We start from the raw sequence: 222,246 nt of genomic DNA, 5'->3' as shown, positions 1-222,246 counted from the left end.
GGCCGGTGCGGACACCCGTCGCAGCGTGAGGGCGGCCGGAGGGGACGCGACACGCCGCTCCGTCTCGGGGCGCTCGGCGCGTCCCGTCCCCTCTGAGTACTCGTGGGCAGGCTAGACGCCGCCGCCCCCGCCACCGCCGCCCCCGCCGCCGGAGAAGCCGCCGCCCCCGGTGCCGCCCGAGGACGAGCTGCTGGCGATCGTCGTGCTGGAGGAGATCCCGCTGACCACCTGCGAGAGCACCGCCACGTTGAACGCGGTCTGGCCGGAGTACCAGGTGGGCGCCTCGCCGGTCTGCTCGTAGAACCGTCCCAGCTCGTCCAGCCACTGCTTCTCGTCGCCGAACAGCACGGCCCAGGGGAGCAGCCGCTCGGTGAGCTTCAGCATCTCGCGCGGGTCGCCCACCGCCACGGGCACGCGCTCGGCGCCCTGCGGGGACTGCAGGTAGCGGATGCGGTCGGCCTCGGCGAGATGCACGTACATGCGCAGCCCGTCCACGTACTCGCGCAGCAGGGTGCCCTTGCCGGTCAGCGGCGACCGCGAGATGAGGACGGCGGTGGCGATGAACAGCAGCGCGGAGCCGACGAGGATGATGAAGGGCAGCGCGCCGCCGAACACCCCGACGATGCAGAACACCGCGCCGACCACCCCGAGCAGGGCTGCCGCCAGCGCGGTGAAGAACACCGCGCGGACCGGGCCGCGCGGGCCGGTGGTGCGGTAGCCGTATCCCGTCGCGTCCTTGTGCACCCGCTTCAGAAGGGCGGCGATCCCGCGCGCGACGCGCGAGTTGGACGAGCCGAGCTCCAGCGTCGCGCCCGGCGCCGGCGACTCCCCGAACAGCGCCGTCAGGAACTGCAGCTCATCGGCGGTGGGGCGCGGGTCGCGGAGCGCCTGGCGCCCCGTCGCCTCCGTCGAGACGAACTCGAGCGTGTACCTGTCGCGGCCGAGGAACCCCGTGCTCTGCAGCACGCGCACCCGGCCCGACACGGCGAGGTCGAGCGTCTGCGCGGCGACCGCCTTCTTGCTGCGTCCGGTCACGTCGGCAGCGAGCAGCAGGCCCTCGGCCGGCGGCACGTACTCGGGGATGATCGTGCCGCGACCCGGCGCATCCCGCAGCAGGCGTACCCGCACGACGATCCCGCCGATCAGCGCGAGGATGCCGAGCAGCAGACCGGCCGCCGCGGCCCAGCCCCAGCCGGTGTCGAACAGCCCGTCCGCGCGCGGGGTGAAGGTGCCGGGCGCGAAGCCGATCGCGAACGTGAGGTTCTCACCGGGGCCGAGCCGGTCCGCCGAGAAGCGGAACCCGCCGTCGGTCCGCTCGACGTCCGCCTTGTCGGTGGCGCCCTGCGCGCCCCGATACGCGGATGCCTCGCCCTGCAGGGCGTCGGCGAGCCCGGCGCCGAGGCGGACGGTGGCGGTGACGCGGTCGAAGGGCTGCGCCCACGCCGTCCCGTTGGTGTCCCAGTAGAACTCGTCGAGGCCGGTGTCGGCGAAGTACCGCGTGACGTTCGTCTGCCGGTAGGTGATGACGTAGGTCTGGTCGCCGTGCACGTAGCCGTCCGCCGCGATGGTCAGCGAGAGGATGCCGTCGTCCGACTCGCTCTCGTAGTGACGGGGCGTGCCGTTCTCGTCGGTCACCGACACGACCTTCAGGTCGGTGGGATGACCGTCGTAGTCTTCGACGAGCTTGCGCCGGATGCCGTGGTTCTGGTCGATTTCCGGGAAGCGGGCGACGAGCGTCTCGACGGTGGTCAGCGTCGAGTGCCCCTCCGCATCCCGCCCGAGCCGGTAGTCCCCGTCGAAGCTCGCGAACGTGAAGTCGTCGACGCCCGTTGGTGCGAAGGCGGCCTGAGCGGCCGCCGACACAGCCGGTACCGCCGCCGCGGTCCCGACCGCCGGCGCGCCGACGGCCAGCAGCGCGGCACCCGCGACGATCGCGGCGATCAGCCGTGCGGCTCGGCCACCGCGCCCCAGGTTTCGACCGTGCACGAGCACTTGCCCCGCCGTCCTCCGCCCCACGGGACGGTCCGCTCGGGCCGCCGGCCCTCCCGGCGGCACGGAACCATCCTGACACGGCCCGTGCCGCCACCAGGGAACCCGGCGTTCACCTTCCGGAGGTCAGGCGAAGACGCGCGTCGATCGCCTCGATGGACTCCCCGCGCGTGCGCGGCATGAACAGGATGCCGAGGATGCCGGAGCCGAGGGTCACGACGATCATCAGCACCGACACCCCGGCCAGCCCCGACGCGAGGAGGGTGGGCACGAAGACCAGCGAGATCGCCGACACGATGCGTGCCGCGCCGAAGCTCAGGCCGAGCGCGGTGCTGCGCAGCTCCGTCGGGAACAGCTCCTGCGACCACACCTTGTAGTGCGCCTCCCCCGCCATCGTGGTGCCGATGCCGTAGGTCACGAACGCGGCAACCAGCGTCCCGGCACCGACGGGGAGCACCAGCGGCAGGATCCACGCGGCGACCTGCACGACAGCTCCGACCACGAAGATGGGGCGGCGCGCCGCCCCATCCATCGCGCGCATGATCGCCAGGACGGTGATCAGGATGACGGGCACTCCGATGAGGGACACCAGGAGCGCGGTCGGTCCGGGCAGGCCGCCGACCGTCTCCAGCGCGTACAGCCCGAACGAGCCGTAGAAGTTCGTCCCGACGGTCAGCAGGGCGTAGAACGCCATGATGAAGAGGGTGCTCTTCAGCAGCCCGCCCCGGAACAGCACCCCGACGCCCTCGCGGACAGCGCCGGTCGAGCGTGCATTCCTCCACGCCTCCGGTTCGCCGATCCGCCGGCGCAGCGCCCAGGTGATGAGGGCGAGGACGAGGAGGTGGCCGAAGACGATCCGCGGCATCCACTCGCCGAAGCCGGACGCGGCCAGCACCACGAGGATGACGACCAGCGGACCGAGGCCCCACAGCAGCTGCGTGAAGGTGACGAGGCGCCCCCGGTGCTTGCCCGGCGCGGTCTCGCCGACCACGGTGATGGAGGTCGGCACGTCGGCGCCGATCGCCAGCCCGACGATGACCACCCCGATGAACAGCATCCCCGGCACGACAGCGCAGACGATCCAGAGCAGGCCGAACGCGTAGAGCAGCAGGTCGAACGAGTACACCCGCTTGCGGCCGACCCGGTCGCCGATGCGGCCGCCGACGATCGCGCCGATGCCGATGCAGACGGTGAGGGCGGCCGAGAGCAGCCCGAGCTGCCAGGCGTCCAGCGAGAACTGGCCCTTCCACACGGTGAGGCTCGCGCTGACCGCGACGATCGTCCCGGCGTCGAGGTAGGAGGCCATACCGGCCAGGAACGCCGTCCGCCAGGGTCTGCGCGCCTGCGGGTCCGTGGGGGCCTCGTCGCGGAGGTCGTCCGGCGCGGGAACGGGGGCGGCGGGGAGCGGGGCGGGCGCGGGGGTCTGGTCCGTCATCGGAGGTCTCCTTTCATCGGGTTGGGGGCTCATCGGGCGGGAGGCGGTCATCGGGTGGGAGGGGTCATCGGGTCTGCGCCCACTGCGCGGTCTGCGCGGCGAGCAGCGCGCGGAGGCCGCCGAGGTCGACGTTGTAGTCGACGACGTGCAGCCCGAGCGCGGAGGTCGAGGTGTCGGGGAGCATGCCGGCCGGATCCTCCACCTGGAGCCAGCTGGTGTTCGTGTTCGCGTCCCCGGCGAACGCGCACCGCCCGGTCAGGGCGCCCGGGGCGGCGCGGTAGCCGGTCGGGTCGGAGGGCAGTGTGTATCCGATCAGCAGATGGCTGAGCGCGCCGTTCGGGGCGATCAGGCTGCCGCGTACGAGCGTCCTGGTCGGCAGGATCGGGTCGAGCGGTGTCGCGGCATCCGCCGTGGCGCCGCTGAGCACCGCGCTCGGGTTGACGCACGCGATCCGGTGGCCGGCGTCGAGGTTCGCCGCCAGGCTCCCTGAGACCGGGGCGCGCCCGGACGGCTGGTCGTAGCTCGAGTACGCGATGACGCATCCCGTCGGGACGCCCCTCGGCTGCGGCCCGCACACCGGGAGCCGCTGGAACGTCGAGGCGGGGTCGGACCCTCCTCCCGCCGCCGCGTCGATCGGCACCTGGACCTGGCCGCCGAGGATCACGGCGCTCACGAGCTGCGCCGTGGCCGCCGCGTTCCCGTCCACCGAGTGCTGCAGCAGCTCCTCCACCGCGACGCTGCCCTGCGAGTGGCCGAGGATGATGACGCCGCGGCGCTCGCCGGTGGCCGGATCGATGTTGTCGTGGGTCCAGTAGTCGTCCCAGGCCTGCTGCACGTCCGCGAAGCCCGGTCCGGGATACGGATCGCCGCCGGTTGCGCCGCTGAGGGCGAGCTGCAGGAGTGTGCTCTGCCGGTACAGCGGGGCGAAGACACGGCACAGCCCGGTGAGCGGCCCGATCTGGGCGAGCAGCACGGCCACCTCGTCGTCGCGGGCGGACGGGGCGGCCGAGCCGATCATCAGCGCCGGGTTCGGCAGGATATCGACGGTCGGGTAGACGTAGAAGCAGTCGACGGGTGGCTCACCGCCGGTGGCCGGCTGGACGACGGTGGTCGAGGTCCCGGCGGCGACGGTCGTCGACAGCGGAACCGAGGTGCCGTCGGGGTATCGCCCGGTCGCGTCGCCGCAGGCCGAGGCGGGGTCGCCGGGATGGCAGAGCCACACCGGCTGCGCGAGCGGAGAGGTGAGGGACAGGGCGGCCTGCGGCGCGGCGGGTGCCACGCCGAGGCCGGCCGTCAGTGCGGCGGTCGCCGCGATCACGAGGAGCGGGGAAGGCATCGTCGCCTCCTTTCGTCGGCGCACCGGGTGGTGCGCACAGGGGTCAGAGCCGCGTCGTCGCGGCTCCCGCGGGGTGCTCGCTCTCCCGGCCGTCACGGTCCACGAACGTGAACGGCACGGGTGAGACGATCTCGACCCGGTCGCCGTCCACGGCGACGCGTAACGGGCCGAACGGGGTGGCCGCGGCGCCGGACGCCCGGGTGAGGCGTCCGGGTCGCGGGGCGATCCGCATCCGCGTGCAGCCGGGCTCGAGGGGCCGGATGCCGAGGGTGAAGACGATCAGGTCGCGGGCGGGGGTTGCGCTCCAGCCGTGGCAGTACGATCCGCCCTCCCAGCACTCACGGAAGGCGGTGGGTGCGCCCTCCAGCAGTGCGTCCCAGTCGAGCAGGAGGTCGGGGATCCGGTCGCTCTCGCCGAGCAGGTCGAGCGCCTCGTGCACGATCGCCCGGAAGAACGGCTGCGCGCCGACGGTGAGCCGTTCGGTGTCCCAGTCGGGAGCCTCGCGCACCGAGACCGGAGTGCCGGCCACAGGGCCGAGCGCGTCCGCGCCGTGGTCGGCGAGCGGGCTGCGGGTGAAGACGGTGGCACGGTCCAGGAGCAGCCGGCGCACCGCGTCCCTCCGGTGCTCGGGGACGATGCCCGCGCAGATCGCCGCCGCCGCGGTGTGCTCGCTCACCGATCGCCCGCGCTCGCCGTCGGCGATGGTGTCCCGGTAGGCGCCGCGCTGCTCGTCCCAGAACGCGTCGAAGCCGGCCGCGATGGCGGCGTGCCGCTCCCGGGCCCAGGTCGCGCGCCCCGCGTCGCCGAGCGCGTCGGAGAGCTCGGCGACGTCGAGGAAGGCGCGGGCGAGGAGCGCGTTCAGGGCGGCACTGCGGCCGGCGACCTGCACCGGTGACCAGTCGATGAGCACCCAGCCGGGCACATCGGCGACCAGCCCGTCGGCTGCGGCGAAGCGATCGAACCAGCGCAGCACGTTCTCGGCCACGGGCATCAGCTCGGCCACGGCGGCGCGGTCCCCGGTGTAGAGGTGCAGGCGCTGCAGCTGGCGGATCCAGTGCAGCGACCAGTCCGGGATGGTGGGCACGGCCGGGGTGGCGAAGTCGCCGGCGGCGACCATCGGCAGGATGCCGTCCTGGCGCGGCTGGGCGAGGAGCCGGGGGCTGAAGCGCGGGAGGCTCCAGTCGAGGTTGGCGGCGAAGTCGACCGACTGGTGGATGACGGAGTCGCCCGTCCAGGCGCGCTGCTCCCGGGTCGGGCAGTCCACGTACGCGTCGTGGGAGCTCAGGTCCGCCGTGCGCAGCGCCACGTCGTAGATGCGGTCAAGTCGGGCGTCGTCGGAGCGGAACGGGTCGACGGCCTCGCGGGGGCGGAGCCGTTCGAGCACGGCGACCTCGTCCAGCCGCCAGCCGGTTCCCGCGTCGACGAGGAGCGCCAGCCAGCGTCCGCCGAGCCGCTCGGAGGACCTGTACCGGTCGTCGTGCCCGCGGCAGATGTAGCCGAGCACGGCGGCGGAGTCGAGCGCGGCGGACGTGGGCGCCTCCAGGAACGACGCCGCGACGGTGGTCCCGGCGGGGGCGTCGAACCGCAGCTCGAGCCTGCCGCTGACGATCCGGCCGAAGTCGACGACGAGCAGGCGTCGCCCGGAGGGGATCTCGACCGGTTGGATGAGGTCGCCTGGCTCGCCCTCCGGGACGGACGGTGGCGTTGTGAGCAGGGCGGAGAGGAGGCTCCGGGCGGTGCCGAGCGCGGATCCGTCCCACGCCGTCGGGCCGCCGTCGGCGACCGCGATGGCCGCGGGGACGCAGCGGTCGCCGGTCAGCGCAGGGACCGGGCTGCGCCGCGGCGCGCCCCACGGCTCGCCGCCCGGTGTCGTGCGGCCGGTCGGCCCGACGATGGAGTGCTCGCGCAGCACCGTCGCCGGAGCCCAGCCGCTGTCGTCGTAGCCGAGTTGCGCCCAGTCCGGGTCGAGCAGGCGCGCGTCCAGCAGCTCCTCCGGCTGGGTGACCAGGAATCCGGCCGGTGGGGCGGGCGTCCACGCGTCGGCCGCCTGCACACGCCAGTCCGCGTCCGTGCCGAGGACGCGATCGTCCACCGCCACCTCCACGGCCAGGGAGCCGCCGCCGAGCGTGAAGCTGGTCGGCGACGGCTCCCACCAGGGGGAGGGGTGGCCGCGGTACCGCCCGATCACCGCGACCACGTTCGTGCCGGCGACGAGTGCGCCGTCCAGCCGGTATTCGTCGAAGTCGATCCGCCGCGGCGCGTGCCGGATCGGACCGGAGCCGAGTTCGCGTCCGTTCACGAACAGCCGGTAGTCCGAGTCCGCCGTGATGCGCAGCCGCGCGGTTCGCGGGGCGGCGTCGAGGCGGAGCGTGCGGCGGAACAGCACCCGGGTGTCGAAGCGCGCGGGGTCCGCCGCGCCGTAGGGGTGCTCGCGGCTGGGGCCGGCCAGGGCGGGGCGGTCGGACCAGATCCAGTTCCCGGTCCATGCGTCCGGCCAGGGCGTCGTTGACATGTAGCTATTTTTACCGAGTGGTAAGTCAAATGCAAGCGGGCACAATGGAGGGATGACGGAGAGCACCCAGAAGGCGGACGCATCGCGCCGCGGCCGGCACCGCGGAACCGAACGCGGGGACTCGCGGCGCGAGGAGCTGGTGCACGTCGCCAGCGAGCTCTTCGCGGAGAACGGCTACCGCGACACGAGCATCGCCGACATCGCCGCGCGCGTCGGCGTCACCCAGCAGGCCCTGCTCTACTACTTCGGCAGCAAGCAGGCGCTCCTGGACGCGGTGATCGACGACCGGGACGGGGCCGCGGTCGCGTTCGCCGAGGAGCTCGCCGCGATCGGCGGCGTCGACGCGATCCGCGCGCTGCCGGCCTCCGCGCGCCGCAACGTCGCCGACCCCAATCTCGTCCGCCTCTTCGCCGTCCTCGTCGCCGAGAACCTGCCGCGCGACGCCGTCGCCCACGACCACTTCGTCGCGCGGTACCGGCGGCTGCGCCGCATCGTCGCGGGTCTCATCGCGGACGGTCAGCGCGACGGCGTGTTCGACCCCGGCATCGACCCGGCCCTCAAGGCGGCGGAGGTGGTGGCCGTGATCGACGGGCTCAACACCCAGTGGCTGCTCGACCCCGACGATGTGGACATCGTCGCGGTGACGGAGCAGTTCGCGGAGGGCCTTGTCGCCTCGCTCGGGCCCTCGTCCTGAGCCCGGTCACCCCGCGCCGAGCGCCGTCACCAGCTCTCCCACCACCACGGCCGCCAGGCAGAGGTAGACGATCCCGGCCATGAGGCTGAGCGTCCTGGCGGCAGAGGAGGTCGGCGCGAGACGGCGCTGCAGGGTGCCGGCGAGCAGGCCGACCGCCGTGTCCACCACATAGCCGATCACCATGAAGCACACCCCGAGCACGATGAACTGCGCGGCGCTGGAGGTGGCCGAGCCGAGGAACTGCGGCAGGAACGCAAGGAAGAACAGCGCCATCTTCGGGTTGGTGAGATTGACGACGAGCCCCTGGCGGAACCACGCGCCCTCCCGCGCGCCGGCCCCGAAGGACGCCCCGCGCCGCGCGTCGCGGAACGCCCCGACGGCCAGCCAAGCGAGGTAGGCGACCCCGACCAGCCGCAGGGCGTTCAGCGTCCACGGGTACTGCCGCACGAGCGCGCCGGTGCCGGCGGCGACGGCGACGGAGTAGACGAGGACGCCGAGGGCTACGCCAGCGGACGCGCGCAGGGCAGCTCCGCGACCTCCGCTGATGCCCACCGCGAGCATGTACGCCATGTCGGTGCCGGGCGCGACACAGATCAGCACGCTGGCGAGGAGGAAGAGCGGGAGGACGGCGAGGTCGATCATCGCGGGAGGCCGCCGCCGGCGACGGGATTGCGGTGGCGGTGCCGGTCGACGCGCGCCCGGTTGCCGCATCCGGGGCTGCACCACCGCTGGTTGCGCCGCGAGCGGTGGAAGACCTGGCCGCACCCCGGCGCCTCGCACACGGCGATCGCCGCCAGATCCTCGCGGGCGAGGAGGTCGACGGTCGCCGCGGCGAGCACGCCGAGCAGCGACGCGAAACCGGAGCCGGCGGCCAGGCGGCTCCTGCCGGGCGCGGACGTCAGCAGGCGCGTGACGCCGGCCGTGCGCACGCGGGCGTTGACCAGCTCCACGTCGCCGGGAGGGAGTGGCTGCTGCAGGGCGGCGCAGCGCAGGAGGCGGCTCGTGGCGTCGCGCTGCTCCAGCACCAGCTCCAGGTCGATGGCGTCGCCGTCCAGGGCGGGCAGCCACGCGGGCTCGGCCGCGATCCACTCGCGGAACTCGCCGACCGTGCCGATGAGCTCCTCGCGCCGGCCGTCCAGGCCGATCGTGGTGTTGGCGAAGTCGACGGCCAGGTGGTCGCCCAGCCAGGTCCAGCGCGCGCGTGTCGTCACGTCGACATCATGACCCTGTCATGGGATGTTGCGCAAAAACCATTACACACCCTCGTGTTAGCGTGTGGCCTGTTTGCCGACCCCGGGGAGGAATGCGTGACGGAGACGACGCTGCCGGTGCTCGAGTACCTCCGGCGACAGCTGGCGGGGACCCTGCGACCGGGGGACACCACCCACCTGCGCTACCCGACCGCCATCTCGCGCCTCCTGGGCCTCGAGGTCGTCGACGTGGACGAGCGATTCGCCGTGGTGCGGATCGCAGCCGACATCGAGCTGCACGGCAACCAGCAGGGCACGGTGCACGGCGGCCTGCTGTGCGAACTCGCCGACGCCGCGATCGGGACGGCGCACTCCACCGTCATCGCGCCGGGCGAGTCGTTCACCAGCATCGACCTGAGCGCGCGCTTCGTGCGGCCGGCCTGGTCGGGGCCGCTGACCGCGACCGCCCGCTGCACGCATCCGGGTCGCACCGTGAGCCAGTATCAGTGCGAGATCGTGCGTGAGGATGGCAAGGTCGTCGCGGTCGTCGGCAGCGCGGTCATGACCCTGCGCGGGGAGGCCGCGGCGGGGCGGTGACCGGCCGGCCGGCGGGTGGCGTCTCCCCGTGCGGGAGAGGCGCGGCGCCGATCGCGCCGAGGAGCGCGTCGATCGCCGGCTCGAATGCCGCTCGCGACGGTGTCGAGAACCCGACGACGAGCGCCGGCGGCCGCGTGAGGCTGCGGGTGTAGCGCTGCAGCGCGTGCGTGACGAGGCCGCCGGCCCTGACCACGCCGTCCTGGTCGGCGGTCGGCCCGAGACCGTCGCGCAGAGGGATGACGGCCTGCAGACCGGCCGGGATGCCGGGGAGGGCCAGACCGACGGCCGCGGCGGCGTCCTGCAGATACTCTCGGCGGCGCGCGTACTCGCGGCGCTGCCGACGGATGTGGCGCTCGATGTCGCCGGAGCCGATCAGCTCGGCGAGCGCGAGCTGGTCCAGGAGCGGCACACCGCCGGTGAGGGCGAGCGTCGCGTGCCGCACGGGCGCGACGAGCTCGTGCGGCACGACCAGCCAGCCCAGCCGGAGGCGGGTGTCGAGCGTCTTGCTCGCGCTGCCCACGTAGACGACGCGTTCGGGGTCGGCGCGCTGGAGCGCGGCGACCGGCCGCCGGTCGAAGCGGAACTCGCCGTCGTAGTCGTCCTCCACGATCAGACCACTGGCGCGGCGGGCCCACTGCACGGCGTCGCGCCTGCGCTGCGCGTCGAGGGCGCCGCCGAGCGGGAACTGGTGCGCAGGGGTGAGCACCGCGACGTCCATCGTGAGGTCGAGCGCGTCGGTCCGGGCGCCGCGCGCATCCACCGGCAGGTCGGTCACGCGCCAGCCGAGCGCCCGCCACGCGGTGTCGGAGCCGGGCAGCGCCGGATCCTCGATCGCCACGTGCCCCGCGCCGCGCTTTCGGAGCGACATCGCCAGGACGGCGACGGCGGAGCGGTACCCGGAGGTCACCACGATCGAGTCAGGGGCGGCCTGCACGCCGCGGGCTCTGGCCAGGTAGGCGGCCAGCTCGGAGCGCAGGCGCGCGCTGCCCGCTCCGTCGTCGTCCGGCTCGGCCGGGAGGCCGGCCACGGCTCTGCGCATCGCGGCGGCCCAGCGGGTCGCAGGGAACGACCCGGACTCCGGGCGGCCGGGTCGCAGGTCGAGGCGCGGCGGCGGCGCGGGAACCGTCGGGACGGGGACGACGCCCGCTCCCGCCTCGCGGGCGACGAAGACACCGGAGCGCGGCCGCGCCTCCAGTAGACCCTCCGCGACCAGGTCGTCGACGGCCGAGACGACGGTCCCGCGGGCGACGCCGAGGTCCTCCGCCAGATCGCGTGCGGACGGCAGCCGGGCGCCGACGGCGAGCGACCCCGTCTCCACCGCCCGCCGGATCGCCTCCTCCACGCCACGCCGTTTCGGCAGCGCAGGATCGAGCGTGAGCACCGTGTCCACTGGACCACTGTATTGCGCGCCCACTGGCCCTGTCTTCTGGTCCAGGAGGTTTCTAGCCTGGAGGCGGACACCACAGAAGGAGAGAGATGAAGATCTTCGTTGCGGGCGCCTCCGGTGTGCTCGGTCGTGCGTTCACCCGGCGCGCCCTGGAAGACGGGCACCGGCTCGTGGGGATGACGCGCTCGGCGCGGGGCGCCGAGATCGTCTCGTCGTCGGGCGCGATGCCCGTCGTCGCGGACGCGTACGACGCGGCCGCCGTGGCCGGTGCGATCGCCGAGGCCCGCCCCGACGCCGTCGTGCACCTGCTCACCGACCTCGCCGGCGGCGACCCGGCGAGCAACTCCCGGCTGCGCGAGGCCGGCACACGGAACCTCGTCGATGCCGCGATCGCGGCCGGTGTGCAGCGGATGGTGGCGGAGAGCATCTCGTGGGTGTACCCCTCCGGCACGCGCCCGGCGACCGAGGACGACCCCCTGGACATCGAGGCGCCCGAGCCGCGGCGCACGACCATCCGGGGCGTCGTCGCACTGGAGGAGGCGGTGCGGCGGATGCCGATCGGCGTCGTCCTGCGGTTCGGGCAGCTCTACGGCCCGGGGACGTGGTTCGCCCGCGACGGCCGCACGGCCGACGCCGCCCGCGAGGGGCGACTCCCCGCCACCGAGACGGTGGGGTCGTTCGTCCATGTGGAGGACGCCGCGGCCGTGGCCCTCCGGGCACTCGCCTGGGAGGCCGGGACATGGAACGTCGTCGACGACGAGCCCGCGCCGGGAACCGCGTGGGTGCCCGTCTTCGCCCGCGCGCTCGGAGCGCCGGAAACCGCCGTCACCACGACCGGCGACATCGGGCGGCCCGTCAGCAACGCGCGCATGCGGGAGGCCGGCGTCCGCCTGCTGCAGCCGAGCTGGCGCGATCGGCTCGGGCAGGAGTGAGACCGCCGCTGCGGCCGGGGACGTGGCGCGGCGGGGTCGTCACCCTCGCCGGCGTCCTCCCCGTCAGCCTCCTGCTGAACCTCGTCCTCGCGCCGCTCGCCGACCGGCTGCTTCCGCATCCGGTCACGGTGTGCGTCAACGCCATCCTGCTGGTCGCGGTGCTCAACTGGCTGCTGCTGCCGCTGCTGCACTGGACGACGAGGGGTTGGGCGCTTCCCGCCTGTCCCGGCCGCCCCCGGGGCGAGCCGCCGAGCTGACCGGCAGCGGCGCGGCGAAGAACTCCCGCTCGTGCACGGCGGACCGGCGGAACGCGTCGAGCATCGCCCCGCGCGTCCGTTCGTCAGCCGCCGCCGCGGCCTGCGTGACGATCCTGACCGCCTGCCGTGTCGCCTCGGCGAACGCCGGGTCCGCGTACGCGTCCAGCCACGACCGGTAGGGATGCTGCGGGTGGGACTGCGCCTGCAGCCGCTCCCCGAGGTCCCGGTACAGCCAGAAGCACGGCAGCAGCGCGGCGACCAGCACCCGGTAGTCGCCGCGCGCGGCGGCGGCCAGGTGGTGGTTCACGTACGCGGTCGTGACCGGGCCTGGGGCGGTGCCCGCGAGAGTCTCCCCACCGATCCAGCTCTCGTGCAGCCGGAGCTCCTCGGCGATCGCGTTCTGTGCCGATCCGGCCCAGAACGCCTGCTCCGCCGACGTCGGCGCGAGCCGCGCAGCCTCGGCCAGGGCGCGGGCGAAGTCGCGCAGGTAGAGGGCATCCTGCGCGAGGTACCAGCGGAATGCGTCCCGACTCACCGTGCCGTCGCCGAGCCGCCGCACGAACGGCAGGGCGTCGATCTCGGCGCGGACGTCGGCGATGTCCGCCCACCACAGCGCCTCCAGCCCAGCGGGGTCGGGGACGGTCGTCCCGCCGCGGGCCCAGAGGCCGGCGAAGTGGCTGACCGGCCCGTGGCCCGCGCCCACCCCCAGTTCGGCCCCGTGCTGGATGCTCTCCGCGAGCCAGCGCTTCGACTCCGCGGTGGCGCGCGTCCAGTCCCCGGTCGCTGCGACGCGGGTCGCGAGCGCCGATGACAGCGAGCATCCCGTCCCGTGCGTGTTGTTCGTGTGGATGCGGGCACCGGGGAACGCCGTCACGGTCGGGCCGGAGACGCCTTCTGGCTCCACCAGCGCGTCGATGAGTGCCTCGCCGTCCAGGTGGCCGCCCTTCGCCAGGACACGCACGCTGTGCTCGGCGGCGACGCGTCGGGCCTGGGCGAGGACCTCGTCCCATGTCGTCGCCGCCGGCTCGCCCGCGAGGATGGCCAGCTCCGGCACGTTCGGGGTCACCACGTCCGCGCGCGAGACCAGGGCTCGCAGCGCCTCCTCGGCGTCCGGCTCAAGCAGCCGGTCGCCGCTCGTCGCGACCATCACCGGGTCCAGCACCACGATCGGCGGCCGGACGCGGTCCAGCCACCGGGCCACGACCCGGATCACCTCGGCGGTGGCGAGCATGCCGATCTTGACGGCGTCGATCTCGACGTCGTCGGAGACCGCGTCCAGCTGCTGCTCCAGGAACGCCACGGGCGGCACGTGCACGGATCGCACGCCCTGCGTGTTCTGCGCGACGAGCGCGGTGACGACGGCCATGCCGTAGCCGCCGTTGGCCGCGATGCTCTTGAGGTCGGCCTGGGTGCCGGCCCCGCCCGTCGGGTCGGTTCCGGCGATGCTGAGCACCCGCGGCACCGCCCGTCCCTGCCGGATCACGAGGCGTCCCAGAGAGTGCGCAGCTCCCGCGCTGCTCGACCCGGGTCGTCTGCGGCGCAGATCGCCGAGACGACCGCGGCCCCGGCGGCGCCGGCGCGGCGCAGCGCGGGGAGGTCGGCGGCCGTCACCCCGCCGATCGCGACCGCGGGCAGCGGGCTCGCGGCCACCAGCCGGGCGAACGCGGCGTGGCCGAGCGCGGGAGGGGCGTCCCGCTTCGTGGAGGTCGTGTGCAGCGCGCCGATGCCGACGTAGTCGACGACCCCGGTCACGGCCGCCGCGGTAAGCTCCGCCGGCGTCGAGGCGCTCAGCCCGAGCACCGCGTCCGGCCCGATCAGCGCGCGCACCGCCCCGGGCGGGAGGTCGGACTGCCCGATGTGCACACCGGTGACGCGGGCGCCCGCGGCCCGTGCGGCGAGGAAGACGTCGACGCGGTCGTTGACGATGACGGCGACGTCGCGGGGGAGCACCGCGGAGATCCGCTGCACCGTGTCGAGGAACCCGCGCGCCGTCGCGTCCTTCTCACGGATCTGCACGGCCGTCACGCCGGAAGCCGCCGAACGGACGACATCCACGACGTCGTGCCCGGCTCGGGCGGCCGCGCCGGAATCGGTCACGAGGTACACGGAGAGATCGGCGTTCACGCGATCACCGCCCGTGCGCGCAGCGTGTCGGCGTCGAGCCCGGCGAGCGCGTCCAGGAACGCCACCGCGAAGCTGCCCGGCCCCGCGCTGCGCTCCGCCGCGCGCTCGGCGGCGACGTTGTAGACCGTGATCGCGGCGATGGTGGCCGCCAGCCGGTCCTCGGCGACCCCGGCGAAGGCGGCCATCACCGCGCCCAGGGCGCACCCGGCACCGGTCACCTTCGTCAGCAGCTCGTGCCCGTTGCCCAGCCGGACGACCCGCTCGCCGTCGGTCACCGCATCGATACGACCGGAGACCGCGACGACGCCTCCGCTCGCCCGTGCGACGCGCTGGCCCGCGGCGACCGCGTCGTCAACGGCGTCCGCGGCATCCACGCCCCGGCCTCCGGCGCCGGAGCCGTCCAGCGCCAGGATCTCGGACGCGTTCCCGCGCACCACGTCCGGTCGCAGCGCGCGCAGGTCGCCGGCGAGGCGGGTGCGCACGGGTAGCACGCCGATCGCGACGGGATCCAGCACCCACGGCGTCCCAGCGGCGCCGGCCGCGCGCGCGGCCTCGAGCATCGCCTCGCGCTGCTCGGCGGCCGGTGTGCCCAGGTTGATCAGCACCCCGGACGCGACGGCGGCGAACGGCCCCGCCTCTCCGGGGATGTCGACCATGGCGGGTGCCGCGCCGAGGGCGAGCAGCACGTTCGCGGTGAAGTTGGTGGTCACCGCGTTGGTCAGGCACTGCACCAGCGGCCCGGCGGCTCTCACCGCCTGCCACGTCTCGATGGTGGTGTCGGTCAGGTTTTCCGGCGTGCGCGTCATGCGCGACATCCCTTCGCTAGTACGAGCTAGATCAGGTTCGACGGGTGTGATCTCAGCCCCGCAGGGCACCCCGTGTCACGTGTGGACTCCACCCTACGCGGTGGACTCCTCGTGGTCGGCCCCCGCGCGCTCCTCGAGCGCGGCGATGACGCCGATCATGTCGAGTCCGCCGAGGCCTGCTGCCTCCGCCTCCTCGTAGAGCTCCCTGCTGGCCCGGATGAGCGGATGCGCCGAGCGGGCGGCGCGGGCGGCGTCCTCGGCCAGCCGGGCGTTCTTCAGCACATCCGCGATCGCGGCCTGCGCGGACAGGTCCCCGTCGATGAGCTTGTCGGCCTTGCCGCGGGACACGACGGAGGACATCGGGCCCGCGCTCAGCACCTCGCGGAGCACCTCGGTGTCTGCGCCGCTGCGCCCGGCGAAGTGGAAGGTCTCGGCCAGCCCCGTCACCATCGTGATGAGGAACGTGTTCACGGCCAGCTTCATCGCCAGGGCGCTCGGCACGGGTCCGCAGCGGAACGACTGCGCGCACATCGTCGCGACCACCGGCTCCGCGTGCGCCACCGCATCCGAGTCGCCCGCCAGCATGGCGACCAGCGTGGCGTCGGTCGCGGGTCCGCGTGAGCCGGACACCGGCGCCTCGACGTACCGGCCTCCCGCCGCCGCGATCTCCGCCGCGAGCGCGGTAGAGAACGCCGTCGTGAAGGTGCCCATCTGCACCACCGTCCGGTCGGCGACCAGCGCGGTGAAGGCCGGCGTACCCCGCGCGAGCACCGCATCCACGGCCGGTTCGTCGCGCAGCATCAGGATCACCGTCTCGGCGGCCTCGAACACACCGGCGACGTCGTCGGCGGCCCGGGCGCCGGCCGACACCAGCTCGTCCACCGGCGCTGCGGAGCGCGCCCACACCACGACGTCGAACTCGGCTCGCACCAGGTTCGTCGCCATCGGGACCCCCATGATCCCGAGGCCGATGAAGCCGACCGTCCGAGCGCTCATCGGCCGCCCTCCGGCTCTGTGGCCGGCAGCCCGAGCGCGCTCAGGGCGGCGCGCGCGTGCGCCGCGGCGGCGGGCGCATCCGGAGCGGGCCGCAGGCCGAGCAGGCGCTGGCGGTGCGGCTCGCCGAGGAGCAGCGCGAACAGCGCCTCCGCACGGTCGGCCTCGCCGTCAGGCAGCCGCGAACGCAGGGCCGCGATGTAGCTGAGCGGGCCGTCGTCGTAGAAGCGGACGGCGAGGTCGGGGAATCGATGGGACTCGCCGATCGCGAGCCGGTGCAGGCCGATGGCGTCGTCGGAGTGCAGGGTGAGCACGATCGCCCGCGCGAGTTCCTCCAGGCCGGCTGTCGGAGACAGGCGCAGCGCACGCCCGCGGAGGCGTTCGACGGCGGCCAGGAAGACCTCGGTGCGGTCGCCGATCCGGCTGTAGATCGTGCGCTTCGCCACGTGCGCCGCGGCGGCGATCCGGTCGAGCGTGACCGGCTCGAAGCCGTCCCGGACGAAGAGCCGGACGGCCGCATCCAGGATGTCGTCGCGCCGCCCTTCCCGCTCGGCCGCCGGGGGTCGTCCGCGCCTGCGCTCGGGGGCGTCGGCGGTGGGCGCCTCGTGCATCGGCTTTCCTCCTCGTCTCGTCGTCTCGACATCAAGCCTATAATGAAACGGTTTTCGTTTCATTCTTTTGCGCGGGCGACCCCCGCGCGACGAGGAGAATCCCGATGCCAACACCACGCAAGGCGCGCCAGGCGGCCGAACCCGCCGCTCCCTCCCCCTCCGAGGACGACCTGCGCGCGTTCTACCGGCAGATGCTGCTGATCCGGCGGTTCGAAGAGCGCGCGGCCCGCGCGTACACCGAGGCGAAGATCGGCGGCTACTGCCACCTGAACCTCGGCGAGGAGGCGACCGTCGTCGGCCTGATGAGCGCCCTCGAACCGTCGGACTACCTGTACGCCAACTACCGCGAGCACGGCTATGCGCTCGCCAGGGGGATCTCGCCGGAGCGTGCGATGGCCGAGCTGTACGGCCGGACCGACGGCGTCTCCCGCGGCTGGGGAGGCTCGATGCACATGTTCGACCCCGGTGTCCGCTTCATGGGCGGGTACGGCATCGTCGGCGGCCAAGTGCCGCTGGCGACCGGCACCGCTCTCGCGATCGACTACCGGGGCGGCACCGAGGCGGTGATGTGCCTGATGGGCGACGGGACGACCAACATCGGCGCCTTCCACGAGTCGCTCAACATCGCCGCGCTGTGGCACCTGCCGATCGTGTACGTGGTCAACAACAACGGCCTCGGCATGGGGACCACCGTCGAGCAGTCCTCCGCCGAGCCCGAGCTGCACCGCAGGGCGGCGTCGTACCGGATGCCGTCCGCGCGCGTCGACGGAAGCGACCCTGTCGCCGTGCGCGAGGCCGCGCGGGTCGCCCTCGCGGCAGCGCGGGCGGGGACGCCGTACCTCCTGGAGACGCTGACCGGGCGGATGAAGGGCCATTCCGTCGTCGACCCTGCCCGGTACCGCACCCCGGAGGAGAGCGAAGCAGCCAGGGCAGCGGACCCCGTCGCCGCGTTCGCGGACCGCCTGCGCGAGCTCGGCGCGCTCACCGACGAGCAGGTCGGCGGCATCGAGAGCGAGGTCGCCGCCGAGGTCGCCGCCGCCGCGGCGTTCGCCGACGCCAGCCCGCAACCGGAGGTCTCCACCCTGTTCGACTACACCTACGCCACCGCGGTGCCCAATGACTCGCGGCGGCTGCCGGGGGAGGCGCTGTTTCCGGCCGCGCCCCGGCCCGCCGACCGCTCCGCCGACCGTGCGGAGGTCGCCGCGTGAGCATCGTCAGCTACCGCCAGGCCCTCCACGACGCGCTCCGCAGCGAGATGCTACGGGACGAGGATGTCCTGCTGATCGGCGAGGAGATCGGGGTGTTCGAGGGCTCCTACAAGATCACGGCCGGCCTGCTCGCCGAATTCGGGCCGAAGCGCGTGCGGGACACCCCGATCGCGGAGGAGGGTTTCACGGGGGCGGCGATCGGCGCAGCGATGGTGGGCCTGCGTCCCGTCGTCGAGATCATGACCATCAACTTCTCGCTGCTCGCGCTCGACCAGATCGTCAACCACGCAGCGAAGATCTACGGCATGTTCGGCGGCCAGGCGCGGGTGCCGCTCGTCATCCGGACGCCGGGAGGAGGCGGCCAGCAGCTCGGCGCCACCCACTCCCAGAACATCGAGCTCTACTACGCGTTCGTGCCGGGGATGAAGGTCGTCGCCCCGGCCACGCCGGCGGACGCGAAGGCGCTCATGCTGGCCGCGATCCGCGACGACGACCCCGTCCTCGTCCTCGAGAACCTCGCCCTCTACAACTCCACGGGCGAGGTGCCCGACGACATCGCCCCCGCGGAGATCGGTCGTGCCGCGGTCACCCGGGAGGGGTCCGACATCACGGTCGTCGCCTATTCGCGGATGGCGGTGGTCGCCCTCCAGGCAGCGGAGGTGCTCGCCGCCGAGGGCGTGGACGTGGAGGTCGTCGACCTGCGCAGCCTGCGCCCTCTGGACAGGGACACCATCGTCGCGTCCGTGAGGAAGACGAACTGCGCCGTCACCCTCGAGGACGACTGGCTCACCTACGGCATCGGCGCCGAGATAGCCGCGACGATCAGCGACGGCGCCTTCGACTGGCTGGACGCCCCCGTGCGCCGCGTGGCGATGGCCGAGGTGCCGATGCCGTACGCGAAGTCGCTGGAGGACGCCGCGCTGCCCTCCGTCGACGACGCGGTCGCCGCCATCCGCGAAACCCTGGACGCCGTCGCCCGGCGCCGCTGACCCCGCTGACCCCGAAGGAACACTATGATCGACATCCTCATGCCGCGCCTGTCCGACACCATGACGGAGGGCGCCATCGCGCTCTGGCGCAAGCAGCCGGGCGACCCGGTCGCGCCGGGGGACGTCCTCGTCGAGATCGAGACAGACAAGGCGCTGATGGAGCAGGAGGCGTACGACGCCGGGGTGCTCGCGGAGATCCTCGTCCCGGAGGGCGAGAACGTCGCCATCGGCACCCCGATCGCGCGCCTGGACGACGGCGTCGAGCATCCGGAGACGGAGGCCGTTCCTCCCGCGCCGGAGCCGCGTGCCGCCGACGATCGGCGCCGGCTGGCGACGCCGGTGGTCCGGCGGATCGCCAAGGAGCGCGGCATCGACCTCGCCACGATCGCAGGATCCGGCCCCGGCGGCCGGATCGTTCGCGCGGACCTCCCCGAGGCGGAGGCCGCCGCAGCGCCCCGTCCGTCTGCCGGGGAGCCGCGGACGCGCGCGGACGCATCGACAACGGCGCCGACCGCGCCGGCGCCGGCGCCCGCACCCGCCCCGTCCGCCACCGACGACGTCACCCGCGTCCCGTTCGACGGCATCCGCCGCGCGATCGCCGCCCGGCTCACCGAGAGCGCCACGACCGTCCCCGCCTTCACCGCGACCGCCTCCGCCGACGTCACCGAGCTGCTCGCCCTGCGCGTCCGCCTGAACGACGCCGCCCGCCCGGGCGTGAAGATCTCCGTCAACGACCTCGTGGTCAAGGCCGTCGCCCTCACCCTCCGCGAGCACCCCGCCCTCAACGCCTCGTACGCGCCCGACGGCGGCGGCCAGACCCTGCTGCACGGCCGAGTGGATGTCGGCGTCGCCGTGGACGCGCCGAGCGGCCTGGTCGTCCCGGTCGTCCGCGCCGCCGACACGTCGAGCCTCTCGGCCATCGCGGGGCAGACCCGCGCCCTCGCCCAGCGCGCTGCCGACCGCGCCCTCACCGCCGACGAAATGAGCGGAGGCACCTTCACCGTGAGCAACCTGGGGATGTACGGCGTGGAGCAGTTCACCGCCATCATCAACCCGCCCCAGGGTGCGATCCTGGCGGTCGGGAGTGCTCACGAAACCCTGACCCTCACCGACGGCGAGGTCACCGCCCGTCGCCGCCTCCGCTACACCCTCACGTGCGACCACCGCATCATCGACGGCGCCGCCGCCGGTCGCTTCCTTGCCACCTTGACCGAACTGCTGCAGTCCCCGCTGGCGCTGCTCGCGTGACGGCCCGCTACGGCAGCGACGCGAGGAACGAGTCCAGGACGGGCCAGGTCGCTTCGGGGTTCTCGAGCTGGGGAAGGTGGCCCGCCGCGGGGATCTCGGCGAACCGTGCCCCGGGGATCGCCCGGGCGAGCGCCTGTCCGTAGCCCGGGGTGACGATCCTGTCGCTTTCGCCCCACACCGCCAGTGTCGGGACGCTCAGGGCGGTGAGCCGCCCCAGCAGTGCCGGATCGGCCATCCCGGAACCGGCGATGACCGCCATCGTCCTGCCGTTGCCGAGCTGGACGGCGCGCTGCTCGTCGGTGAGGCCCGCGGGGTCGACGTACCCGCGCTCCGGGTCGTGCCAGGCGCGCTCGGCGAGGCCGCGGGCGTCGAGGGCGAAGAAATCGGCGATGGGCTCGCCCTCGATCACCGCGCCGACGCCGTCGATCACGACGACGGCGGCCAGGAGCTCCGAGGACCGGTGGTCGGTCGCCGCCTGCAGAGCCATCTCGAGGGCGATCCAGCCGCCGAGGGAGGAGCCGACGATGACGACGTCGGACTCGCCGCGGTCCACGAGGAGCCGGAGGTAGCCGGCGGCGAGGTCTGCGACCGAGGCGATGGTCTCCGGGAGCGTCGTCCCGTCCCAGCCGGGATGCGTCGGTGCGAGCACGTGCATGGACGGGGTCAGGTGCGCGACGAGAGGCGCCATCGTGCGCGGACCTCCGCCCCCGTGCAGCAGGAGGGCGGTGCGCGAGGAGGAGTCGCCGACATCGGTCAGCGGCAGGTGGGCGGGAAGGCGGGTGGTCATGCGAACTCCCTGTATCAACATGTTTATCTACGAATATTGATACGGTAGCACCATGACCGTGGATCTCGAAGCGCTCGGGCTGGCGATCAAGCGGGCGCAGTACCGCAACCACCGCGCCATGGACGCCCGCCTCCGCCCGGTGGGCGTCAGCCTCGTCCAATGGGATGCGCTCCGCGCTATCGCACGCATGCCGGCAGCGTCGGGCCACGACCTGGCCGCTGCGACCTTCCAGAGCGACCAGGCCTTCGGCACGCTGGCGAACCGACTGGTGGAGCGCGGGCTGATCGTGCGCTCCGCCGGCCGCGGGCGCCGGATCGAGCACGAGCTCACCGACGCCGGGCGCGCCGCGCTGGAGGACGGCCGCGCCGTCGCCTCCGGCACGCTGGACGAGCTCTTCGCGCCGCTCGACGAGGAGCGGCGCCGCGCGTTGGCGGACGCCCTCGACATCCTCCTCGGCGACCACGTCGTTCCGTAGGGCTCCGGGCATTCGACGCGGCTCCCCAGTCGCCCGCCGTCACATCGGCGGCCGCAGCGCTGTCTTGGCTGGCGAACGAATGAGTCGATCGCCACGCAGGCGCGGCACCAACGAGAAGGGCAGACGATGAACGACCTCAACGAGCGCAGCGCAATGGAGTACGCGGATGCGGCGGGTTACCCGGACGGGCTCGGGTTCCTGGACGAAGGGACCGCTCGCCTCGTCGATGAGGTGACGACGGGCGGGGCGCGCGACCTGGACCTTCCGTCCACCGACGCGGATGAGGAGGTCGCCGTACTGCACCGCGTCGACGAGCAGCGCTTCGTCGCCGTGCTGGGCGACCGCGAGATCGCCACCATCGCCTACCACGACGAGGGTGGGCGCTACGTCATCTACCACACCTACGTCGAACCGGCCTTCCGAGGCCGGGGGGTCGCGGCCGACTTCATCGCCGACGTCCTGGACGATATCCGCGAGATCGGAAGGCCGATCACACCGGTCTGTCCGGTCGTCGCCGCCTTCATCGCGTCCGATCCGCGGTACGCGGACCTCGTCCGGTAGGTCGCGAAGCCGTCCTGACGCATCGCGTTTCGGCGCGGAAACGGCGGCCTCGCGTGTCAGGAGCGAGGCCGCCGTCGGCGCGACCGGACGGTCGCGTCAGTTCGCCGCGCGGGGTGCCGGCGGCGGGTTGTCCGGCAGCCAGTCCGCGAACCGCGTCTCGGCGATCGTCGCGTCCGGGCCCGGGAGCAGCATGTCGTCGGTGAGCCGCTGCCCGAAGTAGAGCGCGTCGGGGTCGGCGACGACGGTTCGCGGGTCGCCGCGGAACGCCAGGCCGGTGCGGATCAGGTCGTCGAGCCCGAACTGCTCGGGACCGGCGACCTCGAGGGTCGCGTTCAGCGGCTCGTGCGCGGTCACCCGCGCGACGGCCGTCGCGACATCCTCGGCGGCCATCGGGCGGATCTGCGCGTGCGAAAGGTGCACCTCGTCGCCGACCGTCCCGGAGGCCGCGATGCTCGTCACGAACTCGAAGAACTGGGTCGCGTGGACGAGGGAGTACGGGATCCCGCTGCCGGCGATCAGCTTCTCCTGGGCGACCTTGGCTCGCATGTAGCCGCTGTCGGTCATCCGCTCGGACCCCACGACGGACAGGGCGACGTAGTGGCCGACGCCCGCCTTCTTCGCCGCGGCGATGATGTTCGTGGTCGCGGTGGTGAAGAACGCCATCACATCGTCGTCGGCGAACGACGGCGAGTTCGAGACGTCCAGCACCGTGGACGCGCCGGCGAGCGCGGCGTCCAGGCCCTCGCCGGTGATGGTGTCGACCCCCGAGTTCGGTGACGCGGCGACGGCGTCGTGCCCGTGCTCGATCAGCCTGCTGACGACTTTGGAACCGATCAAGCCGGTGCCCCCGATGACGACGATTCTGGACATGCTGACTTCTCCTTCTCTGGTGTGCGCGGACTGCGCGTACGGAAGCTCTGACCGGCGCGGTCGGCGATTCGTGACAGCGCGGTCACAAATCGCCGCGCAGAACGGTCTCAGTGTGTGACGGAGGAAGACCCCTCCGGTTGGGAGCAGACGGATGTCCGCGACCAGGGAGAAGAGGGAGTAGGCCGATGAGCGGCAGCACGAAGCAGGAGCGCAGGATATCGACGTCGGTTCTGGTGATCGGCGCGGGAGGTTCGGGTCTCCGGGCCGCGATCGAGGTCGCGCAGCGCGGAGGCGATGTGCTCGTCGTCGGCAAGCGGCCGAGGGCCGACGCCCACACCTCCCTCGCCGCGGGCGGGATCAACGCTGCGCTGGCGACCATCGATCCCGAGGACTCCTGGCAGCAGCACGCGGCCGACACGCTCAAGGAGGGCTACCTCCTCGGTGACCCCCGGACCGTCGAGATCGTGACCCGCGAGGCGCGCCGTGGCATCGAGGACCTCGAGCGTTACGGCATGAACTTCGCCCGTGAGGACGATGGCCGGATCTCACAGCGGTTCTTCGGCGCGCACACCTATCGGCGCACGGCCTTCGCCGGCGACTACACCGGGCTCGAGTTGCAGCGCACGCTGCTGCGGGAGGCCGACCGCTCCGGCGTGCGCATCATGGACTCCGTCTACATCACGCGGGTGCTCACCGACGAGAACGCGGTGTTCGGCGCCTATGGTTTCGACCTCCAGACCGGGGAGCGGTACGTCTTCCTCGTGGACGCGGTGATCCTCGCTGCGGGAGGACACAACCGCGTCTGGCGCAGTTCGTCGTCCCGTCGCGATGAGAACACCGGCGACTCCTGGAGGCTCGCGTTCGAGGCAGGCGCGCGGATCCGCGACGCCGAGCTCGTCCAGTTCCACCCGTCCGGGCTGCTCGAGCCGGCCGACGCCGCAGGCACCCTCGTGTCGGAGGCCGCGCGCGGCGAGGGCGGCATCCTCCGCAACGCACTCGGCGAGCGGTTCATGTCGCGTTACGACCCGGAGCGCATGGAGCTGTCGACGCGCGACCGCGTGGCGCTCGCCGCGTACACGGAGATCGCCGAGGGCCGCGGCACTCCGCGCGGAGGCGTCTGGCTCGATGTGTCGCACCTGCCGCGCGAGACGATCATGACGCGGCTCCCGCGGGTCTACCACACCCTCCTCGAGCTGCAGATGGTCGACATCACCCGGGATCCGATCGAGATCGCGCCCACCGCGCACTACTCGATGGGCGGAGTCTGGGTCCGGCCCGAGGACCACGGCACCGATGTGGACGGGCTGTACGCGATCGGGGAGGCCTCCAGCGGACTGCACGGCGCCAACCGGCTCGGCGGCAACTCGCTCATCGAGCTCCTGGTCTACGGGCGTCTCGTCGGCGAGGCCGCGTACCGGCACTCGACGGGGCTGCACCGGGTGGGTCGTTCGCCACGGGCGCTGGCCGAGGCCCGCCAGGAGCTGGACGCCGTGCTGGCCGCCGACGGCGAGGAGAACGTCCGCGTGCTCCAGCGCGCGGTGCGCGACACGATGACCGCGCACGCGGGCGTGGTGCGCGACGAGGACGGACTCCGTGCTGGGCTCGACGCGCTTGCCGAGGTCGCCGATCGCGAGGCCGGTATCGGCGTCCACCCGGACATCGCGGGCTTCGCGGACGTGGCCCACGCGTTCGATCTGCGAGCGAGCCTGCTCGCGGCACGCGCGACGATCGACGGAGCGCTCGCCCGCCGCGAGACGCGCGGCGCGCACAACCGATCGGACTTCCCCGCCCTCGACCCCGCGCTCCGCGTCAACTTCGTCTGGTCGGGCCCCGGACAGGTGGAGGCCGAGTCGATCCCGACCATCCCGCACGAGATCGCGGAGCACATGCACGAGGTGACGTCGGCCGGCAAGCTCGTGGAGTGAGCGGCACCGCATCCCCTCACAGTCGCTGGGCCCCGATGACGGAGAGCAGCTTCAGCTTCTCGCTGCTGGGGCTGCCCGGCTCGGCCGTGAACACCATCAGCGATTGCGACTGATCGGGGTCGAGGAGGGTCTGCCCGTACAGGTCCAGCTCGCCGAGCTCCGGGTGGATGAAACGCTTGGGCGCACAGTAGGGGCCGGTGACGGGATGCTCGTCCCAGATCGAGCGGAACTCCGCGCTCCGGTGGTGGAGGGCTTCGACCAACGCCGCGGCACCGGAGCCCGGCCCTCCTTCGGCGGCGGCTTCCGCGAGCCCCGCGACCAGCGCTCTGCCGTGTCGCGGATGGTCCTCCGGGGGCGCCGTGCGGCGCGCATCGGGGTCCGTGAACCACCGATAGACACGGCTGCGCGCCGGGCCGGAGTGCGACGTCTCGTCACCGAGGAGGGCAACCGCCGGTGGGGTCTGGAGGAGCGTCTCCCCGAGCGTGTTCACGACCTGCGCCGGCGTGTCCTGCAGCCTGTCGAACACCCGCATGAGCCCGGCATTGACGTGATCGGTGCGTGCGACGCGACGGGCCACCGGGCGCCCGGCGAGCTGGAAGAGATGGTCTCGTTCCTCCAGCGTCAGGTGGAGGCCACGCGCCAAGGCCGCGAGCACCTGCTCCGACGGGATCGGGCCACGTCGCTGCTCGATCCGGTTGTAGTAGTCGACGGAGATGCCGCTGAGCGCGGCGACCTCCTCCCTGCGAAGGCCCGGGGTGCGGCGCCGCGAGCCGGAGATCAGGCCGACATCCTCCGGGCGGAGGGCATCGCGGCGCGACCGCAGGAAGTCGGCGAGCTGGTTACGATCCATGATTCGATCCTCGTGTCCGTGTGTTCGTCCGGCCATGCCGGGCTTATCGGGGGACGGCGCATACCCGGGTAGGGAGACCCGGACAGACCTGGCCTGGTTGCCTTCGTGACGCGGAGCGATCGTGGATGCATGGAACACACACACGATCACCTCAGCATTCGCGGCCACTGGATCGGTGGCGCGGAAAACCCGGGTACCGGCGACACCCTCGACGTCATCGACCCCGCGACGGGACGCGTCGTCGCATCCGCTCCCGCTGGGACGGCGTCCGACGTGGACCGGGCGGTCGCCGCCGCGCGCGCCGCGCTCCCCGGCTGGGCGGGCACAGACCCCGCAGCGCGGGCCGACGCGCTGCGACGTCTCGCCGCGGTGCTCACCGAGCGCGGGGAGGAGATCGCTCAGGCCATCACCGCGGAGATCGGTGTGCCGATCTCGTTCTCCCGGGTCGGCCAGGCGGGTTTCCCCGCCCTCGTCACGGCGGCGACCGCCGATCTCGAACCGCAGATCGCGTGGACCGAACAGGTCGGCAATGCGACCATCGTCCGCGAGGCCGTCGGAGTGGTCGGCGCGATCACGCCGTGGAACTTCCCCCTGCAGCAAGTGATGACAAAGGTGGCGCCTGCGCTCCTGGCCGGGAACGCCATCGTCCTCAAACCGTCCGAGCTCGCGCCGTTGTCGATCCGGATCCTGGCCGAGGCCAGCGCCGCAGCCGGCTTTCCCGCTGGCGTCTTCAACGTCGTCTACGGAACCGGCCCGGTCGTCGGCGAGGCGCTCGTCGCGCACACCGACGTCGACATGATCTCGTTCACCGGATCCACCCGGGCCGGAAAGCGGATCTCCGTCGTCGCGGCCGAGACGGTCAAGCGGGTGGCGCTGGAGCTCGGGGGGAAGACGGCGAACGTCGTCCTCGACGACGCCGACATCGACAGCGCGGTCCAGCACACGCTGGGCGCCGTCTTCACCAACTCCGGCCAGGCGTGCGGCGCGTGGACCAGGCTTCTGGTGCCCGCCCACCGCCAGGCCGAGGTCGTGGACATGCTGGTGAGAGCACTCGACCAGTACACCGTCGGCGATCCGACCGACGAGGCGGTGCGGGTCGGACCGCTCGCATCGGAAGCGCAGTGGGAGCGCGTGAACGCCTTCATCGAGCGCGGCGTCGCCGACGGTGCCACCCTGGTGGCGGGCGGCCCTGGCCGGATCCCCGGTCTGGAGCAGGGAGCGTACATCCGCCCGACGATCTTCGCGGACGTCGACCCCGGCTCCGAGATCGCGCAGGAGGAGATCTTCGGCCCCGTCCTGTCGGTCATCCCGTACCGGGACGAGGAGCACGCGGTGTCGATCGCCGACGGCACGTCGTACGGCCTCACCGCCGCCGTGTTCGGCGAAGCCGACCACGCCCTCCGCGTCGCTCGGCAGCTGAAGGTGGGGCAGGTCTACATCAACGGTGCCGACTTCAACCCCGCCGCCCCCTTCGGCGGCTACAAGCAGTCGGGAAACGGCCGTGAACTCGGGCGCGCTGGCGTCGAGGAGTTCACCGAGCTCACGGCGATCCTGAGGTAGCCGGACGCGTCGTGGAGCGCCCACCCTCCATTCCGGGTGGGCGCTCCCCTCGACGTTCCGCATCGGCCCCTCCTGCGCGTCGATCGCTGTCGGCATGATGCGTCCGGCGGCGGGAGGGACCAGCCGTGGTCTGCTTGGCGCTGCCCCTACGGGGGAGAAGGGCCGCCTGAAACCCGGTGTTCCCGCTCTTACCTCACGGCTCGGCCGGACGCATCGCATGCTCAGACCGGCGACGCTCCTCGTTTGTGACGAGATACCCGCGCGCATGTCACAGCCGCACCCGGTCTCCGGTCAGAGCAGGCGAGCGGGACGACCTCGCACCTTCGGAGGAGCAATGACAACGTGGAATACCCGACTGCAGCGCACCGTCCTGGCGGTCGCCGTTCTGGCGACCTTCATCGCCTTCCTGGACGGCAGCGTCGTCAACGTGGCGCTGCCGGCGATCGGGCGCGAACTGGGTGGAGGCCTCGCAGCGCAGCAGTGGATCGTGGACGCCTACCTGCTGACGCTGGGCTCGGTGATCCTTCTCGCGGGATCGCTGTCTGATCTCTTCGGGCGCAAGCGCGTGCTGTTGTGGGGCCTTCTCGGGTTCGGGGTGGCGTCGATCGCGTGCGCCGTCGCGCCCACCGCGGAGATCCTCATCGTCGCCCGCGGTCTTCAGGGGATCGCCGGAGCGCTGCTGGTGCCCAGTTCGCTCGCGCTCATCCTGAGCGCATTCCAGGGCTCCGCCCAGGCTCGCGCGATCGGCGTGTGGACGGCGATCACGAGCCTGGCGAGCATCGCGGGGCCGATCGTCGGCGGCGTCCTCGTCGACACGCTCTCGTGGCGATGGGTCTTCGCGATCAACCTGGTGCCGATCGCCGTGGCCCTTCTCCTGGTTCGCGCGCTGCCTGCAGACTCCGCCAGGACGGCGGACGCCCGCGTGGACTGGGTGGGGGCGCTGCTCGGCGTCGTCGGCCTGGGCCTCCCGGTGTTCGCCCTCATCGAGAGCGGTCGCTTCGGGTGGGGCTCGCCGGTCATCCTCGGGGCGATCGTGCTGGGAGCCGTCGGACTCACCGCGTTCGTGTTCTGGGAGCGTCGGGTCGCCTCCCCGATGCTTCCTCTCTCCATCTTCCGGCAACGCGACTTCTCGGCGGGCAATGTCGCAACGGCGTTCATCTACGGCGGAGTCTCGGTCGGCACCTTCGCGCTCGCGCTCTTCCTGCAGCAGGGCGCCGGATACAGCGCAACGGCGGCCGGCTTCGCGATGGTGCCGTCGAGCATCCTGCTCATCGCGCTCGCGGCCGTCTTCGGTCGGTTGAGCGGCAAGGTCGGCCCCCGGCTCCTGATGACGGTCGGACCGGCGGTCACGGGCGCGGGGTTCCTGCTGATGCTAAGGATCACCGCGGGCGCGGACTACGTGACGGAGGTGCTGCCTGCCGTGTGCGCGTTCGGAATCGGAATGGCCATCACCGTCGCGCCCCTGACCGCAACGGTTCTCGGGGCGGTCGACTCCGGCCGGGCGGGGATCGCTTCGGCCGTGAACAATGCGGTGTCCCGTGTGGCCGGCCTGATCGCGGTGGCCCTCGCGGGGTCGGTCGGCGGAGCGACGATCCAGCTGCCGGCGTTCCACACGCTCGTCTCCGCCGCCGCGGTCGCACTGTTCGCCGGCGCGATCGTCTCGGGAGTGTGGATCCGGAATCCCACGCCGGTTCCGGTGGTCACGGCAGGCGCGGGGTCTGGCCATGCCCCGGTCCCGTCGACGTCGAGCTCCCGTGTCACAACGTCGGAACCGCGGCGGTCATAGCTGACCGAGAGGACGCGATCGCGACCTCTGACCAGAGAGATCGAGGAGTACCGAAATGAGCAGACCGATCCTTGAGAAGGAGGCGCAGGACATCGTCGACGCGACGTCCACGCCGCCGTTCCTCTACGAGCTCGGACCCGAGGGCGCGCGGAAGGTGCTGGACGACCTGCAGTCCGCTCCGATCCACAAGCTGGATGTCGATGAGACGTGGATCACCGTCCCGGCACCCGTCGGCGACGTGCGTGTGCGGCTCATCAAGCCCGTTCACGCCCCGGCCGACCTTCCCGTCATCCTCTACATCCACGGAGGCGGCTGGGTCATCGGGAACGCGGGGACGCACGATCGGCTCGTCCGCGAGCTGGCCGTGGGAGCCCGAGCGGCGCTTGCGTTCGTCGAGTACGACCGCTCCCCGGAGGCGCAGTATCCCGTCGCCATCGAGCAGGCGTACGCGACCGCGCAGTGGCTGACCGCCCACGCCGCCGAGCACGGCCTGGACATCTCGCGGTTCGCGATCGCCGGCGACTCCGTCGGGGGCAACATGACGGCCGCGGTGGCGCTCATGGCGAAGCAGCGCGGAGATGTGACGTTCGTGCACCAGTCGATGTACTACCCCGTCACCGATGCTGCACAGGACACCGAGTCGTACCGCGAGTTCGCCGAGGGTGCGTACCTCACAGCGAAGGCGATGGCGTGGTTCTGGGACGCCTATCTGCCGGACGCCGGCAAGCGCGCCGAGATCACCGCGTCCCCCTTGCGCGCGACCCTGGAAGAGCTGGCCGGGCTGCCGGAGGCGTTCGTGATCGTCGACGAGAACGACGTCCTCCGCGACGAGGGCGAGGCGTACGCCCGCAAGCTCACCCAGGCGGGAGTGCGAACGACCTCCGTCCGCTACAACGGCACCGTCCACGACTTCATGATGCTCAACCCGCTGCGGTCGTCCGCTGCGGTGACCGCGGCCGTCGAGCAGGCCATCCGTGTGCTGCGCAAAGCACTCCGAACCGACTACTGAGAACACAGGAGAGAGAGAAAATGACTGATCAGAAGCCGGCCGTCGTGCTGGTCCACGGCGCGTTCGCGGAGTCCGCGAGCTGGAACGGCGTCATCGAGCAGCTGCACCGGAACGGCGTCGAGAGCATCGCCGTCGCGAACCCGCTGCGCAGCCTGGCCGGGGACGCCGCCTACCTCCGGGACGTGATCGCGTCGGTCGGGCGCCCCGTCGTGCTCGTGGGGCACTCGTACGGCGGTCTCGTGATCTCCGAGGCCTCCTCGGGGAACGATGCGGTGAGCGCGCTCGTCTACGTCAACGCCTTCGTGCCGGAACACGGGCAGACGGCGTTCGACCTGTCGACCGAGTTCCCCGGCAGCACCCTCGGCGACGCTCTCGCACCGCGTGAGCTCTCCGACGGGACCATCGAGCTCGTCATCAAGCCCGAGCTGTTCCGTCAGCAGTTCTGCGCGGATGTGTCGGCGGAGACCGCCGGCCTGATGGCGGCGACCCAGCGGCCGGTCACTCAGACGGCTCTCACCGAGCCCCTTCCGACCGCGACACCGGGCTGGAAGAACATCCCGACGTGGTGCGTGTACAGCGACCAGGACCTGAACATCCCGGTCGCCGAGCACCGCGCCGGCGCCGAGCGCGCCAACGCTCGACTGAGCCGCGAGGTGCCTGGCGGCTCCCACGCTCTCAGCGTGTCCCAGCCGGGCGCCGTCGCCGAGACGATCCTGGCAGCAGTGGCGGCCGTCGCGTCCGTCGAGGCCGTCGGCGTCGAAGCGTGAGCCGTGGGCGTCCCCGGCGCCGGTAACGCCGGGGACGCCCCCAGGCAGCAGAGGACGGAAGAACGATGAGCCGCGCACGAGGCCTCGGCGAGCTGCGAAGCATCCGCACCGCCACTCTCACTGTCGGGTACCACGACGTCGGCGACCCGGCATCGCCTCCCGTGATCCTGCTTCACGGGTTCCCGTACGACCCGCTCAGCTACGTCGACGTGGCCGGCGAACTCGCATCCGCCGGCCGCAGAGTGATCGTCCCCTACCTCCGCGGCCACGGGCCCACCACGTTCCTCGATCCGGCCGCGCCGCGAAGCGGCCAGCAGGCCGCGCTCGGGACGGACGTCCTGGAGCTGATGGATGCGCTCGAACTGCCCGAGGCGGTCCTGGCAGGGTACGACTGGGGCGGCCGCGCGGCCTGCGTGGTCGCCGCGGCATGGCCGGAGCGTGTGCGGGGGCTGGTCTCGGTGAACGGCTACCTGATCCAGGACATCGCGGCCGCCTCGCACCCGCTGACGCCTCGGCTCGAAGCGGGCTTCTGGTACTTCTTCTACTTCCTCACCGAGCGCGGTCGGGCGGGTCTCGCGGCCGACCCGCGGGGCGTCGCCGAGGTCATCTGGCGCAGGAACTCGCCGAACTGGTCCTTCACGGACGATGAACTGGATCGCGTGGCTCGCTCGTTTGAGAATCCCGACTACGTCGACGTCGTGATCCACTCGTATCGTCACCGCATGGGATTCGCCGACGGGGCCGAGCAGTTCGCCGAACTCGAACGGTTCCTCGCAACACAGCCGGTCATCCCGGTTCCGACGATCACCCTCGACGGCACGGCCGACGGCAACTTCCCGGCGACGGACGGAACCGCTGCCGCCGCGCACTTCTCCGGCCCGCGCGAGCACCGCCAGGTGGACGGCGCGGGCCACAACCTCCCGCGTGAGCGCCCGCACGAGTTCGTGCGAGCCGTGTTCGACGTGACCGAGCTTCAGCGTGTGGATTCACAGGATGCACGAAGGGAAAGATGGTGTCACGTCCTGAGCTAGTTGGGCATTCTCAAGCTAGTTGGGCATTGGGCGTTCCGGCAGAGTGAACGGTTCGATCAACTACTACTCGGCCGTTATGTTGGCGGGCGCCTGCAGGCTGAAACCAGGCGCCGTCAGCCGCTGAACGAGCCTGTAAGCGTCCAAAGCTAGTTTCACAACCGGGACCTGCGCTCCTGCCAACGCCGACCCGCTCGGGTCGTCTGCCTTCGCGAGGACGACAGGGAGGAGTTCGCGCGCGAGCTCACCCTTCAGTTGTGGAACTCGTAGACGATCGAAGACGACCTTAAGGTCCAACTTCGCGCTTCGGACATGCTTGATTGCCAACCGCAGCTCTTCGTTCTCGAACTGATCTCCGCGTACCCCAAGTACGCGACCGACGCCCTCGTAGATCTCGTCGTCGGAGAAGTTCGCGAGCTCGTAAGTGTGCTCGCCCCAGGTCCTTACGTCTACGAGGATGTCGAGTTCATCCTGGCTCAGCGAAGCGCCTTGGCGTATTACTTCCTCTTGGATTGCCTTCTGGAGGCTTCGTCTCGCCCGATCGCGCTGCTCCTCCGTCCGCCAGCTCCCTTCGGGGTCCATCGCAATCAACAGTGCAGTTGGCGCGCCGTCCACTATGAAGCGGTCGGCAGCCGCGTCAGTTAGCCGAGGTGCCAACAGCCGGGCGAGCTGGTTCGGCTTGTCGCTCGACGTGCCCTGCAAGTACACGCGAACGCGTCCTGCCCCAAGCATCCCGAGTCGCTCAAGTAGGGCCTCGACGTGGAGGCGTTCGGTGTGTCCCTCTACGACCAGGATGACGCGAGGTTGTGGAGAAAGCGACAGCTGTCCGAGTGCGCGGTCCAAAGTGGGCCTTCGGTCGCTGCGTCGCCCGATCCGGTCAAGTAGGGGTACCCAGACGTTTGACACGGAGCTCTCCGGGGATAGCGCCTCCAGCTGCCCTTCACTTGACAGGTCTTCGTGCGCCCGTAGAAAGATCTCCGCGGCGATTCGCTTCCAGATCGCATCGAGAACGAGGCCCTGGGTCTTGAACCAACCGTTGTGGTCAGAATGGCGAACTAAGGGCCACCACTCGATCATTGGATCGGACGAGTGGGCTGACGAGAGCCAGAACTCAGCCGGCTTACGAAGGCGGGCTGCCGGGTACCCAACAGCCGCTAATCTTGCGATCGCGGGGATGTTGTATCGCGCACGGTCCACCTCTCGCCGATCGATGCCGCTCCGGTAGCTAACCTTGCCGATGATTTGTGGCAGGTACGCGTCCGTCAAAGCGGCGAGGGCAAGTGTTTCGGCGCGTCTGCCGCGCGCGTGGTTGACGGCATCGGCATGGCGCGCGATATTCCAGGGCCTGCTTCGCAGGGCGGAGAGCGCGTACCGGATCTCCAGAAGCTGCCACGGGCTGAAATAGTACCCATCGTCCCAGTCGTTCGACTCATCGTCAGGGCGAAGCAACGGCCACCATTCGGATTGCCCTTCCTGCCAGGGATCTCTTAGGCGGCCGGTTTGTCCATAGTGGGCTAGCCAGGTACTCTCGTGGGCCGAAGTGTCGATTGCGCGTCCAGGTATCTCCTGGTCATCTACCCGAAATAACGGTGCCAGTAGCCCCAGCTTGACTAGCTTCTCCAAGGAAGCGAGTGAGAGATCGTATCCACGTGTCCTGGCTGCAGCGAGAAAGGCGCCGGAATCGAGGAGCGGGGCCTGCGAGAAGACGTGGTCGATCGAGAACAACCCAAGTGATCCAAGTGGCAACACGTAGCTTCCTCCTCTCCAGTTAACTCCTCGAGACATGCGGACGATGGATTCTAGTCCGTGCCTAGGCAATGGACGCGGCCGATATGGGACCGAGCGCTGAAGCCCCACCCCGATTGGGGGTAGGACGAAGCTTGCGCGCTGTGGATACCGCTGCTTGCCTGAATGAATGCACGCGCGTCAGGCCCGTTGGCGTAACTCGTGATCCCAAGTCTTTCGACCGAGGGGCACCTTCCGCCAGGCAGGTACGCCGCAACCATCGGCGAGATAGGCGAGCGTTTCGTACGTGCATCCGAGTTTCGCCTGTCCTTCACTCGTCCGGTCGTGTGGCAGGGTTTCCTGGATTATCTCCAGGCTTGGAGCGATGCTGAGACGCAGCTTGGCGTCGAACTCCTGCGGGGGATTTGGTGCGGAGGCAGCTTCATATCGGCGAAGCTCAACCCGAGCGACTTGGACATATCGCCGCTGTACGACGAAGTCGAGCTGCGTGCAGCCGCGGGGCGTCCGGGCGTCGGCTCGGTGAAGAAGCTCATAGGTCAGAGAGCAGCGGTCTCAGCGCTGTATCGCGTGGAGCCTTTCGCGATTCCTTGGCGTAGCATCGCTTCGACGCTACTTCCTGAGCGACTTTCTCCGGATGAGCAGGTCTTGCTTGCATCCCGCGGTGGACTCGACAGCTGGTGGGGTCGACGGAGGCCGCCAGGTCCGAAGGGGCCCCCAACGCCTCCGGCTTCTGTGGCGGACCGCGGGTACTTGGAGGTGATTCTGTGAAAGACGACCTCCGGCAGATCTTGGACCAGGATCCGGAGCGCAAGTTTCGGTCCCGCCGCCTACTTGAGAGCATTACGGAGCCGACCGATTCGCTCGATGACCTCATATGGGACTCTCGGATGGAGAGCGCCGCGCGCTTGGATCCGAGTCTCGCGTCGTCCTCGTTGTGGCTGGTTCGCCTATCGGGCGAAGCCGTTCGTGACGGCTGGATTTCGGCTGAAATGCAGAACGAAATCGTCGGACCATTGACTCGAGAGGTAGAACTTGCCACCCCTCCTTCTGCACGGGCGGAGTCTCGCCTAGGTTTGGTCGGAGTAAGCGCCGGGAGTGTCGTTCTACACTTTCGGCCTGCATCGGCGAAGCGCCTCCCCCGCGCGGATCAGCTTGGCTATGACCTATCTCCTATAGACGAAGCTGTGCTCAAGGTCCTAGACCTTCATAATCTCTTCGAGCGACGTGCGCCTGCAACGGAGATCGCCCGCCGATACGGCACGGAACAAGGGTTGCTGCGTCAGGCCAAGCAACTCGTGCACGCGCTCGAGAGCTACAAAGTTGAGCTCTCGACTCGATGGTGGTCAGCTGAATCACACCGGCGCTCATCGCGGCTGTCGCAGGTTGGCCAAGAGTACGCGCAGGAGCTTTTCTCAACTTCGCTCCAGTTCGACGCCGACCGCCTGCAAGGTATGATCACCGCACTCGACATATCTGGCATCGTCACGATCACTCCGGCATCGGGACGCCCGAAGTATAAGGTCATCGTAGAGGCGGAAGACTTGAGATCTCCGCGATTCGGACTGGGCGAGCGGGTCGACATCATGGTTCGGCGCGAATCGGCTATGGACCGAGTGGGATCCGGGCCGGTCAGGTCGACATACAGATTCGTAAGACACGCCGACGCTGAAGATCCACCGCTCTTCGACCTCGCATAACGGGCAGGCGTTCTACGGTGGCTCCGCTACGCCTCCGCGTGGGCTATCAGAACTACCGTAGGATCCGCTCCTCCGGCGTGCACTCCGTGCATCCCTTCGACTTGAGCCGGTGCGGGATCGACTGGTGGGTATTGTGGCCCGCCGCCCGGCACTTCCAGTAGTACTTCTCGGTGCCTGGGAAGATCGCGTCTGGTGTCTTCGGGTAGTTCAGGTAGGGGTGCCACTCCTTCACGAGCACCGGGTTCTCGGTGGCGACGTCATTGACGCCGGCGACGAGACGGCGCCGCGAGCACACCGAGCATTGGTAGCCGGCTCGGTGAAGGCGCCTGACTTCTTTCTGCATCTGCGGGACGGTCAGCGGATACTCGTTGACGTGAAGGATGTGCAACTGCAGGAGCCGTCCCTGGAGAAACTGATCAAGTTTGGTTCCGCAGAAGTGAAGCGGATGCAACGGTTCGGTGAGATGTACGGGGCGGAGGTCTTCATCGCCATCTACATCGCCGATTTTCCGATGTGGCTATTGGTGTCTGGAAATGACCTGGTCGAAGGTCCTGGGGGCGGTTACCGGATCAGCGTGCGAGATGCGATCTTCAAGAACAAACTCGCCATGATCGGGGATCAATCCATCGGCGTACGTGCCCCCTTGGAGGCATCTTTCTTGCCTGCACCTGGGACGCCGACCGGAATCAACGAGGAGGGCGAGGCGCCATTCACCATTGGTGCCGTTCACCTCTACAGCGGCGGTACCCTCGTGACGTCGCCGGAAGCTCGCCGCATTGTGTGGTTCTTCATGATGTATGGAGGCTGGGAACAAGACGAGCACGTGATGGCCGTGGACGGAAGGGTCACCGAGTTGCGCTGGACATCGTCCCCGCCTGAGGAAAGCAGGCAGGGATTCGGCATCGTCGGCTCCCTGTCGTCGATGTACTCGCGGCTATTCGAGTCGTCGACGAATGGTCCGCGGGGGTACACCGCCTTGGACCTTAACGTGGAGCCCGGAACACTGATCACCCTGCTGCCCCACGATTTCCGTGATGACGAACTCCCACTGTGGCGTTTCACGCTCGTGCCCACCAATCCCGAAGATGGAGAAAAGTAGGTCCAAGCCGCGCTATTGGGACCACGCCATCACGGAATGAACACGTAAGAGTGACGTGTCGTCGTAGGAGCCTGCATGGTGCGCGCACGTCCTCGAGCGAGCACCGGATGCCAGGGCTTGTGGTGCGGCGACGCACATGTCCTGCCCTGCCCATGCCCAGTTAGACCGCGAAAAGCCCAACTAACACGAGAACTCACAGATGGAGCGAGTGACGGGAATCGAACCCGCGCTATCAGCTTGGGAAGCTGAGGTTCTACCATTGAACTACACTCGCGCGGCCCGCGAATCCCAGTTAAACACTGGGATGTGAGGCTGCGGCCCAGACTACCCGGTCAATGGTTATTGGCCAAACCGGCCGCGGTCGGGAGCGCGCGTTGCGTGCGCGCATCCCGTCGGTGGCGGCGGTCGATCCCGAATAGGTAGACGGCGTCGAGCGCGCCCAGGGTGTTGGTGAGCAGCAGCGTGACGAACCACGGCTTGCTGCCGTTCCTGGCTGCGCGCCACAATGACGCGCCCTTCCAGGCGAGGGTCCAGGCGACGGCCGTCACGAGAAATGCTCGCGCGGCCGGTGGGATGTCGGGCATCCCGGCGCGGGATGAGGCGGTTCGGTTTCTCATGCGGACATTCGACTGCGTCGACGCGCGCACGGCAAGACCGGCGGCCTGAGTCTTGTGCTCGGCCGTGCGTCGCGCTAACGTACAACCAAATGGTTGTACGAGAGTTGACGGACGCAGAGGTCGATCGCATCTTCCAGGCGCTGGCGGATGCGACCCGGCGCGACATCGTCGCGCGCTCGCTGCGGGAGGAGCACTCCGTGACCGAGCTCGCGGAGCGCTACGACATGAGCTTCGCCGCCGTGCAGAAGCACGTGGCCGTGCTCGAGCGGGCCGGGCTCGTCCGGAAGACCGCGCGCGGACGCGAGCGGGTTGTCAGCGGCGATCCCGAGACCATCCGCAGGGCCTCCCGGCTGCTCCACGAGTTCGAGGCGATCTGGCGGCAGCGCGACCGCGCGATCGAGGGCATCCTCTCGGAGGGTCCACCCGGCACCGAAGCCCCACCCACCCACGAAAGGAACGGCCGATGACCTTCATCGAATCCACCAAGGACGCGGACGCGCTGACGCTCAGCATCGTGACCGAGTACGCGGCGCCGCGCGAGCGGGTCTGGCAGCTGTGGTCCGACCCTCGCCAGCTGGAGCGCTGGTGGGGACCTCCCGGGTATCCGGCCACGTTCGAGGTGTTCGAGTTCGAGCCGGGAGGTCGCGCGACGTATTACATGTCGATCCCGGACGGCTCGAAGGCCTGGGGCTGGTGGCGGTTCATCGAGATCGAGCCGACGACCAGGGTCGTCATCGACGATGGCTTCGCCGAGGAGGGCGGCGCCCCGTCGCCCGGCGACCCCGGTCGCATGACCGCGTCGTTCGAGGAGCGCGACGGGCGGACCCGGATGACGATCCTCTCCCAGTTCGCGAGCGTCGAGCAGATGGACGAGCTGCTCGCGATGGGCCAGGAGGAGGGGATGATCCAGGCGCTCACCCAGGTCGACGAGATCCTCGCCGGCTGACTACCGAGCGCCGGCTGACTACCGAGCGCCGGGGAACGCGCGCAGCGCCCGAGCGACAACGCGCAGCAGCTCGGCTCTGCTCGCGCCGCCCGCCGCCTGGACGGCGAGCCCGGCCGAGACGGTGTTGACGTACTTCGCGAGCTCCGCCGGGTCCTCCGACACGTCGAGATCGCCCTCGGCGATCGCGCGCGCGAAGCGCTCGGCGAACCGGGCCTCGCCGAGGGCCCGGCGTTCGGCGAGGTAGTGCACGATGCGGTCGTCCTCGGGGGATGCGCTGAGGCCGCCCTGGATCGAGAGGCAGCCGGGTGGGCGGCCGCGGGTCGTCACCGCCTCGGCGTTGTCGTGCAGATAGCGCTCGGCCACCTCGAAGGCCGTCGGCGCCGCGAGCGCCGCGTCCACATAGGCCATGTCGACGCGGGCGTAGCGGTCGACCGCGAGCTTGAAGGTGTCCTCCTTGTTGCCGAAGGCGTTGTAGAGGCTCGGCCGGTTGATACCCATCGCGTCGGTCAGGTCGCTCAGGCTCGTGCCCTCGTAGCCCTGACGCCAGAACACCTCGATCGCTTTGTCGAGCGCCGCGTCGAGGTCGAACGCGCGGGGCCTGCCGCGGGTCGCGGTCATGTGTCGTCCTTCCGCCGTCGATTGCATACCGATCGGAACACAATACGCCACCCGCGGCGGCTGCTCAGATCTGGCTCGCGCCGCCGTCGATGTACAGCTCCGACCCGGTCACGTACGAGCTGCGGTCGGACGCCAGGTAGAGCACCGCCTCGGCGATCTCCGCAGGCGCACCGAGGCGCTTCATCGGGACGCCGGCAGCGAGCCCGTCGAGAAGCGCCTCCGCCTGCTCCGGCGTCGCCAGCGCGCTCAGCCCCGGTGTCGCGATCGGTCCCGGTGCGATCGCGTTGACGCGGATGCCGCGGCCGACGAGCTCCGCCGCCCAGCTGCGCGCGAAGCTGCGGATGGCCGCCTTGGATGCGGCGTAGACGCTGAACGACGGGCTGCCCTTCACGTCGATGTTCGACCCGGTGAGGATCACCGAGGAGCCGCTGTGGAGGTAGGGCAGCGCCTTCTGGACCGTGAACACCGTGCCCCCGACATTGGACTCGAACGTGTCGGTGAAGTGCGCCCAGCTGATGTCCTCGAGTGCAGCGAACTCCCCGCCGCCGGCGTTCGCGAAGACCACGTCGAGGCCGTCGCCGCGCTCGGCGACCACCGCGAACAGCGCATCCAGCTCGTCCGGCGACGAGACGTCGGCCGCGACCGTCGTCGCCGCGTCGCCCAGCTCCGCCGCGACCGCCTCCAGCTTCTCCCGGTTGCGACCGGTCACGATCACGTGCGCGCCCTCCGCCGCGAACCGGCGGGCGACCGCCAGCCCGATCCCCGAGGTGCCGCCGGTGACCAGCGCCGTCTTGCCCTGAAGCTCTCCCATGACTGCCATCTCCAAATCTGTATCGGTCAGTACAAAATGAAGATAGCCCTCGGACCGAGGAAACGCAAATATGTACCGATTGGTAAATTAGGCGGAGGCGCCTCGCCGGAACAGCGAGGCCACGGCCTCCTCCCGCTCGCCGTCGAGATCCGCGTCCAACCGGCCGTGCGCTGCCAGCTGGCTGATGCCGTGCAGCGTGCTCCACAGCAGCTCCGCGCGCACCGCGCGGTCCCTCGCGTCGACCCCGCCCACGGCGCGCGTGAGCAGCTCGAACCCGCGCCGGAGCACCTCGGGGGTGTCGTCGGAGGCGAATGCGATGCCGCTGCGCGCGGACGCCATCGCTTCGTACGTCGATGGATGCGCGCGGGCGAAGTCGAGGTAGGCGGCGATGAGTGCGGGGAGGGCGCCGGGTCCGTCCCCGCCGACCTCCATGGCTGTCGCAAGCTCCGCGTAGCCCGCCATGACGACCCGTCCGACGATGTCGTCGCGGCCGCCGGGGAAGTGCCGGTACAGGATCGGCTGGCTGACGCCGATCTCCTCGGCGAGCCGGCGGACGGTCACCGCGGGCCAGCCCTCGCGCTCGGCGATCTCCCGGGTGGTCCGGATGATGCGGGCCTCGCGTTCGACGAATCGTTCGGAGTCTTGCGCTGAACGTGGCATGCGGCTACATTAGCACCGCTAACAGTTAGCGTTGCTAACACCATGCGACACGGCCCGTGTCCACTCGATCGGAGAAGAAATGTCCATCGCCATCGGCATCACCGCCATCCTCGCCATCCTCAGCCTCGCCGTCATCTTCGGCACCGACATGAGCGTCGCCGTCGTCCAGCGCGCGGTCTACGCCGAGCTCGACGACCGCACGATGGTCCGCATCGTCGGCCGTGGCCACTACTACGGCGACCGCCGTTTCCCCGTCATCGGCATCGGCGGCACGATCGCCACCGCGGCGACCGTCGCGCTCGCCTTCCTCGGCGTCTCGCCGTGGGCGGGCGTCCTCGCCGCGACCGGTCTCGTGCTGCTGCTCGTCTGGCTGCTGCTCTTCGCGAGGATCGCCAAGCCCATCAACGCTGTCCTCACCGCCGCCGCGGCTTCGGGCGAGACCCCCGCGAACGCGCGCGCCCTGCAGGACCGCTGGGAGTCGATCATTCCGCTGCGGGCGACCCTCCTCGGCCTCGCGATCGCGCTGCTGTGCGCGACGCTGTTCCTGGTGTGAGCCGGGAGGGACGCCCCGTGGCGCCCGCGTCAGCGGAACAGCGCGGCCGAGTGGACGACTTCGCCGGCCAGCACCGTGAGCCTCACGTCCGCGCCGAGCAGCACTTCGGGTCCGTCGCGGAACGGGTCCGCGTCGATCACGACGAAGTCCGCCGCCGCTCCCGTGCGGAGGACGCCCAGCTCGCCCTCCCACCGTGAGGCGTACGCGGCGTCACGCGTCGCCCGGCGCACCGCGTCCGCGACCGCCATCGCGTTGCCGGGGACGTTCGCCGGCAACGCGGGGTCCACCGCGGAGCGGCGGGTCGCCGCGATGTACAGGTTCGCCAGCGGGCCGTGCGGCGCCGTCGGGGCGTCCGTGCCGAGCGCGAGCGTAGCCCCCGCGTCCGCGAGCTCGCCCCACGGATAGCCGCGCTCGATGCGCTCGTCGCCGAGCATGGCGCGCCAGTTCTCCTGGATCGCGGGGTCGGCGTGCACCGGCTGCACCGAGGCGACGACGCCGAGCCGGGCGAGACGGACGGGGGTGGCGGCGTCCACCGTCTCCAGGTGTTCGATGCGATGCCGGCGATCCGAGCGCGGGCCGTTGGCCTCCACCGCGGCCTCGAGCGCGTCGAGGGCGAGCGCGGAGGCGGCATCCCCGATCGCGTGCATCGCGACCTGCAGTCCCGCAGCGTCCGCTGCCGTCACCACCGCCGACAGCGACGGCAGATCCCACATCGCCTCCGGGTGCGATCCGTTCGCGAACGGCGCGCGCATCGAGGCGGTGCAGCTGTCGATCACGCCGTCCACGAACAGCTTGATGCCGGTGATGCGCAGCCACGGTCCCGGATGCTCGCGCGCCAGCTCGATCGCGCGGGCCACGCCGGCGAGATCGCCCGCCGTCGCGCCGGTGCGGTGCACGGCCCAGTGCGCGGCGACGCGCATCGGGAGCCGTCCGTCGTCCGCATCCTGCACAGCGACGAGCGCGCGGAGGTCCGCCTCGCCGAGCGCCATGTCGACTGCGGCGGTGACGCCGGCCTGCCGGTAGGCGTCGAAGGCGGCGCGCAGGGCGCGCTCGCGCTCCGCATCCGGGGTCAGCGCGTCCAGCCGGTCGCGCATGAGCCCGAGCGACGCGTTCTCCAGCAGCCAGCCGGTCGCCGCGCCCTCGGCGTCCCGCTCGATCCTCCCGCCCAGCGGGTCCGGCGTGCCGTCGTCGATGCCGAGCTCGGCGAGCGCCGCGGTGTTCAGCCACGCCGAGTGGGAGTCGTTCGCCTCGAGGTAGACGGGACGGTCAGAGACGACGGCGTCGATCAGGTCGCGATGCGGCGTCCGGCCGCCGAGCGCGGAGAACAGCCAGCTGCGTCCGAGCAGGCGCTCGGCGCCGGGATCGGCCGCCGCGGCGTCCGCCAGTCGCGACTGGATCTCCGCCACGTCCGCGGCGTCTCGCAGATCGACCTGCGTCAGCGATTCGCCGAGGCCGACGAGATGCGTGTGCGCGTCGACGATGCCGGGCAGCACGACCGCTCCGTCCAGCTCGACCACGTCGTCGACGGGGAAGGCGTCGGCGGTCACGGTGTCGCCGACGAAGGCGATGCGTCCGTCCTCGACCACGATCGACTCGGCCCACGGCCGGGTGTCCGAGGTGAAGACGGCTCCGCCGCGGTAATGGACAAGCGTGCTCACAGGGACTCCTTCGACCGGCGCGACGACCGCACCATCACGAGATAGACGACGAACGGGACGATGAGGCCGACCGGCATGGAGAGGTCGACACCGGACAGTGCCGCGGCGACGGGGCCGACGAAGACGAGCGTCGCGCTGCACATCAGCGAGCAGGCGATGCCGGCGAGCACCGCCACCGTGCCGGCGACGTGGAAACCGCCGCTGAACCAGAACCGGCTGGTGCGCGAGGTCTCCGCGAGCGCGGGTCCGTCGTACCGGTTACGGCGCCACAGCATGTCGGCGAGGTAGACGCCCATGACCGGGGCGAGGATCGTGACGGCCAGCTGGAGGGCGCTCGAGACGCTGTCGAGGAAGTTCCAGACGAGCAACGCGAACAGCGTCATCGCGACGCCGACGGTCCCGTCGAGAAGCACGGTGCGCGAGCGGGGGAGCCTGATGCCGACGGCCTGCAGGGCGAGGCCCGAGCTGTACGCCGTCATGGCGTTGTTGGCGATGGTGCCGATGATCACCGAGAGGAGGAAGACCGGCGCGAACCAGGCGGGCAGGAAGCGCTCGAGCCCGGCCTCGGGGGACGTCATGTCGACGGCGCTCGCCGCGAGGCTGCCGACGAAGGTCGCGAGGATGCCGGGGATCACCATCCCGAGCGTCGTCCACAGGGCGACATCGCGCACGCGCGTGGCCGACGGCAGGTAGCGGGAGAAGTCGGCGCTGTTCGTGTAGGAGAGCGGACCGGACGCGACCAGCGCGATGCCCGCCGCCATCATCGCCACGAGCTCGGTGCCCGAGAGCGGTTCGGCCGGTGCGAAGTCCCAGTGCGCCCCGCTCACGACGAAGAACGCCATGACGGCGAAGATCAGTGCGAGCACGAGCGCGAGCGGTTGGTAGAGCCGCATGATCAGGCCGTGGCCGTACACGCTGATGACCATCGTGACGGCGGCGATGATGATGGCGCTCACGGCGATCGTCCACGCGGTCGGCGGCACCCCGAGGCGGCCGAGCAGACCGACGAGCACCGTGGTCGCCGCCGCCCAGTTGATGGCGAGGTAGCAGACGCTGATCAGCCAGCCGGCGATCGCGACGTTGAACCGGTTGCCCGTGATGCCGTACATCGCCCGGGTGATGACCTCGCTCGGGGTGCCGGCGGCGGGACCGGACCCGGCGACGATGCCGGTGACGATCGAGAAGACGTTGCCGATCACGATCGCCGCGAGCGCCTGCCACAGATTGAGGCCGAGCACGATGAGCGTCGCGCCGATCACCACGGCGAGGAAGTTGACGTTGGGCGCGGCCCACACGGCGAAGAGGTCGCGCGGGCGGCCGTGACGCTCGGTGGAGGGGATGTAGTCGATGCCGTGCGTCTCGACGCGCGTCGGGCTGTCGGCGGCCGTCGCCCGCGCCGGCTCCTCCGTCCGTGCCGGTGTCTGAATGGGTGGTCTGTCTGACACGGGATCCTCCAGGTCATTCTGCGGAAGCGCTCGGGTGCGCGGAACGTCGTCGTTCGCGCTGGAACGGCACGCTACGTACCCAAAACGATTTGGGCAAGAAGATCCCGGTGAATAGGATGCGACCATGCCCCGGCAGCGTTCGACCATCCGCGACGTCGCCCGGCGGGCGGGCGTGTCGGTCACGACCGTGTCGCACACCTTCTCCGGGAACGGCGTCGTGAATCCGGCGACCCAGGCGCGCGTGCGCTCCGCCGCCTCGGAGCTCGGCTACCACCCGGATGTCGTGGCGAGCGGTCTGCGACGCAGCCGGCTCGGGGTCGTCGGCCTGGTGCTGCGCCCGGCGGTGGGGGAGCATCCCGAGTACCTGAGTGACGTCGACTACTTCCCGCGATTCGCGGGAGCCGCCGCCCTCACCTGCCTGGAGCACGGCTACGCGCTCATGCTCGTCGCCGACCCGACGGTGCCGGGAGCCCCGGTGACCGCATACGCCTGCGACGGGATCGTCGTCACGGATCCGGTCGCCGACGACCCCCTCGTCGCCCGTCTGCGCTCCAGCGGCACCCCGTACACCCTGGTCGGGGCGGATGTGAACGACCCGGGCGACCCCCAGGTCGTCGACATCGCGACGCCGGCGATCACCGATCGCGTACTCGACCACCTCGCGGCGGCGGGAGCGACCCGCCCGGCACTGGTGACCGGATGCGACGCGATCGAATGGAACCTCGCCACCGAGCAGCGCTACCGCGAGCGGATGCGCGAGCGCGGTGCTGCGGAGCTGGTCGTCCGCGCGCCCGAGCTGGGTGCGGGCGCGGCGGGAGCGCGGGCCGCGGACGAACTGCTGGCGCTCCCGGAGCTGCCGGACGGCGTCTACTGCCAGACCAGCGACCACGCGCGCGGATTGGTGGACCGGCTCCTGGAGCGCGGCGTCCGGGTGCCGGAGGACGTCCGCGTCGTGTGCGGGTCGGACGCCGACCGGCTGCGCACCGGCGAGCCGTCGATCACGTCGGTGGACCTCCACCCGGAGGCCCTCGGCCGGTAGGCGGCGGCGGCCATGCTGCGCCAGCTCGAGCCGTCCCTCACCCTTTCCGTGCCGGCGCCGGAGCACGGGCGCATCATCCCGCGACGGTCCACCGCCCAGCCCGCGCGCTGAGCCGGCGGGGGCTCTGCGACGGCCCGGCAGTGTCGCGCCACGGCCTTGCTACGGTGGCTGCATGGATCCCCTCACCGCCATCGCGTGGCCCCTCCGCACGGAGCGTCTCCGGCTGCGCCGCGCGGTCGCGTCCGACGCCGAGCCCACGTGGACCTGGCGGAGGCTGCCCGAGGTCGCCGAGTGGATCACGCGCGCACCCGGTGACGTCGAGACCTATCGAGCGCAGTTCACGGACGCGGCCCGGCTGGCGAGCCTGCTGATCGTCGAGCTGCACGACCCGGGCCGCCCGGGGGAGGCGGGCCTGCCGATCGGGGACATCATGGTGCGCGTCGAGGACGGCTGGGCACAGGACGAGGTGGCCGAGGCCGCGCGCGGCACGCAGGCCGAGCTCGGCTGGACGTTCCACCCCGCCTCCCAGGGCCGCGGGTACGCGACCGAGGCGGTGCGCGCGGCGATCGGAGCCTGCTTCGAGCCGCTGGGCCTGCGGCGGGTGCACGCCGGCTGCTTCGCCGCGAACGAGCCGTCCTGGCGCCTGATGGAACGCATCGGCATGCGCCGAGAGGAGTTCAGCCGCGCCACCGCGCTGCACCGCTCCGGCGTCTGGATGGACGGGATGAACTACGGCCTGCTGGCCGAGGAGTGGACGCCGTAGGCCGTCACACGCAGACGCGGTTGCGCCCCGCCTTCTTCGCCCGGTACATCGCGGCGTCCGCCGCGTCCAGCAGCTGCTTCGGCGTCCCTCCGCTGCGGACGTCGACCACGCCGCACGAGGCGGTGACGGCGACCGGGCCGAACGCGGTGTCGATCGGCTCCCCGACCACCGCGATCAGCCGGCCGGCGAAGGCCTCGCCGCCGGCGAGCGAGGTGTCGCGCGAGAGCACCACGAACTCGTCGCCGGCGAGCCGGGCGATGACGTCGGAGTCGCGCGATGCGCCCGTGAGCCGCTTCGCGATGGTGCGAAGCACGGTGTCGCCGGCCTCGTGGCCGTGCCCGTCGTTGATCTCCTTGAACCCGTCGAGATCGATGAACAGAACGACCCCCGTCCGCTCCTCGGCGACGGCGCGGTCGAGCTGGTGCTCGAACGCGCGCCGGTTCTGCAGGCCGGTGAGGTGGTCGACGAGCGCGAGCCGCGCCAGCCGGGTCTCGGTGCGTCTGTCGATGACGCGGGTGAGCTCGCGGCCGAGGTCGCGCGCCTCCTCCGCGGTCGATCCCCAGGCGATCGCGGTGCCCTGCACGCTCTGCCGCCACTCCGAGAACGACCGGCGCGGCGACAGCGGGGTGTCCCGGTTATCGGCCGACTGATCCCCGAGCCAGCGGATGACCTGGGTGACCTCGCGGCGGAAGAACGCCAGCGCCCCGCCGGCGACCGGGACGACGAGCACCCCGGCGACGCCGGGCAGCAGCGTCGACAGCGCGGGGTGCGTGCGCGCGAGCTCGTCCGTGCAGAAGTACTCCGTGCCGAGGGCCGCGAGCAGCTCGCCGCGGTCGCCCTCCGGCACATGCCCGATCCCGCGGCTCATCTCGCCGAGGGCGAGGACGGCGCCGTCGGCGCCGACCAGGTCGAGCAGCTCGCCGCCCTGCTCGGCGAGGGCAGGCAGGACATCGTCCGCGGCGAGCACGTCGGAGAGCAGGTTCGCGCGCCGCTCGCGCACGGTCAGGTCGTGGCGCAACCGCGCGATCGACTCGAGCGACTCCAGTTGCAGCGTCACCTGCGTCGTCAGGACCTCCAGCGCCCGGCGGAGCAGGATCGGCATCTGCCGCTCGGTGCGGTGCGCGCACGTGATCATCCCGACCAGCCGGCCGTCGCTGATCAGGGAGAAGGACACGGTGGACGCCTGGCCCATGTTGCGCATGAACTGCAGGTGGTGCGGCGAGACGGCACGCAGCTCCGCCTGGCTCAGGTCGATCGGCGCGGCGCCGGCGTCGCTCGAGACCAGGGCGGTCCCCTCGTCGCTCGTGCTCACGATCGCGCGGGACAGCTTGGTGACGTAGAGCGATCGGGCCTGCTGCGGGATGTCGGAGGCGGGGAAGCGCAGGCCGCGGTACGCATCCATGTCGGGCTCGGCGGCCTCGCCCGCGACCTCGCCGTGGCCGTCGGGGAAGAACCGGTAGACCATCACCCGGTCGAACTGGGTGATCCGCTTGATCTCCTCGGCCGCGGCCTGCCGCAGGTCGTCCGGGTCGTCGATCGCGCCGAGCGTCCGGATCGCGCCGACGACGGACGGGGTGGGCAGGTCGCGCCCCTCCTCGATCGGTTCGAGCTCGAGCACCACCCGGTTCCCAAGGCCGTGCGTCACCGCGTCGAAGCGGCGCGCGCCGAGCTCGACGCGGACCGGGTCGCCGTGCGGCGGGGATGCGACGCTCCATTCGAGGGACGGGCTGCCGAGCTCGGCGACCGACCGGCCGAGCCACTCGGCGGCGTTCTCGCTCGCCACCACGATCTCGAAGCTCGCGGCGTCGACGACGAACAGCGTCCCGTGCGATTGGATGCGGCCCGGCGTCCGGATCGGCTCCTTGACGCACTCCTCCAGCCGTCGTCGCTCGGAGGGGTCGGACAGGACGTTGCTCTCAGTCATCAGGCCCCACCCTACGCGGGCCCCGTGCTCATTCCTCCCGCACGTACGTCGACAGCCCGGGCCCGGGGCGCAGCACGGCGTTCACGATCGCCTGGATGGCGAACTCGCTCGCCTCGGCGAGATCGACCACGGCCGGGTCGAGCAGCCACTGGAGCTGGAGGCCGTCCATGACGGCGAGGATCGCCGCCGAGGCCTTGTCGATCGAGGTCGGGTCGGTGACGCCCTCCTGTTCGCAGAGCTCGCGGAAGGCGGCGTCCACGTCGTCCCGGAGCACGCGGTAGCGGTCGTGGAAGTAGTCCTTCGCGGGGTGCTCCTCGGTGACGGACTCGGCGGAGAGCACCGTGTAGACCTGCACGATGCCGGGGCGGGCGGCGTTGCGGATCATGGTGTGCACCAGGTGCATGAACAGCGCGGGCCCACCGGGGATGTGCTGGTCGGCGAGGTGCGCGACGTCGTCCTGGTCGCGGAAGTCGAGGACCTCGAGCAGGAGCTTCTGCTTGGAGCCGAAGTGGTGGAGCACGCCGGCATGGGTCATCCCGACCTGCTCGGCGATGTCGGAGAGGGTGCCGTTGGTCGACCCCTTGGTCCCGAAGGTCTCGATCGCGGCACGCAGGATCTCCTCGCGTTTCCGCTTGGTCTCCGGGCGCGGATGGGCGCTGCCGCTGGTCGTAGCCATCCCGCATCGTCCTTCGTTTGGTGCTGGTTGCGGCCGAGCTTACCACTGAGTAACCTCTCCTCAGCTTGCTTTCTGACCAGTAAGCAAGTTAGGTTCAGCCCACCACCTGCACCACAGGCACAACGGATGTGCCGTCACGAAGGAGAAGCAATGAGGCTTAGGAAATACGCGATCACGGGCGCGGCGATCGTCGCTCTCGGTGCCCTGGCGCTGACGGGATGCTCGTCCAACGACTCCGGCGGATCGAACGCATCGAGCGGCTCGAAGTCGCTCACCGTCGCGAAGCCGGACGGACCCGCCGTCCTGGCGACGCAGATCAACAACCCGTTCATCGGCACCGGCTCCGGCCAGTCGCTCGGCTATAACCGGATGATCTTCGAGCCGCTCGCGCTCGTCAACCCGGTCGGCAAGAACGAGACGACCCCGTGGCTCGCGTCCAAGGTCCAGTGGAACGCCGACTACACGCAGCTCACCGTCACCCCGCGCGCGGACGTGAAGTGGAGCGACGGCAAGGCGTTCACGGCCGACGACATCGTCTTCACCTTCGACCTCATCAAGAAGACCCCCGCGCTCGACCTCGCCGGGCTGAAGCTCGCCGACGTCAAGAAGGACGGCGACAACGTCGTCCTGAACTTCACGGAGTCCAAGTTCGTCAAGCAGGGCGACGTGCTGCAGACGGCGATCGTGCCCGAGCACCAGTGGAAGGACATCGCGGACCCGACGAAGGACGCGGTCAAGGACGCCATCGGCACCGGCCCCTACACGATCAAGAGCTTCTCCTCGCAGGGCGTCGTGCTCACGGCGCGCAAGGACTACTGGGGCGGCACGGTCCCGGTGCCCGAGCTGAAGTACCTGGAGTACAACGACAACACCGGCCTGCTGCGCGCGCTGCAGAACGGTGAGGCCGACTGGGCGCAGATCTTCATCACGGACTACCAGAAGAACTACGTCGACAAGGACAAGAAGCACAACGTGTTCTGGGGCGCCAACGTCCTGAGCCCCGACATGATCCTGGTCAACACGACCAAGGCGCCGTTCAACGACGTGGCGTTCCGCAAGGCCGTCAACATGGTCATCGACCGCAAGGCGCACGCCGAGAAGGCGCGCGGCAACGCCGGCCCCGAGCTGACCAACGTCACGGGCATCCCGCAGCCGACGGGCGACCAGTACATCGCCCCGGAGTACAAGGACAAGAACTTCTCCATCGACGTCGACGGCGCGAAGAAGGTCCTCACCGACGCGGGCTACACCTGGAAGGACAAGGCGCTGATCGACCCGTCCGGCAAGCCCGTCTCCTTCACCCTGCAGGACCCGCAGGGCTGGAACGACTACGTCACCGGCATCCAGCTGGTCGCCACCCAGGTCAAGAACACCCTGGGCGCCGACGCGAAGGTCGCCACCCCCGACGCGGACACCTGGACCGCCAACATCGCGACCGGCAACTTCGACGCCGCGCTGCACTGGAGCGGTTCGGGCTCGAACCCGTGGCACATCTACGACGACGTGATGAACGGCGCGTACCTCGACCAGGCCGACGGCGGCAAGGTCGCCGACAACTTCGGGCGCTACAACAACCCGGCGGCGAACGCCCTGCTCAAGGAGTACGCGCAGGCGTCCGACGACGCGGCCCGCACGGCGGCGCTCAACAAGATCCAGAAGATCTTCGTCGACGACGTCCCGGCCATCCCGATCGGCACGCACCCGATGCTGGGTCAGTACAACACCCGCTCGTACACCGGTTGGCCGAGCGAGGACGACCAGTACGCGACGGCCGACCCGACGCAGCCGTCCGCCGTTCAGGTGCTGATGAACCTGAAGCCCGCGAAGTAACCACCCCACCCGCGTCCGGGGTGGACCACGGTCTCACGACCCGAGTCCGCCCCGGACGCGTCGCGGACAGCAGGAAAGCGATGTGCCCATGACAGACTCCCTTCTCTCGGTGCGCGACTTCTCGGTCGTGTACGACGTGGACCCGCCCGTCGCGGCGGTCAAGAACGTCACCCTCGACATCCAGCGCGGCGAGATCGTCGGCCTCGCCGGCGAGAGCGGCTGCGGTAAGACCACCCTGGCCTACGGCGTCCAGCGGCTCCTCCGTCCGCCGGCGGTCATCACCAGCGGCAGCGTCGTCTTCCACGACAAGGGCGGCGACGACGTCGACATCAACGCCCTCGACGTCGAGCAGATGCGCCGGTTCCGCTGGGACAAGATCTCGATGGTCTTCCAGGGGGCGATGAACGCCCTGAACCCGGTGGCGACGATCGGCTCCCAGCTCGACGACGTGTTCCTCGTGCACCGGCCGGAACTGAGCCGCGCCGAGCGCCGGGCCGCGGTCGTCGAGCTGCTCGAGATCGTCAAGGTCGGCGGCCAGAGGGCGCGCTCCTTCCCGCACGAGCTCTCCGGCGGGATGCGCCAGCGCGTGATGATCGCGATGGCCCTCGCCCTCCGTCCCCAGCTGATGGTGATGGACGAGCCGACGACCGCGCTCGACGTGCTCGTGCAGCGCGAGATCCTCAAGCAGATCTCGCAGCTGCGCCACGAGTTCGGCTTCTCTGTCGTCTTCATCACCCACGACCTGCCGCTGCTGCTGGAGATCAGCGACCGCATCGCGATCATGCGCGAGGGCGAGATCGTCGAACTGGCGACGGCCGAGCAGATCTGGGAGAACCCGCAGCACGAGTACACCCGCAAGCTGCTCGCGTCGTTCCCGCGCCTGACCGGAGAGAGAGGAGTGGTCGCACGATGACCACGCTCGAGTTCAAGAACGTCACGAAGCTCTACAACGTCCGCGGCGCCGGTCAGCTCAAGGCGCTCGACGACGTCAGCTTCACCCTCACATCGCGGCAGACGATCGGCCTGGTCGGACAGTCGGGCAGCGGCAAGTCGACGATCGCGAAGATCCTCACCCAGCTGGAGACGCCGACGAGCGGAGAGGTGCTGCTCGACGGCGAGCCGATCCCGCGCTCCGGCAAGCGGCTGCGGAAGTACCGCCAGCAGCTGCGGATGGTGTTCCAGGACCCGTTCGCCTCGCTGAACCCGTACCACTCCATCCGTCACCACATCGAGCGCCCGCTGCGGCTCGACGACGTCGTCCCGCGCAAGCAGGTCGACGACGAGGTGCGCCGCCTCCTGCTCCGGGTGCGCCTGGACGCGGACGCGGTGATCGATCGCCGCCCGCACGAGCTCTCCGGCGGCCAGCGTCAACGTGTCGCGATCGCGCGGGCGCTGGCGTCCCGTCCTGCGCTCCTCGTCGCCGACGAGCCGGTGTCCATGCTGGATGTCTCGATCCGTCTCGGCGTGCTCAACCTGCTCGCCGACCTGCAGCGCGAGGAGGGGCTCGGCGTGCTGTACATCACCCACGACCTGGCGACCGCCCGCCACTTCAGCGACGAGATCATGGTGCTGAACCAGGGCAGGGTCGTCGAGCGCGGAACGGCGGACGACGTCATCCTGAACCCGAGCGACCCGTACACGCGCGAACTGCGCGCAGCATCGCCCGACCCCGAGAAGCACTTCCGGGAACTGTCGGCACAGACCTCGGGAGGTGCGCGATGAGCGCGGATTCGCAAGCAACGGTCGACCCGACGCTCGTCGGGACGACGGCCGCCCGTGCGGAGCGCAGCGGGCGTCGCGTGCCCTGGCGCTTCATCGGCGGGCGCGTGGCGTTCTACGTGTTCACCGCGTGGGCCGCCATCACGATCAACTTCTTCCTGCCGCGCATGATGAAGGGCGACGCGGTGGACTCGTACATGGCGCGCAGCCGAGGCGAGCTCACCCCGGACGCCGAGCACGCGCTGCGGGCGCTGTTCGGCCTGGACAAGTCCGTCCCGCTCTGGCAGCAGTACCTCGAGTACTGGGGGAACCTGCTGCACGGCGACCTCGGCTACTCGATCTCCGCGGGCATGGCCCCGGTCGGCCAGGCCATCGGCTCCGCCCTGCCCTGGACGCTCGGCCTGGTCGGCGTCGCCACCATCATCTCGTTCGTCACGGGCACGGCCCTCGGCGCGGTGATCGGCTGGAAGCGTGGCAGCAGGCTGGACGTGTTCGTCCCGGTGACCACGTTCCTCGGCGCCATCCCGTACTTCTGGCTCGGGCTGATCTTCATCGCCGTGTTCTCGACCACGCTCGGCTGGTTCCCCGCCGGGCACGCCTTCGGGCTCGGCGTCGACCCGGGCTGGAACGGGGAGTTCATCGGCGAGGTCGTCTCGCACGCCATCCTCCCGGTGGCGACCATCGTGGTCGTCTCCCTCGGCGGCTGGGTGCTCGGGATGCGGAACATGATGCTCACGGTGCTCGACGAGGACTACATCACCGTCGCGCAGGCCAAGGGCATGCCGAACCGGCGGGTGATGTGGCGCTACGCGGCCCGCAACGCCGTGCTCCCGCAGATCCAGAGCTTCGCGCTCGCGCTCGGCTTCATCGTCGGCGGCACGCTCGTGATGGAGATGATCTTCTCCTATCCCGGCATCGGACTGCTGCTGCTCAACGCGACCAGCGCCAAGGACTACGCGCTGATGCAGGGCATCTTCCTCGTGCTCGTCCTGGCGGTGCTGGTGGCGAACATCCTGGCGGACATCGCCTACGCCATCCTCGACCCGCGCACCCGCCAGACGGAGGCCTGACCATGACCCGCATCTCTCCCGACCCCGCCACCGAGAAGGCGCCGGCCGAGGCGCAGCCCACGGGCATCGGCGTCCCGGAGACCGCGCACGTGCTCGCCGCGCGACCGCTCCCCGCCACGCGGGCGAAGGTCACGTTCGGCTCCCAGCTGCGCGCGTCGCTCGCGATGTTCAGCAACCGGAAGTCAGCGACCGGTCTCATCATCATGGGCGTCTTCGTGCTCGTCGCGATCTTCGCCCCGCTGATCGTTCCGGGCGACCCGAACGCGCAGCACCTCGACGAGACGCTGCAGCCGCCGTCGTTCAAACACCTGCTCGGAACGACGCACATCGGCCAGGACGTGTTCGCCCAGGTGGTCTACGGCACCCGCGGCGTCCTCATCGTGGGCTTCCTGGCGACCATCATGGCCACGGTCGTCGCGATCGCCATCGGCGTCACCGCCGGCTACCTGCGCGGCTGGAAGAGCGAATCCCTGTCCGCGCTGTCGAATGTGTTCCTCGTCATCCCCGCGCTGCCGCTGATGATCATCGTGGCCTCGCAGTTCGAGGACCCGCCGCTGTGGCTCATCGCCGGCGTGCTCGGCCTCACCGGCTGGGCCTGGGGCGCGCGCGTGCTGCGCGCCCAGACGATGTCGCTGCGCAACCGCGACTTCATCCAGGCCGCGCGCGCCAACGGCGAGCCGCTGCACCGCATCATCCTGGTCGAGATGCTGCCGAACCTGATGGCGATCATCGCCTCCAGCTTCGTCGGCACCATGACCGCGGCCGTGCTCGGACTGACGACCCTCGCGTTCGTCGGCGTCATCCCGGTGTCGAACCTGAACTGGGGCACCATCCTGTTCTGGGCGCAGCAGAACAACGCATTCCCCGACTACTGGTGGTGGTACGTGCCCGCGGGACTCTGCATCGCCCTGCTCGGCACGGCCCTGTCCCTGATCAACTTCGGCATCGACGAGTACGTCAACCCGCGGCTGCGCTCCGCAGGCGAGCGCGCCCGCGCCATGAAGAAGAAGGGCCTGAACATCAACGACACCGTCACCCAGGTCCGCACAACGGAAGGCACCACCGAATGACGTCGACCCTGCCCAGCACGCAGGCCGTCCACCCCGAAGGAGCGCTACCGTACCAGGACCCGTCGCTGACCACCGCCGAGCGCGTCGCCGACCTCCTCGACCGCATGACGGTCGAGGAGAAGGTCGGCCAGATGCTGCAGCTGGATGCGCGGGACGATCTGCAGGACCACATCCTGCGCCGTCACGCCGGCTCCATCCTGCACACCTCCCCGGAGCGCATCCTGGAGGCGAACCGACTCACCTCGCAGACCCGGCTGCGCATCCCGCTGCTGGTCGGCGAGGACTGCATCCACGGCCACTCGTTCTGGCCGGGCGCCACCATCTACCCCACCCAGCTCGGGATGGCGGCGTCGTGGGATGCGGAGCTGATCGAGCGCGTCGCGCGCGCCACCGCGGAGGAGGTCGCCGTCACCGGCGTGCACTGGACGTTCTCGCCGGTGCTCTGCATCGCCCGCGACCTGCGCTGGGGCCGGGTGAGCGAGACGTTCGGCGAGGACCCGTACCTCATCGGCGAGCTCGCGAGCGCGATGGTCCGCGGTTACCAGGGCGACGGCCTCGACGACCCGACGGCGATCCTCGCCACGGCCAAGCACTTCGCCGGCTACTCGGAGACGCAGGGCGGCCGCGACGCGAGCGAGGCGGACATCTCCCGGCGGAAGCTGCGCAGCTGGTTCCTGCCGCCGTTCGAGCGCGTCGCCCGCGAGGGCTGCCGCACCTTCATGCTCGGCTACCAGAGCACCGACGGCGTGCCGATCACCGTGAACGACTGGCTGCTCAGCGAGGTGCTCCGCGGCGAGTGGGGCTACACCGGGACGCTCATCACCGACTGGGACAACGTGGGCCGCATGGTCTGGGAGCAGAAGGTGCAACCGGACTACGCGCACGCCGCCGCCGCGGCCGTGAAGGCCGGCAACGACATGGTGATGACCACGCCGCTGTTCTTCGAGGGCGCGCTGGAGGCGGTGGCCAGGGGGCTGCTCGCCGAGGACGCGTTCGACGCGGCCGTCGCGCGCATCCTCACGCTCAAGTTCGACCTCGGGCTCTTCGAGGACCCGCGCCTGCCCTCCGAGCGCATGGACGCCGTGGTCGGCAGCGCCGATCACGCCGCGCTCAACCTGGAGGTCGCCCGCCGCTCCCTCGTGCTGCTGGAGAACGACGGGACGCTGCCGCTCGCGGCCGGCGCGCCGGCCGCTCCGGTCCGCGTCGCGGTCGTCGGGCCGCTCGCCGACGACGCGCAGACCCAGCTCGGCGACTGGGCCGGCGGATCCGGCCAGGCGGGCTGGCTGGACGGCCAGCCGCGCGAGATGATCACGACGGTGCTCGACGGGCTCGAGGCCGTGGACGGCCTCGACGTCCGCCACGCCCGTGGCGCCGACATCCTCACGCTCGCGGAGGATCCGCTCGGCAGCACGTTCCCGGACGGTCAGCCCCGGCCCCCACTCGTTGTGCCGTGCCCGCCCGACGCCGGTCTGATCGCGGAGGCGGTCGCCGCCGCGTCGGAGTCGGATGTGGTCGTCGCCGTCGTCGGCGACCGGATCGAGCTGGTCGGCGAGGGCCGCTCCACGGCGACGCTGGAGCTGATCGGCGGGCAGAACGCACTGCTCGACGCGCTGATCGCCACCGGGAAGCCGGTGGTCGTGATCCTGCTCGCCTCCAAGCCGCTCGTGCTCCCGCCGTCGGTCGCCGACGCGGCCGCGGTGATCTGGGCGGCGAACCCAGGGATGCTCGGCGGCCGGGCGCTGGCCGAGCTGATCACCGGGGCCATCGAGCCCTCCGGCCGGCTGCCCATCTCGTTCGCCCGCCACGCCGGCCAGCAGCCGACGTACTACAACCAGCTGCGCGGGCAGCACGGCGACCGCTATGCGGATCTCACGCAGGAGCCCGCCTGGGCGTTCGGCCAGGGCCTCTCGTACACGACCGTCGAGTACGCCGACCTGGCACTCGCGCGCACAGAGCTCGGCGCCGGTGACCTGATCGAGGCGGAGGTCACGGTGCGCAACACCGGCGACCGCCCGGCGCGGGAGACCGTGCAGCTGTACGTGCGGGACACGGTCACGAGCGTGAGCTGGACGGATCGCGAGCTGAAGGCGTACCGCCAGGTGGACCTCGCGCCCGGCGAGTTCGCGCGGGTGCGGCTGACGCTCCCGGTCGCGGAGTGCACGATCGTGGACGCGGACGGCGTCCGCCTGGTCGAGGCGGGTGACTTCGAGCTGCTGGTCGGCTCGTCTTCGCGCCCCGCCGACCTCCTCGGCGCACCCTTCACCGTGCGCTGACGGCGTCCCCGCCATCGCTTCCGGAGTTCTTCCCGCAACACGCCGCGGCGGAGCGTGAACAACTCCGGAAGCGATGGCGACAGTGACCGCGACGGGGGTGCGAGCGGACTGCGTTAGCGCTCACACGGCCTGATCCCATAGGGTAGCGTCCGTTACCACTGAAGGGGTTTCGATGTCCGAGTCGTCGCCGACGGATCGCGCGCCGACCATCTACGACGTCGCGCGAGCCGCGGGAGTGTCGCACCAGACCGTCTCGCGCGTGCTCAACGACCACCCGAGCCTGCGCGCCGAGACCAGGGACCGCGTGCTCGCGGCGATGGAGCAGCTGGACTACCGGCCGAGCTCCGCGGCGCGCGCGCTCGTGACCAGCCGGACACGCACCGTCGGGATCCTCTCCGCGGAGAGCCTGCTCTGGGGTCCGGCCTCGAGCATCCAGGCGATCGAGGTCGCCGCGCGCGCTGCAGGCTACCTGACCGTCACGGCCAACATCGACGGCCGCGACGAGGCGTCCATCCGCTCCGGCCTCGGGCACCTGCTGGAGCAGGGCGTCGAGGGGATCGTCGTGATCGCTCCGCAGATCCGGGTGTCCCGGGTGCTGGACGCTGCCACCCTGCGCATCCCGCACCTCACTCTGCAGGCGTCGCCCACCTCCTCGCCCACGGCACTCGGCGCCGACCAGATCGAGGGCGCCCGGCGGGCGGTGCGGCACCTGATCGAGCTGGGCCACACGGAGATCATCCACCTCGCCGGACCTCAGGACTGGATCGAGGCCGAGGCGCGGATGACCGGCTACCTGCGCGAGATGTCCGCCGCCGACCTGGAGACCCGGCCGCCGCTGCTCGGCGACTGGACCGCGGAGCGGGGCTACCGCGTCGGCCGGGAGCTGATCGGCGCGCGGTCGTTCACCGCGATCTTCGCCGGCAACGACCACATGGCGCTCGGCCTCATCCGCGCGCTCTACGACGCGGGCGTGCGCGTGCCGGAGGACGTGAGCGTGATCGGCTTCGACGACGTGCCGGAGGCCGCGTACTACCTGCCGCCGCTCACGACGGTCCGCCAGGACTTCGCCGAGGTGGGGCGCCGCACTATCGCGGTGCTGCTCGCGGCCATCGAGGGCCAGGCGCCGCTCGAGGCGCCGTTCCCCGCGCCGGAGCTGATCGTCCGCGGCTCCACGGGCCCCGCGCCGGCCCGCTGACGCGCCGCGCGCCGACCCGGCGCGCGCCGCCCCGCCGACCCGCCGCGCGCCGCCCCGCGTCGCGCGAGGGGCACGTCGTTGTCACTTTCGGCGCCCGAAAGCGACAACAACGTGCCCTTCGGCGGCCGCGGAGGCGGCGCGGGATGCGCGGCGGGCACGTTGACCGGTCACATTTCTGGGAGAAACGGTTGACACGCGACCGAAGGATGGGCGAACATCTTCCCCATGTGAGCGCTCATATGATCGCTCACACGGCGTCCTGCCGACCACTGCATTCAACGGAGAAGGATTCACAGTGCGCAAGCTCACCCGCCTCATCACAGCCGGTCTGGCCACCGGCGCCCTCGCCGTGTCGCTCGCGGCATGCTCGTCCTCGTCCGGCTCGTCGTCCGGCGACGGAGGTGGAGACGGCGGCCTCATCGGCGTCGCGATGCCCACCAAGTCGTCCGAGCGCTGGATCGCCGACGGCAACAACGTCAAGAAGCAGCTGGAGGACGCGGGCTACACCGTCGACCTGCAGTACGCGGAGGACGACATCCCGACCCAGGTGTCGCAGCTCGAGAACATGATCACCAAGGGCGCGAAGGCGCTCATCATCGCCTCCATCGACGGCACGACCCTCACCAACGTGCTGCAGGAGGCCGCCGACAGCGACATCAAGGTGATCGCCTACGACCGCCTCATCCGCGACTCCGAGAACGTGGACTACTACGCGACCTTCGACAACTACAAGGTCGGCGTGCAGCAGGCCAACTCGCTCCTGGCCGGCCTGAAGCTGACCGACCTCGAAGGCAAGAAGGCGGCGAGCGCTCCCAAGGGCCCGTTCAACATCGAGGTTTTCGCCGGCAGCCCCGACGACAACAACGCCACCTTCTTCTACAAGGGCGCGATGGACACGCTGAAGCCGTACCTCGACGACGGCACGCTCGTGGTCAAGAGCAAGCAGACCGACTTCAACACCGTCGCGACGCTCCGCTGGGACGGCGAGGTCGCCCAGAGCCGCATGGAGGACATCCTCACCAAGACATACTCCGACGGCTCGAAGGTCGACGCCGTGCTCTCGCCCTACGACGGCCTCTCCCGCGGAATCATCTCCGCGCTGACCGACGCCGGCTACTCGGTCGGCGACAAGTTCCCGATCATCACCGGTCAGGACGCCGAGCTCGACTCGGTCAAGGCGATCGAGTCCGGCGAGCAGTACGCGACCATCTACAAGGACACCCGCGAGCTGGCCAAGGAGGCCGTCTCGATGGCGAAGGCCGTGCTCGGCGGCGACAAGCCGGAGGTCAACGACACGAAGACCTACGACAACGGCAAGAAGGTCGTCCCGTCCTACCTCCTGGAGCCGGTCATCGTGACGAAGGACCAGATCCAGCCGGTCCTGATCGACGGCGGCTACTACACCGAGAAGCAGATCAAGGGTTGACCGACCGCGGGCGGGGCGTCCGGTCGCCCCGCCCGCCTTTCACCGGAGAAAGGCGCAGCTGAAGTGACCAGCTCCAACATTCTGGAGATGCGCGGCATCACCAAGACGTTCCCCGGCGTGAAAGCGCTGCAGGACGTGACCATCGCCGTCTCGCGCGGCGAGGTTCACGCCATCTGCGGGGAGAACGGCGCGGGGAAGTCGACGCTCATGAAGGTGCTGTCCGGGGTGTATCCCTTCGGCAGCTACGACGGAGACATCGTCTTCGAGGACCGCGTGATGGAGTTCGGCTCCATCCGCGACAGCGAGGCAGAGGGCATCGTCATCATCCACCAGGAGCTGGCGCTCAGCCCCTACCTCTCGATTGCCGAGAACATCTTCCTCGGCAACGAGGTGAAGGGGTTCGCCGGGCTCATCGACTGGAACAAGACCAACGCGGCGGCGGCCGAGCTGCTCGCCCGCGTCGGCCTCAAGGAGAACCCGACGACCAAGATCCTGGACATCGGCGTCGGCAAGCAGCAGCTCGTCGAGATCGCGAAGGCGCTGTCCAAGCGCGTGAAGCTGCTGATCCTGGACGAGCCGACGGCGGCGCTGAACGACGAGGACTCCGCGCACCTGCTCGACCTCATCCTCCAGCTCAAGGAGCAGGGGATCACCTCGATCATCATCAGCCACAAGCTCAACGAGATCCGCAAGGTGGCCGACTCGGTCACGGTGATCCGCGACGGCCGCACCATAGAGACCATCTCGAAGGGCGACGTCACCGAGAACCGGATCATCAAGGACATGGTCGGCCGCGACCTGGAGCACCGCTATCCCGACCACACCCCGGAGATCGGCGACGAGATCCTCCGCGTCGAGAACTGGACGGCCCACCACCCGCAGGACCCGTCCCGCGTCGTCGTCGACGACGTGAGCATCTCCGTCCGCCGGGGCGAGATCGTCGGCATCGCCGGGCTGATGGGCGCCGGGCGGACCGAGTTCGCGATGAGCCTGTTCGGCCGCTCCTACGGCACGCGCATCTCCGGCAAGGTCTTCAAGGCGGGCAGGGAGATCAAGATCCGCTCCGTCTCGGACGCGATCAAGCACGGCATCGCCTACGCGACCGAGGACAGGAAGCACTACGGCCTCAACCTCATCGAGGACATCAAGCGGAACATCTCGCTCGCGTCCCTCGACAAGCTCTCCACCGGCGGCCTCGTCGACGACAACCGCGAGTACGAGATCGCGAACAGCTACCGCACGAGCATGAACATCAAGTCGCCGACCGTGCTGGCGAAGGTGGGCAAGCTCTCGGGAGGCAACCAGCAGAAGGTCGTGCTCTCGAAGTGGATCTACGCCGACCCCGATGTGCTCATCCTCGACGAGCCGACGCGCGGCATCGACGTCGGCGCCAAGTACGAGATCTACAACATCATCAACGAGCTCGCGGCGCAGGGTAAGGGGATCATCGTCATCTCCTCCGAGCTGCCGGAGCTGCTCGGCATCTCCGACCGTGTCTACGCCCTGTCGGAGGGCCGGATCACGGGCGAACTGCCCATCGAAGAAGCGACCCCCGAGGCGGTCCTCACCCTCATGACCCAGGAGAAGCAACGATGACCAAGCTCGACGACGCCGCCGAGACCGCAGGGACCGCCGCAGGAGCAGCGGTCAACCCGCCGGACAACGCGTTCACCCGCCGCATCCAGCACGTCATCACCGATCTGGGCAAGAACGGCATCTTCCTCGCCCTGCTCGTGGTGGTCGTGCTGTTCGAGTTCCTGACCGGCGGGATCCTGCTGCGGCCGCAGAACGTCTCCAACCTGATCGTGCAGAACGGCTACATCCTCATCCTCGCCATCGGCATGGTGATGGTGATCGTGGCCGGCCACATCGACCTGTCGGTCGGCTCGATCGCGGCGTTCGTCGGGGCGATCTCCGGCGTCTTCGCTGTGAACCTCGGCCTGCCGTGGTGGCTGTCGATCATCCTCTCGCTCGCCGTGGGGGCCGCGGTCGGCGCCTGGCAGGGCTTCTGGATCGCCTACGTCGGCATACCCGCGTTCATCGTGACGCTCGCGGGAATGCTGATCTTCCGCGGGCTGGCGCTCGTGGTGCTCGGCAACGCCAACATCGGATCGTTCCCGGCGGAGTACCGCGCGCTCGGCAACGGCTTCCTGACGAACCTGTTCGGGGACATGAACCTCGACCCGCTCTCCCTCGGCGTCGGCGTTCTGGCCATCATCGGCGTGATCGTGCAGCAGGTGCGCGTGCGCCGCGGCCGGCAGAGCTACAACCAGGACGTCGAGCCGCTCGCCTGGTTCGTCACGAAGCTGGTGCTGGTCTCGGCGGGCATCGCGCTGTTCGCGTACGCGCTCTCGACGTTCAAGGGCATCCCGGTGACGCTCATCGTGCTCGCGGTGCTCGTGCTCATCTACGGGATCATCATGAACCGCTCCGTCTTCGGCCGGCACGTCTACGCGATCGGCGGCAACCTGCACGCGGCCGAGCTCTCCGGTATCAAGACCAGGAACGTCACCTTCTGGCTGTTCGTCAACATGGGCTTCCTCGCGGCGCTGGGCGGCCTGGTCTTCACCGCCCGGCTGAACCTCGCCGGGCCGAAGGCGGGCGACGGCTTCGAGCTGGAGGCGATCTCGGCCGCGTTCATCGGCGGTGCGGCGGTGCAGGGCGGCGTCGGCACCATCGGCGGTGCGATCATCGGTGGCCTCATCATCGGCGTGCTCAACAACGGCATGTCGATCATGGGCATCGGCATCGAGTGGCAGCAGGCCGTCAAGGGCTTCGTGCTGTTGCTCGCCGTGGCGTTCGACGTCTACAACAAGCGCCGCTCGGGCGGACGGTGACCGGCGGGGCGGTCTGATCGTGGCCGACTTCGCCCGCTACCTGCCGCTCAGCCAGCGTCCCGACGTTGACGAGTCGGGCGTCAGCAACGACTGGCGCGCGCTCACCGCAGAGCGGATCGAGGGGCTCGTCGCGCGCGCGGCGAGCCCGTCGCCGGCCGACCGCGCGCTCCTGGCGCAGCTGGCGACCCGGCTCTCCGGGACCCGGTTCGGCCGCTTCGCCCGCACGGTCGGGATCAGCGACTACCCGGAGGCGGAGCGCGAGGAGGACGCCGAGGCGGCTCTGGCCACGCTGCGCGAGGTGGCGGCCGCGCGCCGCCGCGGCGCCGGCCCGCACGGGATCGCCGAGCTGGTGGATGTGGTGCGCACCGAGGCGCGCTGCCACTCCCTCGGCCCCGTCCCCGCGCTGGAGCCGATGGTCGCAGGCAGCGTCGCGCTCTTCGCCCTCACCCGCGCCCCGCTCAGCGTCCGTGCCGCGGTGGCCGATCGCACCCTCGTGCCGGTGGACGCGCCCTGGCGCCTCGGCCACGGACCGGAGCTGCGCACCCGCACGGCGGACATCCTGGACTTCCTGCTCGACGCCGGTCCCGTCCCCCCGGCCGTCCCGTCGCCAGCCGATGGCGCCGAGTGACGGGCGGAAACGAAGACGACCGCGGCAGCGGATGGCCCGATAGGCTGAGCGCGTGCTTCTCTCCGATCGTGACATCAAGGCCGAGCTGGGTGCCGGGCGCATCGCGCTCGAGCCGTTCGAGCCCGCCATGGTCCAGCCGTCGAGCGTGGATGTGCGGCTCGACCGGTTCTTCCGACTCTTCGACAACCACAAGTACCCGTTCATCGACCCGTCGGAGGACCAGCCGGAGCTGACCCGGTTCGTGGAGGTGGACGCCGACCAGCCGTTCATCCTGCACCCCGGGGAGTTCGTGCTCGGCTCCACGTACGAGCTGGTCAGCCTGCCCGACGACGTCGCGGCGCGTCTGGAGGGCAAGTCCTCCCTCGGTCGCCTTGGACTGCTGACGCACTCGACCGCCGGCTTCATCGATCCCGGCTTCTCCGGTCACGTCACGCTCGAGCTGAGCAACGTGGCGACCCTGCCGATCAAGCTGTGGCCGGGCATGAAGATCGGCCAGATGTGCTTCTTCCGGCTGTCGTCCGCGGCCGAGAAGCCGTACGGATCGCAGGAGTACAGCTCCCGCTACCAGGGCCAGCGCGGCCCGACGGCCTCGCGGTCGTACCTCAACTTCCACCGCACCGACGTCTCCGTCACCGAGGCGGGACGCCCATCCAGCTGACGACCGCCGGCAGCTGACCCGGCACCGGGAGGGCACCATGAGCGAGACCACCGACGCGGCCTTCGCGCAGGCCCTGATCGCGACGGGACCGACGGCCGCCCGGCCGCAGCGGATGCAGCTGTTCGGGCAGCTCGTCGGCAGCTGGCGTGCCGACTGCCGCTTCCTCGACGAGGAGTCCGGCGCCTGGAGCGAGTTCACGACCGAGTGGATCTTCGCGTACACGCTCGGCGGCCGCGCGGTGCAGGACGTCCTGCTCGCGCCCAGCCCGAGCGATCCGTCCGCCGCCGAGGCGAAGGGGACGACGGTCCGCGTCTACGATCCGGTGCTCGGCGCGTGGCGGGTCAGCTGGTTCGGGGCCGTGGCGGGGGACTTCTGCACGCTCGTCGCGTCGGGCCACCACCGAGACGGGATCCGCCAGGACGGCACCCAGACCGACGGGCGCCCGATCCGCTGGAACTTCTCCCGGATCACCGGCGACGCGTTCGACTGGGACGGCTGGGTGTCCGACGACGAGGGACGCACCTGGTGGCTGGAGCAGCACATCCACGCGACGCGCACGGGCTGATCGCCTCGCATCCCGCGTCAGGACGCGGAACCGGACCGCGAGCCCACGAATGGATTCGCCATCCGGCATACGCGGACGAAGTTATCCACAGTCAATTACACAGGTGGAAAATATGAGCCGCGCTCACAGCTGACCCGAAGCTTCGGCGCTGTCGTCGGCGTAGAGGGCGGGCAGCTGCAGCGTGAGCCAGGGACTGAACGCCCACGGCGTCGCCTCGACGGCCGTCAGCAGCACGCGCGGGTCCACCCACTCCCACTCGGCGACCTCGGAGGCGGAGGGCCGGAGCTCTCCGGCGACCGTGGCCGTGTAGACGGGGCAGATCTCGTACTCGACGATCCCGCCCGCGTCCACCGCGCGGTACCGGAAGTCGGGGAGGACGACGATGAGGTCGTCGATCGTGGTTCCGAGCTCGTCGGCGGCGCGTCGGCGCACGGCGTCCTCGATGGACTCGCCCGGTGCGGGATGCCCGCAGAACGAGTTCGTCCAGACGCCGGGCCAGGTCGCCTTGCCGAGCGCTCGCCGGGTGACGAGGATGCGGCCCTCGCCGTCGAACAGGTGGCAGGAGAACGCGAGGTGCAGCGGCGTCTCGGTCGTGTGGACGGTGGCCTTGTCGGCCGTGCCGATCGGTGCGCCCTCGTCGGAGAGCAGCACGACCTCTTCGCGGCCTCGGGTCATGCGTCCATCCTAGGCCGGGAGGTGGAGCGGGCCGATGGGGCCGATCGGGTTCCCGGGTGGTCCGGTGACGCATCCCGGGTCGGCTCGTCGGCCGGCTCCGGGATGCGCGCCGCCGGGGTCACCGTTCGGAGGTGTCGGGGCTGTCGCCCTCGTCGGCGTGCTCGTCGCCGTGCTCGTCGGAGTGCGCGTCGCTGGGCGTCCAACCGAGGTTGCGGGCCATCGCCTGCAGGGTCGCCAGGGTGGTGGCGAGGTCCTGCTCGTCGACTCCGTCGGCGAGGGAGGACCTGACGCTCCGCACGCGCTCGAATGCGGCGTCGTGTGCGGCCCGGCCCTCGTCGGTGAGCGTGGCGCGGTCGCCGTCGAACCAGACCCAGCCGCGCTCGACGAAGTCCGCGAGCACGCGGTCGACCATGCCGGGTCGGCGGTGGCCGAAGCCGCGTCCGTGTCCGCGACCGAACGGCGGCACGGGTCCGAACGGACCGAACGGCGGGCGATGGAACCGGGCGCCGCGATCGAAACCGCGCACGAAGCCGCGCTCGAACGCGCCCTCAGCCGAGTGGTCGGTGGAGTGGTCGTGGTGGTGGTGGTGGTCGCGCGGGCGGTCGTGTCCGTGCTCGTGGCCGGGCCCGTGCGGGTCTTCGGCGTGAGCGCAGTCGGCGCGGTTGTATCCGGGGTGCGGATGATGCGCCTCGGCATGGCCGCGCATCCACTCGGCTCGCGGGTCGCGGCGCTCGCCGTGTCCGCGCTCGCCGTGTCCGCGCTCGCCGCCGTGGCCGTGGTGGCCGCGCCGCCCTGTGGGCAGTCGCTCGGAGAGCTCCTCGGCCGAGGCGGGTCCGTCCGCGAGCAGGTGCAGCACACGCCAGCCGCCACGGCGCAGGCCGAGCTCGCGGAGCTCGTCGCGCATCCGTGAACGGAGGCGGTGCTCGATCTCGCCGAACCAGTAGCCCGGCGGTGTGGTGTTCGAGTCGTCGATGGTGGTCATCGTGGACTCCTTCCTTTTCCATGTACTGTTACAAGTAGATGTATAGTTACATGTATGAATGACGAGAGTCAAGCGAACGGCGGTTCGCCCGCAGCGGACGTGGTGGCGATGATCGAGCGCTCGCTCGTCGCGGTGCGGCGCGATCAGTCGCGGCGGCGGCCGCCGGCCTGGGGCGGCGGCCCGGGCTGGCCCGGTTCCGGTGGGCCGGGGCACGGCGGCCCGTGGGGCGGTCGTGGGATGGGGCCGCACGCGCACGGGCACGGTGACCACGACGGGCGCGGGCACGACCACTACGGAGCGGACGGCGCGGCGGATCCTACGGAGGATGCCCGCACCGGAGGGGGCGGCCCGTTCGGTGACTCCGCCCGTCCGGGGCCCGGTCGCCGCGGGCGGGACGGGTCGCTGGGGCGGTTCGCGCGCTTCCGCATGCTGGAGGCGCTGGCCTCGGCCGAGGCCGAGGACCGCCACCTGTCGGTCAGCTCGCTCGCCGAGGCGATCGGCGTCGACCAGCCCCGCGCCAGCCGCCTCGTGCAGGAGGGCGTCGAGCGCGGACTCGTCCGCCGCGTCCCCGACCCGTCGGACGCCCGCCGTGCCCTCATCCAGCTGACCGCGGCCGGGCGCTCCCAGCTCGGCGAGGTCCAGTCGCACCGGCGTTCCGCCGTCGAGTCCGCGCTCGCCGACTTCACCCCGGACGAGGCGCGCACCTTCGCCGACCTCTTCGACCGCTTCGTCCGCGCCTGGCCCCGCGCGTAACCGCCGAGTACGCAGAAAGTCGCCCGATAACCGTCGAGTACGCAGAGGATCCGCGTACTCGGGGGTTGCCCGGGCTTACTTGGGGGAGCGGACGGGGAGAAGGAGGAGCAGGCCGGCGAGCAGGACGAGGACGATGCCGAGGATGCCCCAGAACTGCGCGCCGCCTAGCGCGACGAACGTCGCGAACAGCAGCGGCGCCAGGAACGACACCGCGCGTCCCGTCGTCGCGTAGAGCCCGAACACCTCGCCCTCGCGCCCGGCCGGCGTCACGCGCATCAGGAAGGTGCGGCTCGCCGACTGGGCGGGCCCGACGAAGAGGCACAGCACCAGCCCGAAGATCCAGAACGCCGTCGCGCCGACATCGTGCAGGAAGAACACCGCAAGTCCGGCGACGACGAGTCCGACGAGCGAGGTCACGATCACCGGCTTCGCGCCGAACCGGTCGTCGAGGCGCCCCGACACCAGTGTGCTGACGCCGGCCACCACGTTCGCCGCGATCGCGAAGATGATCACCTGCCCGCTCGAGAAGCCGAAGGTGCCCTGCGCGAGGATGCCGCCGAATGTGAACACGCCGACCAGCCCGTCCCGGAACAGTGCGGAGGCGATGAGGAACAGCACCGTGTTCCTGCTCTCCTTCCACAGCCGCCCGATGTCGCGCACGAGAACGCCGTAGGACGCGAAGAAGCCGACGCGCGGCGTGCGCGCGTTCCGCGAGATCTCCGGCACGACCAGCAGCACCGGGAGCGAGAACACCAGCGTCCAGACGGCGGCGATCAGCGCGATGATGCGGATGTTCAGCCCCGCCGCCTGGCTGACGTGCAGCAGGCCGCCGGTGCCGTCCGCGTTGTCCGTCACCAGGCCGAAGTAGACGATGAGCAGGAGCACGATGCCGCCGAGGTAGCCCGCGCCCCAGCCGAAGCCGCTCACCCGTCCGACCGTCGTCGGCGTCGACACCTGCACGAGCATCGCGTTGTAGTTGACCGTCGCGATCTCGTAGAAGATGGTGCCGATCGCGACGAGGATCACGCCGAACAGGAAGTAGCCGGGGGCGCCGGCGACGAAGAACATCAGCGCGGTGGCCACCACCACGGCGCCGGTGTTGATGCCGAGCCAGAGCTTGCGCCGACCGGAGCCGTCCGTGCGCTGGCCGAGCACCGGGGCAAGGATCGCGACGATGATCCCCGCGATCGCGAGACCCCAGCCGAGGCCGCTGGACAGCGGCGCCTCGGCCGCCGTCACCGCGGCGTGGGCCGGACCGTGCGGATCGGTCTCCGCGTCGCGCGCGGCGACGAGGGCCGGCTCGATGAACAGGCTGCCGGTGAGGTACACGGTGAACACGAAGGTCGTGATCACGGCGTTGAACGCCGCGCCGCCCCAGTCCCACAGCGCCCACGAGACCACCCAGCCGCGGGGGATGCGGCGGTCCGTCGTGCTGTCGGCGAAGAGCGGGCTGGCCGCGGTCACGAGGGCGTCGCCGTCGCCGCCCGCCGGTCTTTCGGTGGTCATGGGGACAGCGTAGGGCCGCGCGGGGAACGGGCGGTGAACGTGACGCCGCGGGCGCGGCGGGCGTGGCGGCGCGGGCGCGGCGAGGCGGGCGCGGCGGCCTGCGGGCCCATTGCCGCGCGCGCGGGCGGCGGCGTATCGTGCGGCCGTGCTCGCTCCCGGGGGAGCGACGGGAGGAGGACGCACGATGAAGGTCACGGGAACCTCGACGACCGGGTTCGAGGACGCATGGAAGAACGCCCTCGATCAGGCGCCGCGTGAGGACAACGTCCCGCGCCGCTACGAATTGAAGGCCGCGTGGTACGAGGCCGGAGGCGTCGTCAACCCGAGCTACCACTGCGAGGTCGAGGTCACCGGGCCGTAGCATCGGAGCATGGCGTTCACCGGCTTCGACGAGGACGCGGTCGCGTTCTACCGCGAGCTCACGCTGAGCAACGACCGCGCGTTCTGGCTCGCGAACCGCGACAGGTACGAGGCGCGGGTGGTCGCGCCGATGCACGAGCTCGCCGCGCAGCTCGAAGGCGAGTTCGGCGCCGGGAAGCTGTTCCGGCCGTACCGGGACGTGCGATTCTCCGCCGACAAGTCGCCGTACAAGCTGCACGCGGGGATGACATTCGAGCGCGGCGGGTACGTCCAGGTCTCCGCCGAGGGACTTGCGGCCGGCGCCGGCGTCTACGTCTTCGACCGCGAGCAGCTCGTGCGCTACCGCAGGGCGGTGGATGCTCCGCTGAGCGGCGCTGCGCTCGAGGCCGCTCTGCAGGCGGTCGCCGACGCCGGGCACGGCATCGAGATCTCCGACGCGCTGAAGACGACGCCGCGCGGTTTCGACGCCGGCCATCCCCGCATCGGACTGCTGCGCTACAAGGGGCTGGTCACGTGGGAGGACTGGGGCATCCCCGACTGGTTCGGGACGCCCGAGGCCGCGGACCACGTCGCCGCGTTCCTGCGCGCGAGTGAGCCCGTCACCGCGTGGCTACGGGAGCACGTCCGGGACTAGACCGAGATCGGCAGCGCGTACTGGCTGCCGCCGTCGCCGCGGACCTGGCGGTGGATGTCCTCCATCTTCACGTCCAGCTGTGCGGCGGTGCCCGCGGCGGCGGTGAGGTCGCGGAGGATCTCCTCCGGCACCTCGCCCTCGTACTTGTAGTAGATCTTGTGCTCGAGGCTCGCCCAGAAGTCCATCGCGACCGTGCGCAGCTGCACCTCGACGGGCACCCGGACGGGACCGTCGCTCAGGAACACCGGGACCTCCACGATCACGTGCAGGCTCTTGTAGCCGTTGGGCTTCGGATGCGCGATGTAGTCCTTCACGCGAAGGACGTTGATGTCCTCCTGCGCGGTCAGCAGCTGGAAGACGCGGTACACGTCGGAGACGAACGAGCAGATGATCCGCACGCCTGCGATGTCGGTGATCGCATCCCTGATCGCCTCGAACGACGGCTCGCAGTTCTTGCGGATCACCTTCTGCTCGATGCTCTCCGCCGATTTCAGCCGGCTGGCGATGTGCTCGATCGGGTTGTAGTCGTGCAGCTCCGCGAACTCCTCGCGCAGGATGGACACCTTCGTCGACACCTCGTCGATGCCGAACTTGTACGGCATGATGAACCGCGCGAAGTCGTCCCGGAACGCCTGCACCTCGCTCAACGTCGCTGGATCGATGCGCTGGAGCGCCTCGATCGCCCGGGTCGACAGGAGGGGCGCGGGATCCGGTTCCATGCGTTCAACGCTAGCGAGGGGTGTTGTGCGACCGGTGTGAATCCGGGAGCGCCAAATGGTGCGGGATGTGCTTTCCTGTGCGCATGAGCGGCGGCGGCGCTGCGGCGCCATTCAACTTCCGGCTCGCCATCCTGCTGGCGATGGCGATGTTCGTGCTCGTGGTCGACACGTCCCTGATGAACGTGTCGATCTCGGCCGTGGTGCGCGACCTGCACACCACCGTCAGCGGCGTGCAGAGCGCCATCGCGCTGGAGGCGCTGGTCTCGGCGGCGTTCATCCTCATCGGCGGCAAGACCGGCGACCTCATCGGGCGCAAGCTCGCCTACATCCTCGGCCTGCTCGGCTACGCGGTGGGGGCGATCGCGATGACGCTGGCCCAGAACCTGGTCGCCATCATCATCTTCTGGGCGGTCATCGGCGGGATCGGCGCCTCCCTGCTGCTGCCCGCGATGCAGTCGCTCATCCACGGGAACTTCGAGGGCGCCCACCAGAAGCGGGTGTACGCGCTGGTCGGCGCGTCCGCGGCGATCGCGGCCGCGGTCGGACCGCTGATCGGCGGCGTCGTCACCACGTTCCTGTCGTGGCGGGTCGGCTTCCTCGGCGAGGCCGTCATCATCGCGATCGTGCTGGCCGGCATCGGCCTGGTGAAGGATGTGCCGTACACCGGCTCGCGCTCGATCGACCTGGTCGGCGCACTCTTCTCCGTGATCGGGATGGGCGGCATCGTGACCGGCATCCTGGTCTGGCAAGAGGGCGGCGAGTACGTGCTTCTGCTGATCCTGGTCGGCGTCGCCGGGCTCCTGGCCCTCGTCTTCTGGCTGCGGTCGCGCAAGCGCAGGGAGCGGGCCACGCTGATCGACCCCGACCTGTTCCGTTCGAAGCTGTTCCGCACGGGGGTGAGCGGCCAGCTGCTCCAGCAGGTCGCGCTCGGCGGGACGATGATCGCGCTGCCGATCTACCTGCAGATGGTGCTCGAGTACAACGCGCTGCAGGCGGGTCTGTCGATCGCCCCGCTGTCGCTCAGCATGTTCGTGGTGGCGCTGCTGGCCGGGCGCGCGGTCAAGCGGCGGCCGGCGGACCTGATCCTGTGGGGGTTCCTGCTCGCCGTGCTCGGCATCGCGATCATCCTCCCGCTGGTGCCGATCGCCACGAGCGGCTGGTTCCTGACCATCCCCCTCATCATCGCGGGATGCGGCCTCGGCCTGCTCGTCTCGCAGCTGAACAACTACACCCTCTCCCCGATCAGCGACGAGCGGGTCAGCGAGGCGGCGGGCGTGAACTCGGCGGCCGGGTCGTTCGGCCTGTCGTTCGGCCTGGCGTTCGCCGGCGCGATCATGCTGGCGACGCTCGCCTTCACCTTCACCTCGATGGCGCAGGCGAGCACGGTGCTGCCCGCCGACGACAAGCAGCAGGTCGCGACGGTGCTCGAAGAAGATGCGCAGGTGATGTCGAACACGCAGCTCGAGAAGCAGCTGGCCGGGGAGACGCCCGCGGTGCGCGCCGAGGTCGTCCGCATCAATACGGACGCGCGGCCGATCGCCCTGCAGGTGGCGCTGCTGATCCCGCTGATCGCCGGCCTGCTCGGCGCGGGCAACGCCCTCCGGATGCGCCGCCTGCCCGACCCGGCGTCGGCCCCCGCGGAGGGCGCCGGCCTCGGCTGACCGCTCGGGCACCGTCGCGTCAGCGGAGCCGCGCGCCCGAGTGGACGTGCACGTGCAGGTGCTTCGAGTCCTGGTACTCGCCGAGGTTGGTCTCGACGCACGCAGCGCCCGTCGTCGTCTCGACCTCGCGCGCGATGCGCTGGACCACGGCGAACAGCGCCAGGGCATCGGGCATCGTCCGTATCGGCGGCGCCCAGCGACGTGAACGACGCGATGTGCCTCTTCGGCACAGCGACGATGTGCGTCTCCCAGTAGGGACGCGTGTGGTGGAACGCGAGAATCGTGTCGTCCTCGTGGACGATGTCCAATGGTTCGAGCCCGGGGATGGCGACCTCGCAGTAGAAGTCCGTGCCGTGATACTCGTTGTTGCGCATCTGCCCGACGATAGCGGGAGCCGGTCCTCGACTGTGCCCTCACCCTGCGACTGCGGTGTCCCGTCATGTTTGCGCCCGGGCGCGCGGGGGCAGTCGTTCCCTGACGCCGCAGTCACTCGGTGCTGGTGCATCCAGCCGGTCGCCGCGGGTCAGCTGCCGGCCGCGCTCCGGTCGCGCTCGACGAGGGCCTGCAGCAGTGCGGCGGCGGTGTCGGCACCCGCGACGGTCACCACGAAGCGCCGTCCGTCCGTCCGCTCCGCCTCCAGGGCGGCGCCGCGCCGCAGCACGATGCCGAACCGGCCGTCGAGGCCGCTGCGGATGCCCCAGCCACCGAACTCGCCCATCGGCTCGACGGTCGTCGCCCTGGCCGATGCGATCTGCTGCAGCGGCACGTGGAACCGCGGGAACCCGGCGATCGAGGAGACCGTGAGCCCGGAGGCGTCGACGCGCACCCGGAAGACGAGCGTGCAGGCGGCGAGGGCCAGCAGCAGCAGCGCGATCGCGGTCAGCGCCCACGCCGCGCCCGGCTGGTCGCCGAACAGCCAGGTCGCAACGGCCGCCACGATGATGATCACGGTCGCCGCCCCGATCAGCACGCCGCCGACGGGCTGGATGCTCGTCTCGCCGAGCCACACCGCGCGCTCGGTGCCAGCGAGGGGCAGCGGCCGGGTCGGCTGCGTCTGCACGGTCGGGGCCGCCACCGCCGGTTGCAGGTACCAGCAGGCGACGCCGACCGGGATCGCGCACGCGAACGCGGCGACGAGCGGCGCCCACACGGCAGGGGCGTCGTGCGCATCCTGCAGTCCGGCCTGCTGCAGCAGGGTGCCGGTCCCGAGCACGGCGACGACGGTCGTCACGGCCGGGGCGAAGGCGCCGAGGAACCGGTAGCTCGGGCCGCGGCCGCCGCGCCGCATCCCCGGCAGCGCTGTGAGTGCGATCAGAGCGGGCGCGCCCAGGCCGACCAGCACGGTGATCAACGGCGTGATCCATGCCGGTCCGAACCGGTCAGCAGCACCCGATGGCCCCCAGTGGGTGGCGACGGGGTCGGGAAGCGAGGGGAGCAGGAGGAGCTGGACGACCAGGGCGGCGGCCGTGAGCGCGGCGGGCACGCCGAGGCAGACGAGCACGAAGCGGCGGACGGCGGCGTCACGAGCGGCCATGGGCGATCTCCTTCACGAGGGCGGCGAGCGTCTCGGGGGTGAGCCCGGCGTCGCGAGCTTTGACGGTGAGTTCGAGGATGTCGTGGTGCACGGCGACCAGTGTCAGCGCGCCCTCGGTCAGGATGGCGCCGCGGCCGCGGCGGAGCTCGATGAGCCCCTCGTCGCGCAGCTCCTGGTAGGCGCGAAGAACGGTGTGCGTGTTGATGCCGATTCCGGCGGCCACCTCGCGGGCCGGCGGGAGGCGGTCCCCCGGGGCGATGCGACCGGCGGCGGCGTCCGCGCGGACGCCGGCGGCGATCTGCGCGAAGAGCGGGGTCTCGCTGGCGGGATGGACGCGGATGAGCACGAACTAGTTCTATTACAACTAGAACAATCTCACAAATCTCGGAATAGCGACGCGGCTGCGAAAGTTGAGCCCTGTGTACTCAAGTTTTGAGATTGACGGCTTGACAGCATCCCGCAACGGGTGCAACGCTTGAGCCGTCAGGACTCAACTCTTGACCCCCGACTTTCACAGGCCACAAGCCAGCAACAAAGGAGAGAAAGCACACATGTCCCGTGCAGTAGGAATCGACCTCGGAACCACCAACTCCGTCGTGTCGGTGCTCGAGGGCGGCGAGCCCACGGTCATCGCGAACGCGGAAGGCTTCCGCACGACCCCCTCGGTCGTCGCGTTCACCAAGGACGGCGAGGTGCTCGTCGGCGAGACCGCCAAGCGCCAGGCCGTCACCAACGTCGACCGCACCATCGCCTCCGTCAAGCGCCACATGGGCACCGACTGGAAGACCCAGGAGATCGACGGCAAGAAGTACACCGCGCAGGAGATCTCGGCGCGCATCCTGCAGAAGCTGAAGCGGGACGCCGAGCAGTACCTGGGCGACACCGTCACCGACGCCGTCATCACCGTCCCCGCATACTTCAACGACGCCGAGCGCCAGGCCACCAAGGAGGCCGGCGAGATCGCGGGCCTCAACGTGCTCCGTATCATCAACGAGCCGACCGCGGCCGCGCTCGCGTACGGCCTCGACAAGGGCAAGGAGGACGAGCTCATCCTCGTCTTCGACCTCGGCGGTGGAACCTTCGACGTCTCCCTCCTCGAGGTGGGCAAGGACGACGACTTCTCCACCATCCAGGTGCGCGCCACCGCCGGTGACAACCGCCTCGGCGGCGACGACTGGGACCAGCGCATCGTCGACTGGCTGATCAAGCGCTTCAAGGACTCGACCGGCGTCGACGTCTCCAAGGACAAGATCGCGCTGCAGCGCCTCAAGGAGGCCGCTGAGCAGGCCAAGAAGGAGCTCAGCTCCTCGATGAGCACGAGCATCCAGCTGCCGTACCTGTCCCTCACCGAGAACGGCCCCGCCAACCTCGACGAGACCCTCAGCCGCGCGCAGTTCGAGCAGATGACCAGCGACCTCCTCGACCGGACCAAGAAGCCGTTCCAGGACGTCATCCGCGAGGCCGGCATCAAGGTGTCCGACATCGCGCACGTCGTGCTCGTCGGCGGCTCGACCCGTATGCCCGCCGTCTCCGAGCTCGTGAAGCAGGAGACCGGCAAGGAGCCCAACAAGGGCGTGAACCCGGACGAGGTCGTCGCCGTCGGCGCCGCCCTGCAGGCCGGTGTCCTCAAGGGCGAGCGCAAGGACGTCCTCCTCATCGACGTCACCCCGCTGTCCCTCGGCATCGAGACCAAGGGCGGGATCATGACCAAGCTCATCGAGCGCAACACGGCCATCCCGACCAAGCGCAGCGAGACCTTCACGACGGCCGACGACAACCAGCCGTCCGTCGCGATCCAGGTCTTCCAGGGCGAGCGCGAGTTCACCCGCGACAACAAGCCGCTCGGCACCTTCGAGCTGACCGGCATCGCCCCGGCCCCCCGCGGCATCCCGCAGATCGAGGTCACCTTCGACATCGACGCGAACGGCATCGTGCACGTGTCCGCCAAGGACAAGGGCACCGGCAAGGAGCAGTCGATGACGATCACCGGCGGCTCCAGCCTGCCGAAGGACGACATCGAGCGCATGGTGCGCGAGGCGGAGGAGCACGCGGCGGAGGACAAGAAGCGCCGCGAGTCCGCCGAGACCCGCAACCAGGCCGAGCAGCTCGTCTACTCGATCGAGAAGCTGATCAAGGACAACGAGGACAAGCTCCCCGAGGACGTCAAGAACGAGGTCCAGGGCGACGTCGACGCTCTCAAGGCGGCTCTGGCCGGCGAGGACGACGAGGCCGTCAAGACCGCGTACGACAAGCTGAACGAGAGCCAGCAGAAGCTGGGGCAGGCGATCTACTCGTCCGCTCAGGCCTCCGAGGCTCCCGCAGGCGACGCCGGTGAGGCGGGCGGCGAGTCCGCGTCCTCCGACGACGAGGACGTCATCGACGCCGAGGTCGTCGACGACGAGGAGAAGAAGTAACCATGAGCGACCAGAACCGCGACGGACAGGGCCCGGAAGAGCCCGAACGCGAAGAGCCGATCATCCGCGACAAGCGGAGGATCGACCCGGAGACCGGCAAGGTTCGGGAACCTCAGGACGCCGAGCACGACCTCGAGCACGAGGAGCTGGTGGACGTGGGTCCGGTCGCGGAGGACGAGGCGAGCATCCTGTCGGATGACGACCTCGACATCCTCTCCGGCCAGACCACGTCCGACGCTCTCGCGGCGGAGCGGCTCGCCGACCTCCAGCGGGTCACCGCGGAGTACGCGAACTACCGCAAGCGCACCGAGGCCAACCGGGAGATCGAGCGCGAGCGCGCGGTCGGAGACGCCGTCAAGGGCCTCATCCCGGTGCTCGACGACCTGGAGCGCGCCGAGAAGCACGGCGACCTGACGGAGGGCAGCGGGTTCGCGACCATCGCGGCCAAGCTGCGCACGGCGGTCGAGCGGCTCGGTCTCACTCCCTACGGCGAGAAGGGCGACGCCTTCGACCCGCAGATCCACGAGGCGATCTTCCAGCAGCCCACCCCCGGCGTGACGGAGGACACCGTCGCCGAAGTGGTCGAGACCGGCTACCGGCTGGGCTCCACCACTGTGCGGGTGGCCAAGGTGGTCGTCGCCGTTCCGGCCTGAGCCGGGGCGGAGAGCACGAGGAGCGGCGGGATGCGCATCCCGCCGCTCCTCGCGCGAGGAAACACATGCAGACTTTGACAACGGACAACATCACAGACTGAGAGAGGAGGCGCCGTGGCAAGCCAGGACTGGTTCGACAAGGACTTCTACAAGGTCCTTGGCGTCTCCAAGGACGTCAGCGACGCGGACCTGAAGAAGACCTACCGCAAGCTCGCGCGCAAGTACCACCCGGACTCCAACCCCGGCGACGCGGCCGCGGAGGCGAAGTTCAAGGAGATCAGCGAGGCCTACTCGGTGCTCAGCGACTCCGAGGAGCGCGCGGAGTACGACCAGATCAGGGCCATGGGCTCCGGGGCGCGCTTCACCGCGCCCGGCAGCAGCGGCCAGGGCGGGTTCGACGACGTGTTCGGCGGGATGTTCGGCGGCGGTGCGCCCGGCGGCGCCCGCGGCTACACGTTCCAGCAGGGCGGCAACGGCGGCTTCGACGACGTGCTCGGCGGCCTGTTCGGCAACGGCAGGTTCGGCAGCGCCAGCGGCGGCTACCGCGGCTACGGCGGACCGACCCGCGGACGTGACGTCACCGCGCACACGACGATCGACTTCGTCACCGCGACCAAGGGCGAGACCATCACCCTGCAGGCGTCGGACGGCAAGCCGATCAAGGTGAAGATCCCCGCCGGCGTCGCCGACGGGCAGAAGATCAAGCTGCGCGGCAAGGGCCAGCCGAGCCCGGACGGCGGGGAGGCGGGGGACATCGTCCTCACCGTCTCGGTGCGCAAGCACCCCGTGTTCGAGCGCGACGGGCTGAACCTGCGCGTGACCGTGCCGGTCACCTTCGCGGAGGCGGCCCTCGGCGCCACCATCGAGGTGCCGACGCTCGGCGGCGACCCGGTGAAGCTGCGCGTCGCGCCCGGCACCCCGAGCGGCCGCGTGCTGCGGGTGAAGGGCCGCGGCGTCCAGACCGCAAAGGGCACAGGCGACCTGCTCGCCGTCGTCCAGGTGGCGGTGCCGTCGCACCTCTCCGGGGAGGCGAAGGAGGCGCTGGAGGCGTTCGCCGCCGCGCTCCCTGACGAGAACCCGCGCGAGGACATGCTCGCCAAGGCGCGGAGCTGACGAGGCGCACCATGGACGAGAACAGCCAGGTCTTCGTGATCTCGATCGCGGCCGAGCTGGCGGGGATGCATCCCCAGACCCTCCGTCAGTACGACCGGCTCGGGCTCGTGAGCCCGGGCCGGACGGCGGGCAAGTCGCGCCGGTACTCGATGCGCGACGTCGAGAAGCTGCAGGAGATCGCACGGCTCGGCTCGGAGGGCGTCAGCCTGGAGGGCATCCGGCGCATCCTGGAGCTCGAGGACAACGTGCGCGCGCTGCACGACCGCGTGCGCGAACTCGAGTCCGCGCTCGCCGACGAGCTGCTCAACCGCCCGGGCCGCCGCGTCTTCGCCGCGGGCTCGGAGGGCGAGGTGGTCTCGCTGCGTGCCGGCACACGCGTGCGCCGCAGCAACCAGGTCGTGGTCTGGCGCCCGCTCGAGCGCTGACCGCCGCGCGGCTCCCCTCGGCGTTCGAGGGGTGGATGCGCGGCGTCAGAGGGACGTGGAGGCGCCCTGCCCGACGTAGAGGGTGTTCGCGAACTGGTGCGCCTCGCCCGCCGCGATGTCGCGGTCGATGCCGGCGCGGACGTCCCGCATCAGCTTGTGCAGCTCGGCGTGCCTGTCGGGGTGGCGGCCGTGCCGCGTGCTGTCCCAGAGGTTCGAGACGGGGAGCGCCCCGCCCGTCTCGACGGCGAGCGTCCACTCCTCTGTGGTGGCGACCGCGGCGAAGCCGGACTGCATCGTCACCAGGACGCTGATGTGCAGCGCGTCCGCCGAGATGGTCCCCGCCTCGTTGACGAGGTCCAGCGTCCCGGTCGCGTCGGAGAGGAACTCGACCGTGAAGCCGAGCTCGGCCGCATCCCTGGCGGTGCCCGCGCAGCAGTGCTGGGTCATGTACCCGGCGATCGTGACGGTGTCGATGTCGTTCTCGCGCAGCCACGCCTCCAACCCGGTGCCGGCGAACGACGACACCTCCGACTTGGTCACCAGCAGCGCCGGCTCGCGGTCGGCGACCGACGCGTGCAGCGCGGCGCCCTCCGACCCGCGGGCGAAGACCGGCGCGCCCTCGTCCTCGATGTGCTGGACGAGCACCAGCGGGACGCCGTGGTCGGACGCCGCGTCGCACGCGACCTCGATGTTCGGGATGGACGTGAACAGGTCGGGATGGCAGATCTTCAGGTTCCCGGTGACGTACTCGTTCTGGACGTCGATCACGATGAGCGCGCGCTTCATGCTCGGACTCTAGCGCGAAGGCCAGGCGGCGCGGGGAACGCGGCAGGGCGTCGCCGGAGCCCGGGGCGTCTCCCTCGCTACAGTGACCGTATGCCGAGCCCCAGCCTCGACCACCTGCGCACCTTCGTGACCGTGTTCAGGACCGGTTCCCTGACCCGCGCGGCCCAGCTGCTCGGGGTCTCGCAGGCGACGGTCTCCGGTCACGTACAGGCGCTCGAGACGGCACTCGGGATCCCCCTGTTCGAGCGCGGGCGAACGGGCGTCACGCCGACGGCCAAGGGTGTCGAGCTGGCGCGCGAGGTATCCGATCACGTGGATGCGCTGGAGGACGCCGCCGCGCTGGCCGGCCGCGCCGCGTCCGCGTCCAGAACCATCCACGTCGGGGGTGCCGCGGAGATCCTCTCGGTGATGGTGGTCCCGCACCTCAGTCGGCTGGTGGATGCGGCGAACGCACCGATCCGGCTCGTCTTCGGGCTGGCAGACGACCTGCTGGAGAGCCTGTCGGCCGGCGCGGTGGATGTCGTGGTGAGCGCGGTGCCTCCGCGGCGCCGCGGGATCGCCGCGGTGCCGTTCTACGACGAGGAGTTCGTGCTCGTCGGCGCTCCCCGCTGGCGCGGAGCACAGCTCGAGAGCATCCCGCTGGTCGCATACGCGGAGGACCTGCCGATCGTCCGCCGTTACTGGCGCAGCGTCTTCGACCGGCCCCCCACCGCATTGCACACGGTCGCGATCGTCCCCGACCTGCGCGGCATCCTGGACGCGCTGCTTACCGGCATCGGGATGTCCGTGCTGCCCCGCTACCTGGTGGCCGACGCGCTGGCAGCCGGGACCCTCGTCGGCCTGGACGAGCCGGAGGTCGCACCCCTGAACACGCTGTACCTCGCGACGCGGGGCCGGGAGGCGCAGACCACCCCGGCGATCGGGGCCGTGGCCGCGGAGCTCCGGCGGCTCATCCGCTGAGGGCGCCCATCGGATTTCCGATGACCTCCGGGGGCCGGGAGGGAGCACGATGATCGACGTCGAAAGGAATCACCGATGTCGAACATCCTCATGGTCGTGACCGCGGCCGACTCCCTCGCCCTCGCCGACGGCTCCGCACACGCGACCGGGTTCTGGGCGGAAGAGCTCGTCGTGGCCCACCGCGACCTCACCGCCGCAGGCCACACCATCACCATCGCGACCCCCGGCGGCCGCGTCCCCACGGTCGACCCCGGCTCGCTGACCGTCGAGAACGTCGGCAGCAAGGAGAAGGCCGACGAGCTCCGCGGCTACCTCGGCTCCATCGAGGAGGCGCTCTCGCATCCCGTCGCCCTGGACTCGGTCGACGTCGCCGCCTTCGACGCGGTCGTGCTGCCCGGCGGCCACGGCCCGATGGCCGACCTCGCCTCCGACGCGCAGCTCGGCGCGATCCTGACGGCGGCGGACGCGGCGGGAACCGTGATCGCGCCGTTCTGCCACGGACCGGCGGGGCTGCTCAGCGCCGTGGACGCGTCGGGCGCGTTCGCCTTCGCCGGACGCCGGCTGACGGTGTTCAGCGACGAGGAGGAGCTGACCGGCGGCCTCGGCGAGAACACGCCCTGGCTCGTCGCGAGCACGCTGCGGGAGCGCGGCGCGATCGTCGAGGCCGGCGCGCCGTGGACCTCCCACGTGGTGCGTGACGGCAACCTGATCAGCGGCCAGAACCCGCAGTCCAGCGAGGCCGTGGCGAAGGCCGTCGTCGAGGCGCTCGCGTCGTGAGCATCGCGCCCGCTCGCGGGTAGAGTTGTGCGCGGCCGCCACGCTCACGAGGCGCAGGTGGCGGCCGGCGACGATGCACGATTCGAGTCCCACGAGGATGGCGGAATGAGAGCCCTGTACAAGAGCGAGGCCGCGGAAGGCCTGTCCCTGGTCGATGTCCCGGAGCCCGAGATCGGGCCGGAGGACGTGAAGATCCGGGTGCTGCGCACCGGGATCTGCGGAACCGATCTGCACATCCTGCGCTGGGACGACTGGGCCGCCTCCGCGGTGAAGGCTCCGCTCATCCCCGGCCACGAATTCTTCGGCGAGGTCGTCGAGGTCGGGCCGCTCGTGCACGACGTCGAGGTGGGCGACCGGGTCTCCGGCGAGGGCCACATCGTCTGCGGCACCTGCCGCAACTGCCGCGCCGGCCGACGGCAGATGTGCATCCGCACCCAGGGCGTCGGCGTGCAGCGCGACGGCGCGTTCGCCGAATACCTCGTGCTCCCGGCCACGAACGTCTGGGTGCACCACACCTCCATCGAGCCGGAGGTCGGCGCGATCTTCGACCCGCTCGGCAACGCCGTGCACACCGCGCTCGCGTTCCCCGTCGTCGGCGAGGACGTGCTCGTCACGGGATGCGGACCCATCGGCCTGATGGCGATCGCCGTGGCCAGGCATGTCGGCGCGCGGTTCATCGTCGGCACCGACATCAGCACGCAGCGGCTGGAGCTGGCAAAGGGGATGGGCGCCGACTTCACCGTCGACGTCTCGACGCACGACATCCACGAGGCGCAGCAGGCGCTCGGGATGCGCGAGGGCTTCGACGTCGGTTTCGAGATGAGCGGCGCCCCGGCGGCGCTGCCCTCGATGATCGAGAACATGAACCACGGCGGCCGGATCGCGATGCTGGGCCTGCCGAGCCAGAAGATCGCGATCGACTGGGGCATCGTCGTCACGCACATGCTGACGCTGAAGGGCATCTACGGCCGCGAGATGTTCGAGACCTGGAACGCGATGGGCGCGATGCTGCAGACCTCGAAGCCGCTGCACGATGCGATCGCCTCGATCGTCTCCGACCGCTTCCCCGCGCGCGAGTGGGAGAAGGGTTTCGCCGCGGCCGCGGCGGCGGGCGGCGGCAAGGTCATCCTCGACTGGACGGAGCTCTGATGTACGGGACGTTTCGCGATCACATCGCCGCGCAGCTGACGGAGATCGAGGAGGCGGGGCTCACCAAGCGCGAGCGCAGCATCCACGGTCCGCAGTCCGCGCTGATCACGGCCGACGGCGCCGAGGTGCTCAACTTCTGCGCCAACAACTACCTGGGTCTCGCCGACCATCCCGCGCTCCGGGACGCGGCCAAGACGGCGCTGGACGACTGGGGCTACGGGATGGCCAGCGTGCGCTTCATCTGCGGCACCCAGGAGCAGCACCTCGAGCTGGAGCGCCGCGTCTCCGCCTTCCTCGGCACCGAGGCGACCATCCTGTTCTCGTCCTGCTTCGACGCCAACGGCGGCGTGTTCGAGACGCTGTTCTCCGCCGAGGACGCGATCGTCTCGGACGAGCTCAACCACGCGTCGATCATCGACGGCATCCGGCTCTCCAAGGCGCAGCGCTACCGCTACAAGAACCGCGACATGGCCGACCTGCGCGCGCAGCTGACCGCCGCGAAGGAGGCGGGCGCCCGGTTCACCGTGATCGTCACCGACGGCGTGTTCTCGATGGACGGCTACATCGCGCCGCTGGCCGAGATCTGCGACCTCGCCGACGAGTTCGGCGCGCTGGTGTTCGTGGACGACTCGCACGCGGTCGGCTTCGTGGGCGAGCACGGCCGCGGCACGCCGGAGTTCTGCGGCGTCGCCGACCGGGTGGACATCTACACCGGGACGTTCGGGAAGGCCCTCGGGGGCGCGTCCGGCGGCTACGTCTCGTCCCGGCAGGAGATCGTCGACCTGCTGCGGCAGCGTTCGCGGCCGTATCTGTTCTCGAACACCCTCGCGCCCTCGATCGTGGCGGGCACGCTGGCGGCGCTGGACCTCCTGGAGTCGTCCGACGACCTGCGCGCCCGACTGGGGGGCAATGCCCGGCTGTTCCGCTCGCTGATGGAGGAGGCCGGTTTCGAGCTGCTGCGCGGCGAGCACCCGATCGTTCCGGTCATGTTCGGGGACGCGGCGCTCACCGCGCGCATCGCCGACGAGATGCAGAAGCACGGCGTCTACGTGACGGCGTTCTCGTTCCCTGTGGTCCCGCGAGGGAAGGCGCGCATCCGCGTGCAGCTCTCGGCGGCGCACACGGACGACGAGATCCGGCGCTGCGTCGCGGCGTTCGCGGCGGCGCGGGAGGCCGTCGCCGCCTGAGCGGGGCGCGGCTGGTTGACTACAGGCATGCGCCTGGAACGGATCCGTGACGTCGACCTGCCGGCGCTCGCCGCGTTCCTCGGTGCGGCGGACCTGACGACGAGCGGGCTGGACGCGCCCGCGGTGCGGCTGTGGGTGGAACGCGACGCGACCGGCGCGATCGTCGGGAGCACAGGGTTCGAGCTCAGTGCCGATGGACGGGACGCCCTGATCCGGAGCGTCGCGGTCGCCGAGACGGACCGCGCCCGCGGGCGGGGGACCGGGCTCGCGCGGTTCGCTCTCGCCGAGGCCGGGAGCGCCGGCGCCGACCATGCGTGGCTGTTCAGCCGGCGATCCGGCCCGTTCTGGCAGCGACTGGGATTCGCTCCGGCCGGCCGCGACGAGCTCGCGCGGGTGCTCGCTCAGACCCAGCAGGTGCGCCTGTTCACGGAGACCGGCCAGCTCGAGCGCGAGGTGGCCTGGTCACGGTCGCTGGCCGACCCGGCTCAGCGCTCCCGCGCCGGGAACGCGTCCCGCTCGTAGGCGGACGGGCGGTGGCGGGGGCGCGCGGCGGCCGCGTCGGCGCCGCTCAGCCTGCCCGCGTCCGTCGGCTGCTGGCGCGCGAAGAACAGCATCAACTGCACCGCGAGGAACACGGCGAGCACCGACAGGTCGAGGATCGCGAACGTCCCGGCCACCCCGGCCGTCCGGGTGAGTCCGCACTCCAGCGGTGTCTGGTCGTCGGAGCAGAGCAGCCGGCTGTCGTCCGTGCGGATCGCGCCGGAGGCGATCCACTCGGGGATGAACTGGTTGTACGCGGCCGCGAGCCCCGGCACCAGGGCGCGGGTGTGCTCGGCGCCCGGCACCTCCCAGTACGTCACCTGCCAGCCCGCCTTCTCGGCCGCCGTCGCGTTGGTCTGCACGTCGGGCTTGTACTGGGCGTCCAGCTTTCCGGCGATGAAGACCGCCGTCATGGGAACGGTGTACGGGGTGGATGCCAGCACCTTCGCGGGCCAGGTCTTCTGGTACGCGGCCAGGTTCCCGTGGAAGTAGACCGGGAGGGTGAGGTCCTGCCAGCGGTACGCGCCCGGCTTGTCCGGCCCGCCGACCGAGATGACATGCGACCACGTGGCCGGGTACTTCGCGGCCAGGTAGACGGAGCACTCGCCGCCGTGCGAGTATCCGGCGATGCCCCAGTTCGACCGGTTATCGCTGACGGGCAGGTTCGAGCGGATCCAGTTGGGCACGTCCCGGGAGAGGTAGGTCTCGATCCGGCCGGCGGTCGAGTTGGCGCACGGCGGGTTCTTGTTCAGCCCGCCGAGCTGGTCGACGGCGAGGATGAAGGGAGCGTCGTCGAGCCGCTCCTGGGGGAGCGTGTACAGCGCGTCGAGGGTGGCGAAGACCGTCGGACTGCCCGGGTCGCCCATCATCATCATCACGATCGGCCGGGTGGTGGACGGGTTCCGCAGCCAGCCGGGCGGTACGAAGAGTGTGGCGTCGCGGGCCGAGAACCCGGACGCCGTCGGCGGGATGTGGAAGGACAGCTGCGCGCCGTGCGTCAGGTTCTGCTCGGTGAGCGGGATGGTCTGGCCGGCGATCGAGGTGGTGGCAACGGTCGGGGCGAGGGTGAGGACGCCGATTCCGACTCCGACCAGCGCCGTCGCGCCCGTGAGCATCGCGGCGAGCACCCGGAGACCGCCCGCGGACTGGATCGCGTCGCCGAGCGCGAGCGGCACGGCGACGGCGGCGAGGGCGATCCCGAACCATCCCGGGCCGCTCAGGTCGGGGCGCGGAGTGAGCAGGGCCCAGCCGACGAGGAGCGCGAGGGCGGCCAGCTGGCAGATCAGCACCACCCGCACCGTCGGTCCCGCGCGGAACCTCCAGGCGCGCACGACGAAGCGCACGGCGGGGAAGAGGGCGAGGGCTCCGACGAGGAGACAGAGCCAGGCGAGGATCGGCACCGTCAGAGGCTATGGGCCGTGGCTGCGCGCGCGCTTGAGGAGGCTGAACGATCGGGAAGGGAGAGTGCGGCGCGTCCCGGCCGGGCCTCAGCGAGGGGCGGGCGCCGCCGCGGTGGACTCCCGCAGCACCGCGTGCACCTCCGGGGCGTCGACGCGCTCGACCCGCTCCCCGGCACGCATCCGCGCGTAGGCGTCCGCGAGCTCGGTCGCCAGAGCGTCCGCGTCGAAGGTCACCGTGCTGAGCCGGGGGAGGAACTCGGCCCCGGCGGGCAGGTCGTCGGCCCCGATCACGGAGAGGTCGTCCGGGACGCGCAGGCCGGTGTCCGCCAGGGCGCGGATCGCGGCCATCGCCAGGCGGTCGTCGGTGGCGAGCACGGCGGTCGGCGCGTTCGGGTCGTAGCGCAGGCCGTGCGCCCAGTCCCGGAGCGTGCGTGCGGTGCCGGCGCCGTGGGTGACGGTCAGCGTTGCGCCGGCTTCCCGCGCGGCGTCCTCGGCGCCGGCGAGGCGGTCGCGCGCCGCTGTGGACGGTGCGGAGGGCACGAGCACCGCGATCCGGCGGTGGCCCAGCGCGAGCAGCGCTTCCATCGCCACCCGGCCGAACGGGCGCTGCGGGATGACGAGCGACGGGGCGTAGTCGACCGGCTCGGTGCCGTGCACGATGAGGGCCCGCACTCCGGCGAGCCGCAGCACCTCCATCGCCTCGGCGTCGCAGCGCTCCGCCTCGGCGAGCACCGCCTCCGGCCGGAGCTTGGCCCAGAGCTGTCCGGCCTCGGCCCCTGCCACGGTGGTGTCGGCGTGCCGCAGCGCGTCGACGCCGTCGTCCACCGTGCGTCCCAGCAGCAGGTCGAAGGTGCGCTCGACGGTCGCGCCGTGGTCGGCGGCCGACGCGGCGTGCAGCAGCCCCGCGACGGCCTCACCGCTCGCAAGCGAGCGTGCCGCGGTGTTCGGCGTGTAGCCGAGCAGGCGGGCGGCCTCCAGCACGCGGTGCCGGGTGTCGTCGGAGACCCGCGAGTTCGGCTTGTCGTTGAGGACGAACGAGACGGTCGCCCGCGAGACGCCGGCCGCGAGGGCGACGTCGGCGCTGGTCGGGGCTTTGACGACCTGGGGCGTGAACATGGTGCTTTCAGTCTAGGTCCGCGGCGGCGCCGTGCTAACTCGCGTAACCAAAACCGAGCAATAGCTTGTATTCGTGGAATCGGTCCCGTATGGTTACGCGTGTTAGCACGCAACGCCGCCTGCTTCGAAAGGACTGAACCCGTGACAACGCCGTCAGACGACTTCCCCGAGGGCCCCCGGCCCGTGCAGCCGACCATCCCGTCCAACCTGACGGGTGTGCCCGACAGCGCGGCCCTCGGTTCCACGCTCACCACCGCCGATTCCCCGTTCTCGGCCGCGCCGACCTCCGCCGTCTCCGCGCAGCCGGCCGGGAAGGTCAAGGTCCGCGGGCGCCTCCTGAAGCTGATGCTGTCGATGAGCGTGGCGAACCTCGCCATCTTCGGCATCTGGGGAGCGGTGCCCGGCATCCTGCTCCCGCTGCAGGTGCAGGGCATCGTCGGCGACGACCCGACGGCCAAGGCCGGAGCACTCGCCGTCATCGCGACGATCGGCGCCTTCGCCGCCATGGTCGCCCAGCCCATCGCCGGCACCGTCTCCGACCGCACCCGCAGCCGGTTCGGCCGCCGGGCGCCGTGGATGGTCGGCGGCGTCCTCATCGGCGGGCTCGCCCTGATCGGGATGGGCGTCGGCAGCACGCTCGTCCAGGTCGGCATCGCCTGGGTCATCGTGCAGATCGCCTACAACTTCGCCCAGGGGCCGCTGAGCGCCATCCTCCCCGACCGCGTCCCGAGCGCCGTCCGCGGCACGTTCTCCGCCCTGAGCGGGCTCGGGCTGATGCTCGGAGCGCTCGGCGGCCAGATCGCCGGCGCCGCGTTCGCGACGGCCATCCCCGCCGGCTACCTGGTGTTCGCGGGCGTCGCCCTCGTCGTGCTCGTGCTGTTCGTCGTCCTCAACCCCGACCGCTCCAACAGGGGAGAGCCGAAGCCGCCGTTCGACTTCGTCGCCTTCCTCAAGACGTTCTGGGTCAGCCCGGTCAAGCACCCCGACTTCTTCTGGGGCTTCACCGGCCGCCTCCTGCTGTTCGCCGGCTACTTCATGGTCACCGGCTACCAGCTCTACATCCTGCAGGACTACATCGGCCTGAAGGACAAGGCGGTCGCCCTGGTGCCGCTGCTCGGCATCCTCTCGCTCGCGGGCACGCTCATCTCCACCCTGATCGGCGGACCGCTCTCCGACAAGCTCGGCCGCCGCAAGATCGTGGTGATCGTCGCCGGCATCATCCTGGCGATCTCCCTGGTCTTCCCGCTCGTGATGCCGACCGTCACCGGGATGCTGGTCTTCTCGTTCGTCTCCGGCCTCGGCTTCGGCGCGTACCAGTCGGTGGACACCGCGCTGATGAGCGAGGTCCTGCCGTCCAAGGACGACTTCGCCAAGGACCTCGGGGTGCTGAACATCGCCGCGACCCTGCCGCAGACGCTGGCCCCGGGCCTGGCCGGCCTCATCGTCGTCGCCTTCGGAGGCGCGTACACTCCCCTCTTCCCCATCGGCATCGTCATCGCCATCGTCGGCGCGTTCGCCGTCCTCCCGATCAAGTCCGTCCGCTAGGAGCTCCACACCATGACCGACACCACCACCACCGAGCAGTTCCTGGACGGGCTCCTCGAATCGCTCTCGCTCGAGCAGAAGGTGCGCCTGCTCACGGGCGCCTCGTTCTGGACGCTGCACGACGAGCCGCAGATCGGCCTCGGCACGATCGTCGTCTCCGACGGCCCGGCCGGCATCCGCGGACAGCTCTGGGACGAGCGAGACGCGTCGGCGAACCTGCCCTCCCCGACCGCGCTCGCGGCCTCCTGGGACGTCGACCGCGTGCACCGGCTCGGGCAGCTGATCGCGGCGGAGGCGCGCCGCAAGGGTGTCGGGGTCGCGCTCGGCCCCACGGTGAACATCCAGCGCTCGCCGCGCGGCGGCCGCCACTTCGAGGCGTACAGCGAGGACCCGTGGCTCTCCGGCGTCGTCGGCACGGCCTTCGTGAAGGGCGTGCAGTCGTGCGGTGTCGCGGCGACGCCCAAGCACTACGTCGCGAACGACAGCGAGACCGACCGGATGACGGTCGACGTGCATGTCGACGAGCGCACCCTGCGCGAGGTGTACCTGGCGCCGTTCGAGCGGATGGTCGTGGAGGGCGGCGCGTGGCTGGTGATGTCGTCGTACAACTCGGTCAACGGCGTCACGATGACCGAGAACGACCTGTTGCGCTCGCCGCTGAAGGAGGAGTGGGGCTTCGACGGCGTCGTCGTCTCCGATTGGGGCGGCGTGCGCGACACCGTCGCCGCGGCCACCTCGGCGCAGGACCTCGCGATGCCCGGCCCGCAGGGCGTCTGGGGCGCCGCGCTGGTGGAGGCCGTCCGCAACGGCCAGGTTCCCGAGGCGGACGTCGACGAGAAGGTGCGACGCATCCTGCGCCTCGCCGGTCGTCTCGGCGATCTCGACGGCGTGGAGCCGGCGACCCCGGTCGCCGAGCCGTGGCCGCAGGAGCGCATCGACGCCCTGCTGCGCGAGGCCGCCGCCGACGGGATGGTGCTCGTGCGCAACGAGGGCGGCCTGCTCCCGGTCGCGCCAGGCAGCACGACCGTCGCGGTGCTCGGCCAGCACGCCCGCATCGCCCGCAGCCAGGGCGGCGGGTCCGCGACGGTCTTCCCGCAGCACGTCGTCACGCCGCTCGACGGGATCACCGAGGCGTTCGGCGAGCAGAACGTGCGGTTCGCGCCGGGCGTGCGCTCCTCGGAGTCCGTCCTCCCGCTCGATGGCCGCGTGTCCACCGACCCGGTGACCGGTGAGGGCGGCGTGCACGTGCGCTTCCTCGACGCCGACGGCGGCATCCTGCTCGACGAGCACCGGCTGAGCGGGCGGCTCGCGTGGCTCGGCGACCCCGTGCTCGGCTCGACGGCCGTCGTCGAGGTGACCGGCGACTTCACGGCACCCGCGGACGGCGAGTACGCGGTCGGTTTCGCCGGCCTCGGCCTGTTCCGGTTCGAGGTGGACGGCGAGCTGAAGAGCGACGGCCTGTTCTTCCCCGAGGGCACGGACCCGTTCATGGCGTTCCTCAACCCGCCGAAGCAGTCGTTCCCCGTCACCCTCCGCGCAGGCCAGACGGTGTCGCTGCGCCTGGAGCACCGCCCCCAGGTGCAGCCGGAGCTCGCCGCCGTGATGTTCACCTTCGGTTACGAGGAGCCCTTCGCCGACCCGGACGCGGAGCTGCAGCGCGCGGTGGAGGCCGCCGCCGGCGCCGACGTGGCCGTCGTCGTGGTCGGCACGACGGAGACCCTGGAGTCGGAGGGCTTCGACCGCGTCGGGCTGCGTCTGCCAGACGGACAGGACGCGCTGGTCCGCCGCGTCGCCGCCGCGAACCCGCGGACGGTCGTTGTGGTGAACTCGGGCGGTCCGGTGATCCTGCCGTGGCTCGAGGAGGCGCCCGCCGTGCTCCTGACCTGGTTCCCTGGTCAGGAGATGGGAGGCGCGCTCGCGGACGTGCTGACGGGAGCGGTCGAGCCGGGTGGGCGCATCCCGACCACCTGGGCCGCGGACGAGGAGGACGTGCCGGTCTGGCAGGTCGAGCCCGTCGACGGCGCTCTGCACTACGAGGAGAAGCTGAACGTCGGCTACCGCGAGTGGCTGCGCAGGCAGGCGCTCGGCGGACCGGCCCCGGCCATCCCGTTCGGGCACGGTCTCGGCTACACCTCGTGGTCCCTCGGCGAGGCGGCGGTCGACGGGCTGGTCGTGAGCGTCCCCGTCACCAACACCGGGGAGCGCGCGGGCAAGCAGGTCGTGCAGGTCTACCTGTCGCGGGTGTCGGAGTCGGCGATCGAACGTCCGGTGCTCTGGCTGGCCGGCTACGCGGTGGTGCGCGTCCAGCCGGGGGAGACCGCCGTCGCGACGGTCGAGCTCGAGCCGCGCTCGCTGCAGTACTGGTCGGTCGACGACCACGCCTGGCGCACCGAGCCCGGCACCTACGCGGTGCGGGTCGGCACGTCCGTCGCCACGCTCGGCAACCCCCTGGAGTTCACGGTCTGATCGGCTACGGTGGCGGTCGGAAGGAGCCGCCATGATCGTCGACAACGCCGTGTACGTGCACGGCATCCGGACCAGTCCGGTCTCGCTCGAGGACACGTTCGAGACGGTCCGCGACCGCGGCGGCTTCGCCTGGATCGGCCTCTACCGGCCGACCAGGGAGGAGCTCGGCGCGGTCGCGGCCGAGTTCGACCTGCCCGCGCTCGCCGTCGAGGACGCCCTCGCCGGTCACCAGCGGGCCAAGATCGAGAAGTACGGGTCGACCACGTTCGTCGTGCTGCGTCCCGCGACCTACCTCGACGACGTCGAGGAAGTCGAGTTCGGCGAGGTGCACGTCTTCCTCGGCGAGGACTTCGTGATCACGGTGCGGCACTTCGAGCGTCCCGACCTGGCGGCGGTGCGCCGGCGGCTGGAGCACGACGGCTCGCTGCTCGCGCACGGCCCGCTCGCCGCGCTGTACGGCATCCTCGACGAGATCGTCGACGAGTACGCGCCGGTCGTCGCGGGGCTCGAGAACGACATCGACGAGATCGAGGACCAGCTCTTCAACGGGGACCGCGGCGTCTCGCGCCGCATCTACGAGCTCTCCCGGGAGGTCATGGTCTTCCAGCGCGCGGTCGACCCGCTGCGGGATGTGCTGCAGACGGTGCGCGACGCGATCGCGGCCCGCGACGGGGACGCGGGCCTCCGCGACGGGTTCCGGGACGTGCAGGACCACATCATCCGCGTCAGCGAGCGCGCGGACGGCTTCCGCCAGATCCTGCAGAACGCGCTCATGGTGCACACCACGCTCGTCGGCCAGGCGCAGAACGACGAGGTCAAGAAGATCTCGGGATGGGCCGCGGTGCTGTTCACGCCGACGCTCGTCGGCACGGTGTACGGGATGAACTTCTCGAACATGCCCGAGCTGCACTGGTCGCTCGGCTACCCGTTCGCCCTGCTGCTGATGCTCGGGATGGGCGTCGGCCTCTACCTCGTCTTCAAGCGCAAGGGCTGGATCTAGGGTCGCCCGCCGCGGCTCCCGTCGCCGTTCGCAACTCCGGCGATGAGCGGTCGCGACACGCCGCCAGGCCGGCAGCGACGCGGCGTGTCGCGACCGCTCGTGCCCGTCAGCGGCTGGTGAGCTCCGCGAACCGCACGCGCAGGCCCGCGAGCAGCGCGTTCAGGCCCACGGCGAACGCGCCGTCGGCGGGGGGCGCCGCGCCTGCCGCGGCGATGCGCGCCGCGTAGGCCGACGCGAACGCGGGCACCTCGTCCTCGGCGCCGGACGGGTCGAACATGTCGCCGGGGGCGACCGCGTCCAGCGCCGACCCCAGGATGAACGACTCCACCGCGACGATCGTCGGCAGCACCTCCGGCTCCGGCCAGCCCGCCCGCACCATCGCTGCGACCACCGTGTCGTACATGCGCATCGTCCGCCGGGCGCCGCTGAGCGGCAGGGTGGCGAGCAGGGCGATCGTGGGCGGATGCGTGGCGAACGCGACCCGGTAGGAATACGCCCACTGCCGCACCGCCTCGTCCCACGGCTGGTCGGCGAACGCGCTGACGTCGATGCGGTCGCTGATGAGCTCGCGCACGCCCGCGATCACGTCCTCCTTGCCGTCGACGTGGTTGTAGAGGGCGCTCGGTCGCACCCGCAACGCCTGCGCGAGCCGGGACATCGTGAAGCCGTCCGCGCCGCTCGTATCGAGCAGCCGAAGTGCGGCGTCCGCGATCATCTCGCGGGTGAGAACGGTCGTCTTGGGCCGGCCGGCCCGCCGCGCCGGCCGGTCGATTCCGGCGCTGCTCTTCCGTTCGGGCACGCTCACACCCTAGTATCTGTCGAAATAAAAGAACGTCATTCATTTATGGAGGTGGGATGGGCGACACCGTCTTCGTCAACGGGACCATCATCGGCGGCTACGGCGCGGACGCGCCCGGGCACGCGGCGGCGGCGATCCGGGACGGACGGCTCGTCGCCACCGGTCCCGAGGCGGAGGCGCTGCGGGCGGCCGCGGACGAGGTGGTCGACCTGGGCGGCGGCATCCTGGCCCCGGCGTTCGGCGACGGGCACGCGCATCCCCTGCAGGGCGGGCTCGAGAAGCTGGGACCGCAGGTGCGCTCGTGCGGCAGCGTCGAGGAGGTCGTCGCGTGCGTGCGCGACTGGGCGCAGGCGCATCCCGAGCAGGAGTGGATCTACGGCGGCAGCTACGACGCGACCCTCGCACCGGAGGGGCTGTTCGACGCCCGCTGGCTCGACGCGGCGGTCCCCGACCGTCCGGTCGTCCTGCGTGCCTGGGACTACCACACGGTGTGGGTGAACTCGGAGGCGCTCCGCCGCGCCGGGATCGACGCCGGCACCCCCGAGCCGCCGCTCGGCCGCATCCCGCGTCGCGACGACGGCAGCCCGCTCGGCATCCTCCAGGAGCCCGGCGCCGTCGACCTCCTGCTGCCCGTCGAGCCCGGTCGCAGCCACGAGGAGCGCGTGGAGGCGCTGCGCCTGGCGACCGCCGAGTACGCCGCACTCGGCATCGCCTGGATCCAGGACGCCTGGGTCGAGCCCGCGGAGGTCGAGGCATACCTGGACGCGTCCGCACGCGGCCTGCTCTCCACCCGCGTCAACCTGGCCCTCCGCGCCGACCCGCTGCGCTGGCGCGACCAGCTCGACGGCTTCACCGAGTCCCGTCGCCGCGTACAGGACAATGCCGACCCGCTGCTCACGGCGGGAACGGTCAAGGTGTTCGTCGACGGTGTCGTCGAGAATCACACGGCCGCGATGCTCGCCGACTACACCGACACCCCCGGCGACCGCGGGATGCCGAACTGGGATGCGGACGAGCTGGCCGAGGCCGCCGTCGCGTTCGACCGCCTCGGCTTCCAGCTGCACCTGCACGCCATCGGCGACGCGGCCTGCCGCACGGCGCTCGACGTGTTCGAGGCCGTCGAGCGGCGCAACGGCCCGCGCGACCGGCGCCCGGTCATCGCCCACGTCCAGGTGGTCGACCCCGCCGACCTGCCGCGGTTCGAGCGGCTCGGCGTGATCGCCAACTTCGAGCCGCTCTGGGCGCAGCTCGACCCGATGATGGTCGCCCTCACGCTGCCGCGGCTCGGCCCGGAGCGCGAGGAGCTGCAGTACCCGATCCGCACGCTGCTGCGCGACGCGAAGGTGTCGTTCGGCAGCGACTGGCCGGTCAGCGACAACGACTGGCGCCCGGGCGTCGCCACCGCCGTCACCCGGCAGACCGCCGAGCGGGTGCCCGCGGCCGGATGGACGCCCGCCGAGCGCATCCCGCTCGCCGACGCACTGGAGGCCTACTCCTCCGGCGTCGCCCACCAGGCCTTCGCCGACGCCGACCCGGCCGAACGCGACCTGGTCTGGCTGGACCGCGACCCGCGGTCCGTCGACGCGCACGAACTGCGCGAGATCCGGGTGCTCGGCACCTGGGTCGCCGGGGTGCGCCGCGCCTGAGCGCGCGCCCCGAATCTCTCCCTTCCCTTCCCCGCTCCAACCCCCGACATGTCAGCTCCACTCGACTCAGAGAGGCCTGCACCATGACCACGACCGACCTGCCCGCCCCCTCCTCGCAGCCGCGGCTCAGACGCGCACTCGGACCGACGGCTCTCGTGCTGTTCGGCCTGACCTACCTCGCCCCCGTCACGGTGTTCACGACCTACGGCATCGTGACCAAGTCGACGGACAACCACCTGCCGTCCGCCTACGTCGTCGCTCTGGTCGCCATGCTCTTCACGGCGCTCAGCTACGGCGCGATGGCGCGGCGCTATCCCGTATCCGGCTCCGCGTACACCTACACGCAGCAGGCGTTCGGCGGCCACGTCGGATTCCTCACCGGGTGGACGCTGATGCTCGACTACCTGTTCCTGCCGATGATCAACTTCCTCCTGATCGGCATCTACCTGAACACCCAGTTCCCGGACGTGCCGCAGTGGGTCTTCGCGCTGGCGGCGCTGCTGCTCGTGCTGGTGTTCAACGTGCTCGGAATCACCCTGGTCAACAGGCTCAACATCGCGATCGTCGCGCTGTCCGTGCTGCTGGTCGTGGTGTTCGCCGTGCTCGCGATCAAGGAGCTGGTCACCAACCCGTCCGCCGAGACGCCGAGCCTCATCGAGCCGTTCCTGCCCGGCGAGGGCGGCCTCGGTCCGGTCTTCGCGGGCGCCGCGGTGCTCGCCCTCTCGTTCCTCGGCTTCGACGCGGTCTCCACCCTCGCGGAGGAGGCGAAGAACCCGAAGCGCGACATCCCGCGCGCCATCCTGCTCACCACACTCATCGGCGGCGCGATCTTCATCGTCGTCTCCTGGCTCGGCGCGCTGGTCTTCCCCGACTGGCACGCGTTCGGCGACGTCGACTCCGCCGGAGTCGACCTGATGGCCAAGGTGGGCGGCACCTTCCTCACCTCGTTCTTCGTCGCCGTCTACGTGGTCGGCGCGTTCGGCTCCGGTATGACGACCCAGGTGAGCGTGTCCCGCATCATCTACGCGATGGGACGCGACCGCGTGCTGCCCGGGATCTTCGGCAGACTGCACCCACGGTTCCGGACGCCGTGGGTCGCCGCGATCGCGGTGTCCATCGTGTCGCTGCTCGCGCTCGTCCTCACTCTGGACGTCGCGGCGACGATGATCTCTTTCGGCGCGCTGGCCGCGTTCTCCATGGTCAACCTCTCGGTGATCCGCACCCATCTCTTCCCGAGGGGCGGCAGGGACGCGGCGTCCGCCGGCGAGTGGTTCCGCTACGGCGTGCTGCCGGCGATCGGCTTCCTGCTGACCGTGTGGCTGTGGACGTCGCTGACGGCGACCACGTTCGTCGTCGGCCTCTCCTGGATGCTCCTCGGTGCGGTCTACCTCGCCGTTCTGACCCGTGGCTTCCGTCGCCGCCCGCCGGTGATGGACTTCTCCGAGAAGGACACCGAACCCGAGCCCGCCGGCGCCTGACCGACGAAACGACAATTGCCCCAAATCGTGGCTCCGACCGAGCGAGACCCACGATTTGGGGCAAATCGTGGTGAGGGTCAGCGGCGACGGGACGCGGTGACCGTGAACTTCGCGTTGCGTGCGATCTGCCGTGTCGGCCCGACGGTGCGCTCGAGGGCCGGCCGGTAGCCGAGGTGCGAGTTCCAGACCGTCCACAGCTCGCCTCCGGGGGAGAGGACGCGGGCCGCGTCGGCGAAGAGCCGGTGCGCGATCCCGGTGTGAACGGCGCCGCCGATGTGGAACGGCGGGTTGAGCAGGATGAGGTCGGCCGACGCGTCCGGACGGCCGGCGAGCCCGTCGTCGCGGACCACCCTCACCCGGTCGGCGACGCCGTTCGCCGCGGCGGTCGCACGGGCCGAGGCGACGGCGGCCGCCGACTGGTCCGTTGCGATCACCTGCAGCGCGGGCCGGCCGGTCGCCAGCGCCGATGCCAGCACGCCCGTCCCGCAACCGAGGTCGATCGCCGTGCGCGCTTCCGGGACCGCGTCGTCCAGCACGGAGAGCAGCAGGCGCGTCCCGATGTCGACGGACGCGCCGGCGAAGGCGGCGCCGTGGGCGCAGACCCAGAGTCCCGTCTCCTCGTCGAGCGCGCGCTCGGGCCAGCGGTCGAGGGCGGTCGCCGCCGCGGGGCGTGGCTCGCTCGCCGTGAGGATGCGCGCCTTCTGCCGGGCGAGTGACGCGGTCACCGACCCGAAGACCTCCCCGAGAACCGCGTTCATGGCGGTCGTCATGTGCTTCAGCATGCCGCCGGCGTAGACGACGACAGCTGGATGCGCGTGCTCGGCGATCAGCGCGGCGATCTCCTCGAGCGCGTCCAGGCTGCGCGGCAGCCGGAGCAGCACGGTCCGCGCGCCGGCGATGAGGTCGGCGTCCAGGGCTCGGTGCTCATAGGCCCCGGTCAGGCCGAGCTCGCGGGCGTTGGCGTCCAGCGCCTGTTCGCCGGTGAGCGGATCCTGGTGCACCCGGATGCCGCGGGCGCCGCGGGCGGCGGCGGCCAGCGTCAGCGCTCCGTAGCCGTCGCCGATGACGACGAGCCCCGGCGCGAGGACGGCGTCGCCCGCCGTGTCGGCGAGGTAGCGGTCGGCGGCGTCCGAAGCGAAGAGGTTGGGCGCCTCCACGTCGGGTCGGCGGCGGAGGCGCTCGTACGGGAACACGGCGTCCAGTCAACCAGACCGGCCGGCCCGAGCGGGCGCCTGGCCGGCGGCGTGCGATCGCGCACGAGCGTCGATAACCGAAGGAAATCATCGCATGGGGTATCGGTTTCCTCTGCATTTCTCAGAAACCTCAACCGAATCCGTGGCGAAAAGGCTTGTCGGGAACACCGCCGCTTGCTAACGTCCCCCTGTCGCATCCGCGATGCGTAGGGAGAGCAATGACGCACACGAATTCCCCGGCGGCGACTGAAACGCACGGGAACGCACAGAAGCACGAGCTCCAGGCGGACGGGGTGAGCGCCGCCGGTTCCATCGTGATGGCGGTGGCCGGGTCCGCCCCCGCGTACTCGATCGCCGCGACGACGGCCATCCTCGTCGGGGCCGCCGGCCTCGGCGCCCCCGGTGTGCTGCTCTGGTGCGGCATCCCCATGCTCGGCATCGCGTGGGCGTTCCTCTACCTCGGCCGGATCGACGTCAACGCCGGCGCCGCGTACTCCTGGGTCGCGCGGGCGCTGCATCCCATCCTCGGCTTCCTCTCCGGCTGGGCGCTCGTGATCTCAGCCACGATCTTCATGGTCGCGGGTGCTCTGCCCGCCGGCGCGATGACCGTGTCGCTGTTCGCGCCGGACCAGGCGGACAACACCATCCTCATCACGGCCATCGGAGCGGTCTGGTTCCTGGTGATGGCGGCGTGCGTGCTGTTCGGCGTGCACATCACCGCGCGGGCGCAGTGGATCATGTCGCTGATCGAGGTGGCGATCCTCGTCGTGTTCGCCGTGCTGATGATCGTGCGGGCGGCGACGACGAGCCACGCCGGTCCCAGCTTCTCGGGGGACTGGCTCGGCTTCTCCCACCTCGCCGGCCCCGGAGTGTTCGTCACGGCCGCCCTGACCGCGGCGTTCTACTTCTGGGGCTGGGACGTGTCGGCGAACCTCAACGAGGAGACCAAGAACGGCCACAAGTCCGCGGGCTCCGCCGGCATCATCGGCGTGCTCATCGTCTTCCTGCTGTTCGTGCTGTTCACGATCGGGACGCTGACGATGCTGCCGTCGAAGACCATCGAGAGCAACCAGGCGAACATCCTGGTGCCGCTCGGTCAAGCGGTCTGGCCGGGGCTCGGCGGCAAGATCCTGATCGTCGCCGTCGCCCTCTCCACCATCGCCACGCTGGAGACGACGCTGGTGCAGGTCACGCGGACGCTGTTCGCGATGGGACGCGACAACACCCTCCCGAAGGCGTTCGGCCGCATCCACCCGCGGTGGCGGACGCCGGCGTTTGCCACGCTGGTGGTCGTCGGGGTCTCGGTGGTGCTGTTCCTCGGGTCGACGCTCATCGGCAGCGTCGGCGACGTGATGAGCAACGCCATCAGCTCGATCGGCGTGCAGATCACGTTCTACTACGCGCTGGCGGGCGTCGCGGTGATCGTGGCCTACCGCAAGGTGCTCTTCGCCTCGGTGCGCAACTTCTTCCTGATCTTCCTCTGGCCGCTCGTCGGGGCGATCTTCATGGCCTGCATGTTCGGGTTCTCCATCCCGAACAACGACCCGATCGTCAACATCCTGGGCGTCGGGCTGATCGTGGTGGGACTGATCCCGGTCGCCATCTACTACCGCAGGGCCCGCGGCTACTACACACGGCGCCCGCTCGAGCTCCCCGACGAGCTCGACGAGAAGGCGCCTCCCGGCATCGACGACCGCGACCCGGCGGCGTCTGACCCGCGCAGCTGACCGACGGGCTCCCGGATAGACTCGGAGGCATGAGTTCGCGCGGTGTCCGGGTCGTCCGCGGCTTCGCGGCCGCCGGCACCGCGACCTTCGTCGCCGCGCTCTTCCACATGGCCGGTGGCGGTGACGCTCCCAGCGCGGTCGCCGTCACGCTCAGCCTCGTGTTCTCGACCCTCGCGAGCATCGCGCTCGCGGGCAAGCGGCTGGCGCTCTGGCGCCTGACGGCCTCGGTCGCCATCAGCCAGTTCCTCTTCCACGCGCTGTTCTCGCTCAGCCCGTCCGCCTCGTTCAGCGGCGTGCCGGCCGGCGGGCATCTGCACGCCGGGATGCACCTGACACTCATCCCGGGCGCCGCGACCGGCCCGGAGGCGTCGCTGATCACGGGCGACGCGGCGATGTGGGCATCCCACCTCGGCGCCGCGCTCCTCACCATCGCCGCGCTGCGGCACGGCGAGCGCGCGTTCTGGGCCGCGTGCCACTTCGCGTTCTTCCGGCTGCGCCGGTTCGTCGACCGGGTCACCGCCGTGCTGGCGTCGCCCGCCGGTCTGCGCCGCGCGCCGATCGAGACGGCGCCCGCCACCCTTCCTGCGCTGGACGTCGTGCTCGGCGGGATGCGCCACCGCGGCCCGCCGATGGGGACCGTCCCGGCCCGCTGAGCCGCTCGACGCCGTCATCCGGCGTCCGATGCCGCTCGTCCGCGGCCGGGAGGACGCATCGCCTCCGCGCCCGGGCGCCGTCGCGCCCGCGCCGAGGTGTCAGCCATCCCTCTACCCGGCCGCGCTCGCGGCCGAGAATCGGACATCCCATGAACACGCGTTCCCTCTGGCGCGCCGGCGCCGCCGCCGTCGCGGCCGTCGCCCTCGCGCTCGCTGCCCCGCTGGCCGCCAGCGCCCACGTGCACGTCGACCCCGACAAGGCGGCCGTCGGCGGCTACTCCACCCTGACCTTCACGGTCCCGACCGAGTCGGCCACGGCCGGCACCGTCAAGCTCGTTGTGGACCTGCCCACCGACACCCCGCTCAGTTCCGTCTCCTACCAGCCGCTGGCGGGATGGACGACCCAGGTGATCACCGAGAAGCTGCCGAAGCCGGTGAAGACCGACACCGGCACGATCACCGAGGCGCCCCTCCGGGTCGTCTGGACGGCCGACTCCGGCGTGCAGATCGCGCCCGGCCAGTTCCAGCAGTTCGTGATCTCGGCGGGCGCGATGCCGGACACCGGCAGCATCCTGCTGCCCACGCACCAGTACTACTCGGACGGCACCGTCGTCGACTGGGACCAGAAGACGCCCGCGTCCGGAGCGGAGCCCGAGCACCCGGCGCCGACGGTCTACATCACCGATGCGCCTCCGGTCGGGGAGGATGCGACGGCGCCGAGCGTCGCCGCCGCCCCGGAGGCCCCGGCGACGGCGACCGCGGCGTCTCCGGCCGACACGGCGGTCGCCATCGGTCTCGGCATCGGCGGCCTCGCGCTCGGCGCGATCGCCCTCGTCGTCGCGGTCTTCGCCGCGACGCGCCGCGGCCGCGCGGCGCGGGGTTCGGGCAAGTGACGGCGGCCGCGCGGGCGGCACGCCCGGCGCGGTCACGGAGGAAGGCGGCCGCTGCGGTCGCGGGTGCGTTCGTCGCCGCTGCGCTGACGTTCGCCCCCGCGACCGCGGCGAGCGCCCACGACTACCTCGTGGAGAGCTCCCCGGCCGCAGGCTCCGTCCAGACCGCGCCCCTCGACCGGGTCAGCCTCACCTTCAACGACCGCGTGCTCGATCTGAGCGGCGACGGCTCGTCCGCGCTCATCCAGGTGACCTCGGGCGGCCGGCACTACGAGACGGGATGCGCGAGCATCAAGGACCGGACCGTCTCCGCCCCGGTCGCCCTCGGGCCCGACGGCGCATACACCGTCGAGTGGCAGATCGTGTCGGCGGACGGCCACACCGTCTCCACGTCGATCGGCTTCGACTACCGCGCGCCGGCCGGCGCGTCCCGCGGCGAAGGCACCGCCGAGCGTCCGTCCTGCGGGGCCGCGAAGCAGGAGGCGCGGGACGGATCCGGCCCGGCATCCACCTCGTCTCCCGGGGCGGGGGCCGGCGCCGGTGACGCGGTCGGCCTTGTCGTCGGCATCGCCGTCGGGATCGTGGCGCTCGCCGCGGTCGGCGTCGTGCTGGTGCTCGTGACCGCACGCCGGACCCGCCGGGGCGACTCGCAGCGTCCCTCCCGCGACGAGGACGACGAGTGAGCGCGCCGACGGACGGCGCCCCCGCCGACCGCGCCCGGGTCGACCCGAACGATCCGGGCGCCGCCGGGGACGCGGTGTTCCGGGAGCACGAGCTCCCGCTTCCGCCCGTCAGCATCCCTGCCCTCATCGCCGTGCTGTCGGTCCCGCTCGCCGTCGTCGCCGCGCTGCTCGCCATGGTCTTCTCCGGCGCCTTCCTCACCGGGCGCGCCCTGCAGGACCCGGGCGACATGGTGACCTACGGCCTCCCGATCGCGCGCACCCTGCACGACATCGCGGCCACCGCGACGGTCGGCCTCCTGGCGGTCGCCGCATTCCTCGCTCCCGGCCAGACGAAGCGGCCGGGGATGCTCGGCTGGGCGCAGTCCAGGGCGACCCGTTGGGCGGGTCGGGCAGGCGCGGCGTGGTTCGCCTGCGCGCTGGCCGTGATCGTGCTGACCAGCATCAGCGTCTCCGGCGTCCAGCCGGGGGATGCGCTGTTCTGGCCGACGCTCGGGACGTTCCTGTTCGGCGTGGAGCTCGGGCAGTCGCTTGTCGTCTCGGCCGCCGCCGTGCTGACCGCGGCGGTGCTCGCCGTGCTCGCCCGGCGGATCACGACGGCCGGCATCGCATTCGGCTTCGCCCTCTTCGCCCTGCTGCCGCTCGCGCTGTCCGGGCACGCCGCGGGGTCGTCCGAGCACGCCAATGCGGTGAACAGCCTCGCCGTCCACCTGGTCGGCGTGACGCTCTGGGCGGGCGGCCTGCTCGGGCTCCTCCTGCTGCGCTCCACGATGAAACGCGGCTTCGCCTCGGCGGTCGCGCGGTACTCGACGATGGCGGGCTGGGCCTTCGCCGCCGTCGCGTTCTCCGGCATCGTCAACGCGTCGCTGCGCCTGGCGTCCCCCGCCGATCTGCTGAAGCCGTACGGGATCCTCATCGTGGTGAAGGCGGCCATCCTCGTGCTGCTCGGGATCGGGGGTGCGCTGCAGCGCAGACGCGTCATCCCCCGGCTGCGGCGCGACCCGGCCGACCGGCGGGCGTTCGCCCTCTTCGCGACGGCGGAGATCGTGTTCATGGCGGTCGCGGTCGGCGTCTCCGTCGGGCTGTCGCGCAGCGCTCCGCCCGTGTCCCAGCAGCCGCTCACCGGCGACGAGGCGCGCGAGGGCCTGCTCGGCTTCCCGTACCCGCCTGCGGTGACCGTCGAGCGGATGTTCACCGTCGTCCACCTGGACTGGGTGTGGCTCGCCCTCGCGGCGGTGCTCGCCGGGCTGTACGTGTGGGCGTTCGTCCGGCTGCGCCGTCGCGGCGACCCGTGGCCGGTGCGCCGCCTCGTCGCCTGGCTCGCCGGCTGCGTCGCGCTCGTCTGGCTGACGAGCGGGGGAGCGGCGGTCTACGGCCTCGTCCACTTCAGCACCCACATGGTGCAGCACATGGGGCTGATGATGCTCGCGCCTCCGCTGTTCGTGCTCGGCGGGCCGGTGCTGCTCGCGCTGCGCGTGCTCCCGGCGCGGCAGGACGGGAGCAGGGGGATGCGGGAGTGGCTGCTCCTGCTGACCCACTCCGGCTACCTGCGCTTCCTCTCCCGCCCGGTCGTCGCCGGCGTGATCTTCGCGGGCAGCCTCGTGGCGTTCTACTTCACCCCCGCGTTCGAGTCGGCGATGTTCAGCCACCAGTGGCATGTGCTGATGTGCGTGCACTTCCTGCTGAGCGGGTACTTGTTCTTCTGGGTGTTCATCGGGATCGATCCCGGTCCTCCGCGTCCGGCGTTCCCGATCCTGTTCATCGTGATGCTGGCGACGCTGGCGTTCCACGCCTTCTTCGGGGTGGCGCTGATGGAGAGCGGCAGCGTCCTGGCGGCGGACTGGTACCACGCGCTCGGGCAACGGGACGACGCGGCCCTGCTCGCGGACCAGCACGTCGGCGGCGGTGTCGCCTGGGGTGCGTCCGAGCTGCCGATGGTGCTCGTCGCGCTCCTCGTGGTCGCGCGCTGGGTGTCGTCGGACGAGCGCGCGGCCCGGCGGCTCGACCGCCAGGCGGAGCGCGACGGCGACGCGGAGCTGCGTGCGTACAACGAGCGGCTCGCCCGGCTGAACCGGGAGCGCTGACTGCGGCGCCAGCGCCCGGTGTCAGTGCCCTCGTCAGCGTTCATCGTGCCTGCGCTTCTTCGCGCCCGGGGCATCCAGCAGGGAGAGGGCGAAGAGCAGGGCGAGCAGCCCGAAGATGACGAGGGCCGCGGCCAGGTCGCTCCACGCGAACGGGATCAGCGTGCCGTCGATCGAGAGCACCAGGATCGTCTCGATGATCCCGAACAGGAGGAAGAACAGGCCGAGCAGGAGCCGGGTGACCCGGATGCGCCCGCGCCGGTGCAGTTCCACGCGCCGCAGCTCCACCATGAGGGTCAGCAGGAGCAGCGGCAGGATCTGCGCGAGCGCGGCGGCGGTCGCGCTGTCCATGAGCACGATGCGCACGTCCATCGGGTCGACCATGGGGCCAGGGTACCGCCGACGGCTAGTGTGATGGCGTGGCGGGGAACTCGGGGCGGACCAGGCGGCTGTGGCTGGCGGCCGCCACGGCGGTTCCCGCGGGTGCGGTGATCGCTTCGGTGGTCGGAGCGCTGTTCGCGGTGACCACGCCTGCCGCGATCCTGCCGATGGCGGCCTTCTGCGCGCTGTACGGCGCGGCCGTGGCCGCCGTCGCCGCGCTCGGAGCCGCGGTCGCGGTGCTGCTCCACCGGACGCGACGGCTGCCGTTCGCGGCCGCTTTCGGAAGCCTGATCGCGCTCGCGCTCGCCGCGGTGGTGCTGGGCGTGGTGCAGTCGGCCCTGTGGTTGCCCTTCGTCGCCGTCGTCGCCCTGATCGCCGTCCCCTTGTCCGGACTCGGGACACGGCTCGCGCTGTACGAGCCGTCGGCGACTCCGGAGGTTTCGGCCGACACGCCGCACGCGTGACCGTTGCTCCGGTCTTCCGCCCGGGGCGGCCAGGAATCTCCGGAATTGCGGACGCGCCGGTCGCTGGATGGGTGTCCGGGGCCTCCCGCGCGTCGGGCGTGCCGAGTAGCCTGGCGCTGGAATACCCGTCGCGCAGGCAAAGTTGAGCCTAGTAGACTCAACTCTGTCGGAAGACGTGGAAAGGACTTCAGGAGTATGGCGAACATGCAGGGCGCGCCCTCCACGCAGGAGGAAGCCAAGAGCGCGCTCGAACAGTACGGCGTGAACCTCACGGAGATCGCCAAGAGCGGCAAGCTCGACCCGGTCATCGGGCGGGACGCCGAGATCCGGCGCGTCAGCCAGGTGCTGACCCGCCGCACCAAGAACAACCCGGTGCTCATCGGCGAGCCCGGCGTCGGCAAGACGGCCGTCGTCGAGGGGCTCGCCCAGCGCATCGTCGCGGGGGACGTGGCCGACTCGCTCAAGGGCAAGCAGCTGGTCTCGCTCGACCTCTCGGCGCTCGTCGCCGGTGCGATGTACCGCGGCCAGTTCGAGGAGCGGCTGAAGGCCGTCCTCAAGGAGATCAACGACGCCGAGGGGCAGATCATCACCTTCGTCGACGAGCTGCACATCCTCATGGGCGCGGGCGGCGGCGAGGGGTCCGTCGCGGCATCCAACATGCTGAAGCCGATGCTGGCCCGCGGCGAGTTGCGGCTCATCGGCGCGACGACGCTCAACGAGTACCGCGAGTTCATCGAGAAGGATGCGGCGCTCGAGCGCCGGTTCCAGCAGGTCTACGTCGGCGAGCCGAGCGTGGAGGACACGGTGGCCATCCTGCGCGGGCTCAAGGGGCGCTACGAGGCGCACCACGGAGTGACGATCGAGGACTCCGCGCTGGTCGCGGCCGCTTCGCTCTCGAACCGGTACATCACCGCCCGTCAGCTGCCGGACAAGGCGATCGACCTCATCGACGAGGCCGCGAGCCGGCTGAAGATGGAGATCGACTCCGCCCCGGTGGAGATCGACACCCTGCAGCGGCAGGTCGAGCGGATGAAGCTGGAGGAGTTCGCCCTCAAGAAGGAGAAGGACGACGCCAGCAAGGAGCGTCTGGAGCAACTGCGGCAGCGTCTGCGTGAGCAGGAGGACGAGCTCGAGCAGCTGCAGGAGCGCTGGCGCGCCGAGAAGGCGTCGCTGAACCGCGTCGGCGAGCTGCGCTCGCAGCTGGACGAGGCCAAGACGCAGCGCGACCTCGCGCTGCGCGACGGCCGCTACCAGGAGGCGTCCCGCATCGAGTACGAGACCATCCCGAACATCGAGCGGGAGCTGGCGGAGGCCGAGCGGGCCGAGCAGCACCCCGACCACCCGCGGATGGTGAACGAGCAGGTCACCGCCGACGACATCGCGGCCGTGGTGGCGGCGTGGACGGGCATCCCCGTCGACAGGCTCACCCAGGGCGAGACCGAGAAGCTGCTGCACCTGGAGCACGAGCTCGGCCGCCGCATCATCGGCCAGAAGAAGGCGGTTCAGGCGGTCGCGGACGCGGTCCGCCGCACGCGCGCCGGGATCTCCGACCCCGGGCGCCCGACCGGATCGTTCCTGTTCCTCGGCCCCACCGGTGTCGGCAAGACCGAGCTGGCGAAGGCGCTCGCCGCCTTCCTGTTCGACGACGAGAAGGCGATGGTGCGCATCGACATGAGCGAGTACGGGGAGAAGTTCTCCGTGTCGCGGCTGGTCGGCGCTCCTCCCGGGTACGTCGGTTACGAGCAGGGCGGCCAGCTGACCGAGGCCGTGCGGCGGCGTCCGTACTCGGTGATCCTGCTCGATGAGGTCGAGAAGGCGCACCCCGAGGTCTTCGACGTGCTGCTGCAGGTGCTCGACGACGGCCGGCTCACCGACGGCCAGGGCCGCACGGTGGACTTCCGCAACGCCATCCTCATCCTCACCTCCAACCTCGGCAGCCAGTACCTGGTCGACCCGACGCTCACCGAGACCGAGCGCGAGGAGGCGGTGCTGCAGATGGTGCGGCAGGCGTTCAAACCGGAGTTCGTGAACCGGCTCGACGACATCGTGGTGTTCTCGGCGCTGAGCCAGGACGAGCTCGGCGAGATCGTCGAGCTCAACATCGACCGGCTGATGCGCCGGCTTCAGGAGCGCCGGCTGGAGCTCGCGGTCACCCCGGACGCGCGACGCTGGCTGGCCGAACGCGGCTACGACCCGATCTACGGTGCCCGGCCGCTCCGCCGGCTGATGCAGCGCGAGATCGAGGACCGGCTGGCGACGGCGCTGCTGGCGGGCGAGATCCGCGACGGCGACCTGGTGCGCGTCGACCTCGACCCGAGCGGGGACCGGCTCACGGTGGCACCGGTGCGGGACGAGGAGGAGTAGCGCGCTCCCGCCGCGGGGCTCAGTTCCGCGGCGGGAAGATCCCCTGCAGGGCGATGATGTAGTGCAGCACGAGGTAGGGCTGCATGTTGTTGTGCGGCTGGCCGGAGCCTGCCTGACCGACCGTGCCCGGGTGGAGCGGCACCGCCGGGGTCGTGCCGTAGGCGGCCTCCGGCGTGCGTCCGACCCGCGGCATCGCGAACGAGGCACCGGAGGGCGCGCCCGTCGTTCCGGCCGCCGCGGTCACCCGCACGGTGTGGGAGTGCGCGGGCATCTCGATGCTGAGCAGGGCGACGCTCTCGGCGCCGGCTGACTCGCCGAGCGCGTGCGGGAACCCGGTGCTGTCGGTGCCGGCGCCGAGGACCGTTCGCCCCTGCAGGTTCGGCAGCGCGAAGTTCGAGCGCCCGTCGCCGCCGTAGGTGTTGCCGAGCAGCGCGTACAGCGCGGTGTTCTGCGCGATGGAGAGGAGCTGGCCGTCGCAGAACGCCCAGCCACGCGGAGCGTAGTCGTAGGGTACGAGCCGAATCTCGGCGATGAAGGGGTCACTCATCGGTGTGCCTCAGTTCCGGGACGGGAAGACGCCCTGCAGGGCGATGACGTAGGTGAGCGCCAGGTACGGCGCCATGTTCTCGTGCGGCAGCCCGCCGCCGGTCGGGGCGACCGTCAGGGGCGAGAGCGTTGTCGACGCGGCGGGGGCGTAGGCCGCCTTGCCCGGCTGCGCGAGCACAGCCGCCCCGCTCGGCGTCATGACGGTGGCGGACGCGGCGACCGACATCCCGTGGTTGTGCCGCGGCAGCTCCGCCACGGTGAGCGTGTGCGCCTCCTCGCCGCCGACCTCGCCGAGGGTGTGTCCGTTCCCCGTGTGGACGGGCACCCTGCCGCGCAGATCGGGCAGCTGGAAGGTGGTGACCCCGTCGCCGCCGTAGGTGGTGCCGAGCAGGGCGAACAGCGCCTGGTTCTGGCTGATCGGCAGCAGCTGTCCTGCGCAGAACGCCCAGCCCCGCGGGGCGTACGCGAAGGCGACCACGCGGATCTCCCCCAGGAACGGTGTGCCCATCAGGCGTCCTCTCGGCTGGGGAAGATGCCGTCGATGCAGATGATGAAGTTCATCGCCAGGTAGGGCTGCCGGTTCTCGTGCGGCAGCGTGCCCCCGCTCTGCGCGAGCTGCACCGGTGCGAGCGCCGTCGACGGCGCGGTCGAGCTGTAGGGCGCGTCGGCCCAGCCCGCCGGGAAGGCCCCCGCGGCGCTCGTCGTGGTGGGGGAGTCGGCCGCAGCGACGCTGTGGCTGTGGGAGGGGATCTGCGGGGCGATGACCGTCACGCTCTGCGCCCCGCCATACTGCCCCAGCTGGTAGCTGGACCGACCGCCGCCCTGCCCGGTGCCGACCGGGAAGCGGCCGCGGAGGTCGGGGAGGGCGAACGTCGTGACGCCGTCACCGCCGTAGTACGTGCCGAGCAGGCTGAACAGCGCCGGGTACGCCGCGACGGAGAGGGTCTGGCCCTGGCAGAACATCCAGCCTTGGGGCTCGAAGGTGCCCGCGAACATCCGGATCTCCCCGATGTACGGATCGCTCATGACTCCTCCTCGTCCGGCACGGTGAAGACGGCCTCCAGGCTCAGACCGTCGGCGGTGCGGCCGACGGGCACGAGGAAGACCGGCTCGGCGATACCGGCCCCGGTCAGCTCGTAGGTCTGCTGCTCGGCGGGTGCCTGCGCCGGCGCGTCGAACCGCAGCGTGAAGCTCAGCCAGCCGCTCGTGCGCTGCGCCTCGCTCACCTCGGCCAGCCGGATGCGGTGCCGCTCGCCGTCCGCGGTCGCGGCGTCGAAGTCCGTGCCCGCGACAGCGGCCCAGCGGTCGTACGCGGTCATCCGTCGACCCCCGTCGCCATCAGGACGTAGCCGAACTGCTCGGCGACGACGGCGAAGCCGAGCCGCTCGTAGAGGCGCCGGGCGCCGGCATTCAGCGCCCACACCGACAGCGTGATGTGCTCCCCGTCGTCGATGAGCCCGGAGAGGACGGTGGAGGCGACGCCGCGGCCGCGGTGCTCGGCGAGCACGGCGATGTCGACCAGGTGCATCCGGGAGCCGTCGCGGTCGACGGTCACCGTCCCCACCGGCTCGCCGCCGTCCAGGATGATCGAGGTCTCGGCGCGCGGGTGACGTGCGGTCAGCTCGGCGGTGTGCGCACGCAGCTGCAGCGCGAGGATGGGCGCGAGCTCCGACTCGGGGACGCCTGGGAACTCGTCCCGCCGCACGTCGAGGAAGACCCGTTCGAGGAACGCGGCGTCGGCGTCGGTCGCCGGACGCAGCTCGACCGTGCGCAGCGCCATCACGCCGTCCGGTTCACGATGGCCTGCATCGTGCGCGTCGTGCCCCGCGGGCCGATCGGGTTGAGGAAGAGCGCGACCCCGGGCACACCCGAGCGGGTGAGCCGGTAGATGCCGTCCGCGGCGGTGCTCCCGCGGGCGGAGAACAGCAGGACGAAGCGATTCTCGTCGCCGGGCGCGCCGTCGGGGGCCAGGTCCTGAACGGCGTCGAGGGTGAGCGTCAGGTCGCGGTCGCCGTCGACGGCGCGGAACGTCCGGCCGACGTGCGGCGAGAACAGCGAGCGGACCGGCGCGGCGTCGGCACCGGACTCGGCCCCGTTCGCCGGCAGCACGGCGCGTGCGATCGCGGGGGCGGCGGGCAGCGAGGCGGCGACCGCGACACCGATGCCGCCCAGCGCGGATGTCATCACGACGCGGCGCGACACCTCGGGCACGGGCTGTCCTTCCTGGATGCTCCGCGCCAGGTCGGGGGTCGCGCGGAGCCTGGATGCGAGCTTAGGGCATCCGGCGAGTGCCGCTCTGGCCCACAGAAAGGGGACAACGCGCCGGTGCCGCGCGCCGATAGCATCATGACAGCCATCGCCCGACCGCGCCGGCACCCCCACCCGATTCACGCGCGCCCCCGCGCGCTCCCCGCGAGGAGCAGACCTCCATGCCGTCTTCCGCTCCACGCCGCCTCGGGCTGACCGCCGCGGCGGTCGTCGTCTCCGTCCTCGCCGCCCTGCTCGGCACCGCGGCGCCCGCCCAGGCGGCGGACGCGACGATCACGGTCGGGACCACGGCGGACGGGGATGCGACCGGAGCGTGCACGTCGCCCGGCATCCTCACCCTCTCCTCGCCCGTCACCTTGCGCAGCGCGATCTGCGTCGCGAACAACCGCGGCGGTGCACAGGTCGTCGACGTGCCTTCCGGCTCCTACGCCCTCACGGGCGGGACGCTGCCGGTCGGCACGCAGCCGGGCGCGGACATCACCATCCAGGGAACGAGCTCGTCGACGATCACCGGGGACGGCGAGCACCAGGTGTTCCTGCTCGACCCGGCGATGATCGGCGGCGTCGCCGTGACATTGGACGGCCTCACCGTTTCGGGGGGCGTCGACGATGTCTACGGCGGCGGCGCGGTGCTCGGCGGCTCGCCGGACCCGAGCGCACCCGCAGACGCGCTGGTCATCCGGAACTCGACCTTCAGCGGCAACCGCGCGAACACCTCCGGCGGTTCCACGGCCGCCCCCGGAGGCGCCGTGCAGTTCGCCGGTGGCTCGCTCACGGTGACGAACAGCACCTTCACCGGCAACGACGCGGGCACCAGTTCCGGCGGCGCGATCGCCTACCAGTCCGTGCAGTCGACCGGTCAGGGCCTCCGCATCGACGGCAGCACGTTCACCGGCAACAGCGCGACGGCCACCGGGCTCACCGGTGGCGCCGCCGTCGACGTCGCCGACACCGCCGCCAGCGGCGTCACGTTCACGATCACGGACAGCACCTTCACCGGCAACACCGTCAACGCGGGCACGGGCCGCTTCCGCGGCTCGGCAATCCTGCTGGAGAGCGGGAAGCTCACCCTGACCGGCTCGACCTTCGGCGGGAACCGCAACGCCACGGCGGACGGTTCGGCCATCGCGGTGAGCGGAGGCGCGCTGACCGCCCAGTACAACCGGTTCGCCGGCGACAACGGCGTGGCCCTCGCCCTGCTCGGCGGGCAGGCTGCGGCCACCGAGAACTGGTGGGGATGCGGGGGAGCGCCGGGCGCGAGCGGCTGCGACGCCGTCTCGGGGCCGGCCACCACGTCGCCGTACCTCACCCTGACCGCGACCGCGGCCGCGAATCCGCTCGTCCAGCCCGCCACGAGCACGACCGTGACCGCGAGCCTCCTCGTCGACTCCGCAGGCGCGGCCGTCCCCGCGACGAAGCTCGGCGCCTTCGCAGGGACCGACGTCGCCTGGACCGCGAACGGGATCGCCGGTGCGACCGTCTCGCCGGGCACGTCCGCGCTCGCCGCGGGCACCGCATCCACCACGTTCACCTCGGCGAGCCCGGGGACCGGCACCGTGACCGCGGCGCTCGCCGGCGCCGGCGCCAGCGCCGCAGTCGCGATCGGGGTGTACGCCCCGCCGGCGATCGCCTCGACGCCGCTGACCGGTGTGGTCGGCCGGCCCCAGTCGTCCGTGATCTCGGCGAGCGGCTACCCGACTCCCGCGCTCGCCCTTGACACCGCGGCGCCCGCGGGGCTGAGCCTGACCGACAACCACGACGGCACCGCGACGCTCACCGGCACCCCGACCGGTCCGGCCGGGGACTACGCCCTGGCGGTGGCCGCGACCAACTCCGCGGGCCGCGTGGTCGCCACCATCCCGTATTCGCTCAACCAGACCGCCGCGTTCTCGAGCCCTCCCAGCGCGCAGTTCCGCGTCGGCAGCGCGGGCGCGTTCACGATCACCACGACCGGTCGCCCGACGCCGTCGCCGATCGCGCTGAGCGGTCCGCTGCCCACCGGTCTCACGTTCACCGACGCCGGGAACGGCTCGGCCACGATCGCCGGGACGCCCGCGCCGGGGACGGGCGGGATCACCACGATCACGCTCTCGGCGACCAACGGCGTCGGCGCTCCCGCGACGCAGTCGCTCACCATCAGCGTCCTCGAGGCTCCGCGGGTCACGAGCAGCGCCGAGACCGCCGCCCGCGTCGGCGACGCCGTCTCCTTCACCGTGACCACCGCGCACGCCTACCCCGTACCGGTCCTCACCCGGACCGGGACGCTCCCGGCAGGGCTCGCCTTCACCGACAATGGCGACGGAACGGCGAGCATCGCCGGAACGCCGACGGGGCCGGGCGGGTCGTTCCCGATCACCGTCGGCGCAACCAGCGCCGCCGGGTCGACGGCGGCGCCGCTGACCATCGTCGTCGCCGAGCCGCCGGCGATCACGCTCGCCGCGTCGAACCAGACCGTCGGCGACGGCGCGACGGCGACGTTCACCGCCGCGGCGAGCGGCTTCCCCGCCCCCGGCGTCCAGTGGTTCGTCTCCGAGGACGGAGGCAGCAGCTGGCGCGAGCTCACGGGCGAGACCGCCCCGACCCTGAGCTTCCGCGCCGCGTTGGCGCAGAACGGGAACCGCTACCGCGCGACGTTCACGAGCACGGCGGGCAGCGCATCCACCGAGGCGACCCTGACGGTCACCCTGACGCCGGGCATCACGAGCGCGGCGGGAGCCTCGTTCGCTATCGGTTCCGCCGGCACGTTCACGGTGACGACGACCGGATCGCCGGTCCCCGCCCTGCGGACGGGCACGACGCTCCCCTCCTGGCTGGGCTTCACGGACAATGGCGACGGCACGGCGACGATCGCCGGAACGCCGCCCGCGGGCTCCGGCGGGGCGTACCCGATCGCGATCACCGCGGCCAACGGTGCGCTGCCCGACGCGACGCAGGACTTCGTGCTGACCGTTCCGGAGCAGCCGGCGATCACGAGCGCCGCCGCGACGACGTTCACGGTCGGCGCATCCGGCTCGTTCACGATCACGACCGCGCCCGGGTATCCGGCGCTCCGCACCCTGGCGGTGTCGGGAGCGCTGCCGAGCGGCGTGCGCTTCGTCGACCGCGGCGACGGCAGCGGCGTGCTCACGGGCACGCCGGACGCAGGGACGGGAGGGGTCTATGCCCTCACGGTGACCAGCGCGAGCGCCGGCTCCCCGGCGGCGACGCAGGCGTTCGTGCTCACGGTCGACGAGGCCGCGACCTTCACCAGCGCATCGCGCCTGGAGGTGACGCGCGGCGTCGAGGTGGACTTCGCGATCGCGACGGGCCACGCGTATCCCGCGGTCACGGCGATCGGCGTCGCGGGGACGCTTCCGGCGGGTCTGGTCTTCACGGACAACGGCGACGGTACCGCGACCATCACAGGCACGACGCTGGATGCGGAGGGCTCCGTCCCGCTGACGCTGACGGCCGGCGCCGGGAGCCAGACGCTGACGCTCGAGGTCTCGAACGCCCCTGTCCGGCCGCTGCCCGCCGTCCCGATCGTCGCGGACGGACCGCTCGGCGGCGTGCCGAGCACCGCGGTCCCCGGCCAGTCGCTGACCGTGACCGCCTCCGGCTTCGCCGCCGACTCCCCGGTGACGTTCGGCATCTACTCGACCCCCGTCGTCGTCGCCCAGGTGGATGCGGACGTGAACGGGGTCGCGACGGCGACGATCGTCATCCCGGCCGGCTACACGGGAGCGCACACGCTGCTCGCGATCGGCACGGCGCCGGACGGCTCGGAGCGGGTGCTCCGGTCGGCGGTGCTGCTGCCGGGCGGGACCGGTGGCGGCTCTGGTGGCCCGGGCGGCTCGGGTGGCGGTGCGGGCGAGCCTGCAGCCCCGGCGGGCGCGGGCGGCGGCCTCGCCGGCACCGGGAGCGACGTCGGCGGCATCGCCCTCCTGGCCGTGCTGCTCCTGGCCGCGGGCGTCGCCGTCGTGGTGAGGAGGCGCGTGCGCCGGGCGTAGTCTCGGAGCATGCTTGCCACCATCATCCACGGGGAACGCGACGTCCGTCTCGAGGAGGTCCCCGACCCCGTCCTCTCCACCGGGGGCGACGCCATCGTGCGCGTCGTCGCCGCCTGCGTCTGCGGCTCGGACCTCTGGCCGTACCGGGGCGTCACGCCCACCGAGAAGCCGCGCCGGATCGGCCACGAGTTCGTCGGCGTCGTGGAGCAGGTGGGCGCTGACGTGCGCACCATCGCCCCTGGCGACTTCGTGATCGCGCCGTTCTACGACTGCGACATGACCTGCGTCAACTGCCGCAACGGCGTCAGCACGTCGTGCCTGCACGGCGGCTGGTGGGGCGCCGCCGACCGCATGGGCGGGTTCGCCGACGGCGGCCAGGGCGAGCGGGTGCGCGTTCCGCATGCCGACGGCTCCCTGGTGGCGACGCCGGAGTACCCGCGCGAGGAGCTCATCCCGAGCCTGCTGACGCTCGCGGATGTGATGGGAACCGGCCACCACGCTGCCGTCTCGGCCGGGGTGCGCGAGGGCAGCACGGTCGTCGTCGTGGGCGACGGCGCGGTGGGCCTGTGCGCGGTGCTCGCCTCGGCGCGGCTCGGCGCATCCCGGATCGTCGCGATGTCGCGGCACGAACCGCGGCAGGAGCTCGCGCGCCGGTTCGGCGCGACGGACATCATCGCCGAGCGCGGGGATGCCGGCGTCGCGGCCGTGAAGGAGCTCTTCGACGGGATCGGCGCGGACTGCGTGCTCGAGGCCGTCGGGACGAAGGAGTCGATGGACCAGGCGATCCGGTCGGCCCGGCCCGGCGGCATGGTCGGCTACGTCGGCGTCCCGAACGGCGGTCCGGAGCTGCCGGTGCGCCCGCTCTTCCAGAGCAACATCGGCGTGAACGGCGGCGTCGCCCCGGTTCGCAACTACGTCGAGGAGCTGCTGCAGGACGTCTGGTCGGGCGCGATCGAGCCCGGCAAGGTCTTCGACCTGGAACTGCCGCTCGCCGACATCGCCGAGGCGTACGCCGCGATGGACGAGCGCCGCGCGATCAAGACGCTGGTCCGCCCGTAGCCGCGAAGAACGCCCTCATCCACGCGGGATGAGGGCGTCTTCGTGTCCGACGGGCGCGGGTCGCGTCACTCGTTGACGAGCAGCACCTCGGGGAGCGGGCGGCGGGTGCGCGGGGCGAGCTCGCGCTCGCGCAGCGCCTCCGGGAGGGCGTCGACGTCGCCCAGGGTGCCGAGAGCGGTCACCGAAACCGGCGTGAAGCGGCCCTCGATTCCGAACGCCGCGCGCAGCGCTTCGGGGTCGAAGCCGCCCATCTGGTGGACGTGGAGGCCGTCGTGGTGCGCCTGGACGCTGAGGTGCGCCATGGCCTGGCCCAGGTCGTAGGTCGCCCAGCGGCGCTCGTTGCCCTCGGCGTCGACGACCTCGGCCACGGCGACGATCAGAACGCTCGCGGCGCCGGCCCACGCGGTGTTGAAGCCCATCAGGGAACCGACGATCGTGTCGAACGCCTCGCTGCCGCGGCGCGCGACGATGAACCGCCAGGGCTGCGTGTTCGCGGCGGACGGCGACCAGCGCGCGGCCTCCAGGGCGGCGGTCAGCTTGTCCTCGTCGATGGTGGCGCTGGCGTCGAACGCTCGCGGACTCCAGCGCTCGGCGAGCGCGGGCAGCAGCGGGACGGAGGTCTCGGCGGCACGGGTGGCGGTGTCGGTGAGCGACATGAGTGGAACTCCTCGAGAGTGGATGGAAAAGGCGCCTCGAGGCCCCATTGCCCGGCTATATCCATACAAACACATGCTCGCCGGGGAGCATTCCCGCCGTCGCGGTCCGCTAGTCGCTAGTCGCTCAGGCGCTCGATGAGCTGGCCCTTGGTCAGGCGCGAGACGTTGAGGATGCCGCGGGCGCGCGCCGCGTCGCGGAGGGCCTGGACGGTCATCCGGTCGAGCTCGGGATCGTGCGGCGCCGAGGTCGCGGCCGACCCGGCGAACTCCGCCGCGGTGTCCGCGTCGTCGTCGGTGACCGTCGGGAGCGGCGGCGTCAGGTCGATCGGCGCGTCCGGCTCGGTGGAGTCGGCGGTGTGATCGGCGCCGTCCGGACGGCGCGCGGGCCCGCCCGCCGCCGGCACCTGCTCGGCCAGCCGCTTCCGCAGCTTCTTCGCGCGCTTCCTGGCGTCCTTGTCGACGGCGGCCGCCGCCTCCACCGCCGCCTCGATCGCCTTCTCCGCGCGTGCGTACGCCTTCTCGGCCGCCTTCTCGAGCTTCTTGCGCTTTCCCATCGGACCTCCTCGGACCTCCCACGTCTCCCCACGAACGTTCCCACTCCCCGGCCGCTGCTTCAACGCCCTCGCAGGTCGCGACCAGGCGGCGTCCGAGCCGGGCTCAGGCGGCGAGGCTGGCGACGATGTTCACCGACAGCGCCAGGATCACGGCGCCGAAGAGGTACGAGAGCATCATGTGGCGCAGGATGACCGCGCGGATCGTCGTGCTGGAGATGTCCGTGTCCGACACCTGGAACGTCATCCCCACCGTGAACGAGAGGTAGGCGAAGTCGAGGTAGCGAGGCGGGTCGTCCTGGTTGAAGGAGATGCCGCCCAGCTCCGGCTTCGTGTAGTACAGCACCGCGTAGCGCAGCGTGTAGAGCGTGTGGATGAAGAACCACGACAGCGCGACGGAGGTGCCGGCGACGATCGCCAGCAGATCCTTCTCGGGCGGTTTGGCCTTCGTCGCCTGCCCCAGCAGCAGGGCGACGGCAACCAGGCTCGCCACCGACGCGACGAGCAGCAGGGTGTCGCTCGTCGTCTTGGACGGATCCTCCCGCGAGGCGTGCGCGCGCGTGGCCGGGCCGTCCATCCTCGAGATGGTGGCCCAGACCCAGACGACGTAGACGGCGCACGCGACCGCCCACCCGGCCGAGGCCGCGAAGACCCAGCCGCCGGTGAACCCGACCACGACGGCGGTGAGGATGCCCGCGCCCACCATGCACGCGACGCGGAGCCGCGAGATCCGGCCGCCCTTCGCCGGACTCTCGGACTTCCGGCTGTCCACCTCGGTGATGCGATCGTCGTCCATGGCCCGATGCTCCCACCGGGGGCCGTTCTTGCCATCCCCGGAGGCGTCGCGCATCCTTGCACATGAACCCCTTCGAAGAAAGGCCGCCATGCCCGCCGAGGACCTGCCCGCTCCGATCGCCGCCTTCATCCAGGCCACCAACGCTGCGGACAGCGCGGCGTTCGTCGCCGCCTTCACGCCGGACGCGGAACTGAACGACTGGGGACGCGTCTTCCACGGCGCGGACGGCGTCGCCTCCTGGAACCGGACGGACAACATCGGCGTCCGCTCGCACTTCGAACTGTTGGACTGGCATCGGGACGGCGACGAGGTGGTCGCCGACCTGCGGGTGAGCGGGGACGGCTACAACGGCACGGGCCCGATGCGCTTCACGCTGCGCGACGGCCTGATAGCCCGCCTCGTGATCGCGCCGACGCCGGGGAGCTGACCGACCGGCCCACCGCTTACGGCGCGAGGTCCTTGTACTGCTCCAGCGCGCCGTCCAGCACCGGCACCCGGAGCGTGAGCGTCTCTGTGCCCGTGTCGAACGTCACATTCGCCAGCGATCCCGGCTTGGCGCCGAGGTCCTCGAACTGCACGGTCTGGCCGCCGCCCGAGTCCGAGCTGCCGATCTGCACCACCTGCGACGGCTCCAGCGAGACGGACTCCTTGCCCGCCGAGGTGCTGATGTCTACGTTCTCGGTCTTGTCGCCGTTGTTGACGAGGCTTGCGACCAGGTTGGTCGGGGTGCCGCTCTCCAGCGTCAGCAGCACGGCGTTGCCGACGAACACCTGACCGACGGTGCCGCTGACGCCGTCGCTCGTCTCCTCGATGTCCTTGGTGTCCTGCGGTGCGAACAGGTCGCATCCCGTGAGCAGGGCGAGCACGGCCGCCCCCACCAGCGCAGCCGTCGCACGGCGTCGGATCGTGCCGGAGATCATGTCGTCCCCTCTCGCAGTGGCGCATCCAGCTGCTGGTTCACGGCGCCAGCATAGCCCCGCCCCTCGGAGCGCGACAGCACCGCGATTTCCGTCACCGGAGTGTGAACGCGATGTGACGGCGATGTAAAACTTCGTCATCTTCGCGACCCGTCTCCGAGCGCGGTCCCGGGGTACAAGACCGCGCTCCGATCCGCGTGGACACGCCCGGGGAGCGCTCCCACGAATCGCCGCGCCACCAGGACTTCGAGACCTCTCATGAGGGTTCTCGCATCGTGTCCGCATGTCGGCGGACACGGGTACAGGAAGCAGGTTCCGGGCCCGATGTCCAACCCGTTCCACCCCCTCTTGCGGGGCACGAATCCGGTCGCGTAGAACTGGGTCCACCCGAACCAGACCAGATCCCCAGCGTTGCGGATGCCGCCCCTCCTTCCCCACCACTGAGAGGTCCCGTCCGTGTTCATTTTCCTGTTGCAGCTCCGGCACATGCTCGGCGGGCACCCGGAGTTCTACCTCTTCGCGATCTACTCCGCCCTGATCTGGGTCATCTGGATCGTGAAGGTCCTGATGTCCCGCCGCTACCGCCCGTACACCGACGAGTTCCACGGCACGACGAGCGTCGTCGTCCCCGTGGTCGACGAGCCGCTCGACCTCTTCCGCGACGTGCTCGGCCGCATGGTCGAGCAGAAGCCGGGCGAGATCATCGTCGTGATCAACGGCGCCCCGAACCCCGAGCTCGCCGAGGTGTGCGAGGAGTTCGCCCCGCTCGTGCGCTGGGTGCACACGCCCATTCCCGGCAAGCGCAACGCCGTGATGATCGGGACCAGGATGTCCACCGGCGAGATCACCGTGCTCGTCGACTCGGACACGGTCTGGACGCAGAACACCCTGAGCGAGCTGGTCAAGCCGTTCGCCGACCAGCGCGTCGGCGGGGTCACCACCAAGCAGCGCATCCTGGAGCCGACGCGCAGCTGGATCACCCGCTGGGCGGACTGGCTGGAGAACTCGCGGGCCCTCTACTCGATGCCGGCTCAGAGCGTCGTCGGGCAGATCGGCTGCCTGCCCGGCCGCACCATCGCCTTCCGCCGCTCGATCCTGATGCGGGTCATGGACAAGTTCATGACGGAGCGCTTCCTCGGCGTGTTCCTGGAGGTCTCCGACGACCGGACGCTCACGAACCTCACGCTCAAGGAGGGCTACCGCACGGTGTACCAGCACACGAGCCTGGTCTACACGGACGCCCCGCTGAAGGTGAAGAAGCTGTTCAAGCAGCAGCTGCGCTGGGCGCGCGGAAGCCAGTACAACACGATGCGCATGCTGCCGTGGATGCTGGGGCACGCTCCGGTGCTCGCGTTCTTCTTCGTGATGGACATCATCCTGCCGTTCCTGCTCGCCGGTGTGCTCGGCGGCTGGGTGTGGCGGTCGATCACCGGCCAGGGCTACAACTTCTACGAGGGCTTCCTGCAGTCCTACGGGGTGCAGGGCGGCATCCTCGCGGTGGTCGCGCTGATGGTCGCCTCGTCGGTGATCAGCATGTCCATCCGGCAGATCCGGCACCTCTCCGAGAAGCCGAGCGACTTCTTCCGGCTGCCGGTGTTCATCATCGTCTCCACGTTCTTCCTGATGCCGATCCGGCTTATCGGGTTCTTCCGGATGGCGCACGCCAGCGGCTGGGGAACCCGAGCCGGAGCGTACGCGGGCGGACCGGGGGAGATCAGCTCCGACGACGAGATCGCCGCGCTCGGCAGCGCCGACCAGCCCGATCCCGGCCCGTCGTCCGCGCGGCCGGCGATCGCCGACGAGGTCGGCGGCGTCACCACCGGCACCGCGCTGGCCGCGGCGACCGCGACCGCGACGCTCACCCGAGCGGAGGCGCGCACCGCCGCCAAGACGGCAGCGGCTGCCGCCCCGGCAAAGAAGACCACGAAGACCCGCCGGCGGCTCAACCCGCTGGCCGCCATCCCCTACCTGATCGGAATCGCGATCCTGACCCTGGAGGCTCTGTTCCTTGTCTAGCCCCACTCTCAGCAGCAAAGCCGCGACCTGGTGGTCGCAGTCCAAGTCACGCTCGCAGGCGACCACCGCCGCCTTCCTCGTGCTCGCGACCGTGCTCATCGGCATCTCGGCCTACGTCTGGGTCTCGCCCACCGGCGCCCCGCTCCGAAAGGCCGTCACCCAGGCGGCCGAGGCCGTGTCGCCGTTCGCCGAGCAGAACGCCGAGCTCCGCCGCAACCTCGAGCGGGCGACCCAGACCGTCGCCTCGCAGAAGGGCAAGATGACGGCGATGCAGAAGGAGGCGCTCGCCGCCCAGGCGACCGCGGCGAAGCAGCTCGCCACCGCGCAGCAGAAGGCCTCCGCGGCGCAGAGCGAGCTCGCCTCGGTGAAGGCTCAGCTCGCGTCCGCGAAGGCCGGCGCGGGATCGGGCAGTCACGGCTCCGGCGCCGACGGGGCGTCAGCGTCCGGCCAGGGCGGCTCAGGCGGTTCGGGCGGCAGCGGTTCAGGCGGCAGCGGTTCCGGCGGCGCCGCACCGATCACGGCGCCGTCGCGCGCCTCGCTGGTGCAGCCGTCCAGCCGCTACTACGGGATGTACACCGAGCAGGCGCCCTTCAATTGGGCGACCTTCGACGCCACCAGCGCGAAGGTCGGCGTCTCGCCCAACCTCGTCGGCTACTTCAGCGGCTGGGACGAGAGTTTCCGCGCCAACGCGGTCACCCGCGCCTGGCAGCAGGGCCGCCTGCCGATGATGACCTGGGAGTCCCGTCCGATCGACGCGGGCAACGACTCCAACGTCGCGCCGGAGTACTCGCTGCCGAACATCATCAACGGGAAGTTCGACGCCTACCTGCACCAGTACGCGAAGGATGTGGTCGCCACCGGGCTGCCCCTCGCCATCCGCCTCGACCACGAGATGAACGGTATCTGGTACCCGTGGTCGGAGACCGACGGTCAGGGCAAATCCATCAACGGCAACAACGTCGGCGATTACGTGAAGATGTGGCGCCACGTGCACGACGTGTTCCAGCAGGAGGGCGCGAACAAGCTGGTGATCTGGGTGTGGGCGCCGAACATCGTCAACAACCTGCCCGCCACCCACAAGGCGGACGGCTACCTGGCCGGTCTCTACCCCGGCGACGACTACGTCGACTGGGTCGGCCTCTCCGGCTACATGCGGCCGCCGTACAAGTCCGACAACGACTTCAGCTTCGACTACACGTTCTCCGCGAGTCTGAAGGAGTTGAGGGCGATGACCGCGAAACCGATCATCCTCGCGGAGGTCGGAGCGTCGGAGACCGGAGGCCACAAGGCCACCTGGATCACCTCCTTCTTCGACAGCCTCGCGAAACCCGAGAACTCCGACATCATCGGCTTCTCCTGGTTCAACCTCGCCGTCACCAGTTACGTCGAAGGCGTCCGCGCCACCAACGACTGGCGCATCGATTCCCGCGCCGACACCCTCTCGGCGTTCATCACCGGCCTCACCAGGCCGGAGGACGACTTCACCCTCACCCCGGCCGGCTGACCAGGCCGCACACGAAAGGACCGGACATGACCACCACCAAGAAGGCCCAGAAGGACCAGCCGGCTCCCCGCATCAGCGTGATCGGCACCGGTTACCTGGGCGCTACCCACGCCGCAGCGATGGCAGAGCTCGGCTTCGACGTGATCGGCGTCGACACCGACCCGCGCAAGGTCGAGGAGCTGAAGGAGGGCCGCGCGCCGTTCTTCGAGCCCGGCCTGCCCGAGCTGATCCGTTCGAACGTCGCCGCAGGCCGGCTCACGTTCACCACCGACATCGCCGAGGCGGTCGCCGTCTCCGACGTCCACTTCATCTGCGTCGGGACGCCGCAGCAGTCCGGCTCGTTCGCGGCGAACCTCTCCTATGTGGAGGCGGCGGCGCGCGGGATCGCGGAGAACCTCACCCACGACGCGCTCATCGTCGGCAAGTCGACGGTGCCGGTCGGGACCGGCGCCCGGCTGCGGGCGATCGTCGCGGACGCGGCCCCGGCCGGCGTGCAGGCCGAACTCGTCTGGAACCCGGAGTTCCTGCGCGAGGGCAAGGCCGTCGAGGACACCCTCTCGCCTGACCGCCTCGTCTTCGGCGGCGCGTCCGCCCGTGCCGAGGCGCTGCTGCGCCGCGTGTACGCGAAGCCGATCGCGGACGGTTCGCCGGTGATCGTCGCCGACCTGCCCACCGCGGAGCTGGTGAAGGTGAGCGCCAACGCGTTCCTCGCAACGAAGATCTCGTTCATCAACGCCATCGCCGAGCTGTGCGATGTCGCAGGAGCGGATGTCTCGCTGCTCGCGGACGCTCTCGGGCACGACGCGCGGATCGGCCGGCGCTTCTTGAACGCGGGCCTCGGCTTCGGCGGCGGCTGCCTCCCGAAGGACATCCGCGCGCTGATGCACCGCTCCAACGAGCTGGGCGCGCACAGCGCCGTCGGACTGCTGCAGCAGGTGGACGAGATCAACATGGGCCGTCGCCAGCGGGTCATCGACCTGGCGCTGCAGGCGCTCGGCGGCTCCGTCCTGAACCGCAGGATCGGCGTGCTCGGCGCGGCCTTCAAACCGCACACCGACGACGTGCGCGACTCCCCGGCGCTGAACGTCGCCGCGGCCCTGCACCTGCGCGGCGCACAGGTGGTCGTCTACGACCCGGAGGCCCGAGCGACCGCGCAGCGGCTGTTCCCGACCCTCGGCTACGCGGACTCGCTGCACGAGGCGATCGAGGACGCCGACCTCACGGTCGTGCTCACCGAGTGGGACGAGTTCACGAACGCGGACCCCGCCGAGCTCCGCTCCCTCGTCCGCGGCCGCACCGTGATTGACGCCCGCAACTGCCTCGACGCCGGCGCCTGGACCGCGGCCGGCTGGTCCGTGCGCGGCATGGGCCGCGTGCCGGAGGGTGCCCCGCTGGCCGACGACCTGGCCGAGCTCGCCGCCGTCCGCTGACCACCGCGACCCGCTCGACCACGCCAGAAAGAGGACCATCGATGACCAGTTATGTGACGAAGGCCGTGATCCCCGCTGCGGGGCTCGGCACCCGCTTCCTGCCCGCGACCAAGGCCATGCCGAAGGAGATGCTGCCGGTCGTCGACAAGCCGGCGATCCAGTACGTCGTGGAGGAGGCCGTCTCCAGCGGCCTGCACGACGTGCTGATGGTGACCGGGCGCAACAAGAACGCGCTCGAGAACCACTTCGACCGGAACGCCGAGCTGGAGGACACGCTCGCCAGGAAGGGCGACACCGACCGCCTCCTCAAGGTCAGCTACTCGACCTCCCTTGCCGACCTGCACTACGTGCGGCAGGGCGACCCCAAGGGCCTCGGCCACGCCGTGCTGCGCGCCAAGATGCACGTCGGCCGCGAGCCGTTCGCGGTGCTGCTCGGCGACGACATCATCGACGCGCGCGACCCGCTGCTCAGCAGGATGCTGCACGTCCAGCAGACGCTGAACACCACGGTCGTCGCGCTGATGGAGGTGCCGCCGGAGTCCATCCACCTGTACGGCGCCGCCGCGGTGGTCGAGACCGAGGAGGAGGACGTCGTCCGGATCACCGGGCTCGTCGAGAAGCCGAGCAGGGAGAACGCACCGTCGAACTACGCGGTGATCGGCCGCTACGTGCTGCGCCCGGAGATCTTCGACATCCTGGAGAAGACGCCTCCCGGCAAGGGCGGCGAGATCCAGCTCACCGATGCGCTCGAAGGGCTGGCGTCGGCACCCGCGTGGACCGGCGGCGTGCACGGCGTCGTCTTCCGCGGTCGCCGCTACGACACGGGTGACCGGCTGGACTACCTGAAGGCGATCGTGCAGCTCGCCGTCGCCCGCGACGACCTCGGACCGGACCTGCTGCCGTGGCTGCGCGAATTCGCCGCGAACGCGGGGCCGGCCGACACCGGGTCCATCCCGGCGCTGCCGCCCGTCCCGCTCAGCCCCGCCGCCCGGGAGCTGCTGCAGATCGCGGGAGCATAGCCCGCGCGCGTCACGCCAGGCGGCTCGGTCAGTCCAGGCCGAGCCGCTTGAGCGTGTGCTTCTCGCTGTGGCCCTCGTCCGCCTCCACCTCGTCGATCGCGATCGGGATGTCGGGGCCGACCGCCAGCCACACGAAGCCGTCGCGATGCACCAGCGGCACGAGGTCGGTGGTGCCGTCGCGCAGCAGCGTGCGGATGCGCTTCAGCAGTGCGTAGCCCTCACTCGGCTTGGTCACGTACGTCTTCCGGCGGTAGTGGATGACGTGCGCGATCGTCTTGGCGCTCAGCGCGCTGATCTCGGCGGGTGGGAGCGGATCCATCGCGGTCTCGGTCATGCCACGCACGGTACGCCGCCCGCGATCGCTTGGGCAGCGTCGGTCCGCGCGGCATCCGCTAGGTTCGGCTGATGGACACCGTCGCGCCCGCGCTCCTCGACCGCCTGGCCGACCGCGGCTGGCCCGCGCTCGAGCGGGAGCCGCTCGACGGGTGGACGCTCCGGGCCTCCGGCGGCGTCACGAACCGCGCGAACTCGGTGCTGGCGTCCGGGGAGCCGCGCTCGCTCGCTCCGGCGGTGGAGGCGGCCGAGGACTGGTACGCGGGGCGCGGCCTGCCGTGCGTGTTCCAGGTGAGCCCGGCGAGCCCGGAGGGGCTGACGACGCTGCTGAGGTCCCGCGGGTACCGCGAGCACTCGGAGACCGCGATCCTGGTCGCGTCGGCGCCGGCGCCGGCACGGGACGTCGAGGCGTCCGGGGGAGGCGCGGCCGGTGCGGTCGCCATCGCCGAGAGCCCGAGCGACGGCTGGCTCGACACCTGGTGGAGTGTGGACGGCCGCGGCGGCGAGCCCGAGCGCGCGATCGTGGAGCGCATCCTCGCCGGCGGTCCCGCCCTGTACGCCTGGACCGGCGACGCCGACGCCCCGGACGCCGTCGCCCGGCTCGCCCTCGTGGACGACTGGGGCGGACTGTACGCCGTGGCGACCCGGCCGGAGGCCCGTCGGCGCGGGCACGCCCGCGCCCTGGCCGCGGCGCTGGCGGCCGAGGCCGCGGCGCGCGGCGTGGAGCGGCTGTGGCTGCAGGTGCTGGCGGACAACGGCCCGGCGAGCACGCTCTACGAGACGCTCGGGTTCCGCCCGGCCTCCCGCTACGCGTACTGGCGGCGCGGTTAAACCACGATGCCGGGCGATATGGATACTAGGGATTTCCATATGCCCGGCATGCGTTTCGGGGTTATCGCCGATGGATTATTCGGGTTCCCCCGACGACTCACCAAGACTATCGGACGTGTCGGTCAAATGGAGGACATTCTTGTACCCCACCTACCCCCAGAACGGGGGTCATGGCGACGTCAGGCCGCTAGCTCGCGGACGAGCGCGGCGACGAAGTCGTCGATGTCCTGCTCCGTGGTGTCGAACGAGCACATCCAGCGCACCTCGTTGCGAGCGGCGTCCCAGTCGTAGAACCGGAATTGCTCGCGCAGCCGGTCGGCGACGCCCGCCGGCAGCGTCGCGAAGACGCCGTTCGACTCGGTCGCCTGGCTGAAGCCGACGCCCCGGATGCTGCCGTCGGCCACACCCTTCTCCAGCGCCTCCCGCAACCGGGTCGCCATCGCGTTCGCGTGCGCGGCCGACCGCAGGTACAGGTCGTCGGAGAGCAGGGCGATCAGCTGCGCGGAGATGAACCGCATCTTGGAGCCGAGCTGCATGTTCAGTTTGCGCAGGTAGAGCAGCCCCTCCGAGGCGGCCGGGTTCAGCACCACGACGGCCTCGCCGAACAGCATGCCGTTCTTGGTGCCGCCGAAGCTCAGCACATCCACGCCGGCGTCCGCGGTGAACGCGCGCAGCGGCACGCCGAGCGTCGCCGCCGCGTTCGAGATGCGCGCGCCGTCCATGTGCAGCTTCATGCCGCGTGCGTGCACGTGCTCCGCGATCGCGCGGACCTCGTCCACGGTGTACGCCGTGCCGAGCTCGGTGGTCTGGGTGATGGAGACCACGAGCGGCTGCGCGCGGTGCTCGTCGCCCCAGCCCCACGCCTCCCGGTCGATGAGCTCCGGCGTCAGCTTGCCGTCCGGCGTCTCGATCGGGAGGAGCTTGAGGCCGCCCACCTTCTCGGGCGCGCCCGCTTCGTCCGTGTTGATGTGCGCCGTCTTCGCGCAGATCACCGCGCCCCAGCGCGGGACCATCGACTGCAGGCCGATCACGTTGGCGCCGGTGCCGTTGAACACCGGGAACACCTGCACGCCATCGCCGAAGTGCTCGGCGAAGACCTCGTGCAGTCGCTCGGTGTAGACGTCCTCGCCGTAGGAGATCTGGTGCCCGAGGTTGGCGGCGGCGATCGCGTCGAGGATCTCGGGATGCACGCCCGCGTAGTTGTCGGAGGCGAAACCGCGCAGGGAGAGGTCGTGGAGTTGTAGCGTCACCCGTCCATCCTAGATTCGACGGTGAGCGGCACCCGACGCCCGTTGATCGCCTCCGGGTCCTGGCCCCAGAGCCGGACGACCTCGTCGCCGAGGGCCGCCTCCAGGCCGGCAAGGGTCTTCACGACGAAGATCGTCGCGGCGGACTGCGGGGCGTCCTTGCGGAGGCCCTGTGCGACCGCGCGCGTCCAGGCGTCGGCCGCGGCCTTCGCCGCCGCGTAGTTGGCACCGCCGGCGTACGGCGCGTCCACCGCGGTGGACGAGACGATCGCCAGGCGCCCGGCCGGCGAGGCGACGAGGTCGTCGTAGAAGACGCGCGTGGTGTTCCGGAGCGTGCGGAAGCCGCGCTCCAGGAAGTCCCAGTCCTCGTCGCTCTGCCCGGCGAGACCGCCGCCGCCGCGCCAGCCGCCGACGAGGTGCACGAGGCCGTCGATCCGGCCGAACTTGAGGTGGATGCGCATGGCCAGCTCCGCGACGGCATCGCGGTCCGCGAGATCGCAGACCCGGGTGTCGACGCCGGGCACGGCGGCGGCCAGGGCATCCAGTGCCTCCTCGCGCGTCCCCACCGCCAGCACCGTCGCGCCCGCGGCGACGAGCGCGCGGGAGACGGCCTCGCCCGAAGCGCTCGTGGCGCCGGCGACCAGCACGAGCCGGCCGTCGGCGCCGCGAGCGGCGGAATCGGTCACGCGGCGTCCGTCGTGCCGGTGATCCCGGCCGTGGACTCGATGACGCCCGCCATCTTCTTGTTGAGCGCCTCGTAGAACATCGAGAGCGGGAACTCGTCGTCGAGCACCTGGTCGGTGTAGCCCTTCGGCGCACCGGCGAGGACCTCGTCCGAGAGCCCGCGGGCCCAATTGGATGCGGGGTTCGGCGTCAGCGTCCTGGTCAGCATCTCGTAGGCGGCCAGCCAGTGCGCGACCTTCGGCCGGTCGATCGAACGCCAGTACAGCTCGTTGATCTGGTCGCTGAGCGCCACGACGACGTCGGGCACGGCCTCCCAGTCGATGGTGAGCTGGGTGTCCGTCCAGTGCAGCACGTCGTGCTGGTGCATCCACGCGAACAGCAGCTGGCCGCCGAGTCCGTCGTAGTTGCGCACCCGGCTGCCGGTGATCGCGAACCGGAAGATCCGGTCGAAGATCACCGCGTACTGCACGAGCTTGGCGTGGTCGCGGATCTGCTTCTGCGACGCGGACAGCTCGGACGACGGCAGCGCGGAGAGCTCGCGCTCCTGGCGCACCGACTCCCGGAACGCCGTCAGATCGCAGCGCAGCTCCTCCAGCGAGTAGAGGAAGAACGGCATCCGCTGCTTGATCATGAACGGGTCGAACGGCAGGTCGCCGCGCATGTGGCTGCGATCGTGGATGAGGTCCCACATCACGAAGGTCTCCTCCGTGAGCTGCTGGTCGTCCAGCATGCGGGCCGCGTCCTCCGGCAGCTCCAGCTTGGTGATCTCCGCGGCCGCGCGGACGACGCGGCGGTAGCGCGCGGCCTCGCGGTCCTGGAAGATGGCGCCCCAGGTGAACTGCGGGATCTCGCGCATCGCGACGGTCTCCGGGAACAGCACCGCGGAGTTGGTGTCGTAGCCGGGCGTGAAGTCCACGAAGCGCAGCGGGACGAAGAGCTTGTTGCCGTAGTCGCCCGCCTCCAGCGCGCCGATGAACTCCGGCCAGATGACCTCCACCAGCACCGCCTCGACGAAGCGGTTGGTGCTGCCGTTCTGCGTGTACATCGGGAACACGACCAGGTGGCCGAGCCCGTCGACGCGGTGCTGCTGCGGCTGGAACTCGTTCAGCGAGTCGAGGAAGTCGGGGACGCCGAAACCTTCGTCCGACCAGCGGGCGAAGTCGCGCTGCAGCGCGGCGAGGTAGCTCGCGTCGTGCGGGAAGTGCGGGGCGAGCTCGCCGATCGCGTCGATGATCGCGCCGGTGTGCTCCGCGGCCGCGGGGCGGTCGGACTCCTGCTCGACCGAGCCGTCCTTCACCTGTATCCCCTGAAGCGCGACCGCCGCCTCCTTGAGCCGGAGCCACGCGGGATGCGTCGCCAGCTCGCGAACGGGGCGGGCGTCCTCGACGACCTCGGGCTCCCCGACAATCGCGTCCTTGCTGAACTGCTGGACGAACTGAGACATGACGAACCTCCCGTCGTTGGGTCGGCCGCGCGGGTCGCGGCGGAACGATGGGCGCAGCGCGCGCCCGTTTCGAGCCTATCCGCGGCGAGCGGACGTTTTCTTGCCCATTTCGGCGAAATCCTGCGTGAAAAGCCGAGATCACGACGCGAATCGTCGTGTCGTGGGCGATTGTGCCCCGGTCGCGTCATAGTCTGCGGCCGGGGTGCGTCTCTCTGGTGCGCCAGACACCCGAACCCGCCGCATCAGCTGGAGACCCGAATGCACCGAAGCGCTCGCCCGACCGCCGCACCTCCCGACCCGGGGAGCATGGCCCTCGCACCCGCGTCGATGTCCGCGGCGAGGCACGCATGAGGCCCGCATGATCCTCGTCGTCGAAGCGGCGTTCGCCGCCATCACGCTCGCGCTGATCTGCGCGGTGCTCGTGGCATCGCGCCGGCGCGGGCGCCGCTGATGCCCCGCGCTAGGGTGCTCGCGTGAGCACAGCAGCCGACGTCATGGCGGCCATCGACGCCGTTGCGGACCCCGAGGACGCCGCCTTCCTACAGCGCTTCTTCAAGACCGGGGCCGGGGAGTACGGCGAGGGGGACGTCTTCGCCGGCGTGCGCGTCCCGCAGACCAGGGCGGTCGCCCGCCGGTTCGCCGCCCTCCCGGAGCCCGAGCTCCGGACCCTGCTCGACAGCGAGGTGCACGAGCACCGGCTCGCCGCCCTCCTCATCCTGAACGGACGGTTCGCCGTCGCGAGCAGGGCGCGGACGCGCGACGACGCGGAGCGCGAACGGCTTGCCGCTTTCTACGTGGATGCCGTGCGCCGCGGCCGGGTGAACAACTGGGATCTCGTGGACTCCTCCGCCGAGTACGTGCTCGGCGAGTTCCTCGTCGACCGGCCGCGGGACCTCCTCTACGAGCTCGCCGCCGGCCCAGTGCTGTGGGAGCGCAGGGTCGCGGTCCTCTCCACGTTCGCCTTCATCAAGAGGGGCGACGCGTCCACGACCCTCGCCCTCGCGGAGCGGCTTCTCGGCGATCGCGAGGACCTGATGCACAAGGCCGTCGGCTGGATGCTGCGGGAGGTCGGCAAGCGCGTCGACCGCTCGGTGCTGCTCGGCTTCCTCGACCGGCACGCCGCCGAGATGCCGCGCACGATGCTGAGCTACGCGACCGAGCACCTGGAACCGGAGATCAGGTCGCGTTACCGGGCCGTCCCCCGGCGTGCGGGTGCGCGATGATGGAGACATGGCGAGAACGGTTCGAGGCGCCCGGGTCCTGATCACCGGAGCCGCGTCCGGCATGGGCCGGCTCTACGCGGAGCGCGCGGTGCGCGAGGGCGCCCGCGCCGTCGTGCTGTGGGACAGGGACGAGGCGGCGCTCACCCGCTTGACCGATCGGCTGCGCACGGAGATCCTCGCCGGGCGGACCGCCGCGGCCTGGGGCGCGCCGCCCCGGTCACCGAGTTCGGCGGCGGGACGCGCTGCGACGAGCGTGCATCCCTACGTCATCGACCTCGGTGAGCTGGGCGCGATCGCGCAGACCGCTCAAGCCGTGCGCAAGGAGCTGGACGGGATCGACGTCCTCATCAACAACGCCGGCATCGTGCGCGGCAAGTTCTTCTGGGAGCACGACAACGGCGAGGACACCCGCGCCACCATGCAGGTGAACGCGTTGGCTCCGATGTACACCACGCGGGAATTCCTGCCCGGGATGCTCTCGAGCGTGCGTGAGGCCCGCATCGTCAACATCGCCTCGGCGGCGGGCACCGTGGCGAATCCGAGGATGAGCGTGTACGCCGCGAGCAAGTGGGCGGTGATCGGCTGGAGCGACAGCCTGCGCATCGAACTCGAGCAGGAGGCCTTCGGCCACGTGAAGGTGACGACCGTCGCGCCCAGCTACATCGACACCGGCATGTTCGAGGGGGCGCGTGGGCCGCTGCTGACGCCCGTCCTGACGCCGGAGTACGTGGTCGACAGGGTGTGGCGGGCGATGCTCGCCGGCAAGCCGATGCTGATGCTGCCGTGGTCGGTCGGGCTCGCCAAGACACTCAAGGGCGTCCTCCCGACCCGCGCGTGGGATGCACTCGCGGGCCGGGTGTTCGGCGTCTACGGGTCGATGGACGACTTCACCGGTCGTCCGTAGCCGACCCTTCCGGACCGGCTCCGGGACCCCGGTGTCCGCGTTCGGCGATGACGGAGGGGTCGAGGCCTTCATCGACGGGCGGGGGGTCTCCGGAGTCGTCCGGACCGCCCGTGCCGGGCGGCACGCGGTTGCCCACGGTGTCGTCCTGCCGGGCGGCCGTCTCACGATCGCTTGACGGGCTGTAGGAGCGGTCCTTGGCCGTCTGATCGGCGTCGCGGAGGTGGTCGGAGTCGTCGGTCATGACGGGCTGCCCGGTGCGACGTCGCCGCGCCAGGCACCGGTCTCGGAGCCCTGCGACTCGATGAACTCCTTGAAGTTGGCGAGGTCCTTCTTGACGGCGTGGTCATCCATGCCGATCGCGGCGCCGACCTTCTCGATCGCGTCGGTCGCCGCCCAGTCGAGCTGCACGGTGACGCGGGTCTCGGCGTCGGAGAGCCGGTGGAACGTGACGACGCCCGCGTGCTCGACGTCGCCCGCCACGCTCTTCCACGCGACCCGCTCGTCCGGGTGCTGCTCGGTGATCACCGTGTCGAACTCGCGCTGGACTCCGCCGATCTTGACGCGCCAGTGGTTGGTGGTGGCGTCGACCTGGCGGATCTCCTCGACCTCATCCAGGAAGTGCGGGAACGATTCGAACTGCGTCCACTGGTTGTAGGCGGTCGAGACGGGGACCGCCACGTCGACGGACTCGGTGACTGCTGCCATTGTCGTTCTTCCTCTCGTCGTTTGCGTGTTCCGCGAACGTAGGCCGGAGAGGGCCGCGGCTGCAGGGGTGGACAACCGGGGGACGGCGTGGTTGGGACCTCAGCGCCCGGCTTCGACGTGTCGTTTCAGGGCGGTCATGGTGCGCCGGCTCTCCGCCGCCGCCATGCGCACGAGCACGGGCTGCGCGGCGCGCAGCATCCCGCGCGTCGTGAGGTCGCCGACCCGCGTCACGCGCGTACCGCCGCCGTCGGCCGTCGCGGCGAGGTCGTACCGGATGAGCGCGTCGAGGGTGCCGGATGGCTTCGCCTGGTGGAAGCGGAGCGAGCGGCCAGGCACATCCTCCAGCAGCTCGCCGCGCATCCGGCCGACCGTTGTCGAGTCGACGTAGGCGACGCCGGCCGCGGGCGGCCCGGCCGGCGCGCGCGTGCCGCGGTAGACCGCGGAGTGCCGGAGCCACGCGGGGTAGGCGTCGAGGGCGCGGAGGGCCGCGTAGACCCGCGCGGCCGGCGCCTGGATGTCGATGGAATTCGTGATCTGGACCATGCGCCCGGTCTACGCCCGACGCGTCCTCCGCGCATCGGTGGATCCACCCCTCATCGGGCGGGGAGCCCTCCAGCCCGCCTAGCCCCAGCGGCGTCCGGCCCACTTCTCGAACGCGCCGACGATCGAGTCCGTCAGCTTGCCGAGCACGGCGAGCAGGATGATCGCCAGGAACAGGCGGTCGGTGCGGCCATTGTTCTGCGAGTCGCTGAGCAGGAAGCCGAGGCCCATCGAGGAGGCGATCAGCTCGGCGGCGACCAGGAACAGCCACGCCTGGGCGAGCGCGAGGCGCAGACCGGAGATGACGGACGGCAGCACGGACGGCAGCTGCACCGTGGTGAACAGCCGCACACCGCCGAGACCGAACGCGCGTCCCGCCTCGACGAGGTTCCGGTCGACGTGCTTCAGCGACGCGGCGACCGTCGTGTAGACGGGGAAGAACGAGCCGATCGCGATGAGGATGATCTTGGAGTCCTCGCCGATCTTGAACCACAGGATCAGCAGCGGCACCCACGCGAGCGACGGGACCGCGCGCACGGCGGCGAGCGTCGAGCTGAGCAGGATGTCGGCGAGGCGCGACAGGCCGACGACCGCTCCGAACAGGAGCCCGAGGGCGGCGCCGACGGCGAAGCCGACCAGCACCCGCTGCGTCGAGATCGCGATGTACAGGCCGAGCAGGCCGCGCTGCGCCAGGTCGACGGCCGCATCGACGACCATCGCCGGCGACGGCAGCTGCGACGAGGTGAACGCACCGGAGGTGGAGGCGAGCTGCCACGCGAGCAGCAGCAGGGCCGGCAGCAGGAGGCCGCCGACGATCCGCACCCACCGCCGCGACAGGAACGGCGTGCGCACCACCGCGCCGCCCGCTCCGGTCTCGGAGACGACGGGCTCGGCCGGATCGCGCGGGGTCTCCCGGGCGACCGAGGTCACCGAGCCGGACTTCCCGCCGGGGCCGCCGACGACGATCAGCGGACCGTCGCCCTCCGGTGCGTTCTGGTAGGACATGGTGTCGTCAGTTCCCGATGGCGCTCGGGTCGGCCTTCTTCACGAGGTCCGGGTCGAGGAGGCTGTCGAGGGCCTTGTCGATGTCCGACTGCGACTTCACGTCGCCGGACTGCACGAAGATCGGGCCCACCTTGGTGAGCACCTTCAGCTGCGCATCCCCGGGCAGCGGCGAGACGTCGAGGTTGGTGCGCTCGCTGATGACGGAGCTCGCGACCGCGGGGTCGATGCCGGCGACGTCGGAGAGGATCTTCGCCGTCTCGTCGGGGTGCTTCTGCGCCCACTCCCGGGCGTGCTCGTACGCGTTCACGACGGTCTGGGCGACGTCGGGCTTGGAGGAGAGGAAGGACTCAGTGGCCGCGACCACGTCGTACGTGTTGAAGGCGACGTTGCGGTAGATGAGCTTCGCGCCCGACTTCTCGGCGTTGGCCATGATCGGGTCGAGGCCGCTCCATGCGTCGACCGACCCGTTCTGCAGAGCGGCCCAGCCGTCGGCGTGCTGCAGGTTCTGGATCGTGACGTCGCTCGCCGAGAGCCCGTTCGCCTCGAGCGACTGCAGGAGGAAGAAGTAGGGATCGGTGCCCTTGGTGGCTGCGATCTGCTTGCCCTTCAGCTGCGCGACGGACGTGATCGGGGAGTTCGGGCCGACGACGATCGCGGACCACTCGGGCTGCGAGGCGATGTCGATCACCTTGATGGCGGACCCGTTGGACCGGTTCAGCAGGGCGGCCGAGCCGGCCGTGGAGCCGACGTCGATCGCGCCGGAGCGCAGCGCCTCGTTGGCTTTGTTGGAACCGGCCGACTGCACCCAGTTGACCGTGATGTCCTGCTTCTTCAGCGCCTTCTCGAGCCAGCCCTGCTTCTTGATGACCAGGCTGAGCGGGTTGTAGGTGGCGAAGTCGATGTTGAGCGTGCCGCCCTTGGTGACGCCGGACGAGCTCGTGGAGCCCGCGGCGGATCCCTCGCCGGCGACGCAGCCGGTGAGAAGCAGGCTCGCGGCGGCGGCCGCGGCCGCGAGAGCGGTGACGATGGTGGGTGTGCGGCGCATGATGCCTCTCTGGTGGGGTCGGTGACGCGGGATCGCTCGGCTCGTGCTGTGAAACCGAGCATCGCCGGATGCCGGGACGTATCGGGCCGGCAGCCGAAATCTGTGGATCAGGCTGAACGTGCTGGTGCTGTGGAGGAATGGGCGTTGCCGTGGCGATCGATGCCGAGGCCGTCGAGCAGCTCGGCGCGCAGTTCTGCGAGTTCCGCGGAGCCGCGATCGCGCGGGCGGTCTCCGGGAACGGCGATGACGCGGCGGATGGTCGCGCCCTCTCGTCCCTCCTCGGCGCCGAGCAGGATGATGCGATCGGCGAGCTGGAGGGCCTCGTCGACGTCGTGCGTGACGAGGAGGATCGTGGTGGGGGCGGCGGCGTGCACCTCGAGGAGCAGGTCCTGCATCCGCAGCCGGGTGAGCGCATCCAGTGCGCCGAAGGGCTCGTCGAGCAGCAGCACGCCGGGGTTCCGGGCGAGGGCACGGGCGAGGGACGCGCGCTGCGCCATCCCTCCGGAGACCTCGCGCGGCCGCAGAGCAGCGGATGCGGACAGGCCGACCAGGTCGAGCAGCCGGGCGACGCGCGCCTTCCCCTCCGAGCGCTCGACACCGCGCAGGAGCCCGAGGGCGACGTTGTCGGAGAGCGATCGCCAGGGCAGCAGTCGCGGCTCCTGGAAGCCGACCGCGCAGCGCGGGTCGATGCCGCTGACGGCCGAGCCGTCGATGAGCGCCGCTCCGGAGGTCGGGGAGTCGAGCCCGCCGGCGATGCGCAGCAGCGTCGACTTGCCGCAGCCGCTCGCGCCCAGGATCGCGACGACCTCACCGGCGTCGACGCGGAGCGAGACGTCCCGCAGTACCTGCCGCACCGGCGGGGTCGCACCGCGCCGCCGCGGCGCCGCGAAGGCGCGCCCGACCCCGGAGAACTCGACGGGGTACGCAGACGTGGCGGCGGTCATGGTGCTCCGACGCTACCGAAGGGGATCACACCCGTGCGGACACGATGAAACGTTCCGTAACGAACGCTTGCGCTCGCCTCAGTGCGTCACCAGATCATCGGGCGGTCGTCGTCGTCCTCCTCGGCCGCCGCCTCGGACAGCTCGACGAGCACGGGGACGTGGTCGCTCGGGGCCTCGCCCTTGCGCTCGTTGCGGTGGATGCTCGCATCCACGACCCGGTCCGAGAACGCCGGGGAGCCCAGGATGAAGTCGATGCGCAGGCCCTCGTTGCGCGGGAAGCGCAGCTGCTTGTAGTCCCAGTAGGTGTAGCCGTCGGGCACGATCGGCCGCACCACGTCGGTCAGCCCGGCCTGCTCGAACGCGGCGAACGCGGTGCGCTCCGGCGGCGAGATGTGAGTGGAGACGCCGGGGACGAGGCTCGGGTCGCCGACGTCGGAGTCGAGCGGCGCGACGTTCCAGTCGCCCATCAGAGCGAGCGGCCGCTCGGGGTTCTCGGCCAGCCAGCGGCGCGTGTCCTCGAGCAGCGCGGCCAGCCAGTCCAGCTTGTAGACGTAGTGCGGGTCGTCGAGCGCGCGGCCGTTCGGCACGTACAGGCTCCAGACCCGAACGCCCTCGACCGTCGCGCCGATCGCGCGCGCCTCCTTGGGCAGGTCGGGCCCCCCGTGGCCCTTCAGGAAGCCCGGCATATCGGGGAAGCCGATCTCCACGTCCTCGATGGGCAGGCGGGCGGCGATCGCGACGCCGTTCCACTGGTTCAGGCCGTGCAGCACCACCTCGTAGCCCGCCTTCTCGAACGCCTCGAAGGGGAACTGCTCCGGCTTGCACTTGATCTCCTGCATGGCCAGCACATCCACGTCCTCGCGGACCATCCAGTCCACAACGCGGGCGACTCGGGTGCGGATGGAGTTCACATTCCAGGTGGCGATGCGCATGTCCCGATCGTATAAGGCGCCGCCGACGGCCCCGTCCGGCGGGCGTCGGCCAGCGTCGGCGGGGCCCCGACCCGTACAATCTCAGACGTGACCGACGCACGACAGCAGCTCATCGACTACATCTCGGCCGAGGCCGTGTTCCACGGCGACTTCACGCTGACAAGCGGCAAGAAGGCGACCTACTACGTCGACCTGCGCAAGGTGAGCCTCGACCACCGCGTCGCGCCCCTCATCGGCCAGGTGATGATCGACCTGATCGCGGACGTCCCCGACGTCGTCGCGGTCGGCGGTATGACGATGGGCGCCGACCCCGTCGCGGCGGCGATCCTGCACCAAGGCGCGGCCCGCGGCCTCGCCTACGACGCGTTCGTCGTGCGCAAGGAGCCGAAGGACCATGGCCGCGGCAAGCAGGTCGAGGGCCCGGACCTCGAGGGCAAGCGCGTGATCGTGCTGGAGGACACCTCGACCACCGGCGGCTCGCCGCTGAAGGCCATCGAGGCGCTGAAGAAGGTCGGGGCCGAGATCGCGGGCGTCGCCGTCGTGGTCGACCGCAACACCGGCGCGCGCGAGGTCATCGAGGGCGCCGGCTACCCCTACTTCGCCGCGATCGGGCTCACGGACCTGGGACTGGACTAGTGACCGACGACCGCGACCCCCGCGATCCCGCGCACGGTGACGCTCCCGAGGGCGACGCCGCGGACGGGCGCGCGCCGGACGCGGTCGAGGATGGGACCGGTCCTGCGGCGGCCGACGAGCCGGAGTTCGGGAGCTCGGACTGGCTGCTGCAGCAGCTGACCGGGGGACGCGGCGCGGCGAGCCCCGCCGGTGCCGATGACGGCTTCGAGGAGCTGCTGAAGGCGCCGGAGGAGGAGCCGGCCGCGGAGCCGGCACCCGCCCCGAGCGGCTTCTCGTGGAACCTCGTTTCGAAGACCCAGGACGACGAGCCCGCGGACGACCCGGCCGCCGAGGCGCCGGGGTTCGCGGACGGCGAGTTCGTGGACAGCGGCTCCGACGAGATCGAAGGCCCGGTCGGGACCGTGCTCGAGCCGGTGGACGAGGAGCTGCTCCCGCCGGATGCGGTCGTCCCGCCCCCTGGCGTCGTGCCGCCCGCTGGCGTCGTGCTGCCCGCTGGCGTCGTGCCGCCCGCTGCCGTCGTGCCGCCCGCTGCTGTGCCGGCCATGCCGGAGCCTCCGCTGTTCACACCGCCGGCCATCCCGCTCCCGCCGGCGGACGGGACGCCCGTCCCGCGGCACGCGTCGCTGCCCGGAGAGGCGGGCGCGCCGGCGCCCACCCCGGCCAGGGCGCCGGAGCAGCCTGCCGAGCCGCCCGCATCGGCCGAACCTGCGGCGGCCGACGAGCCGCCCGCGTCCGAGCGCCCGGAGGAGCGGGCGTCGTTCGAGCCGCCCAGCTTCTTCGAGGCGCTGCGGATGCCGCATCCGCCCGAGTGGTCCAGCCAGGACGCCGGGTCGCAGCCGCCCATCCGGCAACAACCGGACGAGCGTCCGGACGCGGCCGCGGAACCGCCGGCCACGACCGGCCCGCTGCAGGGCCACGGACTCGCCGCGCTGCTCGGCGGCCACCAGCCGGAGCCGGCCGAGCCGTCGCCTGCGCACTGGCTGATGGGCGACACCACCGGGATCATCCCGCTGCCCGCCGACGTCGTCCTGCCGCGCACGGAGCCGCCTGCGGCCGAGGTGCCGCCCGCCGCCGAGGTCCCGCCCGCCGCCGAGGTCCCGCCTGCCGCGGAGGTGCCGCCCGCCGCCGAGGTGCCGCCCGCCGCCGAGCCGCGGGCCACCGAGCCGGCGGCCCCAGTGACGCCCGCACCGATCCCCCCGTCGGCCGGCGCGTACATCCCGCCCGCCGCACCGGCCGCCATCCCGCCCGCGGCACCGCTCACTCCGCCGCTCGCCGCGGGAGCCTTCATCCCGCCGCCGTCCGATGCTGAGGAACCGCCGACGGCGCCCCGGACCGACGACGGCGCGCCCACCATGAAGCTGGACGCCGCCGAGATGCGTTCGCTGCTGGAGGAGCGCACCGGAGACCCGCAGGAGGTCGTCGAGACCGCGCCGCCCGCGGAGCCCACCGCCGCGGAGACCGAGATCGCGCTCGGCGCTCCGCCCTCGCCGGCCACCAGCGCGTTCGATGCCGCCAGCGTGGCGGCGGCGGCGGACGGCGCGGCCGCGCCCGCCCCGGCGCCCGAGCCCGAGGCTGCCGCTGACGAGGACGCCGAGCCGGAGGACGGCCTCGCCGCGCTGTTCGGGGACGTGGCGGACGTGCACGAGGCCGACGAGGACGAGCCAGAGCCGGAAGCGCCAGAGACGCCGCCCGTGCCGGAGGCGCCCATCGCCACAGCGGCGATCGACACCATCCTCTTCCCCGAGCTCGCCTTCGAGGGCGACGCCGGCGCCGAGGGTCCGCAGCTGGGCTCCACCCCGCCTGCGACCATGCCGGTCGAGACGTCGGCCGTCGTCGAGCAGGCGGCCCCTGCGCCCGCTCCCGCGCCCGCTCCCGCAGCCCCCGCATTCGCGCCGGCGACCCCGGCCGCTCCCACGGCCGCGGCCCCGGCCCCCGCCGCGACCCCCGCCGCTCCGGCGACCCCCACGCCGCCGGCGCCTCCGCCCACCGGCGCGCCCGCGCCAGCGGGAGGCCGCCCCGGCGATCCGCGCCGCAACCGCATGCTGCTGCTCGCGGCGGGAGCCCTCGCTGTGATCCTCGTCCTGATCGGTCTGTTCGCACTCGGTACGCGCATCCCCTCGATCCTCGCGGGCGGGAACGCCACCCCGAAGCCGTCCGCGTCGGCCGCGTCGGCGAAGCCGACTCCGACGCCGACCCCCACGCCGACGCCGACCCCCACGCCGACGCCGACTCCGACGGTCACGCCGAAGCCGGCCGCCGCCGTCGGTCCGGGCGAGCACCCGTGGAACGCTCTCGGCGGCGGGGAGTGCATCCAGCCGTACGCGTCGCCGTGGGCGGAGACGTTCGCCGTCGTCGACTGCGCGACGGCGCACTCGGCGCAGATGGTCTACACGAACCTGATCTCGGCCGACATCGCCGCGCCCTACCCCGGCGCGGACGCCCTTGCGCAGCAGATCAACGGGCTCTGCACCGCGACCGGCGTCATCGACCTCGGTGCCGCTGCCCAGTACGCGGACCTGCAGGTGCAGGGCACGTTCCCGGCGAACGAGGCGCAGTGGAAGGCCGGGCAGCGCTCGTACTACTGCTTCGCCAGCCGCGCGGGCGGTGAGCCGATGACGACCTCCGTCGCCGGCCCCGGCCCCACCGGCTGACGCGCGTCCAACCTTTCGCCGAAGGGCACCGTGTTGTCGCTTTCGCGCGTTGAAACCGACAACAACGTGCCCCTCGGCAAGGAGCGGCTAGGGCGCGGGCGGAGCGGCTAGAGCTCCGTCTCGATGGGCTCGCGGGCGACGAGCTCGTGCACGCCGGAGAGGATCTCGTCGGGACGGAACGGGTACCGGTCGATCTCCGCCTGATCGCTGATGCCCGTGAGCACCAGGATGGTGTGCAGGCCGGCCTCGATGCCCGCGACGACGTCCGTGTCCATCCGGTCGCCGATCATCGCCGTGTTCTCCGAGTGCGCGCCGATCCGGTTGAGGGCGGAGCGGAACATCATCGGGTTCGGCTTGCCGACCACGTACGGCTCCATGCCGCCCGTCGCTTTGGTGATCATGGCGGTCACCGCGCCGGTGGCGGGCAGCGGACCCTCGGCGCTCGGCCCGGTGGCGTCCGGGTTCGTCGAGATGAACCGGGCGCCGGCGCCGATCAGGCGGATCGCCTTCGTGATGGCGTCGAAGGAGTAGCTGCGGGTCTCACCGACGACCACGTAGTCCGGGTTCGTGTCGGTCATGATGAAGCCGGCCTCGTGCAGCGCCGTCGTCAGGCCTGCCTCGCCGATCACGTAGGCGCTGCCGCCCGGCGCCTGCGACTTCAGGAAGTCGGCGGTCGCGAGCGCGGACGTCCAGATCGACTCCTCGGGGACGTCCAGCCCGGAGGCGCGCAGCCGTGCGGCCAGATCGCGCGGCGTGTAGATCGAGTTGTTGGTCAGCACCAGGAAGGGCGTGCCCTGATCCCGCCACTGCTGGATCAGCTCGGACGCGCCGGGAAGCGCCTGGTTCTCGTGGACGAGCACGCCGTCCATGTCGGTGAGCCAGCATTCGATCTCGTCGCGTCGCGCCACGCGCACCCCTTCCGTGGGAGAGTCCGTTGGATGTGACGCCACCAGCTTATTGCCCAGAGGGTTGGCCGAGCGCCTCCAGTTGCCTGCGGGATCCCACGAAGGCGTTCAGATCGACGTACGCCTCGTCGCCGCTGTAGCCGGGGAGTCGCTCCCTGTCGGAGAACTGCCAGAACGTCCACGACCGGCCGTCGGGGAGGGAAGGCGGCAGCGCGACGGACCGGAACCAGATCGGGTTCTCGGGGTACGCGTCCTTCAGGTAGCGGTCGTACGCGTCGCCGGTCGCGTACAGGATGGCGGGGCGGCCGTAGTGCTCCCGGAGCGCCGCGAGCAGCGGGTCGAGGATGCTGCGCACCTTCTCCCGCGACGGCGGATGCGCGAAGTAGTCGCCGTAGAACTCCACGTCCACGGTCGGCGGCAGCGCGCCGGGCGTCGCCGGGACCGTGCGGAACACGTTCGCCGCCTGCGTCCGCCCTGGACTGTCGAAGCTGAGGAAGTGGTAGGCGCCGACGACGAGGCCGCTGGCGCGAGCGCCCGCCCAGTTGGCGGCGAAGCGCTCGTCGGCGTCGCCGGAGCCCTCCGTCGCCTTGATGATCGCGAAGTCGATGCCCTGCTTCGACAGCACCGGCCAGTCGATCCGCCCCTGATAGCTGGAGACGTCGACGCCGCGCACCGGATACCCGGCCGCGAAGACGCGGTTCGGCCACAGGGTCCCCGACAGGATGAGCGCCGCGACGACCGCGATCACGACGACGACGCCGGCCGCAGCCGACCCGGCGATCGTCCAGCGCGCTGCCCCCGTCCCACCCCTCACGGCACCACCCTGTCAGCGACGGCTGGGAGCCCCCGGTGCGCCGCGGCTACCCTGGATCGGTGACGTCAGACTCCCCGCAGCCCTCTCCCGCGCCGTCCCCGGAGCTGACGACCCATGGAGTCGGACCGTGGCCGGGGGAGTGGCCGCGGGAGCCCCACTACGACCCCGACCTGCTGCGCGACGGCGACACCCGCAACGTCATCGACCGCTACCGGTACTGGCGGATGGAGGCGATCGTCGCCGACCTCGACGAGCACCGGCACCCGTTCCACGTGGCGATCGAGAACTGGCAGCACGACATGAACATCGGGTCCATCGTGCGCAGCGCGAACGCGTTCGCGGCGGACACCGTGCACATCATCGGGCGGCGGCGCTGGAACAAACGCGGCGCCATGGTGACCGACCGCTACCAGCACATCCGGCACCACGACGACGTCGCCGCGTTCGTCGCGTGGGCGCGTGGCGAGGGGCTGCCGATCATCGCGGTGGACAATGTGCCCGGCTCGGTGCTGATCGAGACGTTCGCGCTGCCGCGCGCGTGCGTCCTGCTGTTCGGTCAGGAGGGGCCGGGGCTGTCGGAGGATGCCATCGCCGCGGCGGACGCGGTCGTCGAGATCTCGCAGTTCGGCTCGACGCGCTCGATCAACGCCTCCGCCGCCGCGGCCGTCGCCATGCACGCCTGGATCCTCCAGCACGTCCAGTTCTGACCGCCGCCGGGCCGCCGCCGGGCCGCCGAGCACAGGAAATGTGTCGCGATCTCGGCCGGAATCGAGCATTTTCCCTGTGCTCGGCGGCCGGCGCGGGTCGCGGGGTCAGCGGTTGGTGCGGCGCACGACGAGCTTGAGGCCGGACCAGTCGGTCGAGATGGCGGCGACCTTCACGTCCACGAGGCCGCGGGCGAGGGCGGGGTCGCGGATCAGGTTCTCGTCCAGGTCGGAGACGTGACCGGCCGCCTTGCGGGGCCACGCCGCCCACAGCATCCCGTCGGGGTGGATGCGCGCAGCGAGCGCGTCGAGCTCCGCCAGGTAGTCCGCGGCGCCGCGGTAGAAGGCCAGCACCAGCCCGACGGGTTCGGCGGAGCCGGGCGGGAGCCACTCCACCTGCGGCGCGTCGGTGTCGAGCGGCACCGCCCACCCCGGCTCCGCGTGCAGCAGCTGCGCGCGCATCCCGGGCTTCAGCCCCAGCTTCTTCCAGAGCGGGGTGCCCGAGTAGCCGGCCGCGGTGCTCACGGCCGGCCGTGCCAGCCGGAGTCGGCGGCGATGCGCGCCACCGCCTCCGCGTCCAGGTCGTAGACCGTCTCGCCGTCGTCGGGCGATGGCGCCGTGACGACGTGCACCCGGGCGACGCCGGCCACCGGCAGCTGCACGACGGCGAACCCGGAGCCGCGGACGGCGCGCTCGCGCGGCGCCGGCCAGAGCACGTCCGTGGTGTTGGCGACGGCGGGAGCGACGACGACGGGGATGTCGCGGGGACCCGCCGCCGTGACGAGGGCGTGGTGGTAGTGACCGGCGAGGATGAGCCGCACATCCCCCGCCGAGCAGACGTCGATCAGCGGCTCGGGATCGACCAGCCGCAGCGTCTCGAAGAGTCCGGTCGTCGGGGGCACCGGCGGGTGGTGCAGCACGACGATGCTGCCGTGCTCGCTCGGCGTCGCGAGCTCGTCCCGCAGCCGTTGAAGCGCGCCGGCGTCCACCCGGCCCCAGCCGGCCGCCGCGACGGTGCTGTCGACGGTGAGGATGCGGAACCCGCCGACCGGCGTGACCGTCTCGCGCGCGCCGAGCACGTCCTCGAAGCCGCCTGGCAGGTCGTGGTTGCCCATCGCGTAGACGACCCGGGCGCCCCGCTCTGCCGCCCACGGCTCCAGCCGTCCGGCGAGCAGGCGGTAGGAGGCGGCGCTTCCGTCGTCCGACAGGTCGCCCGAGGCGACGACAACGTCGACCGCCTCGAGCGTGGCGGCGCGGGCGAGCACGCGGTCCAGGGCGGCGAGGGTGTCGACGATGCCGTAGTGCAGCCGGCCATCGCCATACAGGTGCGTGTCGCTGAGGTGCAGGATGTTCAGCCGGTCGGTCACGCCGCGAGCCTAGCGTCAGCCCCCGTCATGCGAGTACGCGGACGATCCGCGTACTCGCATGTTTCGCGCGACCTTCTGCGTACCCGCGGGGCGGGATGCGGGTCAGCCGATCAGGGACGGGCGCAGGTCGCGGAGGGTGCGGAAGTGCGTCATCCGCGTCACCCCGATCGCCGCCACGAGGAGTGCGATCAGCATCCACAGCGCAAGCACGCCCGCGTCCGCCCAGGCCGTTGCCGGGTTGCCGCCGTACATGAGCTGTCGGATGCCGTCGACCGCGTACGACATCGGCAGCACGTGGTGCAGCGACGCCAGCGGTCCCGGCAGCGTCTGCCAGGGGAACGTGCCGCCCGCGGTCACCAGCTGCAGCACCATGAGCACGAGCCCGAGGAACTGCCCGACGCTGCCGAGCCAGACGTTCAGCGCGAGGATGATCGCCGCGAACGTCACCGACGCCAGCGCCATCAGCCCGTACATCCCGAGCGGGTTGTGGATGCCGAAGCCGAGCGCGCCGGAGACGATCGCGAACAGGCCGATCATCTGGACCGCGCCGAGCAGGCCAGGGGTCAGCCAGCCGGCGAGCGTGATCTTCACCGGCGAGTGCAGCGCGGTGATGGCGCGGCGGGACACCGGCTTCACGATCAGGAAGAGCGCGTAGATGCCGATCCAGCCGGCGAGGGCCACGAAGAACGGCGCGAGGCCGGCGCCGTAGGTGCCCGCCGACGTGATGGAGTCGTTCTTCAGGTTCACCGGGTCGGCGATGGTCGACGCCTGCTTCTTCTGCAGCGCGGGGGAGTTGTCGGGGATCTTCGCGACGCCGTCCGTGAGCCCGTCGCGGAGCTGCGCCGTGCCGTCGTGCAGCGTCGTGAGGCCGTCGCGCAGCTTCGTGCTGCCGTCGTGCAGAGTGCCGAGGCCGTCCCGCAGCTGGGCGGAGCCGGTCGCGGCCGTCGCGGCGCCGGAGGCGAGCTGGGAGGCGCCGGACTGCGCCTGCTGCGATCCGTCGGCGACCTGAGCGGCGCCGGAGGCCACCTGATCGGCGCCGGCGGCGAGCTGATTCACCTGGCCGACCGCCGTCTGGATGTCGCCGTTGCCCTTCTGGACGACCGTGTCGATGTCCGTGACGGCGGCCTGGACGCGGTCGATGACCGTCGGGTCGACGTCGCCGCGCGCCTTCAGATCGTCGATCAGCTTCTGGCCCGCGGCGGGGGCGTCCGCCGCCAGCTTCGCCGCCGCGTAACCCGCCTCGTTCGCCTTGCCGGCGAGCTGGTCGTTCCCGGCGGCGACCTTCGCCGCCCCGTCGCTCACCTGCTGCGCGCCCGCGGAGAGCTCGCCGAGCTTGCTCGCCAGCTGCTGGGAGCCGCTGGCGAGCTGGGCGTTACCGTCCGCGAGCTGGGTCGCGCCGGTCTGCGCGCTCGCGATGCCGTCGGCGAGCTGGGACGCGCCGGACTGCGCCGACGCCGCGCCGTCGACGAGCTTGTCGGCGCCGTCCACGGCCTTCACGAGGTTGGACCGGATGTCGGCTAGCCCGACCAGGAACTGCTGCGCGGCCTCCTCGTTCACCTGCTTGACGATGGAGGTGCGGATCTTCTCCGCGGCCTGCGTGCCGATCGTCGAGGCGAGGTAGCTGTTGGTGTCGTTGGTGGTCAGCGTCACGACGGCGCGGTGCGGGCTCTTCCCGGAGGCGGAGGCCAGCGCCGACGAGAAGTCGGACGGGAAGGTGATGCTGAAGTCGTACTTCGAGTCGTCGACGCCGCTCGTGGCGGAGCCGGCGGCGACGCGATGCCACTGGAAGGAGCCGTCCTCGATCAGCTGGTCGGCCACCTGGTCGCCGTAGTTGACGGTCTTGCCGTCGACGTCCGCGCCGGTATCGTCCACCACGATGGCCGCGGGGATGCGGTCGAGGTTCGCGTACGGGTTCTGGTTCGCCCACAGGTACAGGCCGCCGTAGAGCACGGGCACGCACATCAGGGCGATCAGCGCCACGATGGACATGGGGCTGGCGGTCAGGCGGCGGAACTCCGCCGCGATCATCTGGGGGATCTTCATGCCTTCTCCACGATCAGGTCCGGGAGATCGTCGGTGTCGTCCCGGCCCGGGTCCTCGTCGAATGTCTGGGGGTTTGTCTCGTCGAGCCGCTCGACGAGGGATGCTGCGGCGATGGCGGCCGCGGACGCATCGCCCGCGACGACCAGCACGGCGATGCCGCGGCCCGCGAGCTCGCGGGCGAATCGCCACCACTCGACCGGGTCGCCGCCGTGACGGTCGGGGGAGACGATGACGAGTCCCTCCACGCCCTTCCGCATCAGGGCGAGCTCGCTGAACAGCCGGATGCGGACCGTCGGCGGAACCGTGCCGATCGCCCACCGCGAGTACTCGGCGGCGCCGAGCTCGGTGAGCCGGCGGCCGACCGCGATGGGGTTGGAGGCGCGCCCGGCGAACATGAGCTCCTCCGCGACGATGCCCGCCACCGTGACATCGGGCGCGGGCTCGCAGACGTCGGGGGCGTCGATGAGGGCGATCCGCTTGCGCATCGCGGAGTAGTCGGTCTCGCCGTCGATCGTGACGACGCCGGCGTCCGGCCGCATCCGGCCGGAGGCGATCAACCCGAGAACGGTCGGCCGCTGCTCGGTCTCGGCGCGCGCGAGCGCGGCCTGACCGCTCTGGAACGCGGCGGTCGTCGGCGGGAGGGCCGCGTTGCGCGCACCCTTCGCCACGGAATCCAGCACGATCCTCATCGGTTCTGCACCTCTCCGAACGCCAGCTCGGGCGTCGCGTCGATCAGTTCGCCGGCCTCGCGCCAGCCGAGGCCGGCGGCGGAGAGCCCGGCCAGCATCACCAGCCGGTGACCGGTCGCGGGCGAGAGCTGCGCCCGCGTCGCCTCGTCCAGCACCGAGACCGCGGCATTCTCGATCAGGCGGGTGACGGTTTCCCTGTCCAGGTCCGTGCGGATCGTGCCGTCGGCCATCCCGCGCTGGACGGTGGTGCGCAGCCGCTCGCGCGCGGGGTCGAGCGCGGTGCCGACCAGCTCGCGGTGCGGGCCGCGGACGGCGAGCGCCGCGCTGACCCTGATGTGCTCGACCTCGGCCCAGAGGGTCGCGCCGAAGAGCGCGATCTCGACGCGCGCATCGGGATGCGAGACCGGGTCGAGCAGTGCCGCGAGGCGGGCGGCGCCCCGCGTGAACACGTCGATCAGCAAGTCGTCGCGGGACGCGAAGTGGCCGTACACCGCGCGGCGGCTGAGCCCGGCGCGGGCGGCGATCGCTTCGAGGGAGGTGTCGATGTCCTCGTTGAGCGCTGCCGCTGCCGCTGCGAGGATCGCCTCCCTGTTCGCGGTGGCGTCACGCCGGGGAGCGCGGGTGGAAGGGGCTGCGGACATGCCGTCAGTCTACTCTTCTTGCACACTACTGTGCAACTTAGTGGAGTCGTTGGTAGCGGAGTCGAAGGCTTGCATTTTGTCGTGCAAAAGAGTAGGTTCGCCCTAGCATTGCGTAATGGGGATCGACTTCACCGACAGTGCCCACAAGCACGGCATCGAGGAACGCGACGCGCTGCACGCGATCCGCAACGCCGTCTATACGAGCACCCGGGTCAAGGTGACCGACTCGGGACTGCCGGACCGTCCACGTCGGGTGTTCGTCGGACCGGAGCACGCGCAAACCGACAGATTGATCGAGGTGCTGATCGAGATGGTTGCCGGCGGGTTCGTCGTGTTTCACGCCATGCCCCTGGGCTCGTACTATCGGCGGCAGATGGAGGAGGAGAAGGGATGACCCTCTCGAAGAAGGAGCAGCGGCGGTACGAGGCGATGGCTTCGATCGAGGAACGCGCCGACGGCGTCAGCGAGACGGGTGAGAGCGCGCACGGCGCCGATGCGGCAGCGCTGGGCGAGCAGCTCCTGCTTGAGGCGCTCGGCAGCCCCGAGGCAGTCGAGCGACGGGTCGGGCGCCCCCGGGTCGACTCGGAGGGCGAAAAGGGCACAGCATCGCCGATGATCCAGGTGCGGATCTCGGCGGCACGAAAGCGGGATCTCGAGCGGCTGAGGGTGGAGACGCGCAGCAAATCCACGTCGGACGTGATTCGGGCAGCGATCGACGAATACGTCGAGCGCCACCGTTTGAGCGCCTAGGGCTTCCGCGTGCGTGGAAGCTCGGTCATCGGCCCGCCCGGGAAACCCCCGAACGGGTCGCGATAGGATCGAGTGCGACGGTCGTCCGCGTGGCGCCGGCGCGATCCATCCATCGAGAGGACCGAAAACGTGCCCGCGATCGTGATCATCGGCGCCCAGTGGGGCGACGAAGGCAAAGGAAAAGCCACCGACCTCCTCGGCAGCCGCATCGACTACGTCGTCAAGTTCAACGGCGGCAACAACGCCGGCCACACGGTGGTCGTCGGAAACGAGAAGTACGCGCTGCACCTGCTGCCGTCCGGCATCCTGACCGACGGCGTCGTGCCGGTCATCGCGAACGGCGTCGTGGTCGACCTCGAGGTGCTCTTCCAGGAGCTGGACGGTCTGATCGCTCGGGGTGTGGACGTCTCCCGCCTCAAGGTCAGCTCCAACGCGCACGTCATCACGCAGTACCACCGGACCATCGACAAGGTGACCGAGCGCTTCCTCGGCAAGCGCCAGATCGGCACCACCGGACGCGGAATCGGACCGACCTACGCGGACAAGATCAACCGCGTCGGCATCCGCATCCAGGACCTCTTCGACGAGAACATCCTGCGCCAGAAGGTCGAGGGCGCCCTCGACCAGAAGAACCACCTGCTGGTGAAGGTCTACAACCGCCGCGCGATCGGCGTCGACGAGATCGTCGACGACCTGCTGAGCTACGCAGAGCGGCTGCGCCCGATGGTGGTCGACTCCTCGCTGCTGCTGCACGAGGCGCTGCAGGACGGCAAGTACGTGCTGTTCGAGGGCGGCCAGGCGACCATGCTGGATGTGGACCACGGCACGTACCCGTTCGTCACGTCCTCCAGCTCCACCGCGGGCGGCGCGGCCACGGGGTCGGGCATCGGCCCGAACCGTATCGACCGGGTGATCGGCATCGTCAAGGCGTACACGACCCGCGTCGGCGCCGGTCCGTTCCCGACCGAGCTGTTCGACGAGTGGGGCGACTTCCTGCGCGAGCGCGGCTTCGAGTTCGGCACCACCACGGGCCGTCCGCGCCGCACCGGCTGGTACGACGCCCCGGTCGCCCGCTACACGGCACGCATCAACGGCGTGACCGACTTCGTGCTCACGAAGCTGGACACGCTGACCGGCATCGAGCGCATCCCGGTCTGCGTCGCGTACGACGTGGACGGCGTGCGCCACGACGAGGTGCCCGCCTCGCAGAGCGACTTCCATCACGCCACCCCGATCTACGAGGAGTTCCCCGGCTGGACCGAGGACATCAGCGGCGCCCGCACGTTCGAGGACCTCCCGAAGAACGCGCAGGACTACGTGCTCGCCCTCGAGGGGATGTCCGGTGCTCGCATCTCGGCGATCGGCGTCGGCCCCGCGCGCGACGAGATCGTCGTGCGCCACGACCTGATCGACTGAGCGCTTCCCGCTCAGAACCAGGTGCTGAGCCGGGGCGGGGTCGCGGTGCGGAAGAGGCGGTCGAGAGCGTCGGCGTCGCCGGTGATCCGGCCGGCCAGCGCAAGGCCGGGCGCGGTGGCGTGCCCGAGGTACACGCTTCCGAGCGAGGCGATGGGGAGGCTGACGTCGGCCTCCGCATCCGTCGCCTCCACGGTCGCCGCGCCGTCGGCCACCCGCAGCCGGAACCGGCCGGCTGCGAAGCCGAGGTCGTCGATCACGTCGAGCACGAGCTCGCCGTCGCGCTCGTAACGCCGGGCGGTGAGGGCGGCGGGCACATCCAGGATGCGCACCCAGAGGTGGTCCTCGACGCTCGCGAGCTTCGCGCCGCGCACGTCGGAGACGAGCGCGGGCAGCGGCTCGTCGACGCCGCGAGTGTAGGCGCGGACCTCGGCGACGAGGTCCAGCTCCAGCAGGAACCGCCAGAGCGCGAGCAGCGCCGCGTCCGTCGCTGCGGCGAGGTATACCACCTCGACCGAGTGCTTGGTGAAGTCGTCGTTCCCCTTCACGATGTAGCTGACGAAGCCCTCCGGCTCGCCGTCGACCGAGTCGTAGCGGACGAGGCGGTAGCGGTTGGGGTCCTCGCTGCCCTTGAGCGGCCCGATCAGGCGCTCGGCCAGGTACGGGCTCAGCGCGATCTCGCCCGGTCGCCCGGCCATCACGCGATCCAGGACCGCCGTCGCGGTCGCGCGGTACTCGTCCGGCTCGGTGAACGCGAGCCGGCCGGGGGTGTCCGCCCCGGCCCAGCGGACGCGCTTGGTGTCGACGCGCCACTCGCCGGCGAACGTCGCCGGGCCGAAGCCCCAGCGTCCGTAGATCACCGACTCCGACACGGTCAGAATCGCGAGCGGCACACCCAGCCGGTCCGCCGTGCGCAGCTCTGACCCGAGCAGGGCGGTGGCGATCCCGCGGCGGCGGTGCGTCGGTGCGACGGTCACGGAGCTGATCGCCCACGCGCCCACCTGCTCCCCGCCCGGCACCGTCAGCGGCGCGACCCACGAGTTCACCGTGCCCACCGGCGAGGTCGCGGGATCGTCGTAGACCGCCGTCGTCCGCCGGTCGGCGAGGAAGCCGCGCGCCTCCTCCAGCACCTCCGGCGTCGGGCGCTCGCTGTGGAAGCCGCGGAAGTCGGCGGCGATCCACGCGTCGAACGCGGCGCTGTCGGCGGTGTCCACCAGCGCGAGGCGGAGGCCGGATGCGGCCAGGTCGCGGGCGGAGCGGTCGTCGACGGGTGCGGTCAGGAAGGTCTCGCTCATGCCCTCCACCGTATCGACAGGGCGCGCCACCCGCACAGGCCCGCGTTCCCCGCCATCCGCTCCGGAGTTGTGCACGCTCAGACGCGGCGTGTCGCGGGAAGAAATCCGGGACGGATGGTGAGGGAGGCGGGAGCGGCGCGGCCGGGACGCGCTAGCGGTCGGCCTGCTCGACAGAGGCGATGGCCGCGACGGCCGCGCGCTCGCCCTCGGGCGTGACGGCGAGGACCTTCGCATCGCGCAAGCCCGTGTCGTACCCGGGCATGACATCGCGCGGATGACGCAGCGCGCCCAGGATGACCCTCCCGGCGGATGTGCCCCCCAAGGCGGCCGGACAGGCTGGATGCATGACCACAACGCCTCCCGCCCCGCCCGCCCTGTGGGCCTCGGCTCTCCACAAGTCCTACGGCGCCGCGATCGCCCTCGCCGGCGTCGACTTCCGCGTCGCCCCCGGCGAGTCGGTCGCGATCATGGGCGCGTCGGGCTCCGGGAAGACGACGCTCCTGCACTGCCTCGCCGGCATCGTCCGGCCCGAGGCGGGAAGCGTCGGTCTCGCCACCGCGGCCGGGCCTGTCGACGTCACCGCGCTCGGCGAGTCCGAGCGCTCGCGACTGCGCCGGGAGGCGTTCGGGTTCGTCTTCCAGCAGCGCCTGCTGCTGCCCGAGCTGACCGCGGTCGAGAACGTGGCGCTTCCGCTGATGCTCTCCGGCATCCCGCGCACCGCCGCCGAGCAGAACGCCGCCTCCTGGCTGGCTGCCCTCGGGCTCGCCGGTTTCGAGCAGCGGCGCATCGGCCAGCTCTCCGGCGGGCAGGCCCAGCGCGTCGCGATCGCCCGCGCCCAGGTGACCGGCGCGGCCGTCGTCTTCGCCGACGAGCCGACGGGCGCGCTCGACTCGCACACCTCGGCGGAGGTGATGGATGCGCTGATCGCCTCCACCACGGGCCGCGGCCGCTCGCTCGTCGTCGTCACGCACGACGAGGACGTCGCCGCCCGCTGCGCCCGCGTCGTGCGCCTGGCCGACGGCCGCATCGTCGACGAGGCGGTGACCCGGTGAACGCCGCGTCGTCCGCCGTGCCCGTCCCGGGCGCCGCCCCCGGCGCGCTCTCCGGCATCGCAGGGGCGCGCGCCCCGCGTCCCGTCGTCGTCCTGCGGCTGGCCTGGCTGTTCGCGCGCCGTGGCGCGGCCGACCGCTCGACGATCGTGCTCCCCGTCGTCGCGTTCGCCGTGGCGACGGCGCTGCTGCTTATCGTGGCGGGAGGCGCGCAGGCCTTCTTCTCGTGGACGGGGGAGACGGCGTTCCTCTACCAGATCCTCGCCGTCATCGCCCTCGCCCTGCTTGTCGTGCCGCTGGCCGCGCTCGGCGGTTCGGCCGCCCGTCTCTCCGCTCGGCGCCGCGACGATCGCCTCGCGGGGCTGCGGCTCCTGGGCGCGACGCCCGGCACCGTCGCCGCGCTCACGGTGCTGGAGTCGACCGCTCTCGCGCTGACCGGCGCGCTCGCCGGCGTCGTGCTCTACCTCCTGGCGGTGCCGCTCGTCGGCCTGATCCCGTTCCGCGGCGAGCTGCTCGGCGGATCGGTGCTGCTCGGCGCCGGCTGGATCGCCCTCGCGGTGCTCGGCGTCGCCGTGCTCGCGGCCGTGAGCGCGTCCCTCGGTCTGCGGCGCGTCGTCCTCTCGCCGCTCGGCGTGCGCACCCGCGATCAGGCGCCCCGGATGCACTGGGTGCGCATCCTGGTCGGGCTCGCCGTGGTCGGCGTCGTCTTCGTCGCGATGAACCTGGTGCAGGCGGCGGGCAGCGCGATCGCGGTCATCCTCATTCTCGGCATCGGGTTCGGGGCGGCCGTCGGGGTGCTGAACCTCGTCGGGCCGTGGGCCATCCGGCTGTTCGCCTCCGGCCAGGCGAAGCGTGCGAAGACGGTCCGCGCGCTGCTGGCGGCCCGCAGCATCCTCGAGTCGCCGAAGGCCGCCTGGCGCCAGGTGTCCGGGGTGGCGATGACGAGCTTCATGGCGGTCTTCGCCGGTGTCGGGGTCGCCCTGCTCGGAGTGGCCGCGGGCGAATCGTCCGACCCGCAGACCGCGATGCTGGTCGCGGACATCAGCACCGGCATCGTGATCACGGTCGTCGCGTCCTTCCTGATGGTCGCCTGCTCGGCGGGGGTCAACCAGGCCGCGGCCGTGCTCGACCGCCGCGACCTCTACGTCAGCCTCGACCGGCTCGGGATGCCGCCCGTCGAGATGGATGCTGCACGCCGTCGCGCCGTGCTCGCGCCGCTCACCTTCACCACCGTGGTGTCGGCTCTGACGGCGGCGGTCGTGGTGTTCCCGCTGGCGGGACTCAGCCTGCTCCTCTCGCCGCTGACGATGCTCGTGGTGGTGGGCTGCCTCGCAGCCGGCATCGGCCTGGTGGCGCTCACCCTCAGGACGACGCGACCGGTACTCCGGCGCGTGCTCGCAGAGACGGCTCCGACCCTGTGACGCACTAGGGTCGAACCATGGCTGAGAACGAGGAGACGGCGGACGCGATCGCGCGGTTGACGAGCATCCGGCAGAGCATCGACAACATCGATGCCGCGGTCATCCACATGCTCGCCGAGCGCTTCAAGTTCACGCAGCAGGTCGGCGCGCTGAAGGCCGCCCACGGCCTCCCGCCCGCGGACCCGGCGCGCGAGCAGGAGCAGATCCAGCGCCTCCGGGCCCTCGCCGAGGAGAGCCACCTCGACCCCGCGTTCGCGGAGAAGTTCCTGAACTTCATCATCGCCGAGGTCATCCACCACCACGAGCGCATCGCCACCGAGAACGGCCGCTGACCGTGGTGTGGAACCCCGCCGAGCTGCCGGACGCGCACGGGCGCACCGTGGTCATCACCGGCGGGAACGCCGGGGTCGGCTACTTCACCGCCGAGCAGCTGGCGGGCGCGGGCGCCCACGTCGTCCTCGCCTGCCGCGACCCCGAGCGTGCGGAGGCGGCGGTCGCGGCCGTCCGCAGGCGCGTGCGCGGGGCGAGCGTCGAGGCGACGCCGCTCGACGTGACCGACCGGGCCTCCGTCGATGCGCTCGCCGACGCGCTGCTGGAGCGGGACCGGGTGGATGCGCTGGTGCTGAACGCCGGGATGGTGCATCCTCCGCGCGAGCGGACCACCGACCGTTATGGCAACGAGCTGGTTCTCGCGACGAACGTGCTCGGCCACTTCCGCCTCGTCGCCCGCGCGCTGCCCGCGCTGGAGCGCACCGGCGCGGCCCGCGTCGTCACACTCGGGTCGCTCGCGACGCGACTCGGCCGGCTGCGCCTCGACGACATCCAGCTCGAGCACTCGTACACCTCGTGGCGGGCGTACTCCGGGTCCAAGATCGCGGCCCAGGCCTTCGGCTTCGAGCTCGAGCGGCGGCTGCGGGCCTCCGGGAGCAGCGTGAGCAGCCTGGTCGTGCATCCCGGGTACTCGACATCGGGCCGGACGCCCGGCATCCGCGGCGTCAACCAGCCGAGCCGGGCCAAGCGCTTCGCGGACAACCTCCAGGCCGCGTGGACGCAAGGCAAGGACCACGGCGCGTGGGCACCGGTGCGAGCCGTCCTCGACCCGGATCTGACAGGCGATGACTACCTCGGCCCGGTCGGCCGGACCAAGGGCGTACCGACGTACGCGCATCCCACCCGGTTCTCGCGTTCCCCGCGCACCGGCGCCCGCCTCTGGCCGTTGCTGGAGGCGGCGGCCGCCCAGCGCTTCGATGTTCTCTGACCTTTCGGACTTTGCGGCCTGATCGCGGCGATACTCTCGTTGCGTGGGCTTCTCACCGGTGGGTCTGATCGTGGGGCTCGCGGTGCTCGCCCCCAACCTGCTGCTGGTGCTGTTCCCGCCACGCACCCCGCCGCCGACGGCGCACGTACCCCGTCCGCTCGGATGGATCGAGCGAGCGGGCCAGGCCCTGTGCCTGGTCGTGCCCGCGATCACGCAGCCGGGCGCACTCGCCGGATGGTGGGCTGTCCCCGTGTTCACGGCACTGGCGGGCTACTACGCGCTGTGGGGGCGGTATCTGCTCGCCGGCCGGGAGGGGATGATGCTCTACCGGCCGTGGTGGGTGGTCCCCGTGCCCATGGCGATCCTCCCGGTCGTGGTGTTCCTCAGCAGCGCGGCCTGGCTGAGCAACCCGCTGATCGCGCTCGCCGCAGGGATCCTCGCGGTCGGCCACATCCCCGCGTCCGCGATCATCGCCGGGACCGCGCGCACCCGCGCCTGACGGAGGCCATGCCGACCTGCGGTCGCTGACGCTCAGGCGTCAGTCGAGGACGACGATGGAGAGCAGGCGCTGGCCGTCGGGCACGGCGGCGCGCAGCGCGTCGCGGGCGGCCGCGTAGTCGGCGCCCTCGGCCTCGACCTCGTTCACGGCGGCCGGGCGGATGAGACCGGTCGCGATCACGCGGCCGCCGCGCGGCATCGCGTTGTGCACCTGCAGCAGCTCGTAGCCCTCCGGCACCTGCTCCTCGACGAGGGACCGGGCGGTCTCGGCGTCGTCGGCCTCCGCCGTGACCTCGCTCGTCTCGCTGGCCTGGACGAATCCGCGCACCTTCATCCCTCAAAACTATCGCGTTATACACCCGGCCCCGACCGATGCCTCCCAGCGCGCATTCAGTCCGCTGGGATGGGCTGAATGCATGGAAATCGCCTACACCGCCATCGCCCACGCCACCGGGGGTGGCCGCGACGGCCACGTCCGCAGCGAGGACGACCTCATCGACATGGACACCCGCCCGCCCCGCGAGCTGGGCGGATCCGGCGAGGGCACGAACCCCGAGCAGCTCTTCGCGGCCGGCTTCGCCGCGTGCTTCCTGAGCGCGCTGCACGCGGTCGGCCGTCAGGAGAAGCTGGACACCACGGACGCGGCCGTCTCCGCGAGCGTCGGCATCGGCGGCAACGGCGACGGCGGATTCGGCCTCGCGGTGGAGCTGGACGTCTACGTCCCGCGGCTCGGCCGCGAGCAGGCCGAGCAGGCGGTCGAGAAGGCGCACCACGTGTGCCCGTACTCGAACGCGACGCGCGGCAACGTGCCGGTGAAGCTCACCATCGTCGACTGAGGCCGGATCGATCGCTTCCGGAGTTCTTCCCGCGTTTCGTCGGCGCGTCGCGTGAACAACTCCGGGAGCGATGGAGGCGAGGATGCCGAGGTCGCGTCACTCGGTGGCGACGCGCCCGACCTTCTCCGTCTTGTCCCAGCGCGCCTCGGCGCCCGCGAGCTCCTTCAGGTAGGAGTCGAAGGTGATCGCGCAGAGCAGCGAGCCGTAGCCCGCGAGGTAGATCAGCGCCGGCGCGAGCCAGCGGCCGGCGCGTGTGCGCTCGGCGACGCGCGCGAGCCAGGCGACGAGCATCGAGAACGGGATCCAGATGTAGATCGCCAGCGTGAGGGCGAACAACGCACCCTCGCTGAGCGTCACACCGAACAGCCCGGGCAGCCACTCCAGCATCAGTGCCGGGAACAGCGCCGTCAGCATCACCAGCATGTTGACGATGCCCGGGAAGAGCAGGATGTGCCCGAGCTCCTTCCTGCTGGTCCTCGCGTCCGTGAGCGAGCCGAGGATGAGCACGAACAGGTAGGCGAGCGCCGCCGAGATCCAGAGGACCCGGAACACCGCGGTCGCGAAGCCGCTCTGCAGGAACAGAAGTCCGGCCAGCCCGATGGACGAGGTCACCATGATCAGCGGCAGCAGCCACAGGCTGAACCAGACGATGCCGAACGTCCACGCCCCGAGGTGGTGCACCTTCGAGGGCCGGAACCAGATCTTCGAGTAGCGGGCGGTGACCGAGACGTTGCCGCGCGCCCAGCGCAGCCGCTGCTTCCAGAGGGCGTCGACCGCGCGGGGCTCCTCCGCAAGCACGTGCGCGTGCGGCTCGAAGACGACGCGCTTGCCGTGCAGCTGGGTCTCGAACGTGGTGATCGTGTCTTCGGCGAGCGTCGTCGTGTCCACGCGGCCGCCGATCGCGACGAGGTTCTCCCTCGTGTGCAGCTGCGCTCCGCCCGCGAGGCAGGCCTGCGCTCCGAGCACGTTCTGGGCGCGGCGCGCGGCGGGCTGGGAGAGCACGTACTCGACGCTGACGAACTTGGTGAGGTAGTTGCGGTCGCGGCTGCCCTCACGGATGTACGCGGAGACCGCGCCGACCTCCGGGTCGGCCAGGTGCCTCGTCATCCGGCGCAGCGAGTCGGGCAGGTAGATGACGTCGGCGTCCATGACGAGCAGCGCCTCCATCCAGTCCTCCGCCAGGATGCGCTCGATGCCGTGGTTGAGCGTGTGCGCCTTGCCCTGGCCGCCCTGCTCCCGGCGCAGCAGGAACACGTTGCCCGGGTACCGCTCGGCGCGGCTGCGCACCACGTCCGGGGTGTCGTCGGTGCTCGCGTCGTCGACCACGTAGATCCGCAGCGCCTCCCGCGGGTAGTCGAGCGACATGAGCCTGTCGATGGAGGCGCCGATCACCGCGCCCTCGTTCCAGGCGGGGACCACGATCGCGACCCGGGGCAGGTACGGGGCCGCCTTCCTGTAGTGGTTGATCCAGGCGTGGAACGGGATGACCACGAAGGTCGCCGCGGCGGCGACCACCGGAACCAGCCCGGTCAGGGCAAGGATCAGGCAGACCACGATCCCGATCCACTGCAGCACAGCCACGACGTCCACCCTTGCTCCCCTCGGTCCACCGCCACACTACCCGGGCCCCGGCGCGGGATACGCGGAAGCGGGCCCCGTGTGGACAGGCCCGCTTCCGTCGTGACTCTGGAGGAGGCACAGAGAGCCGGGGAAGGAATCCGCTCAGGCGCCTGCCTCCCGAGCGAGCCATCGGTCGCCAAGAGAACCGTGGGTCTCTCAGGCCGGGCGAAGGCGGATCGTTACGCGAAGCCCCCGCATGAGAAGCCCTTGTAGGAGTCGAGGCGTCATGCGAGGAAGCCGGCGATCAGCTGGGCCACGCGTTCTGGGGCATCCTCTGGGCTGTAGTGGCCGGCGTCGGGTAGTTCCTCGATCCGCCCGCTGGGGAAGGCTTGTGAGAACAGGGGAAGGAAGTGCTTCGGGTCGAGGGTCGAGTCGGCTGTTCCCCACACCGCAAGGGCTGGCGTGTTCGCGAGCTGGGCTGCGATCGCCGGGGTCGGCTGTTCGAAGACGTGCTGGCCGGTGGCGAAGCCGAGAGCCCAGCCGATCGCCCCGCGACATTCCTCCGGACTGCCGAAGGCTGCACCGTACGCTTTGATCCACGTTGGCGTGATGATGCTGTTGTCCTCGAAGCCGTTCAACTTCAGTGTGCTGAGGATGTTGTAGTCCAAGTGCTGGAGGATGGGCTCCAGGTCGCCTGAGTTGTGTGCGTTGACGATCCACTGGAACCACGGCGATGTCGTGCCATTGGCGGTCAGGACGTCAAGAAGGTCCGGCTGTCCCAAGGGTGTCGGAGCGTTGACCGAAACGACCGCTGCGATCCGGTCGGGGTGGCGAACCGCGAGTCCCATGCCAACAGGGCCACCGAAGTCGTGCATGACGAGGGAGATGCCTCGCACGTCCAACTCGAGAACGAGAGCCTCGAGGTTGCTGATGTGGTCTTGCAGCCAGTAGCTGCGATCCGAGGGTGTCTCGCTCTTGCCGAACCCCATGTGGTCGACGGCGATCACCCGGAATCGCTTGCGAAGGGCCATGATCTGCCGGCGGAACAGATAGCTCCAGGTTGGCTCGCCGTGCAGCATCAGGACGACGGGGGCGTCCGCTTGCCCCTCGTCGATGTAATGCATCCGAAAGCCGGGCGCTGAGGAGAATCGGGGAGGGAATGGGTAGGTGTCATCAAAAGTGGCATCTGCGGGGATCACGGTCGACCATCCTTCGTTTAGTACTAAGATGCTACTAACCGTACAGGAGTCGCCGAGGTGGAGAAGCTGAGATGGTGAAGCGCGTGACGCATGTGGAGTCGGCCTGCGGGATCGCACGGTCGGTCGACATCATCGGGGACGGATGGTCCCTGCTGATCGTGCGCGACGCCCTGGAGGGGGCGAGGCGGTTCCTCGATTTTCAACGCGCATCCGGCGTCTCGAAAACGATCCTCTCGACTCGGCTGCGGCACCTCGTCGACGCGGGCGTGATGCGGATCGACGAGCGCGACGGACACCACAATGAATACGAGCTCACGGATAAGGGCCGTGATCTGTTCACCGTTTTAGTGGCACTCCGGCAATGGGCGAACATCTACACGTTCGACCCGGAGGAAGAGCGGGCGGAATACATAGACACCGTGGCGGGTGACCCGCTTGCTGCGATCGTCATCCGCGCGGCGGATGGTCGCGCCATCGGACCCGCGGACGCGACGGTCGCGCGCCCCTGACGGCAGGCACGTGCACGGGAGCGGCGGCGTCCGTCGTCGTCGATTCTCTGTGCTCACGCCTCTACGATGTCGTCGGTGGCTCGAAGCCGCTCGCGTCGCACCACTTCCGGGTCCTGAGCGGTTCCCCGGCCTGATCGCGTCGATCCTGGCCGGGGGCGTGGCTCGATGGCGCTGAACGACACCCTTCAGGCGCGGCCGGCGCCCAGCGACCCGCCGGTCGCCAGCCGCATCAGGTCGGAGCTCAGGTCGATCCCGAGCTCGTTCCCGCCCGCCGAGCCGAACTCGTGCTGGTAGCTGTTCCAGGACGTGTCCTTGATCTTGGACTCGACGCCGCTCTCCATCAGCACGACGAGCTCCCTGGCCGCCCGGTCGATGCGCTTGCCGAGGGAGTTGTCCTGCCAGTCCTCGGTCGAGGCGAACACCGAGGTGGGCGTCGTCATCGTGCGCAGGAACGCGAACATCGAGCGCATCTGCTCGTCGACGACGAGGGCGTGACGCGCCGTGCCGGCGGTCGCGCCGAGCAGCACCGGCTTCGCGATGAGCAGGTCGTTGTCGATCACCTGGAAGAACGAGCTGAACAGCCCGCTCGGGCCGGCCTTGTAGACCGGCGCCGTCGCGATGATGCCGTCGGCGGAGGCGAGCGCCTCCACCGCCTTCGTGAACTTCGGGCCGAGGTGGCCGGAGGCAAGCGCGCCGGGAAGCTCGGGCAGCACGTCGCGCAGATCGATGTGCACCGTCTCGACGGTCCGGCCGTCGCGCTGCGCGTTCGCCTCCACCCGCAGGGCCAGCCGGTCCGACAGCATCTTGGTGGACGACGGATCGCTGACGCCCGCGTTCACCACCGCGACGCGGAACGGTCGCTGCTCGATGTCGCTCATCGTCTCGTCCTCTCTCAGAGCACCGGGTAGTCGGCTTCGACGGACTCGTCCGTGTCCTGGTACGGCGAGCCGCCGGTCACGTTGTCGCCGCGGTTGGCGTTCGGGCGGGGCTGGCGGGCCTCGCCGTCGCCGTACTTGGCCTTCACGAGGGAGGCGTGGGTCGGCGCCTCGGGCGTCTCCGGGTCCTTGCGCGCCTCGGTCTCCTTGCGGAGAACCGGGATGACCTCCCCGCCGAGCAGGTCGAGCTGCTCGAGCACGGTCTTCAGCGGGAGGCCGGCGTGGTCCATCAGGAACAGCTGGCGCTGGTAGTCGCCCGCCCACTCGCGGAAGGTCAGCGTCTTGTCGATGACCTCCTGCGGGCTACCGACGGTCAGCGGCGTCGCCTCGGTGAACTCCTCCATCGTCGGGCCGTTGCCGTAGACGGGCGCCTCGTTGAAGTACGGCCGGAACTGATCCTTCGCATCCTGCGAGTTCTTGGCGATGAACGCCTGGCCGCCGAGGCCGACGATCGCCTGCTTGGCGGTGCCGTGGCCGTAGTGCTCGAAGCGCTCGCGGTAGAAGGCGATCAGGCGGGCGTAGTGCTCCTTCGGCCAGAAGATGTTGTTCGCGAAGAAGCCGTTGCCGTAGTACGCGGCCTGCTCGGCGATCTCCGGCGTGCGGATGCTGCCGTGCCAGACGAACGGGGGCACGTCGTCAAGCGGTCGCGGTGTGGACGTGAAGCCCTGCAGCGGGTTCCGGAACCGGCCCTCCCAGTCGACGACGTCCTCGTGCCACAGGCGGTGCAGGAGGTTGTAGTTCTCCAGCGCGAGCGGCAGGCTCTGGCGGATGTCCTTGCCGAACCACGGGTACACCGGTCCGGTGTTGCCGCGGCCGAGCATCAGGTCCATGCGGCCCTTGGAGAGGTGCTGGAGCATCGCGTACTCCTCGGCGATACGCACCGGGTCGTTCGTGGTGATCAGCGTCGTGGACGTGGTCACCGTGAGGCGCTCGGTGAGCGCCGCGATGTGGGCCAGCAGCGTGGTGGGGGAGGACGAGAAGAACGGCGGGTTGTGGTGCTCCCCGATCGCGAAGACGTCCAGCCCGACCTCCTCCGCGTGCTTCGCGATCGTCACGATCGCGTCGATGCGCTCCGCCTCGCTGGGGGTGACACCGGACACCGGGTCGCGGGTGATGTCGCTGACGGAGAAGATTCCGTACTGCATGGCTGGCTCCTTACGAGTTTGTTCTCGCCGTTTCTATGCAAACGCATACAACGTCCCACCGGTGGAAGTATTCCCGCCTCCCAGTCTGGCGTCAGGATGCGGATCCGGCCATCCATCGCAAACGCACGGCCGGATTCCGACGCCGCGTCCGATTCCGCGTGCCGGCGTCGGTGGCTGCCGCTAGCGTGTCCGAAGTGAAGGTCGCGCTGCAGTTCGTCGCCATGGGTCTCATCTGGGGCGCCAGCTTCCTGTTCATGAAGGTGGCGCTGGAGGGCGTCGCGTTCGGGCAGGTCGCCTGGGCGCGCCTGGTCTTCGGCGCGATCACGCTCGGGATCATCATGTTGCTGACCCGCAGCCGCCTCCCGCGCGAGCCGATCGTGTGGCTGCACTTCCTGGTGGTCGGCGTGACCTACTGCGTCATCCCGTTCCTGCTCTTCGCCTGGGCGGAGCAGTACGTCTCCTCCAGTCTCGCGAGCATCTACAACGCCGTGACGCCGATCACCACGGCCATCCTCGCCACGGCGGCGTTCCGCGTCGAGCGGCTGAACCGGGACCAGGTGCTCGGTGTGCTCGTCGGCGTGGTCGGCGTCGTCGTCGTGGTGGGCCCGTGGAGCATCGCGGCGCTCTCCGGGAGCCTGTGGGGGCAGCTGGCCTGCCTCGGCGCCGTCACCTGCTACGGCTTCAGCTTCGGCTACATCCGCCGGTTCATCAGCCACCGCGACATCCCGGCGACGACGACCGCGTTCCTGAACATCGGGCTGGCCGCCGTCGTGATGCTGCTGCTCACGCCGGTGGTGGCGTGGCGCCCGATCGAGTTCAGCTGGCCGGTGCTGCTCAGCCTGCTCGCGCTCGGCGCGCTGGGCACGGGCGTCGTCTACATCTGGAACATGAACGTGCTGCGCGCCTGGGGCCCGACGGCGACGTCGGGCGTCACCTACGTGACGCCGGTCGTCGGAGTCGCCCTCGGCATCCTGGTGCTCGGCGAGCACCTGACCTGGAACGAGCCGGTGGGCGCGGTCGTGGTGCTGGCAGGCATCCTGCTGACCCAGCAGCGCGTGCGCCTGTTCACCCGCCGCCAGGCCGAGCTCGTCCCGACCCACTGACCCGTACCGTCCGGCCGCTGCGGCAGCCGCCGAGTACGAAGATCCTCCGCGTACTCGCCGGTTTTCGGGCGATTTTCTACGTATTCGACGGGCAGCGCGCCGCGGGTGAGGAGCGTGCATGCTTGGATGTGAGAATGAAGAATATCTCACTCCTCCGAGCTGCGATCGCCCTCGCCATGGTCGGCGTTCTCGCCGGGTGCTCCGGCGGCGGTAGCGCGTCGCACTCAAAGATGGGACCGACGTCGAGCGCTTCGGCCGCGACCTACACCGCGACGGATGTCGAGGCGATCATCGCCCACGTCAACACGGAGCTCTCCCTCGATGGCACGGTGCTCGATACCACCGAAATGAAGGCAGCGACGGACACCGCCGTAGGGCTCTCCGCGCTGACGAAGTCGCTGCCGAGCGGCGCGACGATCGAACCGGCGGCCTGCAACAGCCTGGAGAAGCTGGGAACGAGCAACTCGCAGTCGAAGCTGGACACGACCGCGATGCTGCAGTTCGGCACGCAGTGGCTCACCGTCGGCACGGTGGCGGGTAGACAACTTCCCTCCGACCTCACCAAGGGGATGCCCGCCGCCGTGAAGAAGCTTCTGAAGGACTGCTCCTCGATCACGATGACCTCTGGCAGCGTCTCGATGGACATGAAGCTGTCGCAGATCGACGTGACCACCACCGCCGACAATGCCTGGGGCCTGACGATGAGTTTCGGCACCGCGGGGATGCAGTCTACGATGACGGTCGTGACGGCGGTGAGCGGCAACCTGTCGATCACGGCCATGACGGCCGATTCGAACATCCCAGGAGCGTCGACCACGAATGCGCCGACGGTCGCGCCTGCGGAGCTGATCGACGCCGCGATCGCCGCAGCGAAGTAGCGCTCGCAGCGCCAACCGCCGAGTACGGAGAATCTCCGCGTACTCGGCGGTTTTTGCGCGACTTTCTGCGTACTCGACGGTTGGCCGTCAGGCGACGGTAGGCCCGAAGTGCTCGGGGAGGGTGGAGCGGTGCACGCCGCGCAGCTCCTCGACGCCGATCGTGAACAGGTCCTGAACCTCGAGAACCGGCTGCGCGCCGACCTCGGCGTCGGTGACGCCGATGCGCAGCAGCGGGACGCCGCGACCCTCGCACAGGCCGCGGAACTTCACGTCGTCCTCGCGCGGGACGGACACGATAACGCGGGCCGTCGACTCCGAGAACAGCGCGGTCGCCGCATCCACGCCGTCGCGCTCCTGCAGCTCGCCGAGCCACACGCGCGCGCCGACGCCGAAGCGCATCACGCTCTCGGCGAGGGCCTGGGCGAGGCCGCCGTCCGCGAGGTCGTGGGCGGAGGAGATGAGGCCCTGCTGGGATGCCGCGTGCAGCGTCTCGGCGAGCGTCCGCTCCGCGGCGAGGTCGACCGCGGGCGGGCGGCCGCCGAGGTGACCGTGCACGGTGCCGGCCCAGGCGGAGCCGTCCAGCTCCTCGCGGGTGACGCCGAGCAGGTAGATGTTCTCGCCCTCGTCCTGCCAGCCGGCCGGGATGCGGCGGGCCACGTCGTCGATCACGCCGAGCACGCCGACGACCGGGGTCGGGAAGATCGGGGTGTCGCCGGTCTGGTTGTAGAACGACACGTTGCCGCCGGTGACCGGGATCTCCAGCTCCAGGCAGGCGTCGGACAGTCCCTCGACGGCCTGCGAGAACTGCCACATCACCTCGGGGTTCTCCGGGCTGCCGAAGTTGAGGCAGTCGGTGACCGCGGCCGGAACCGCGCCGGAGGCGGCGACATTGCGGTAGGCCTCGGCGAGGGCGAGCTTCGCGCCCTGCTTCGGGTCGAGCTGGCAGTAGCGGCCGTTGGCGTCGGTCGCGATCGCGAAGCCGAGCCCGCTCTCCTCGTCGACGCGGATCATGCCGGAGTCGTCCGGGAACGCGAGCGCCGTGTTGCCGCCGACGAAGTAGTCGTACTGGTCGGTGATCCAGCTCTTGTCCGCAAGGTTGGCGCTGCCGAGCAGGGCGAGCGTCTGCTCGCGCAGCTCGTCGCCGGAGGCGGGACGCGGGAGCACGGAGGCGCTGTCCGCCTGCAGGGCGTCGATCCAGGTCGGGTAGGCGACGGGACGCTCGTAGACCGGGCCGTCGACGGCGACCGTGCGCGGGTCGACGTTCACGATCTCCTCGCCGCGCCAGTTGATGACGAGGCGGCCGGTGTCGGTGACCTCGCCGAGCACGCTGGTCTCGACGTCCCACTTCGCGGTCACCGCGAGGAACTGGTCGAGCAGCTCGGGCTTGACGACCGCCATCATGCGCTCCTGGCTCTCCGACATGAGGATCTCCTCCGCCGTGAGACTCGGATCGCGCAGCAGCACGCTGTCCAGCTCGATGAACATGCCGCCGTCGCCGTTGGAGGCGAGCTCGCTGGTCGCGCACGAGATGCCGGCCGCGCCCAGGTCCTGGATGCCCTCCACGAGCTTGTCGCGGTACAGCTCGAGGCAGCACTCGATGAGCACCTTCTCGGCGAACGGGTCGCCGACCTGGACGGCGGGACGCTTGGTGGGGCCGCCGGCCGAGAAGGTGTCGGAGGCGAGGATGCTGGCGCCGCCGATGCCGTCACCGCCGGTGCGGGCGCCGAACAGCACGACCTTGTTGCCGACGCCGGACGCGTTCGCCAGGTGCAGGTCCTCGTGGCGCAGGACCCCGACCGACAGCGCGTTGACGAGCGGGTTGCCCTGGTACACCGGGTCGAAGTAGGTCTCGCCGCCGATGTTGGGGAGGCCCAGGCAGTTGCCGTAGAAGGAGATGCCGGAGACGACGCCGTGGACGACGCGGGCGGTGTCCGCCTGGTCGATGGCGCCGAAGCGCAGCTGGTCCATGACGGCGACCGGGCGGGCGCCCATGGAGATGATGTCGCGGACGATGCCGCCGACGCCGGTCGCGGCGCCCTGGAACGGCTCGATGTAGGAGGGGTGGTTGTGCGACTCCACCTTGAAGGTGACCGCCCAGCCCTCGCCGACGTCCACAACGCCCGCGTTCTCGCCCATCCCGACCATGAGGTTCTTCTTCATGGCCGGCGTGACCTTCTGGCCGAACTGGCGCAGGTAGATCTTCGACGACTTGTAGGAGCAGTGCTCCGACCACATCACCGAGTACATCGCCAGCTCGCCGCTGGTGGGGCGGCGGCCGAGGATCTCGCGGATGCGCGCGTACTCGTCCTCCTTGAGCCCGAGGGCGCCGAACGGCTGCTCCTTCTCGGGCGTCGCGGCGGCGTTCGCGACGGTGTCGACGACGTGCTGGGTGGTGGTGTCGGTCACGCGGGCACTCCAGGCTGAGCGGGGCTGGCGGGGATGGGGTCCAGTCTACCGGCCGCACGAGACACCGGTTCTCCCTGCGAGTAGTCTCGCCGCGAGGAGGCGGCCATGCAGATCCCCCGTCCGTCGCAGGAGACCCAGGAGCTGTTCCGCGCGCTGGTGCCGGAGGCTCCGGGCGTCCAGGTCAAGCCGATGTTCGCGAACCTCGGCGCGTTCGTGAACGGCAACATGTTCGCCGGCCTGTTCGGGGACGCGATCGGCGTCCGGCTGCCGGACGAGACGGTGCGGGAGCGGCTGCTCGCGGAGGACGGCGCGGGACCGTACGGCCCGGCCGAGCGTCCGATGGGCGGGTACGTCTCGCTGCCGGAGGCGTGGAAGGACGACCCGGACCGGCTGCGCGAGTGGATCGGCGTCGCGCTGGAGCAGGTTGGCAGGATGCCGGCCAAGGAGAAGAAGACGAGGAAGAGCGCGCCGGGCGGTCGCTGACGCGGTCGTGGAATCGTTCCCCCAATTCGAGGGATGACGGGCGATTTCCATGTCACGTGGCCTGATCTGTTCACTACGCTGAACGGGTCCCCGCTCATCACCGGCATCGCCGGAGACGCTGGACGCACCCGACCCGAATCGCACCGACCCGACCCGACCCGACCCGAATTCCGGCGCGCCCGCGCCGCCCACCCGAACCGAGGCATCCTTGCGCCCGAAACCAGAAGACCGACCCGTATTCTCCGTGCTCTCCTCGTTGGCCCGCTCCGTCCTCTCAGCTTCGGCCGTCGTCGGCGTCGCCGCGCTGGTGCTGACCGGCGGAACGGCATCGTTCGCCGACACCGCGCCCGCCGCGCAGACGACCTTCGTCAACGAGGGCTTCACCGGCACGACCGCGGGAAGCGGCTACACCCTCCCGAAGGCCGCGAGCGGCAGCAACGTCGCCTGCCTGACCGGGCGCACGGGCGGCACGACCGCGACCGACAGCATCCCGGGATGCGGTGGCACCGCTGACGCCGACGGCAACGGCGCCCTGCGCCTCACCTCGGCGAGCAACAACCAGACCGGCGGCATCGGCGCGAAGCAGTCCGTGCCGATCACCAAGGGCATCGACGCGGTCTTCGACAGCTACCAGTACAACGGCAAGGCCGACGGGTCGGGCGACACTGCCGACGGCATCGTCTTCTACCTGGCCGCCACCGACCCGTACAACCCGGCGGTGCCGACCCAGATCGGCCAGCTCGGCGGCTCCCTCGGCTACAGCGGCACCAAGTCGGGCTCCGGCCTCGCCCACGCCTACCTCGGTCTTGGGCTCGACCGCTACGGCAACTTCGTGCACCCCGACTTCGAGGGCACGGGATGCGACACCTCCGTCGCTCGCCCGCGCTACCCCAACAGTGTGACCGTCCGCGGCCCGGGCAACGACAAGACCGGATACTGCGTGGTGAAGTCCACTGCCGGAAAGGTCCTGACCGGCTCACTCAGCACGGTCGGCGCGACCAACCGCTCACAGGCCAAGGTCCCGGTCGAGATCGTCATCAACCCCACCGCCTCGGCGATCTCCGCGCAGCGCGCGACGAGCGTGTCGGTCGACCCCGGCTCGTTCGCGGTCATCTTCACCCCGATCAACGGCAGCCAGCAGGTGCTCACCGGTGCCCTCCCGAAGCTCGCGCTGAAGGACAACGCGGCGGCCGTGCCGGCGTCCTGGATCGACCCCGCCACCGGGTTCCCGTACAAGCTCACCTACGGTTGGGTGGCGGGCACCGGCGGCGCGTCCGACATCCACGAGGTCAACTACCTCGAGGCGAAGACCGCGGCGGGCCCCGTGCCCGTGCTCTCGGTCGCCACGGGCGGCGACGACACCGTCCCGCACGCCGGAGGCGGCAGCTACACGATCACGCCGACCGTGAGCGCCGCGGGCGGCACCGAGTCCCAGCTCGTCCGCACCACCACCACGTTCCCCGAAGGCGTGCAGCCGGTGCTGCCGTCCGCTCCGGCCGCCGGGTGGAGCTGCACCATCGTCGGCCAGGTGGAGACCTGCGACTACGCGGTGGACGCGTCCGCACCCGTCCAGCCGGGCACCGTCCTGCCGACGCTCGCGCTGCCGTACACCGTCTCCGGCTCACCGCGCACGGCGACGATCTCGTCGGTGGTCGCGTCGACCGACGCCGAGGCGGTCTCCGTCTCCCGCGCGGTGACGATCCGGCAGCAGCAGGTGCGGACCACGCCCGCCGATGTGACCGCCGAGCACGGAGCGACGGCCACGCTCACCGCGACCGTCGCCTCCACCTCGACGGCGCCCTCCGCGCCGACCGGGACCGTGACGTTCACCGACCAGTCCTCCGGCGACGTGCTCTGCACGGCCCCGGTCGTGGCCGGCGTCGCCGCCTGCGAGACGGTCGCCGGCGCCATCAGTGCGCACACCGTCCTCGTCGGATACTCCGGTGACGCCGACCACGCCGCCGTCGGGGGAGCGGACCGTGCGTCGCTGACGCTCACCGTCACGCCGATCGCGGTCCCCGTCGCGCTCGCCATCGCCCCGGCGGAGGTGCCCTACGGCACCGCTGCGACGCTGTCGGCCGGCGGGATCCCGGCGGACGCCACCGGCACGCTGATCTTCTCGGCCGGCGGGAAGACGCTGTGCGAGACGACGCTCCCGACGACCAGCTGCGCCACGGCCGCGACGCTGGCCGCCGGCGGCTACGAGGTGACCGTCGCCTACTCGGGCGACAGCATCCACCGTGCCGCCACCTCCGCGTCCGCGACGCTGACGGTGCGCAAGGTCGCCCCGATCATCGACAACGGCAACGGCGGCCCTGGCACTCCGGGCGGTGGCACGCCCGGCGGCGACCCCGACACCGTGACCGTCGTCCACGGCGAGACCACGAAGCTGAAGGTCGGCGGTCTCCCGACGGACGCGACCGGCACCATCTCGTTCGTGACCGACGACGGCACCGTTCTCTGCACCGCCACCCTGCCGGAGACGACGTGCGACCTGCCGGACGACCTGCCCGGCGGGACGTACACCGTGCACTCGCGCTACAGCGGCGACGACAATTACGAGCCGGTGAGCGGCGACCCGTTCACCGTGGTGATCGCCCCGCAGCCGACGACACTGGTGGCGGACCAGACCAGCACCGGCCGCACGGTCACCCTCCGGGTGAGCGGCCTGCCTGCGGCGGCGACCGGGACGGTCACCTTCCGCGACGCCGCGGGCCACGTGCTGTGCACGGTGACCCTGCCCGACACATCGTGCGACACGGATGCGCTCCCCGCGGGCAAGAACGTGGTGACGGCCGAGTACAGCGGTGACGCGTCGTTCGCGGCGTCGTCCTCGCAGCTGACGGTGACCGTCGCGGCGGCTCCGTCGACGCCGGTCCCGTCCCCGGAACCGCAGAAGACGCCCCGTGCTGCGCTCGCGTCCACCGGGTCCAGCGTCGCGATCGGCGCGGGCGCACTGCTCGCGGCCGGGCTGCTGGCCGCCGGTCTGACGCTCCAGCTGCGCCGCCGCCGCGAGACCGCGACGACGGGCGAGGACGCGTAGCGTTCCGACAGCGAACGACGAAGGGCCGTCCCCGGCGGGGGCGGCCCTCCGTGCATTCGTCGCGGTTCCTCCCGGCTCTTCTCCGCCGGTCGGCGCTCAGGACAGCCGGGGCGGGCCGATCAGCAGCAGGCCGGCCATGATGACGACGGCGAGCACGGCAAGCGAGCCGACGAGCACGGGCACGTGGCGGAGCATCCAGCGGAACAGGCGGCCGAACGGCGTGTGGTCGCGCGGGTCGTCGGTGGCGGTGGTGCGCCACGGCCCGTCGAGGCGGCCGCTGCGGTCGGCCCAGACATCGAACGGGATGGTCGCGTACGGGACGATCGCGGTCGCGACGGCCAGGACGACCACCGGCAGCCGCCAGCGCTGGTTCACGCCGACGAGCGCCGCGGTGATCGCGTAGCCGATGAAGACGAAGCCGTGCACCGACCCGGCGACCAGCACGGGCCAGTCGCCGACGCCGGCGGCGTACTTCAGCAGCATCCCGCCGATCAGCAGAGTCCAGGTGATCGCCTCGGCGACGGCGAGGATGCGGTAGAGCAGGCGCGGTGACATGCTCTCCAGCCTCGCGCCCCCTCGCCCCGCTCACATCACCCGAAAGTTGGAACCCCGGCGGCGGGCGCTAGGCGCGGGCGGGGACGCGGTCGAGCTGGTCGACGTCGCGGGCGGCGCCCTTGTCGGCGGAGAGGGCGAGAGCGGCGTAGGCGCGGAGCGCCGCAGAGACCGGGCGGTCGCGGTCCGCCGGGCGGTAGCCGCGGCCCGACTCCAAGGCCTCGCGGCGGGCGTCGAGGACCGCATCCGGCACGTCCAGCCGGAGCGCGCGGGTGTGCACGTCGATGCTGATCGTGTCGCCGTCCTCCACGAGGGCGATCAGGCCACCGGCCGCCGCCTCCGGGGAGACGTGCCCGATCGAGAGGCCGGAGGTGCCTCCGGAGAACCGGCCGTCGGTGATCAGGGCGCACTTGGCTCCGAGGCCGCGGCCCTTCAGGAACGAAGTCGGGTACAGCATCTCCTGCATGCCGGGGCCGCCGCGCGGTCCCTCGTAGCGGATCACGACGACGTCGCCCTCTTTCACCCGCTTGCCGAGGATCGCCTCGACCGCCGCCTCCTGCGATTCGACGACCACCGCGGGCCCGGAGAACGTGAGGATGCTCTCGTCCACGCCCGCCGTCTTCACGACCGCGCCGTCGGGGGCGAGGTTGCCGCGCAGGATGGCGAGGCCGCCGTCCTTGGAGTACGCGTGGGCGACGTCCCGGATGACACCGGTCTCCGCATCCCGGTCGAGCTCGTGCCAGCGCTCGGACTGCGAGAACGCCGAGGAGGAGCGCACGCCTCCGGGCGCCGCGTGGAACAGCTCGATCGCCTCCGGCGTCGCCGAGCCGCCGCGGATGTCCCAGTCGGCGAGCCAGGAGGCGAGGTCGGGCGCGTGGACGCTGTGGACGCCGCGGTCGAGCAGGCCGGCGCGGTCCAGCTCGCCGAGCAGCGCGGGGACGCCGCCGGCGCGGTGGACGTCCTCGACCAGTGCGGCCCCGTTCGGGGCCACCTTCGACAGGCACGGGACGCGGCGGGAGAGCGCGTCGATGTCGGTCAGGTCGTAGTCGATGCCGCCCTCGCGCGCCGCGGCGAGCAGGTGCAGGATCGTGTTCGTCGAACCGCCCATCGCGATGTCGAGCGCCATCGCGTTGCCGAACGCGGCGCTGGTGGCGATGGAGCGCGGCAGCACGGACGCGTCGTCCTGGTCGTAGTAGCGGTGCGCGAGCTCGACGGCGGTCGCCCCCGCCTTCTCGTACAGCGCCTTGCGGGCCGTGTGGGTGGCCAGCGTGGACCCGTTGCCGGGGAGCCCGAGCCCGAGCGCCTCGACCAGGAAGTTCATCGAGTTGGCGGTGAACATCCCCGAGCACGAGCCGCAGGTCGGGCAGGCGTTCTCCTCGATGCGCAGCAGGTCGGTGTCGGAGACACTGTCGTTCGCGGAGTCGGCGATGGCGGAGATGAGGTCGAGCTTGCGAACGGTGCCGTCGACGAGGGTCGTGCGGCCGCCCTCCATCGGACCGCCGGAGACGAAGACGGTCGGGATGTTCAGGCGGAGAGCGGCGAGCAGCATCCCCGGCGTGATCTTGTCGCAGTTGGAGACGCAGACCAGCACGTCGGCGCAGTGCGCGTTCACCATGTACTCGACCGAGTCCGCGATGAGCTCGCGCGAGGGCAGCGAGTAGAGCATCCCGCCGTGTCCCATCGCGATGCCGTCATCGACCGCGATCGTGTTGAACTCGCGCGGGATGCCGCCCGCCTCCTTGACGGCGGCGGAGACGATGCGGCCGACCGGCTGCAGGTGGGTGTGGCCGGGAACGAACTCGGTGAAGCTGTTCGCGACGGCGACGATCGGCTTGCCGAAGTCCTCGCGGGCGACGCCGGCGGCGCGCAGCAGTGCGCGGGCGCCGGCCATGTTGCGGCCGTGGGTGACAGTGCGGGAGCGGAGCGGGGGCATGATCCCATGCTGTTGCCGCGCGCGCCGGAGCGGAAGGCGGCGCTGATACTAGTACTGAGAGCACTAGTATCGTGCCGTGACCGATGCCGACGACCGCCGCCGCGAGCTCGGCCGGTTCCTGCGCGCGCGCCGTGAGCAGGCGCCGCGCGCGGAGTACGGTCTGCCGCCGGTCGGCCGCACCAGGGACACGGGGCTGCGGCGCGAGGAGGTCGCGTACCTCTCCGGTGTGAGCGTCACCTGGTACACCTGGCTCGAACAGGGCCGGCCGATCAACCCGTCCCGGTCGGTGCTGGACGCGGTGGCCAGGACGCTGCGGCTCTCGCCTCCCGAGCACGAGTACCTGCTCTCGCTCGCCGGATTCGGGCTGGCGCCCCTCGCCCCCGCCGTGGCCGTTGAGGATGCGCCGCCGCACCTGCAGCGCCTCCTCGACGCCCTCGCCCCGAACCCGGCGTTCGCGCTGGCTCCGGACTGGGGCATCGTCGGCTGGAACCGCGGCTACGCGGACCTTTATCCGCGCGTCGCGGTCGTGCCGCGCGACGACCGCAACCTGCTCTGGCTGGTCTACACGGACCCTGCGGTGCGCGAACTGCTCCCGGATTGGGAGGAGACGAGCGGGCGATTCCTCGCGGAGTTCCGCGCGGAGACCGGGCCGCGGGCCGGGGATGCGTCGGTGCGGGCACTCGTGGAGCGGCTCCGCGCCGCGAGCCCGGAGTTCCGCGCGGCCTGGGATCGCTACGGCATCGGGGGCTTCGAGTCCCGCGAGCGCCGCTTCCACCATCCCCGGGACGGCGACGTGCGCCTGGAGCACCACCAGCTGACGCCGAGCGACCGCCCGGACCTCCGCGTGGTGGTGTACACCGCGCTCGCCTGAGCGGTGCGGTGCCCGGGCGCAGCAACGGCTCGCCCCTCGATGCAGGAGCGAGCCGTTGCGAGCGATGCTCAGCCCTGACGGGCCTTCATCCGCGGGTTCTTCGGGTTGATGACGAACGTGCGGCCGCGCCGGCGGACCACCTGAGCGCCGGGCATGGCCTTCAGCGATCTCACCGAGTTGCGTACCTTCATGACGGACCTCCCTTATTGAAACTCATTCTCAACAACACGGGCGGGCCGACATTTATTCACTCGCCGGTCTAGACCCCGAAGGTCGCCAGCCACGCATCGACGACCGGGATGTCGAGGCGCTGATACCCGCCGATGTACCGGCAGTTCGCGGTGAGGCCGTAGCTCGTCACGGCGACGAGCCGGCCGTCCAGGAACACCGGTCCGCCCGAGTCGCCGAAGCACGTCCCGCCGGTCCCTCGCGTGTCGTTCGGGTTGCCGTTCGTCTGCAGGATCTGCGGTGTCAGCTTCTGCCCGGGCATCTCCACGTAGCGGCGCAGGAGCGGGTACGTCATCGGCTGCGGCTTCTGCGGGCCGGAGTCCGGCTTGCGGACTTCGGTGCCGTAGCCGACCGCGGTGAACAGCGTCTTCGACAGGTTGCTGGTCTTGATCCCGTCGAGCGTGCCGACCGGCGCGATCTGCGGGTAGCCGGATCCGAACGACGCGACGGGATGGTCGAGCACGATGACCCCGACGTCGTTCCAGTTCGCTGTGTCGGTGAAGTCGGAGTAGCCCGGGTGCGTGTGGGCGGTCCCCGAGAGGTAGCCGGCGGCCGTGATCTCGGCGGAGGTGTATCCCGCGCTCGGATCCGCGGCGACCGGGAACGGCGTCGGCGGCTGTTCGGCGATCACGGAGTCGAAGGTGACGAGCGTCTTGCCGAGCGTGCCCGACGTGCAGTGCGCGGCGGTCACGACGATCGTCGGCGACACCAGCGTCGCCGAGCACCGGAACCGTCCGTCGGCGTCGTAGAACAGGATCAGGCCGACGTCGGGATGGGTGTTCCCGTCGGCGGTCCCTCCCGTGCTGGCGACGGCCGGGGCGGCGGTGAGCAGCCCGGCGAATGCGGCCAGCGCGATGGCGGTGGCCAGGATTCTCTTTCGCATGGATCCCCCTTTGGATCTCGTAGCGGCTTTCGATGCTCCGAGTCTGGCCAGCTCCCGGCTCGCGGCCAAGACTGCACAAACGCGGCAGAGCGGTGGTATGCGGCTCCGGCCGGCCGTGACGGGGCGCGAAAACGCCCCCATTCCCGTGGAGTGGGGGCGTTGACGTGCTCCGCGCCGCTACGCGGCGACGAGGGTGGAGCTGATGACGCTGGTGAAGAAGGTGAGGCCGTCGATGCCGGAGCGCATCGCGACCGCGGTGTCGGGGCCGAAGCCCGCCTCGACCGCGTGCTCGGGGTGCGGCATCAGGCCGACGACGTTGCCGCGCTCGTTGCGCACGCCGGCGATGTCGTTCAGCGAGCCGTTCGGGTTCACGTCCTTGTAGCGGAAGGCGACGAGGCCCTCGCCCTCCAGCCGCTTGAGCTCCTCGGCGGAGGCGATGAAGCCGCCCTCGCCGTTCTTCAGGGGGATGACGATCTCCTGGCCCTGCTCGAAGCCGTTCGTCCACGGGGTGTCCGTGTTCTCGACGACGAGGTGCTGGTCACGGCGGATGAAGTTGCCGTGGTCGTTGCGGATCAGGCCGCCGGCCACGAGGTGCGCCTCGGCGAGCATCTGGAAGCCGTTGCAGATGCCGAGCACGGGCATCCCCTTGGCCGCCGCATCCACGACCTCGGTCATGATCGGTGAGAGGCTCGCGATGGCGCCGCAGCGCAGGTAGTCGCCGTAGCTGAAGCCGCCCGGCAGCACCAGCGCGTCCACGCCCTGCAGGTCGTGCTCGCCGTGCCAGAGCGCCACCGGCTCGGCGCCCGCGATGCGGACCGCGCGCAGCGCATCCCGGTCGTCCAGCGAGCCGGGGAAGGTGATGACGCCGATGCGCATCACTCGGCTCCGTCCGGGTAGTGGATGCCGACGACGTCCTCGATGACCGAGTTCGACAGGATCTCGGACGCGATCTCCTCGACCGCCGCCCTGGTGGCGTCGTCGATGGGGCCGTCCACGGTCAGCTCGAACCGCTTGCCGACGCGGACGCCGGAGAACCGGCCCTTGCCGGTGCGCGCGAGCGCTCCCGCTACGGCCTTCCCCTGGGGGTCGAGCAGCTCCGCCTTGGGCATGACTTCAACAACGATCGTCGACAAAGGGTGATCTCCGCTCATTCGCGCATGGGGGACGGTACCGATTCTACCGTGGGGCCGGGCACACGGCCGCCGTCGCCGGCCGAGCCCGCGGCCCAGGCGACCGCGCGCTCCTGCAGTGCCTCGCGCAGCCGCGCGAAGAGGGCGGCGGAGGCGGCGCCCGGCCAGTCGTCCGGCAGTCCGGCCGCGGGGAGCCCGGGGTCCAGGTAGGGCAGGACGCGCCACTCGTCGAGGACCCGCACCCAGAGCGCGAACGCCTCCCTGCCGTCCGCCGTGGCGGCCTCCCCCGCGCGGCCGAAGCGATCGAGGAACGCCTCGTGCACGGCGCGGATCGCGGGCAGGTCGTACCAGCGTGCGACGCCGTGCCGGAGGTCGCCGGCGGGGCGGGCGCCGGTGAACAGGTCCGCGCCGAACGCGGCGGCGACCTCCGCCAGCTCGGGTTCGAGCGCCGCCGGACCGATCCACAGGCCGTCGGCGACGGTGCCGCAGCCCAGCGCGGCGAGCCTCGTGCGCAACTGGTGCCGCCGCGAGCGCTGGTGCTCGGGGAACGAGAAGGAGACGAGGCACCACTCGTCCGAGGGGGACCGGGCGCCGAAGATGCGGCGATCGCCGCGCTCCAGCATGGGCAGCGCGGCCGGGTCGAGCGCGTACCCGGCGACCCCGCCCCGCGGCTCCCTGCGCAGCACCCCGCGGGCGCAGAGCCGGGCGAGACTCGAGCGCGCGGTCGGGGCGGGGACGTCGAGGGCCGCCATCAGCTCCACCGCGCCGGCCGCGCTCATCCAGCCGCCGATCGGGCGGAGCACCGCGCCGACGACGGTGCGCAGCAACGCGGTCGCCGAGCCGCTTCGGGCCTCGAGATCCTCCCGGCCGGCGGGCGTCGCCTCAGTCATGCGTGAGCTCGCCGAGCACGTCGCGCACCGCGGCCATGCCCACCCGGACCTCCTCGAAGCTCGTGCTGAACGGCGACAGGCCGACGCGCAGTCCGCCCGGGTCGCGGTAGTCAGGGATGACGTCCCGCTCCCACAGCCTCGCCGTCACCTCGCGCATGGCCGGGTGGTTCAGCGTCACGTGCCCGCCGCGGCGCTCGGGGTCGCGCGGGCTGGCGAGGGAGACGCCGAGCGGGGCCAGCCACTCGTCGGCGAGGGCGACGGCGAACTCGGTGAGCCGCACCGACTTCTCACGCACGGCGGCGATCCCGGCCTCCTCGATCATGGCGATCGTGTCCTGCATCGCGAGCATCCCGACCACGGGCGGCGTTCCGGAGAGGAAGCGCCGCACGCCGTCGGCCGGCTCGTACTCCGGACCCATCAGGAACACGTCGCGCACGCCCATCCAGCCCTGGATGGGCTGGGCGAGCCGGTTCGCGAGCCGGGCGTTCACGTAGCCGAAGGCGGGGGAGCCCGGACCGCCGTTCAGGTACTTGTAGGTGCAGCCGGCGGCGAGGTCCACATCCCACGCGTCCAGCTCCACGGGCACGGACCCGGCCGAGTGGCAGAGGTCCCAGAGCACGAGCGCTCCGGCGTCGTGCGCGATGCGCGTGATGGCGGCGGCGTCGGCGAGGTAGCCGGAGCGGTAGGCGACGTGGCTGAGCACGACGAGGGCCGTGCGCGGGCCGACGGCCGCCGCCACCTGCTCGGGTGTGACGCCCGCCTCGGAGTCCGCCTCGATCCAGACCAGGCGGAGGCCGCGCTCGCGCGCGATGCCGTCGAGCAGGTAGCGGTCGGTGGGGAAGTTGTCGGTGTCGAGGACGATCTCGCTGCGCTCGGGGAGGGAGTCGACGGCCGCCCGCGCGAGCTTGTAGAGGACGACGGTGGTGGAGTCGGCGATGAAGGTCTGGCCTGGCGCGGCGCCGAGGGCCGCGCGGCCGAGGGCGTCACCGATCGTGAACGGCAGGTCCATCCACTCCTCGTCCCAGCCGCGGATCAGGCGGCCGCCCCATGCCTCGACCAGGAACCGCTGGATGCGCTCGACGCTCGCGAGCGTCGGGCGGCCGAGGGAGTTGCCGTCGAAGTAGGCGGCGACGGACGGGGTGGGCGAGTCGACGCCGACGAAGCGGGCGCGGTAGGCGGCCAGCGGGTCGGAGGCGTCGAGGCGGCGAGCGGTCTCCTCGGCGTCGAGGGGTGCGGTGTCGGACGCTGCGTTCTCGTCGGTCATTCCTTGGCTCCGATCTCGGTGCGGACGGCGTACAGCTCGGGGAAGAAGGTGAGCTCGAGCGCCTTCTGCAGGAAGGAGACACCGGTCGACCCGCCGGTGCCGGTCTTCATCCCGATGGTGCGCTGGACGGTCTTGAGGTGGCGGAACCGCCACAGCTGGAAGTTGTCCTCCAGGTCGACGAGCTCCTCGCAGGCCTCGTACTCGCTCCAGTGCTCGGCCGCGTTCTCGTAGATGGCCCGGAACACGGGCACGAGCTCGGGGGTGAACACGTGCGCCTCGGTGACGTCGCGATCGAGCAGCGCGCGCGGCACGGGATGGCCGGCCCTGGCGAGGTAGCGGAGGAACTCGTCGTAGACGCTCGGCGCCTCCAGCAGCTCCTTCAGCAGCGCGTGGGCGGCCGGATCGTCGCGGAACACCGAGAGCATCCGCCGGTTCTTGTTGCCGAGCACGAACTCGACCGCGCGGTACTGGTACGACTGGAAGCCCGAGGAGTTGCCGAGGAAGCCGCGGAACTCCGCGTACTCGGTCGGGGTGAGCGTCGCCAGCACGGACCACTGCTCGGTGAGGGTCTTCTGGATGTGCTTGACCCTGGCGATGCGCTTGAGCGCCTGTTGCAGCTCGTCGGCGCGCAGCAGGTCGCGCGCGGACTCCAGCTCGTGCAGCACCAGCTTCAGCCAGAGCTCGGTGGTCTGGTGCTGGATGATGAACAGCAGCTCGTCGTGGTGCTCGGGGACGCTCACCGGCTTCTGCGCGCTGAGCAGCGTCCCGAGGTCGAGGTAGGACCCGTACGACATCCGCTCGCGGAAGTCGGTGACGATGTCGGGGTCGAACTCGCGGGTGTTGTCGTCGACGGCCATGCTGCAATTCTCCGCCGACCGTCACGGAACTGCAACGCCCGCCGTCGCCCGGCCGGCGAGTACGAAGATTCTCTGCGTACTCGACGGTTTCGGGGCGATTATCTGCGTACTCGGCGGCTGGGGTGTGGATGAGTGGCGGCGGGTCAGAGGGTGCGGACGAAGCGGGCGCGCGCGGTGGCCAGCCAGGAGGGGAGCACGGCGTCGTCGGCCGGCGGGGCGGTCGGGAGCCAGGCGCAGCGGGGCCCGATCACCTCGGTGCGCTCGCCGCCGGCGACGTTGCGCACGAGGGCTGCGCCGGCCTGATTGGTGCCGCCCGCGATGCTGCGCACGAGGGCTGCGCCGGTCAGGCCCGCGTCGTGGAGCAGCTGCAGCTCGCGCGCATCCACTCCGGCCGGAAGGTCGCCGTTGCCCTGGTCGGTGCCGTAGAGGATGGTGCCGCCGGCGGCGAGGAACCGTCGCGCGTTGTCGAACGCGAACCGGTGCGCGGCGGTGGTCCGGTCGCCCCAGCCGTTGATGTCGAGCGTCGAGACCCAGGTCATCCCGGCCGCCACGGCATCGGCGATCACGCCGTCCGGGACCCGCTCGGCGTACGGGGTGTGCGCGAGCTGATCGACTCCCGCGGCCAGCGCGCGGGCGGCCTGGCCGGATCCCTGCGCGTGGCAGGCGACGGGGACGCCCGCCGCATGCGCCTCCTCGACGATGGCCCGCAGCGTCCCGTCATCGAGGGTCGGACCGGCGTCGGTGTTCAGGGTGATCTTGATGCGGGATGCGCTGAGCGCCAGCTGCGCGCGGACCGCCGCCCGTCCGCCGCTCGCGTCGTGCACCTCCACCGCTGCACCCGCCGGCGCCCAGCCGGAGCGCGCGGGGTAGCCGCCCGGCGCGGTGATGAGGCCGCCCGCGATGGCGACCTCCGGTCCGGCGTCGCGGTGAGCCGCGGGCCAAGCCGCCGCGACCGACGGGACCCAGCCGAGGTCGATCACGCGGGTGAGGCCGCCCGCGAACAGGGCGGCCGCATCCACCAGCCCGAGGTGGACGTGGTGGTCGGTCAGCGAGGGGATGAGCGTGCCGCCGAGGTGGCGCGCGGGCACGCCGGGCGCGCCGTCGGCCGGCGGGGGCACGACGCGCAGACGGTCCCCGTCGCGTTCCAGCAGAGTCGTCCCGTCGAAGCCGTCGCCGTTCCAGAGGGCGTCGACGAGCAGCAGCTCCTGCCGTTCACCCGCATCGGTCACGCACCGAGTCTGCCCGCCGGTGCGCCCGAGCGCCACCGAGCGCCAACCGTTCACGGCCCGGACACCGGTGGTTGCCCGTCCCGTCGCCTGGCGCCCCTAGCGTTCCCGACGGAACACAGCCGCCGCCGGGGCCCTACCGGTGCGCGCACACCTCACCAGGAAGGTCCCGGACTCCCATGAAACTGTCCATCACCAAGACGCTCGCGGTCGGCGCCGCCCTCGTCCTCTCGCTCGGTCTCGCCGCGTGCAGCGGCACAGCGGGCGCCTCGTCCACGGACGGTGCGACGGACGCGGGGACGTTCGCCAAGGACTCGAGCACGCTCGTCTTCGGCGTCGTGCCGGACACGGTGAACACGCAGTCCAACTACCAGCCGATCGCCGACTACATCGCGAAGATCACCGGCAAGAAGGTCGAGTACCGCGAGTCGAGCGACTACACCGCGCTCATCCAGGCCGCCATCGCCGGCCAGATCGATGTCGCCAGCTTCTCCGGCTTCACCTACGTGACCGCCACCAACGGCGGCGCCAAGATCACGCCGTTCGCCTCCATCATCACCAAGGAGGGCCAGAAGCCCGGCTACTACTCCGAGGCCGTCGTCCCGGCGAACTCGTCGATCAGCTCCCTCGAGGACTTCAAGGGCAAGAAGGTCTGCTTCGTCGACCCGAGCTCGACGTCGGGCTACCTGTTCCCGACCTACAACCTGATCAAGGCCGGCATCGACCCGCAGAAGGACATCACGCCGGTGTTCGCCGGCAAGCACGACGCGTCCGCGCTCAAGGTGTCGCAGGGCGCCGAATGCCAGGCCGGCTTCGCCGAGGACTCCGCGGTGGACGCGCAGCCGGGCCTCAAGGTCGTCGCCAAGACGATGGTCCCCGGCGCGCCGATGGTGTTCTCCAACACCCTCCCGGACGAGATCAAGAAGGACCTCTCGGACAAGCTGTCGAGCGTGACGATCGACGACATCCAGAAGGCGGGCATCAAGAACGCCGACTCGGACGGCTTCAAGGCGACGTTCTACGCGTTCAGCCCGGTCGACGACAAGTACTACGACCAGATCCGCGACATCTGCAAGGTCACCAAGGCCGCGCAGTGCGAGGCCAAGTAGCCCCGATACCCTCAGGAACGCCCGTCCTCGCACTCGGGGGCGGGCGTTTCCGCATCCCCGGGGACAGGGTGGGAGCGCGCGGGTGTCGCCTCGCGTTCACCGGGGCGTAACCCGGGCGTCGCGGCCGCGTCGTCCCGGGCTCCTAGCGTGAGCGCATGGCTGGAAACGCGCGCGCCGTCGAGGTGTCCGGGGTGACGAAGCGGTTCGGGGAGACGACCGCGCTGGACGACGTGACGCTGTCCGTCGACCGGGGGGAGATCGTGGTCCTCCTCGGGCTCTCCGGCTCCGGCAAGTCCACCCTGCTGCGGCACCTCGACGGGCTCGAGCTGCCCTCGCAGGGCGACGTGCGCGTGCTCGGCCAGTCCGTCCCCGGGCTGAAGGGCCGGGGACTGCGCGCCCTCCGTTCGCGCGTCGGCTTCATCTTCCAGCAGTTCGAGCTGGTCGGGCCGCTGACCGTGCTCGAGAACGTGCTGACCGGGTCCCTCGCCACGCTGCGCGGTCCGCGGCTCGGCGTCTTCAGCTACCCGGCATCGCTGCGCCGCCGGGCGCTCGCGCACCTGGAGCGCGTCGGCCTCGCCGACAAGGCCTACCAGCGCGCTGACACGCTCTCCGGCGGGCAGCAGCAGCGGGTCGCCATCGCCCGCGCCCTCATGCAGGAGCCGGAGGTGCTGCTCGCCGACGAGCCCGTCGCCTCCCTCGACCCGGAGTCCAGCGAGACCGTGATGTCGCTGATCCGCGAGATCGCGCTCGACGACGGCCTCACCGTCGTCTGCAGCCTGCACCAGGTGGACCTCGCGCTCGGCTGGGGCGACCGCATCGTCGGCCTCCGGCACGGCAGCGTCGTGCTCGACACCCCGACCGCGGGCCTGGACAAGGCGCAGGTCATGGAGATCTACGGCCGGGTGGCCGTGACCACCCAGGAGCTCTCGGCGATCGAGACCGAGCTGGGCACCGGCGCGGACGCGGCGGAGGAGCGCGAGCTCGCGCAGGCCGTGCTCTCCGAGCAGAGCACCACCCGCTGATGGTCACGGTCCCCCTCCAGGCGCGGGCCGCTGTCCGGCGTCCGCGTCCCTCCGCCTCGCGCACCGCCGCGGTGATCGTGCTGGTCGCGCTGCTGGCGACCGGCATCGCCGCCTTCCCGATCCTCGGGGTGAGCTTCGAGACGGTGGCGCGCTCGCTGCCGCACGCCGAGGCGTTCCTGGAGCGGGTGGTCCCGCTGCGGTTCCCGCCGCCGGAGGTGCTCTGGCCGGCCATCGGGCAGACACTCGGGATGGTCGTGCTCGGCACCCTGCTCGCCGCCCTGCTCTCCGTCCCCGTCGCCTACATCGCCGCGGCGAACACCACACCGCACCGCAGCCTGCAGTGGATCGGCCGGTTCCTCACCGTCGCCACCCGCTCGCTGCCGGACGTTGTGCTCGCGATGGTCTTCGCCGTGCTGTTCAGCCTCGGCACGCTCCCCGGCATCCTGGCCATCGGCATCCACTCGATCGGGATGATCTCCAAGCTCTTCGCCGACGCCATCGAGCAGATCGACGAGGGGCCGCGGCTGGCGATCCGAGCGGCGGGCGGGAGCCGCGCCCAGGAGTTCTTCTCGGGGGTGCTGCCGCAGGTGGCGCCGAGCTGGGTGGCGACCGTGCTGCACCGCAACGACATCAACCTGCGCGGGTCGATCATCCTCGGATACGTCGGGGTGGCCGGCCTCGGCTACGAGATGTGGAAGGCGCTCGCGACGCTCGACTACCGCACCGCGATGGCGCTCGCCGTCGTGATGTTCGCGCTCTGCGTCGTGATGGAGGTCGTCTCCTCCGTCATCCGGCGCGGGATGCTCGGCGGCGGTAAGCCGCGCACGCTCGGCCGGCGCCGGGTCCGCAACACGGTGACCGTCGTCGTGCTCGCCGTGGTCGTCGTCGGCGCGTTCTGGGTGGCGCAGATCCACTGGGGCGATTTCCTCACCTTCTGGCGCAACCTCCCGCTGATCCGGTTCTGGCCCCCGACGTTCGAGCCGTACACGGTCGAGCAGATCGCGATCGCGATGCGCGACACGGTCTTGATCGCGCTCGCCGCCACCGTGGTCAGCCTGCTGCTCTCGCTGGTGCTCGGCTCGTTCGCGGCCCGCAATGTCGCACCGGGCCCCGTGACCCGCGGCACGTTCCGCACACTGCTGGTCGCGATCCGCGGCGTTCCGGAGCTGGTGCTCGCGATCGTGCTCATCATCATCACCGGGCTCGGCCCGACGGCCGCCGTGTTCGCGCTCGCGTTCGGCGGCGTCGGCCTGCTCGGCAAGCTGTTCGCCGACTCCATCGAGGAGGTGCCGTCCGGTCCGCAGCGCGCGCTCACCGCGGTCGGCGCCCGGCGGCTGCAGGTGTACTCGGCGGCCACCGTGCCGCCGAGCGTGCCCGCGTTCGTCGGCCACAGCTTCTACCTGTTCGACTCGAACATCCGCGCGGCGACCGTGCTCGGTGTCGTCGGCAGCGGCGGGATCGGCTTCTACCTGAACAACGCGGCGCGCGTCTCGGCGTGGAACGAGGTGTTCGCGTTCGTTCTCGTGATTATGGCGACGGTCTTCGTGGTCGAAGGCCTCGCGGTGTGGATGCGGAAGGCGCTGCGCTGAGGCGCGGACAGGAGGCAGGGATGGGCAGGCACTACGACCTCGCGATCGTCGGCGGGGGCATCGTCGGGCTCGGGCACGCCGTCGCGGCGCTGCGCCGCGGCCTCACCGTCGCGGTCGTCGACCGCGCGTCCGGCGTGAACGGCGCCTCCATCCGCAACTTCGGGCACCTGTGCGTGACCGGCCAGGAGGGCGAGGCCCGCGCCTACGCCGAGCTGGCGCGCGAGCTGTGGCTGACGCTCGCGCGGGAGGCCGGGTTCTGGCTGCGCGAGACCGGCACGGTCGTCGTGGCCCAGGCGCCGGACGAGCTGGCGGTGCTGGAGGAGTTCCGCGACCGGCGCGGCGGCCACGACGTGCGGATGCTGACGACGGCCGAGGTGCGCGAGCGCATCCCGGTCGCCGACGGCGTCGCGCTGGGCGGCGCGCTGCTGCCCGCCGACCTGCAGGTGGACCCGCGCGAGGCGGCCGCGGCCATCGCCCGCTGGCTGGACGCGCACGGCGTCGACTTCTACTGGCAGACCACCGTGACCGGCGTCGAGACCGGCAAGGTGCACACCTCGCGCGGGCGCCTCTCCGCCGATGCGGTCGTCGTCGCGGTGAACCACGACGTGGACCAGCTGTTCCCCGGCATCGCGGAGGCGCACGGCATCCAGCGCTGCGGGCTGGACATGATGCTCGTCGACGCGGAACTGGAGCGACCGCTGTCGTCCCCGGTGCTCACCGGCTGGTCGCTCACCCGCTACGCCGGGTTCGCGCACACGCCGAGCGCGGGCGCACTGCGCGCCCGGCTCTCCGAGGAGCAGCCGGAGCTCGCCGAGCTCGACGTGAACCAGATGTACACGCAGCGGCCGGACGGCACGCTGATCGTCGGCGACACGCACTACCGCGGCGACGACGTCACGCCGTTCCAGTCGGAGCGTGCGTTCGAGCTGCTGCTCGAGCGCACCGCCGCGCTGTTCGGCGCGGAACGGCTGCGCGTCCGGCAGCGCTGGCAGGGCGTCTACGCCTCCGCGCCGGACGAGTTCCTCGTGGCCTCGCCCGCGCCGTCTGTGCGGGTCGTCTCCGTGACGACCGGCATCGGCATGACGACGGGGCTCGGCCTCGCCGACCGCGTCGTGGACGAGCTGTTCTCGGCCGCCCCCGGCGTCCTGACCACCGCGGGGAACGCCCGCGCCCGCTGACCGACGGCCCGGGACCCGCATCCCGTGCCGCAGCATCCACCGCACCGACAGAAAGGCACCACGATGACCCCCGACGGTCTGATCACGAGCGAGTTCGACGACACGGCGATCCTCGAGGAGCAGGAGCCGGGCGACGCCGAGCTCGCCGACCTCGAGCTGGTCGTGCTCGACATGGCGGGAACCACTGTCGTGGACGACGGGCTCGTCGAGCGCGCGTTCGAGCGCGCCGCCGAGGTGGCCGGCATCGGGGAGACGCCGGACGAGCTGGTGCGCGCGCTCGACTACGTTCGCGAGACGATGGGCCAGTCCAAGATCACCGTCTTCCGCGCGCTCACCGGCGACGAGGATCAGGCGCAGCACGCGAACGCCGTCTTCGAGTCGGCGTACGCGGAACTCGCGGCCGAGGAGGGGCTGCGCGCGGTGCCCGGCGCCGAGCGGCTGATCCGCCGGCTGCGCGAGGACGGCGTGAAGGTGGTGCTGACGACCGGCTTCTCGCGCACGACGCAGGACGCCGTCCTGGACGCCCTCGGCTGGCGGGACCTCGCCGATCTCACGTTGAGCCCCGCCGAGGCCGGGCGCGGCCGCCCGTTCCCTGACCTGCCGCTGACGGCACTGCTGCGCACCGGCGCGACCAGCGTTGACGGGATGGTCGTCGTCGGCGACACGGCCAGCGACGTCGCCTCGGGTCTCGCGGCCGGTGCCGGGCTCGTCGTCGGCGTGCTCACGGGCGCTCACGACGAGGAGACGCTGACGGACGCCGGCGCCGACGCGGTGATCGAGAGCGTCGCCGAGCTCGCCGCGCTGCTGGGCCTGGACGATCTCGAAGAGGACGACGACCTCGACGACGAGCTGGACGAACTGGACGAGCTGCACGGCGAGACCGCCGACGACGCGGACGATGCCGAGGGCGACGATGCCGCCGACGACGCGGACGATGCCGCCGACAGCGACGAGCCGGAGGGGCAGAGCGGCCGGTGACGATCAAGGCGGTGACCCCGCGCGTCGTCGAGCCGCCGGCGAGCCTGGGCATGGGGGTGAGCGTCTACCCGTCGGCGACCGCGATGGTGTGGCAGGGCGAGGGGCACCCGCACGAGGCGGTGGCGGTGCCCGGTGTGCGGCTCGCACCGGGGGACGCGCTGGTCGCGATCGAGCTCGCGACCGTGTGCGGCTCCGATGTGCACACCGTGCTCGGTCACCGCCCGGCGCCGACGCCGCTGGTACTCGGCCACGAGCAGGTCGGCAGGGTCATCGCGCTCGGCCGCGGCGGCGCGAAGACGACCGACGGCCATCGCGTCTCGATCGGCGAGCGCGTCGTCTGGTCCGTCGCCGTGCCGTGCGGGCGCTGCGCCCGCTGCCGTCGCGGCCTCCCGCAGAAGTGCCTGAACCTGCAGAAGTACGGCCACGAGCGGATGCGGCGCGGCTGGGAGCTGTCCGGCGGGTTCGCGACGCACACGCACATCCTGGACGGCACGCCGATGGTGGCGGTCCCCGACGACCTGCCCGCCGAGATCCTGGCCCCCGCATCCTGCTCCACCGCGACCGTCGCTGCCGCGCTCGAGGCCGCCTCCGCGATCGTGCCGCTCGACGGCGCGCTCGTGCTGATCGCCGGGGCCGGGATGCTCGGACTCACCGCCGCCGCGATGGCGACGGAGGCGGGCGCGCGCGTCGTGGTCAGCGATCCCGTCCCGGAGCGTCGCCAGGCCGCGCGCGCGTTCGGCGCGCTCGCCGTCGCCGACCCGCGCGCCGCGGCCGATTCGCGCACCGGACTCGCCACGGCCCTCAACAAGGCGGGCGGCCGCGCGTCCTCCCCGACCATCGCGCTGGAGCTGAGCGGCGCCGCCTCGGCGGTCCGCTCGCTGCTGGGGGCGGTCGACGTCGGCGGCGTGCTCGTGCTGGTCGGGTCGGTGTCGCCGGGGCCGGAGCTCTCGGTCATGCCGGAGCAGCTGGTCCGCCGCCTGCTGACGATCCGCGGAGTGCACAACTACGCGCCGCGGCACCTGGAGCAGGCCGTCCGCTTCCTCGCAGAGGCCGGTGCGAACTACCCGTTCGCGGAGCAGGTCGGCGCGGTCTTCCCGCTGGCCGAGGTGGATGCGGCACTCGCCTGCACGAGCCACCCCCGGGTCGCGGTGCAGCCGTAGTACGTTCGGGACCGTGAGCTCCCGTCGCAGCGTCGCCGTCGCCGCCGCGACCGCGGTGTGTCTCGCCGCCGCATCCCTGTCGGGCTGCTCGGTGGCCGGGAGGTGTGCCGCGGCGGTCTCCGCCGACACGCGGCTCGTCGTCGACGCCTCCGGCTGGCTGGATGCCCATCCCTCTGGCACGGTGACGGCGTGCGCGCTCGAGGTCTGCCGCTCGGTCGAACCGGGCACGGCGACCCTTCGCGTGCCGACGCCTCCGGGCACGCCCGCGCCGTCGCTGACGGTGCGCCTGGAGGCGAAGGACGTGTCGGGCGCGGTGACGGAGCGCAGCAAGGACTTCGCGGTCGCGCAGACCGGCTGCGGGCAGGCGTACGTGACGGTGCGGTTCCCCGCTGACGGCGAGCTGACGTCGGGTCCCGCCGTTTCCTGAGCGTTCTCACATGTTCGCGCTCTTATCCTGAGAGCCCGAAAAAACGTGAGGACGCCCGTGATCGAGACCCCCGCCGCCCCGACCACCCACGCCGGCCCCGCCGGACCCGACGACCCCGCCGGGCCGCGCGAGCCGCGCGGCGACGCGCCCCGGCGGCGTCCGCAGAGCCCGGCCAGCCGCACCATCGGCTCACTCATCTTCTTCAGCCGCTGGCTGCAGGCGCCCCTCTACCTCGGCCTGATCGTCGCCCAGGTCGTCTACGTCTGGGTGTTCATGGTCGAGCTCTGGCATCTGGCGGAGGAGGTGCTGGTCAAGGGCCACATCAGCGAGGCCGACGTGATGCTCTCGGTGCTCGGCCTCATCGACGTGGTCATGATCGCCAACCTGCTCATCATGGTCATCATCGGCGGGTACGAGACGTTCGTCTCGCGCGTCAACGTGGACGGGCATCCCGACCAGCCGGAGTGGCTCTCGCACGTCAACGCGAACGTGCTGAAGGTGAAGCTGGCGATGGCGATCATCGGCATCTCGTCCATCCACCTGCTGAAGACGTTCATCGCGGTCGGCGACATCGGCATTGCCGGCGGCGGCGTCCTCGGCAGCGAGAAGTACACGTCGGAGGGCGTGTTCTGGCAGGTCGTGATCCACTGCGTGTTCATCCTGTCGGCGGTGGCGCTCGCGGCGATCGACCGGATGTCGAAGTCCAAGGCGGTCGCGGCCCACTGACCTCGCGGCGGTCCGTGGCGGTCCGTGGCACTGTAGAGGCATGGCCGCCGATCCGCTGGAACGCTTCTTCCGGATGCTCCGCGAGCTGCCCGTCCCGCTCGACGCCGAGGCGCTTTACGGCGACGACGAGGAGGGCCGCCGCCGCGAGCGCAACCTGCGGCGCTACTTCGCGCTGCCGCACGCGTCGGTGCTGCTGCTGGGCGAGGCGCCGGGCTGGCGGGGGATGACCATCACCGGCGTGCCGTTCGTCTCGCCCCGGGAGGCGGAGGCGGGCGTCGTGCCCGGCCTCGAGCTGCCCGCGGAGCCGCAGGCGCCGTGGGAGGCGTCGAGCAGGGTGGTGTGGGCGACCCTCCGCGACTGGCGCGGGCCCATCCCGCTGTCCTGGCCGGTGTACCCGCTGCATCCGTTCGTGGCGGGGGACCCGCGCAGCAACCGGACGCCGCGGCCTGCGGAGGTGCGGGCGGGGGCGCCGGTCGCACTGGAGCTGATCCGCGCGCTCGGCATCGAGACCGTGGTGGCGGTGGGCCGCAAGGCCCAGGGTGCGATCGCGGCCGCCGGGCTGGAGGCGCCCGCCATCCGGCATCCCGCTCAGGGCGGCGCGGCACTGTTCGCCGAGCAGCTCCTCGAACTGAACGCGGCGCTCGCCTCGTGAGCGCGCTCACCGACCGGCTCGGGATGCGCATCCCCCTCGTCGCCGCCCCGATGGCGGGCGGGGGCACGACGCCGGCGCTCGCCGCCGCCGCAGCAGCCGCGGGGGCGTACCCGTTCCTCGCGGGCGGCTACCTGGCGCCGGACGCGCTCGCCGAGCGCATCGCGGAACTGCGGCGGACGACCGACCGGTTCGGCGTGAACCTGTTCGCGCCGAACCCGGTCCCCGTCGATCCGCGACGCTACGCCGCGTACGCCGACCGCATCCGCCCCGACGCCGACCGGCTCGGCGCGACGCTGCCTCCCGCGCCCGTCGAGGACGACGATGCCTGGGCGGCCAAGCTGGACGTGCTGCTGGCCGAGCGGCCGGAGGTCGCGAGCTTCACGTTCGGCATCCCGCCGGCCGGGGCGCTCGCCGCGCTGCGCCGCGCGGGGGTGACGCTGCTGCAGACGGTGACGTCCGCGGACGAGGCGCGCGCCGCGGTCGACGCGGGTGTCGACGGGCTGGTCGTGCAGGCGTCCGCGGCGGGCGGCCACTGGGGGACGCTCACTCCTGGGCGGCCTCCGGAGCAGCTCGCCCTCCCCGAGCTGGTGCGGGCGGTCCGGGATGCGGTGTCCCGGGGTGCGGCGGACCTGCCGATCGTCGCGGCCGGCGGAGTCGGCGGGCCCAGCGATGTGCGAGCGGCCCTGGAGGCTGGCGCCTCCGCCGTCGCTGTCGGCACCCTGCTGCTGCGCAGCGACGAGAGCGGCGCCTCGGCCACGCACCGGGCCGCGCTCGCCGATCCCCGCTTCACGCGCACGGCGCTGACGCGGGCCTTCACCGGGCGTCCGGCGCGCGGGCTGGTGAACGCCTTCCTCAGCGCGAACGAGGATGCGCCGCTCGGCTACCCGGCGCTGCACCACCTCACGTCCGGGATGCGCAAGGCGGCCGCCGCGGCGGGCGACGCCGACCGCGTCCACCTCTGGGCCGGAACCGGCTGGCAGTCCGCCGCCTCCCTCCCCGCTGCCACCATCCTCACCACCCTCGCCGCCTTCTAACCGCCGAGTACGGAGAAAATCGGCCCGAAACGGCCGAGTACGCGGATAATCCGCGTACTCGGCTGCTGGGGACGGGGACGGGGCGGGTCAGGCGGGGAGGTCGGCGGGGGTGACGGTGGCGATGCGCTCCGCGGCGATCGAGACGTGGTCGGCCATCGCGGCCTCGGCGCGGGCACGGTCGCCGGAGGCGAGCGCGTCGACCAGGGTGGCGTGCGATGCGGCGTGCGCCACGAGCTGATCCGGTGCGAGGCTGGCGTTCGCCGCGCGCAGGAAGCCGTTGATGCGGCTGCGCAGCTGCGAGGCGATCGTCAGCAGCGTGCGGTTGTCCGCCAGCTCCCAGAGCGTCTCGTGGAACTTCCGGTCCAGCGCGAACAGCTGGTCGAGGTTGCCGCGCTCGGCGGCGGCGACCATGGAGGCGACGATGCGCCGCAACTGCGTCTCGGTCTTCGCGCTCCAGCTCTCCTGCACGCTCCGCGCCACGTACTGCTCGAGAACGATGCGCAGGCCGGAGATCTCGGCGACCTCCTTCTCGCTGAGCAGGGCGACGCGGGCGCCGCGGCGCGGGGTGCGCTCGACGAGACCCTCCTCGGCCAGCTTCGCCAGCGCCTCCCGCACCGGGATGTGGCTGACGCCGAGCCGGTCGGCCAGCTTGCGCTCGACCAGGCGCTCGCCCGGTTCGAGGGATCCGTTCTGGATCGCCTCGCGCAGTTCGTCCGCGACCTTCGCCGAGATGTTCCGGTCGGCAACGCTCCCGAGTGCCATCGCTCTTCCTCCTTGACGGCCGCCCACCGTCCCCGTGGGTTCCGCTACAAGCTATAGGACGCGAGGATGGAATGGCACCACATCGCGTTCTTCGCGTGGCGGGATGTTTCGTTTACGTAAACGTCTCGTCCCGCGTTCGTCATTTGCTACATGCTATAGCAATAATGCTATCGTGGGAGCGTTCGACGGCGAACCTCCTGACGCAGCCGACGAACGCCAGAGCCACGACAGGAAGATCCGAGACGATGACCACCACCGCCCAGACCGCCGAGCCCGTGCGCATCGCGCTGATCGGCGCGGGGAACCGCGGCCAGTCGTATACGCGGTGGATCCACGCCAACCCCGGCCGCGCCCGGCTCGTCGCCGTCGCCGACCCGCGGCCCTTCCAGCGCGGCATCGTCGCGGCGGGCGATCCGGACGTGCGGCACTTCGACGACTGGCGCGAGCTCGTCGCCCAGCCGGAGCGCGTCGCGGACGCCGTCATCATCGCGACGCAGGACCGCCAGCACGTGGAGCCTGCTATCGCCTGCGCCGAGGCCGGCTACGCCATCCTGATGGAGAAGCCGCTCGCGCCCACCGAGGACGAGTCCCGCCGGATCGTCGCCGCGGTCGAGCGCACCGGCGTGCTCTTCGGCGTCTGCCACGTGATGCGGTACATGCCGTACACGGACCTCGTGAAGCAGGTCGTCGACAGCGGCGTGCTCGGCGACATCATCACCGTGCAGCACCTCGAGCCGGTCGGCTGGTGGCACATGGCGCACTCGTACGTGCGCGGGCCGTGGCGCCGCGAGGACCAGGCGGCGCCGATGCTGCTCGCGAAGTCCAGCCACGATCTCGACTGGATCCGGTACGTGACCGGCAAGCGCATCGCCACCGTCGCGAGCTTCGGCTCCCGCCACCACTTCCGGCACGAGAACCGCCCGGCGCTCGCCGCCGACCGCTGCCTCGACTGCCCGCTGCAGAACAGCTGCCCGTACGCCGCCCAGAAGCTCTACTACCCCGTCGTCCGCGAGGAGGGCGCCGTCTGGCCGGTCACCGTCATCACGGACGACGCCACCGAGGAGGGCGTGCACGAGGCGCTGCGGACCGGGCCGTACGGACGCTGCGTCTACGCCGCAGACAACACTGTCGTCGACAACCAGGTGGTCGCCTTCCAGTTCGAGGACGGCACCGCCGGCACCTTCACGATGACCGCGTTCAGCGAGCAGGAACACCGCAAGACCCAGATCTTCGGCTCGCACGGGATGCTCGACGGCGACGGCGAGCGCGTCCGTGTCACCGACTTCCGCACCGGCGAGTCGACGGTCCACGAGACCGGACCCACCGGCGCGGCCAACGCCGGCGGCGACCACGGCGGCGGGGACGGCGGCGTGATGGCCGCCTTCACCGCGGCGGTCGCGGCCGGCGACGCATCCCTCATCCGTTCCGGCCCGCGCGAATCCCTCGACAGCCACCTGGCGGTGTTCGCCGCCGAGCGCTCCCGCCACCGCGGCAGCGTCGAGCCCGTGCCGACCGCCTGAAGACCGTTCCACCCGCGGCGTCCGCCGCGCCCCATCCCCACCCAAGAAGGAGCAGCATGCGGTACAAGAAGATGATCACGGCGGCCGCCGTGGCCGGCGCTTCGGCGCTCGCCCTGGCCGGCTGCAGCGGGACGTCGGGAGACTCCGGAGGCAGCAAGACCGTCACCATGTGGATCTACCCCGTCATCGCCGACGAGGCCGCCCACAAGAGCCTCTGGGACAAGACCGTCAAGGCGTTCGAGGCCGAGCACAAGGACATCACGGTCAAGTACGAGATCTACCCCTGGGCGAACCGCGACGAGTCCCTGAGCACCGCGATCGCCGCAGGCAAGGGCCCCGACCTCGTCTACCTCATCCCGGACCAGCTGTCGACGTACGCGAAGTCCATCGAGCCGATGAACGAGTACCTGCCGAAGGACCAGCAGAGCGACATCCTGGACAACGTGAAGGACTCGATCACGGTCGACGGCAAGCTGCTGGGCGCGCCGATCCTGACCAGCTCCAACGCCCTGATGTGCGACAAGAAGGCGTTCGACGCCGCCGGCATCACCGACTACCCGAGCACCTGGGACGACCTGACCGCTCTCGCTCCGAAGTTCAAGGAGAAGGGCATCTACATCACCCAGTACTACGGCTCGCCGGACGTCACCCTCAACATGACCTTCTACCCGCTGCTCTGGCAGGCGGGCGGCTCCGTCTACTCCAAGGACGGCAGCAAGGTCGCCTTCGACAGCAAGGCCGGTGCCAAGGCGCTGCAGCTGATCAGCGACTTCGCCAAGAAGGGCTACATCGAGAAGGACCTCATCTCGACGATGCCGTCGCTGGAGCAGACCGCGATCGCGACGAACAAGGTCGCCTGCACCTGGCAGTCGCTGCCGACCGACGTGAAGACCTTCTGGGGCGGGGACGAGAACATCGTCATCAAGCCTCCGCTGAAGGACGAGGAGTCCGTCGCGTACGGCACCGTCGGCTCGCTCGCGATGCTGAAGGGCGCCAAGGACAAGACGGCGGCCGGCGAGTTCGCGGCGTTCGCGACCAACGCGGAGAACTCCAAGGCCTACGACCTGGCGGCCGGCTACTTCTCGCCGCTGAAGTCAACCGGCGAGCTCTACGCCGACGACCCGGTGCAGTCCGCGATCGAGAAGACGATCCCGACCGTCCGCGTCGGCGAGCTGCAGCCGAGCGCCCGCGCCGTGATGGGTGCGCTGGCTCCGGAGATCCAGGCCGCCCTGCTCGGCACCAAGACGCCGGAGCAGGCGCTGAAGGACGCCGCCGCCGCCGCACAGCCGCTGATCAAGTGACCCGGCGGGCCGGGATGCGTCCCCCGCGCATCCCGGCCCGGCCGCGGTCTGGAGGGAAGAACCCCGTGACCACCACCCGCACCGCACCCCCGCCGCCCCCCGCGGCGGACCGGCCGGACGCCGCGCGTCCCGGCGGCCGCCCGCCCGGGATCACCAAGCGCATCCTCGCCCGCCGCGAGGCGCGCGTCGGCCTGTTCTTCGTGCTGCCCGCGTTCCTGCTGTTCCTCGCCTTCCGCTTCGGCCCGGCGATCGCGGGCGTGGGCTTGAGCTTCTTCGACTACGACATCTCGGGGGAGCTGGACTGGGAGGGCGTGAAGAACTTCCAGCGGATGCTCGCCGACCCGACGTTCTGGCAGGCGCTCGGGGTGACGCTGGCGTACTCGGTGCTCGCGGTGCCGATCTCGGTGGCGCTGTCGGTCGCGATGGCGCTCGGGGTGCGCCGCGCGTTCCGTGGGAGCCGCTTCTTCCGGTCCGTCTTCTTCCTGCCGGTGATCACCTCCCTGGTGCTCGCGGGTGCGATCTTCAAGTGGATCTTCTCCAGCGACGGGCCGTGGTCGGCGCTGATGACGCCACTCGGCCTCGGCGGCTCGTGGCTGAACTCCAGCGTCCTGGTCGTGCCCGCCCTCGTCGTCGTTGGGGTGTGGTCCCGGTTCGGCTACGGGATGCTCATCGTGATCGCCGCGCTGCAGGATGTGCCGCGCGAGCACGAGGAGGCCGCGCTGATGGACGGCGCAGGCGCCTGGAAGCGGTTCCGGTACATCGTGATGCCGCACCTGAAGCCGACGCTGTTCTTCCTGGCCGTGATCGAGACGACCGCGTCGTTCCAGGTGTTCGACCTCGTCTATGTGATGACGCAGGGCGGCCCGGCGCACGCGAGCTACTCGCTCGTCTACATGCTCTACGACCAGGGCTTCAAGTACTCCGACTACGGCTACGCCGCCGCCATCGGCGTCGCCCTCTTCGTGATGACGCTCGTCGTCGCGCTCATCCAGCGCCGGCTGATCGGGAGGCAGAAATGACAACGACGACCCCCCGGGTGCGCGCATTCCGTGCCCTCGAGCCGACCAGGACCGGGCTGGTCCTGCGCTACATCTGGCTGAGCATCGCCGCCGTCGCCTGCTTCTTCCCGTTCTACGCGATGGTGGTGCTGAGCCTGAAGCCGGGCCTCGCGGTCGACTTCCCGGCGAGCCTGCTGCCGTGGAACCTCTCGACGGCCTCGTACGAGCAGGTGCTCGGCGGCCAGAACATCCTGATGTGGCTGCTGAACACGCTGGTGTACGCGGTTGTCAGCGTCGCGGCCGTGCTGCTGCTGTCGGCGATGGCGGGCTACGCGTTCGCGAAGAAGCGGTTCCGCGGCAAGGAGACCATGTTCTGGTCGTTCCTGGCGATGGTGATGGTGCCGTTCCACGTGACGCTCATCCCGACCTTCATCGTGATGGCGAAGCTCGGCGGCGTCGACACCTACTGGGGTCTCATCCTGCCGACGCTCGCGAACGCGCAGGCGGTGTTCCTGATGCGCCAGTTCATCCAGGGCCTGCCCGACGAGCTGTTCGAGGCGGCGCGGATCGACGGCGCTGGCGAGTTCCGCATCTTCCTGACCATCGTGCTGCCGCTGTGCAAGCCGGTGCTGGCGACCCTCGGCATCTTCGTGTTCCTGTGGCACTGGAACGACTTCCTCTGGCCGCTCATCATCGGCAAGAGCTCCGACATGTGGACGCTGACCGTCGGCATCGCTTCGCTGCAGCAGCAGAACGTGCCGCTCAGCGTGATGCTCGCCGGCTCCGTCGTCGCGCTCGTGCCCATCTTCCTCGCCTACGCCGTGGCCCAGCGCTACGTGCAGGAGGGCGTCACCTCGGCCGGGATCAAGGGATGACCGGCGCACCGAACCGAAAGGCAGACATGTTCCGCTCCGAGCACGACCTCGAACAGGCGCTCACCACGCCGCGGCCCGAGCTGGTCGCGGACCTGGCGGAGGGCTCCGGCGACCTCGTCATCCTCGGCGCGGGCGGCAAGATGGGCCCGACGCTATCGGTGCTCGCTCGGCGCGCACTCGACGAGGCGGGCCGCGGCGGCGACACCGTGTACGCGGTCTCGCGGTTCGGCGACGCCGCGACGCGGGAGCGGCTGGCCGCAGAGCGCGTCGTCCCCGTGCCGTTCGACCTGCTCTCCGACGCCGACTTCGCCGAGCTGCCGGACGCGCCGTCGGTGATCTTCATGGTCGGCGCGAAGTTCGGCGCCGCGACGAACTCGTCGTGGGCGTGGGAGGTGAACGCGGCCCTCCCTGACCGCGTCGCGCGCCGCTACCGCGACAGCGCGATCTCCGCGCTCTCCACCGGCAACGTGTACCCGTTCGTGCCGTCCGCCAGCGGTGGCTCGGTGGAGTCGGACACTCCCGCGCCCGTCGGCGAGTACGCGATGTCGTGCCTCGGCCGGGAGCGGGTGTTCGAGTTCGCGGCCGTCACCCGCGGCACCCGCGTGTCGCTCGTGCGCCTCAACTACGCGATCGACCTGCGCTACGGCGTGCTGGCCGATATCGGCTCGACCGTTCTGGCCGGAGCGCCGGTCGATCTCACCACCGGCACCGTGAACGTGGTCTGGCAGGGCTACGCGAACGAGGTCGTGCTGCGCTCGCTCGGCCACGCGAGCGACGCGGTGTTCACCCTCAACCTGACCGGCCCGGAGCAGCTCGGCGTTCGCCGGGTCGCCGAGCGGTTCGGCGAGCTGCTGGACACCGAGGTCGCGTTCGCGGGGGAGCCCGCTCCCACCGCCCTGCTCAACGACGCCGGACGCTGCTTCGAGCTGTTCGGTTACCCGGGCGTCCCGGCCGGGACGCTCATCGAGTGGCAGGCCGACTGGCTGCGGCAGGGGCTGCCCACCTCGGGCAAGCCCACCAAGTGGGCCGTGCGCGACGGGCGGTTCTGAGATGGCGCCGGTGCTCCCCGCCGATGCCGCCGTCGTCCTGCGCGACGGCGCGGTCATCCCCGCGCATCCGCTCGCCCTGGATGCGTCCCGCCGGCTCGACGAGCGCCGCCAGCGCGCGCTCACCCGCTACTACCTGGCCTCCGGCGCCGGCGGCATCGCCATCGCCGTGCACACCACGCAGTTCGAGATCCACGAGCCGGAGCGCGGCCTGCTGGAGCCGGTGCTCGCGCTGACCGCCGACGTGCTGGACGCCGAGGCCGACCGTCCGCTCGTCCGGGTCGCCGGCGTGGTCGGGGACACCGCGCAGGCGGTCAGGGAGGCCGAGCTCGCCGCCCGCCTCGGCTACCACGCGGTGCTGCTGAGCCCGCGCGTGCCCGGCGCGACCGAGGAGTCGCTGCTGGAACGGGCCGCCGCCGTCGGCGAGGTTCTCCCGGTGATCGGCTTCTACCTGCAGGAGGCGATCGGCGGTCCGGTGCTGTCCCGGTCGTTCTGGCGCCGGTTCGCCGACCTCCCGTCCGTCGTGGCGGTGAAGGCCGCGCCGTTCGACCGCTACCGGACGGCGGAGCTGGTCCGCGGCGTCGGGGAGTCCGACCGCGCGGACGAGGTGAGCCTCTACACCGGCAACGACGACGCGATCGTCGCCGACCTGACCGCCGTCCACCACGTCGCCGGTCGTGAGCGGCGGTTCGCGGGCGGTCTGCTCGGCCAGTGGGCGGTCGGCACCCGTGCGGCCACGCGCGTCCTCGACCTCGCCAAGCGCCACCACGGCGGCGACGCCGCCGCCTCGGCGGAGCTGGGGGCGCTCGCGGCCGACCTGACCGACCTGAACGCGGCCGTGTTCGACCCGGTGAACGGCTTCGCCGGGGTCATCGCGGGCGTGCACGAGGTGCTGCGCCAGCAGGGTCTGCTGGAGGGCGTCTGGTGCCTGGACGAGGCGGAGACGCTCTCGCCCGGCCAGGCGGAGGAGATCGAGCGCGTGCGCCTGGCGTACCCGCACCTCGGCGACGACGACTTCATCGCCGAGCACAGGGACGAGTGGCTGCGCTGATGCCGGTGACCCTCCTCGTCGCGGTGCCGGAGGCGCTGCGCCCCCAGTTCTTCGCGGACGGCGACGGGCTCCGGCTCGCCTCCGTCGCCGAGCGGCTCGGCGGCGACCTGCTCGTCGCGGAGTCCGTCCCCGCCGCGCTCGAGGCCGCCGACCTCTCCGCGGTGCGCGCTGTCGTGGTCGCGTGGGGCGTCCCGGCGTTCGACGCGGGGATGCTCGCGAGGCTCCCCGCGCTGCGGCTGGTCGCGCACACCGGCGCGAGCGTGAAACCGTTCGCGACGCCGGAGCTGTTCGCGGCCGGTGTGCACGTCACCCAGGCCGGCGCGGGGATGGCGCGCTCGGTCGCCGAGGTGTCTCTCGCGTTCACGCTGGCGCTGCTGCACCGCGTCCCGCAGTTCGACCACGCCCTGCACGCGGGCGTCCCGTGGAGCGACGCCGAGCGGGCGCCCGTCCAGCACGAGCTGCTCGGCGCGCCCGTCGGCGTGGTCGGCGCCTCGCGGACCGGCCGCGCCTACCTCGAGCTGCTGCGCGTGCTCGGTGCGCGCCCGCTGCTCGCCGACCCGACCCTCGACGCCGCGGAGGCGGCGGACCTCGGCGCCGAGCTCGTCGGGCTGGACGACCTGCTGGCCGCCGGCGCCGTCGTCGCCCTGCACGCGCCGACCCTCCCGGAGACGCACCGGATGATCGGCGCGCGCGAACTGGCACTGATGCCGGACGGCGCCGGACTCGTGAACACCGCGCGGTCGTGGCTGGTCGACGAGGGCGCCCTGGTGGCCGAGCTGCGCAGCGGCCGGCTGAGCGCGGCGATCGACGTGTTCGACGAGGAGCCGCTGCCGGCGGACCACCCCCTCCGCTCGCTCCCGAACGCGCTGCTCACCCCGCACAAGGCGGCGGGCACCAGGGAGGGCCGGCTGCGGCAGGGCGCGATCGTGGTGGACGAGCTGGAGCGCTTCGCCGCGGACGAGCCGCTGCGGCACGCGGTGACTGCCGCCGACCTGGAGCGGATGGCATGACCGGCCGGACGAGCGGGCTCCGCGTGGCCTTCGCCGGCGTCGCGCACAGTCACCCCTGGGCGGACGCCGCGAATCTCGTCGACATCGGCGCGACCGTGAGCGCCGTGTGGGACGCGGACGACCCCGCCCGCCGCGACGACTTCGCCGAGCGCTTCGGCGCCGCCGTCGCCCCCGACCCGGGCGCCCTGCTCGCCGACGGCCCCGACCTGGTGGTGGCCACCCCGCGCACCCCGCGCGCCGTCGCGGTGGCCGCCGCGTGCGCTGCGGCGGGCATCCCGGTGTTCCTCAACAAGACCGTCGCGGCGTCCGAGGAGGCGGTCGGCGCCTTCGACCGGCTGGATGCGGCGGGCTCGCGGTTCTCGACGGCGTCGGTGCTGCGGTTCGCCCCGGCCGTCGCCGGGTTCGCCGAGCGGGTGGACCCGGCGAGGATGCTCGCCGTGGAGGTGTCTGCCCAGCACGACATCGCCGGTTTCCTGACGCCCGAGCGCGACTGGCAGGACGATCCCGCGGGTGCCGGCGGCACCATCCTGAACGTCGGACTGCACGCCTTCGAGCTGCTGGACGCCGTCATCCCGGGAGCGCGCCCGATCATCGCGGTCGGCCGGTCCGCACGCGGCGACCTGCCGACCCGCTCCGAGACGGTCGCCCTGGCGCTCGGCTCGGTGCACGGTGTGCCGCTGACGGTCTCGGTGAGCGGCGTGCCCGGTCCCGACCGCTACGCGATCCGGGTGCTCGCGCCGGACGGCGCCCACGAGCTCGTGCTCGGCGACGGCGACGACCTGGGATACACCGGACTCGCCCGCCGCCTCGTCGACTTCGCCAGGGGCGGCGACGCACCCGTGGCCTGGCGGCGCTCCCGCGAGAGCTACCGCGCCGCGCTGGAGCTGGCCGCGCTCACCCGGGAGCCCGCCCCCGTGCTGGTCGCGGAGCCCGCCCGGGAGCTCGTCGCGGAGCCCGCCCGATGACCGCCGCCGTGCCGCGCGCCGCCGCGGTGGAGGACGAGGACGCCGTCGTCGCGCTCTGGGACGAGGCGTTCGGGGAGCCGGGCATGGCCGCGCAGTGGCGGCTGGACCCCGTGCACCGGTCCTGGACGCTCGTCGCGGAGGACGCGGACGGCATCGCCGGCGCGCTCTACCTCGTCGACCAGCGCAGACACACCGCCACCGGGCGCGTCGCGCGCGTGCTCGGCATCGCCAACGTCGCCGTGGCGCAGCGGGCACGCGGCCGCGGCGTCGCCCGCGAGCTGATGGACGACGCGGTCGCCTTCGGCCGCAGGGCCGGCTACGACTGGGCGCTGCTGTTCACGGGGACCCCCGGCGTCTACGCGGGCAGCGGCTTCCTGCCGTTCCGTCAGCACCGCCGCCTGGACGGCGTGCTCGCCGACGCCGCCGCGAGCGGCCCGCTCGGGGTGGAGCGGGCCCCCATCCGGGCGATCGACCCCGCCGCGCTCGCCGCGCACTACGACGCCGCCTGCGCCGACCGCCCGCTGACGGCCGTCCGCGACGGCCTGGGCTGGGCCCGTGCCGCCGGCTGGTACGCCGGCGCCACCGTCTACACGCACCGCTCGGGATACGCCGTCGCCAGGCCGCAGGCGGGAGAGGTGCTCGAGGCCGCCGGTCGTTCCGACGCGCTCGCGGCCATCGGCCACGCCGTCGCTGCGGACCTCCGGGCGGCGGGCGTCACCTCCGTCTCGGCGCACCTGCCGGCGGGTGAGCCCTTCGACGCGCTGCTCGCGACCGTGGTCGCGGACGGCGACCGGCCGGACGACGACACCGGCATGTTCCACCCGCTCGACTCCGGCGCGGACGCCGTCCGCGCGACGGTCGGGCATCCCCGCGCCCACCACTGGACGGGGGACTACCTGTGAACAGCACTGGAAGGGATGGGCGATGACCGCACGAGGAGCACGCCTGGCCGTGCCGCACACCGACGCGCCGCTCGGCGTTGCACGACGCGACATCACACCGCCGACCGGCATCCGGGCCAAGAACTGGGGACCTGCGGACTGGGAGCGCTCGGAGGGCGCGCACCGACCGCTCACGGTCACGGCGCTCGCCGTCGGCGGCGCGGAGCCGCTCGTGCTCGCCGCGGTGGACGGCACCTGGTGGCGACGTGTCGACGACGAGTGGTCGGTGCGCTCCCGCGTACTGGCCGAGCTCGGTCTCGGCGAGCACCAGCTCCTCATCGCGCTCTCGCACACGCACGCCGGTCCGGTGCTCTGCCGCGCCGACGGCGACCTGCCCGGCGGCGAGTTGATCGCCGCGTACCTGGACGCGCTCGCCGAGGCCATCGTCGCCGCCGGCCGGGAGGCGCTGCAGGCAGCCACCCCGGCACACGTCGACTGGACGACGGGACGCTGCGCCCTCGCGGCCGACCGCGAGCTGGACGTCGACGGCCGGGCCATCGTCGGCTTCAACCCGGAGGCGGAGGCGGCGGACGACACCGTGACGGTCGGCCGGGTGACCGGCGTCGACGGCCGACCGCTCGCGACGATCGTCAACTACGCCTGCCATCCCACGACCCTCGCCTGGCAGAACCGGCTCGTCTCGCCCGACTACGTCGGCGCCATGCGGGAGCTGGTGGAGCGCGAGACCGGCGCCCCGGTGCTCTTCCTGCAGGGCGCGTCTGGTGAGCTGGCTCCGCGCGAGCAGTACACCGGCGACCTCGGCGTCGCCGACCGGCACGGCCGCGCCCTCGGCCACGCGGTGCTGGCCGCGCTCGACCTGCTGCCGGTCCCGGGCGCGGGGCTCGAGCTCAGCGCGGTCGTCGAGTCCGGAGCGCCGCTCGGTCTCTGGACCCCGAAGGGCCAGGAGCCGAGCACCCGCGTCGCGGCCGTCCGCGGCCGGGTCGAGCTGGACCTCGCCGACCTCCCGTCGCTGGCGGAACTGGAGGAGCGGTGGGCGGACATCGACCCGCGCAGCAGGGCAGAGCGCCTCGGACGCGCCCGCAACCTGCGTGACGGCTACATCGACGCGCCGACCGTCGAGCATCCCTTCTGGATCTGGCGGCTGGGGGATGCGGTGCTCGCCGCCCATCCCGGCGAGGCGTACTCCCCCCTCCAGACCGGGCTGCGCGCCGCGAACCCGGACACCCCCGTCGTCGTGATGAACCTCACCAACGGACCCGGCTTCGTCTACCTGCCCACGGACGCCGCCTACGAACGCGGCGCCTACCAGGCCTGGCAGAGCCCGCTCGCCCCGGGGTCGCTCGCGCGTCTGGAGGCGGCGATGGCCGCCACGATCGAGGAGGCGGGACGATGACCGGGAGCGAACGAGCGGGGACGAACCCCCGCCAGGGAACCACCGCCCGCCGCGGCCTGCTGCTCGGCCTCGGCGCCGCCGCGCTCGGCGGCGCGGGAGCGCTGGGTATCGCCGCGCCCGCCGAGGCGACGGGCGCGGGGAACGGCCAGAACGGCTCCGTCCGCCCGGTCCGCACCGTCGCCGAGCTCGGAAAGCTGAAGGCGGGCACCGGCGAGCTCGCGATCGCTGCCGGCTACCGCGCGCCGGGCGACGCCGGCATCCTGCTCTACCGCGGCGCACCGGCCGGCGCGGGCAGACCCAACGGCGGCACGGTGATCGCCGGCGCGCGGGGCACCGTGTGGATGCTCGTCCACGACGGCACCGTCGACTTCCGCGCCTTCGGCATCACCGGCCCCGACCGCCCGGCCGACGCGGCCCTGGATGCTCTGGTCGCCGACCCCGCCGTGGTGCGGATCGAGGCGCACACCGACCTGAACTTCGTGCGGCGGCACACCTTCACCCGCAGCGACATCGAGCTCGACTTCGGCGGCCACCTGGTGACGACCGAGGGCATCGAGCCGAACAGCCACGACAACCCGTTCGGTGCGGTCCTGTTCTTCACAGGGAAGCCGACCGGCGAGACGGTCGTGCATCCGCTCGCCGAGGCGTGGCCCGAGCTGACCGACGCCGTCGCCGTGCCCGACGCCTCGCGTTTCCCGGTCGACAGCTGGTGGGCGGTGCAGTCCGACGAGGTCGCGGGCGGTGGAGCGGACGAGCGCGAGCTGCAGCGCTTCGTGCGGGTGACCCAGAGGATCGACGGCAGCCACATCCGCGTCGACTACCTGAACGGCTGGCCGCTCGCGGCGGGCCGGAAGCTGACCTGGCGGCGCGTGCAGCCGGTCGAGCGGGTGCGGATCCGCGGGATGCGCTTCGTCGGCGCCGGCCCGTACGACGGTCCCGACGACGGCTCGTTGCCTGACTCCCGCGAGCTCACCGGGTCGCATCCGACCGCGTTCGAGTACGCGGTGCACTGCGACGTCGCGGACATCCACGCGACGCACACCTGGTGGCCGGTCGTGATGCGGCGCTGGAACACGCACTTCGTGACCGAGCGCTGCTCCATCGAGAACCCTCCCACCGTCTTCTACGGCGGGGCCGGGTACCTGACCCAGCAGATCTACTGCCTGTACGGGCACGTCCGCGACTGCGCCTCCTCCAACGCCCGGCACCTGAACGACTTCACCGCGAGCGCGTACTCGATGGTCGAGAACTGCCACGGCGACGGCGACGACCAGGGCGGCAACCCGTTCACCACGCACGGGCAGTACGAGCACGACCTGACCTTCATCGGCAACTCCGGCCTGATGGACATCGCGAACTCCGGCGGCCAGTGGGGCACCGCGGCGAAGCGCATCACCGTGCGCGACCACGTCTGCTCGTGGTTCGTCGCCTCCACCAAGATCACCGATCTGACGCTCGAGAACGTGCGGGTGACCGCGCGCAGCACCTTCGACCCGGCCGGCACGCTCACGATCAACGCCGACGGCGCACAGCTGCGCGGCTGCACCGCCGACCTGTTCGCGGTCGGCCAGCGGAGCGCCCGCTCCACCCGGCCGACCGTGATCGAGGATTGCACGTTCACGCTGCCGAAGGGTCAGGTGCTGGTGCAGACGCCGGTCACCGCTCCCGTCTCCTTCGTACGCTGCCGCATCGCCGGGATGGACGGCGCGGTCGCGCGGGGATCCGGCCCCCTCCGGTTCACCGACTGCGACCTCAGCGGGCCGGCGGACGGCGCGCCCTGCACCGTCGCCGCCGCCGAGCTGACCGTCCGCGGCGGCAGCATCGACGGGATCGCCCTGGTCGCCACCGCCTCCCGCGAGCAGACGGTGAGCGTGGACGGCACGCTGATCTCCACCACGCGCGGCTCCGGCGCCACGATCGCCCGCGGCGACGGCGGCGCGGTCGTCGCGTGGCGGATCGCCGGCGTCACCTCCTCGGCGCCCGCGGGCACCGCCCACCTCGCGATCGAGTCGGGCGTCAACCACGCCCGCGTCACCGGCTGCCGGTTCACCGGCGGCGGCCTGCGTCTGCCCGCCTCCGGCTTCGGCGGCGGCTCGACGCTCATCTACGACGGAAGCGCCGAGCACGGCGTGAACCGCACCCTTCCCGAACCCACCGCCCGCATCATCGTCGGCGACGTCGCTGTCGCCGGCTGACCGAAAGGAGCACTGCGCAATGACCCGTACCTCCCGCACCACCGTCCCCGGGGCCGAGCGCCCCGACGCCCCCCGCCCCGATGTCCCGCGCTCCGGCTCGCGCCGCGGCCTCATCGTGGGTCTCGGCGCCGCCGCGATCGGCGGTGTCGGCGCCCTCGGCGTGGCGGCGCCCGCCGACGCGGCCGTGGCCGCGAGCGGAGACACCTCCGGCTCCGTCAAGCGCGCACGCCTGGTCTCCGACCTCGCGAAGATCAAGGCGGCGGACGGGGATGTCGCCGTCGCCACCGGCTACCGCACACCGGGCGACATCGGAGGCCTCGTCTACCGCGGGGCCCTCGGCGCCGGGCACGCGGTGAACGGCGGCACCGTCGTCGCGGGCAAGAACGGCACCGTGTGGCTGCTCCAGCACACCGGGACGGTCGACTTCCGCCACTTCGGCGTGATGGGCCCGAAGACGAACGCGGACGACGCGCTGGATGCGATGGTCGCCGACGCGTCCATCCACCGCATCGAGGCGCACACCGACCTGAACTTCGTCCGCCGCCACAAGCTCGTCCGCTCGCACCTGGAGCTGGACTTCGGCGGCCACCTGATGACGACGGAGGGCATCGAGAACGCGGGGACCGACGACCCGTTCGCCGCCGTCATGTTCTTCCAGGGCGTCCTCACCAAGGACGTCCAGACCGCGACGCTGAGCGCCGCCATCCCCGACCTCGGCGACATCTTCGAGGTGGCCGACTCCAGCTGGTTCGCCGTCGACTCCTGGTACGCGGCGGAGGTCAACGCCCTCAGCGGCCGCTGGGAGCGGGAGCTGCAGAAGCTCGTCCAGGTCACCCAGATCGTCGACGCCACGCACATCCGCGTGAACTACAAGAACGGCTGGCCGCTCGCCGCGGGCCGCACGATCACCTGGACGCGCGTGGAGCCGGTGCAGGACATCCGCATCGCGAACCTGGTGTTCCGCGGCAAGGGCACCGACCAGTACACCGGGTCGCACCCGATCGCGTTCGAGTACGCGGTGCGCTGCGACGTGGAGAACATCGTCGGCTCGCTGACGTTCTGGCCGCTCATCATGCGGCGCTGGAACACGTTCTACTCCACGGTCGGCTGCACGCTCTCCAACCCGACCTCGGTCACCTACGGCGGCGCCGGCTACCTGACGCAGCAGATCTACTGCCTCTACGGTTACGTCGCGAACTGCCACACCTCCAACGCCCGTCACCTCAACGACTTCACCGCGAGCGCGTACTCGATGGTCGAGAACTGCCACGGCGACGGCGACGACCAGGGCCCGTTCGTGACACACGGCCAGTACGAGCACGACCTCACCTACACCGGCAACTCCGGCCTGATGACGTTCGCGAACTCGGGCGCGGCGTGGGGCTCGGCCGCCAAGCGGATCACCGTGCGCAAGCACATCTGCTCGTGGTTCGTCGCCCGCGTGCGGATCACCGACCTGACGCTCGAGGACGTCCGCGTGATCGGAAAGCCGAGCCTGGCCGGTTCCGGGATGCTGTGGATCAACGCCGACGGCGCCCAGCTCACCGGCTGCACGGCCGACAGCACCCTGGTGATCACACAGTCGTCCAGCGCATCCACCCGGCCCACCGTGATCCGGGACTCCTGGTTCGGTTTCGCTGCTCCCGGCAACCTCACCGACGCCACCGTGAAGGCGCCGGTCACGTTCGAGAACACCACCCTCGAGAATGTGGGAGGCGTGAAGATCCTCGGCGCAGGCGAGGTGACCTTCCGCGGCTCGACCCTCACAGCGAAGGCCGGAGCCGATCCGGTGCAGACCGCGTCCGCGCGCACCCGCTTCACGGCGAGCCGGCTCGACAACGTCACCGTCCAGGCGGCGGGCACGGCCGAGCAGGTGGTCGAGGTCACCGGCGGCAGCGTCGTGACCGGCGCGGGCGGCGCGGCGTTCACGCGCGCCGGCGACAAGGCGCTGACCTGGCTGCTCGCCGACAGCTCCTTCGCGCGCAGCGACGGCAGCGGCACGCACCTCTCCATCACCGGCGGCGTGAACCACTACCGCGCAACGGGCTGCCGCTTCGAGAACGGCAGGCTGGAGCTGGCGAGCGCGGCGTTCGCGAGCCCGTCCACCCTCCTGCACTCCACGAATGTGGAAGCCTCGGTGACGCGCGTCGGATTCCCTGCCGACTCCGACCGCGTCATCACCGCCGGCACCATCACCGTCTGAAAGGGACCCGCATGACCGCAACCGCATCCACGCCCGCCGGAGCCGCGCCCGTCGCCCTCGTCACCGGGGGAGCCGCCGGCATCGGCTGGGAGATCGGCCGCCGCCTCGCCGCGGGCGGCTACCGCGTGGTCGCCGCCGACCTGGTGCCCGGCCTCACCGAGACCGAGCCGGTGGAGGGCATCGTGCACCGCCGCCTCGACGTGACCGACCCCGGCGACGTCGCCGCCGTGTTCGACGGGGTGGTCGCGGAGTTCGGGCGGCTGGATGCGGTGGTCAACAACGCGGGCATCCAGCGGCACCGGGCGATCGAGGACCTGGCCTGGGAGGAGTGGAAGGCCGTCGTCGACGTGAACCTGCACGGCGTCTTCCTCTGCCTGCAGGCGGCGGGACGGCACATGCTCGCCGCGGGCGGCGGCCGCATCGTCAACATCTCCTCGATCTCGTCGCGCGGCTCCGCCGGGCGTGCGCCGTATGCGTCCACAAAGGCGGCCGTCATCGGCCTGACCGCGACGGCGGGCGCGGAGTGGGCGGCGCGCGGCGTGCGGGTCAACGCGGTCGCGCCCGGCTACGTGAACACGGGCGTGTTCCGGCAGGGCGTCGCGGCCGGGACGCTGAGCGAGGAGACCATCCTCGCCCGCATCCCGGCCGGGCGTCTCGCCGAGCCGTCCGAGGTGGCCGAGACCGTCGCCTTCCTGCTCTCCGACCAGGCGAGCTACTTCAACGGCCAGACCCTGTACGTGGACGGCGGCTTCATGGTCGACTACGGCGTCCCGCTCGCGTCGGTGCCGAAGCCGTGACCGGGGCGACCACCACCTCCCGCACGGTCCGCACGTCGACCGTCGCCCTGCCGCTGCGCGAGCCGCTGCAGCTCGGTGCGATGACCGTCACCCGCCGCGAGTACGCCGCGGTGCGCGTCGAGCAGGACGGCGAGGCCGGTCTCTCCTACGCGCTCACCCGCGAGGCGCCGATGGCGGACATCGTCGAGCGGCTGATCGCCCCGCACGTGCGGGACGGCGAGCTGGACACCGCGGCGCTCTGGGAGCGGGCCTACCGCGGCAGCGCGATCGTGGGGCGGGTGGGCCTGGTCCGTCGCGCGCTCGGGATGGTCGACATCGCGCTGTGGGACCTCCGCGCCCGCCTCGCCGGCGAGCCGGTCTGGCGGCTCACCGGCGCCGACGGCTCCGCACGTCCCGCGATGCTCGTCGCCGCGTATCCCACCCCGGGACGCACGGTCGACGGCTTGGTCGAGGAGGTGGTCGGCCAGGCGGAGGCGGGCTGGCCGCTCGTGAAGATCTCGCGCTCGCCGGACAACGCGCTGATGCGCGACCTGCTGGCCGAGCTGGACCGCAGCCTCCCCTCCGGCACCGGGCTGGTGGTCGACGCCGGCTTCGGCTGGCGGGACGCCGACGAGGCGCTCGCCGACCTGCGCGCGTGGGACGCCCCGCGCCTCGCCTGGCTGGAGGATGCGCTGCTCCCGGAGGACGTCGCGGGCAACGCCCGCGTGCGCGCCGAGGGCGGCCAGCGGGTCGCAGTCGGCGACGAGGTCACCGACCCGGCCGTCCTGAAGGCTCTCGCCGAGGGCGGCGCCCTCGATCTGGCGCGACTCGACGTCGTCGCCCTCGGCGGGATCACCCCTGCGCTGGAGTTCCTCGCCTGGGCGCGCGAGCGCGGCCTCCCGGTGTCGTGTCACATCAGCCCCGAGGCGTCCGCGCACCTGCCCGGTGTCACGATAGAGACCTTCGGCCGCGGGCCGGGCGGAAACCCGTACGACCCGTCCCCGACGCTGGTGACGGGAGGCCCGGTGTTCGCCGACGGACACGCGCAGCCGGGCCCCGAGCCCGGATTCGGCTTCGCCTTCGCACCCGGTAGCGTCGAGTTCGGGAGGCAGGGATGAACCGCAGCGTCGTCGTGACCGGCTCCGGCAAGGGCATCGGCCGGGGGATCGCCGAGCGGCTGACCGCCGACGGCTGGCTGGTGGTCGGCGTGGAGCGGACCGCCTCGGACAGCGTCCAGGCGGGCGCCTGCGCGGCGGTCGTGCTTGGCGACTCCGCCGAGCGGGCGACGCACACCGCCGCCGCCGACCGCGCCCGCGAGCTCGCCCCGCTCGCCGGCTGGGTGAACAACGCAGGCATCACCCGGCGCACGCCGCTGCACGAGCTGGACGAGGAGACCGTCCGCGCGGTGGTGGAGACGAACGGCCTCGGCTACCTCTGGGGATGCTCCGCCGCCGTGTCGGCGTTCGTCGAGCAGACCAGCGGCGGCTCCATCGTGAACGTGGGCTCCATCCACGGCCGGGCGAGCTTCCTCGACCACGCGGCCTACGAGTTCACGAAGGGCGGCATCGACGCGCTGAGCCGCAGCGTCGCCGTCAGCTACGGCGCCTACGGCATCCGCGCCAACACGGTCGCCCCCGGCGGCGTGCGCACCCCGCACCTAGAGGCGCAGATCGCCGCAGCTCCCGACCCCGCCGCCGAGGAGCGCGGCCTGGCCGAGGGTCCGCCGATGCGCCGCATCGCGACCGTCGACGACGTGTCGTCGCTGGTGGCCTACCTGCTCGGCGACGAGTCCGGCTACATCAGCGGCCAGTCCATCGCGGTGGACGGCGGCTGGACGGCCGCCTTCGGCACGCCCGCCCCCGACGCCGCGCTCGACGCCCGCTACGGCGTGCGGCGCTGAGTGGTGCCGCGCGGCGCCGCACGCCTACGCCTTCAGCATCGACGCGCGCCGGATGAGCCCGTCGCGCACGTCGAACGTCGCGATCGTCTCCGTACCGACGCCGTCGCGGATCACCGACTCGCGTGCGACCACCCAGCGCTCGCCGAACAGTGTCGTCGCGTCGATCTCGCAGCGCAGGTCCGGGTGGGTCAGGCGGTCGCCGTAGAACGCGCGCAGCGCATCCCGGCCGACCAGCGGCTCGGCGGCGACGCCGACCACGACCGCGTCCTCCGCGTACGTGGCGACGAACGCCTCCAGGTCGTGTGCGTTGAACGCGGCCACCTGGTCGGCGACGACGGCCAGTGCCGTCAGGGCGGGAACGGCGGGGACTGTGGATGCGGTCATGGTTTCCTCTCGAAGCGGGATGGGGCGCTCAGTCGATCCGGACGCCGCCGTTGACGTCGTACGTCGCCCCGGTCACGAAGCCGGCGTTGCCGGACGCGAGCGTGGAGATGATCCAGGCCACGTCGTCCGGGGTGCCGAACCGGCCGAGCGGGATGGACGACTCCAGCGCCGCCCTGCCGTCGTCGGTGAGCTGGTCGGTGATCGCGCTGGTGACAGGGCCCGGAGTCACCGCGTTCACGCGGATGCGCTCGGCGGCGAGGTGCCGGGCGAAGCTCCGGGTGAGGGCCAGCAGCGCGCCCTTGCTCGCCGCGTAGTGCATCCCGGTCTGAAGCGCGCCGACCTGGCCGGCGATCGAGGACAGGTTGACGACGCTGCGGTCGCCCTCCGCGGCGCGCAGCAGCGGCAGCGCCGCGCGGGTGAGCACGAAGGTGCCGCGCACGTTCGTCTCCATCACCGCATCCCACTCGTCGAGCTCGATGTCGTCGAAGTGGCGGTAGGGGCAGACGCCGCCGTTGTTGACCAGCACGTGCAGCTCGCCCCAGGCGTCCGCGATCTCGGCGACGAGTGCGTCGATGGAGGCGGTGTCGCGCAGGTCCAGCCTGCTGACGCGCACGTCGGGGGAACCGGCGGCCTCGCACTCGGCGGCGACGCGGCGCACCGCCGCGTCCCCGTTCGTGTACGTCAGCCACACGGCGTGGCCCTCGCCCGCGAGGCGGACGGCGGTGGCGGATCCGATGCCGGAGCTGGCGCCGGTGATGAGGCTTCGTCGCGCTGAGGTCATGGCAAAACGCTATAGCATCCGCTCGGCGATTGCAGCGCAACGGCCGATCGCGTTGGCATCAAAACGCTAGATGCTATAGCGTTTCTGCATGACTTCCGATGACCTCGTGGTGATCACGGACAGCGATCTGCCCGGCACTGCCGCCGAGGACGCGCTGGCCGCCGCCGGTTTCCGCGTCCGCCATGCCGCCTCCCGTTCCGCCGACGACATCGCCGAGGCCGCGGCCGACGCCTCCGCCCTGATCGTGCAATGGGCGCCCATCACCGGCGACCTACTGGATCGGCTGCCCGGCGTCCGTGCGATCAGCCGCCTCGGCATCGGCTACGACATGATCGACGTCGATGCCGCCACCGAGCGCGGCGTCCTGGTCGCCAACACCCCCGCCTACTGCCTCGACGAGGTCGCCACCCACACGCTGGCGATGATCCTGAGCCTCGGCCGCGGTCTCCAGCACTACGACCGCGCGGTCCGCGCCGGGCACTGGTCGGCCGTGGACGCGCGGCCGCTCGCCGTCCGCCCCGCCGCCACCACCGTGGTCGTCGTCGGCTACGGCCGCATCGGCTCGCTCGTCGCGCTTCGCTGCAAGGCCCTCGGCTTCCACGTCGTCGTGAGCGACCCGGTCGTGCCCGACGAGCGCATCCTCGCCGACGGCCTGGAGCCGGCGCCGCTCGAGGCCGCCCTCCCGCGCGCCGACGTGCTCACCCTGCATGCCCCGCTGACCCCGCAGACGCACCACCTGGTGGACGCGGCCGCGCTCGCCGCGCTGAAGCCGGGCGCCGTCGTGGTCAACACCTGCCGCGGTCCGCTCGTCGACGAGGCCGCCCTCGCGGACGCCCTCGCCTCCGGCCGGCTCGGCGGCGCGGCGATAGACGTGTTCGAGGATGAGCCGCTGCCCGCCGCAAGCCTCCTGCGCACCCTCGACTCGGTGCTGCTCACGCCGCACGCCGCCTGGTACTCGCCGCAGGCGCTCGCCGACCTGCCAGCGCACGCCGCCGCCAACATCGTCGACCTGTGGGCAGGGCGTCCCGTGCCCGCGCTGGTCAACGCCGACGCGGTCGCCGCCCGCACCCGCTGACCGAGAGGACCGACCGATGCGCTTCCTCCGACTGGGAGAGCCCGGCGCCGAGCGCCCCTACCTGCGCGCCGACGGCGCGCTCTACGAGCTCGACTCGATCGCCGCGGACATCGACCCCCCGTTCTTCGCGGGGGACGGCATCGAGCGCGCCCGCCGCGCCCTCGCCGCAGGCGAGCTGACCGCGGCGCCCGCCGCGGCGGAGGGCCTGCGCATCGGCGCCCCCGTCGCCCGGCCCGCGGCCGTGATCTGCATCGGCCAGAACTACGCCGCGCACGCGGCGGAGTCCGGCTCGGCGCCGCCCGAGCATCCCATCGTCTTCTTCAAGCACCCGAACACCGTGGTCGGCCCGAACGACGACATCCTGCTCCCGCCCGGCGCCGAGCGCGTCGACTGGGAGGTGGAGCTCGCCGTCGTCATCGGCCGCCGCGCCCGCTACCTGGCGAGCGACGAGGAGGCGGCCGCGTGCATCGCCGGCTTCGCCGTCTCCGACGATGTCTCCGAGCGCGCCTACCAGCTCGACGTCTCCGGTGGCCAGTGGTCGAAGGGCAAGTGCGCCGAGACCTTCAACCCGCTCGGCCCGGAGCTGGTCACCCCGGACGAGGTCGAGCACGGCTCCCTGCGTCTCGCCTCGTGGGTGAACGGCGAGCCGCGCCAGGACTCGTCCACCGCCGACATGATCTTCGGCGTGGAGGCGCTCATCCGCGACCTCAGCCAGTACATGGTGCTGGAGCCGGGGGACATCGTGAACACCGGCACGCCGCAGGGCGTCGCGCTCTCCGGCCGGTTCCCGTACCTCGCCGACGGCGACACGGTGCGGGTCTCGATCGAGGGCCTCGGCGAGCACGGATCCCGGGTCCGGCGCGCCACGGTCTGACCTCGGGCCGGGGCAGACTGGGACCGTGACCGCCCATCGCGCGAAGCGCGCCACCGTCGAGACCTTCGAGCTCGGCGAGGGTCCGCTGTGGGATGCGCGCAGCGGCGTGCTGCGCTGGGTCGACATCACCGCGGGCGCGGTGCTCGCCGGGACCCTGGAGGCGGACGGCACGATCCGGCCGACCGAGCGCGCCGAGTTCGGCGAGACCGTCGGCGCCGTGACGCTCGCGGAGGACGGCGGCCTGGTGGTCGTCGGCGCCCGCCGGCTCTGGTCCGTCTCGGCGGACGGCCGCCGCTTCGGCGGCACGACGCTGTTCGCGGACGACGTTCCCGCCCGCACGAACGACGCCGCGGTCGGCCCCGACGGCTCCCTCCTCGTCGGCACCCACGCCCTGGACGACGATCCCGGACCGCAGTGCCTGCTCCGCGTCTCCGCCGGGACCGTCACGGTGCTGGACGACGACCTCCTCCTCTCCAACGGCCTCGCCTTCTCGCCCGATGGCGGCACCCTCTACTCGATCGACACCCTCGCCCGCACCGTCTGGGCGCGCGACTACGACCCGGCCACCGGCGCGACGGGGCCGCGCCGCGTCCACCTGACGACCGAGGGGATGCCCGACGGCGCGACGGTGGACGCCGACGGCGGCCTCTGGATCGCGTTCTGGGGCGCCGCCGAGGTGCGCCGCTTCGCGCCGGACGGCCGCCGCACCGACACGGTCGCCGTCCCCGCCCCGAACGCGTCGAGCGTCTGCTTCGCCGGCCCCGGCCTCGACACCCTCGTCATCACCTCGGCGCGCCAGGGCCTCTCCACGGCCGAACTCGCCGCCCACCCCGCCTCCGGCGCCCTCTTCACCGCGCGTGTGGGCCGCCGCGGCCTCCCGGAGCCGCACTACCGCACGGCCTGAGCGGGCCTTCCGCGCGAGCGCCGCGTTCGTAACTCCGGAGTTTTCACCGGCGTGGCCCGATATCTCCGAAGTTACCTGCAATCGCACGGCGCGCCGCCTCTCGCTTCCGGATCTACGGACGCGGTCGACCTTGACACCCGGCTTACCCCGCGCGTACTATTCCACATGGAATAATCAGCACGGGCCACTCGGTCCCGCCCCTCATCCCGAACAATCCCCGAACACCACCAACCTGGACCCATGCCTAAAACGCCCACCCTCACCCCCCTCGCCGTGGCGGCGCTCGCGCTGCTCGCCGAGGGACCGACGCATCCGTACGAGATGTACCAGACCCTGGTGCAGCGCTCCGAGGACCGCCTGGTCAAGGTGCGGCCGGGCTCGCTGTACCACACGGTCGACCGCCTCGCCCGGGAGGGCATGGTGCGGGCGATCGGCACCGAGCGCGAGGGCAACCGGCCCGAGCGCACCACCTACGAGATCACGGACGAGGGCAGCCTCGCCCTCGGCGAGCGGGTGGCCGAGATCATCGGCACCCCGGTCAACGAGTTCCCCGAGTTCCCGCTCGGGCTCGGCGAGGCGCACAACCTCTCGCTGGACACCGTGGTCGCCCTGCTCCGCCGGCGCGTCGGTCTGATCCGCGCCGACATCGCGGTGCTCGACACGGCCATCGCCGCCATCAAGCGCAAGGGCCTCCCCGCCAAGTACTGGATCGACGTGCGCTACCTGCGCGCCATGGCGGAGGCCGACGCGGCCACCCTCGAAGACCTCATCGACGACCTCGTCTCGGGAGCCATCTCCTGGGACGAGGAGAAGCACGCATAAGAAGAAAGACACCCATGGAACGTCAACTGAAGCCCTGGCCCGCCCTCTGGGCGCTGGTCGTCGGCTTCTTCATGATCCTCATCGACACCACCATCGTGTCGGTGGCGAACCCCTCGATCATGAAGGGCCTGAACCTCGGAACCGACTACAACGCGGTCATCTGGGTCACGAGCGCCTACCTGCTCTCGTACGCCGTGCCGCTGCTGATCACCGGTCGCCTCGGCGACCGTTTCGGCCCCAAGAACATCTACCTGATCGGCCTCGTGATCTTCACGCTCGCCTCCGCCTGGTGCGGGTTCTCCGGCGTGATGCCAGGCGGCGGAATCGGGATGCTGATCACCGCCCGTGTCGTGCAGGGCCTCGGCGCCGCGCTGATGACCCCGCAGACGATGGCGGTCATCACCCGCATCTTCCCGCCGGACCGCCGCGGCGTCGCCATGGGCCTCTGGGGCGCCGTCGCCGGTGTCGCGACGCTCGTCGGCCCGCTGCTCGGCGGCATCCTCGTCGACTCGCTCGGCTGGGAGTGGATCTTCTTCATCAACCTTCCCGTCGGCGTCGTCGCGTTCATCCTCGCGATGCGCCTGGTCCCGAAGCTGCCGACGCACTCGCACAGCTTCGACATCCTCGGCGTGGTCCTCTCCGCCGTCGGCATGTTCCTGCTCGTCTTCGGCATCCAGGAGGGCGGCACCTACGACTGGGGCGTCATCTGGGGCCCGATCTCGGTGTGGGGCCTGATCATCGCCGGCATCGTCGTGCTCGCGGCGTTCGTCGTCTGGCAGGCGCTGAACAAGAAGGAGCCGCTGCTTCCGCTGCCGCTGTTCCGCGACCGCAACTTCTCGCTCTCGAACGGCGCCATCACCACGGTCGGCTTCGCGGTGACCTGCATGTCGCTGCCGCTGGTGTTCTACTTCCAGACGGTGCGCGGTCTCACCCCGACCGAGTCGGCGCTGATGCTCGCCCCGACCGCGATCCTCTCCGGCGCCCTCGCCCCGGTGATGGGCCGGCTGATCGACAGGATCAACCCGAAGTTCATCGCCACCCCCGGGCTCGTGCTGTTCGCCCTCGCGCTGTTCCTCTACTCGCGGATGCTGTCGCCGGATGTCAACATCTGGCTGCTGCTCATCCCGAGCGCGCTGATGGGCGTCGCGATGTCGGGCGTCTGGGGGCCGATCTCGGCGACAGCGACGCACAACCTGCCGATGAACCAGGCGGGCGCCGGTTCCGGCGTCTTCAACACCACCCGCCAGATCGGCGCCGTGCTCGGGAGCGCATCCATCTCGGCCCTCATCACGAGCCGGCTCGCGGCGGACCTGCCGAAGACGCCGGGTGGGGGATCGGTGAACGAGGCCTCCGCCGGCACAGAGCTGCCGCAGTTCCTGCACGCCGGGTTCACCCAGGCGATGTCGGAGGCGCTGCTGCTTCCCGCCGCGGTCGCGTTCCTCGGTGCGCTGGTCGTGATCTGGTGGGCGAAGCCGAAGCCGCCGGCGTGGGGTCCCCGCGCCGCGGGCGCCGGTGCCCCGGCCGAGCAGGCACCGGGCCAGGCGCAGGCCGAGCCGGTCGCCGCCGGTCACGGCGCGCACGCGGCCGCCGCCCCGGTGGATGCGGTGCAGCACGGCGCCCACGCCGCCGATGCCCCCGCCCCCGCCTCCACCGCGGCACCGGACGGCGACGAGCACCACGGCGTCCACGCCGCCCCCGTCACCGACTGACCACCGAACGAAAGGGAGGAGTCCGGGCGCTCGACGCGCCCGGACTCCTCCCTTTCCCGCATCCACCCGGTGTGTCGCCCGGAACGTCCTCCGTTCCCGACCGACCTCGGGCGCCGGCGCTTAGGCCGCCACGACCCGTACCGCGTTCGCCCACGGATCGTCGAACGCCACCGATGTGCCGTCGTCGCGCGTCTGCACCCCGTAGTGCCGCATCCGCTCGGTGAGCTCGCCGAGGTCGTCCGCCCCCGGCAGCCGGATCTCCACCTCGCCGAGGCCGAGCGCCGGCGCGCGGCGGCCGGCGCCCCGGCTGTTCCACGTGTTCATCGCCATGTGGTGGTGGTAGCCGCCCGCCGAGACGAACAGTGCGGAGTCGCCGAGCGCCGCCGTCGCGTCGAAGCCGAGCCGGTTCACGTAGAACTCCCGGGCCGTCGCGACGTCGCCGACCGAGAGGTGCACGTGCCCGACGGTCGCGGCGCCGAAGCGGCCGGCATCTCCGGCGTCCGCGCCCGCAGCGTCCGCCTCGGCCAGCGCGACGCCGCGCTCGGTCAGGTGCTCGGACAGGAAGCCGTTGGGGTCGAGGAACAGCGTGTCCATCTCCACCTGGCCGTGCGTCCAGCTCCACTGGCTGCGGTCCCGGTCCCAGTACAGCTCGACACCGTTGTCCTCCGGGTCGGTGAAGTAGAACGCCTTGCTGACGAGGTGGTCGGCGCTGCCGGTGAACGTGCCGGGCGCGCGCCGGGCGACGGAGTAGACCGCCGCGGCCAGCGCCTCCTCGCTGTCGAAGAGCACCGCCGTGTGGAACAGCCCCGCCTCGCCGCGGCTCGCGTGCTTCAGCTCCGGTGCGTGCTCCAGGATCACGACCGGGGTGGATCCTCGCCCGAGGATCACCCGCCCACCCTCGGCGGCCAGCACGGACAGCGTGACCGCGTCGCGATAGTAGGCGGTCATGAGGTCGAGGTCGGCGACGCGGAGGGTGACCGCGCCCATGGCGGAGTCGGCGGGGAGGAGCTCGGGCATGATGCGTTCAACGCCCGCGGAGCCGAGACTATTTCAGGTCTCGATCGCCCCGCCGGTCTCGGCCAGATAGCGGCGCAGCGTGAGCGACGGGTCGTCGGCCTGCAGACGGCGGTACCGTGCGAAGTCCAGCTGCTCGCGCAGCGACGTCCCGGCGCTCATCCGCTCGGACTGCGCGCCCTCGGTTCGCTGGATGCGCCGGGCCTCGGCGAACAGCTCCTCTCGCCGGTCCTCTCCGACCACGAGCACCCCGTCGTCGTCCGCCACGATCCAGTGGGAGGGCGAGACGGGCGTACCGTCCAGGAACGCGCTGCGCATCGCCGTGCCCGCCGGCGGCACCCGCCGCGGACCGAAGGGATGCGCCCCAAGGCTGAACACCGGCAGCCCGATCTCGCGCAGCTGCGCCGTGTCCCGGTGCAGCCCCCAGATCACCGCCCCGGTCATCCCCGCCTCCCGCGCCTCCAGCAGCATCAGGTCGCCGACGCACGCCTCGTCGAGGCGACCCCCGTTGTCCACGACCAGCACGGCGCCGGGCGGGGCATCGTCAATCGTCTCCAGCAGCACGTCGACGCTGCCGAGGTGGGTGACCGGCGCGGCCGGCCCCTGGAACGTCCGGCCGGGCAGCAGCGCCCGGAGCGCGACCGGGGCGAGGCCGACGCGGACGCCGAGCCGGACGGCCGCATCGGCGACCGCCGCGGTCGGCAGCGGGGTCTGGATGTCTGTCATGCGGCGAGGCTACCGCCGCCCGCATGCGCGCCGGGGAATGGCAGGGACGCCCGCCGCCTCTTCCGCCTCCGCGCCGGGGCGGCCAGGATGGAGGTGAGGGGGTGCGGATGTCTCGCGTTCTGAGGGCCGCCCGGCGCTATTGGATGGTCACGCTCACGCTCGTGGTCGGGCTGGTCGGCATCGTGCTGGCGCTCGCCGGAGCGGGCGCGGCGGTGCAGTGGCTCTTCAGCGTGTACGCGCTCGCCGTCGCAGCCTGGCAGGCCGTTGACATGGTCCGTGCGATGCTCCGGCGCGAGTTCGGGCTCGACATCCTGGCCATCACCGCGATCGTCGCGACCGTGCTGGTCGGCGAGTACGTGGCCGCGCTGATCGTCGTCCTGATGCTGACGGGCGGGGAGGCGCTGGAGGACTACGCCAACCAGCGCGCCAAACGGGAGCTGGATGCGCTTCTGACGCGCGCGCCGCAGCGCGCGCACCGGGCGGAGGGCGGCGGCTACCGGGACATCCCGATCGACGAGGTGCGGGTGGGCGATGTGCTGCTGGTCCGGCCCTCCGAGATCCTGCCCGTGGACGGTGTGCTCCTCTCCGCGCGCACCGCGCTCGACCAGTCGTCGATCACCGGCGAGAGCATCCCGGTGGAGAAGAGCGCGGGCGACGCGGTGCTGAGCGGTGCGGTGAACGGGACGCAGGCGGTGGAGATCCGGGCGACCCAGACCGCGCAGGCATCGCAGTACCAGCAGATCGTCGCCCTCGTGGCGGAGGCGGCGGAGAGCAAGGCGCCGGTGGTGCGCCTCGCCGACCGGTACGCCGTCCCGTTCACCGTCTTCTCGCTCGCGCTCGCCGCGGTCGCGTGGTGGGCGAGCGGGGAGGCGGTGCGGTTCGCCGAGGTGCTGGTGCTCGCGACGCCGTGCCCGCTGCTGATCGCGGCGCCCGTCGCGTTCATCGGCGGGATGAGCAGGGCCGCCCGCAACGGCATCATCGTGAAGTCGGGCGGTGTGCTCGAACAGCTGGCCAGGGCGCGCACGGTGGTCTTCGACAAGACGGGGACGCTGACGCGCGGGACGCCGACGCTCACGGGGATCCGTCCGGAGGCACCGTTCGACGCCGACGAGCTGCTCACGCTTGTCGCGAGCGCCGAGCAGTACTCGTCGCACGTGCTGGCGGCGTCGTTCATCCACGCGGCGCAGGAGCGCGGGCTTGCCCTGCGCGAGGCGGACACCGCTCAGGAGGCGGCGACGAACGGCGTCGTCGCACGGATCGGCGGCCGGGAGGTCGCGGTCGGCAAGTTCCGCTTCGTCGCCGACCACGCACCGGCGGCGCAGCGCACGGAGATCGCCCCGGGCGAGCTCGCGGTCTATGTCGCGGTGGACGGCGCGTTCGCCGGCGTGCTCCTCGCGAGCGACCGGCTCCGGCCGGATGCGGTGGACACGCTGGCGCGGCTGTCCGCGCTCGGCGTGACGAACACGATGATGCTCACCGGGGATGCGCGCGAGACCGCCGACCATGTCGCGAGGGAGCTCGGCATCACCCGTGTGCGCGCCGAGTGCCTCCCCGCGGACAAGGTGGCCGAGGTCTCCGCCATCGCCGAGCGCCCGGTGATCATGGTCGGCGACGGCGTGAACGACGCCCCCGTGCTCGCGGCCGCCGACGTGGGCGTGGCGATGGGGGCGAAGGGGGCGACGGCCGCCAGCGAGTCGGCGGACGCGGTGATCCTGGTGGACGACATCGCCGGCGTCGCGACGGCGGTCCGGATCGGCAGCGACACCGTCCGCATCGCGCTGCAGAGCATCTGGCTCGGCATCGCCATCTCGGTGGTGCTGATGGTGATCGCCGCCTTCGGGCTGATCCCCGCGACGGCGGGTGCGATCATCCAGGAGTTCGTCGACCTCGCCACCATCCTCGCGGCGCTGCGCGCGATCGGCGGACGGCTGGATGCGCGCGAGGCGCCGGCGGTCGCGCGACCGGAGCGCGCGCCGCTGGCCGGCTGAACGACGGTCGTGGCCGCGGGTCCGGTCAGTCGCCGGTGAGACGCTCCAGCAGCTCCCGGTAGCGGGCGGCCGTCCGCTCGACGATCTCGGTGGGGAGTGCGGGCGGGGTGCCCGTCTTGTCCCAGTTGGCGGCCAGCCAGTCGCGCACGATCTGCTTGTCGAAGCTCGCCATCCGGCCGGCCGGCGTCGACGCGGTGGCGTACGCCTCCGCGTCCCAGTAGCGGCTGGAGTCGCTGGTGAGCACCTCGTCGGCGAGCGTGATCTCTCCGGAGACACGGTCCGCGCCGAACTCGAACTTGGTGTCGGCGATGATCACACCGCGCTTCTCGGCGATCGCGGCGCCGCGCTCGTACACCTCGAGCGAGCGACGGCGCAGCTCCTCCGCCACGTCGGCGCCGACCAGCTCCACCGTGCGCTCGAAGCTGATGTTCTCGTCGTGCTGGCCGAGCGGGGCCTTCCACGCGGGCGTGTAGATCGGCTCGGGGAGGCGGTCGCCGTCGCCGAGGCCAGCCGGCAGCGGCACCCCGCAGACGCTCTGGGTCGCCCGGTACTCCGCCCAGCCGCTCCCGGTGAGGTAGCCGCGGACAACGCACTCGATCGGGAACATGTCGAGCGGCTTCACGAGCATCGAGCGCCCGGACACGGCGGCGGGGATGCGATCGACGACGCGCTCGCCGTCGAGAACGTGGTCCGGGATGAGGTGGTTGGGCACGTCGCTCAGCTGGTCGAACCACCACAGGCTGAGGGTGGTCAGCAGCTCGCCCTTGCCGGGGATGCCCGGCTCGAGCACGTGGTCGAAGGCGCTGACCCTGTCGCTGGCGACCACCAGCACGGCGTCCGTGTCGTCCAGACCCGTCGCCCCCTGCGGAACGTAGAGGTCGCGGACCTTCCCGGAGTAGACGTGGTTCCAGCCTGCCAGTTCGCTCACCCGTCCATCGTAGGGCGCGAGCGCGCCGCCCTAGGCCGTGCGTCCGCCGTCGACGGCGAGCACGGCGCCCGTCACGTAGGAGGAGGCGGGCGATGCGAGCCACGCGACCGCGGCGGCGACCTCCTCGGCGCTCCCCATCCGCCCCATCGGGACGTACCCGCCGACCTGCTCCCGCACGCTCGGGTCCTGCGTCATGATCGGCCCCGACTCGATGGGTCCGGGCGTGACGGCGTTGATCCGGATGCCGCGGCGTCCCTCGTCGATCGCGCTGGTGCGGGTGAGGCCGACGACCGCGTGCTTGGCGGCGGTGTACGCGGCCATCCCCGGTGCTCCGGTGGTCCCGGCGCTGGAGGACACGTTCACGATCGCGCGGGCGCCGGAACCGGCGCGCATCGCCCTGATCTCGGCGCGCATCGCCACCGCCACCGCCCGGAAGGTCACCGCGACGACGTCGTCGAAGGCCGCCAGGTCCATCTCCGCGAGCGGCACCGGGCGGTGACCGCGGCCGATGTTGTTGACCGCGACGGTGAGCCCGTGCTCGGTTGCGACCGAGGCGATCGCCGTCGTCAGTGCGGCGTCGTCCGTCGCATCCACCGTGATCGCGCGGGGGCAGCCGACGCCCGTGGCCGTGAGCTCGTCGCGCAGCCGGGCGAGGGCCTCGGCGTTCCGGGCGGCGGGGATCACGGTGAGGCCGGCGTCGCCGAGCGCCCGGCAGATCGCGTTCCCGATGAATCCGTCGGCGCCGAGCACGAGGGCGCAGCCCCGCTCCGTGGATGCCGCGGTCATGAGCCGACCTCCGCATCCACGCCGTTGCGCCGCCGGTCGCGGACGTCCCGCCGATCGACCGGCAGCAGGAAGCCCGCGGCGATCAGCCAGAGCATCCCGCCGAAGCGGCCGATCGGCAGCAGGAACTGCAGGGGCTCGACGGCGAGGGAGAGGAAGCTGAGCTCCGCGAGCGCCGCGATCACGAGGCCCACCCAGGCGAGCCAGCGCGGCAGAAGGCCGAGGATCACGCCGGGGACGGCCATCCCGGCGATCAGCAGCCCCAACCCGGTGACGTAACCGACACCGCCGGTCGCGAACGAGAGGAACGCGATGGCGAGCGCCAGCCGCGCGTCGCCCGCGAGCTCGGGGCGGCTGAGCAGGTAGCTGCCGAAGGCCGAGACCATCAGCAGGATGGCCGCGGTGAGGCCTCCGGCGAAGCCGATGGCCGGTCCCGGCACACGAACGCCGAGGCGTTGGAGGCGGGCGAAGGCGGTGGCCGCGTAGATGCCGAGCGGAACGGCGGAACCGAACTGCAGCATCGAGCCGATCCGGATCGCGGCCCAGTCGCTCTGGGCGTGCGCGGCGACGGCTTCGGCTCCCTGGAAGGGCGAGACGAAGGTCGTTCCGCCGGCGAGGATCAGTCCGAGCACGAGGGCGGCGAGGAGGAGCGCCGCGTGCACGACGGCGAGGACACCGAGCGGCGGTCCGCCGGAGCCGCGAGGACGGGAGGAATCGTTCATAAGAGTAATCGTTACACTCTGTAATCGTTACGCGCAAGGGCTATTGTGGATCCGTGACAGCTTCCGTCCCGCCCGCGAAACCCGCCCCGTCCGGACCGTCCGGCAGTGGAGCGCCGCCGCGCACCGCCTTCCTGCTGGCGCAGCTCGGCGCCGAGGCCGCCTCCCGCTTCGCCGACCGGGTCGCCGCGCTCGACCTCAGCCCGCGCGAGGCCGGTGCGATCCGCGTCCTCGGCCGCACGCCGGGGCTCTCGCAGCGGGAACTCGCCGCGCGGCTCGGCACGGTGCCCGCGCGGCTCGTCGCGCTCGTCGACGAGCTGGAGAGGAAGGGCCTCGTGGTGCGCGAACGCAACGAGGCCGACCGGCGCAACTACGTGCTCTCGCTCTCCGAGCCGGGCGAGCGGCTGCTGGGGCAGCTGCGCGGGGTCGCGCAGGAGCACCAGGCCGACATGCTCTCCCCGCTCGACTCCGACGAGCAGCGCGCGCTCGCCGCCCTGCTCCACAAGCTGGCGCAGGGCAGCGGGCTCGGCCCGGACGGGCATCCCGGCTACCGCGGCTAGACACCGCCGCGTCGGCCGGCTCGCGAGCGCGTCAGCCGAGCAGCTTCGCCTTCGCCGCGGCGAACTCCTCGTCCGAGAGGATGCCCTGCGAGTGGAAGCTCGCAAGCTGCTGCAGTTGGGCCATCATGTCGTCGCCGCCCCCGGCTGCGACGGCGGGCGCCGCGGGTGCCGCGGCAGCCTGCTGCGCCGCCGCCTGCTGCGCCATCTGCTGCATCTCCATCTGCTGCTGCTGCGCCTCGTACTGCTGTTGCTCGTACTGCTCCTGCGCCCTGTTCTGCTGCCGGCGCTGCATCCCGCCGGAGACCGCGGTCGCCGTCCCCGCGACCACGGCGGTGCGGGCGGCGAGGCCGATGAGTCCTGGGCGTCCCATGCGTCCGAGTGGCATTGTCTTCTCCTAGCTCTCGACCGGTTCGGTGTCGGATTCGTACTCCCCGGCGACGACCGCGTTCACGACCGGCGCGGGGATGCGCTCCGTGTGCACGACGAGGCCGCCCGCCTGGAAGAACTTGCTCGCCAGGTCCTTCGCCCACAGGTGCTCGATCACGAGGATGGCGCCGGTTGTCCCCGGCTCGATCAGCTCGGCGATCTGGTCGACGTCCTCTTCGCCGGCGAGTCCGCTCGCGTCGAGGCTCACCCCGGCCATGCCGATCTCGTCGCCGATCTCCTCCAGCTCCACGATGTCGACGCCGCCGTCGGCGTGGCGGGTCACGAAGAGCAGGTCGAGCAGCCGGACGGTGCCGCTCTCGACCAGGTCGAGGATGGCCTGCACCACTCCCGGGGATGGACGATCGTTGTCGAACTGGGCGACGATGAACTCCGCCGGCCCGTACTCGAATTCAGCCACAGAACGCCTCCTTCTCGCGGCCCCCGCCGCTCTCACCGCGAACGATACAGGCGTGGGTACCCCGCGGCAACGGCGCATTTCCGTCGACCGGAGCGGCGTCATGTGCACGTTCACATCCCTAGACTTGGAGGCACGACGACGTGCGAGGAGGGCTCCGTGAGCGAGCTGAACTGGGCAGGGAACTACGAATACCGGGCGGCGCGGATCGCCGCGCCCGCCACCGTCGACGAGCTGCGTGAGCTGGTCGCCTCCTCGCGCTCGGTCCGCGCGCTCGGCAGCAGGCACTCCTTCAACGACCTCGCCGACTCCGCCGACCTGCTGGTGAGCACGGCCGCGCTCCCGGCCGCGATCCGCATCGACGCCGACGCGTCCACCGTCACGGTCGGCGGCGGCGTGCGCTACGGCGACCTGGCGCGCGAGCTGCAGGCGCAGGGCTGGGCGCTGCACAACCTCGCGTCCCTGCCGCACATCTCCGTCGCCGGGGCCATCGCCACCGCGACGCACGGCTCCGGCGACCGGAACGGCAACCTGGCCACCGCGGTGTCGGCCCTGCGCATCCTGACCGGCTCCGGCGAGCTTGTCGACATCGCCCGCGGCGACGACGGCTTCGACGGCGCCGTCGTGTCGCTCGGCGCGCTCGGCGTCGTCACGGAGGTGACGCTCGACATCCGCCCCACCTTCGATGCGCGGCAGCGGCTGTTCGGCGGGGTGCCGTGGGAGGCGGTGACCGGGCGCTTCGACGAGGTCACGTCGGCCGCCTACAGCGTCTCGCTGTTCACCACCTGGGCGGAGGACACGGTGTCCCTGGCCTGGCTCAAGGAGCTCGACGGCGCCGCCGCCACCGTTGCCGACGACTTCTTCGGCGCCCCCGCGCTCACCGAGGCGCGGCACATGATCCCGACGATGGATGTCCGGAACACCACCGAGCAGCTCGGCGTCGTCGGCCCGTGGAGCGAGCGCCTCGCGCACTTCCGGTTCGAGTTCACGCCGTCGAACGGCGCCGAGATCCAGTCGGAGTACCTGGTCCCGCGGGCGAGGGCCGTCGAGGCCATCGAGGCGGTGCGGGCGCTCGGCCCGCGGATCGCTCCGCTGCTGCAGATCAGCGAGATCCGCACCGTTGCGCGGGACGACCTGTGGCTGTCGAGCGCCTACGGAACGGACGCGGTCGGCCTGCACTTCACGTGGCTGCGCGACCAGGAGGGCGTGGAGGCGGTGCTCCCGCTGCTCGAGGATGCGCTGCTCCCGCTCGGCGCACGGCCGCACTGGGGCAAGCTCTCCATCGATCGCGACGGCGTCGTCCCGAGCCTCTACCCGCGCCTCGACGACTTCCGCGCCCTCACCGAGCGGTTCGACCCGGAGCGCCGCTTCCGCAACGCCTTCCTGGCCCGTCTCCTCGGCTGACACACCGCCGCGCAGCCCGCGCGCCGCCCTCGCCCGCCCCGCCATCCCTTCCGGACTTCTTCACGCAACACGCCGCGGCGAGGCGTGAAGAACTCCGGAAGCGATCGCGGGGCGGCCGCGTCTCAGGACACGCGCGCGGCGATGTCCGTCCGGTACTGCCCGCCGTCGAGGTGGATGCGCCCGATCGCGTCGTAGGCGCGGTCGCGCGCCTCCGCGAACGTGGTGCCGCGCGCGACGACCGACAGCACCCTGCCGCCGCTGGCGAGCAGCGCGCCGGTCGCCTCGTCCCGCACCGTGGCCGCGTGCGCGATCGTCACCTCGGGCACGGCCGCCGCGTCCTCGAGCCCGGTCAGCGTGCGCCCGGTCTGCGGTGCCTCCGGGTAGCCCTCGCTCGCGAGGACGACCGTCACCGCGGTGTCCATCGCGAACTCGGGACGCGGCATCGCGGAGAGCTCGCCGGTCGCGGCGCCGTAGAGCAGCGACGAGAGCGGGGTGACCAGGCGGGGCAGCACCACCTGGGTCTCCGGGTCGCCGAAGCGCGCGTTGAACTCGATCACGCGGATGCCGCGGTCGGTCACGATCAGGCCGCAGTAGAGCAGGCCGATGAACGGCGTCTGCTCGGCGGCCAGCTGACGGACCGTCGGCAGGGCGACGGTGTCGATCACCTCGTCGACGAAGGTCTCCGGCAGCCAGGGGAGCGGCGAGTAGGCGCCCATCCCTCCGGTGTTGGGGCCGGCGTCGCCGTCGAGGAGGCGCTTGTAGTCCTGCGCGGGGCTCAGCGGCAGCACGGTGTGGCCGTCGCTGACGAGGAAGAGCGAGACCTCCTGGCCGTCGAGGAACTCCTCGATCAGCACGCCGCCCTCGGCCAGGTAGTGCGTGGCGTGGGCGAGCGCGGCGTCGCGGTCGGGGGTGACGATGACGCCCTTCCCCGCGGCGAGGCCGTCCGCCTTCACGACGTAGGGAGCGCCGAGCTCGTCGAGCGCACTCTCCGCCTCGGCGAGCGTCTCGGCGCGCACGGCGCGACCGGTCGGCACGCCCGCCGCCTCCATGATCCGCTTGGCGAACGCCTTCGAGCCCTCCAGCTGCGCCGCGGCCTTGCCCGGACCGAAGACGGGGATGCCGCGGGTGCGCAGCGGGTCGGCGACGCCCGCGACCAGGGGAGCCTCCGGACCGATCACGACCAGCTCGATGCCGTTCTCGATCGCGTATTCGGTGACCGCCTCGCCGTCGAGCGGGTTCAACGCGGTCTCCACCGCCACGTCCGCCGCGATCCCCGCGTTGCCGGGGGCCGCCACGATCTGGTGTCCCGCATCCTCGGCGAGGAGGGCGGTGATGATGGCGTGCTCACGGGCACCGGAACCGAGGACGAGAATCTTCACGCGACCCATGGTAGAGGTCGCGCGGGCCGCTCCCGCCCGCGGTGCGAGGATGGACGCATGGCCAGAGCGAAGATCCCCGACGAGCAGGGCGGCCCCGCGGTCCGGGCGGCGCTCGAGGATGGCGCGGACCGGAACACGACCGCGACGGCCGTCCGCTACCTGCTGCAGCTGCTCGCCGAGCGCGCGCCGGGCAACACGGTGGAGGTGCGGGTGCCGCCGTTCGGGGCGGTGCAGTGCATCCCCGGCCCGCGGCACACCCGCGGCACGCCGCCGAACGTCATCGAGACGGACGCCGCGACCTGGCTCGCGCTCGCCTCCGGCCGGCTGGCCTGGGCCGACGGCCTCGCCTCCGGCACGGTGCACGCCTCCGGCCAGCGCGCCACCCTCGAGGGCCTCCTCCCCCTCCGCTACTGACGCCGAGGGGCACGTCGTTGTCGCTTTCGGCCGCCGAAAGCGACAAGAACGTGCCCCTCGGAGGCGGTACGCATCTCTCGTTCAGGCGCGAGCGGACCTGCGCCCGGGACGCCACCAGTACAGCAGCGTCCGGTCGGATGGGAGTGGTACGGCATCGTCCACATCGAGGACATCGTGGTGTTCGTGGAGTGGCCGGAAACCCGGGTCCCGTCGGTCGTCCGTCTCGGGCTTCCGCACACTCGTGACGAAACGGGGCTCGCACGCGCCGACGGCTGCATACGAGCGTTGCGCATCCAGCAGGCTCACCCGGTTCGCCCCTCCGCTGAAGGTGGGCTGGAGGAGCTGGACGGCGTCGTCTTCCCAGAAGCAGATCGCGCAGATCTCATACGAACCGGGAGGCGAATCGAACTGCAGGTAGCCGCAGCACGGACACGGGTACGCTGCGTTCACACCACCGACCATAGCCCTCGATGCGCCCGCCCGGACGGTGGGCGGGCGTTCAGCCGCGGTGAGGGAGAATGGGGGCATGACCCTGAACCCCGACGACTCCACCGCGCCCGCGCGCGACGCCGCGGACAGCGACGCAGTGGATGCGCCAGGGGCGACGCGGGAGCCGGTCCCCGAGCCCGCGGCGGAGCCGGAGCCCGCCCCGGAGGAGGTCGCGACCGTCACCGAGGACGCCGTGCGCGTGCACCGCTCGCCGCGCTACTTCCGCTTCATGCTGACCGGCGCCATCCTGTTCGCGATCATCGCGCTCATCCTCACCTTCGCCTTCCCGGAGAACCCTACGTACGACCGCGGGACCGTCTTCGGCTTCCTGCTCGCGATCTGCGCGGTCGTCGGCGTCGCGCTCGGCGCCGTCGTCGCCCTGCTCCTCGACCGCGCGGCGACCAGGCGGGCGCGCACCGTCCAGGCCGATAGAATCGATGTGCGCGTCCCCGGCGATGAGCCGGAGGATCCACGGCCTGGCGATCAGCGCCCGTCCGTCGACAGCTGAACACCCGAAACACACCAACGAAAGGGGTCCACTGTGGCCGGAGGCGACGGTCGGCTCAGTCACGAGCTGCTCCCGGGAGAGAAGGGCCCGCAGGACGCCTGCGGTGTCTTCGGGGTCTGGGCGCCGGGCGAGGAGGTCGCGAAGCTCAGCTACTTCGGCCTCTACGCGCTGCAGCACCGCGGCCAGGAGTCCGCGGGCATCGCGACCAGCGACGGCAAGAAGATCCTCATCTACAAGGACATGGGTCTGGTCTCGCAGGTGTTCAACGAGAACGCACTGAACTCGCTGACCGGCCACATCGCCGTGGGCCACACGCGCTACTCGACCACCGGCGCATCCAGCTGGCAGAACGCCCAGCC

218 protein-coding genes, 1 tRNA gene, 2 pseudogenes and 1 riboswitch (1 of these 222 cut by a window edge) are annotated in these 222,246 nt (G+C 71.5%); of the genes and pseudogenes, 124 read left to right on the top strand and 97 right to left on the bottom strand.

The genetic code is table 11. The features are described 5' to 3' along the window. Positions 1 to 111: 111 nt before the first annotated feature. The 4 genes from AAME72_RS05970 to AAME72_RS05955 all read right to left on the bottom strand — a co-directional run bounded on the left by AAME72_RS05970 (position 112) and on the right by AAME72_RS05955 (position 7,272). Complete coding sequence (locus tag AAME72_RS05970; RefSeq protein ID WP_348789324.1) at positions 112 to 1,986, bottom strand: DUF2207 domain-containing protein; 1,875 nt, start codon at positions 1,984 to 1,986, stop codon at positions 112 to 114. Positions 1,987 to 2,101: 115 nt separating this feature from the next. Then, entirely contained in the window at positions 2,102 to 3,424 is a 1,323-nt protein-coding gene (locus tag AAME72_RS05965) for an MFS transporter (RefSeq protein ID WP_348789323.1), read from the bottom strand. Positions 3,425 to 3,488: 64 nt separating this feature from the next. Next, positions 3,489 to 4,760, bottom strand: coding sequence for a DUF3089 domain-containing protein (locus AAME72_RS05960; protein ID WP_348789322.1), 1,272 nt, complete (start codon positions 4,758 to 4,760; stop codon positions 3,489 to 3,491). A gap of 43 nt (positions 4,761 to 4,803) precedes the next feature. Next, positions 4,804 to 7,272, bottom strand: coding sequence for a hypothetical protein (locus AAME72_RS05955; RefSeq protein ID WP_348789321.1), 2,469 nt, complete (start codon positions 7,270 to 7,272; stop codon positions 4,804 to 4,806). A gap of 52 nt (positions 7,273 to 7,324) precedes the next feature. Here AAME72_RS05955 and AAME72_RS05950 point away from each other — a divergent pair, with 52 nt between their 5' ends. Beyond that, positions 7,325 to 7,966 (top strand): TetR/AcrR family transcriptional regulator, encoded by a 642-nt coding sequence (locus AAME72_RS05950; RefSeq protein ID WP_348789320.1) that lies wholly within the window; start codon positions 7,325 to 7,327, stop codon positions 7,964 to 7,966. A gap of 6 nt (positions 7,967 to 7,972) precedes the next feature. Here the strand turns inward: AAME72_RS05950 and AAME72_RS05945 are convergent, their stop codons facing one another. Together AAME72_RS05945 and AAME72_RS05940 are read right to left on the bottom strand one after the other, a co-directional pair. Next, positions 7,973 to 8,608 carry a LysE family translocator gene (locus tag AAME72_RS05945; RefSeq protein WP_348789319.1) on the bottom strand — a complete coding sequence of 212 codons (636 nt, stop codon included), beginning with the start codon at positions 8,606 to 8,608 and terminating at the stop codon, positions 7,973 to 7,975. Next, entirely contained in the window at positions 8,605 to 9,177 is a 573-nt protein-coding gene (locus AAME72_RS05940; RefSeq protein WP_348789318.1) for an ABATE domain-containing protein, read from the bottom strand. Before AAME72_RS05940 ends, AAME72_RS05945 begins: the two co-directional genes overlap by 4 nt. 96 nt (positions 9,178 to 9,273) lie before the next feature. On the opposite strand from AAME72_RS05940, the gene AAME72_RS05935 reads away from it, so the two are divergent. After that, on the top strand, positions 9,274 to 9,753 hold the full coding sequence (locus tag AAME72_RS05935) for a PaaI family thioesterase (RefSeq protein ID WP_348789317.1): 480 nt from the start codon (positions 9,274 to 9,276) through the stop codon (positions 9,751 to 9,753). On the opposite strand, the gene AAME72_RS05930 is transcribed toward AAME72_RS05935, so the two are convergent. Continuing rightward, complete coding sequence (locus tag AAME72_RS05930) at positions 9,716 to 11,143, bottom strand: PLP-dependent aminotransferase family protein (protein WP_348789316.1); 1,428 nt, start codon at positions 11,141 to 11,143, stop codon at positions 9,716 to 9,718. The two genes, AAME72_RS05935 and AAME72_RS05930, sit on opposite strands and share 38 nt — an antisense overlap. Positions 11,144 to 11,229: 86 nt before the next feature. Here AAME72_RS05930 and AAME72_RS05925 point away from each other — a divergent pair, with 86 nt between their 5' ends. Beyond that, positions 11,230 to 12,072, top strand: coding sequence for an NAD(P)-dependent oxidoreductase (locus AAME72_RS05925; protein ID WP_348789315.1), 843 nt, complete (start codon positions 11,230 to 11,232; stop codon positions 12,070 to 12,072). Continuing rightward, complete coding sequence (locus AAME72_RS05920; protein ID WP_348789314.1) at positions 12,069 to 12,329, top strand: hypothetical protein; 261 nt, start codon at positions 12,069 to 12,071, stop codon at positions 12,327 to 12,329. Before AAME72_RS05925 ends, AAME72_RS05920 begins: the two co-directional genes overlap by 4 nt. Here the strand turns inward: AAME72_RS05920 and AAME72_RS05915 are convergent. The 5 genes from AAME72_RS05915 to AAME72_RS05895 all read right to left on the bottom strand — a co-directional run bounded on the left by AAME72_RS05915 (position 12,235) and on the right by AAME72_RS05895 (position 16,863). After that, positions 12,235 to 13,812 carry a bifunctional hydroxymethylpyrimidine kinase/phosphomethylpyrimidine kinase gene (locus AAME72_RS05915; protein WP_348789313.1) on the bottom strand — a complete coding sequence of 526 codons (1,578 nt, stop codon included), beginning with the start codon at positions 13,810 to 13,812 and terminating at the stop codon, positions 12,235 to 12,237. The genes AAME72_RS05920 and AAME72_RS05915 overlap by 95 nt on opposite strands. Further along, complete coding sequence (gene thiE, locus AAME72_RS05910) at positions 13,809 to 14,453, bottom strand: thiamine phosphate synthase (protein ID WP_348789312.1); 645 nt, start codon at positions 14,451 to 14,453, stop codon at positions 13,809 to 13,811. Before thiE ends, AAME72_RS05915 begins: the two co-directional genes overlap by 4 nt. Beyond that, positions 14,450 to 15,259: a hydroxyethylthiazole kinase gene (gene thiM / locus AAME72_RS05905; protein ID WP_348789311.1), complete on the bottom strand. Its 810-nt coding sequence runs from the start codon at positions 15,257 to 15,259 to the stop codon at positions 14,450 to 14,452. The genes thiE and thiM overlap by 4 nt, the downstream gene beginning before the upstream one ends. After that, positions 15,251 to 15,342, bottom strand: a riboswitch (TPP riboswitch). It overlaps the preceding gene by 9 nt. A 10-nt stretch (positions 15,343 to 15,352) precedes the next feature. After that, positions 15,353 to 16,255: an NAD(P)-dependent oxidoreductase gene (locus tag AAME72_RS05900; protein ID WP_348789310.1), complete on the bottom strand. Its 903-nt coding sequence runs from the start codon at positions 16,253 to 16,255 to the stop codon at positions 15,353 to 15,355. After that, positions 16,252 to 16,863 carry a TetR/AcrR family transcriptional regulator gene (locus AAME72_RS05895; RefSeq protein ID WP_348789309.1) on the bottom strand — a complete coding sequence of 204 codons (612 nt, stop codon included), beginning with the start codon at positions 16,861 to 16,863 and terminating at the stop codon, positions 16,252 to 16,254. Before AAME72_RS05895 ends, AAME72_RS05900 begins: the two co-directional genes overlap by 4 nt. A 104-nt stretch (positions 16,864 to 16,967) precedes the next feature. Between AAME72_RS05895 and pdhA the strand changes: the two genes are divergently transcribed. From pdhA to AAME72_RS05880, 3 genes are read left to right on the top strand one after another with little or no spacing between them, the layout of a single operon-like run. After that, the gene (pdhA, locus tag AAME72_RS05890) at positions 16,968 to 18,071 is read left to right on the top strand and encodes a pyruvate dehydrogenase (acetyl-transferring) E1 component subunit alpha (protein WP_348789308.1); all 1,104 of its coding nucleotides are present in this window, start codon (positions 16,968 to 16,970) and stop codon (positions 18,069 to 18,071) included. Further along, complete coding sequence (locus tag AAME72_RS05885) at positions 18,068 to 19,060, top strand: alpha-ketoacid dehydrogenase subunit beta (protein WP_348789307.1); 993 nt, start codon at positions 18,068 to 18,070, stop codon at positions 19,058 to 19,060. Before pdhA ends, AAME72_RS05885 begins: the two co-directional genes overlap by 4 nt. 24 nt (positions 19,061 to 19,084) lie before the next feature. Then, entirely contained in the window at positions 19,085 to 20,308 is a 1,224-nt protein-coding gene (locus tag AAME72_RS05880) for a dihydrolipoamide acetyltransferase family protein (protein ID WP_348789306.1), read from the top strand. Positions 20,309 to 20,315: 7 nt separating this feature from the next. Here AAME72_RS05880 and AAME72_RS05875 read toward each other — a convergent pair whose 3' ends face one another. After that, on the bottom strand, positions 20,316 to 21,095 hold the full coding sequence (locus AAME72_RS05875) for an alpha/beta fold hydrolase (protein ID WP_348789305.1): 780 nt from the start codon (positions 21,093 to 21,095) through the stop codon (positions 20,316 to 20,318). 52 nt (positions 21,096 to 21,147) lie between these two features. Here AAME72_RS05875 and AAME72_RS05870 point away from each other — a divergent pair, with 52 nt between their 5' ends. Continuing rightward, positions 21,148 to 21,570: a MarR family transcriptional regulator gene (locus AAME72_RS05870; protein ID WP_348789304.1), complete on the top strand. Its 423-nt coding sequence runs from the start codon at positions 21,148 to 21,150 to the stop codon at positions 21,568 to 21,570. A gap of 126 nt (positions 21,571 to 21,696) precedes the next feature. Continuing rightward, the gene (locus tag AAME72_RS05865) at positions 21,697 to 22,131 is read left to right on the top strand and encodes a GNAT family N-acetyltransferase (RefSeq protein ID WP_348789303.1); all 435 of its coding nucleotides are present in this window, start codon (positions 21,697 to 21,699) and stop codon (positions 22,129 to 22,131) included. A gap of 96 nt (positions 22,132 to 22,227) precedes the next feature. Here the strand turns inward: AAME72_RS05865 and AAME72_RS05860 are convergent, their stop codons facing one another. Then, positions 22,228 to 23,001 carry an NmrA family NAD(P)-binding protein gene (locus tag AAME72_RS05860; RefSeq protein WP_348789302.1) on the bottom strand — a complete coding sequence of 258 codons (774 nt, stop codon included), beginning with the start codon at positions 22,999 to 23,001 and terminating at the stop codon, positions 22,228 to 22,230. Positions 23,002 to 23,186: 185 nt separating this feature from the next. Between AAME72_RS05860 and AAME72_RS05855 the strand changes: the two genes are divergently transcribed. Then, the gene (locus tag AAME72_RS05855) at positions 23,187 to 24,926 is read left to right on the top strand and encodes an FAD-dependent oxidoreductase (RefSeq protein ID WP_348789301.1); all 1,740 of its coding nucleotides are present in this window, start codon (positions 23,187 to 23,189) and stop codon (positions 24,924 to 24,926) included. Between the two features lie 16 nt (positions 24,927 to 24,942). Here the strand turns inward: AAME72_RS05855 and AAME72_RS05850 are convergent, their stop codons facing one another. Then, a complete protein-coding gene (locus AAME72_RS05850; RefSeq protein ID WP_348789300.1) occupies positions 24,943 to 25,776 on the bottom strand; it encodes a helix-turn-helix transcriptional regulator in 834 nt (277 codons plus the stop codon). A gap of 129 nt (positions 25,777 to 25,905) precedes the next feature. Between AAME72_RS05850 and AAME72_RS05845 the strand changes: the two genes are divergently transcribed. From AAME72_RS05845 to AAME72_RS05825, 5 genes are all read left to right on the top strand, one after another. Then, positions 25,906 to 27,336 carry an aldehyde dehydrogenase family protein gene (locus AAME72_RS05845; RefSeq protein ID WP_348789299.1) on the top strand — a complete coding sequence of 477 codons (1,431 nt, stop codon included), beginning with the start codon at positions 25,906 to 25,908 and terminating at the stop codon, positions 27,334 to 27,336. Positions 27,337 to 27,670: 334 nt separating this feature from the next. After that, entirely contained in the window at positions 27,671 to 29,122 is a 1,452-nt protein-coding gene (locus AAME72_RS05840; RefSeq protein WP_348789298.1) for a DHA2 family efflux MFS transporter permease subunit, read from the top strand. A 55-nt stretch (positions 29,123 to 29,177) separates the two neighbouring features. Continuing rightward, complete coding sequence (locus AAME72_RS05835) at positions 29,178 to 30,131, top strand: alpha/beta hydrolase (RefSeq protein WP_348789297.1); 954 nt, start codon at positions 29,178 to 29,180, stop codon at positions 30,129 to 30,131. A gap of 20 nt (positions 30,132 to 30,151) precedes the next feature. Then, positions 30,152 to 30,898: an alpha/beta hydrolase gene (locus AAME72_RS05830; protein ID WP_348789296.1), complete on the top strand. Its 747-nt coding sequence runs from the start codon at positions 30,152 to 30,154 to the stop codon at positions 30,896 to 30,898. 65 nt (positions 30,899 to 30,963) lie between these two features. Continuing rightward, entirely contained in the window at positions 30,964 to 31,929 is a 966-nt protein-coding gene (locus AAME72_RS05825) for an alpha/beta hydrolase (RefSeq protein WP_348789295.1), read from the top strand. 63 nt (positions 31,930 to 31,992) lie between these two features. On the opposite strand, the gene AAME72_RS05820 is transcribed toward AAME72_RS05825, so the two are convergent. Then, the gene (locus AAME72_RS05820; RefSeq protein WP_348789294.1) at positions 31,993 to 33,711 is read right to left on the bottom strand and encodes a hypothetical protein; all 1,719 of its coding nucleotides are present in this window, start codon (positions 33,709 to 33,711) and stop codon (positions 31,993 to 31,995) included. A 725-nt stretch (positions 33,712 to 34,436) separates the two neighbouring features. Between AAME72_RS05820 and AAME72_RS05815 the strand changes: the two genes are divergently transcribed. Continuing rightward, positions 34,437 to 35,369 (top strand): hypothetical protein, encoded by a 933-nt coding sequence (locus AAME72_RS05815; RefSeq protein WP_348789293.1) that lies wholly within the window; start codon positions 34,437 to 34,439, stop codon positions 35,367 to 35,369. Positions 35,370 to 35,421: 52 nt separating this feature from the next. Here the strand turns inward: AAME72_RS05815 and AAME72_RS05810 are convergent, their stop codons facing one another. Next, positions 35,422 to 35,664 carry a zinc-ribbon domain-containing protein gene (locus AAME72_RS05810; protein ID WP_348789292.1) on the bottom strand — a complete coding sequence of 81 codons (243 nt, stop codon included), beginning with the start codon at positions 35,662 to 35,664 and terminating at the stop codon, positions 35,422 to 35,424. Positions 35,665 to 35,685: 21 nt separating this feature from the next. Here AAME72_RS05810 and AAME72_RS05805 point away from each other — a divergent pair, with 21 nt between their 5' ends. After that, the gene (locus AAME72_RS05805; RefSeq protein WP_348789291.1) at positions 35,686 to 36,468 is read left to right on the top strand and encodes a hypothetical protein; all 783 of its coding nucleotides are present in this window, start codon (positions 35,686 to 35,688) and stop codon (positions 36,466 to 36,468) included. Positions 36,469 to 36,668: 200 nt separating this feature from the next. Here the strand turns inward: AAME72_RS05805 and AAME72_RS05800 are convergent. After that, positions 36,669 to 36,742 (bottom strand) — tRNA-Gly (locus tag AAME72_RS05800). Between the two features lie 58 nt (positions 36,743 to 36,800). Continuing rightward, positions 36,801 to 37,052: a DUF5652 family protein gene (locus AAME72_RS05795; RefSeq protein ID WP_348790212.1), complete on the bottom strand. Its 252-nt coding sequence runs from the start codon at positions 37,050 to 37,052 to the stop codon at positions 36,801 to 36,803. 122 nt (positions 37,053 to 37,174) lie between these two features. Here AAME72_RS05795 and AAME72_RS05790 point away from each other — a divergent pair, with 122 nt between their 5' ends. Together AAME72_RS05790 and AAME72_RS05785 are read left to right on the top strand one after the other, a co-directional pair. Beyond that, on the top strand, positions 37,175 to 37,552 hold the full coding sequence (locus tag AAME72_RS05790; protein WP_348789290.1) for a metalloregulator ArsR/SmtB family transcription factor: 378 nt from the start codon (positions 37,175 to 37,177) through the stop codon (positions 37,550 to 37,552). Beyond that, positions 37,549 to 38,031 (top strand): SRPBCC domain-containing protein, encoded by a 483-nt coding sequence (locus AAME72_RS05785; protein ID WP_348789289.1) that lies wholly within the window; start codon positions 37,549 to 37,551, stop codon positions 38,029 to 38,031. Before AAME72_RS05790 ends, AAME72_RS05785 begins: the two co-directional genes overlap by 4 nt. An 18-nt stretch (positions 38,032 to 38,049) precedes the next feature. Here AAME72_RS05785 and AAME72_RS05780 read toward each other — a convergent pair whose 3' ends face one another. The 3 genes from AAME72_RS05780 to AAME72_RS05770 form a co-directional block, all read right to left on the bottom strand. Beyond that, on the bottom strand, positions 38,050 to 38,649 hold the full coding sequence (locus AAME72_RS05780) for a TetR/AcrR family transcriptional regulator (protein WP_348789288.1): 600 nt from the start codon (positions 38,647 to 38,649) through the stop codon (positions 38,050 to 38,052). A gap of 64 nt (positions 38,650 to 38,713) precedes the next feature. After that, positions 38,714 to 39,469, bottom strand: a complete 756-nt coding sequence (locus AAME72_RS05775) for an SDR family oxidoreductase (protein WP_348789287.1) — start codon at positions 39,467 to 39,469, stop codon at positions 38,714 to 38,716. Between the two features lie 78 nt (positions 39,470 to 39,547). Next, complete coding sequence (locus tag AAME72_RS05770; protein ID WP_348789286.1) at positions 39,548 to 40,120, bottom strand: TetR/AcrR family transcriptional regulator; 573 nt, start codon at positions 40,118 to 40,120, stop codon at positions 39,548 to 39,550. 79 nt (positions 40,121 to 40,199) lie between these two features. Here AAME72_RS05770 and AAME72_RS05765 point away from each other — a divergent pair, with 79 nt between their 5' ends. Next, positions 40,200 to 40,673 carry a DUF1772 domain-containing protein gene (locus AAME72_RS05765; RefSeq protein ID WP_348789285.1) on the top strand — a complete coding sequence of 158 codons (474 nt, stop codon included), beginning with the start codon at positions 40,200 to 40,202 and terminating at the stop codon, positions 40,671 to 40,673. A 29-nt stretch (positions 40,674 to 40,702) separates the two neighbouring features. On the opposite strand, the gene AAME72_RS05760 is transcribed toward AAME72_RS05765, so the two are convergent. Continuing rightward, on the bottom strand, positions 40,703 to 42,331 hold the full coding sequence (locus AAME72_RS05760; RefSeq protein ID WP_348789284.1) for an amidohydrolase: 1,629 nt from the start codon (positions 42,329 to 42,331) through the stop codon (positions 40,703 to 40,705). Beyond that, entirely contained in the window at positions 42,328 to 43,776 is a 1,449-nt protein-coding gene (locus tag AAME72_RS05755; RefSeq protein ID WP_348789283.1) for a cytosine permease, read from the bottom strand. Before AAME72_RS05755 ends, AAME72_RS05760 begins: the two co-directional genes overlap by 4 nt. Positions 43,777 to 43,900: 124 nt before the next feature. On the opposite strand from AAME72_RS05755, the gene AAME72_RS05750 reads away from it, so the two are divergent. Together AAME72_RS05750 and AAME72_RS05745 are read left to right on the top strand one after the other, a co-directional pair. Further along, on the top strand, positions 43,901 to 44,815 hold the full coding sequence (locus AAME72_RS05750; protein ID WP_348789282.1) for a LacI family DNA-binding transcriptional regulator: 915 nt from the start codon (positions 43,901 to 43,903) through the stop codon (positions 44,813 to 44,815). Positions 44,816 to 44,987: 172 nt separating this feature from the next. Then, on the top strand, positions 44,988 to 45,578 hold the full coding sequence (locus AAME72_RS05745) for a GNAT family N-acetyltransferase (RefSeq protein WP_348789281.1): 591 nt from the start codon (positions 44,988 to 44,990) through the stop codon (positions 45,576 to 45,578). 4 nt (positions 45,579 to 45,582) lie between these two features. Here AAME72_RS05745 and AAME72_RS05740 read toward each other — a convergent pair whose 3' ends face one another. Beyond that, positions 45,583 to 47,502: a diguanylate cyclase gene (locus AAME72_RS05740; RefSeq protein ID WP_348789280.1), complete on the bottom strand. Its 1,920-nt coding sequence runs from the start codon at positions 47,500 to 47,502 to the stop codon at positions 45,583 to 45,585. Between the two features lie 28 nt (positions 47,503 to 47,530). Next, the gene (locus AAME72_RS05735; RefSeq protein ID WP_348789279.1) at positions 47,531 to 48,178 is read right to left on the bottom strand and encodes a TetR/AcrR family transcriptional regulator; all 648 of its coding nucleotides are present in this window, start codon (positions 48,176 to 48,178) and stop codon (positions 47,531 to 47,533) included. Between the two features lie 150 nt (positions 48,179 to 48,328). On the opposite strand from AAME72_RS05735, the gene AAME72_RS05730 reads away from it, so the two are divergent. From AAME72_RS05730 to AAME72_RS05670, 13 genes are all read left to right on the top strand, one after another. Next, positions 48,329 to 50,008, top strand: coding sequence for an ABC transporter substrate-binding protein (locus tag AAME72_RS05730; protein WP_348789278.1), 1,680 nt, complete (start codon positions 48,329 to 48,331; stop codon positions 50,006 to 50,008). Between the two features lie 88 nt (positions 50,009 to 50,096). After that, a complete protein-coding gene (locus AAME72_RS05725; RefSeq protein ID WP_348789277.1) occupies positions 50,097 to 50,921 on the top strand; it encodes an ABC transporter ATP-binding protein in 825 nt (274 codons plus the stop codon). Continuing rightward, complete coding sequence (locus tag AAME72_RS05720) at positions 50,918 to 51,730, top strand: ATP-binding cassette domain-containing protein (protein WP_348789276.1); 813 nt, start codon at positions 50,918 to 50,920, stop codon at positions 51,728 to 51,730. The genes AAME72_RS05725 and AAME72_RS05720 overlap by 4 nt, the downstream gene beginning before the upstream one ends. Then, positions 51,727 to 52,797, top strand: coding sequence for an ABC transporter permease (locus AAME72_RS05715; protein ID WP_348789275.1), 1,071 nt, complete (start codon positions 51,727 to 51,729; stop codon positions 52,795 to 52,797). The genes AAME72_RS05720 and AAME72_RS05715 overlap by 4 nt, the downstream gene beginning before the upstream one ends. A 164-nt stretch (positions 52,798 to 52,961) precedes the next feature. Further along, entirely contained in the window at positions 52,962 to 53,867 is a 906-nt protein-coding gene (locus tag AAME72_RS05710; protein WP_348790211.1) for an ABC transporter permease, read from the top strand. Then, complete coding sequence (locus AAME72_RS05705; protein WP_348789274.1) at positions 53,864 to 56,140, top strand: glycoside hydrolase family 3 N-terminal domain-containing protein; 2,277 nt, start codon at positions 53,864 to 53,866, stop codon at positions 56,138 to 56,140. Before AAME72_RS05710 ends, AAME72_RS05705 begins: the two co-directional genes overlap by 4 nt. Positions 56,141 to 56,312: 172 nt before the next feature. Then, entirely contained in the window at positions 56,313 to 57,335 is a 1,023-nt protein-coding gene (locus AAME72_RS05700) for a LacI family DNA-binding transcriptional regulator (protein WP_348789273.1), read from the top strand. A gap of 295 nt (positions 57,336 to 57,630) precedes the next feature. Further along, positions 57,631 to 58,761, top strand: coding sequence for a multiple monosaccharide ABC transporter substrate-binding protein (gene chvE, locus AAME72_RS05695; protein ID WP_348789272.1), 1,131 nt, complete (start codon positions 57,631 to 57,633; stop codon positions 58,759 to 58,761). A gap of 87 nt (positions 58,762 to 58,848) precedes the next feature. Further along, positions 58,849 to 60,357 carry a multiple monosaccharide ABC transporter ATP-binding protein gene (gene mmsA / locus AAME72_RS05690; protein ID WP_348790210.1) on the top strand — a complete coding sequence of 503 codons (1,509 nt, stop codon included), beginning with the start codon at positions 58,849 to 58,851 and terminating at the stop codon, positions 60,355 to 60,357. Continuing rightward, positions 60,354 to 61,598 carry a multiple monosaccharide ABC transporter permease gene (gene mmsB, locus AAME72_RS05685; RefSeq protein ID WP_348789271.1) on the top strand — a complete coding sequence of 415 codons (1,245 nt, stop codon included), beginning with the start codon at positions 60,354 to 60,356 and terminating at the stop codon, positions 61,596 to 61,598. Before mmsA ends, mmsB begins: the two co-directional genes overlap by 4 nt. Positions 61,599 to 61,617: 19 nt before the next feature. Further along, positions 61,618 to 62,226, top strand: a complete 609-nt coding sequence (locus AAME72_RS05680; protein WP_348789270.1) for a hypothetical protein — start codon at positions 61,618 to 61,620, stop codon at positions 62,224 to 62,226. 52 nt (positions 62,227 to 62,278) lie between these two features. Beyond that, complete coding sequence (gene dcd, locus AAME72_RS05675; RefSeq protein WP_348789269.1) at positions 62,279 to 62,884, top strand: dCTP deaminase; 606 nt, start codon at positions 62,279 to 62,281, stop codon at positions 62,882 to 62,884. 37 nt (positions 62,885 to 62,921) lie between these two features. Beyond that, complete coding sequence (locus AAME72_RS05670) at positions 62,922 to 63,449, top strand: hypothetical protein (protein WP_348789268.1); 528 nt, start codon at positions 62,922 to 62,924, stop codon at positions 63,447 to 63,449. Between the two features lie 123 nt (positions 63,450 to 63,572). On the opposite strand, the gene idi is transcribed toward AAME72_RS05670, so the two are convergent. Continuing rightward, positions 63,573 to 64,124: an isopentenyl-diphosphate Delta-isomerase gene (gene idi / locus AAME72_RS05665; protein ID WP_348789267.1), complete on the bottom strand. Its 552-nt coding sequence runs from the start codon at positions 64,122 to 64,124 to the stop codon at positions 63,573 to 63,575. A 118-nt stretch (positions 64,125 to 64,242) separates the two neighbouring features. Continuing rightward, positions 64,243 to 65,106 (bottom strand): hypothetical protein, encoded by an 864-nt coding sequence (locus AAME72_RS05660; RefSeq protein ID WP_348789266.1) that lies wholly within the window; start codon positions 65,104 to 65,106, stop codon positions 64,243 to 64,245. Between the two features lie 54 nt (positions 65,107 to 65,160). Between AAME72_RS05660 and AAME72_RS05655 the strand changes: the two genes are divergently transcribed. Then, complete coding sequence (locus tag AAME72_RS05655) at positions 65,161 to 65,859, top strand: MarR family winged helix-turn-helix transcriptional regulator (RefSeq protein ID WP_348789265.1); 699 nt, start codon at positions 65,161 to 65,163, stop codon at positions 65,857 to 65,859. Between the two features lie 75 nt (positions 65,860 to 65,934). Here the strand turns inward: AAME72_RS05655 and AAME72_RS05650 are convergent, their stop codons facing one another. Next, positions 65,935 to 67,365, bottom strand: a complete 1,431-nt coding sequence (locus AAME72_RS05650) for an MFS transporter (protein WP_348789264.1) — start codon at positions 67,363 to 67,365, stop codon at positions 65,935 to 65,937. 184 nt (positions 67,366 to 67,549) lie between these two features. On the opposite strand from AAME72_RS05650, the gene AAME72_RS05645 reads away from it, so the two are divergent. Further along, entirely contained in the window at positions 67,550 to 67,726 is a 177-nt protein-coding gene (locus tag AAME72_RS05645; protein WP_348789263.1) for a hypothetical protein, read from the top strand. A 9-nt stretch (positions 67,727 to 67,735) separates the two neighbouring features. Beyond that, complete coding sequence (locus AAME72_RS05640; RefSeq protein WP_348789262.1) at positions 67,736 to 68,359, top strand: DUF2461 domain-containing protein; 624 nt, start codon at positions 67,736 to 67,738, stop codon at positions 68,357 to 68,359. Here AAME72_RS05640 and AAME72_RS05635 read toward each other — a convergent pair. Next, on the bottom strand, positions 68,356 to 69,078 hold the full coding sequence (locus AAME72_RS05635) for a GTP pyrophosphokinase family protein (RefSeq protein ID WP_348789261.1): 723 nt from the start codon (positions 69,076 to 69,078) through the stop codon (positions 68,356 to 68,358). The genes AAME72_RS05640 and AAME72_RS05635 overlap by 4 nt on opposite strands. 83 nt (positions 69,079 to 69,161) lie before the next feature. Here AAME72_RS05635 and AAME72_RS05630 point away from each other — a divergent pair, with 83 nt between their 5' ends. After that, the gene (locus AAME72_RS05630) at positions 69,162 to 70,739 is read left to right on the top strand and encodes an MFS transporter (RefSeq protein ID WP_348789260.1); all 1,578 of its coding nucleotides are present in this window, start codon (positions 69,162 to 69,164) and stop codon (positions 70,737 to 70,739) included. Between the two features lie 19 nt (positions 70,740 to 70,758). On the opposite strand, the gene AAME72_RS05625 is transcribed toward AAME72_RS05630, so the two are convergent. The 4 genes and pseudogenes from AAME72_RS05625 to AAME72_RS05610 all read right to left on the bottom strand — a co-directional run bounded on the left by AAME72_RS05625 (position 70,759) and on the right by AAME72_RS05610 (position 72,619). After that, a complete protein-coding gene (locus AAME72_RS05625) occupies positions 70,759 to 70,914 on the bottom strand; it encodes a hypothetical protein (RefSeq protein ID WP_348789259.1) in 156 nt (51 codons plus the stop codon). Positions 70,915 to 70,981: 67 nt separating this feature from the next. Beyond that, a pseudogene (locus AAME72_RS05620) lies at positions 70,982 to 71,113 on the bottom strand (hypothetical protein); the annotation flags it as partial. 149 nt (positions 71,114 to 71,262) lie between these two features. Next, on the bottom strand, positions 71,263 to 72,273 hold the full coding sequence (locus AAME72_RS05615) for a DUF1648 domain-containing protein (RefSeq protein WP_348789258.1): 1,011 nt from the start codon (positions 72,271 to 72,273) through the stop codon (positions 71,263 to 71,265). Then, positions 72,260 to 72,619, bottom strand: coding sequence for a GntR family transcriptional regulator (locus AAME72_RS05610; RefSeq protein ID WP_348789257.1), 360 nt, complete (start codon positions 72,617 to 72,619; stop codon positions 72,260 to 72,262). The genes AAME72_RS05615 and AAME72_RS05610 overlap by 14 nt, the downstream gene beginning before the upstream one ends. 205 nt (positions 72,620 to 72,824) lie before the next feature. Between AAME72_RS05610 and dnaK the strand changes: the two genes are divergently transcribed. From dnaK to AAME72_RS05590, 4 genes are all read left to right on the top strand, one after another. Then, complete coding sequence (gene dnaK, locus AAME72_RS05605) at positions 72,825 to 74,687, top strand: molecular chaperone DnaK (protein WP_348789256.1); 1,863 nt, start codon at positions 72,825 to 72,827, stop codon at positions 74,685 to 74,687. Between the two features lie 2 nt (positions 74,688 to 74,689). After that, the gene (locus tag AAME72_RS05600; RefSeq protein ID WP_348789255.1) at positions 74,690 to 75,340 is read left to right on the top strand and encodes a nucleotide exchange factor GrpE; all 651 of its coding nucleotides are present in this window, start codon (positions 74,690 to 74,692) and stop codon (positions 75,338 to 75,340) included. A 114-nt stretch (positions 75,341 to 75,454) separates the two neighbouring features. After that, positions 75,455 to 76,453, top strand: coding sequence for a DnaJ C-terminal domain-containing protein (locus tag AAME72_RS05595; protein WP_348789254.1), 999 nt, complete (start codon positions 75,455 to 75,457; stop codon positions 76,451 to 76,453). A gap of 11 nt (positions 76,454 to 76,464) precedes the next feature. Beyond that, on the top strand, positions 76,465 to 76,878 hold the full coding sequence (locus AAME72_RS05590; RefSeq protein ID WP_348789253.1) for a MerR family transcriptional regulator: 414 nt from the start codon (positions 76,465 to 76,467) through the stop codon (positions 76,876 to 76,878). A gap of 45 nt (positions 76,879 to 76,923) precedes the next feature. Here AAME72_RS05590 and AAME72_RS05585 read toward each other — a convergent pair whose 3' ends face one another. Beyond that, positions 76,924 to 77,664: a cysteine hydrolase family protein gene (locus tag AAME72_RS05585; protein ID WP_348789252.1), complete on the bottom strand. Its 741-nt coding sequence runs from the start codon at positions 77,662 to 77,664 to the stop codon at positions 76,924 to 76,926. Between the two features lie 90 nt (positions 77,665 to 77,754). Here AAME72_RS05585 and AAME72_RS05580 point away from each other — a divergent pair, with 90 nt between their 5' ends. From AAME72_RS05580 to AAME72_RS05560, 5 genes are all read left to right on the top strand, one after another. Beyond that, on the top strand, positions 77,755 to 78,624 hold the full coding sequence (locus tag AAME72_RS05580; protein ID WP_348789251.1) for a LysR family transcriptional regulator: 870 nt from the start codon (positions 77,755 to 77,757) through the stop codon (positions 78,622 to 78,624). A 75-nt stretch (positions 78,625 to 78,699) separates the two neighbouring features. Next, complete coding sequence (locus AAME72_RS05575) at positions 78,700 to 79,401, top strand: type 1 glutamine amidotransferase domain-containing protein (RefSeq protein WP_348789250.1); 702 nt, start codon at positions 78,700 to 78,702, stop codon at positions 79,399 to 79,401. Between the two features lie 105 nt (positions 79,402 to 79,506). After that, positions 79,507 to 80,550 carry an L-threonine 3-dehydrogenase gene (tdh, locus tag AAME72_RS05570; RefSeq protein ID WP_348789249.1) on the top strand — a complete coding sequence of 348 codons (1,044 nt, stop codon included), beginning with the start codon at positions 79,507 to 79,509 and terminating at the stop codon, positions 80,548 to 80,550. Then, on the top strand, positions 80,550 to 81,737 hold the full coding sequence (locus tag AAME72_RS05565; RefSeq protein ID WP_348789248.1) for a glycine C-acetyltransferase: 1,188 nt from the start codon (positions 80,550 to 80,552) through the stop codon (positions 81,735 to 81,737). Before tdh ends, AAME72_RS05565 begins: the two co-directional genes overlap by 1 nt. A 27-nt stretch (positions 81,738 to 81,764) precedes the next feature. Next, complete coding sequence (locus tag AAME72_RS05560) at positions 81,765 to 82,259, top strand: GNAT family N-acetyltransferase (protein WP_348789247.1); 495 nt, start codon at positions 81,765 to 81,767, stop codon at positions 82,257 to 82,259. On the opposite strand, the gene AAME72_RS05555 is transcribed toward AAME72_RS05560, so the two are convergent. Then, a complete protein-coding gene (locus tag AAME72_RS05555; RefSeq protein WP_348789246.1) occupies positions 82,223 to 83,677 on the bottom strand; it encodes an alpha/beta hydrolase-fold protein in 1,455 nt (484 codons plus the stop codon). The two genes, AAME72_RS05560 and AAME72_RS05555, sit on opposite strands and share 37 nt — an antisense overlap. An 87-nt stretch (positions 83,678 to 83,764) precedes the next feature. Continuing rightward, positions 83,765 to 84,793, bottom strand: a complete 1,029-nt coding sequence (locus AAME72_RS05550) for a LacI family DNA-binding transcriptional regulator (RefSeq protein WP_348789245.1) — start codon at positions 84,791 to 84,793, stop codon at positions 83,765 to 83,767. A 141-nt stretch (positions 84,794 to 84,934) separates the two neighbouring features. Here AAME72_RS05550 and AAME72_RS05545 point away from each other — a divergent pair, with 141 nt between their 5' ends. From AAME72_RS05545 to AAME72_RS05535, 3 genes are read left to right on the top strand one after another with little or no spacing between them, the layout of a single operon-like run. Further along, on the top strand, positions 84,935 to 86,338 hold the full coding sequence (locus AAME72_RS05545; protein ID WP_348789244.1) for an MFS transporter: 1,404 nt from the start codon (positions 84,935 to 84,937) through the stop codon (positions 86,336 to 86,338). 12 nt (positions 86,339 to 86,350) lie between these two features. After that, positions 86,351 to 88,804, top strand: coding sequence for a glycoside hydrolase family 3 C-terminal domain-containing protein (locus AAME72_RS05540; protein ID WP_348789243.1), 2,454 nt, complete (start codon positions 86,351 to 86,353; stop codon positions 88,802 to 88,804). Positions 88,805 to 88,835: 31 nt separating this feature from the next. Next, entirely contained in the window at positions 88,836 to 89,804 is a 969-nt protein-coding gene (locus tag AAME72_RS05535) for a magnesium and cobalt transport protein CorA (protein WP_348789242.1), read from the top strand. Between the two features lie 106 nt (positions 89,805 to 89,910). On the opposite strand, the gene AAME72_RS05530 is transcribed toward AAME72_RS05535, so the two are convergent. Further along, positions 89,911 to 90,603: a TetR/AcrR family transcriptional regulator C-terminal domain-containing protein gene (locus AAME72_RS05530; RefSeq protein WP_348789241.1), complete on the bottom strand. Its 693-nt coding sequence runs from the start codon at positions 90,601 to 90,603 to the stop codon at positions 89,911 to 89,913. A gap of 56 nt (positions 90,604 to 90,659) precedes the next feature. On the opposite strand from AAME72_RS05530, the gene AAME72_RS05525 reads away from it, so the two are divergent. Then, positions 90,660 to 92,249, top strand: coding sequence for an amidohydrolase (locus AAME72_RS05525; RefSeq protein ID WP_348789240.1), 1,590 nt, complete (start codon positions 90,660 to 90,662; stop codon positions 92,247 to 92,249). A gap of 83 nt (positions 92,250 to 92,332) precedes the next feature. Further along, positions 92,333 to 93,727, top strand: coding sequence for an APC family permease (locus AAME72_RS05520; RefSeq protein ID WP_348789239.1), 1,395 nt, complete (start codon positions 92,333 to 92,335; stop codon positions 93,725 to 93,727). A 77-nt stretch (positions 93,728 to 93,804) separates the two neighbouring features. Here AAME72_RS05520 and AAME72_RS05515 read toward each other — a convergent pair whose 3' ends face one another. Further along, positions 93,805 to 94,920 (bottom strand): methyltransferase, encoded by a 1,116-nt coding sequence (locus AAME72_RS05515; protein WP_348789238.1) that lies wholly within the window; start codon positions 94,918 to 94,920, stop codon positions 93,805 to 93,807. A 218-nt stretch (positions 94,921 to 95,138) separates the two neighbouring features. Here AAME72_RS05515 and AAME72_RS05510 point away from each other — a divergent pair, with 218 nt between their 5' ends. The 5 genes from AAME72_RS05510 to AAME72_RS05490 all read left to right on the top strand — a co-directional run bounded on the left by AAME72_RS05510 (position 95,139) and on the right by AAME72_RS05490 (position 100,954). Next, positions 95,139 to 96,647, top strand: a complete 1,509-nt coding sequence (locus AAME72_RS05510) for an APC family permease (protein WP_348789237.1) — start codon at positions 95,139 to 95,141, stop codon at positions 96,645 to 96,647. A 29-nt stretch (positions 96,648 to 96,676) separates the two neighbouring features. Continuing rightward, positions 96,677 to 97,300, top strand: a complete 624-nt coding sequence (locus AAME72_RS05505) for a hypothetical protein (protein WP_348789236.1) — start codon at positions 96,677 to 96,679, stop codon at positions 97,298 to 97,300. Positions 97,301 to 97,449: 149 nt separating this feature from the next. Continuing rightward, positions 97,450 to 98,193 carry a YcnI family protein gene (locus AAME72_RS05500; RefSeq protein WP_348789235.1) on the top strand — a complete coding sequence of 248 codons (744 nt, stop codon included), beginning with the start codon at positions 97,450 to 97,452 and terminating at the stop codon, positions 98,191 to 98,193. Then, positions 98,190 to 98,873 (top strand): copper resistance CopC family protein, encoded by a 684-nt coding sequence (locus tag AAME72_RS05495; RefSeq protein WP_348789234.1) that lies wholly within the window; start codon positions 98,190 to 98,192, stop codon positions 98,871 to 98,873. The genes AAME72_RS05500 and AAME72_RS05495 overlap by 4 nt, the downstream gene beginning before the upstream one ends. Further along, positions 98,870 to 100,954, top strand: a complete 2,085-nt coding sequence (locus tag AAME72_RS05490; protein WP_348789233.1) for a bifunctional copper resistance protein CopD/cytochrome c oxidase assembly protein — start codon at positions 98,870 to 98,872, stop codon at positions 100,952 to 100,954. The genes AAME72_RS05495 and AAME72_RS05490 overlap by 4 nt, the downstream gene beginning before the upstream one ends. Before the next feature lie 33 nt (positions 100,955 to 100,987). Here the strand turns inward: AAME72_RS05490 and AAME72_RS05485 are convergent, their stop codons facing one another. Further along, positions 100,988 to 101,335: a hypothetical protein gene (locus AAME72_RS05485; RefSeq protein WP_348789232.1), complete on the bottom strand. Its 348-nt coding sequence runs from the start codon at positions 101,333 to 101,335 to the stop codon at positions 100,988 to 100,990. Between the two features lie 35 nt (positions 101,336 to 101,370). Between AAME72_RS05485 and AAME72_RS05480 the strand changes: the two genes are divergently transcribed. Then, positions 101,371 to 101,796, top strand: a complete 426-nt coding sequence (locus tag AAME72_RS05480) for a hypothetical protein (protein WP_348789231.1) — start codon at positions 101,371 to 101,373, stop codon at positions 101,794 to 101,796. 195 nt (positions 101,797 to 101,991) lie between these two features. Continuing rightward, on the top strand, positions 101,992 to 104,160 hold the full coding sequence (locus AAME72_RS05475) for an AAA family ATPase (RefSeq protein WP_348789230.1): 2,169 nt from the start codon (positions 101,992 to 101,994) through the stop codon (positions 104,158 to 104,160). A 19-nt stretch (positions 104,161 to 104,179) separates the two neighbouring features. On the opposite strand, the gene AAME72_RS05470 is transcribed toward AAME72_RS05475, so the two are convergent. From AAME72_RS05470 to AAME72_RS05445, 6 genes are read right to left on the bottom strand one after another with little or no spacing between them, the layout of a single operon-like run. After that, positions 104,180 to 104,707 carry a tail fiber protein gene (locus AAME72_RS05470; protein WP_348789229.1) on the bottom strand — a complete coding sequence of 176 codons (528 nt, stop codon included), beginning with the start codon at positions 104,705 to 104,707 and terminating at the stop codon, positions 104,180 to 104,182. Positions 104,708 to 104,716: 9 nt separating this feature from the next. Then, positions 104,717 to 105,214 (bottom strand): tail fiber protein, encoded by a 498-nt coding sequence (locus tag AAME72_RS05465; protein WP_348789228.1) that lies wholly within the window; start codon positions 105,212 to 105,214, stop codon positions 104,717 to 104,719. Beyond that, complete coding sequence (locus AAME72_RS05460) at positions 105,214 to 105,732, bottom strand: tail fiber protein (protein WP_348789227.1); 519 nt, start codon at positions 105,730 to 105,732, stop codon at positions 105,214 to 105,216. The genes AAME72_RS05465 and AAME72_RS05460 overlap by 1 nt, the downstream gene beginning before the upstream one ends. Then, positions 105,729 to 106,025 carry a hypothetical protein gene (locus tag AAME72_RS05455; protein WP_348789226.1) on the bottom strand — a complete coding sequence of 99 codons (297 nt, stop codon included), beginning with the start codon at positions 106,023 to 106,025 and terminating at the stop codon, positions 105,729 to 105,731. The genes AAME72_RS05460 and AAME72_RS05455 overlap by 4 nt, the downstream gene beginning before the upstream one ends. Beyond that, complete coding sequence (locus tag AAME72_RS05450; protein WP_348789225.1) at positions 106,022 to 106,486, bottom strand: GNAT family N-acetyltransferase; 465 nt, start codon at positions 106,484 to 106,486, stop codon at positions 106,022 to 106,024. The genes AAME72_RS05455 and AAME72_RS05450 overlap by 4 nt, the downstream gene beginning before the upstream one ends. Beyond that, on the bottom strand, positions 106,486 to 106,917 hold the full coding sequence (locus AAME72_RS05445; protein WP_348789224.1) for a hypothetical protein: 432 nt from the start codon (positions 106,915 to 106,917) through the stop codon (positions 106,486 to 106,488). The genes AAME72_RS05450 and AAME72_RS05445 overlap by 1 nt, the downstream gene beginning before the upstream one ends. A 218-nt stretch (positions 106,918 to 107,135) precedes the next feature. On the opposite strand from AAME72_RS05445, the gene AAME72_RS05440 reads away from it, so the two are divergent. Next, the gene (locus tag AAME72_RS05440; RefSeq protein ID WP_348789223.1) at positions 107,136 to 110,963 is read left to right on the top strand and encodes a putative Ig domain-containing protein; all 3,828 of its coding nucleotides are present in this window, start codon (positions 107,136 to 107,138) and stop codon (positions 110,961 to 110,963) included. 9 nt (positions 110,964 to 110,972) lie between these two features. Further along, positions 110,973 to 112,022, top strand: coding sequence for a zinc-dependent alcohol dehydrogenase family protein (locus AAME72_RS05435; protein WP_348789222.1), 1,050 nt, complete (start codon positions 110,973 to 110,975; stop codon positions 112,020 to 112,022). Positions 112,023 to 112,087: 65 nt separating this feature from the next. On the opposite strand, the gene AAME72_RS05430 is transcribed toward AAME72_RS05435, so the two are convergent. The 3 genes from AAME72_RS05430 to AAME72_RS05420 all read right to left on the bottom strand — a co-directional run bounded on the left by AAME72_RS05430 (position 112,088) and on the right by AAME72_RS05420 (position 114,025). After that, positions 112,088 to 112,678 carry a nitroreductase family protein gene (locus AAME72_RS05430; RefSeq protein ID WP_348789221.1) on the bottom strand — a complete coding sequence of 197 codons (591 nt, stop codon included), beginning with the start codon at positions 112,676 to 112,678 and terminating at the stop codon, positions 112,088 to 112,090. A gap of 116 nt (positions 112,679 to 112,794) precedes the next feature. Continuing rightward, positions 112,795 to 113,232: a Rho termination factor N-terminal domain-containing protein gene (locus tag AAME72_RS05425; protein WP_348789220.1), complete on the bottom strand. Its 438-nt coding sequence runs from the start codon at positions 113,230 to 113,232 to the stop codon at positions 112,795 to 112,797. Between the two features lie 103 nt (positions 113,233 to 113,335). After that, positions 113,336 to 114,025 (bottom strand): DUF1345 domain-containing protein, encoded by a 690-nt coding sequence (locus AAME72_RS05420; protein WP_348789219.1) that lies wholly within the window; start codon positions 114,023 to 114,025, stop codon positions 113,336 to 113,338. 88 nt (positions 114,026 to 114,113) lie between these two features. Here AAME72_RS05420 and AAME72_RS05415 point away from each other — a divergent pair, with 88 nt between their 5' ends. Then, on the top strand, positions 114,114 to 114,452 hold the full coding sequence (locus AAME72_RS05415) for a nuclear transport factor 2 family protein (protein ID WP_348789218.1): 339 nt from the start codon (positions 114,114 to 114,116) through the stop codon (positions 114,450 to 114,452). Positions 114,453 to 114,468: 16 nt separating this feature from the next. On the opposite strand, the gene AAME72_RS05410 is transcribed toward AAME72_RS05415, so the two are convergent. After that, positions 114,469 to 114,945, bottom strand: a complete 477-nt coding sequence (locus tag AAME72_RS05410) for a hypothetical protein (RefSeq protein WP_348789217.1) — start codon at positions 114,943 to 114,945, stop codon at positions 114,469 to 114,471. A gap of 453 nt (positions 114,946 to 115,398) precedes the next feature. On the opposite strand from AAME72_RS05410, the gene AAME72_RS05405 reads away from it, so the two are divergent. The 4 genes from AAME72_RS05405 to galU are packed head-to-tail and all read left to right on the top strand — an operon-like array spanning position 115,399 to position 120,911. Further along, a complete protein-coding gene (locus tag AAME72_RS05405; RefSeq protein ID WP_348789216.1) occupies positions 115,399 to 116,958 on the top strand; it encodes a glycosyltransferase family 2 protein in 1,560 nt (519 codons plus the stop codon). Continuing rightward, a complete protein-coding gene (locus AAME72_RS05400) occupies positions 116,951 to 118,462 on the top strand; it encodes a glycosyl hydrolase (RefSeq protein WP_348789215.1) in 1,512 nt (503 codons plus the stop codon). The genes AAME72_RS05405 and AAME72_RS05400 overlap by 8 nt, the downstream gene beginning before the upstream one ends. Positions 118,463 to 118,488: 26 nt before the next feature. Further along, complete coding sequence (locus tag AAME72_RS05395) at positions 118,489 to 119,892, top strand: UDP-glucose/GDP-mannose dehydrogenase family protein (protein WP_348789214.1); 1,404 nt, start codon at positions 118,489 to 118,491, stop codon at positions 119,890 to 119,892. A gap of 41 nt (positions 119,893 to 119,933) precedes the next feature. Next, entirely contained in the window at positions 119,934 to 120,911 is a 978-nt protein-coding gene (galU, locus tag AAME72_RS05390) for a UTP--glucose-1-phosphate uridylyltransferase GalU (RefSeq protein ID WP_348789213.1), read from the top strand. A 28-nt stretch (positions 120,912 to 120,939) separates the two neighbouring features. Here galU and AAME72_RS05385 read toward each other — a convergent pair whose 3' ends face one another. Beyond that, a complete protein-coding gene (locus AAME72_RS05385) occupies positions 120,940 to 121,245 on the bottom strand; it encodes a hypothetical protein (RefSeq protein ID WP_348789212.1) in 306 nt (101 codons plus the stop codon). A 71-nt stretch (positions 121,246 to 121,316) separates the two neighbouring features. Here AAME72_RS05385 and AAME72_RS05380 point away from each other — a divergent pair, with 71 nt between their 5' ends. Further along, positions 121,317 to 122,075, top strand: a complete 759-nt coding sequence (locus AAME72_RS05380) for a GNAT family N-acetyltransferase (protein WP_348789211.1) — start codon at positions 121,317 to 121,319, stop codon at positions 122,073 to 122,075. A 179-nt stretch (positions 122,076 to 122,254) separates the two neighbouring features. Here AAME72_RS05380 and AAME72_RS05375 read toward each other — a convergent pair whose 3' ends face one another. The 3 genes from AAME72_RS05375 to AAME72_RS05365 are packed head-to-tail and all read right to left on the bottom strand — an operon-like array spanning position 122,255 to position 125,450. Then, positions 122,255 to 123,325, bottom strand: a complete 1,071-nt coding sequence (locus AAME72_RS05375; RefSeq protein WP_348789210.1) for a low specificity L-threonine aldolase — start codon at positions 123,323 to 123,325, stop codon at positions 122,255 to 122,257. Beyond that, a complete protein-coding gene (locus tag AAME72_RS05370) occupies positions 123,322 to 124,008 on the bottom strand; it encodes an SDR family oxidoreductase (RefSeq protein WP_348789209.1) in 687 nt (228 codons plus the stop codon). The genes AAME72_RS05375 and AAME72_RS05370 overlap by 4 nt, the downstream gene beginning before the upstream one ends. Next, positions 124,005 to 125,450, bottom strand: coding sequence for a DUF6421 family protein (locus AAME72_RS05365; RefSeq protein ID WP_348789208.1), 1,446 nt, complete (start codon positions 125,448 to 125,450; stop codon positions 124,005 to 124,007). Before AAME72_RS05365 ends, AAME72_RS05370 begins: the two co-directional genes overlap by 4 nt. Positions 125,451 to 125,923: 473 nt before the next feature. On the opposite strand from AAME72_RS05365, the gene AAME72_RS05360 reads away from it, so the two are divergent. Together AAME72_RS05360 and AAME72_RS05355 are read left to right on the top strand one after the other, a co-directional pair. Continuing rightward, positions 125,924 to 126,673 (top strand): DNA alkylation repair protein, encoded by a 750-nt coding sequence (locus tag AAME72_RS05360; RefSeq protein ID WP_348789207.1) that lies wholly within the window; start codon positions 125,924 to 125,926, stop codon positions 126,671 to 126,673. A gap of 7 nt (positions 126,674 to 126,680) precedes the next feature. After that, complete coding sequence (locus AAME72_RS05355; protein WP_348789206.1) at positions 126,681 to 127,577, top strand: SDR family NAD(P)-dependent oxidoreductase; 897 nt, start codon at positions 126,681 to 126,683, stop codon at positions 127,575 to 127,577. Here the strand turns inward: AAME72_RS05355 and AAME72_RS05350 are convergent. From AAME72_RS05350 to AAME72_RS05320, 7 genes are all read right to left on the bottom strand, one after another. Further along, entirely contained in the window at positions 127,561 to 127,818 is a 258-nt protein-coding gene (locus tag AAME72_RS05350) for a hypothetical protein (protein WP_348789205.1), read from the bottom strand. The two genes, AAME72_RS05355 and AAME72_RS05350, sit on opposite strands and share 17 nt — an antisense overlap. Then, positions 127,815 to 128,282 carry an SRPBCC family protein gene (locus AAME72_RS05345; protein ID WP_348789204.1) on the bottom strand — a complete coding sequence of 156 codons (468 nt, stop codon included), beginning with the start codon at positions 128,280 to 128,282 and terminating at the stop codon, positions 127,815 to 127,817. Before AAME72_RS05345 ends, AAME72_RS05350 begins: the two co-directional genes overlap by 4 nt. Positions 128,283 to 128,381: 99 nt before the next feature. Next, positions 128,382 to 128,825 (bottom strand): SRPBCC family protein, encoded by a 444-nt coding sequence (locus AAME72_RS05340; protein ID WP_348789203.1) that lies wholly within the window; start codon positions 128,823 to 128,825, stop codon positions 128,382 to 128,384. Between the two features lie 78 nt (positions 128,826 to 128,903). Continuing rightward, entirely contained in the window at positions 128,904 to 129,827 is a 924-nt protein-coding gene (locus tag AAME72_RS05335; protein ID WP_348789202.1) for an ABC transporter permease, read from the bottom strand. Positions 129,828 to 129,834: 7 nt separating this feature from the next. Then, positions 129,835 to 130,872, bottom strand: coding sequence for an aliphatic sulfonate ABC transporter substrate-binding protein (locus AAME72_RS05330; RefSeq protein ID WP_348789201.1), 1,038 nt, complete (start codon positions 130,870 to 130,872; stop codon positions 129,835 to 129,837). Positions 130,873 to 130,979: 107 nt separating this feature from the next. Next, positions 130,980 to 131,816 (bottom strand): ABC transporter ATP-binding protein, encoded by an 837-nt coding sequence (locus tag AAME72_RS05325; RefSeq protein WP_348789200.1) that lies wholly within the window; start codon positions 131,814 to 131,816, stop codon positions 130,980 to 130,982. 86 nt (positions 131,817 to 131,902) lie between these two features. Then, positions 131,903 to 132,748 (bottom strand): exodeoxyribonuclease III, encoded by an 846-nt coding sequence (locus tag AAME72_RS05320; protein WP_348789199.1) that lies wholly within the window; start codon positions 132,746 to 132,748, stop codon positions 131,903 to 131,905. Positions 132,749 to 132,835: 87 nt separating this feature from the next. Between AAME72_RS05320 and pyrE the strand changes: the two genes are divergently transcribed. Then, positions 132,836 to 133,384, top strand: a complete 549-nt coding sequence (gene pyrE, locus AAME72_RS05315; RefSeq protein ID WP_314149226.1) for an orotate phosphoribosyltransferase — start codon at positions 132,836 to 132,838, stop codon at positions 133,382 to 133,384. Beyond that, a complete protein-coding gene (locus tag AAME72_RS05310) occupies positions 133,384 to 136,035 on the top strand; it encodes a septum formation family protein (RefSeq protein WP_348789198.1) in 2,652 nt (883 codons plus the stop codon). Before pyrE ends, AAME72_RS05310 begins: the two co-directional genes overlap by 1 nt. 107 nt (positions 136,036 to 136,142) lie before the next feature. On the opposite strand, the gene AAME72_RS05305 is transcribed toward AAME72_RS05310, so the two are convergent. Both AAME72_RS05305 and AAME72_RS05300 read right to left on the bottom strand, forming a co-directional pair. Continuing rightward, entirely contained in the window at positions 136,143 to 136,943 is an 801-nt protein-coding gene (locus AAME72_RS05305; RefSeq protein ID WP_348789197.1) for an HAD-IIA family hydrolase, read from the bottom strand. Positions 136,944 to 136,989: 46 nt separating this feature from the next. Continuing rightward, positions 136,990 to 137,754 carry a GH25 family lysozyme gene (locus AAME72_RS05300; protein ID WP_348789196.1) on the bottom strand — a complete coding sequence of 255 codons (765 nt, stop codon included), beginning with the start codon at positions 137,752 to 137,754 and terminating at the stop codon, positions 136,990 to 136,992. 59 nt (positions 137,755 to 137,813) lie between these two features. Here AAME72_RS05300 and AAME72_RS05295 point away from each other — a divergent pair, with 59 nt between their 5' ends. After that, positions 137,814 to 138,461, top strand: coding sequence for a TrmH family RNA methyltransferase (locus tag AAME72_RS05295; protein WP_348789195.1), 648 nt, complete (start codon positions 137,814 to 137,816; stop codon positions 138,459 to 138,461). A 105-nt stretch (positions 138,462 to 138,566) separates the two neighbouring features. On the opposite strand, the gene AAME72_RS05290 is transcribed toward AAME72_RS05295, so the two are convergent. The 5 genes from AAME72_RS05290 to AAME72_RS05270 form a co-directional block, all read right to left on the bottom strand. Beyond that, positions 138,567 to 138,983, bottom strand: a complete 417-nt coding sequence (locus AAME72_RS05290; protein ID WP_348789194.1) for a DUF3052 domain-containing protein — start codon at positions 138,981 to 138,983, stop codon at positions 138,567 to 138,569. After that, a complete protein-coding gene (locus tag AAME72_RS05285) occupies positions 138,980 to 139,825 on the bottom strand; it encodes a metallophosphoesterase (RefSeq protein ID WP_348789193.1) in 846 nt (281 codons plus the stop codon). Before AAME72_RS05285 ends, AAME72_RS05290 begins: the two co-directional genes overlap by 4 nt. Before the next feature lie 102 nt (positions 139,826 to 139,927). Further along, positions 139,928 to 141,868 carry a YhgE/Pip domain-containing protein gene (locus tag AAME72_RS05280; RefSeq protein WP_348789192.1) on the bottom strand — a complete coding sequence of 647 codons (1,941 nt, stop codon included), beginning with the start codon at positions 141,866 to 141,868 and terminating at the stop codon, positions 139,928 to 139,930. After that, positions 141,865 to 142,557, bottom strand: coding sequence for a hypothetical protein (locus AAME72_RS05275; protein ID WP_348789191.1), 693 nt, complete (start codon positions 142,555 to 142,557; stop codon positions 141,865 to 141,867). Before AAME72_RS05275 ends, AAME72_RS05280 begins: the two co-directional genes overlap by 4 nt. Then, positions 142,554 to 143,198 carry a TetR/AcrR family transcriptional regulator gene (locus AAME72_RS05270; protein ID WP_348789190.1) on the bottom strand — a complete coding sequence of 215 codons (645 nt, stop codon included), beginning with the start codon at positions 143,196 to 143,198 and terminating at the stop codon, positions 142,554 to 142,556. Before AAME72_RS05270 ends, AAME72_RS05275 begins: the two co-directional genes overlap by 4 nt. Positions 143,199 to 143,313: 115 nt before the next feature. On the opposite strand from AAME72_RS05270, the gene AAME72_RS05265 reads away from it, so the two are divergent. The 3 genes from AAME72_RS05265 to AAME72_RS05255 all read left to right on the top strand — a co-directional run bounded on the left by AAME72_RS05265 (position 143,314) and on the right by AAME72_RS05255 (position 145,364). Continuing rightward, positions 143,314 to 143,592, top strand: a complete 279-nt coding sequence (locus AAME72_RS05265) for a hypothetical protein (protein ID WP_348789189.1) — start codon at positions 143,314 to 143,316, stop codon at positions 143,590 to 143,592. Then, positions 143,589 to 143,948 carry a hypothetical protein gene (locus AAME72_RS05260; protein WP_348789188.1) on the top strand — a complete coding sequence of 120 codons (360 nt, stop codon included), beginning with the start codon at positions 143,589 to 143,591 and terminating at the stop codon, positions 143,946 to 143,948. The genes AAME72_RS05265 and AAME72_RS05260 overlap by 4 nt, the downstream gene beginning before the upstream one ends. 129 nt (positions 143,949 to 144,077) lie before the next feature. Next, entirely contained in the window at positions 144,078 to 145,364 is a 1,287-nt protein-coding gene (locus AAME72_RS05255; RefSeq protein ID WP_348789187.1) for an adenylosuccinate synthase, read from the top strand. Positions 145,365 to 145,375: 11 nt separating this feature from the next. On the opposite strand, the gene AAME72_RS05250 is transcribed toward AAME72_RS05255, so the two are convergent. Then, positions 145,376 to 146,656 (bottom strand): GNAT family N-acetyltransferase, encoded by a 1,281-nt coding sequence (locus AAME72_RS05250; RefSeq protein WP_348789186.1) that lies wholly within the window; start codon positions 146,654 to 146,656, stop codon positions 145,376 to 145,378. Between the two features lie 344 nt (positions 146,657 to 147,000). On the opposite strand from AAME72_RS05250, the gene AAME72_RS05245 reads away from it, so the two are divergent. Genes AAME72_RS05245 through AAME72_RS05225 form a run of 5 tightly spaced genes read left to right on the top strand, consistent with a single transcriptional unit; the run spans position 147,001 to position 150,883 of the window. Further along, complete coding sequence (locus AAME72_RS05245) at positions 147,001 to 147,708, top strand: ABC transporter ATP-binding protein (RefSeq protein ID WP_348789185.1); 708 nt, start codon at positions 147,001 to 147,003, stop codon at positions 147,706 to 147,708. After that, positions 147,705 to 149,126, top strand: coding sequence for a permease (locus AAME72_RS05240; RefSeq protein ID WP_348789184.1), 1,422 nt, complete (start codon positions 147,705 to 147,707; stop codon positions 149,124 to 149,126). Before AAME72_RS05245 ends, AAME72_RS05240 begins: the two co-directional genes overlap by 4 nt. Before the next feature lie 17 nt (positions 149,127 to 149,143). Continuing rightward, complete coding sequence (locus AAME72_RS05235) at positions 149,144 to 149,458, top strand: chorismate mutase (RefSeq protein WP_348789183.1); 315 nt, start codon at positions 149,144 to 149,146, stop codon at positions 149,456 to 149,458. Between the two features lie 2 nt (positions 149,459 to 149,460). Beyond that, positions 149,461 to 150,384, top strand: coding sequence for an SDR family NAD(P)-dependent oxidoreductase (locus tag AAME72_RS05230; protein WP_348789182.1), 924 nt, complete (start codon positions 149,461 to 149,463; stop codon positions 150,382 to 150,384). A gap of 43 nt (positions 150,385 to 150,427) precedes the next feature. After that, complete coding sequence (locus tag AAME72_RS05225) at positions 150,428 to 150,883, top strand: hypothetical protein (RefSeq protein WP_348789181.1); 456 nt, start codon at positions 150,428 to 150,430, stop codon at positions 150,881 to 150,883. 39 nt (positions 150,884 to 150,922) lie between these two features. Here the strand turns inward: AAME72_RS05225 and AAME72_RS05220 are convergent, their stop codons facing one another. Continuing rightward, positions 150,923 to 151,216, bottom strand: a complete 294-nt coding sequence (locus tag AAME72_RS05220) for a hypothetical protein (RefSeq protein ID WP_348789180.1) — start codon at positions 151,214 to 151,216, stop codon at positions 150,923 to 150,925. A gap of 82 nt (positions 151,217 to 151,298) precedes the next feature. On the opposite strand from AAME72_RS05220, the gene AAME72_RS05215 reads away from it, so the two are divergent. Further along, complete coding sequence (locus AAME72_RS05215; RefSeq protein WP_348789179.1) at positions 151,299 to 151,718, top strand: organic hydroperoxide resistance protein; 420 nt, start codon at positions 151,299 to 151,301, stop codon at positions 151,716 to 151,718. Positions 151,719 to 151,814: 96 nt separating this feature from the next. Here the strand turns inward: AAME72_RS05215 and AAME72_RS05210 are convergent, their stop codons facing one another. Together AAME72_RS05210 and AAME72_RS05205 are read right to left on the bottom strand one after the other, a co-directional pair. Beyond that, positions 151,815 to 153,293 carry a glycosyltransferase gene (locus AAME72_RS05210; protein ID WP_348790209.1) on the bottom strand — a complete coding sequence of 493 codons (1,479 nt, stop codon included), beginning with the start codon at positions 153,291 to 153,293 and terminating at the stop codon, positions 151,815 to 151,817. Positions 153,294 to 153,562: 269 nt separating this feature from the next. Next, entirely contained in the window at positions 153,563 to 154,477 is a 915-nt protein-coding gene (locus tag AAME72_RS05205; RefSeq protein WP_348789178.1) for an alpha/beta fold hydrolase, read from the bottom strand. 71 nt (positions 154,478 to 154,548) lie between these two features. On the opposite strand from AAME72_RS05205, the gene AAME72_RS05200 reads away from it, so the two are divergent. Continuing rightward, entirely contained in the window at positions 154,549 to 154,986 is a 438-nt protein-coding gene (locus tag AAME72_RS05200) for a helix-turn-helix domain-containing protein (RefSeq protein ID WP_348789177.1), read from the top strand. A 185-nt stretch (positions 154,987 to 155,171) separates the two neighbouring features. On the opposite strand, the gene AAME72_RS05195 is transcribed toward AAME72_RS05200, so the two are convergent. Both AAME72_RS05195 and AAME72_RS05190 read right to left on the bottom strand, forming a co-directional pair. Continuing rightward, positions 155,172 to 155,864 (bottom strand): CE1759 family FMN reductase, encoded by a 693-nt coding sequence (locus tag AAME72_RS05195; RefSeq protein ID WP_348789176.1) that lies wholly within the window; start codon positions 155,862 to 155,864, stop codon positions 155,172 to 155,174. Between the two features lie 14 nt (positions 155,865 to 155,878). Next, on the bottom strand, positions 155,879 to 157,066 hold the full coding sequence (locus AAME72_RS05190) for an LLM class flavin-dependent oxidoreductase (protein WP_348789175.1): 1,188 nt from the start codon (positions 157,064 to 157,066) through the stop codon (positions 155,879 to 155,881). Between the two features lie 194 nt (positions 157,067 to 157,260). Here AAME72_RS05190 and AAME72_RS05185 point away from each other — a divergent pair, with 194 nt between their 5' ends. Beyond that, positions 157,261 to 158,169 carry a DMT family transporter gene (locus tag AAME72_RS05185; RefSeq protein WP_348789174.1) on the top strand — a complete coding sequence of 303 codons (909 nt, stop codon included), beginning with the start codon at positions 157,261 to 157,263 and terminating at the stop codon, positions 158,167 to 158,169. Between the two features lie 134 nt (positions 158,170 to 158,303). Then, entirely contained in the window at positions 158,304 to 159,047 is a 744-nt protein-coding gene (locus AAME72_RS05180) for a hypothetical protein (RefSeq protein WP_348789173.1), read from the top strand. Positions 159,048 to 159,134: 87 nt separating this feature from the next. On the opposite strand, the gene purL is transcribed toward AAME72_RS05180, so the two are convergent. After that, positions 159,135 to 161,453, bottom strand: coding sequence for a phosphoribosylformylglycinamidine synthase subunit PurL (purL, locus tag AAME72_RS05175; protein WP_348789172.1), 2,319 nt, complete (start codon positions 161,451 to 161,453; stop codon positions 159,135 to 159,137). A 105-nt stretch (positions 161,454 to 161,558) separates the two neighbouring features. On the opposite strand from purL, the gene AAME72_RS05170 reads away from it, so the two are divergent. Together AAME72_RS05170 and AAME72_RS05165 are read left to right on the top strand one after the other, a co-directional pair. After that, complete coding sequence (locus AAME72_RS05170; protein ID WP_348789171.1) at positions 161,559 to 161,936, top strand: TfoX/Sxy family protein; 378 nt, start codon at positions 161,559 to 161,561, stop codon at positions 161,934 to 161,936. A gap of 256 nt (positions 161,937 to 162,192) precedes the next feature. After that, positions 162,193 to 164,979: an Ig-like domain repeat protein gene (locus AAME72_RS05165; RefSeq protein ID WP_348789170.1), complete on the top strand. Its 2,787-nt coding sequence runs from the start codon at positions 162,193 to 162,195 to the stop codon at positions 164,977 to 164,979. 96 nt (positions 164,980 to 165,075) lie between these two features. Here AAME72_RS05165 and AAME72_RS05160 read toward each other — a convergent pair whose 3' ends face one another. Both AAME72_RS05160 and ilvD read right to left on the bottom strand, forming a co-directional pair. Then, complete coding sequence (locus AAME72_RS05160) at positions 165,076 to 165,534, bottom strand: DUF3817 domain-containing protein (RefSeq protein ID WP_348789169.1); 459 nt, start codon at positions 165,532 to 165,534, stop codon at positions 165,076 to 165,078. Between the two features lie 67 nt (positions 165,535 to 165,601). After that, positions 165,602 to 167,464, bottom strand: a complete 1,863-nt coding sequence (gene ilvD, locus AAME72_RS05155; RefSeq protein WP_348789168.1) for a dihydroxy-acid dehydratase — start codon at positions 167,462 to 167,464, stop codon at positions 165,602 to 165,604. Positions 167,465 to 167,540: 76 nt separating this feature from the next. Here ilvD and AAME72_RS05150 point away from each other — a divergent pair, with 76 nt between their 5' ends. Beyond that, positions 167,541 to 168,335 carry a helix-turn-helix transcriptional regulator gene (locus AAME72_RS05150; RefSeq protein WP_348789167.1) on the top strand — a complete coding sequence of 265 codons (795 nt, stop codon included), beginning with the start codon at positions 167,541 to 167,543 and terminating at the stop codon, positions 168,333 to 168,335. Between the two features lie 68 nt (positions 168,336 to 168,403). On the opposite strand, the gene ykgO is transcribed toward AAME72_RS05150, so the two are convergent. The 8 genes from ykgO to AAME72_RS05110 all read right to left on the bottom strand — a co-directional run bounded on the left by ykgO (position 168,404) and on the right by AAME72_RS05110 (position 174,816). Next, positions 168,404 to 168,526, bottom strand: coding sequence for a type B 50S ribosomal protein L36 (ykgO, locus tag AAME72_RS05145; RefSeq protein ID WP_348789166.1), 123 nt, complete (start codon positions 168,524 to 168,526; stop codon positions 168,404 to 168,406). Between the two features lie 68 nt (positions 168,527 to 168,594). Next, positions 168,595 to 169,446, bottom strand: coding sequence for a trypsin-like serine protease (locus tag AAME72_RS05140; protein WP_348789165.1), 852 nt, complete (start codon positions 169,444 to 169,446; stop codon positions 168,595 to 168,597). Between the two features lie 177 nt (positions 169,447 to 169,623). After that, on the bottom strand, positions 169,624 to 170,322 hold the full coding sequence (purQ, locus tag AAME72_RS05135) for a phosphoribosylformylglycinamidine synthase subunit PurQ (protein WP_348789164.1): 699 nt from the start codon (positions 170,320 to 170,322) through the stop codon (positions 169,624 to 169,626). Continuing rightward, entirely contained in the window at positions 170,322 to 170,579 is a 258-nt protein-coding gene (gene purS, locus AAME72_RS05130) for a phosphoribosylformylglycinamidine synthase subunit PurS (RefSeq protein ID WP_348789163.1), read from the bottom strand. The genes purQ and purS overlap by 1 nt, the downstream gene beginning before the upstream one ends. Before the next feature lie 14 nt (positions 170,580 to 170,593). After that, the gene (locus AAME72_RS05125; protein WP_348789162.1) at positions 170,594 to 171,466 is read right to left on the bottom strand and encodes a PaaX family transcriptional regulator C-terminal domain-containing protein; all 873 of its coding nucleotides are present in this window, start codon (positions 171,464 to 171,466) and stop codon (positions 170,594 to 170,596) included. Beyond that, the gene (locus AAME72_RS05120) at positions 171,459 to 172,730 is read right to left on the bottom strand and encodes an aminotransferase class V-fold PLP-dependent enzyme (RefSeq protein ID WP_348789161.1); all 1,272 of its coding nucleotides are present in this window, start codon (positions 172,728 to 172,730) and stop codon (positions 171,459 to 171,461) included. Before AAME72_RS05120 ends, AAME72_RS05125 begins: the two co-directional genes overlap by 8 nt. Then, on the bottom strand, positions 172,727 to 173,587 hold the full coding sequence (kynA, locus tag AAME72_RS05115) for a tryptophan 2,3-dioxygenase (protein ID WP_348789160.1): 861 nt from the start codon (positions 173,585 to 173,587) through the stop codon (positions 172,727 to 172,729). The genes AAME72_RS05120 and kynA overlap by 4 nt, the downstream gene beginning before the upstream one ends. 143 nt (positions 173,588 to 173,730) lie before the next feature. Further along, the gene (locus AAME72_RS05110) at positions 173,731 to 174,816 is read right to left on the bottom strand and encodes an amidohydrolase family protein (protein ID WP_348789159.1); all 1,086 of its coding nucleotides are present in this window, start codon (positions 174,814 to 174,816) and stop codon (positions 173,731 to 173,733) included. 176 nt (positions 174,817 to 174,992) lie between these two features. On the opposite strand from AAME72_RS05110, the gene AAME72_RS05105 reads away from it, so the two are divergent. From AAME72_RS05105 to AAME72_RS05060, 10 genes and pseudogenes are all read left to right on the top strand, one after another. Next, entirely contained in the window at positions 174,993 to 175,922 is a 930-nt protein-coding gene (locus AAME72_RS05105; RefSeq protein ID WP_348789158.1) for a phosphate/phosphite/phosphonate ABC transporter substrate-binding protein, read from the top strand. Between the two features lie 155 nt (positions 175,923 to 176,077). Then, on the top strand, positions 176,078 to 176,944 hold the full coding sequence (gene phnC / locus AAME72_RS05100) for a phosphonate ABC transporter ATP-binding protein (protein ID WP_348789157.1): 867 nt from the start codon (positions 176,078 to 176,080) through the stop codon (positions 176,942 to 176,944). Next, entirely contained in the window at positions 176,944 to 178,533 is a 1,590-nt protein-coding gene (gene phnE / locus AAME72_RS05095) for a phosphonate ABC transporter, permease protein PhnE (RefSeq protein ID WP_348789156.1), read from the top strand. The genes phnC and phnE overlap by 1 nt, the downstream gene beginning before the upstream one ends. A 20-nt stretch (positions 178,534 to 178,553) precedes the next feature. Beyond that, positions 178,554 to 179,711: a TIGR03364 family FAD-dependent oxidoreductase gene (locus AAME72_RS05090; RefSeq protein WP_348789155.1), complete on the top strand. Its 1,158-nt coding sequence runs from the start codon at positions 178,554 to 178,556 to the stop codon at positions 179,709 to 179,711. A 63-nt stretch (positions 179,712 to 179,774) separates the two neighbouring features. Continuing rightward, positions 179,775 to 180,536 (top strand): annotated as a pseudogene (locus AAME72_RS05085) (phosphonatase-like hydrolase); the annotation flags it as partial. A gap of 149 nt (positions 180,537 to 180,685) precedes the next feature. Then, complete coding sequence (locus tag AAME72_RS05080; protein ID WP_348789154.1) at positions 180,686 to 181,849, top strand: alcohol dehydrogenase catalytic domain-containing protein; 1,164 nt, start codon at positions 180,686 to 180,688, stop codon at positions 181,847 to 181,849. A 13-nt stretch (positions 181,850 to 181,862) separates the two neighbouring features. After that, positions 181,863 to 182,276 (top strand): hypothetical protein, encoded by a 414-nt coding sequence (locus AAME72_RS05075; protein ID WP_348789153.1) that lies wholly within the window; start codon positions 181,863 to 181,865, stop codon positions 182,274 to 182,276. A gap of 57 nt (positions 182,277 to 182,333) precedes the next feature. After that, positions 182,334 to 183,002 carry a TIGR00645 family protein gene (locus tag AAME72_RS05070; protein ID WP_348789152.1) on the top strand — a complete coding sequence of 223 codons (669 nt, stop codon included), beginning with the start codon at positions 182,334 to 182,336 and terminating at the stop codon, positions 183,000 to 183,002. A 40-nt stretch (positions 183,003 to 183,042) separates the two neighbouring features. Continuing rightward, positions 183,043 to 183,654, top strand: coding sequence for a uracil-DNA glycosylase (locus AAME72_RS05065; RefSeq protein WP_348789151.1), 612 nt, complete (start codon positions 183,043 to 183,045; stop codon positions 183,652 to 183,654). Further along, positions 183,651 to 184,688: a nitronate monooxygenase gene (locus AAME72_RS05060; RefSeq protein ID WP_348789150.1), complete on the top strand. Its 1,038-nt coding sequence runs from the start codon at positions 183,651 to 183,653 to the stop codon at positions 184,686 to 184,688. Before AAME72_RS05065 ends, AAME72_RS05060 begins: the two co-directional genes overlap by 4 nt. Positions 184,689 to 184,775: 87 nt before the next feature. Here AAME72_RS05060 and AAME72_RS05055 read toward each other — a convergent pair whose 3' ends face one another. Continuing rightward, a complete protein-coding gene (locus AAME72_RS05055; protein ID WP_348789149.1) occupies positions 184,776 to 185,450 on the bottom strand; it encodes a GntR family transcriptional regulator in 675 nt (224 codons plus the stop codon). Positions 185,451 to 185,695: 245 nt separating this feature from the next. Between AAME72_RS05055 and AAME72_RS05050 the strand changes: the two genes are divergently transcribed. The 15 genes from AAME72_RS05050 (at position 185,696) to AAME72_RS04980 (ending at position 203,585) form a co-directional block, all read left to right on the top strand. Next, positions 185,696 to 186,970, top strand: coding sequence for a Gfo/Idh/MocA family oxidoreductase (locus AAME72_RS05050; RefSeq protein ID WP_348789148.1), 1,275 nt, complete (start codon positions 185,696 to 185,698; stop codon positions 186,968 to 186,970). A gap of 56 nt (positions 186,971 to 187,026) precedes the next feature. Further along, a complete protein-coding gene (locus tag AAME72_RS05045; protein ID WP_348789147.1) occupies positions 187,027 to 188,271 on the top strand; it encodes an extracellular solute-binding protein in 1,245 nt (414 codons plus the stop codon). A gap of 65 nt (positions 188,272 to 188,336) precedes the next feature. Then, entirely contained in the window at positions 188,337 to 189,290 is a 954-nt protein-coding gene (locus AAME72_RS05040) for a sugar ABC transporter permease (protein ID WP_348789146.1), read from the top strand. Further along, positions 189,287 to 190,144, top strand: a complete 858-nt coding sequence (locus AAME72_RS05035; RefSeq protein WP_348789145.1) for a carbohydrate ABC transporter permease — start codon at positions 189,287 to 189,289, stop codon at positions 190,142 to 190,144. Before AAME72_RS05040 ends, AAME72_RS05035 begins: the two co-directional genes overlap by 4 nt. Further along, the gene (locus AAME72_RS05030; protein ID WP_348789144.1) at positions 190,141 to 191,193 is read left to right on the top strand and encodes an epimerase; all 1,053 of its coding nucleotides are present in this window, start codon (positions 190,141 to 190,143) and stop codon (positions 191,191 to 191,193) included. Before AAME72_RS05035 ends, AAME72_RS05030 begins: the two co-directional genes overlap by 4 nt. Before the next feature lie 10 nt (positions 191,194 to 191,203). After that, positions 191,204 to 192,241 carry a dihydrodipicolinate synthase family protein gene (locus tag AAME72_RS05025; RefSeq protein ID WP_348789143.1) on the top strand — a complete coding sequence of 346 codons (1,038 nt, stop codon included), beginning with the start codon at positions 191,204 to 191,206 and terminating at the stop codon, positions 192,239 to 192,241. Next, complete coding sequence (locus tag AAME72_RS05020; RefSeq protein ID WP_348789142.1) at positions 192,241 to 193,251, top strand: hydroxyacid dehydrogenase; 1,011 nt, start codon at positions 192,241 to 192,243, stop codon at positions 193,249 to 193,251. Before AAME72_RS05025 ends, AAME72_RS05020 begins: the two co-directional genes overlap by 1 nt. Continuing rightward, on the top strand, positions 193,248 to 194,216 hold the full coding sequence (locus AAME72_RS05015) for a hypothetical protein (protein WP_348789141.1): 969 nt from the start codon (positions 193,248 to 193,250) through the stop codon (positions 194,214 to 194,216). The genes AAME72_RS05020 and AAME72_RS05015 overlap by 4 nt, the downstream gene beginning before the upstream one ends. Continuing rightward, the gene (locus tag AAME72_RS05010; protein ID WP_348789140.1) at positions 194,213 to 195,118 is read left to right on the top strand and encodes a GNAT family N-acetyltransferase; all 906 of its coding nucleotides are present in this window, start codon (positions 194,213 to 194,215) and stop codon (positions 195,116 to 195,118) included. The genes AAME72_RS05015 and AAME72_RS05010 overlap by 4 nt, the downstream gene beginning before the upstream one ends. Before the next feature lie 22 nt (positions 195,119 to 195,140). Further along, positions 195,141 to 196,511, top strand: a complete 1,371-nt coding sequence (locus AAME72_RS05005) for a hypothetical protein (protein WP_348789139.1) — start codon at positions 195,141 to 195,143, stop codon at positions 196,509 to 196,511. Beyond that, positions 196,508 to 198,706 (top strand): peptidase C14, encoded by a 2,199-nt coding sequence (locus AAME72_RS05000; RefSeq protein WP_348789138.1) that lies wholly within the window; start codon positions 196,508 to 196,510, stop codon positions 198,704 to 198,706. Before AAME72_RS05005 ends, AAME72_RS05000 begins: the two co-directional genes overlap by 4 nt. Positions 198,707 to 198,725: 19 nt before the next feature. Next, positions 198,726 to 200,909 (top strand): peptidase C14, encoded by a 2,184-nt coding sequence (locus AAME72_RS04995; RefSeq protein WP_348789137.1) that lies wholly within the window; start codon positions 198,726 to 198,728, stop codon positions 200,907 to 200,909. 11 nt (positions 200,910 to 200,920) lie between these two features. Beyond that, on the top strand, positions 200,921 to 201,706 hold the full coding sequence (locus tag AAME72_RS04990; RefSeq protein WP_348789136.1) for an SDR family oxidoreductase: 786 nt from the start codon (positions 200,921 to 200,923) through the stop codon (positions 201,704 to 201,706). After that, positions 201,703 to 202,803 carry an enolase C-terminal domain-like protein gene (locus AAME72_RS04985; RefSeq protein ID WP_348789135.1) on the top strand — a complete coding sequence of 367 codons (1,101 nt, stop codon included), beginning with the start codon at positions 201,703 to 201,705 and terminating at the stop codon, positions 202,801 to 202,803. Before AAME72_RS04990 ends, AAME72_RS04985 begins: the two co-directional genes overlap by 4 nt. After that, on the top strand, positions 202,800 to 203,585 hold the full coding sequence (locus AAME72_RS04980; RefSeq protein ID WP_348789134.1) for an SDR family oxidoreductase: 786 nt from the start codon (positions 202,800 to 202,802) through the stop codon (positions 203,583 to 203,585). The genes AAME72_RS04985 and AAME72_RS04980 overlap by 4 nt, the downstream gene beginning before the upstream one ends. A gap of 24 nt (positions 203,586 to 203,609) precedes the next feature. On the opposite strand, the gene AAME72_RS04975 is transcribed toward AAME72_RS04980, so the two are convergent. Together AAME72_RS04975 and AAME72_RS04970 are read right to left on the bottom strand one after the other, a co-directional pair. Further along, positions 203,610 to 203,969 (bottom strand): nuclear transport factor 2 family protein, encoded by a 360-nt coding sequence (locus tag AAME72_RS04975; protein ID WP_348789133.1) that lies wholly within the window; start codon positions 203,967 to 203,969, stop codon positions 203,610 to 203,612. 28 nt (positions 203,970 to 203,997) lie between these two features. Further along, complete coding sequence (locus AAME72_RS04970; RefSeq protein WP_348789132.1) at positions 203,998 to 204,750, bottom strand: SDR family oxidoreductase; 753 nt, start codon at positions 204,748 to 204,750, stop codon at positions 203,998 to 204,000. Between the two features lie 88 nt (positions 204,751 to 204,838). Between AAME72_RS04970 and AAME72_RS04965 the strand changes: the two genes are divergently transcribed. The 5 genes from AAME72_RS04965 (at position 204,839) to AAME72_RS04945 (ending at position 210,134) form a co-directional block, all read left to right on the top strand. After that, positions 204,839 to 205,825 carry a C-terminal binding protein gene (locus tag AAME72_RS04965; RefSeq protein ID WP_348789131.1) on the top strand — a complete coding sequence of 329 codons (987 nt, stop codon included), beginning with the start codon at positions 204,839 to 204,841 and terminating at the stop codon, positions 205,823 to 205,825. A 16-nt stretch (positions 205,826 to 205,841) separates the two neighbouring features. Next, positions 205,842 to 206,699, top strand: coding sequence for a fumarylacetoacetate hydrolase family protein (locus AAME72_RS04960; protein ID WP_348789130.1), 858 nt, complete (start codon positions 205,842 to 205,844; stop codon positions 206,697 to 206,699). 25 nt (positions 206,700 to 206,724) lie between these two features. Continuing rightward, positions 206,725 to 207,603, top strand: a complete 879-nt coding sequence (locus AAME72_RS04955; RefSeq protein ID WP_348789129.1) for an SMP-30/gluconolactonase/LRE family protein — start codon at positions 206,725 to 206,727, stop codon at positions 207,601 to 207,603. Positions 207,604 to 207,843: 240 nt separating this feature from the next. Continuing rightward, a complete protein-coding gene (locus AAME72_RS04950) occupies positions 207,844 to 208,425 on the top strand; it encodes a PadR family transcriptional regulator (RefSeq protein WP_348789128.1) in 582 nt (193 codons plus the stop codon). 14 nt (positions 208,426 to 208,439) lie between these two features. Beyond that, on the top strand, positions 208,440 to 210,134 hold the full coding sequence (locus AAME72_RS04945) for a DHA2 family efflux MFS transporter permease subunit (RefSeq protein ID WP_348789127.1): 1,695 nt from the start codon (positions 208,440 to 208,442) through the stop codon (positions 210,132 to 210,134). A 120-nt stretch (positions 210,135 to 210,254) separates the two neighbouring features. On the opposite strand, the gene AAME72_RS04940 is transcribed toward AAME72_RS04945, so the two are convergent. Both AAME72_RS04940 and AAME72_RS04935 read right to left on the bottom strand, forming a co-directional pair. Further along, entirely contained in the window at positions 210,255 to 211,151 is an 897-nt protein-coding gene (locus AAME72_RS04940; protein WP_348789126.1) for a VOC family protein, read from the bottom strand. 33 nt (positions 211,152 to 211,184) lie between these two features. Next, complete coding sequence (locus AAME72_RS04935) at positions 211,185 to 211,874, bottom strand: RraA family protein (protein ID WP_348789125.1); 690 nt, start codon at positions 211,872 to 211,874, stop codon at positions 211,185 to 211,187. 107 nt (positions 211,875 to 211,981) lie between these two features. On the opposite strand from AAME72_RS04935, the gene AAME72_RS04930 reads away from it, so the two are divergent. Then, a complete protein-coding gene (locus tag AAME72_RS04930; RefSeq protein ID WP_348789124.1) occupies positions 211,982 to 213,862 on the top strand; it encodes a heavy metal translocating P-type ATPase in 1,881 nt (626 codons plus the stop codon). A 25-nt stretch (positions 213,863 to 213,887) separates the two neighbouring features. Here AAME72_RS04930 and AAME72_RS04925 read toward each other — a convergent pair whose 3' ends face one another. The 3 genes from AAME72_RS04925 to AAME72_RS04915 are packed head-to-tail and all read right to left on the bottom strand — an operon-like array spanning position 213,888 to position 216,295. Next, positions 213,888 to 214,790 carry a phosphoribosylaminoimidazolesuccinocarboxamide synthase gene (locus AAME72_RS04925; protein ID WP_348789123.1) on the bottom strand — a complete coding sequence of 301 codons (903 nt, stop codon included), beginning with the start codon at positions 214,788 to 214,790 and terminating at the stop codon, positions 213,888 to 213,890. A gap of 30 nt (positions 214,791 to 214,820) precedes the next feature. Continuing rightward, positions 214,821 to 215,576: an SDR family oxidoreductase gene (locus tag AAME72_RS04920; protein WP_348789122.1), complete on the bottom strand. Its 756-nt coding sequence runs from the start codon at positions 215,574 to 215,576 to the stop codon at positions 214,821 to 214,823. Further along, positions 215,573 to 216,295 carry a hypothetical protein gene (locus tag AAME72_RS04915; RefSeq protein ID WP_348789121.1) on the bottom strand — a complete coding sequence of 241 codons (723 nt, stop codon included), beginning with the start codon at positions 216,293 to 216,295 and terminating at the stop codon, positions 215,573 to 215,575. Before AAME72_RS04915 ends, AAME72_RS04920 begins: the two co-directional genes overlap by 4 nt. Positions 216,296 to 216,348: 53 nt before the next feature. On the opposite strand from AAME72_RS04915, the gene AAME72_RS04910 reads away from it, so the two are divergent. Beyond that, complete coding sequence (locus AAME72_RS04910; RefSeq protein ID WP_348789120.1) at positions 216,349 to 216,852, top strand: MarR family transcriptional regulator; 504 nt, start codon at positions 216,349 to 216,351, stop codon at positions 216,850 to 216,852. Positions 216,853 to 216,883: 31 nt separating this feature from the next. Here AAME72_RS04910 and AAME72_RS04905 read toward each other — a convergent pair whose 3' ends face one another. Both AAME72_RS04905 and AAME72_RS04900 read right to left on the bottom strand, forming a co-directional pair. Continuing rightward, positions 216,884 to 217,237 carry an SHOCT domain-containing protein gene (locus tag AAME72_RS04905; protein ID WP_348789119.1) on the bottom strand — a complete coding sequence of 118 codons (354 nt, stop codon included), beginning with the start codon at positions 217,235 to 217,237 and terminating at the stop codon, positions 216,884 to 216,886. Positions 217,238 to 217,246: 9 nt separating this feature from the next. Continuing rightward, positions 217,247 to 217,696: a DUF6325 family protein gene (locus tag AAME72_RS04900; RefSeq protein WP_348789118.1), complete on the bottom strand. Its 450-nt coding sequence runs from the start codon at positions 217,694 to 217,696 to the stop codon at positions 217,247 to 217,249. A gap of 156 nt (positions 217,697 to 217,852) precedes the next feature. Here AAME72_RS04900 and AAME72_RS04895 point away from each other — a divergent pair, with 156 nt between their 5' ends. Continuing rightward, entirely contained in the window at positions 217,853 to 219,097 is a 1,245-nt protein-coding gene (locus AAME72_RS04895; RefSeq protein ID WP_348789117.1) for an FAD-binding protein, read from the top strand. Positions 219,098 to 219,219: 122 nt separating this feature from the next. On the opposite strand, the gene purD is transcribed toward AAME72_RS04895, so the two are convergent. Further along, positions 219,220 to 220,476: a phosphoribosylamine--glycine ligase gene (gene purD / locus AAME72_RS04890; RefSeq protein ID WP_348789116.1), complete on the bottom strand. Its 1,257-nt coding sequence runs from the start codon at positions 220,474 to 220,476 to the stop codon at positions 219,220 to 219,222. A gap of 57 nt (positions 220,477 to 220,533) precedes the next feature. Between purD and AAME72_RS04885 the strand changes: the two genes are divergently transcribed. Then, positions 220,534 to 220,890, top strand: a complete 357-nt coding sequence (locus AAME72_RS04885; RefSeq protein WP_348789115.1) for a sterol carrier family protein — start codon at positions 220,534 to 220,536, stop codon at positions 220,888 to 220,890. An 81-nt stretch (positions 220,891 to 220,971) separates the two neighbouring features. Here AAME72_RS04885 and AAME72_RS04880 read toward each other — a convergent pair whose 3' ends face one another. Then, on the bottom strand, positions 220,972 to 221,352 hold the full coding sequence (locus AAME72_RS04880) for a CPCC family cysteine-rich protein (protein WP_348790208.1): 381 nt from the start codon (positions 221,350 to 221,352) through the stop codon (positions 220,972 to 220,974). 64 nt (positions 221,353 to 221,416) lie between these two features. On the opposite strand from AAME72_RS04880, the gene AAME72_RS04875 reads away from it, so the two are divergent. Both AAME72_RS04875 and purF read left to right on the top strand, forming a co-directional pair. Continuing rightward, positions 221,417 to 221,887 carry a hypothetical protein gene (locus AAME72_RS04875; RefSeq protein WP_348789114.1) on the top strand — a complete coding sequence of 157 codons (471 nt, stop codon included), beginning with the start codon at positions 221,417 to 221,419 and terminating at the stop codon, positions 221,885 to 221,887. 33 nt (positions 221,888 to 221,920) lie between these two features. Continuing rightward, a protein-coding gene (gene purF / locus AAME72_RS04870) for an amidophosphoribosyltransferase (RefSeq protein ID WP_348789113.1) crosses the window boundary here: on the top strand, positions 221,921 to 222,246 show its 5' end (the start). Its footprint extends 1,258 nt past the window's final position; the window shows 326 of its 1,584 coding nt (coding positions 1-326); its start codon is at positions 221,921 to 221,923; the stop codon falls past the right edge of the window.

The sequence above is a fragment of the Leifsonia sp. NPDC080035 genome, assembly GCF_040050925.1.
In the GTDB taxonomy this organism is placed as follows: domain Bacteria; phylum Actinomycetota; class Actinomycetes; order Actinomycetales; family Microbacteriaceae; genus Leifsonia.
Note: the sequence above shows the minus strand (reverse complement) of the source record. Positions and strands in the feature narration are given on the sequence as shown.

What these genes read in the sequence shown, in the direction of transcription:
- AAME72_RS04940 (WP_348789126.1), bottom strand. Translation starts at nt 211,151, where the DNA reads ATGCCCGAGCTCCTCCCCGCCGACTCCGCCATGGGCGCGGTCACCCTC.
- AAME72_RS05005 (WP_348789139.1), top strand. Translation starts at nt 195,141, where the DNA reads ATGACCGCACGAGGAGCACGCCTGGCCGTGCCGCACACCGACGCGCCG.
- AAME72_RS05960 (WP_348789322.1), bottom strand. Translation starts at nt 4,760, where the DNA reads ATGCCTTCCCCGCTCCTCGTGATCGCGGCGACCGCCGCACTGACGGCC.
- AAME72_RS04995 (WP_348789137.1), top strand. Translation starts at nt 198,726, where the DNA reads ATGACCCGTACCTCCCGCACCACCGTCCCCGGGGCCGAGCGCCCCGAC.
- AAME72_RS04975 (WP_348789133.1), bottom strand. Translation starts at nt 203,969, where the DNA reads ATGACCGCATCCACAGTCCCCGCCGTTCCCGCCCTGACGGCACTGGCC.
- AAME72_RS05895 (WP_348789309.1), bottom strand. Translation starts at nt 16,863, where the DNA reads ATGCACGAGGCGCCCACCGCCGACGCCCCCGAGCGCAGGCGCGGACGA.
- AAME72_RS04875 (WP_348789114.1), top strand. Translation starts at nt 221,417, where the DNA reads ATGACCCTGAACCCCGACGACTCCACCGCGCCCGCGCGCGACGCCGCG.
- AAME72_RS04935 (WP_348789125.1), bottom strand. Translation starts at nt 211,874, where the DNA reads ATGACAGACATCCAGACCCCGCTGCCGACCGCGGCGGTCGCCGATGCG.
- AAME72_RS05700 (WP_348789273.1), top strand. Translation starts at nt 56,313, where the DNA reads ATGTCCGAGTCGTCGCCGACGGATCGCGCGCCGACCATCTACGACGTC.
- AAME72_RS05355 (WP_348789206.1), top strand. Translation starts at nt 126,681, where the DNA reads ATGGCGAGAACGGTTCGAGGCGCCCGGGTCCTGATCACCGGAGCCGCG.
- AAME72_RS05000 (WP_348789138.1), top strand. Translation starts at nt 196,508, where the DNA reads ATGACCGGGAGCGAACGAGCGGGGACGAACCCCCGCCAGGGAACCACC.
- tdh (WP_348789249.1), top strand. Translation starts at nt 79,507, where the DNA reads ATGAGAGCCCTGTACAAGAGCGAGGCCGCGGAAGGCCTGTCCCTGGTC.
- galU (WP_348789213.1), top strand. Translation starts at nt 119,934, where the DNA reads ATGACCAGTTATGTGACGAAGGCCGTGATCCCCGCTGCGGGGCTCGGC.
- AAME72_RS05645 (WP_348789263.1), top strand. Translation starts at nt 67,550, where the DNA reads ATGAAGGTCACGGGAACCTCGACGACCGGGTTCGAGGACGCATGGAAG.
- AAME72_RS05250 (WP_348789186.1), bottom strand. Translation starts at nt 146,656, where the DNA reads ATGAGCGAGACCTTCCTGACCGCACCCGTCGACGACCGCTCCGCCCGC.
- AAME72_RS05325 (WP_348789200.1), bottom strand. Translation starts at nt 131,816, where the DNA reads ATGACCGCCGCCACGTCTGCGTACCCCGTCGAGTTCTCCGGGGTCGGG.
- AAME72_RS05650 (WP_348789264.1), bottom strand. Translation starts at nt 67,365, where the DNA reads ATGACCACCGAAAGACCGGCGGGCGGCGACGGCGACGCCCTCGTGACC.
- AAME72_RS05660 (WP_348789266.1), bottom strand. Translation starts at nt 65,106, where the DNA reads ATGACCACCATCGACGACTCGAACACCACACCGCCGGGCTACTGGTTC.
- AAME72_RS05850 (WP_348789300.1), bottom strand. Translation starts at nt 25,776, where the DNA reads ATGGATCGTAACCAGCTCGCCGACTTCCTGCGGTCGCGCCGCGATGCC.
- AAME72_RS05030 (WP_348789144.1), top strand. Translation starts at nt 190,141, where the DNA reads ATGACCGGCGCACCGAACCGAAAGGCAGACATGTTCCGCTCCGAGCAC.
- AAME72_RS05615 (WP_348789258.1), bottom strand. Translation starts at nt 72,273, where the DNA reads ATGGCCGCTCGTGACGCCGCCGTCCGCCGCTTCGTGCTCGTCTGCCTC.
- AAME72_RS05505 (WP_348789236.1), top strand. Translation starts at nt 96,677, where the DNA reads ATGAGTTCGCGCGGTGTCCGGGTCGTCCGCGGCTTCGCGGCCGCCGGC.
- AAME72_RS04945 (WP_348789127.1), top strand. Translation starts at nt 208,440, where the DNA reads ATGGAACGTCAACTGAAGCCCTGGCCCGCCCTCTGGGCGCTGGTCGTC.
- AAME72_RS05765 (WP_348789285.1), top strand. Translation starts at nt 40,200, where the DNA reads ATGTCCATCGCCATCGGCATCACCGCCATCCTCGCCATCCTCAGCCTC.
- AAME72_RS04920 (WP_348789122.1), bottom strand. Translation starts at nt 215,576, where the DNA reads ATGACCGCGGCATCCACGGAGCGGGGCTGCGCCCTCGTGCTCGGCGCC.
- AAME72_RS05435 (WP_348789222.1), top strand. Translation starts at nt 110,973, where the DNA reads ATGCTTGCCACCATCATCCACGGGGAACGCGACGTCCGTCTCGAGGAG.
- AAME72_RS05900 (WP_348789310.1), bottom strand. Translation starts at nt 16,255, where the DNA reads ATGAGCGCTCGGACGGTCGGCTTCATCGGCCTCGGGATCATGGGGGTC.
- AAME72_RS05725 (WP_348789277.1), top strand. Translation starts at nt 50,097, where the DNA reads ATGACAGACTCCCTTCTCTCGGTGCGCGACTTCTCGGTCGTGTACGAC.
- AAME72_RS05105 (WP_348789158.1), top strand. Translation starts at nt 174,993, where the DNA reads ATGAAACTGTCCATCACCAAGACGCTCGCGGTCGGCGCCGCCCTCGTC.
- AAME72_RS05170 (WP_348789171.1), top strand. Translation starts at nt 161,559, where the DNA reads ATGCAGATCCCCCGTCCGTCGCAGGAGACCCAGGAGCTGTTCCGCGCG.
- AAME72_RS05830 (WP_348789296.1), top strand. Translation starts at nt 30,152, where the DNA reads ATGACTGATCAGAAGCCGGCCGTCGTGCTGGTCCACGGCGCGTTCGCG.
- AAME72_RS04965 (WP_348789131.1), top strand. Translation starts at nt 204,839, where the DNA reads ATGACTTCCGATGACCTCGTGGTGATCACGGACAGCGATCTGCCCGGC.
- AAME72_RS05420 (WP_348789219.1), bottom strand. Translation starts at nt 114,025, where the DNA reads ATGGACGACGATCGCATCACCGAGGTGGACAGCCGGAAGTCCGAGAGT.
- AAME72_RS05745 (WP_348789281.1), top strand. Translation starts at nt 44,988, where the DNA reads ATGGATCCCCTCACCGCCATCGCGTGGCCCCTCCGCACGGAGCGTCTC.
- AAME72_RS05640 (WP_348789262.1), top strand. Translation starts at nt 67,736, where the DNA reads ATGGCGTTCACCGGCTTCGACGAGGACGCGGTCGCGTTCTACCGCGAG.
- AAME72_RS05795 (WP_348790212.1), bottom strand. Translation starts at nt 37,052, where the DNA reads ATGCCCGACATCCCACCGGCCGCGCGAGCATTTCTCGTGACGGCCGTC.
- AAME72_RS05190 (WP_348789175.1), bottom strand. Translation starts at nt 157,066, where the DNA reads ATGCAGTACGGAATCTTCTCCGTCAGCGACATCACCCGCGACCCGGTG.
- idi (WP_348789267.1), bottom strand. Translation starts at nt 64,124, where the DNA reads ATGACCCGAGGCCGCGAAGAGGTCGTGCTGCTCTCCGACGAGGGCGCA.
- AAME72_RS05735 (WP_348789279.1), bottom strand. Translation starts at nt 48,178, where the DNA reads ATGGCTACGACCAGCGGCAGCGCCCATCCGCGCCCGGAGACCAAGCGG.
- AAME72_RS05425 (WP_348789220.1), bottom strand. Translation starts at nt 113,232, where the DNA reads ATGGGAAAGCGCAAGAAGCTCGAGAAGGCGGCCGAGAAGGCGTACGCA.
- AAME72_RS05740 (WP_348789280.1), bottom strand. Translation starts at nt 47,502, where the DNA reads ATGACTGAGAGCAACGTCCTGTCCGACCCCTCCGAGCGACGACGGCTG.
- AAME72_RS05220 (WP_348789180.1), bottom strand. Translation starts at nt 151,216, where the DNA reads ATGAAGGTGCGCGGATTCGTCCAGGCCAGCGAGACGAGCGAGGTCACG.
- AAME72_RS05590 (WP_348789253.1), top strand. Translation starts at nt 76,465, where the DNA reads ATGGACGAGAACAGCCAGGTCTTCGTGATCTCGATCGCGGCCGAGCTG.
- dnaK (WP_348789256.1), top strand. Translation starts at nt 72,825, where the DNA reads ATGTCCCGTGCAGTAGGAATCGACCTCGGAACCACCAACTCCGTCGTG.
- phnC (WP_348789157.1), top strand. Translation starts at nt 176,078, where the DNA reads ATGGCTGGAAACGCGCGCGCCGTCGAGGTGTCCGGGGTGACGAAGCGG.
- AAME72_RS05585 (WP_348789252.1), bottom strand. Translation starts at nt 77,664, where the DNA reads ATGAAGCGCGCGCTCATCGTGATCGACGTCCAGAACGAGTACGTCACC.
- AAME72_RS04880 (WP_348790208.1), bottom strand. Translation starts at nt 221,352, where the DNA reads ATGGTCGGTGGTGTGAACGCAGCGTACCCGTGTCCGTGCTGCGGCTAC.
- thiM (WP_348789311.1), bottom strand. Translation starts at nt 15,259, where the DNA reads ATGACGCGCACGCCGGAAAACCTGACCGACACCACCATCGAGACGTGG.
- AAME72_RS05870 (WP_348789304.1), top strand. Translation starts at nt 21,148, where the DNA reads ATGACCGTGGATCTCGAAGCGCTCGGGCTGGCGATCAAGCGGGCGCAG.
- AAME72_RS05550 (WP_348789245.1), bottom strand. Translation starts at nt 84,793, where the DNA reads ATGTTCACGCCCCAGGTCGTCAAAGCCCCGACCAGCGCCGACGTCGCC.
- AAME72_RS05705 (WP_348789274.1), top strand. Translation starts at nt 53,864, where the DNA reads ATGACGTCGACCCTGCCCAGCACGCAGGCCGTCCACCCCGAAGGAGCG.
- AAME72_RS04960 (WP_348789130.1), top strand. Translation starts at nt 205,842, where the DNA reads ATGCGCTTCCTCCGACTGGGAGAGCCCGGCGCCGAGCGCCCCTACCTG.
- AAME72_RS05840 (WP_348789298.1), top strand. Translation starts at nt 27,671, where the DNA reads ATGACAACGTGGAATACCCGACTGCAGCGCACCGTCCTGGCGGTCGCC.
- AAME72_RS05785 (WP_348789289.1), top strand. Translation starts at nt 37,549, where the DNA reads ATGACCTTCATCGAATCCACCAAGGACGCGGACGCGCTGACGCTCAGC.
- AAME72_RS05535 (WP_348789242.1), top strand. Translation starts at nt 88,836, where the DNA reads ATGATCGTCGACAACGCCGTGTACGTGCACGGCATCCGGACCAGTCCG.
- AAME72_RS04915 (WP_348789121.1), bottom strand. Translation starts at nt 216,295, where the DNA reads ATGAACGATTCCTCCCGTCCTCGCGGCTCCGGCGGACCGCCGCTCGGT.
- AAME72_RS05750 (WP_348789282.1), top strand. Translation starts at nt 43,901, where the DNA reads ATGCCCCGGCAGCGTTCGACCATCCGCGACGTCGCCCGGCGGGCGGGC.
- AAME72_RS05090 (WP_348789155.1), top strand. Translation starts at nt 178,554, where the DNA reads ATGGGCAGGCACTACGACCTCGCGATCGTCGGCGGGGGCATCGTCGGG.
- AAME72_RS05945 (WP_348789319.1), bottom strand. Translation starts at nt 8,608, where the DNA reads ATGATCGACCTCGCCGTCCTCCCGCTCTTCCTCCTCGCCAGCGTGCTG.
- purQ (WP_348789164.1), bottom strand. Translation starts at nt 170,322, where the DNA reads ATGCGCATCGGCGTCATCACCTTCCCCGGCTCGCTGGACGACCGGGAT.
- AAME72_RS05860 (WP_348789302.1), bottom strand. Translation starts at nt 23,001, where the DNA reads ATGTCCAGAATCGTCGTCATCGGGGGCACCGGCTTGATCGGTTCCAAA.
- AAME72_RS05770 (WP_348789286.1), bottom strand. Translation starts at nt 40,120, where the DNA reads ATGCCACGTTCAGCGCAAGACTCCGAACGATTCGTCGAACGCGAGGCC.
- AAME72_RS05560 (WP_348789247.1), top strand. Translation starts at nt 81,765, where the DNA reads ATGCGCCTGGAACGGATCCGTGACGTCGACCTGCCGGCGCTCGCCGCG.
- AAME72_RS04930 (WP_348789124.1), top strand. Translation starts at nt 211,982, where the DNA reads ATGTCTCGCGTTCTGAGGGCCGCCCGGCGCTATTGGATGGTCACGCTC.
- AAME72_RS05260 (WP_348789188.1), top strand. Translation starts at nt 143,589, where the DNA reads ATGACCCTCTCGAAGAAGGAGCAGCGGCGGTACGAGGCGATGGCTTCG.
- AAME72_RS05820 (WP_348789294.1), bottom strand. Translation starts at nt 33,711, where the DNA reads ATGTCTCGAGGAGTTAACTGGAGAGGAGGAAGCTACGTGTTGCCACTT.
- AAME72_RS05180 (WP_348789173.1), top strand. Translation starts at nt 158,304, where the DNA reads ATGAAGAATATCTCACTCCTCCGAGCTGCGATCGCCCTCGCCATGGTC.
- AAME72_RS05875 (WP_348789305.1), bottom strand. Translation starts at nt 21,095, where the DNA reads ATGACCACCCGCCTTCCCGCCCACCTGCCGCTGACCGATGTCGGCGAC.
- AAME72_RS05855 (WP_348789301.1), top strand. Translation starts at nt 23,187, where the DNA reads ATGAGCGGCAGCACGAAGCAGGAGCGCAGGATATCGACGTCGGTTCTG.
- AAME72_RS05195 (WP_348789176.1), bottom strand. Translation starts at nt 155,864, where the DNA reads ATGAGCGACATCGAGCAGCGACCGTTCCGCGTCGCGGTGGTGAACGCG.
- AAME72_RS05625 (WP_348789259.1), bottom strand. Translation starts at nt 70,914, where the DNA reads ATGCCCGATGCCCTGGCGCTGTTCGCCGTGGTCCAGCGCATCGCGCGC.
- AAME72_RS05460 (WP_348789227.1), bottom strand. Translation starts at nt 105,732, where the DNA reads ATGAGCGATCCGTACATCGGGGAGATCCGGATGTTCGCGGGCACCTTC.
- AAME72_RS05065 (WP_348789151.1), top strand. Translation starts at nt 183,043, where the DNA reads ATGGCCGCCGATCCGCTGGAACGCTTCTTCCGGATGCTCCGCGAGCTG.
- AAME72_RS05835 (WP_348789297.1), top strand. Translation starts at nt 29,178, where the DNA reads ATGAGCAGACCGATCCTTGAGAAGGAGGCGCAGGACATCGTCGACGCG.
- AAME72_RS05055 (WP_348789149.1), bottom strand. Translation starts at nt 185,450, where the DNA reads ATGGCACTCGGGAGCGTTGCCGACCGGAACATCTCGGCGAAGGTCGCG.
- AAME72_RS05635 (WP_348789261.1), bottom strand. Translation starts at nt 69,078, where the DNA reads ATGGAACCGGATCCCGCGCCCCTCCTGTCGACCCGGGCGATCGAGGCG.
- AAME72_RS05365 (WP_348789208.1), bottom strand. Translation starts at nt 125,450, where the DNA reads ATGTCTCAGTTCGTCCAGCAGTTCAGCAAGGACGCGATTGTCGGGGAG.
- kynA (WP_348789160.1), bottom strand. Translation starts at nt 173,587, where the DNA reads ATGGCCGTCGACGACAACACCCGCGAGTTCGACCCCGACATCGTCACC.
- AAME72_RS05470 (WP_348789229.1), bottom strand. Translation starts at nt 104,707, where the DNA reads ATGAGTGACCCCTTCATCGCCGAGATTCGGCTCGTACCCTACGACTAC.
- AAME72_RS04905 (WP_348789119.1), bottom strand. Translation starts at nt 217,237, where the DNA reads ATGCCACTCGGACGCATGGGACGCCCAGGACTCATCGGCCTCGCCGCC.
- AAME72_RS04950 (WP_348789128.1), top strand. Translation starts at nt 207,844, where the DNA reads ATGCCTAAAACGCCCACCCTCACCCCCCTCGCCGTGGCGGCGCTCGCG.
- phnE (WP_348789156.1), top strand. Translation starts at nt 176,944, where the DNA reads ATGGTCACGGTCCCCCTCCAGGCGCGGGCCGCTGTCCGGCGTCCGCGT.
- AAME72_RS05670 (WP_348789268.1), top strand. Translation starts at nt 62,922, where the DNA reads ATGAGCGAGACCACCGACGCGGCCTTCGCGCAGGCCCTGATCGCGACG.
- AAME72_RS05345 (WP_348789204.1), bottom strand. Translation starts at nt 128,282, where the DNA reads ATGGCAGCAGTCACCGAGTCCGTCGACGTGGCGGTCCCCGTCTCGACC.
- AAME72_RS05045 (WP_348789147.1), top strand. Translation starts at nt 187,027, where the DNA reads ATGCGGTACAAGAAGATGATCACGGCGGCCGCCGTGGCCGGCGCTTCG.
- AAME72_RS04980 (WP_348789134.1), top strand. Translation starts at nt 202,800, where the DNA reads ATGAACCGCAGCGTCGTCGTGACCGGCTCCGGCAAGGGCATCGGCCGG.
- AAME72_RS05265 (WP_348789189.1), top strand. Translation starts at nt 143,314, where the DNA reads ATGGGGATCGACTTCACCGACAGTGCCCACAAGCACGGCATCGAGGAA.
- AAME72_RS05485 (WP_348789232.1), bottom strand. Translation starts at nt 101,335, where the DNA reads ATGGTCGACCCGATGGACGTGCGCATCGTGCTCATGGACAGCGCGACC.
- AAME72_RS05340 (WP_348789203.1), bottom strand. Translation starts at nt 128,825, where the DNA reads ATGGTCCAGATCACGAATTCCATCGACATCCAGGCGCCGGCCGCGCGG.
- AAME72_RS05730 (WP_348789278.1), top strand. Translation starts at nt 48,329, where the DNA reads ATGAGGCTTAGGAAATACGCGATCACGGGCGCGGCGATCGTCGCTCTC.
- AAME72_RS05395 (WP_348789214.1), top strand. Translation starts at nt 118,489, where the DNA reads ATGACCACCACCAAGAAGGCCCAGAAGGACCAGCCGGCTCCCCGCATC.
- AAME72_RS05825 (WP_348789295.1), top strand. Translation starts at nt 30,964, where the DNA reads ATGAGCCGCGCACGAGGCCTCGGCGAGCTGCGAAGCATCCGCACCGCC.
- AAME72_RS05015 (WP_348789141.1), top strand. Translation starts at nt 193,248, where the DNA reads ATGACCGGCCGGACGAGCGGGCTCCGCGTGGCCTTCGCCGGCGTCGCG.
- mmsB (WP_348789271.1), top strand. Translation starts at nt 60,354, where the DNA reads ATGACCAAGCTCGACGACGCCGCCGAGACCGCAGGGACCGCCGCAGGA.
- AAME72_RS05520 (WP_348789239.1), top strand. Translation starts at nt 92,333, where the DNA reads ATGACCACGACCGACCTGCCCGCCCCCTCCTCGCAGCCGCGGCTCAGA.
- AAME72_RS05955 (WP_348789321.1), bottom strand. Translation starts at nt 7,272, where the DNA reads ATGTCAACGACGCCCTGGCCGGACGCATGGACCGGGAACTGGATCTGG.
- AAME72_RS05565 (WP_348789248.1), top strand. Translation starts at nt 80,550, where the DNA reads ATGTACGGGACGTTTCGCGATCACATCGCCGCGCAGCTGACGGAGATC.
- AAME72_RS05950 (WP_348789320.1), top strand. Translation starts at nt 7,325, where the DNA reads ATGACGGAGAGCACCCAGAAGGCGGACGCATCGCGCCGCGGCCGGCAC.
- AAME72_RS05430 (WP_348789221.1), bottom strand. Translation starts at nt 112,678, where the DNA reads ATGTCGCTCACCGACACCGCCACCCGTGCCGCCGAGACCTCCGTCCCG.
- AAME72_RS05140 (WP_348789165.1), bottom strand. Translation starts at nt 169,446, where the DNA reads ATGCGAAAGAGAATCCTGGCCACCGCCATCGCGCTGGCCGCATTCGCC.
- AAME72_RS05200 (WP_348789177.1), top strand. Translation starts at nt 154,549, where the DNA reads ATGGTGAAGCGCGTGACGCATGTGGAGTCGGCCTGCGGGATCGCACGG.
- AAME72_RS05780 (WP_348789288.1), bottom strand. Translation starts at nt 38,649, where the DNA reads ATGACCGCGACCCGCGGCAGGCCCCGCGCGTTCGACCTCGACGCGGCG.
- AAME72_RS05580 (WP_348789251.1), top strand. Translation starts at nt 77,755, where the DNA reads ATGCCGAGCCCCAGCCTCGACCACCTGCGCACCTTCGTGACCGTGTTC.
- AAME72_RS05385 (WP_348789212.1), bottom strand. Translation starts at nt 121,245, where the DNA reads ATGACCGAGACCGCGATGGATCCGCTCCCACCCGCCGAGATCAGCGCG.
- AAME72_RS04885 (WP_348789115.1), top strand. Translation starts at nt 220,534, where the DNA reads ATGGCCAGAGCGAAGATCCCCGACGAGCAGGGCGGCCCCGCGGTCCGG.
- AAME72_RS05215 (WP_348789179.1), top strand. Translation starts at nt 151,299, where the DNA reads ATGGAAATCGCCTACACCGCCATCGCCCACGCCACCGGGGGTGGCCGC.
- AAME72_RS05655 (WP_348789265.1), top strand. Translation starts at nt 65,161, where the DNA reads ATGAATGACGAGAGTCAAGCGAACGGCGGTTCGCCCGCAGCGGACGTG.
- AAME72_RS05925 (WP_348789315.1), top strand. Translation starts at nt 11,230, where the DNA reads ATGAAGATCTTCGTTGCGGGCGCCTCCGGTGTGCTCGGTCGTGCGTTC.
- AAME72_RS04970 (WP_348789132.1), bottom strand. Translation starts at nt 204,750, where the DNA reads ATGACCTCAGCGCGACGAAGCCTCATCACCGGCGCCAGCTCCGGCATC.
- AAME72_RS05050 (WP_348789148.1), top strand. Translation starts at nt 185,696, where the DNA reads ATGACCACCACCGCCCAGACCGCCGAGCCCGTGCGCATCGCGCTGATC.
- AAME72_RS05475 (WP_348789230.1), top strand. Translation starts at nt 101,992, where the DNA reads ATGGCGAACATGCAGGGCGCGCCCTCCACGCAGGAGGAAGCCAAGAGC.
- AAME72_RS05120 (WP_348789161.1), bottom strand. Translation starts at nt 172,730, where the DNA reads ATGACCGACGAGAACGCAGCGTCCGACACCGCACCCCTCGACGCCGAG.
- AAME72_RS05415 (WP_348789218.1), top strand. Translation starts at nt 114,114, where the DNA reads ATGCCCGCCGAGGACCTGCCCGCTCCGATCGCCGCCTTCATCCAGGCC.
- AAME72_RS05275 (WP_348789191.1), bottom strand. Translation starts at nt 142,557, where the DNA reads ATGAGGATCGTGCTGGATTCCGTGGCGAAGGGTGCGCGCAACGCGGCC.
- ilvD (WP_348789168.1), bottom strand. Translation starts at nt 167,464, where the DNA reads ATGCCCCCGCTCCGCTCCCGCACTGTCACCCACGGCCGCAACATGGCC.
- AAME72_RS05330 (WP_348789201.1), bottom strand. Translation starts at nt 130,872, where the DNA reads ATGCGCCGCACACCCACCATCGTCACCGCTCTCGCGGCCGCGGCCGCC.
- AAME72_RS05350 (WP_348789205.1), bottom strand. Translation starts at nt 127,818, where the DNA reads ATGACCGACGACTCCGACCACCTCCGCGACGCCGATCAGACGGCCAAG.
- AAME72_RS05710 (WP_348790211.1), top strand. Translation starts at nt 52,962, where the DNA reads ATGTTCAGCAACCGGAAGTCAGCGACCGGTCTCATCATCATGGGCGTC.
- mmsA (WP_348790210.1), top strand. Translation starts at nt 58,849, where the DNA reads ATGCGCGGCATCACCAAGACGTTCCCCGGCGTGAAAGCGCTGCAGGAC.
- AAME72_RS05020 (WP_348789142.1), top strand. Translation starts at nt 192,241, where the DNA reads ATGCCGGTGACCCTCCTCGTCGCGGTGCCGGAGGCGCTGCGCCCCCAG.
- AAME72_RS05335 (WP_348789202.1), bottom strand. Translation starts at nt 129,827, where the DNA reads ATGTCCTACCAGAACGCACCGGAGGGCGACGGTCCGCTGATCGTCGTC.
- AAME72_RS05775 (WP_348789287.1), bottom strand. Translation starts at nt 39,469, where the DNA reads ATGGCAGTCATGGGAGAGCTTCAGGGCAAGACGGCGCTGGTCACCGGC.
- AAME72_RS04990 (WP_348789136.1), top strand. Translation starts at nt 200,921, where the DNA reads ATGACCGCAACCGCATCCACGCCCGCCGGAGCCGCGCCCGTCGCCCTC.
- AAME72_RS05235 (WP_348789183.1), top strand. Translation starts at nt 149,144, where the DNA reads ATGGCTGAGAACGAGGAGACGGCGGACGCGATCGCGCGGTTGACGAGC.
- AAME72_RS05880 (WP_348789306.1), top strand. Translation starts at nt 19,085, where the DNA reads ATGATCGACATCCTCATGCCGCGCCTGTCCGACACCATGACGGAGGGC.
- AAME72_RS05600 (WP_348789255.1), top strand. Translation starts at nt 74,690, where the DNA reads ATGAGCGACCAGAACCGCGACGGACAGGGCCCGGAAGAGCCCGAACGC.
- AAME72_RS05440 (WP_348789223.1), top strand. Translation starts at nt 107,136, where the DNA reads ATGCCGTCTTCCGCTCCACGCCGCCTCGGGCTGACCGCCGCGGCGGTC.
- AAME72_RS05380 (WP_348789211.1), top strand. Translation starts at nt 121,317, where the DNA reads ATGGACACCGTCGCGCCCGCGCTCCTCGACCGCCTGGCCGACCGCGGC.
- AAME72_RS05035 (WP_348789145.1), top strand. Translation starts at nt 189,287, where the DNA reads ATGACAACGACGACCCCCCGGGTGCGCGCATTCCGTGCCCTCGAGCCG.
- AAME72_RS05525 (WP_348789240.1), top strand. Translation starts at nt 90,660, where the DNA reads ATGGGCGACACCGTCTTCGTCAACGGGACCATCATCGGCGGCTACGGC.
- AAME72_RS05465 (WP_348789228.1), bottom strand. Translation starts at nt 105,214, where the DNA reads ATGGGCACACCGTTCCTGGGGGAGATCCGCGTGGTCGCCTTCGCGTAC.
- AAME72_RS05720 (WP_348789276.1), top strand. Translation starts at nt 50,918, where the DNA reads ATGACCACGCTCGAGTTCAAGAACGTCACGAAGCTCTACAACGTCCGC.
- ykgO (WP_348789166.1), bottom strand. Translation starts at nt 168,526, where the DNA reads ATGAAGGTACGCAACTCGGTGAGATCGCTGAAGGCCATGCCCGGCGCT.
- AAME72_RS05450 (WP_348789225.1), bottom strand. Translation starts at nt 106,486, where the DNA reads ATGGCGCTGCGCACGGTCGAGCTGCGTCCGGCGACCGACGCCGACGCC.
- AAME72_RS05965 (WP_348789323.1), bottom strand. Translation starts at nt 3,424, where the DNA reads ATGACGGACCAGACCCCCGCGCCCGCCCCGCTCCCCGCCGCCCCCGTT.
- AAME72_RS05575 (WP_348789250.1), top strand. Translation starts at nt 78,700, where the DNA reads ATGTCGAACATCCTCATGGTCGTGACCGCGGCCGACTCCCTCGCCCTC.
- AAME72_RS05510 (WP_348789237.1), top strand. Translation starts at nt 95,139, where the DNA reads ATGACGCACACGAATTCCCCGGCGGCGACTGAAACGCACGGGAACGCA.
- AAME72_RS05125 (WP_348789162.1), bottom strand. Translation starts at nt 171,466, where the DNA reads ATGACTGAGGCGACGCCCGCCGGCCGGGAGGATCTCGAGGCCCGAAGC.
- AAME72_RS05630 (WP_348789260.1), top strand. Translation starts at nt 69,162, where the DNA reads ATGAGCGGCGGCGGCGCTGCGGCGCCATTCAACTTCCGGCTCGCCATC.
- AAME72_RS05010 (WP_348789140.1), top strand. Translation starts at nt 194,213, where the DNA reads ATGACCGCCGCCGTGCCGCGCGCCGCCGCGGTGGAGGACGAGGACGCC.
- AAME72_RS05500 (WP_348789235.1), top strand. Translation starts at nt 97,450, where the DNA reads ATGAACACGCGTTCCCTCTGGCGCGCCGGCGCCGCCGCCGTCGCGGCC.
- AAME72_RS05320 (WP_348789199.1), bottom strand. Translation starts at nt 132,748, where the DNA reads ATGCGCATCGCCACCTGGAATGTGAACTCCATCCGCACCCGAGTCGCC.
- AAME72_RS05790 (WP_348789290.1), top strand. Translation starts at nt 37,175, where the DNA reads ATGGTTGTACGAGAGTTGACGGACGCAGAGGTCGATCGCATCTTCCAG.
- AAME72_RS05410 (WP_348789217.1), bottom strand. Translation starts at nt 114,945, where the DNA reads ATGATCTCCGGCACGATCCGACGCCGTGCGACGGCTGCGCTGGTGGGG.
- AAME72_RS05455 (WP_348789226.1), bottom strand. Translation starts at nt 106,025, where the DNA reads ATGACCGCGTACGACCGCTGGGCCGCTGTCGCGGGCACGGACTTCGAC.
- AAME72_RS05540 (WP_348789243.1), top strand. Translation starts at nt 86,351, where the DNA reads ATGACCGACACCACCACCACCGAGCAGTTCCTGGACGGGCTCCTCGAA.
- AAME72_RS05715 (WP_348789275.1), top strand. Translation starts at nt 51,727, where the DNA reads ATGAGCGCGGATTCGCAAGCAACGGTCGACCCGACGCTCGTCGGGACG.
- AAME72_RS05270 (WP_348789190.1), bottom strand. Translation starts at nt 143,198, where the DNA reads ATGTCCGCAGCCCCTTCCACCCGCGCTCCCCGGCGTGACGCCACCGCG.
- AAME72_RS05245 (WP_348789185.1), top strand. Translation starts at nt 147,001, where the DNA reads ATGACCACAACGCCTCCCGCCCCGCCCGCCCTGTGGGCCTCGGCTCTC.
- AAME72_RS05865 (WP_348789303.1), top strand. Translation starts at nt 21,697, where the DNA reads ATGAACGACCTCAACGAGCGCAGCGCAATGGAGTACGCGGATGCGGCG.
- AAME72_RS05845 (WP_348789299.1), top strand. Translation starts at nt 25,906, where the DNA reads ATGGAACACACACACGATCACCTCAGCATTCGCGGCCACTGGATCGGT.
- AAME72_RS05280 (WP_348789192.1), bottom strand. Translation starts at nt 141,868, where the DNA reads ATGAAGATCCCCCAGATGATCGCGGCGGAGTTCCGCCGCCTGACCGCC.
- pdhA (WP_348789308.1), top strand. Translation starts at nt 16,968, where the DNA reads ATGCCAACACCACGCAAGGCGCGCCAGGCGGCCGAACCCGCCGCTCCC.
- AAME72_RS05160 (WP_348789169.1), bottom strand. Translation starts at nt 165,534, where the DNA reads ATGTCACCGCGCCTGCTCTACCGCATCCTCGCCGTCGCCGAGGCGATC.